This is a genomic window from Clostridium sp. LXY-7 (assembly GCF_056172015.1).
In genome coordinates, this window is sequence record NZ_JBLLJL010000001.1 from 1,095,757 (window position 1) to 1,326,442 (window position 230,686).

At 30.1% G+C, this 230,686-nt stretch carries 215 protein-coding genes, 2 tRNA genes, 1 other RNA gene and 1 riboswitch (2 of these 219 running past the window's edge); of the genes, 202 read left to right on the forward strand and 16 right to left on the reverse strand.

What is annotated here, in order from left to right; genetic code table 11:
* The 26 genes from phoU to ACI48Q_RS05305 form a co-directional block, all read left to right on the forward strand.
* Positions 1-244, forward strand: partial view of a phosphate signaling complex protein PhoU gene (gene phoU / locus ACI48Q_RS05180; protein ID WP_474917978.1) — the final stretch only. Its footprint begins 413 nt before the window's first position; only the last 244 of its 657 coding nucleotides appear in the window; its start codon lies off the left edge, out of view; the stop codon is at positions 242-244.
* Between the two features lie 164 nt (positions 245-408).
* Positions 409-1,743 (forward strand): DUF512 domain-containing protein, encoded by a 1,335-nt coding sequence (locus ACI48Q_RS05185; RefSeq protein WP_474917979.1) that lies wholly within the window; start codon positions 409-411, stop codon positions 1,741-1,743.
* 1 nt (position 1,744) lies between these two features.
* Entirely contained in the window at positions 1,745-3,064 is a 1,320-nt protein-coding gene (gene der / locus ACI48Q_RS05190) for a ribosome biogenesis GTPase Der (protein ID WP_474917980.1), read from the forward strand.
* A 145-nt stretch (positions 3,065-3,209) separates the two neighbouring features.
* Positions 3,210-4,214 (forward strand): NAD(P)H-dependent glycerol-3-phosphate dehydrogenase, encoded by a 1,005-nt coding sequence (locus tag ACI48Q_RS05195; RefSeq protein ID WP_474917981.1) that lies wholly within the window; start codon positions 3,210-3,212, stop codon positions 4,212-4,214.
* 136 nt (positions 4,215-4,350) lie between these two features.
* Positions 4,351-5,829, forward strand: a complete 1,479-nt coding sequence (gene spoIVA / locus ACI48Q_RS05200; protein WP_474917982.1) for a stage IV sporulation protein A — start codon at positions 4,351-4,353, stop codon at positions 5,827-5,829.
* Positions 5,830-6,106: 277 nt separating this feature from the next.
* Positions 6,107-6,182: transfer RNA gene (locus ACI48Q_RS05205), tRNA-Pro, on the forward strand.
* A 211-nt stretch (positions 6,183-6,393) separates the two neighbouring features.
* Positions 6,394-6,591 carry a hypothetical protein gene (locus tag ACI48Q_RS05210; protein ID WP_474917983.1) on the forward strand — a complete coding sequence of 66 codons (198 nt, stop codon included), beginning with the start codon at positions 6,394-6,396 and terminating at the stop codon, positions 6,589-6,591.
* Between the two features lie 245 nt (positions 6,592-6,836).
* On the forward strand, positions 6,837-7,838 hold the full coding sequence (locus tag ACI48Q_RS05215) for an asparaginase (RefSeq protein ID WP_474917984.1): 1,002 nt from the start codon (positions 6,837-6,839) through the stop codon (positions 7,836-7,838).
* A gap of 69 nt (positions 7,839-7,907) precedes the next feature.
* Positions 7,908-8,007: riboswitch (purine riboswitch) on the forward strand.
* 71 nt (positions 8,008-8,078) lie between these two features.
* Positions 8,079-9,425 (forward strand): NCS2 family permease, encoded by a 1,347-nt coding sequence (locus ACI48Q_RS05220; protein ID WP_474917985.1) that lies wholly within the window; start codon positions 8,079-8,081, stop codon positions 9,423-9,425.
* 235 nt (positions 9,426-9,660) lie between these two features.
* Positions 9,661-10,539, forward strand: a complete 879-nt coding sequence (locus ACI48Q_RS05225; RefSeq protein ID WP_474917986.1) for a YicC/YloC family endoribonuclease — start codon at positions 9,661-9,663, stop codon at positions 10,537-10,539.
* A gap of 35 nt (positions 10,540-10,574) precedes the next feature.
* On the forward strand, positions 10,575-10,847 hold the full coding sequence (remA, locus tag ACI48Q_RS05230; RefSeq protein ID WP_474917987.1) for an extracellular matrix/biofilm regulator RemA: 273 nt from the start codon (positions 10,575-10,577) through the stop codon (positions 10,845-10,847).
* On the forward strand, positions 10,847-11,446 hold the full coding sequence (gene gmk / locus ACI48Q_RS05235) for a guanylate kinase (RefSeq protein ID WP_474917988.1): 600 nt from the start codon (positions 10,847-10,849) through the stop codon (positions 11,444-11,446). Before remA ends, gmk begins: the two co-directional genes overlap by 1 nt.
* Positions 11,447-11,448: 2 nt before the next feature.
* Complete coding sequence (gene rpoZ, locus ACI48Q_RS05240) at positions 11,449-11,667, forward strand: DNA-directed RNA polymerase subunit omega (RefSeq protein ID WP_474917989.1); 219 nt, start codon at positions 11,449-11,451, stop codon at positions 11,665-11,667.
* A 1-nt stretch (position 11,668) separates the two neighbouring features.
* Entirely contained in the window at positions 11,669-12,865 is a 1,197-nt protein-coding gene (coaBC, locus tag ACI48Q_RS05245; RefSeq protein WP_474917990.1) for a bifunctional phosphopantothenoylcysteine decarboxylase/phosphopantothenate--cysteine ligase CoaBC, read from the forward strand.
* Between the two features lie 49 nt (positions 12,866-12,914).
* Entirely contained in the window at positions 12,915-15,110 is a 2,196-nt protein-coding gene (gene priA / locus ACI48Q_RS05250) for a primosomal protein N' (protein WP_474917991.1), read from the forward strand.
* Positions 15,111-15,126: 16 nt separating this feature from the next.
* Positions 15,127-15,576, forward strand: a complete 450-nt coding sequence (def, locus tag ACI48Q_RS05255) for a peptide deformylase (RefSeq protein ID WP_474917992.1) — start codon at positions 15,127-15,129, stop codon at positions 15,574-15,576.
* Position 15,577: 1 nt separating this feature from the next.
* A complete protein-coding gene (gene fmt / locus ACI48Q_RS05260) occupies positions 15,578-16,510 on the forward strand; it encodes a methionyl-tRNA formyltransferase (RefSeq protein ID WP_474917993.1) in 933 nt (310 codons plus the stop codon).
* Between the two features lie 17 nt (positions 16,511-16,527).
* Complete coding sequence (locus ACI48Q_RS05265) at positions 16,528-17,223, forward strand: zinc metallopeptidase (RefSeq protein WP_474917994.1); 696 nt, start codon at positions 16,528-16,530, stop codon at positions 17,221-17,223.
* Positions 17,224-17,235: 12 nt separating this feature from the next.
* Complete coding sequence (gene rsmB, locus ACI48Q_RS05270; RefSeq protein ID WP_474917995.1) at positions 17,236-18,567, forward strand: 16S rRNA (cytosine(967)-C(5))-methyltransferase RsmB; 1,332 nt, start codon at positions 17,236-17,238, stop codon at positions 18,565-18,567.
* A 9-nt stretch (positions 18,568-18,576) separates the two neighbouring features.
* Complete coding sequence (rlmN, locus tag ACI48Q_RS05275; protein ID WP_474917996.1) at positions 18,577-19,611, forward strand: dual-specificity RNA methyltransferase RlmN; 1,035 nt, start codon at positions 18,577-18,579, stop codon at positions 19,609-19,611.
* Between the two features lie 3 nt (positions 19,612-19,614).
* Positions 19,615-20,361: a Stp1/IreP family PP2C-type Ser/Thr phosphatase gene (locus ACI48Q_RS05280; protein ID WP_474917997.1), complete on the forward strand. Its 747-nt coding sequence runs from the start codon at positions 19,615-19,617 to the stop codon at positions 20,359-20,361.
* Positions 20,339-22,309: a Stk1 family PASTA domain-containing Ser/Thr kinase gene (gene pknB, locus ACI48Q_RS05285; protein ID WP_474917998.1), complete on the forward strand. Its 1,971-nt coding sequence runs from the start codon at positions 20,339-20,341 to the stop codon at positions 22,307-22,309. Before ACI48Q_RS05280 ends, pknB begins: the two co-directional genes overlap by 23 nt.
* Before the next feature lie 78 nt (positions 22,310-22,387).
* Complete coding sequence (rsgA, locus tag ACI48Q_RS05290; protein ID WP_474917999.1) at positions 22,388-23,254, forward strand: ribosome small subunit-dependent GTPase A; 867 nt, start codon at positions 22,388-22,390, stop codon at positions 23,252-23,254.
* Positions 23,251-23,901, forward strand: coding sequence for a ribulose-phosphate 3-epimerase (gene rpe, locus ACI48Q_RS05295; RefSeq protein ID WP_474918000.1), 651 nt, complete (start codon positions 23,251-23,253; stop codon positions 23,899-23,901). The genes rsgA and rpe overlap by 4 nt, the downstream gene beginning before the upstream one ends.
* Position 23,902: 1 nt before the next feature.
* Entirely contained in the window at positions 23,903-24,529 is a 627-nt protein-coding gene (locus tag ACI48Q_RS05300) for a thiamine diphosphokinase (protein WP_474918001.1), read from the forward strand.
* A gap of 183 nt (positions 24,530-24,712) precedes the next feature.
* Entirely contained in the window at positions 24,713-24,871 is a 159-nt protein-coding gene (locus ACI48Q_RS05305) for a hypothetical protein (protein WP_474918002.1), read from the forward strand.
* 152 nt (positions 24,872-25,023) lie between these two features.
* On the opposite strand, the gene rpmB is transcribed toward ACI48Q_RS05305, so the two are convergent.
* Positions 25,024-25,215, reverse strand: a complete 192-nt coding sequence (rpmB, locus tag ACI48Q_RS05310) for a 50S ribosomal protein L28 (protein WP_474918003.1) — start codon at positions 25,213-25,215, stop codon at positions 25,024-25,026.
* 296 nt (positions 25,216-25,511) lie between these two features.
* Here rpmB and ACI48Q_RS05315 point away from each other — a divergent pair, with 296 nt between their 5' ends.
* From ACI48Q_RS05315 to ACI48Q_RS05340, 6 genes are read left to right on the forward strand one after another with little or no spacing between them, the layout of a single operon-like run.
* Complete coding sequence (locus ACI48Q_RS05315; protein ID WP_474918004.1) at positions 25,512-25,862, forward strand: Asp23/Gls24 family envelope stress response protein; 351 nt, start codon at positions 25,512-25,514, stop codon at positions 25,860-25,862.
* Between the two features lie 12 nt (positions 25,863-25,874).
* Complete coding sequence (locus ACI48Q_RS05320) at positions 25,875-27,530, forward strand: DAK2 domain-containing protein (protein ID WP_474918005.1); 1,656 nt, start codon at positions 25,875-25,877, stop codon at positions 27,528-27,530.
* A gap of 48 nt (positions 27,531-27,578) precedes the next feature.
* On the forward strand, positions 27,579-29,612 hold the full coding sequence (gene recG / locus ACI48Q_RS05325; protein ID WP_474918006.1) for an ATP-dependent DNA helicase RecG: 2,034 nt from the start codon (positions 27,579-27,581) through the stop codon (positions 29,610-29,612).
* A 21-nt stretch (positions 29,613-29,633) separates the two neighbouring features.
* A complete protein-coding gene (rsmD, locus tag ACI48Q_RS05330) occupies positions 29,634-30,191 on the forward strand; it encodes a 16S rRNA (guanine(966)-N(2))-methyltransferase RsmD (protein WP_474918007.1) in 558 nt (185 codons plus the stop codon).
* 2 nt (positions 30,192-30,193) lie between these two features.
* Positions 30,194-30,688, forward strand: a complete 495-nt coding sequence (gene coaD, locus ACI48Q_RS05335; protein WP_474918008.1) for a pantetheine-phosphate adenylyltransferase — start codon at positions 30,194-30,196, stop codon at positions 30,686-30,688.
* On the forward strand, positions 30,689-31,243 hold the full coding sequence (locus tag ACI48Q_RS05340; RefSeq protein WP_474918009.1) for an ATP synthase subunit B family protein: 555 nt from the start codon (positions 30,689-30,691) through the stop codon (positions 31,241-31,243).
* Here ACI48Q_RS05340 and ylbJ read toward each other — a convergent pair.
* Both ylbJ and ACI48Q_RS05350 read right to left on the reverse strand, forming a co-directional pair.
* Positions 31,226-32,422 (reverse strand): sporulation integral membrane protein YlbJ, encoded by a 1,197-nt coding sequence (ylbJ, locus tag ACI48Q_RS05345; RefSeq protein WP_474918010.1) that lies wholly within the window; start codon positions 32,420-32,422, stop codon positions 31,226-31,228. The two genes, ACI48Q_RS05340 and ylbJ, sit on opposite strands and share 18 nt — an antisense overlap.
* Before the next feature lie 347 nt (positions 32,423-32,769).
* On the reverse strand, positions 32,770-33,993 hold the full coding sequence (locus ACI48Q_RS05350) for a nucleotidyltransferase (protein ID WP_474918011.1): 1,224 nt from the start codon (positions 33,991-33,993) through the stop codon (positions 32,770-32,772).
* Positions 33,994-34,233: 240 nt separating this feature from the next.
* Here ACI48Q_RS05350 and pta point away from each other — a divergent pair, with 240 nt between their 5' ends.
* From pta to ACI48Q_RS05445, 19 genes are all read left to right on the forward strand, one after another.
* Positions 34,234-35,238, forward strand: a complete 1,005-nt coding sequence (pta, locus tag ACI48Q_RS05355) for a phosphate acetyltransferase (RefSeq protein ID WP_474918012.1) — start codon at positions 34,234-34,236, stop codon at positions 35,236-35,238.
* A 97-nt stretch (positions 35,239-35,335) separates the two neighbouring features.
* A complete protein-coding gene (locus ACI48Q_RS05360) occupies positions 35,336-36,532 on the forward strand; it encodes an acetate/propionate family kinase (RefSeq protein ID WP_474918013.1) in 1,197 nt (398 codons plus the stop codon).
* 255 nt (positions 36,533-36,787) lie between these two features.
* Positions 36,788-37,279, forward strand: coding sequence for a YceD family protein (locus ACI48Q_RS05365; RefSeq protein WP_474918014.1), 492 nt, complete (start codon positions 36,788-36,790; stop codon positions 37,277-37,279).
* Positions 37,280-37,291: 12 nt separating this feature from the next.
* The gene (rpmF, locus tag ACI48Q_RS05370; RefSeq protein ID WP_474918015.1) at positions 37,292-37,474 is read left to right on the forward strand and encodes a 50S ribosomal protein L32; all 183 of its coding nucleotides are present in this window, start codon (positions 37,292-37,294) and stop codon (positions 37,472-37,474) included.
* A 187-nt stretch (positions 37,475-37,661) separates the two neighbouring features.
* A complete protein-coding gene (gene plsX / locus ACI48Q_RS05375) occupies positions 37,662-38,663 on the forward strand; it encodes a phosphate acyltransferase PlsX (protein ID WP_474918016.1) in 1,002 nt (333 codons plus the stop codon).
* 127 nt (positions 38,664-38,790) lie between these two features.
* Entirely contained in the window at positions 38,791-39,021 is a 231-nt protein-coding gene (gene acpP / locus ACI48Q_RS05380; protein ID WP_474918017.1) for an acyl carrier protein, read from the forward strand.
* Positions 39,022-39,154: 133 nt separating this feature from the next.
* Positions 39,155-39,853, forward strand: coding sequence for a ribonuclease III (gene rnc / locus ACI48Q_RS05385; protein ID WP_474918018.1), 699 nt, complete (start codon positions 39,155-39,157; stop codon positions 39,851-39,853).
* Positions 39,846-40,910, forward strand: a complete 1,065-nt coding sequence (locus ACI48Q_RS05390) for an elongator complex protein 3 (protein WP_474918019.1) — start codon at positions 39,846-39,848, stop codon at positions 40,908-40,910. The genes rnc and ACI48Q_RS05390 overlap by 8 nt, the downstream gene beginning before the upstream one ends.
* Before the next feature lie 194 nt (positions 40,911-41,104).
* The gene (smc, locus tag ACI48Q_RS05395) at positions 41,105-44,659 is read left to right on the forward strand and encodes a chromosome segregation protein SMC (protein ID WP_474918020.1); all 3,555 of its coding nucleotides are present in this window, start codon (positions 41,105-41,107) and stop codon (positions 44,657-44,659) included.
* Positions 44,660-44,676: 17 nt separating this feature from the next.
* Positions 44,677-45,588, forward strand: a complete 912-nt coding sequence (gene ftsY, locus ACI48Q_RS05400) for a signal recognition particle-docking protein FtsY (protein WP_474918021.1) — start codon at positions 44,677-44,679, stop codon at positions 45,586-45,588.
* 70 nt (positions 45,589-45,658) lie between these two features.
* Positions 45,659-46,006 (forward strand): putative DNA-binding protein, encoded by a 348-nt coding sequence (locus ACI48Q_RS05405; protein WP_474918022.1) that lies wholly within the window; start codon positions 45,659-45,661, stop codon positions 46,004-46,006.
* A gap of 11 nt (positions 46,007-46,017) precedes the next feature.
* Positions 46,018-47,367, forward strand: a complete 1,350-nt coding sequence (gene ffh / locus ACI48Q_RS05410) for a signal recognition particle protein (RefSeq protein ID WP_474918023.1) — start codon at positions 46,018-46,020, stop codon at positions 47,365-47,367.
* A 42-nt stretch (positions 47,368-47,409) separates the two neighbouring features.
* Positions 47,410-47,652, forward strand: a complete 243-nt coding sequence (gene rpsP, locus ACI48Q_RS05415; RefSeq protein ID WP_474918024.1) for a 30S ribosomal protein S16 — start codon at positions 47,410-47,412, stop codon at positions 47,650-47,652.
* Positions 47,653-47,681: 29 nt separating this feature from the next.
* Positions 47,682-47,909 carry a KH domain-containing protein gene (locus ACI48Q_RS05420; protein ID WP_474918025.1) on the forward strand — a complete coding sequence of 76 codons (228 nt, stop codon included), beginning with the start codon at positions 47,682-47,684 and terminating at the stop codon, positions 47,907-47,909.
* Between the two features lie 105 nt (positions 47,910-48,014).
* Complete coding sequence (gene rimM / locus ACI48Q_RS05425) at positions 48,015-48,512, forward strand: ribosome maturation factor RimM (protein WP_474918026.1); 498 nt, start codon at positions 48,015-48,017, stop codon at positions 48,510-48,512.
* Positions 48,512-49,237 (forward strand): tRNA (guanosine(37)-N1)-methyltransferase TrmD, encoded by a 726-nt coding sequence (gene trmD / locus ACI48Q_RS05430; RefSeq protein ID WP_474918027.1) that lies wholly within the window; start codon positions 48,512-48,514, stop codon positions 49,235-49,237. Before rimM ends, trmD begins: the two co-directional genes overlap by 1 nt.
* Before the next feature lie 111 nt (positions 49,238-49,348).
* Positions 49,349-49,693, forward strand: coding sequence for a 50S ribosomal protein L19 (gene rplS, locus ACI48Q_RS05435; RefSeq protein WP_474918028.1), 345 nt, complete (start codon positions 49,349-49,351; stop codon positions 49,691-49,693).
* A 74-nt stretch (positions 49,694-49,767) separates the two neighbouring features.
* Positions 49,768-50,643 carry a ribosome biogenesis GTPase YlqF gene (ylqF, locus tag ACI48Q_RS05440; protein WP_474918029.1) on the forward strand — a complete coding sequence of 292 codons (876 nt, stop codon included), beginning with the start codon at positions 49,768-49,770 and terminating at the stop codon, positions 50,641-50,643.
* Positions 50,609-51,442, forward strand: coding sequence for a ribonuclease HII (locus tag ACI48Q_RS05445; RefSeq protein ID WP_474918030.1), 834 nt, complete (start codon positions 50,609-50,611; stop codon positions 51,440-51,442). The genes ylqF and ACI48Q_RS05445 overlap by 35 nt, the downstream gene beginning before the upstream one ends.
* 57 nt (positions 51,443-51,499) lie before the next feature.
* Here the strand turns inward: ACI48Q_RS05445 and ACI48Q_RS05450 are convergent, their stop codons facing one another.
* Positions 51,500-51,874, reverse strand: coding sequence for a YraN family protein (locus ACI48Q_RS05450; RefSeq protein ID WP_474918031.1), 375 nt, complete (start codon positions 51,872-51,874; stop codon positions 51,500-51,502).
* 129 nt (positions 51,875-52,003) lie between these two features.
* Between ACI48Q_RS05450 and ACI48Q_RS05455 the strand changes: the two genes are divergently transcribed.
* The 66 genes from ACI48Q_RS05455 (at position 52,004) to ACI48Q_RS05780 (ending at position 119,008) form a co-directional block, all read left to right on the forward strand.
* Positions 52,004-53,521, forward strand: coding sequence for a YifB family Mg chelatase-like AAA ATPase (locus ACI48Q_RS05455; protein WP_474918032.1), 1,518 nt, complete (start codon positions 52,004-52,006; stop codon positions 53,519-53,521).
* 25 nt (positions 53,522-53,546) lie between these two features.
* The gene (dprA, locus tag ACI48Q_RS05460) at positions 53,547-54,641 is read left to right on the forward strand and encodes a DNA-processing protein DprA (protein ID WP_474918033.1); all 1,095 of its coding nucleotides are present in this window, start codon (positions 53,547-53,549) and stop codon (positions 54,639-54,641) included.
* An 80-nt stretch (positions 54,642-54,721) separates the two neighbouring features.
* A complete protein-coding gene (gene topA, locus ACI48Q_RS05465) occupies positions 54,722-56,809 on the forward strand; it encodes a type I DNA topoisomerase (protein ID WP_474918034.1) in 2,088 nt (695 codons plus the stop codon).
* Between the two features lie 285 nt (positions 56,810-57,094).
* Positions 57,095-57,868, forward strand: coding sequence for a GTP-sensing pleiotropic transcriptional regulator CodY (codY, locus tag ACI48Q_RS05470; protein WP_474918035.1), 774 nt, complete (start codon positions 57,095-57,097; stop codon positions 57,866-57,868).
* 268 nt (positions 57,869-58,136) lie between these two features.
* Positions 58,137-58,838, forward strand: a complete 702-nt coding sequence (gene rpsB / locus ACI48Q_RS05475) for a 30S ribosomal protein S2 (RefSeq protein WP_474918036.1) — start codon at positions 58,137-58,139, stop codon at positions 58,836-58,838.
* 124 nt (positions 58,839-58,962) lie between these two features.
* Positions 58,963-59,880: a translation elongation factor Ts gene (gene tsf / locus ACI48Q_RS05480; protein ID WP_474918037.1), complete on the forward strand. Its 918-nt coding sequence runs from the start codon at positions 58,963-58,965 to the stop codon at positions 59,878-59,880.
* 107 nt (positions 59,881-59,987) lie between these two features.
* Positions 59,988-60,710, forward strand: coding sequence for a UMP kinase (gene pyrH / locus ACI48Q_RS05485; protein WP_474918038.1), 723 nt, complete (start codon positions 59,988-59,990; stop codon positions 60,708-60,710).
* Between the two features lie 17 nt (positions 60,711-60,727).
* Entirely contained in the window at positions 60,728-61,285 is a 558-nt protein-coding gene (frr, locus tag ACI48Q_RS05490) for a ribosome recycling factor (protein WP_474918039.1), read from the forward strand.
* A gap of 96 nt (positions 61,286-61,381) precedes the next feature.
* The gene (locus tag ACI48Q_RS05495) at positions 61,382-62,134 is read left to right on the forward strand and encodes an isoprenyl transferase (protein ID WP_474918337.1); all 753 of its coding nucleotides are present in this window, start codon (positions 61,382-61,384) and stop codon (positions 62,132-62,134) included.
* Positions 62,135-62,150: 16 nt separating this feature from the next.
* Entirely contained in the window at positions 62,151-62,957 is an 807-nt protein-coding gene (locus ACI48Q_RS05500) for a phosphatidate cytidylyltransferase (protein ID WP_474918040.1), read from the forward strand.
* Positions 62,958-63,212: 255 nt separating this feature from the next.
* The gene (locus ACI48Q_RS05505) at positions 63,213-64,373 is read left to right on the forward strand and encodes a 1-deoxy-D-xylulose-5-phosphate reductoisomerase (protein WP_474918041.1); all 1,161 of its coding nucleotides are present in this window, start codon (positions 63,213-63,215) and stop codon (positions 64,371-64,373) included.
* A 17-nt stretch (positions 64,374-64,390) separates the two neighbouring features.
* Complete coding sequence (gene rseP, locus ACI48Q_RS05510) at positions 64,391-65,431, forward strand: RIP metalloprotease RseP (RefSeq protein WP_474918042.1); 1,041 nt, start codon at positions 64,391-64,393, stop codon at positions 65,429-65,431.
* Between the two features lie 12 nt (positions 65,432-65,443).
* The gene (gene ispG, locus ACI48Q_RS05515) at positions 65,444-66,493 is read left to right on the forward strand and encodes a flavodoxin-dependent (E)-4-hydroxy-3-methylbut-2-enyl-diphosphate synthase (protein ID WP_474918043.1); all 1,050 of its coding nucleotides are present in this window, start codon (positions 65,444-65,446) and stop codon (positions 66,491-66,493) included.
* 15 nt (positions 66,494-66,508) lie between these two features.
* Positions 66,509-70,852: a PolC-type DNA polymerase III gene (locus tag ACI48Q_RS05520; protein ID WP_474918044.1), complete on the forward strand. Its 4,344-nt coding sequence runs from the start codon at positions 66,509-66,511 to the stop codon at positions 70,850-70,852.
* Between the two features lie 210 nt (positions 70,853-71,062).
* The gene (rimP, locus tag ACI48Q_RS05525) at positions 71,063-71,524 is read left to right on the forward strand and encodes a ribosome maturation factor RimP (protein ID WP_474918045.1); all 462 of its coding nucleotides are present in this window, start codon (positions 71,063-71,065) and stop codon (positions 71,522-71,524) included.
* A gap of 12 nt (positions 71,525-71,536) precedes the next feature.
* Positions 71,537-72,622, forward strand: a complete 1,086-nt coding sequence (gene nusA / locus ACI48Q_RS05530) for a transcription termination factor NusA (protein WP_474918046.1) — start codon at positions 71,537-71,539, stop codon at positions 72,620-72,622.
* A gap of 16 nt (positions 72,623-72,638) precedes the next feature.
* On the forward strand, positions 72,639-72,908 hold the full coding sequence (gene rnpM / locus ACI48Q_RS05535; RefSeq protein ID WP_474918047.1) for an RNase P modulator RnpM: 270 nt from the start codon (positions 72,639-72,641) through the stop codon (positions 72,906-72,908).
* Positions 72,901-73,212 carry a ribosomal L7Ae/L30e/S12e/Gadd45 family protein gene (locus ACI48Q_RS05540; RefSeq protein ID WP_474918048.1) on the forward strand — a complete coding sequence of 104 codons (312 nt, stop codon included), beginning with the start codon at positions 72,901-72,903 and terminating at the stop codon, positions 73,210-73,212. The genes rnpM and ACI48Q_RS05540 overlap by 8 nt, the downstream gene beginning before the upstream one ends.
* A 17-nt stretch (positions 73,213-73,229) precedes the next feature.
* Positions 73,230-75,299, forward strand: a complete 2,070-nt coding sequence (gene infB / locus ACI48Q_RS05545; protein WP_474918049.1) for a translation initiation factor IF-2 — start codon at positions 73,230-73,232, stop codon at positions 75,297-75,299.
* An 18-nt stretch (positions 75,300-75,317) separates the two neighbouring features.
* Positions 75,318-75,683 (forward strand): 30S ribosome-binding factor RbfA, encoded by a 366-nt coding sequence (gene rbfA, locus ACI48Q_RS05550; protein ID WP_474918050.1) that lies wholly within the window; start codon positions 75,318-75,320, stop codon positions 75,681-75,683.
* On the forward strand, positions 75,673-76,629 hold the full coding sequence (locus ACI48Q_RS05555; protein ID WP_474918338.1) for a DHH family phosphoesterase: 957 nt from the start codon (positions 75,673-75,675) through the stop codon (positions 76,627-76,629). Before rbfA ends, ACI48Q_RS05555 begins: the two co-directional genes overlap by 11 nt.
* Positions 76,630-76,631: 2 nt before the next feature.
* On the forward strand, positions 76,632-77,531 hold the full coding sequence (truB, locus tag ACI48Q_RS05560; protein WP_474918051.1) for a tRNA pseudouridine(55) synthase TruB: 900 nt from the start codon (positions 76,632-76,634) through the stop codon (positions 77,529-77,531).
* 10 nt (positions 77,532-77,541) lie between these two features.
* The gene (locus tag ACI48Q_RS05565) at positions 77,542-78,492 is read left to right on the forward strand and encodes a bifunctional riboflavin kinase/FAD synthetase (protein WP_474918052.1); all 951 of its coding nucleotides are present in this window, start codon (positions 77,542-77,544) and stop codon (positions 78,490-78,492) included.
* 190 nt (positions 78,493-78,682) lie between these two features.
* Positions 78,683-78,946 (forward strand): 30S ribosomal protein S15, encoded by a 264-nt coding sequence (gene rpsO, locus ACI48Q_RS05570; RefSeq protein WP_474918053.1) that lies wholly within the window; start codon positions 78,683-78,685, stop codon positions 78,944-78,946.
* Between the two features lie 97 nt (positions 78,947-79,043).
* Positions 79,044-81,158: a polyribonucleotide nucleotidyltransferase gene (locus ACI48Q_RS05575; RefSeq protein ID WP_474918054.1), complete on the forward strand. Its 2,115-nt coding sequence runs from the start codon at positions 79,044-79,046 to the stop codon at positions 81,156-81,158.
* A gap of 122 nt (positions 81,159-81,280) precedes the next feature.
* On the forward strand, positions 81,281-82,567 hold the full coding sequence (locus ACI48Q_RS05580) for a M16 family metallopeptidase (protein WP_474918055.1): 1,287 nt from the start codon (positions 81,281-81,283) through the stop codon (positions 82,565-82,567).
* Positions 82,568-82,660: 93 nt separating this feature from the next.
* Entirely contained in the window at positions 82,661-82,936 is a 276-nt protein-coding gene (locus tag ACI48Q_RS05585; RefSeq protein ID WP_474918056.1) for a YlmC/YmxH family sporulation protein, read from the forward strand.
* Between the two features lie 14 nt (positions 82,937-82,950).
* Positions 82,951-84,138, forward strand: coding sequence for an aspartate kinase (gene dapG, locus ACI48Q_RS05590; protein WP_474918057.1), 1,188 nt, complete (start codon positions 82,951-82,953; stop codon positions 84,136-84,138).
* Between the two features lie 54 nt (positions 84,139-84,192).
* Positions 84,193-84,927, forward strand: a complete 735-nt coding sequence (locus ACI48Q_RS05595) for a ClpP family protease (RefSeq protein WP_474918058.1) — start codon at positions 84,193-84,195, stop codon at positions 84,925-84,927.
* A 121-nt stretch (positions 84,928-85,048) separates the two neighbouring features.
* The gene (locus ACI48Q_RS05600) at positions 85,049-87,391 is read left to right on the forward strand and encodes an FtsK/SpoIIIE family DNA translocase (RefSeq protein WP_474918059.1); all 2,343 of its coding nucleotides are present in this window, start codon (positions 85,049-85,051) and stop codon (positions 87,389-87,391) included.
* A gap of 18 nt (positions 87,392-87,409) precedes the next feature.
* Positions 87,410-88,738: a 30S ribosomal protein S12 methylthiotransferase RimO gene (gene rimO, locus ACI48Q_RS05605; protein ID WP_474918060.1), complete on the forward strand. Its 1,329-nt coding sequence runs from the start codon at positions 87,410-87,412 to the stop codon at positions 88,736-88,738.
* Positions 88,739-88,785: 47 nt separating this feature from the next.
* On the forward strand, positions 88,786-89,328 hold the full coding sequence (gene pgsA, locus ACI48Q_RS05610; protein WP_474918061.1) for a CDP-diacylglycerol--glycerol-3-phosphate 3-phosphatidyltransferase: 543 nt from the start codon (positions 88,786-88,788) through the stop codon (positions 89,326-89,328).
* A gap of 159 nt (positions 89,329-89,487) precedes the next feature.
* Positions 89,488-90,549 carry a recombinase RecA gene (gene recA / locus ACI48Q_RS05615; RefSeq protein WP_474918062.1) on the forward strand — a complete coding sequence of 354 codons (1,062 nt, stop codon included), beginning with the start codon at positions 89,488-89,490 and terminating at the stop codon, positions 90,547-90,549.
* Positions 90,550-90,836: 287 nt separating this feature from the next.
* Positions 90,837-92,387, forward strand: coding sequence for a ribonuclease Y (gene rny / locus ACI48Q_RS05620; RefSeq protein ID WP_474918063.1), 1,551 nt, complete (start codon positions 90,837-90,839; stop codon positions 92,385-92,387).
* Between the two features lie 221 nt (positions 92,388-92,608).
* A complete protein-coding gene (locus tag ACI48Q_RS05625) occupies positions 92,609-92,869 on the forward strand; it encodes a stage V sporulation protein S (RefSeq protein WP_017414479.1) in 261 nt (86 codons plus the stop codon).
* 296 nt (positions 92,870-93,165) lie between these two features.
* Complete coding sequence (locus tag ACI48Q_RS05630; protein ID WP_474918064.1) at positions 93,166-94,359, forward strand: pyridoxal phosphate-dependent aminotransferase; 1,194 nt, start codon at positions 93,166-93,168, stop codon at positions 94,357-94,359.
* 43 nt (positions 94,360-94,402) lie between these two features.
* Positions 94,403-94,651: an HPr family phosphocarrier protein gene (locus ACI48Q_RS05635; protein ID WP_474918339.1), complete on the forward strand. Its 249-nt coding sequence runs from the start codon at positions 94,403-94,405 to the stop codon at positions 94,649-94,651.
* A gap of 45 nt (positions 94,652-94,696) precedes the next feature.
* The gene (locus ACI48Q_RS05640; RefSeq protein ID WP_474918065.1) at positions 94,697-95,674 is read left to right on the forward strand and encodes a tyrosine-type recombinase/integrase; all 978 of its coding nucleotides are present in this window, start codon (positions 94,697-94,699) and stop codon (positions 95,672-95,674) included.
* A gap of 86 nt (positions 95,675-95,760) precedes the next feature.
* Positions 95,761-96,231, forward strand: a complete 471-nt coding sequence (locus ACI48Q_RS05645; RefSeq protein WP_474918066.1) for a hypothetical protein — start codon at positions 95,761-95,763, stop codon at positions 96,229-96,231.
* Between the two features lie 130 nt (positions 96,232-96,361).
* Complete coding sequence (locus ACI48Q_RS05650; protein ID WP_474918067.1) at positions 96,362-97,081, forward strand: SPOR domain-containing protein; 720 nt, start codon at positions 96,362-96,364, stop codon at positions 97,079-97,081.
* 193 nt (positions 97,082-97,274) lie between these two features.
* On the forward strand, positions 97,275-97,535 hold the full coding sequence (locus tag ACI48Q_RS05655; protein ID WP_474918068.1) for a DUF4321 domain-containing protein: 261 nt from the start codon (positions 97,275-97,277) through the stop codon (positions 97,533-97,535).
* 9 nt (positions 97,536-97,544) lie between these two features.
* Positions 97,545-98,120, forward strand: coding sequence for a Maf-like protein (locus tag ACI48Q_RS05660; protein WP_474918069.1), 576 nt, complete (start codon positions 97,545-97,547; stop codon positions 98,118-98,120).
* 12 nt (positions 98,121-98,132) lie between these two features.
* Positions 98,133-98,819 (forward strand): RadC family protein, encoded by a 687-nt coding sequence (gene radC / locus ACI48Q_RS05665; protein WP_474918070.1) that lies wholly within the window; start codon positions 98,133-98,135, stop codon positions 98,817-98,819.
* 19 nt (positions 98,820-98,838) lie between these two features.
* Complete coding sequence (locus ACI48Q_RS05670; RefSeq protein ID WP_474918071.1) at positions 98,839-99,849, forward strand: rod shape-determining protein; 1,011 nt, start codon at positions 98,839-98,841, stop codon at positions 99,847-99,849.
* Position 99,850: 1 nt separating this feature from the next.
* A complete protein-coding gene (gene mreC / locus ACI48Q_RS05675; protein WP_474918072.1) occupies positions 99,851-100,696 on the forward strand; it encodes a rod shape-determining protein MreC in 846 nt (281 codons plus the stop codon).
* 5 nt (positions 100,697-100,701) lie between these two features.
* Complete coding sequence (gene mreD, locus ACI48Q_RS05680) at positions 100,702-101,196, forward strand: rod shape-determining protein MreD (protein WP_474918073.1); 495 nt, start codon at positions 100,702-100,704, stop codon at positions 101,194-101,196.
* 6 nt (positions 101,197-101,202) lie between these two features.
* Positions 101,203-104,082, forward strand: coding sequence for a penicillin-binding transpeptidase domain-containing protein (locus ACI48Q_RS05685; protein ID WP_474918074.1), 2,880 nt, complete (start codon positions 101,203-101,205; stop codon positions 104,080-104,082).
* Between the two features lie 111 nt (positions 104,083-104,193).
* Positions 104,194-104,826 carry a septum site-determining protein MinC gene (minC, locus tag ACI48Q_RS05690; protein ID WP_474918075.1) on the forward strand — a complete coding sequence of 211 codons (633 nt, stop codon included), beginning with the start codon at positions 104,194-104,196 and terminating at the stop codon, positions 104,824-104,826.
* A gap of 14 nt (positions 104,827-104,840) precedes the next feature.
* Positions 104,841-105,653, forward strand: a complete 813-nt coding sequence (gene minD / locus ACI48Q_RS05695) for a septum site-determining protein MinD (protein WP_474918076.1) — start codon at positions 104,841-104,843, stop codon at positions 105,651-105,653.
* A 2-nt stretch (positions 105,654-105,655) separates the two neighbouring features.
* Positions 105,656-105,922: a cell division topological specificity factor MinE gene (minE, locus tag ACI48Q_RS05700; RefSeq protein WP_474918077.1), complete on the forward strand. Its 267-nt coding sequence runs from the start codon at positions 105,656-105,658 to the stop codon at positions 105,920-105,922.
* 78 nt (positions 105,923-106,000) lie between these two features.
* Positions 106,001-107,107, forward strand: a complete 1,107-nt coding sequence (rodA, locus tag ACI48Q_RS05705; protein WP_474918078.1) for a rod shape-determining protein RodA — start codon at positions 106,001-106,003, stop codon at positions 107,105-107,107.
* 11 nt (positions 107,108-107,118) lie between these two features.
* The gene (mgsA, locus tag ACI48Q_RS05710; protein ID WP_474918079.1) at positions 107,119-107,487 is read left to right on the forward strand and encodes a methylglyoxal synthase; all 369 of its coding nucleotides are present in this window, start codon (positions 107,119-107,121) and stop codon (positions 107,485-107,487) included.
* Between the two features lie 127 nt (positions 107,488-107,614).
* Positions 107,615-108,364 carry a M23 family metallopeptidase gene (locus tag ACI48Q_RS05715; protein WP_474918080.1) on the forward strand — a complete coding sequence of 250 codons (750 nt, stop codon included), beginning with the start codon at positions 107,615-107,617 and terminating at the stop codon, positions 108,362-108,364.
* 38 nt (positions 108,365-108,402) lie between these two features.
* Positions 108,403-109,242 (forward strand): site-2 protease family protein, encoded by an 840-nt coding sequence (locus ACI48Q_RS05720; protein WP_474918081.1) that lies wholly within the window; start codon positions 108,403-108,405, stop codon positions 109,240-109,242.
* Positions 109,243-109,343: 101 nt separating this feature from the next.
* A complete protein-coding gene (locus ACI48Q_RS05725; protein ID WP_474918082.1) occupies positions 109,344-111,203 on the forward strand; it encodes a TIGR03960 family B12-binding radical SAM protein in 1,860 nt (619 codons plus the stop codon).
* Entirely contained in the window at positions 111,190-111,870 is a 681-nt protein-coding gene (locus tag ACI48Q_RS05730; protein ID WP_474918083.1) for a TIGR03936 family radical SAM-associated protein, read from the forward strand. Before ACI48Q_RS05725 ends, ACI48Q_RS05730 begins: the two co-directional genes overlap by 14 nt.
* 59 nt (positions 111,871-111,929) lie before the next feature.
* Positions 111,930-113,390: an Rne/Rng family ribonuclease gene (locus tag ACI48Q_RS05735; protein ID WP_474918084.1), complete on the forward strand. Its 1,461-nt coding sequence runs from the start codon at positions 111,930-111,932 to the stop codon at positions 113,388-113,390.
* Positions 113,391-113,538: 148 nt separating this feature from the next.
* Positions 113,539-113,850 carry a 50S ribosomal protein L21 gene (rplU, locus tag ACI48Q_RS05740; RefSeq protein WP_474918085.1) on the forward strand — a complete coding sequence of 104 codons (312 nt, stop codon included), beginning with the start codon at positions 113,539-113,541 and terminating at the stop codon, positions 113,848-113,850.
* A 2-nt stretch (positions 113,851-113,852) separates the two neighbouring features.
* Positions 113,853-114,185: a ribosomal-processing cysteine protease Prp gene (locus ACI48Q_RS05745; protein ID WP_474918086.1), complete on the forward strand. Its 333-nt coding sequence runs from the start codon at positions 113,853-113,855 to the stop codon at positions 114,183-114,185.
* Between the two features lie 4 nt (positions 114,186-114,189).
* Entirely contained in the window at positions 114,190-114,492 is a 303-nt protein-coding gene (rpmA, locus tag ACI48Q_RS05750) for a 50S ribosomal protein L27 (RefSeq protein ID WP_474918087.1), read from the forward strand.
* Between the two features lie 199 nt (positions 114,493-114,691).
* Entirely contained in the window at positions 114,692-115,969 is a 1,278-nt protein-coding gene (gene obgE / locus ACI48Q_RS05755) for a GTPase ObgE (RefSeq protein ID WP_474918088.1), read from the forward strand.
* A 9-nt stretch (positions 115,970-115,978) separates the two neighbouring features.
* Complete coding sequence (yhbY, locus tag ACI48Q_RS05760) at positions 115,979-116,272, forward strand: ribosome assembly RNA-binding protein YhbY (RefSeq protein WP_474918089.1); 294 nt, start codon at positions 115,979-115,981, stop codon at positions 116,270-116,272.
* 140 nt (positions 116,273-116,412) lie between these two features.
* Positions 116,413-117,021: a nicotinate-nucleotide adenylyltransferase gene (gene nadD, locus ACI48Q_RS05765; protein ID WP_474918090.1), complete on the forward strand. Its 609-nt coding sequence runs from the start codon at positions 116,413-116,415 to the stop codon at positions 117,019-117,021.
* A 3-nt stretch (positions 117,022-117,024) separates the two neighbouring features.
* Positions 117,025-117,606 carry a bis(5'-nucleosyl)-tetraphosphatase (symmetrical) YqeK gene (gene yqeK / locus ACI48Q_RS05770; protein ID WP_474918091.1) on the forward strand — a complete coding sequence of 194 codons (582 nt, stop codon included), beginning with the start codon at positions 117,025-117,027 and terminating at the stop codon, positions 117,604-117,606.
* Positions 117,607-117,667: 61 nt separating this feature from the next.
* The gene (locus tag ACI48Q_RS05775) at positions 117,668-118,051 is read left to right on the forward strand and encodes a RidA family protein (RefSeq protein WP_474918092.1); all 384 of its coding nucleotides are present in this window, start codon (positions 117,668-117,670) and stop codon (positions 118,049-118,051) included.
* A 63-nt stretch (positions 118,052-118,114) separates the two neighbouring features.
* Positions 118,115-119,008 (forward strand): RluA family pseudouridine synthase, encoded by an 894-nt coding sequence (locus ACI48Q_RS05780; protein ID WP_474918093.1) that lies wholly within the window; start codon positions 118,115-118,117, stop codon positions 119,006-119,008.
* Positions 119,009-119,050: 42 nt separating this feature from the next.
* Here the strand turns inward: ACI48Q_RS05780 and ACI48Q_RS05785 are convergent, their stop codons facing one another.
* Positions 119,051-120,322, reverse strand: a complete 1,272-nt coding sequence (locus ACI48Q_RS05785) for a serine hydrolase (protein WP_474918094.1) — start codon at positions 120,320-120,322, stop codon at positions 119,051-119,053.
* Between the two features lie 110 nt (positions 120,323-120,432).
* On the opposite strand from ACI48Q_RS05785, the gene ACI48Q_RS05790 reads away from it, so the two are divergent.
* The 8 genes from ACI48Q_RS05790 to holA all read left to right on the forward strand — a co-directional run bounded on the left by ACI48Q_RS05790 (position 120,433) and on the right by holA (position 130,279).
* Positions 120,433-121,095 (forward strand): helix-hairpin-helix domain-containing protein, encoded by a 663-nt coding sequence (locus ACI48Q_RS05790; protein WP_474918095.1) that lies wholly within the window; start codon positions 120,433-120,435, stop codon positions 121,093-121,095.
* Positions 121,096-121,207: 112 nt separating this feature from the next.
* The gene (selD, locus tag ACI48Q_RS05795; RefSeq protein WP_474918096.1) at positions 121,208-122,236 is read left to right on the forward strand and encodes a selenide, water dikinase SelD; all 1,029 of its coding nucleotides are present in this window, start codon (positions 121,208-121,210) and stop codon (positions 122,234-122,236) included.
* Between the two features lie 46 nt (positions 122,237-122,282).
* Complete coding sequence (gene selA / locus ACI48Q_RS05800) at positions 122,283-123,665, forward strand: L-seryl-tRNA(Sec) selenium transferase (RefSeq protein ID WP_474918097.1); 1,383 nt, start codon at positions 122,283-122,285, stop codon at positions 123,663-123,665.
* A gap of 37 nt (positions 123,666-123,702) precedes the next feature.
* Entirely contained in the window at positions 123,703-125,610 is a 1,908-nt protein-coding gene (selB, locus tag ACI48Q_RS05805; RefSeq protein WP_474918098.1) for a selenocysteine-specific translation elongation factor, read from the forward strand.
* Positions 125,611-125,697: 87 nt separating this feature from the next.
* Positions 125,698-125,794: transfer RNA gene (locus ACI48Q_RS05810), tRNA-Sec, on the forward strand.
* A 210-nt stretch (positions 125,795-126,004) separates the two neighbouring features.
* The gene (locus tag ACI48Q_RS05815) at positions 126,005-127,237 is read left to right on the forward strand and encodes an O-antigen ligase family protein (RefSeq protein ID WP_474918099.1); all 1,233 of its coding nucleotides are present in this window, start codon (positions 126,005-126,007) and stop codon (positions 127,235-127,237) included.
* Between the two features lie 178 nt (positions 127,238-127,415).
* Positions 127,416-129,191 (forward strand): ComEC/Rec2 family competence protein, encoded by a 1,776-nt coding sequence (locus tag ACI48Q_RS05820; RefSeq protein WP_474918100.1) that lies wholly within the window; start codon positions 127,416-127,418, stop codon positions 129,189-129,191.
* Between the two features lie 62 nt (positions 129,192-129,253).
* Entirely contained in the window at positions 129,254-130,279 is a 1,026-nt protein-coding gene (gene holA, locus ACI48Q_RS05825; protein WP_474918101.1) for a DNA polymerase III subunit delta, read from the forward strand.
* Positions 130,280-130,316: 37 nt separating this feature from the next.
* Here holA and rpsT read toward each other — a convergent pair whose 3' ends face one another.
* Entirely contained in the window at positions 130,317-130,583 is a 267-nt protein-coding gene (rpsT, locus tag ACI48Q_RS05830; RefSeq protein ID WP_474918102.1) for a 30S ribosomal protein S20, read from the reverse strand.
* 226 nt (positions 130,584-130,809) lie between these two features.
* Here rpsT and gpr point away from each other — a divergent pair, with 226 nt between their 5' ends.
* From gpr to ACI48Q_RS05980, 30 genes are all read left to right on the forward strand, one after another.
* The gene (gene gpr / locus ACI48Q_RS05835; RefSeq protein ID WP_474918103.1) at positions 130,810-131,796 is read left to right on the forward strand and encodes a GPR endopeptidase; all 987 of its coding nucleotides are present in this window, start codon (positions 130,810-130,812) and stop codon (positions 131,794-131,796) included.
* Between the two features lie 105 nt (positions 131,797-131,901).
* Positions 131,902-132,936 (forward strand): stage II sporulation protein P, encoded by a 1,035-nt coding sequence (locus ACI48Q_RS05840; protein ID WP_474918104.1) that lies wholly within the window; start codon positions 131,902-131,904, stop codon positions 132,934-132,936.
* 102 nt (positions 132,937-133,038) lie between these two features.
* Positions 133,039-133,305: a hypothetical protein gene (locus ACI48Q_RS05845; RefSeq protein WP_474918105.1), complete on the forward strand. Its 267-nt coding sequence runs from the start codon at positions 133,039-133,041 to the stop codon at positions 133,303-133,305.
* A gap of 137 nt (positions 133,306-133,442) precedes the next feature.
* Positions 133,443-135,248 carry a translation elongation factor 4 gene (lepA, locus tag ACI48Q_RS05850; RefSeq protein ID WP_474918106.1) on the forward strand — a complete coding sequence of 602 codons (1,806 nt, stop codon included), beginning with the start codon at positions 133,443-133,445 and terminating at the stop codon, positions 135,246-135,248.
* A gap of 71 nt (positions 135,249-135,319) precedes the next feature.
* Positions 135,320-136,444 carry a radical SAM family heme chaperone HemW gene (gene hemW, locus ACI48Q_RS05855; protein WP_474918107.1) on the forward strand — a complete coding sequence of 375 codons (1,125 nt, stop codon included), beginning with the start codon at positions 135,320-135,322 and terminating at the stop codon, positions 136,442-136,444.
* A gap of 90 nt (positions 136,445-136,534) precedes the next feature.
* Positions 136,535-137,572 carry a heat-inducible transcriptional repressor HrcA gene (gene hrcA, locus ACI48Q_RS05860; protein WP_474918108.1) on the forward strand — a complete coding sequence of 346 codons (1,038 nt, stop codon included), beginning with the start codon at positions 136,535-136,537 and terminating at the stop codon, positions 137,570-137,572.
* 22 nt (positions 137,573-137,594) lie between these two features.
* Positions 137,595-138,248 carry a nucleotide exchange factor GrpE gene (gene grpE, locus ACI48Q_RS05865; RefSeq protein ID WP_474918109.1) on the forward strand — a complete coding sequence of 218 codons (654 nt, stop codon included), beginning with the start codon at positions 137,595-137,597 and terminating at the stop codon, positions 138,246-138,248.
* Positions 138,249-138,266: 18 nt separating this feature from the next.
* Positions 138,267-140,108 carry a molecular chaperone DnaK gene (gene dnaK, locus ACI48Q_RS05870; protein WP_474918110.1) on the forward strand — a complete coding sequence of 614 codons (1,842 nt, stop codon included), beginning with the start codon at positions 138,267-138,269 and terminating at the stop codon, positions 140,106-140,108.
* Positions 140,109-140,273: 165 nt separating this feature from the next.
* Entirely contained in the window at positions 140,274-141,392 is a 1,119-nt protein-coding gene (gene dnaJ / locus ACI48Q_RS05875; RefSeq protein WP_474918111.1) for a molecular chaperone DnaJ, read from the forward strand.
* 236 nt (positions 141,393-141,628) lie between these two features.
* Entirely contained in the window at positions 141,629-142,564 is a 936-nt protein-coding gene (gene prmA / locus ACI48Q_RS05880) for a 50S ribosomal protein L11 methyltransferase (RefSeq protein WP_474918112.1), read from the forward strand.
* A gap of 38 nt (positions 142,565-142,602) precedes the next feature.
* On the forward strand, positions 142,603-143,358 hold the full coding sequence (locus ACI48Q_RS05885) for a 16S rRNA (uracil(1498)-N(3))-methyltransferase (RefSeq protein WP_474918113.1): 756 nt from the start codon (positions 142,603-142,605) through the stop codon (positions 143,356-143,358).
* A complete protein-coding gene (gene mtaB, locus ACI48Q_RS05890; RefSeq protein WP_474918114.1) occupies positions 143,358-144,656 on the forward strand; it encodes a tRNA (N(6)-L-threonylcarbamoyladenosine(37)-C(2))-methylthiotransferase MtaB in 1,299 nt (432 codons plus the stop codon). Before ACI48Q_RS05885 ends, mtaB begins: the two co-directional genes overlap by 1 nt.
* A 128-nt stretch (positions 144,657-144,784) precedes the next feature.
* Positions 144,785-145,129: a histidine triad nucleotide-binding protein gene (locus tag ACI48Q_RS05895; protein WP_474918115.1), complete on the forward strand. Its 345-nt coding sequence runs from the start codon at positions 144,785-144,787 to the stop codon at positions 145,127-145,129.
* A 137-nt stretch (positions 145,130-145,266) separates the two neighbouring features.
* The gene (gene rpsU, locus ACI48Q_RS05900) at positions 145,267-145,443 is read left to right on the forward strand and encodes a 30S ribosomal protein S21 (protein WP_010292600.1); all 177 of its coding nucleotides are present in this window, start codon (positions 145,267-145,269) and stop codon (positions 145,441-145,443) included.
* Between the two features lie 26 nt (positions 145,444-145,469).
* Positions 145,470-145,919 (forward strand): GatB/YqeY domain-containing protein, encoded by a 450-nt coding sequence (locus tag ACI48Q_RS05905; RefSeq protein ID WP_474918116.1) that lies wholly within the window; start codon positions 145,470-145,472, stop codon positions 145,917-145,919.
* Positions 145,920-146,033: 114 nt separating this feature from the next.
* Complete coding sequence (gene yqfC, locus ACI48Q_RS05910; RefSeq protein WP_474918117.1) at positions 146,034-146,357, forward strand: sporulation protein YqfC; 324 nt, start codon at positions 146,034-146,036, stop codon at positions 146,355-146,357.
* Entirely contained in the window at positions 146,341-147,495 is a 1,155-nt protein-coding gene (gene yqfD, locus ACI48Q_RS05915; protein ID WP_474918118.1) for a sporulation protein YqfD, read from the forward strand. Before yqfC ends, yqfD begins: the two co-directional genes overlap by 17 nt.
* Positions 147,496-147,526: 31 nt before the next feature.
* Complete coding sequence (locus ACI48Q_RS05920) at positions 147,527-149,671, forward strand: HD family phosphohydrolase (protein ID WP_474918119.1); 2,145 nt, start codon at positions 147,527-147,529, stop codon at positions 149,669-149,671.
* Positions 149,671-150,171, forward strand: coding sequence for an rRNA maturation RNase YbeY (gene ybeY / locus ACI48Q_RS05925; protein WP_474918120.1), 501 nt, complete (start codon positions 149,671-149,673; stop codon positions 150,169-150,171). The genes ACI48Q_RS05920 and ybeY overlap by 1 nt, the downstream gene beginning before the upstream one ends.
* Before the next feature lie 61 nt (positions 150,172-150,232).
* Positions 150,233-150,931 carry a diacylglycerol kinase gene (locus ACI48Q_RS05930; protein WP_474918121.1) on the forward strand — a complete coding sequence of 233 codons (699 nt, stop codon included), beginning with the start codon at positions 150,233-150,235 and terminating at the stop codon, positions 150,929-150,931.
* 79 nt (positions 150,932-151,010) lie between these two features.
* A complete protein-coding gene (locus tag ACI48Q_RS05935) occupies positions 151,011-151,409 on the forward strand; it encodes a cytidine deaminase (protein WP_474918122.1) in 399 nt (132 codons plus the stop codon).
* A 9-nt stretch (positions 151,410-151,418) separates the two neighbouring features.
* Positions 151,419-152,300 (forward strand): GTPase Era, encoded by an 882-nt coding sequence (era, locus tag ACI48Q_RS05940; RefSeq protein WP_474918340.1) that lies wholly within the window; start codon positions 151,419-151,421, stop codon positions 152,298-152,300.
* An 18-nt stretch (positions 152,301-152,318) separates the two neighbouring features.
* Positions 152,319-153,068, forward strand: coding sequence for a DNA repair protein RecO (recO, locus tag ACI48Q_RS05945; RefSeq protein ID WP_474918123.1), 750 nt, complete (start codon positions 152,319-152,321; stop codon positions 153,066-153,068).
* Positions 153,069-153,091: 23 nt separating this feature from the next.
* On the forward strand, positions 153,092-153,628 hold the full coding sequence (locus ACI48Q_RS05950; RefSeq protein WP_474918124.1) for a DUF4342 domain-containing protein: 537 nt from the start codon (positions 153,092-153,094) through the stop codon (positions 153,626-153,628).
* A gap of 340 nt (positions 153,629-153,968) precedes the next feature.
* Positions 153,969-154,601, forward strand: coding sequence for a transcriptional regulator CcpN (gene ccpN / locus ACI48Q_RS05955; protein ID WP_474918341.1), 633 nt, complete (start codon positions 153,969-153,971; stop codon positions 154,599-154,601).
* A 64-nt stretch (positions 154,602-154,665) separates the two neighbouring features.
* Positions 154,666-157,305, forward strand: coding sequence for a pyruvate, phosphate dikinase (gene ppdK, locus ACI48Q_RS05960; RefSeq protein WP_474918125.1), 2,640 nt, complete (start codon positions 154,666-154,668; stop codon positions 157,303-157,305).
* A gap of 478 nt (positions 157,306-157,783) precedes the next feature.
* Positions 157,784-158,134: a DUF2200 domain-containing protein gene (locus ACI48Q_RS05965; RefSeq protein WP_474918126.1), complete on the forward strand. Its 351-nt coding sequence runs from the start codon at positions 157,784-157,786 to the stop codon at positions 158,132-158,134.
* 547 nt (positions 158,135-158,681) lie between these two features.
* Positions 158,682-158,855: a hypothetical protein gene (locus tag ACI48Q_RS05970; RefSeq protein ID WP_474918127.1), complete on the forward strand. Its 174-nt coding sequence runs from the start codon at positions 158,682-158,684 to the stop codon at positions 158,853-158,855.
* Positions 158,856-158,882: 27 nt separating this feature from the next.
* On the forward strand, positions 158,883-159,464 hold the full coding sequence (locus tag ACI48Q_RS05975; RefSeq protein WP_474918128.1) for a hypothetical protein: 582 nt from the start codon (positions 158,883-158,885) through the stop codon (positions 159,462-159,464).
* A 26-nt stretch (positions 159,465-159,490) separates the two neighbouring features.
* A complete protein-coding gene (locus ACI48Q_RS05980; protein ID WP_474918129.1) occupies positions 159,491-161,131 on the forward strand; it encodes a flotillin family protein in 1,641 nt (546 codons plus the stop codon).
* A 213-nt stretch (positions 161,132-161,344) separates the two neighbouring features.
* Here ACI48Q_RS05980 and ACI48Q_RS05985 read toward each other — a convergent pair whose 3' ends face one another.
* Positions 161,345-162,409 carry a CotS family spore coat protein gene (locus ACI48Q_RS05985; protein WP_474918130.1) on the reverse strand — a complete coding sequence of 355 codons (1,065 nt, stop codon included), beginning with the start codon at positions 162,407-162,409 and terminating at the stop codon, positions 161,345-161,347.
* A gap of 194 nt (positions 162,410-162,603) precedes the next feature.
* Between ACI48Q_RS05985 and ACI48Q_RS05990 the strand changes: the two genes are divergently transcribed.
* The 11 genes from ACI48Q_RS05990 to ACI48Q_RS06040 all read left to right on the forward strand — a co-directional run bounded on the left by ACI48Q_RS05990 (position 162,604) and on the right by ACI48Q_RS06040 (position 174,535).
* Positions 162,604-162,939: a hypothetical protein gene (locus tag ACI48Q_RS05990; RefSeq protein WP_474918131.1), complete on the forward strand. Its 336-nt coding sequence runs from the start codon at positions 162,604-162,606 to the stop codon at positions 162,937-162,939.
* Between the two features lie 184 nt (positions 162,940-163,123).
* On the forward strand, positions 163,124-164,890 hold the full coding sequence (gene dnaG / locus ACI48Q_RS05995) for a DNA primase (protein WP_474918132.1): 1,767 nt from the start codon (positions 163,124-163,126) through the stop codon (positions 164,888-164,890).
* Positions 164,891-164,912: 22 nt separating this feature from the next.
* Positions 164,913-165,974: an RNA polymerase sigma factor RpoD gene (gene rpoD / locus ACI48Q_RS06000; protein ID WP_474918133.1), complete on the forward strand. Its 1,062-nt coding sequence runs from the start codon at positions 164,913-164,915 to the stop codon at positions 165,972-165,974.
* 183 nt (positions 165,975-166,157) lie between these two features.
* Complete coding sequence (locus ACI48Q_RS06005; RefSeq protein ID WP_474918134.1) at positions 166,158-167,045, forward strand: PH domain-containing protein; 888 nt, start codon at positions 166,158-166,160, stop codon at positions 167,043-167,045.
* An 18-nt stretch (positions 167,046-167,063) separates the two neighbouring features.
* Complete coding sequence (locus ACI48Q_RS06010; protein WP_474918135.1) at positions 167,064-167,753, forward strand: tRNA (adenine(22)-N(1))-methyltransferase; 690 nt, start codon at positions 167,064-167,066, stop codon at positions 167,751-167,753.
* Entirely contained in the window at positions 167,744-168,541 is a 798-nt protein-coding gene (locus ACI48Q_RS06015) for a Nif3-like dinuclear metal center hexameric protein (RefSeq protein WP_474918136.1), read from the forward strand. Before ACI48Q_RS06010 ends, ACI48Q_RS06015 begins: the two co-directional genes overlap by 10 nt.
* Before the next feature lie 140 nt (positions 168,542-168,681).
* An RNA gene (rnpB, locus tag ACI48Q_RS06020) (RNase P RNA component class A) lies at positions 168,682-169,032 on the forward strand.
* A gap of 446 nt (positions 169,033-169,478) precedes the next feature.
* Positions 169,479-170,297: a mechanosensitive ion channel family protein gene (locus ACI48Q_RS06025; protein ID WP_474918137.1), complete on the forward strand. Its 819-nt coding sequence runs from the start codon at positions 169,479-169,481 to the stop codon at positions 170,295-170,297.
* 453 nt (positions 170,298-170,750) lie between these two features.
* Complete coding sequence (locus ACI48Q_RS06030; protein ID WP_474918138.1) at positions 170,751-171,860, forward strand: MGDG synthase family glycosyltransferase; 1,110 nt, start codon at positions 170,751-170,753, stop codon at positions 171,858-171,860.
* Positions 171,861-172,089: 229 nt separating this feature from the next.
* Positions 172,090-173,484 (forward strand): amino acid permease, encoded by a 1,395-nt coding sequence (locus tag ACI48Q_RS06035; RefSeq protein ID WP_474918139.1) that lies wholly within the window; start codon positions 172,090-172,092, stop codon positions 173,482-173,484.
* Positions 173,485-173,755: 271 nt separating this feature from the next.
* Entirely contained in the window at positions 173,756-174,535 is a 780-nt protein-coding gene (locus ACI48Q_RS06040; protein ID WP_474918140.1) for a divergent polysaccharide deacetylase family protein, read from the forward strand.
* Between the two features lie 368 nt (positions 174,536-174,903).
* On the opposite strand, the gene ACI48Q_RS06045 is transcribed toward ACI48Q_RS06040, so the two are convergent.
* A complete protein-coding gene (locus ACI48Q_RS06045) occupies positions 174,904-175,434 on the reverse strand; it encodes a hypothetical protein (protein WP_474918141.1) in 531 nt (176 codons plus the stop codon).
* 659 nt (positions 175,435-176,093) lie between these two features.
* Between ACI48Q_RS06045 and ACI48Q_RS06050 the strand changes: the two genes are divergently transcribed.
* The gene (locus tag ACI48Q_RS06050) at positions 176,094-176,867 is read left to right on the forward strand and encodes a sugar phosphate isomerase/epimerase family protein (RefSeq protein ID WP_474918142.1); all 774 of its coding nucleotides are present in this window, start codon (positions 176,094-176,096) and stop codon (positions 176,865-176,867) included.
* An 87-nt stretch (positions 176,868-176,954) separates the two neighbouring features.
* On the opposite strand, the gene ACI48Q_RS06055 is transcribed toward ACI48Q_RS06050, so the two are convergent.
* A complete protein-coding gene (locus ACI48Q_RS06055) occupies positions 176,955-177,206 on the reverse strand; it encodes a PspC domain-containing protein (RefSeq protein WP_474918143.1) in 252 nt (83 codons plus the stop codon).
* Between the two features lie 516 nt (positions 177,207-177,722).
* On the opposite strand from ACI48Q_RS06055, the gene ACI48Q_RS06060 reads away from it, so the two are divergent.
* The 18 genes from ACI48Q_RS06060 (at position 177,723) to ACI48Q_RS06145 (ending at position 200,516) form a co-directional block, all read left to right on the forward strand.
* Positions 177,723-178,652: an ABC transporter permease gene (locus tag ACI48Q_RS06060; RefSeq protein ID WP_474918144.1), complete on the forward strand. Its 930-nt coding sequence runs from the start codon at positions 177,723-177,725 to the stop codon at positions 178,650-178,652.
* Between the two features lie 11 nt (positions 178,653-178,663).
* Positions 178,664-179,602: an ABC transporter permease gene (locus ACI48Q_RS06065; protein ID WP_474918145.1), complete on the forward strand. Its 939-nt coding sequence runs from the start codon at positions 178,664-178,666 to the stop codon at positions 179,600-179,602.
* 11 nt (positions 179,603-179,613) lie between these two features.
* Positions 179,614-180,630 carry an ABC transporter ATP-binding protein gene (locus ACI48Q_RS06070; protein WP_474918146.1) on the forward strand — a complete coding sequence of 339 codons (1,017 nt, stop codon included), beginning with the start codon at positions 179,614-179,616 and terminating at the stop codon, positions 180,628-180,630.
* Entirely contained in the window at positions 180,623-181,603 is a 981-nt protein-coding gene (locus ACI48Q_RS06075; RefSeq protein WP_474918147.1) for an ABC transporter ATP-binding protein, read from the forward strand. The genes ACI48Q_RS06070 and ACI48Q_RS06075 overlap by 8 nt, the downstream gene beginning before the upstream one ends.
* Positions 181,604-181,663: 60 nt before the next feature.
* A complete protein-coding gene (locus tag ACI48Q_RS06080) occupies positions 181,664-183,334 on the forward strand; it encodes a peptide ABC transporter substrate-binding protein (protein WP_474918148.1) in 1,671 nt (556 codons plus the stop codon).
* 143 nt (positions 183,335-183,477) lie between these two features.
* Complete coding sequence (locus ACI48Q_RS06085) at positions 183,478-184,182, forward strand: ABC transporter ATP-binding protein (RefSeq protein ID WP_474918149.1); 705 nt, start codon at positions 183,478-183,480, stop codon at positions 184,180-184,182.
* Positions 184,183-184,184: 2 nt separating this feature from the next.
* A complete protein-coding gene (locus tag ACI48Q_RS06090) occupies positions 184,185-187,433 on the forward strand; it encodes an FtsX-like permease family protein (protein ID WP_474918150.1) in 3,249 nt (1,082 codons plus the stop codon).
* Positions 187,434-187,544: 111 nt separating this feature from the next.
* The gene (locus tag ACI48Q_RS06095; protein WP_474918151.1) at positions 187,545-189,344 is read left to right on the forward strand and encodes a MutS-related protein; all 1,800 of its coding nucleotides are present in this window, start codon (positions 187,545-187,547) and stop codon (positions 189,342-189,344) included.
* A gap of 245 nt (positions 189,345-189,589) precedes the next feature.
* Positions 189,590-190,450, forward strand: a complete 861-nt coding sequence (locus ACI48Q_RS06100; RefSeq protein WP_474918152.1) for a hypothetical protein — start codon at positions 189,590-189,592, stop codon at positions 190,448-190,450.
* A 118-nt stretch (positions 190,451-190,568) separates the two neighbouring features.
* A complete protein-coding gene (locus ACI48Q_RS06105) occupies positions 190,569-193,286 on the forward strand; it encodes a sigma-54-dependent transcriptional regulator (protein ID WP_474918153.1) in 2,718 nt (905 codons plus the stop codon).
* A 180-nt stretch (positions 193,287-193,466) separates the two neighbouring features.
* On the forward strand, positions 193,467-193,733 hold the full coding sequence (locus tag ACI48Q_RS06110; protein WP_474918154.1) for an HPr family phosphocarrier protein: 267 nt from the start codon (positions 193,467-193,469) through the stop codon (positions 193,731-193,733).
* A gap of 88 nt (positions 193,734-193,821) precedes the next feature.
* Complete coding sequence (locus tag ACI48Q_RS06115; protein ID WP_474918155.1) at positions 193,822-194,118, forward strand: PTS sugar transporter subunit IIB; 297 nt, start codon at positions 193,822-193,824, stop codon at positions 194,116-194,118.
* 37 nt (positions 194,119-194,155) lie between these two features.
* On the forward strand, positions 194,156-195,454 hold the full coding sequence (gene celB, locus ACI48Q_RS06120; protein ID WP_474918156.1) for a PTS cellobiose transporter subunit IIC: 1,299 nt from the start codon (positions 194,156-194,158) through the stop codon (positions 195,452-195,454).
* 116 nt (positions 195,455-195,570) lie between these two features.
* On the forward strand, positions 195,571-196,902 hold the full coding sequence (locus ACI48Q_RS06125; protein WP_474918157.1) for a 6-phospho-beta-glucosidase: 1,332 nt from the start codon (positions 195,571-195,573) through the stop codon (positions 196,900-196,902).
* Positions 196,903-196,923: 21 nt separating this feature from the next.
* A complete protein-coding gene (locus ACI48Q_RS06130) occupies positions 196,924-197,223 on the forward strand; it encodes a PTS lactose/cellobiose transporter subunit IIA (RefSeq protein WP_474918158.1) in 300 nt (99 codons plus the stop codon).
* A 29-nt stretch (positions 197,224-197,252) separates the two neighbouring features.
* Positions 197,253-198,341: a DUF871 domain-containing protein gene (locus tag ACI48Q_RS06135; protein ID WP_474918159.1), complete on the forward strand. Its 1,089-nt coding sequence runs from the start codon at positions 197,253-197,255 to the stop codon at positions 198,339-198,341.
* Positions 198,342-198,381: 40 nt separating this feature from the next.
* Positions 198,382-200,073, forward strand: a complete 1,692-nt coding sequence (ptsP, locus tag ACI48Q_RS06140) for a phosphoenolpyruvate--protein phosphotransferase (RefSeq protein WP_474918160.1) — start codon at positions 198,382-198,384, stop codon at positions 200,071-200,073.
* Positions 200,074-200,204: 131 nt separating this feature from the next.
* On the forward strand, positions 200,205-200,516 hold the full coding sequence (locus ACI48Q_RS06145) for a DUF1540 domain-containing protein (RefSeq protein ID WP_474918161.1): 312 nt from the start codon (positions 200,205-200,207) through the stop codon (positions 200,514-200,516).
* A gap of 183 nt (positions 200,517-200,699) precedes the next feature.
* On the opposite strand, the gene iadA is transcribed toward ACI48Q_RS06145, so the two are convergent.
* From iadA to ACI48Q_RS06165, 4 genes are all read right to left on the reverse strand, one after another.
* Positions 200,700-201,875 carry a beta-aspartyl-peptidase gene (gene iadA, locus ACI48Q_RS06150; protein ID WP_474918162.1) on the reverse strand — a complete coding sequence of 392 codons (1,176 nt, stop codon included), beginning with the start codon at positions 201,873-201,875 and terminating at the stop codon, positions 200,700-200,702.
* 75 nt (positions 201,876-201,950) lie between these two features.
* On the reverse strand, positions 201,951-203,666 hold the full coding sequence (yfcC, locus tag ACI48Q_RS06155) for a putative basic amino acid antiporter YfcC (RefSeq protein WP_474918163.1): 1,716 nt from the start codon (positions 203,664-203,666) through the stop codon (positions 201,951-201,953).
* A 247-nt stretch (positions 203,667-203,913) separates the two neighbouring features.
* The gene (locus tag ACI48Q_RS06160) at positions 203,914-205,959 is read right to left on the reverse strand and encodes a sigma-54 interaction domain-containing protein (RefSeq protein WP_474918164.1); all 2,046 of its coding nucleotides are present in this window, start codon (positions 205,957-205,959) and stop codon (positions 203,914-203,916) included.
* A 187-nt stretch (positions 205,960-206,146) separates the two neighbouring features.
* Complete coding sequence (locus ACI48Q_RS06165; protein ID WP_474918165.1) at positions 206,147-207,274, reverse strand: aldo/keto reductase; 1,128 nt, start codon at positions 207,272-207,274, stop codon at positions 206,147-206,149.
* A gap of 109 nt (positions 207,275-207,383) precedes the next feature.
* Here ACI48Q_RS06165 and ACI48Q_RS06170 point away from each other — a divergent pair, with 109 nt between their 5' ends.
* Complete coding sequence (locus tag ACI48Q_RS06170) at positions 207,384-208,052, forward strand: hypothetical protein (RefSeq protein ID WP_474918166.1); 669 nt, start codon at positions 207,384-207,386, stop codon at positions 208,050-208,052.
* Between the two features lie 292 nt (positions 208,053-208,344).
* On the opposite strand, the gene ACI48Q_RS06175 is transcribed toward ACI48Q_RS06170, so the two are convergent.
* Entirely contained in the window at positions 208,345-208,893 is a 549-nt protein-coding gene (locus tag ACI48Q_RS06175) for a pyruvate kinase alpha/beta domain-containing protein (RefSeq protein WP_474918167.1), read from the reverse strand.
* A 152-nt stretch (positions 208,894-209,045) separates the two neighbouring features.
* On the opposite strand from ACI48Q_RS06175, the gene ACI48Q_RS06180 reads away from it, so the two are divergent.
* The 11 genes from ACI48Q_RS06180 to ACI48Q_RS06230 all read left to right on the forward strand — a co-directional run bounded on the left by ACI48Q_RS06180 (position 209,046) and on the right by ACI48Q_RS06230 (position 220,834).
* Positions 209,046-210,428: a Na+/H+ antiporter NhaC family protein gene (locus ACI48Q_RS06180; RefSeq protein ID WP_474918168.1), complete on the forward strand. Its 1,383-nt coding sequence runs from the start codon at positions 209,046-209,048 to the stop codon at positions 210,426-210,428.
* Positions 210,429-210,986: 558 nt separating this feature from the next.
* Positions 210,987-212,594 carry a sodium:neurotransmitter symporter family protein gene (locus tag ACI48Q_RS06185; protein ID WP_474918169.1) on the forward strand — a complete coding sequence of 536 codons (1,608 nt, stop codon included), beginning with the start codon at positions 210,987-210,989 and terminating at the stop codon, positions 212,592-212,594.
* A gap of 121 nt (positions 212,595-212,715) precedes the next feature.
* The gene (locus tag ACI48Q_RS06190) at positions 212,716-213,114 is read left to right on the forward strand and encodes a hypothetical protein (protein ID WP_474918170.1); all 399 of its coding nucleotides are present in this window, start codon (positions 212,716-212,718) and stop codon (positions 213,112-213,114) included.
* Between the two features lie 157 nt (positions 213,115-213,271).
* On the forward strand, positions 213,272-214,420 hold the full coding sequence (nagA, locus tag ACI48Q_RS06195; RefSeq protein WP_474918171.1) for an N-acetylglucosamine-6-phosphate deacetylase: 1,149 nt from the start codon (positions 213,272-213,274) through the stop codon (positions 214,418-214,420).
* A 5-nt stretch (positions 214,421-214,425) separates the two neighbouring features.
* On the forward strand, positions 214,426-215,169 hold the full coding sequence (nagB, locus tag ACI48Q_RS06200) for a glucosamine-6-phosphate deaminase (protein ID WP_474918172.1): 744 nt from the start codon (positions 214,426-214,428) through the stop codon (positions 215,167-215,169).
* 330 nt (positions 215,170-215,499) lie between these two features.
* Positions 215,500-216,288: a rhomboid family intramembrane serine protease gene (locus ACI48Q_RS06205; RefSeq protein WP_474918173.1), complete on the forward strand. Its 789-nt coding sequence runs from the start codon at positions 215,500-215,502 to the stop codon at positions 216,286-216,288.
* A 230-nt stretch (positions 216,289-216,518) separates the two neighbouring features.
* Positions 216,519-217,160 carry a hypothetical protein gene (locus ACI48Q_RS06210; RefSeq protein ID WP_474918174.1) on the forward strand — a complete coding sequence of 214 codons (642 nt, stop codon included), beginning with the start codon at positions 216,519-216,521 and terminating at the stop codon, positions 217,158-217,160.
* A gap of 181 nt (positions 217,161-217,341) precedes the next feature.
* Positions 217,342-218,211 carry a radical SAM protein gene (locus ACI48Q_RS06215; protein ID WP_474918175.1) on the forward strand — a complete coding sequence of 290 codons (870 nt, stop codon included), beginning with the start codon at positions 217,342-217,344 and terminating at the stop codon, positions 218,209-218,211.
* Between the two features lie 68 nt (positions 218,212-218,279).
* Positions 218,280-218,672: a bacteriohemerythrin gene (locus ACI48Q_RS06220; protein WP_474918176.1), complete on the forward strand. Its 393-nt coding sequence runs from the start codon at positions 218,280-218,282 to the stop codon at positions 218,670-218,672.
* A gap of 229 nt (positions 218,673-218,901) precedes the next feature.
* Positions 218,902-219,846, forward strand: coding sequence for a phosphoglycerate dehydrogenase (locus ACI48Q_RS06225; RefSeq protein ID WP_474918177.1), 945 nt, complete (start codon positions 218,902-218,904; stop codon positions 219,844-219,846).
* A 58-nt stretch (positions 219,847-219,904) separates the two neighbouring features.
* Complete coding sequence (locus tag ACI48Q_RS06230) at positions 219,905-220,834, forward strand: lysophospholipase (RefSeq protein WP_474918178.1); 930 nt, start codon at positions 219,905-219,907, stop codon at positions 220,832-220,834.
* A gap of 165 nt (positions 220,835-220,999) precedes the next feature.
* Here ACI48Q_RS06230 and ACI48Q_RS06235 read toward each other — a convergent pair whose 3' ends face one another.
* Both ACI48Q_RS06235 and ACI48Q_RS06240 read right to left on the reverse strand, forming a co-directional pair.
* Positions 221,000-221,761, reverse strand: a complete 762-nt coding sequence (locus ACI48Q_RS06235) for a TIGR03915 family putative DNA repair protein (RefSeq protein ID WP_474918179.1) — start codon at positions 221,759-221,761, stop codon at positions 221,000-221,002.
* A gap of 1 nt (position 221,762) precedes the next feature.
* Positions 221,763-223,073, reverse strand: a complete 1,311-nt coding sequence (locus tag ACI48Q_RS06240; RefSeq protein WP_474918180.1) for a putative DNA modification/repair radical SAM protein — start codon at positions 223,071-223,073, stop codon at positions 221,763-221,765.
* 275 nt (positions 223,074-223,348) lie between these two features.
* Between ACI48Q_RS06240 and mnmH the strand changes: the two genes are divergently transcribed.
* From mnmH to ACI48Q_RS06265, 5 genes are all read left to right on the forward strand, one after another.
* The gene (gene mnmH, locus ACI48Q_RS06245) at positions 223,349-224,380 is read left to right on the forward strand and encodes a tRNA 2-selenouridine(34) synthase MnmH (RefSeq protein WP_474918181.1); all 1,032 of its coding nucleotides are present in this window, start codon (positions 223,349-223,351) and stop codon (positions 224,378-224,380) included.
* Between the two features lie 270 nt (positions 224,381-224,650).
* Complete coding sequence (locus tag ACI48Q_RS06250) at positions 224,651-225,142, forward strand: pyridoxamine 5'-phosphate oxidase family protein (protein ID WP_474918182.1); 492 nt, start codon at positions 224,651-224,653, stop codon at positions 225,140-225,142.
* Between the two features lie 332 nt (positions 225,143-225,474).
* Complete coding sequence (locus ACI48Q_RS06255; protein WP_474918183.1) at positions 225,475-227,436, forward strand: DNA gyrase/topoisomerase IV subunit B; 1,962 nt, start codon at positions 225,475-225,477, stop codon at positions 227,434-227,436.
* Positions 227,437-227,447: 11 nt separating this feature from the next.
* A complete protein-coding gene (locus ACI48Q_RS06260) occupies positions 227,448-230,357 on the forward strand; it encodes a DNA topoisomerase IV subunit A (RefSeq protein WP_474918184.1) in 2,910 nt (969 codons plus the stop codon).
* A protein-coding gene (locus ACI48Q_RS06265; RefSeq protein ID WP_474918185.1) for a M16 family metallopeptidase crosses the window boundary here: on the forward strand, positions 230,358-230,686 show its 5' portion. It continues 898 nt past the right edge of the window; the window shows 329 of its 1,227 coding nt (coding positions 1-329); the start codon lies at positions 230,358-230,360; its stop codon lies beyond the right edge, outside the window.

The following is a 230,686-nucleotide window of genomic DNA, read 5'->3' on the forward strand; positions in this document are numbered from 1 at the left end:
TATTGATAGAGATCAAGAGTTAGCTTATGAGGTATGTAAGAGGGATGATACTGTGGATGCTATATATAGGCAAGTATTTAGCGAATTGTTATTACTAATGATAGAGAATCCTAAAATTTCAACTCAAGCAACAAGATTCTTGTTCATATGTAAATACTTAGAACGAGTTGCAGATCATACAACTAATATTTGTGAATGGACAATTTATTTAATCAGTGGAAAGAAAATATATCTAAATGAGTAGAAGAAATCTCTTATTCTTATAAAAACTGAGGATAAGAGATTTTTCATATCTATTTAAAAATATGAAATCCATTGACTAGAATAATTAATTGATATAATATAACATATTAGTGGACATAATGAAAATAATATTAAAATCACACTTTGATAAAGGGAAGTGATAGAATGAGTAATGAAATTAGCAAGGTGTTATATAATAGTATTGCAGAAGAGGTAGGTTTAGAGCAAGGAGATAAAATACTTACTATAAATAATAGTAGTGTTAAGGATATTATTGACTATAAATTCTTAGTTACGGATGAGGAATTAGTCCTTGAAGTTGAGAAGGCTAATGGTGAAATATGGGAGATTGAAATTGAAAAAGAATATGATGAAGATTTAGGCATTGTGTTTAGGGAAGCTATTTTAGATAAACCTATGAGTTGTCATAATAAGTGCGTATTTTGTTTTATTGACCAACTTCCAAAAGGTATGAGAGATACTCTTTATTTTAAAGATGATGATTCAAGATTATCATTTCTTCAAGGAAATTTTCTAACTCTCACTAATATGAAGGAAGAAGATATTGATAGAATAATAAAATATAAAATAAGCCCTATAAATATTTCAGTACATACTACAAATCCAAAGTTAAGAATAAAAATGCTACATAATAGATTTGCAGGAAACATCTATGAGAGGTTAAAGAAGTTAGCAGCAGCTGGCATCAAAATGAATACTCAAATAGTATGTTGTCCAGGTCTAAATGATGGTGAAGAATTAATTAAAACAGTAGAAGACTTAAGTAAGCTTTATCCTAATGTAAATAGTGTAGCAATAGTTCCTATTGGGGTTACTAAATTTAGAGAGGGACTATATCCATTAAAGCTATTTACAAAGGAGACTTCTAAGCAAAATATAGATTTAATGAAAAGTCTTCAAGATAAATATTTGGATAAAATTGGAACTCCTTTTGCAAGATTGTCTGATGAATTTTATATAGTATCTGGAGAAGCTATTCCACAGGAAGAACATTATGAGGATTATGAACAGATAGAAGATGGAGTAGGTATGGTAAGGATGTTATATAATACTATTGATAGAGATATAAAATTATTAAATAAGCATAAAAAAGGTAGTTTTACTTTTGTTACAGGAACCCTTATATATCCTGTAATAAAAGAAATAGGCGAAAAGATTGAAAGTATTAATAGTAGAATAAGCATAAGAAGTGAAAAAATTGTTAATGATTTTTTTGGAGATACTATTACTGTAACAGGGTTGTTAACAGGAAGTGATATTATTAATACTCTGAAAGATAAGGAACTAGGAGAATATATAGTACTTCCAAATAATATTATAAAAAAAGGATATGAACTTTTAGATACGTCAGAACTTATATTATTAGATAACTTTACAATAAAGGACTTAGAAAGTAAGTTAAATAGAAAAATTTTATTATGTGATTATACAGGAGAAAATTTGATTTCTATAATAAATGAACATTTAAAGGAGGATTAATATGGGAAAACCTATAGTTGCTATAGTAGGAAGACCTAATGTAGGTAAATCTACACTTTTTAATAAATTAGCCGGCAAGAGAATTGCTATAGTGGAGGATACTCCAGGAGTAACAAGAGATAGAATTTATGCAGAGGCAGAATGGTTACGTCATAACTTTACAATAATAGATACAGGTGGTATTGAGCCAGAAAATGAAGATATAATTTTTAGTCAAATGAGAAGACAGGCTAATATAGCTATTGAAACTGCAGATGTTATTGTATTTATAGTTGATGGAAAACAAGGATTACATCCTTCAGACTATGAAGTAGCACAAATGCTTAGAAAATCTAAAAAACCAATAGTTTTAGTTGTTAATAAGATAGATAGAATTGAATTGGAGGATAATGCCTTTGAATTTTATAACCTTGGTATTGGAAATCCTGTTACCATATCAGCAACTCAAGGATTAGGACTAGGAGATATGCTTGATGAAGTAGTTCAGCACTTTGATAATGATAATGGTGGTGAAAATGAAGATGAATACATAAAAATTGCTATGATTGGTAAACCCAATGTGGGTAAATCATCTTTAATAAATAAATTATTAGGTGAGGAAAGAAATATAGTAAGTAATATTCCAGGAACCACAAGAGATGCAATTGACAGTAAGCTTGATACTGATGAAGGAAAATTTATATTAATAGATACTGCAGGGCTTAGAAGGAAAAGTAAGGTTAAGGAAGAGATTGAGAGATATAGTGTTATTAGAACTTTAACTGCTGTAGAGAGAGCAGATGTTTGTATACTTATGCTTGATGCTACTGAAAGTTTAAGTGATCAGGACGAGAAGATAATAGGATTTGCCCACGAACTTAATAAAGCTATATTAGTAATAGTTAACAAATGGGATTTAATTGAGAAAGATAATAATACTATGAGTAAATTTACAGCTGAGATTAAATCAGGGCTATCTTTTATGCCTTATGCTGATTATTTATTTATATCAGCACTTACAGGTCAAAGAGTTAATAAAGTTCTTGAAAAAGCAAGAGAATGTTATGGAAATTACAATAAGAGAATAGCTACAGGAGTATTAAATGATGTAGTAAGTAAGGCTATTCTAATGAAAGAACCTCCAGTAGTAGCATTAAGGAGATTAAAAATATTCTATGTAACTCAAGTAGGAACAAAGCCACCTACATTTATATTTTTTGTAAATGATCCAGCACTACTGCATTTCTCATATGAAAGATATTTAGAGAACAGGCTAAGAGAAAGCTTTGATTTTAAAGGTACTGGTATAAAAATGATATTTAGAGAAAGAAAAGAAGATTAATATTAAAAACTGTGATGTATAATCACAGTTTTTAATATATAATAAACTTAATTTACCACAATCATTAATTAAAGAGATTTTTTAATAAGGGGAAAAATAAGTATATTATGTGTTTCAGGGTTTTAATCTAAGGAGGGATTTTGATATGACTAAGGTAGCTTTTTTAGGAGCTGGTAGTTTTGGAACTGCACTGAGTATAATGCTAGCTAAAAGAGGAATTGAGGTGTCTATATGGGCACATAAAGATGAAACTATAGAGGATATAAATATCAAAAGAGAAAATATAAAATATTTACCCAATATAAGTATACCTAGTAATGTTATAGGAAATACAGATATGAAAGTAGTTATTGAAAATAGTAATATAGTTGTATTATCTGTACCTTCTCATGCTGTAAGGGAAGTAAGTAGAGAAGCAGCTTCTTATATGAAAAAGGGTCAAATAGTTGTTACAGTGGCAAAGGGATTAGAAAATGGGACATTAAAAAGAATGTCTGAAATAATAGAAGAGGAAATTACAATTGCTCCAGTAGTAGTGCTTTCTGGGCCTTCTCATGCAGAAGAAGTAGCTTTAGATATACCAACTACTGTAGTGAGCTCATCAAAGGATATGGATGCAGCTGAGAAGGTACAGGATATCTTCATATCTAATAAATTTAGGGTTTATACTAATGATGATTTAATTGGAGTAGAAGTAGGAGGAGCTTGTAAAAATATTATTGCGTTAGCAGCAGGTATATCTGACGGTATAGGCTATGGAGATAATGCCAAGGCTGCTCTTATGACAAGAGGAATGAGTGAAATAATAAGAATAGGAGTAAAGCTAGGGGGAAAAGCTGAAACATTTAATGGATTAACAGGCTTTGGAGATCTTATAGTAACTTGCACTAGTATACATAGTAGAAATAGAAGAGCAGGAATATTAATTGGTGAGGGCAAAACAACAGAAGAAGCCATAGAAAAAGTAGGCATGGTAGTGGAAGGAATTAAGGCATGCAGAGCTTTTTATGAATTAGGAAGAAAAGAAGATGTATCAATGCCTATAACAGAAGTATTATATAAGGTTTTATTTGAAGGAAAAGACCCTAAGATTGGTGTGTATGATCTTATGTCAAGAAATAAAAAATCAGAGCAGTTAATATATGATTAATGGTATTAATAGCCTAGTCTTAAATTTAAGATTAGGTTATTTTTAATTATTTTTAGGAATTTATTTTTGAAAGTAATAATATACATTTATTAGTAATATATATATATTGTTAATAAGTAGTTATGGGAGGGGAACCTTGGAAAACTTTGATATATATAAAGATATAGCAGAAAGAACGCAAGGGGATATATATGTAGGCGTAGTAGGACCGGTTAGAACTGGTAAATCTACATTCATAAAAAAATTTATGGAACTTATGGTTATACCGAACATAGATAATCCTCATAAAAAGGAACGTGCGAAGGATGAGCTGCCTCAAAGTGGTTCTGGAAAATCAATTCATACAACTGAGCCTAAATTTGTTCCAAATGAAGCTGTAGAAATCCAGTTTGAGGGTGGATCTAAATTTAAAGTTAGGATGGTAGATTGTGTAGGTTATGTAGTTAAAAATTCACTAGGGTATACTGAAGAAGATGTACCTAAAATGGTTAGTACACCATGGCACGATTATGAAATACCATTTGAACAAGCTGCTGAAATAGGAACGAAAAAAGTAATTACAGATCATTCCACCATTGGTGTAGTAGTTACTACTGATGGAAGTATTACAGGGTTAGAGAGGGAGGATTATGTAGAAGCTGAGGAAAGAGTGGTAAAAGAGCTTAAAGATATAAATAAGCCATTTATGATAATTCTCAATACTACAAATCCAAAAACAGAAGCTACAATAGAACTTCAAAAGGAATTAGAAGAAAAGTATGATGTTCCTGTAAAAATAATGGATATTATGAATATTAATCAAGATAGAATTACCGAAATATTTGATACAGTATTAAAAGAATTCCCAGTAAAAGAAATTAATATTGATATGCCAGAATGGATGGAAAACTTAAATGGAAGTCATTGGTTAAAAGTTAATATAATGACTATATTGAAGGCAATGTGTAGGGATATATTTAAGGTTAGAGATGTTAAAAAATGCCTGGATGCCTTCAAGGGAATAGAGTTTTTGTCCAACATAAAAGTAAAAGAAATGGATATGGGAAAAGGAGTTTCATATGTTGATATAAATCCTAAACAAGAATTATTCTATAAAATACTTGGAGAGGTTTGCAATATCGATATAAAGAATGAAAATGATCTATTAAATATGATGGAAGTATTTTATAAGGCAAAGGTAGAATATGATAAAGTAGCAGATGCATTAAGAGAGGTTAATGAAACAGGCTATGGCTTAGTTGCTCCGCAACTTAGTGAAATGAAGTTAGAAGAGCCAGAAATAGTTAGAAAAGGCAGTCAGTATGGAGTTAAACTTAAAGCATCAGCTCCGTCACTTCATCTAATAAAGGCAGATATTGAAACAGAAATTCAGCCAATAATGGGCAGTGAGAAGCAAAGCGAAGAATTTTACAATTCTATCATAGAACAATTTGAAAATGATCCTTCCAAGATATGGCAGAGTAATATGTTTGGAAAATCACTAGAAGAGTTAGTGAAAGAAGGATTGCAAAATAAGCTATATAAAATGCCAGAAGATGTACAAGTAAAACTTCAAAGAACCATTCAAAAAATAATTAATGAAGGCAATGGAGGACTAATTTGTATTATAATTTAGTGTTATGAGAAGAACAGTGGAATTAGTGAAGTGCAATGGTAGGTTGCAGATAAACACTCGCTTTATTCGCTAGAGAAAAGCAGAGAGCTGCAGTAAAATGTTTGCCTTACTTACTAGTTAAGGAAGTAACTACTCTCTAGCGAAGTGATTCTCTACTCCTATGAAGTACTTCACTGTAACCTCTGGTTGTCATTATCTAAATAAATTGCTTAGAAATTCATTTAGATGTATCTTTTAATACTAATATTATTATGATATAATTATTTCATAACTTTATCTGGGTGTAGCGCAGATGGTAGCGCACAAGTCTGGGGGGCTTGGAGTCGCAGGTTCAAGTCCTGTCACTCAGACCAAAAAATCCTTAAAGATTTATCTTTAAGGATTTTTTGGTTTTAAAATGTAAAATAATTCATCATATTGAATAAAAATCAATTTATAAAAGAAGTATTAAGATTATAATATAATATTGAATTAGATAAACAAACTCACATAATTATATTAAATGTCATAGCATAAGACAATCTTTATAGCAGATAATAAGTATATAGAGAGGAGGAGATTTCTTTGAAAAACATAGAAAAATATATAGGTGAAGGATATAAAATTATGAAGTTTGAAAGAGGAGTTGACTTATTGACGGGGCAAGAAATTGGGAAAATTGAGATGAAAGCAATTAATGGTACTATTGATGTAATGACAGTTGATGATAATGGTGCAGATGATATAGAAAAAAAAATGTTCTATTACTTATCAGAAAAATAAAAAAATAAGCCATATTTTGTTATTGATAAAAATCATTTTAAAATATGGCTTGTTTTATTTATGCATCGCTCTATAAAGAATATAAATTTATAGAGTGTCAATTTAATTATTCTTAATCATTGAAATTATTATTTTTTATATAAAATAATAATATGGTAATGTAATCACTTAAATTATGGTGTAAAATATATTTGCATAAATAAAATATATTAGTGGAACAAAGGTGTTCTAGGAGGTACATAAAAATGAGCAAAGTTATTGTTATATTTAATGGTGGAACTATATCTATGAAAGTAGATGAGAAGATTAAAGCTGCAGTTCCTACTTTAACTGGAGAAGAAATAATGTCTATGGTGACAGGAATAGAATCCTATGCTGAAGTTGAATCTTATACTTTCTCTAGTCTTCCAAGCCCTCATATGACTCCAGAGCTGATGTTAAAGTTATCAAATTATGTAAAAAATTTTTTGGATAGAAAGGACGTAGATGGAGTTGTAGTTACTCATGGTACAGATTCATTAGAAGAAACAGCATATTTATTGGATTTAACTATTAATAGTGAGAAACCAGTAGTAGTTACAGGATCTATGAGAAATAGTTCAGAACTGGGTTATGATGGACCATCTAATTTAGCAGCAGCAATATGTACAGCAACTTCAAAAAATTCTAAAAATAAAGGTGTATTAGTATGCTTAAATAATGAGGTAAACTGTGCTAGTGAAGTAACTAAATCTCATTCAATGCATTTAAACACTTTTCAAAGCCCTGAATTTGGTCCTATAGGGATTGTAGATCACAATGAAGTAATATTTTATCGAAATGCTTTGAGTAAACAGTTTATAGAAACTGATAGAATTGAAACTCAGGTTTATTTAATTAAAGCTTGTGCTGGTATGGATAATAGATTAATAGATTTTTGTGTCAATGAAGGAGCTAAGGGCTTAGTAATAGAAGCTATGGGTAGAGGGAATATACCTCCTAAGATGGCGGAGGGAGTTAAAAATGCTATAAAAAAAGACGTAGCAGTAGTAGTGGTATCAAGATGCTTTAAAGGAAGAGTTTTAGATAGCTATGGATATCCTGGAGGAGGAAAAGAACTTAGAAATGCTGGAGCTATTTTTGGAGATAGTATGCCAGGACAAAAAGCAAGAATAAAGTTAATGTTAGCATTGGGTAAAACGAATAATTTAAGTGAAATAAAAACTCTCTTTGAAGAAGGACATTACAATAATACGAATAATAAATAATGAAAAATAAAAAATATACGTAATTTTATTGACAAAGTAAACTTAGTTTTGATATTATAATGTAGAAAAATGAAATATGCGTTACATTTTCATATAAATTCGACATTATGGGTCGAAAGTTTCTACAGGATACCGAAAATTTCCTACTATGAGAACACCTAAGTTTTATATTAAGTTTTATATAACCATTAGGATTCTCATTCTAGTGGTTATTTTAATATAAACTAAGGGAGAGTAACAATGGAGAGATACTTTGAACTAAAAGAAAATGGTACTAACATTAAGCAAGAGTTAGTAGCAGGAATTACCACATTTTTAACAATGGCATATATAATTGCTGTTAATCCTATGATTTTAGGAGAGACAGGAATGCCAATGGGGGCATTAGTAACAGCCACTTGTTTAACGGCAGGGCTTACAACCATATTTATGGGTCTATATGCAAATGCACCTTTTGCACTAGCTTCAGGAATGGGACTTAATGCTTTTTTTGCTTACAGTGTTTGTTTAGGAATGGGGGTACCAATAGGTGTTGCACTAGCTGCTGTATTTGTAGAAGGAATTATATTTATTATTTTATCATTAACAAAAGTTAGAGAAGCAGTAGTTAATTGTATACCATTGACTATGAAACATGCAGTTACAGCAGGTATCGGTACATTTATAGCATTTATAGGGTTAGTAAATGCAGGTATAGTAATATCTAATAAAGACACATTAGTATCACTTGGAGAATTTCTTTCTCCTAAATTTATTATTGCAGTAATAGGAATTTTAATTATAGCAGTTTTAAATAGTAAAAAGATTAAGGGATCAATGCTATGGTCTATATTAGTATGTTCAATATTAGCATGGATTTTTGCAATAGTTAATCCAGAGGTAGCAGCAGCTAATAGTATATATTTACCAGAGGGTGTATTTAAATTTGAATCAATAAAAGAGATAGCCTTCAATCTTAGCTTCAATACATTAACTGATAAAGCATCAGTAATTAATTTTATAACTATAGTATTAACTTTCTTATTTGTTGATTTTTTTGATACTGTTGGAACCTTGGTTGGGGTGGCGTCAAAAGCTAATATGCTAGATGAAAATGGAAATGTTCCTAAAGCTAAAGAAGCATTATTGGTAGATGCAGTAGGAACTACTTTTGGAGCATTAATGGGAGTATCAACAGTTACAACTTATGTTGAAAGTGCATCTGGAGTAGCTGAAGGTGGTAGAACAGGACTTACAGCGGTATTTACAGGAATATTATTTTTATTAGCTATGTTCTTATCTCCTATATTTATAGCTGTGCCAGGATGTGCTACGGCTCCGTGTTTAATATGGATAGGTAGTATGATGATGGAAAGTGTAACTAAAATTAATTTTGAAGATTTTAGTGAGGCATTCCCAGCTTTTATAACTATTGTGGCAATGCCTTTAACATATAGCATAGGTGACGGATTGACTTTAGGAGTTATTTTTTACACAACTATAAATATGTTTAAAAACTTGTTAAGTAAAAAAGAAGATAGAAAACCTGTATCCATAGTGATGTATATATTAACCCTATTATTTTTACTTAAGCTTATATTTATGTAATTTAAATATACAATAAATGGAGACTATTCAAAAAGGATATTAAAAAAGTTTTGAATAGTCTTTTTATTTTAGCAAGAAATTGCAGCATAAAACACAGTTTAGATGGATTTTCTTAATTTTTCTATTAAATATTCAAGTTTTCTTTGAAATTCTTTTATTTTTAACTTGAAATTGATGATATACTTTATGTATAATAAATAAAGAATTTAGGAAGCAGTGGAAGGATGCGTTGTTTATGATAAAAAGCATGACTGGCTTTGGCAGAGGTACTGGTGAAGATGTTAATTCTAACTATATAATAGAAATTAAAACTGTTAATCACAGATATTTTGAATTAAACGTAAGAATGCCTAGAGCTCTAATATCTCTAGAAGATAATATTAGAAAAATTGTAAATGAAAAGATAAAGAGAGGTAAGGTAGATATCTTTGTAACTCAAAATGTTATAAATAGAGAAGATGTTGAAGCTATAGTAAATGAAAATTTAGCAGATAGTTACATGACATGTTTAAGATCTATTATGAATAAATATGGGTTAAGAGATGATGTCTCTGTAAGTAATTTAGCTAGATTTCCAGAGGTAATAACGCTAAAACAAAAAGAAGAAGACTTAGATAGAATTTGGAATAGTATGCTTAGCCCATTAAATGAAGCGCTGAATAATTTGTGGAATATGAGAGAAGTAGAAGGAGAAAAACTTTTAAAGGATATTAAAAGTAGATGTGAATTAATTTTAAATCATATTGATATAATAACTGAAAGAATACCAGAAGTATCCAAAGAGTATAGAGATAAACTTCTTAAAAAAGTACAGGATATACTAGGGGATAATCAATTAGATGAAAGTCGAATTACCATGGAGGTTGTCCTTCAAGCAGATAAAACTTGTATAGATGAAGAGGTAGTAAGACTTAAAAGTCATGTTAATCAAATACTAGAAACCTTGGAGTTAAATGAACCTATAGGAAGAAAGTTAGATTTTATTGTTCAAGAAATGAACAGAGAAGCTAACACTATTACATCGAAAGTAAATGACTTAGAACTTACTAATATAGCGCTAGGAATAAAGAGCGAGATAGAAAAAATAAGAGAACAAGTACAAAATATAGAATAATATTGGAAATAAAAAATAATATTAGGAGGGAATCCATGAGTATAAAACTTATAAATATAGGATTTGGAAACATAGTATCGGCAAACAGGTTGGTGGCAATTGTTAGTCCAGAGTCAGCACCAATAAAGAGGATAATTCAAGAAGCAAGAGAAAGAGGTATGCTAATTGATGCAACCTATGGAAGGAGAACTAGAGCTATAATAATTACGGATAGTGATCATATAATACTATCAGCAGTTCAACCAGAGACTGTAGCTCATAGACTATCAACAAAGGAAGACGACCATATAGAAGAGGTAGATGATTAATGAGTGTTAAAGGGCAGCTACTAGTTATATCTGGTCCATCTGGAGCTGGCAAAGGAACTGTATGTAAAGAATTAATAAAAAGAAATGATATATGGATATCTGTTTCGTGTACTACTCGAAGTCCTAGAAATGAAGAAGTAGATGGAATAAACTATTTCTTTATTTCAAAAAATGAATTTTTAGATAAAATTGATGAAAATGATTTTTTAGAATATGCTGAGGTCTATGGAAATTTTTATGGTACACCTAAATCAAAAGTTTTACATATGCTAGAACAGGGAAGAGATGTAATATTAGAAATAGATATTCAAGGAGCTTTGAAGATAAAATCTTCTTATCCAGATGGAGTATTCATCTTCATAATACCTCCATCAATGGAAGAATTAAAAAATAGAATTACAGGTAGAGGAAGTGAAACTCCAGAATCATTAAAAACAAGATTAGAAGCTGCTTATGATGAAATAAGCTTTGCATCAAAATATGATTACGCTGTAGTTAATGACATTGTAGAAGAAGCTGTTAAGAAAATTGAGCACATAATAGGTGCTGAAAAATGCAGAGTATATAAAATGAAAGATCAATTATTAGGGAGGTTTTAAACATGAACAATTCAATGATAAATCCATCAATAGTAGAACTTTTAGAAAGGGTAGATAACAGATACTCATTAGTTGTAGCTACATCTAAAAGAGCAAGACAATTAATAGAGGGTCAAAATTCACTGATAGATGAAAAAATTAATAAGCCGTTGACATTAGCTATAAATGAAATCAATCAAGAGGCTTACGAAGTACAGATGGTGAAAGAAGGCTTAAAATAAAATGAGAGATGAAAAAACTGTAGTTATAGGAGTTACAGGAGGAATAGCTGTTTATAAGGCACTAGATGTTATAAGTAGACTTAAAAAAGCTAATATAAATGTCCATGTCATTATGACAAAATCAGCTTGTGAATTTGTGACGCCACTGAGTTTTCAATCCTTAAGCCAAAATATAGTGGTAACTGATATGTTTGCAGAGCCTAAAGCTTGGGAGATTCAACACATTTCTCTTGCAAAAAAAGCAGATTTATTAGCTGTAATTCCTGCTACTGCTAATATAATAGGTAAAGTTGCCAATGGCATAGCAGATGATATGTTGTCAACAACTATTATGGCAACAAAGACGAAGGTAGTATTTGCAGCAGCTATGAACACAAATATGTATATGAATCCTATTGTTCAAGAAAATATTGAGAAATTGAAATCTCATGGTTATGGTTTTATTTTGCCAGCTAGTGGAAGGTTGGCTTGTGGAGATGTAGGAAATGGAAAATTAGCAGATACAGAGGAAATAGCTGATAGAATAATATCAGAACTTTATATGCCAAAAGACTTAATGGGAAAAAAGGTACTTGTAACGGCTGGTCCTACTAGAGCTAATATTGATCCAGTAAGATTTATAACTAATAGATCCACAGGAAAAATGGGGTATGCTATTGCTATGGAGGCTAGGGATAGAGGTGCAGAAGTAGTATTAGTAAGTGGTCCTACAAATATAAAGAAGCCAGAAGGAATAAAGTTAGTAAATATAGAGACTAATGAAGAAATGTTGCAAGAGGTTTTAAAGGAATATGAAAATAGTGATATTGTTATAAAATCTGCTGCAGTTGCTGATTATAAGACAAAAAACTATTCAGTTCAAAAGATTAAAAAAGGTGATGGAGACTTATCACTAGAGTTTGTCAGAGACAACGATATCCTTATGAAGCTGGGAGAACTAAAAAGAAACCAAATATTAATTGGCTTCGCAGCTGAAAGCAATGATATTATTGAAAATGCTCATAAGAAACTTAAAAAGAAGAATTTGGATTACATTGTTGCTAATGATATAACTGCTGCTGATTCTGGATTTGGAAAAGATATAAATAGAGTAACTATTATAAATGCCCAAGGAGAAAAAAGAGCCTTGGATGCTATGAGTAAAAAATCAGTAGCATGTGAACTATTCAATACAATCTTAAAAGATATGAAGAAGTAAAGCGACAAAGTCGCTTTTTTTCTTACAATTAAAAGAAAGGAGGAATTATATGAGTAAGTATGTAGGAGTCATAGTAAATAGTGAAGCCTTAACTTTAGATAAAATTTTCACTTATAAAGTCCCTAAGAATTTAGAGGAAAAAATAAATATAGGTAGATGTGTAACTGTTCCTTTTGGAAAAGGAAATAAGAAAATATATGGTTTTATAGTAGAAATAATAGATTATATAGAAGATGATGAAAAGATAAAAGAAGTATTGTCAATAGATGATAGTATGGATGTAATAACCCTAAAGAATCTAGAATTAATTAAGATTATGAGAGAAAAATATCTATGTACCTATTTAGAAGGAATTAAAGTAATGATTCCAAATGGATTATTAAAGGGTATTAATTTTAAAACCAAGAAAGTTATATCAATAGGAATACCCCTAGAAGGGAAATATAAAAAGACTACATATTTGGATATAATAGGTTTTATAAAAGAAAATAATGGGAAATATACAAAGACGGATTTATCAAAGGATTTCAAGTTATCTTTATCTTCAATAAATACTCTAATTAAACATAACTTTCTAAAAGTAGAGGACAACATTATTAATAGATATAATGATAAAATATATGAAAATTATGAAGAAAAAATATTAACGTCTTATCAACAACAGGCCTTTGACACCATAATAAATAGCAATGATAGAAATTTTTTGATTCATGGAATAACAGGAAGTGGAAAGACTGAGATATATATGGCTCTAGTGAAAGAAATGATTGCAAGGAAAAAGGATTCCATAATTTTAATTCCAGAAATATCTCTTACCCCACAAATGGTAGAACGATTTAAAGGTAGATTTGGAAGGGATATAGCTATATTCCATAGCAAACTCTCTGATGGCGAGAGATTTGATGAATGGATGAGAGTAAAACTTGGAAAAGTAAAGGTAGCAATTGGTGCAAGATCAGCTATTTTTTTACCCTTTTCAAATTTAGGGTTAATAATAATTGATGAAGAACATGAGAGTAGTTATAAATCAGATAGTGATCCTAAATATAATGCAAGAGAAATAGCCAAATTTAAAAGTGATATAGAGGGATGCAAGGTAGTGTTAGGTTCTGCCACCCCATCTGTAGAGACCTATTATAGAGGGCTAAGGGGAGAGTATAAAATCATAACATTAGAAAAAAGGGTATCAGGGGCAGAGCTACCCCAGGTAGAGATTGTTGATATGAGAGAAGAATTAAAAAATGGAAATAAATCTATGTTTAGTAGAGCACTATATGAAAATATTCAGCAAGTGTTAGAAGAGAAAAATCAAATACTCTTATTTTTAAATAGAAGAGGATTCTCAACTTTTGTATCATGTAGGGAATGTGGGTATGTATTTAGATGTAAAAACTGTGATATTTCTTTAACCTATCACAATAATCAGAGTAGTCTTACATGCCATTATTGTGGTGCTAAGGAGAGCATACCGAAGATTTGTCCTAAATGTGGGAGTAAGTATGTAAAATATTTTGGTGTTGGAACTGAACAATTAGAGGAAAAGGTTAAAAATACTTTTATTTTAAGTAAAACCTTAAGAATGGACTTTGATACAACTAGAGGAAAAGATTCCTATGAGAATATTTATAAACATTTTGTTAAGAAAGAAGCTAATGTATTAATTGGTACTCAAATGATAGCCAAGGGCTTAGACTTTCCAGATGTAACTTTAGTTGGGGTAATAGCAGCAGATTTATCATTAAATTTACCAGATTATAAAGCATCGGAGAGAACTTTTGGCCTTATAACACAAGTTTCAGGTAGGGCTGGTAGAGGAGCTAAAAGAGGGAAAGTAGTAATCCAAACCTATAATCCAGATAACTATAGCATAGTATATGCTGCAAATAATGATTATATTGGATTTTATAATGAAGAGATAAAAATAAGGGAAATGTTAAACTATCCACCGTTTAGTGAAATATTATGTATTAATCTTAGTAGTGAAGATGAAAGAAATTTAATAAAACATATACAATATTTAGCCGATAAAATAAAGATAATTTTTGATAAAAGTGATAAAATTGAAGTATTAGGTCCATGTCCATGTGGAATCTCTAAGATAAAAAATTATTTTAGATGGCAAATTATTATTAAGGGAAACTTTACTAATGAAGAACGGAAGAAAATTAGGGATTTAACCTACGAAAATATAAATTATAAAAATATAAGAGTGAGTATAGATTTAAACCCTAATAGCTTATTGTAACGCAAGGAGGATAATTATGGCATTAAGGAAGATTAGAACTGAAGAAGATGAAGTATTGAGAAAGAAAAGTAAGATAGTTAAGACCTTAGATGAGAGAACTAGAGTTTTAATAGAGGATATGCTTGATACTATGTATGATGCTAATGGAGTTGGATTAGCAGCTCCACAGATAGGTATATTGAAAAGAATAATAGTAATAGATATAGGAGAAGGTCCTATAACATTGATAAACCCAGAAATATTAGAGATGGAAGGGAAAGTTATTGATGCAGAAGGATGTCTAAGTGTTCCAGGAGAACAGGGAAATGTAGCTAGACCAGAATACGTAAAAGTTAAAGGACTAGATAAAAATTGGACTCCAGTAGAAATAGAAGCACATGAATTTTTAGCTAGAGCATTTTGTCATGAAATAGATCACTTAGAAGGAATATTATATACAGATAAAATTGTTAGGGGAGATAAGTAATATGAACATAGTGTTTATGGGAACACCAGATTTTGCAGTACCTTCATTAAAAGCTATAATAGATGAATTTGGAGTTAAAGCAGTATTAACTAAACCAGATAAACCTAAAGGAAGAGGAAAAGCCTTAGGTATGTCGCCGGTAAAAGAGTTAGCTATAGAGTATGAGATTCCAGTATATCAACCAGAAAAACTTAGAAAGGATGAGGAATTAATAAGCAAATTAAAATCTATGGAGTTAGATTTTATTATAGTAGTAGCTTATGGTCAAATTCTTTCAAAAAATATTTTAGACATTCCTAAGTTTGGATGTATAAATCTTCATGGTTCATTATTACCAAAGTATAGAGGAGCAGCTCCAATTCATCATGCAATTTTAAATGGAGAACGTGAAAGTGGTAATACAACGATGCTCATGGATGAAGGACTAGATACTGGAGATATGCTATTAAAAGAAACTATATGTATAAATGAAAACATGACATCAGGGGAATTATATGATGTATTAAAGAAATCAGGTGCAGAACTTTTAGTTAAAACTATAAAAGGAGTCCTTGAAGGAAATATTTTACCAGAAAAACAAGGTGAGAGTAGTACTGGTTATGCCAGTATGCTAGATAAGAAAATGGGAAATATTCAATGGAGTAATAGCTGTATTAATATTCATAATAAAATAAGAGGATTAAATCCATATCCCATGGCATATACCCATTATAAAGGTATATCTATGAAGCTTATTGAAAGTATAACTACTGAACACAAGTCTACAAAGGTACCAGGTACTATAGTTAAAGTTGATAAATCTGGTTTGCGAGTAGCTACAGAAGATAGAGATATATTAATAACTAAAATTCAGTTTCCAAATAAAAAGCAACTAACCGTAGAAGAATATATAAGAGGCAATGACTTAGAAGAAAATGAAGTTTTACATCAGTAAGGATAGGAGGAGTTTATATGCCTTATTTTAGACCATATTTCGATCCAACAATGATTATACTTTTACCCGCATTGATAATCTCATTCTGGGCACAGTATAAAATTCAAAATAGCTATGCAACTTATTCACGAGTGTATAGTAGAAATGGATACACTGGTGCTCAAGTAGCAAGGATGATTTTAGATAGTTATGGACTTTTTGATATACCAGTAGTTATTACTTCTGGGAAACTTAGTGACCACTATGACCCGACTAAAAAAGTAGTGAAGTTATCTAATGATGTATATAATGGAACGTCATTAGCTTCTATAGGAATAGCGGCTCACGAAATTGGTCATGCAATACAGCATAAGGAAGAGTATATACCTATAAAAATAAGGGGATCTCTTGTGCCAGTAGTTAATATTGGAACTAAAGCCTCTTGGGTATTATTTTTCATAGGAATTGTAATGTCTAATATTTTATTTATAAATTTAGGGATAATTTTCTTTTCCACAGCTGTAATTTTTCAATTAGTAACACTACCTGTAGAGTTTAATGCTTCTAATAGAGCAATAGCTATACTTGGTGCAAGAAATATATTATATGAAGATGAACTAAAAGGTGCTAAAAAGGTTTTAGGTGCTGCAGCTCTTACTTATGTAGCGGCTGCTATAACTGCTATTGCTCAACTTTTAAGGTTAATAGCAATAAAAAATAGAAACGATGGATAGGATGATAAAATAATGGATAACCCAAGAAAAGTAGCAATAGATACAATTATTCAAGTTGTAGAAAATAAAGCATATTCTAATATAATACTAGGAAAGAACTTGAATAGCTCAGATTTAAATGAAAAAGATAAGGCTTTGACTACAGAAATAGTTTACGGTACTATCAAATATAAATATACAATTGATAAAATATTAAAGACATTTTTAAATAAAAAATTCGATACGATAGATAAATTTATACTAAATTTATTAAGAGTATCTATATATCAGCTTAGATATTTAGACAAAGTGCCAGAGTTTGCAGCAGTTAATGAAGGTGTAGAGTTGTCCAAAAAATATGTGTCTTTGGGAGCATCAAAGCTAGTAAATGGAGTTTTACGAAATTATTTGAGGACAAAAGAGGGGAATTATTACAGTGAAGATAATATTTTTGAAAAGCTAGCCTTTCAGTATTCTTATCCTCAATGGATAGTAAAGCTTTTTATAAATCAATATGGTAGTGAAGTTGGAGAACAAATATTAAAAGGATTAAATGAAAGACCAGGAATGACAGTTAGAGTAAATACTCTTAAAGGTGAATATGAACAAGTATTTAATAATCTGTGCAATAATAACTATTGCGTAGAAGAAGGATGTGTGTGTCCAGAGGCTATTAGAATAATCAAGGGTCATAGCATTGAGAAAAATCCATTATTTCAAGAAGGATTTATTACTGTTCAAGATGAAAGTGCTATGTTAGTAGCTCCATCTATGGGATTAGAGGATGGTATGATTGTTTTAGATTTATGTAGTGCTCCAGGAGGAAAAACTACTCATATATCTGAAATTATGAATAATACTGGAAGAGTTTTAGCCTTTGATATATATGAACATAAGTTAGAATTAATAAAAGAAAATTTTGAGAGACTAGGTATAAAAAATATAGAGTTAAATATTCTAGATGGAACGGTGAAGCAAGATGAATATTTGAATTTTGCTGAAAGGGTATTAATAGATGTACCTTGCTCAGGTCTTGGAATAATTAGAAAGAAACCTGAAATAAAATATAATAAAAGAGAAAAAGAGTTAAAAGAAATAGTTAATATACAAAGAAAAATAATGAGTAATGCAGCCTCTTATGTTAAGGATGATGGTGTATTGGTATACTCTACATGCACCTTAAATAAAGAGGAAAATGAAAAAAATATATCCTGGTTCTTAAAAAATAATCCACAATTTAATATAGAGCCATTGAATTTTGGAAAGCTAGATAATATGATATACCATGAAGATGGATGTGTTACTATCTTACCAAATGAATACATGGATGGATTTTTTATAGCAAAAATTCGTAGACATAAGTAGGTGTAATATATGAAAAACATATTAGATTTAGATTTAAGCCAGCTTAAAGCTTGGATGAAGGAACATGGAGAAAAAGAATTTAGAGCAAAACAAATTTTGGGGTGGATATATAAGGGAGTATGGAGTTTTCAGGATATGAAGAATATTCCTAAAAATACTATAGATAACTTAAATCAAAATTTTTATATTGGAATACCGGAAATAGTCGAAACTTATAAATCTAATATAAGTAAAACTAGAAAACATTTATTCCTTCTTCAGGATGGTAATATTGTAGAAGGGGTTGTAATGGAATATAACCATGGTAATTCCATATGCATATCAACACAAGTAGGATGTAGAATGGGATGTAAGTTTTGTGCTTCTACTCTAGATGGTGTGGTGAGAAGCTTAACTAGTGGAGAGATGCTTGGGCAAATTATAAGAGCTCAGAGTGAATTAAAAGCTAGAATATCTAATGTAGTATTGATGGGAAGTGGAGAGCCACTAGATAACTTTGAAAATGTAGTGAAATTCCTGATAGATGTAAATGCGGATTATGGATTAAACATAGGTCAAAGACACATAACCTTATCTACTTGTGGAATTGTACCTAAAATTAAAGAGTTGGCAGATTTAGATATGCAGATTACATTAGCAATCTCATTACATGCCCCAAGTGATGAGATTAGAATTAAAACTATGCCTATAGCTAAGGCATATTCCATTGAAGAACTTTTAGAAGCTTGCAGATATTATATACAAAAGACCAATAGAAGAATTACCTTCGAATATGCATTAGTGAATGGATTTAACGATTCTAAAGAGGATGCTATACAACTAGGGCATATGATAAAAGGGATGCTTTGTCATGTTAATTTAATTCCTATAAACGAAATAAAAGAAAACAATTTAAAGAAGTCTAATTTAAATCAGGTTAATGAATTTAAAGAGATCTTGAGTAAACAGAGCATAGAAACCACTATAAGAAAGGAAATGGGGTTAGATATTAATGCCGCCTGTGGACAGTTAAGAAAAAGTTACTTAGAAAAAAAGGAGTTATAATATATGGGGAGATTATTAGGATTTGGAACTGATGTGGGAAATAAAAGAACCCTTAATGAAGATTATATAGGATATTTTGAGGATAGTACTATAGGAATTTTCATAATAGCTGACGGAATGGGAGGACATAATGCAGGTGAAATTGCCAGTAAGTTAGCAGTAGATACTATAATAGATTATATAAAAGATAATAAAGAAAGTAATGATATTAGAGAAGTATTAGATGAGTCTATAGCAGAGGCTAATAGAAAAATCTATAAGCATAGTATTGTTAATGAAGATTGTAAAGGTATGGGAACTACTGTAACTATAGCTGTTATAAAAGATAAGCATGCTGTAATTGGAAATGTTGGAGATAGTAGAGGATATTTATTTTCCAATGGAATTCTAAAAAGAATAACAAAAGATCATTCATTAGTGCAAGAGCTTTTAGATAATGGAACTATTACCAATGAGGAAGCATTTAATCATCCAAATAAAAATGTTATAACAAGAGCCGTAGGAACTAATTATACTGTAAAGGCTGATTATTATGATATAGATTTAGAAGATATAGATAGAATCATATTATGTAGTGATGGATTAACTAATGAAGTAACAGAATTAGAGTTAAAGAATGTTTTGATAGAAAATAAAAAAGACAGTTGTAAGGCATTAATAGAGCTTAGCAAGTTAAAAGGTGGACGGGATAATATTTCTATTATCATTTTTAAAGGAGAGTGCGCAGATGATAGGAACTATATTGGGTAGTAGGTATGAACTAATCGAAAAAGTTGGAGAGGGTGGAATGGCAATAGTATATAAAGCAAAATGCCTTCTTCTTAACAGATACGTGGCAGTGAAAATACTGAAACCAGAGTATTGTAACAACATAGAGTTTATGAATAAATTCAAAAAAGAAGCAGCTGCTACTGCTAGTTTCTCTCATAACAACATAGTTAATATATATGATGTTGGAAGTGAGGGAAATATAAATTATATTGTAATGGAGTTAGTTAAGGGAAAAACCCTTAAGGAAGTTATTAGAGAGTCAGCACCTTTAAAAACTGAGGATATATTAAGTATTTCGATTCAAATTGCAAAGGCTTTAGAGTGTGCACATAAAAATAATATAATTCATAGAGATATAAAGCCACATAACATATTGGTTACTGAGGATGGAACAGTAAAGGTTACAGACTTTGGTATAGCTAAGGCTACATCTTCTGATACTATAACCCATACTAATAAGGTAATAGGTTCGGCACATTATTTTTCTCCAGAGCAAGCAAAGGGAAAAGTAGTAGACAATAGAACAGATATTTATTCACTAGGAATAGTAATGTATGAAATGGCAACTGGTAAGGTTCCTTTTGATGGAGATAGTGCTGTAGTAGTTGCTCTTAAACACATACAAGATACTATAACCTCACCTAAGTCCTTGGTTAGCACTATACCTGAGAGCCTTAATCATTTAATATTAAAGGCTACAGAGAAAGAACCGATAAGAAGATACAATAGTGCTAGTGATATGTTAGTAGATTTAAAGAAGATCCAAAATAACACATATAAAATAGTTAAGCCTACCCATATGCAAAATGAGTTTACTAAGGTTATGGATTTAAGTGATATAGATCCAACCATGTATAATAAAAATGTAGCTAAGAGTAAAAATTATGTAGATAGTGATGATGACTATGATGAAGATGAGGATGAAGATGAAGAATATAGCAGAAGTAAAAGTAGTAGAAAAAAATCTAAGAATTCAAGTAAAAAGATATGGCTTATTGGAATTCCGATTACAATATTAGTTATAGTTTTAGGAATTTTTGCTGGAAATATACTATATAACTTTAAAGATGGTGGAAGTAAAAAGGAATTGAAGGTGCCTACAATAATGGGGAGTAGTGTAGAAGTAGGAAGAAGAGCTGTAGAAGAATTAAATTTAAAATTTGATATTAAAGATGAAATTGAAAATGAAAAACCTAAAGGGACTATAATCTCAGTTACACCTAATGAAGGTACTATAGTGAAAAAGGAAAGCACAGTTGTGGTAACTGTAAGTGCTGGACCCAAAGAGCTTCAAGTACCTTCTGAGATAATAGGATTAGGAAAAAATGTAGCACAAGATTATATAGTGAATTTTGGTTTAAAAGTAGGAAAAATTACAGAAGAAAATTCAGAGGATTACGAAGAAGGTACAGTAATAACTACAGATCCTAAGCCAAATACGTCAGTTAAAAAAGGTGATACAATTAATATAGTTGTTAGTAAAGGAACAGCTATTAAATACACTAGAGTCCCAGATTTATTAGATAGCAATCTAGAAACTGCAAAACAAGTGTTACAAGCTTCAAATTTAAAGTTAGGAGAAGCAACGCATGTATTAACTAATGATAAATCTAAAGACGGAAAAATATTTAATCAAAGTATTAATCCAAATACTAAAGTAAAACATAATGAAGCAATAAATGTGAATTATTACAAGTATGAAGATCCAGATGCTGGGAAGGTAGAAGTTCCAGAATTGAGAGGGTCCACACCAAAGGACATAGAAAGTATACTTAAAAATTTGGGATTGAAGCTTGAAGTAAATGGAGATAAGAAGGGATTAATAATTAATCAAAGCATTTCTCCAGGTCAAAAAGTTGAAAAAGGGATAACTATAATAGTGACAACTCAATCCCAGGATGGAATTGGTGGAGATGAAAATAATTAATATCTATAAGAAATGAATTCAGTAGGAGCAATTACTCCTACTGAATTCGTATAAAATAAAAATGGAGGCAACTAATATATGCAGGGAGTAATAGTTAAAGGAATAGGCGGGTTATATTATGTTGATGTGGATAGAGAAATTTATGAATGCAAAGCTAGAGGTAAATTTAGACACAATGGATTAGCACCTCTCATAGGAGATAGTGTAATAATAGAAGTAGATAAAGATAATAGTGGAATAATAACTGAAATTTTGGAGAGAAGTACTGAACTTCTAAGACCTAGTGTAGCAAATGTTACGCAAGCTTTTGTTGTAGTCAGTTATAAAAATCCAGATTTGAATTTAAATCTACTATATAAATTCTTAGTTCTTTGTCAATATAATGGAGTTACTCCTATTATATGTATAAATAAAACAGATTTGGAACCTAAAGGTAGTTTAGAATTAGGAGAAATGTTGTTGGGTTGCGGTTATGAAACTTTATATCTTCAAGGAAAGTTTGGGATTGGTATAGAAGGATTGAAAGATGAAATGGAAGGTCATATTAGTGTATTTTGTGGGCCTTCAGGAGTTGGAAAATCTACAATCCTAAATAAGGTAATGGGAAGAGAAGTTATGAAAACTGGAGATATAAGTGATAAACTTAAAAGAGGTAAACATACTACAAGACATAGTGAATTAGTTAGAATTGAGGATGGATTCTTAGTAGATACTCCAGGTTTTTCATCTTTAGAATTAGATTTTATACCAAAAGATAAATTGCAATTTTGTTTTTTAGAATTTGATAAGTATAGAGATAGGTGTAGATTTAACAATTGTATGCATCATAAAGAGCCTGGATGTAAAGTTAAGGAAGCTGTGGAGAACAGAGAAATAGATTCATCTAGATATGAATTTTATATAAAAACATTAGAAGAATTAATAAATAGGGGGAAGAAAAAATGATTAAACTAGCACCATCAATTTTATCAGCAGACTTTTCAAAATTAGGAGAACAAATAATAGAATTAGAGAAATTTGGAGCTGACTGGATACATATAGATGTAATGGATGGAATGTTTGTTCCGAATATATCCTTTGGAATTCCTATTATGAAATCTATTAGAAGCATTACTAATTTAGTTTTTGATGTTCACTTAATGATTGAAGAACCAGCTAGATTTATAAAAGATTTTATTGATAATGGAGCGGATATGGTAACTATTCATTATGAAGCAGATAGACATATAGATAGAACCATAAAATATATAAAATCACTAGGAGCTAAGGCTGGTATAGCATTAAATCCTGGTACTTCAGTTAGTCTAATTGAAGATTTAATTCCCGATTTAGATATGGTTTTAATAATGTCTGTAAACCCTGGATTTGGAGGTCAAAAATACATAGAATATTGTGGAGAGAAAATTGCTAAGGTTAAAGAATTTAAGGAAAAGTATAATCCTAATCTATATATTCAAGTAGATGGAGGTATAGATGCTAATAATATAGCTCAGGTTGTAGAATATGGTGCGAATTCAATAGTTGCAGGCTCTGCTGTTTTTAAAAATAATAACATAGAAGAAAATATAAAAAAATTAAAAGCAGGTATGTAAAATGAGAGTTATTATAGTTGGAGGTGGAGATGCGCCCCCTAAGAAGCTAGTACTAAGTTATATAAATTCTAATACTAAGATAATAGCTGCAGATAGCGGCGCAAATTATTTAATAGAATATGGCATTCAGCCGGATTATGTAGTTGGAGATTTTGATTCTATAGACAAGGAAATAATTAGAGATTTTAAGAAAGGTGAAGTAGTACAGTATCCTGTTGATAAGGATTTCACAGATACTGAATTAGCCTATAATAAAGCCTTAGATATAGGTGCAAAGGAAATAGTTTTTTTAGGATGTACAGGAAAAAGACAAGATCATTTTTTTGCTAATATGTGTGTACTGTATAAAGCCTTAGTGAATAATATTCAGGCATATATGATAGATGAATATAATAAGATATTTCTTGTCAACAAAAAGGTCTCTTTGAGAGGACAAAAAGGTGATGTGTTTTCTGTATTTAGTTATTTTGAGGATGTAGAACAATTGACCATATCTGGAGCTAAATATCCCTTAAAAGAATTTAATTTAACGATGAAAAATAATCTTACAGTATCAAATGAGTTTTTAGATGAAGAGGTACATATAGACTTTAAAAATGGTATATTAGCAGTGGTTATAAGTAAATAAGGCATGTGAAGAAAAATAGGTGAGTAAACTGACTAGTTGTTTTTTAAAATGTCTAGATTGATTATACAAAAATGTTAAAGAAAATACTTAAATTTTCTTTAACATTTTTATTTTGTTTCACAAAATTCAATAGATTTACATATCATAATATAAGCAATGTTATAAAATTTAATGGGGGATTATATGGGGTGGAAATGTAAGAGAAAACGAATAGGGAGTATCATTTGTGCTGTAGGTGCTGGAATAGTATTAGCGGTTCTAATTCCATTTTGGGGATGGATATTTGCAATGGGATGTGTAATTATTGGTGCAGGAGTATATGTAATGAAAAATCGATGCTAATAATTTTTAAGGAGGACCTAAAATGACTATAAAGGTAATTAAATTACCTAAATTTTTATCAAAGATTATACGGGTTTTTGTTAGAAATAAACATAATTAAATTAAAAAAGGTATAAAAAAAATGCAACTAATTAGTTGCATTTTTTTATACCTTAAACAGCACGCTGTACTTTACCTGAACGTAAGCATCTTGTACAAACATGTACAGTTTTAGGTGATCCGTTAACTATAGCTTTAACTCTTTTTAAGTTTGGAGCCCATTTTCTCTTTGATTGACGGTGTGAGTGACTGAATTGTACTCCTGAAACTACACCTTTATCGCATATTTCACATCTTCTTGACATCTACTACACCTCCTAAACATAAAGGTCTTAAATCAAACATAAATTATTTTAACATATATAATAGCATTCTTGCAAGTACTATAGAAAATATATCTAGTAAATATTATTTTAATTAGAAATGACAAGGATATAAAATTTTAAACTTGTGTAGTTGTATATATAAATAGCTAATGTCAAATAATAAGAAAATAGTTAATAGTTATAGGGATATTAATAAAGTGATTATATATACTAGTTGAATTAAATCCCATATTAATATACAATGTTTATAAGGTATAATTAAGGAGGAACAGAGTATGAAGGCTAACGTGAACACTGAATTAGGAAATATATATTATTCTGAAGAAGTGCTAGCTAATATAGCAGGTGTGTCAACCATGGAATGCTATGGAGTAGTAGGAATGGCACTTAAGAATGCAAAGGATGGCTTATGGGAGCTGTTGAAGGCAGAAAATTTAGCTAAGGGCGTTAAAATTATCCACAAAGATGATTCTATAATAGTGGAGTTATATATAATAGTTGAATATGGAACAAAAATTTCTGTAATAGCAAACAACATAATACAAACTGTAAGATATAATTTAGAGAATTTTACAGGTATTAAGGTTTCACAAGTTACAGTTAACGTTCAAGGTGTAAGGATCTAGGAGGTAACAAGAGTGGAATATTTTACAATAAATGGGCAAGATTTTTGCAACATGATAAAGAATGCTTCAAATGCTTTAGAAAAGCAAAAGGAGTATGTAAACTCACTAAATGTATTTCCAGTGCCAGATGGAGACACAGGAACAAATATGTCTCTTACTTTTAAAGCGGCATCTAAGGAAATAAATGGCTTGGAAAACAATACAATTGGTGATATTTCTAAAAAATTAGCAAAAGGTGCCCTAATGGGAGCCAGAGGCAACTCTGGAGTTATACTTTCACAAATATTAAGAGGTATGTCCAAAGGTTTAGAAGGAAAAAAGGAAGCTGGTATTGAGGAAGTTAAGAAATCTTTTGTTGAAGGGTGTAACTTTGCTTACAAAGCTGTAATGAGACCTACAGAGGGAACAATTCTTACAATCATAAGAGCTGCTGCAGATGCTGCTAAAGAGAGTAAGGCTGAAGAGATAATAGCTCTTTTTCAAGAGGTTTGTAATAAGAGTAAAATTATGTTAGATAAAACTCCTGAAATGTTACCACAGTTAAAACAGGCTAAAGTTGTAGATGCTGGAGGAATGGGATTATTAATACTTCTAAGAGGTATGTTGGAGTCACTTGAAAATGGAAGTGATGTAGATTTACTAAAAGATGGAGAAGTTACTAGTGAAGAAGTAAATATAGCATCTCCAGAGAACAATATAGCTCCAGAGGATATTAAGTTCGGATATTGCACTGAATTTATGATATTAAGCAATAAAGTAAATGTAGAAACATTTAAAGAAGAACTAGAGAAAAGAGGAGATTCTATAGTTGTAGTTGGATTAGATGAATTAGTAAAAGTTCATGTTCACACTAATGATCCAGGAGATGTGCTTTCCATGGCATTAACTATGGGTGAAATCACCAAAATTAAAATTGAAAATATGAGAGAGCAAAATAGAGCTCTATCTGATGAAAAACAAGTAGAGGATAGAGTTGATAATAATATTCCCAAAATAGAAGAAGAAAGAAAATCCTATGGCTTTGTTACAGTAGCTAGGGGAGAAGGTATTAGTGCTATATTTAAAGATTTAGGCGTAGACGAGATTATAGAGGGTGGCCAGACTATGAATCCAAGCACTCAAGATATAGTTGAAAGCATCAACAAGGTAAATGCAGACACTGTATTTGTACTACCTAATAATAAGAATATAATTATGGCAGCTACCCAGGCCATAGAACTTATAGAAGATAAAAAGGTAATAGTTATTCCAACCAAAACTATACCTCAAGGTATTACAGCAATTACTATGTTTAATCTAGAAGGAACTTCAGATGAAAATGAAACTACAATGACAGAAGCTCTAGAAAATGTAACATCTGGTTCTGTTACTTATGCTGTAAAAGATACAGAGGATAATGGAAGAGCTATTAAAGAAGGCGATATATTAGGTTTATTAGAAGGTAAAATAGATGAAATTGGAAAAGACATCTATAAAGTATGTGAAAACCTGATTGAAAACATGATAAATGAAAATAGTGAACTTATTACTATATTTTACGGAGAAGATTGTAAAGAAGAAGAAGTAGAGGGTTTAGTAGAAAGTTTAGAAGAGAAGTATCCAGACATGGATGTTCAATGTTTTAATGGTAAGCAGCCATTATATTATTTTATTACATCTGTAGAATAAAAGCCTTAGGGCTTTTTTCTCTATATAAAATTAATATGGAGTGATAGAGTGAATATATATGATGATATTACTTATGTAAAAGGAGTAGGGCCTAAGAGTGCAGAAAAGCTAAACAAATGTGGTATATTTAATTTACTAGATTTACTACTATATTTTCCAAGAGATTATGAGAACATATTTGCTATACAAAATCTCAATGAAATACAAAAAAAAGAGAAGGCGATATTAGAGGTTGAAGTAGAGAAGATATGTAGAGATATAAAGACAAAGACAGGTAAAGTAATGTCAACAGTAATATTTACCTATGAAGGAGAAAAAATAAAAGGAATATGGTTTAATCAACCCTATGCAAAGAACTCATTTTCGTTAGGTGGGAAATACTTAATTAATGGGATCTTAGAGAAGAAAGGGAAAGAATACATAATAAGTAATGCCAAGATTATGAGGAATACAGCTAAAACTAGCAATGATATTATGGCAAAATATCCACTGAAAGATAATTTAAATAACACTTTTCTTAATAAAGTGATTACTGAGGTATTAAGTAAAGTTAATATAAAAGAGAATTTGCCACAAAAACTTTTGGAGAAATATGAGTTTATGCCATTAAATGATGCAATACGTAATATTCATAATCCCACAGATATTATGAATCTGGAGAGGGCAAGACGGAGATTAAAATTCCAAGAGCTTTTTATTTATTCATTGAAGCTTATGATGTTAAAAAACTTCAATGGTTATGCTAAAGGTATACAATTTAATATTGTTTCAGAACTTAAAGAACTAAAAGAAAGTCTTCCTTTTAAACTTACTGAGGCGCAGAGTAAGGCTGTCAGAGAGATTTTAATAGATGAGAAGAAGCCAATACCTATGAATAGATTAGTGCAAGGCGATGTGGGAAGTGGAAAAACAGTAGTATCCCTTATTACTATGTTTAATGTGGTTAAGAATGGATATCAAGTAGCTATGATGGCACCAACAGAAATATTAGCAAAGCAACATTACAGTGAAGCTATAAAAATCTATGAACCTTTTGGTATAACTGTAGAATTGCTTACGGGAAGTATCACAGAAAAAAATAAAGAAGTGATTAAAGAAAAGTTAAAAAGTGGCGAAATACAAGTTATAATAGGTACACATGCACTTATTGAAGATAATGTGGTATTTAATAATTTAGGAATGATAGTTACAGATGAACAGCATAGGTTTGGTGTGGGACAAAGAAGTAAGTTAAATAATAAAGGAGAAAATATAGATGTATTGGTTATGAGTGCAACTCCTATACCAAGAACTCTGTGTTTATATCTATATGGAGATTTAGATGTTTCAATTATTGATTCGTTACCTCCAGGAAGAAAACCTATAGATACATACTATATAAATAGCACTGAAAAGAACAGAGTGTATAATTTTGCACTAAGGGAAATACAAAGTGGAAGGCAAGCCTATGTAGTTTGTCCTTTAGTTGAGGAAAATGAAGATATGAAACTAAGCTCTGTGACAGCACTATATGAAGAGCTTAAAAAAAATTATTTTAGAGATGTGGAAATTGCCATACTTCATGGTAAAATGAGTAATAAAGATAAAAATTTTATAATGGATAGGTTTAAAAATGAAGAAATAAAGGTACTAATCGCTACAACGGTTATAGAAGTAGGAGTAAATGTGCCAAATTCCACTATAATGATTATTGAAAATGCAGAGAGATTTGGATTAGCTCAGCTACATCAACTTAGAGGAAGGGTTGGCAGAGGAAGTTATAAATCTTATTGTATGCTTATTGCTAATATAAAAAGTGAAACAACCAAAAAAAGAATGGATATAATGAAAAATAGTAATGATGGATTTTATATATCAGAGCAGGATTTGAAGCTTCGTGGAAGTGGAGAGATGTTCGGAAGTAGACAATCCGGTGAGAATGGGCTTATTCTTGCTGATTTAATTAATGATTTTAATTTGTTTAAAATAGCTAATGAAGAAGCTAAAGAACTCATTAATAGTAATGATAATGAAAATAAAAGGATAGTGAGAGAAATAATGAGTAATTTAGAAAGAAGTACAAAGTATATATGCTTTAATTAAACCAATTTAGGAGGAACCACCATGAGAGTAATTGCAGGAGTAGCTAGAGGAAGAAAAATATTATCTCCAGAAGGTATGGGAACTAGACCAACTTTAGATAGAATTAAGGAATCAATCTTTAATATAATACAAAATAGAACTAGAGATGCTATAGTTCTTGACCAGTTTGCAGGGACAGGAAGTTTGGGTTTAGAAGCCGTAAGTAGAGGAGCGAAGGAATGCCATCTAATTGATAAAGGTGACATTACTTTTAATTACTTAAAACAAAATGTGATTAATTTGAAATTTGAAGAGAAGTGTACTTGTCATAAAGGAGATTGCTACAATTATTTAGAGGAATTTGGCAGAATTGGGAAGGTGTTCAATTTGATATTCATTGACCCTCCCTATGCTAAAGAAATGATTCAACCATCTATAGATCTTATTGTGAAACATAAACTTCTCAAAGAAGATGGTCTTATTATAACTAAGATAGATTCGTCAGAAGAAATCTATGATGGTAATGAGGAGATTGGACTTATTAACAAAAGAAAATATGGAAATACCACTGTGTGCTTCTATGAATATAAGGAGAATTAAAAATGATAAGAGCAGTTTATCCAGGAAGCTTTGATCCTATTACGAATGGACATCTAGATATAATCAAAAGATGTTCCTATGTATTTGATGAAGTTATTGTAGCGGTGCTAATAAATCCTAATAAGAAAGGGTGGTTTGAAGTAGAAGAAAGAGTAGCTCAAATAGAAAGAGTCATTTCCACTTTTGATAATATTAAAGTAAAAAGCTTCACAGGACTTCTAGTGGATTTTATGGATGATCAGGGTATTGATGTATTAGTAAAAGGATTAAGATCTATGTCAGACTTTGATTATGAATTTCAGATGGCTTTAATGAATAAAAAGCTAGACAAGACTAAAGAAACTATGTTTATGATGACAAATTCCAAATACTCCTATTTGAGTTCCACAGCTATAAAACAGGTAGCCTTATTTAAAGGATGTTTAGATGGGTTAGTACCTAAGGAATTAGAAGAGGAAATAAGAGATCGAGCTAGACTTTTTAAGGGGGAGTTATAGGTGAAAGTTCTTGAATTAATTGATTATCTTGAGCAGAGTATAGAAATGTCTTCTAAGAATTTAGTTGGAAAAGTATCTATAAATAAAAAAGAAACTTTGAAAACCTTAGGTGAAATAAGAAGATTATTACCAGATGAATTAGAAGAAGCAAAAAACATAATAAGAAAAAAGGAATCTATATTAAATGAAGCTAAAAGAGATGGAGAACAAGTTATTGAGAATGCGAGAAGAAAAGCTCAAGATGAGTATGAAAAATCAGAAGTTTTAGTTTCAGCAAAGGCAGCAGCTCAGGAGATTATTGAAAATGCCAATATTGAAGCCAAACAAATTAAAGTTGATGCAGCTAAGTATGCAAAAGAAGTGAAATTTGGAGTAATGAACTATACAGACAAAACTTTAAGTAATTTACAAAAGAATATTGACTTAGTTGGAGAAGAGAGTTTGAAAAGCATTCAAAATGAAATGGAAGACATGCTCGTAAGAATTTATAAGCACATATCTTCCACAACTATAATGGTAAGAGATAACATGAAAGATTTAGGAGATGGAAAATAATTTTTTTATATTCTTTAGAAGAATGGGTAAAACTAAAATAAAAATTAAGGTTACAAATAAATAGATATTAGGTATGTTAAAGCTTGATAATTTGGTAGAAGTAAAAGTCTCTTGGTAAATACCTAATATAGGTAGTTGAATTAATCCAAAAGTTATAATAGAATTGATTATTCCTTGAAAAAACTTCAGAGATATATATTTTTTCATAGAAATTTTATATTTATATATAAAGGAATATACCTGAGAGTTTATAGATAATCCACCAAAGCCGATTAAAAAGCTACATAGTATTAACTTCCAACTGCTTGAAAGTTGGGTAGAGGATAGTATATTGCAGCCATTTGTAACTTCAATTATCCCTAGAATAGTACCGTCTATAGCACTAGTGGGCATAGATAATTTATTACATATATGATATATAGCAGTGGAATATATTTCACTGCTTTTTATTATGTTTATTAGTACTGAAAATATAATTACAAAGCTTCCGATAGATATGCAAGTTTTCACAGCTTCTTCCAAAGCATTCTTTAAGGCGATTCCTAAATTAAGATTATTGATATTAGATCTATTGCCTAATTTAGACATATAATCATATTTGAATTTTTTTCTAGGAAGTATAATTCCCATAGCTATGCACGAAAGTATATTTGCAGCTAGCAATATATAACCAAAATTAGAGTTTTGTAACATAGCAGTGCCAACTGTACCAATTATAAATAAAGGACTCCCATTACTAGCTATATTTAATAATCTTTGGAAGGTACACTTATCAATAAGATTTCTTTCATATAATTCACAAGAGTATTTGGCCCCTAAAGGATATCCACAAAATACACTAGCTAATATTACTACACTACATTGTTTAGGAAGACCAAGAGGTTTACAAATTATGGTCCCTAAAAGTTTAGAGTAAATCTCTATACCCCCAAATACTAATATGAGGTTTATTATTACTAAAAATGGGAACAATGATGGGAATACAGAATAAAAAAATAGTTTTGTTCCGGTTATAGTAAAGTTAATACACTGCTTAGGATTTAAAATAATATATAAAATCATTATAGAAAAACCTAAAGTGAATATTATATTAATAATAAATTTTCTAGAAAACTCTTTTGATAGGCAATAGATTAAGAAAAAAATTGATGCAAGTACTAATATAAATAAATATTTCAATTTTCACAGTCCTTTAAAGTGATATATTAAAATATATTTATGAGATGGGAGAGTTATGATATTAAAGTTCTATAATTTAAATAAAATGTGAAACACTTTATTTTAGGTAAAGGTGCCGTAGGCATAGGTAAATACTCACTACGTTCGTGGTAAGACGTCACTTTGTGACAGGTAAGGAGCAACCGGAGGTTGCAGGAAAGGTGGGAAATCATCAAAGCTGATTTTATATCTTAAAGCGACAAAGTCGCAATATAACTGCTTTTGCCTATGCAAAAGCCACCTTCACCTGTGAGCGAAGCGAACGCCTTACCTGCAACCTACGGTTGCCTTTACCTAAATAAATTACTTCATAATTTATTTATAGGACTAATTAAATAGTCATCGTTATAGTTTATAGAGGGATTAATTATGCTATACGCTTGGGTAGATTTAAGATCTAAGGCTAAAGATTCATTAAGTTCTTTTGGGAATTTTGTATATATAGGAATGTTACTATTAGCTTTCATAGATTTTAGTATTTTTATTCCAGTAGAATTAAAGCCAAGAACTCGTGCATAAGGACAGGTCGACCTTCTTAATTCTAAAGTATTATAATTATGAAATCCCACAAAGTATTGACACAATATTCTACTTATACGGGTGTAAGTATATCGTTTACTTTTAGTTGCAGCTATCACATCATCATAGTTTGAATAAAGAAATAAATTTTTCCTAATTTTATTATAAAGTCCTTCGTTTGCATCAGGAATATTGCTTAAACTATCTGATGAAGAAATAGAATTTAAATATTTTATATAAGGAAACATCATATAATCAAAAGTAAAGTTATAGTTTTTACTTCTTAGTTCATTTAGAATTGTAAAAACATCTTCTGGCACATGATTAATTAAATCTTTTAAGGTGACAGAAGCTTTTAAAAAGTTCCTTATAGCTGTAGCACTAGAAAATACATTATTTAAAGAATTGCTATTATAAGATGCGCCTTCGCGTTTTATGGTATAGGGTACTATAGAGCTATTTAGCTTAGTTAAGCTTTTAATATACTCCATACCTAATATATTATTAGAAGAACTAAGGATGTGATCTATGTGATTAGTTGCATTTAAATTATTAAGATTTAAATAATCTAAGAGGGCTAAGGAACGAGCTTTAGGAAAAGGAATGCCAAGATCTAAGAAGCTTTTTAGTCCATTTTTAAATTCTAATGGTTCTTCAATTAATACTTTTGAAATAGTTGATAATGTGGAAATATCTCCCAGCTCGCTTCCAAAGCAGATAGAATCCACGACCCCAAGGTTATGTAGAAGGCTTATTGCACCAAAAGAAAAAAATTCTGCAGAAGATAGACTGTATATAACAGGGAGTTCTAATACTAAATCAACACCACTATTAAGAGCCATGGAGGTTTTGTTCCACTTATCTATAACAGATGGAATTCCACGTTGATTAAAGTTACCACTCATTATTGCAATTAGACCATCACAATTAGTAAGTTCCTTAGTTTTATTAATATGGTAAGTATGACCATTGTGCAATGGGTTATATTCAACCACAATACCAGAAATTTTCATAAAATCACTCCATCATTTAATATATTAAATTTAATTCAGAGAAAATAATCTTAAAAAGAATTTTCATATTAGAATTATATCAAATAATATATTTTATTAGTACATTAATTAATAGAATAAGACTAAACTTAAATGTAAAATACATAAGAAATTCACTGATAGAGGTTGAAAAATATAGGTAAAAAGGGGTATAGTAAATAGGGGATATTTAGTAGTTTTTACTGAAAGGAGTAATACAATATGAGTTTTACAGAAAAAGTATGGAAATTAGCTCAAGGAGAGCTAAAAAAAATTGTTCTTCCAGAGGGGGAAGAGGAGAGGAATATAAAAGCTGCAGAGATAATTCATAAGAACAAGCTTGCAGAAGTTATTTTAATAGGAAGTTTACAAGCAATTAAAGAAAATGCCACAAAATTTGGTGTAAATATTGAAGGTATAGAAATAATTGATCCAGCAACTTCACTAAAAACAGAAGAATATGCTAAAGGTTTTTATGAACTAAGAAAAAGCAAAGGTATCACAGAAGAAAAAGCATTAGCTACAGTGAAAGATCCATTATATTTTGGAACAATGATGGTTAAATTAGATCATGCAGACGGATTGGTATCAGGAGCTATACACAGTACTGGAGACTTATTACGTCCAGGACTTCAAATAATTAAAACAGCACCAGGAACAAAGGTTGTATCTAGTTTCTTTGTAATGGAAGTACCAAATAGTCCTTATGGAGACAATGGTGTCTTATTATTTGGGGATTGTGCAGTTAACCCAAATCCAACTGCAGAAGAACTTTCATCAATAGCAATAAGTACTGCTGAAAATGCAAAGGTACTATGTGGAATGGAACCAAAGGTTGCAATGCTTTCTTTCTCTACAATGGGAAGTGCTAAGCATGAAAATGTAGATAAGGTAGTTAAAGCAGCTGAAATAGCTAAGAATGAAAGACCAGACCTTCAAATTGATGGAGAATTACAGTTAGATGCAGCCATAGTAGATAAAGTTGCTAGTTTAAAAGCACCAAACAGTAAGGTGGCAGGTCAAGCTAATGTGTTAATATTTCCAGATTTACAAGCAGGAAATATTGGATATAAATTAGTTCAAAGATTTGCAGGAGCAGAGGCCATAGGACCAGTATGTCAAGGATTTGCGAAACCAATAAATGATTTATCTAGAGGCTGTAGTGTTGAAGATATAGTTAATGTAGTAGCGATAACTGCAGTTCAAGCTCAAAACAGCGTTAAATAGTTTAAATTATCTTTAAATTACTTTAATTATTGATTTAATTATTAACATAGGTTAATCTAATATAGAATATATTTTATCACAATTAGGAGGAAAAGCTATGAAAATATTAGTTATCAACTGTGGAAGTTCTTCATTAAAGTATCAATTGATAAACATGGAGAATGAAGAATCATTAGCACAAGGATTAGTTGAAAGAATAGGAATTGAGGGCTCTATACTAACTCAAAAAGTTCCAGGGAAAGATAAATACATAATACAAGAGCCAATGAATGATCATAAAGATGCAATAAAATTAGTTTTAGGTGCATTGGTAGATAAAAACCATGGAGTAATAGCTTCAATGGATGAAATATCTGCAGTAGGACACAGAGTTGTTCACGGTGGAGAGAAATATGCTACATCAGTAGTAATAACTGATGTAGTTATGGCTCAATTAGAAGAATGTGTAAAACTTGCACCACTTCATAATCCAGCAAATATAATAGGAATCAATGCTTGTAAGAGTTTAATGCCAACAACTCCAATGGTAGCTGTATTTGATACTGCTTTCCATCAAACAATGCCAAAAGAAGCATATATGTATGCATTACCATATGAATTGTACACTAAGCATGGTATAAGAAAATATGGATTCCATGGAACATCTCATAGATTCGTATCTGCTGAATGTGCAAAAATGATGGGTAAAGATATAAAAGATATTAAAATTATTACTTGTCACCTAGGAAATGGAGCTAGTTTGGCAGCTGTTAAAAATGGAGTATCTGTAGATACAAGTATGGGATTCACTCCACTTGAAGGTATAGTAATGGGAACTAGATGCGGGAATATAGATCCAGCTATAGTTACTTTCTTAATGAAGCAAGAAAATATGTCTGCTGATGAAGTTAACGACTTAATGAACAAAAAATCAGGTGTTTTAGGATTATCAGGAGTAAGTAGTGATTTTAGAGACATTGAGAATGCTGCTAATGAAGGAAATGAAAGAGCAACACTTGCGTTAGAGGTTTATAACTATAAGGTTAGACAAATGATAGGTGCATATGCAGCATCTATGGGCGGAGTAGATGCAGTTGTATTCACAGCTGGTCTTGGAGAAAATGCAGCAGCTACAAGGGAAGAAATCTGCAAAGGCTTAGAATTCTTAGGAATAGAAGTAGATAGTGATAAAAACAATGTAAGAGGAAAAGCTGTAGAAGTAAGTAAAGATAACTCTAAAGTTAAAGTATTTGTAATACCAACTAATGAAGAGTTAGTAATTGCTAGAGACACTAAAGAATTAACTACAAAGTAGTATAATTTATTAAATTATTATTTATATAAATTATAAACTGCTCCAGCGATCCATATAAATAATATCTATAATAAATTAAACTTGACTTTTATGGATATACTTTATATAATAATTTGTGTTTGAATATAGTACATCAAATCAACTTAAGGAGGGACGTTGGAGCTTTGCTCAAGCTATGCATATTTTGCATTATATACAAAAAAAGTAATTTTTGTATGAGAAAGGACATGATTGTGTTCTTTTAGAGCGTTTACCATGATTATAGATATTTCTGATTTAAAAACGAAAAAATTTACCAAGAAAAATATCAATATAGAGATTGAAAAAGATAATTTTTATGATGGTAGTGAAACAATAACCTTATCTAAACCTATTAAGTTTGATGGAATTTTACGTCGTAGAGACGATATATTCGAACTTATTGGAGAAGTAACTACCCAGGTAGTTTTAAATTGTTCCAGATGTTTAGAATCTTTTGTTAAGGATTTAAATATACACATTGAAGAGCAGTTATCTACCAATGATGAGGATGAAATTATCTCAATAAATAAGGATAATATAGATATTTATGAAATTATTGAAAACAGCATCATCATCGAATTGCCAATAAAAAGGCTTTGTAATGAAGAATGTAAAGGCTTATGCCAGTATTGTGGAAAAGATTTAAATTATGGACAATGTTCTTGTGATGATTTTGATGTAGACCCTAGACTGGAAAAGCTAAAAAATTTGTTTTCTAACTCATAAGGAGGTGTAATAATGGGAAATCCTGCTAGAAAATTTTCAAAAGCAAGAAGAGACTCAAGAAGAGCTCAAACATTCAAACTTGGGTTACCAGGAATAGTTGAATGCCCTCAGTGCCATGAAATGAAACTTGCTCATAGAGTTTGCAAAAACTGTGGTTACTACAAAAATAGAGAAGTTGTTTCAACTGAGAAATAATAAAGAAAGTCGTTAGACTTTCTTTTTATTTTTGTAGAATTATATATAGTAAATATATTATAATGTATTTAATTACAGAAAAGTAGTTTTACAAAATTTAAGTTATACTTATAAGTTAATAAACTAGCTTAATTGTAAAATATATAATTATTAGACTAAGACACAGTAGAAAAGTGAGAGGTAACATATGAAAGTTGTAGTTGATGGAATGGGTGGAGATAATTCACCACAAGCTATAGTAGAGGGTTGTATATTAGCCCAGAAAGAATATAATATAGATATAGTTATTACTGGTCCGGAAGATGTTATAACTCAAGAATTAAGCAAATATGAATATAATAAAGGAAAAATTACAATAGTTAATGCCACTGAGGTTATAACTTTAAACGAATCTCCAGTTAAAGCATTAAAATCTAAAAAAAATTCCTCACTAGTAAAGGCTTTAAATTTAGTTAAGGATGGGGAGGTAGATGCAATTATATCTGCAGGAAGTACAGGAGCATTTTTAGCTGGATGTACACTTATAGTAAAGAGAATAAAAGGTATAGATAGACCTGCATTGGCCCCTGTAATGCCAGGTAAGAATGGTCCTTTTATGATAATTGATGTAGGGGCTAATGCAGATTGTAAACCTCATTATTTGACTCAATTTGCTAATATGGGAAAAGTATATTTTGAAAATGTTTTGGGAATACCAAACCCATCAGTAGGTCTTATCAATATAGGAGCAGAAGAGGAAAAGGGAAATGAGTTAACAAAAGAAGCTCATAAACTTTTAAAAGAGGAGCCAATAAATTTTATTGGAAATATAGAACCTAGAGACATACCTAAAGGAGAAGTAAATGTACTTGTTTGTGATGGGTTTGTTGGAAATACTGTGCTAAAGATGTATGAAGGTGTTGCAGCTACTATTTTTAGTGAATTAAAGGAAGAAATAATGGGATCTACGAGGTCAAAACTTGGAGGAATTCTATTAAAGCCAGTATTCACTAGATTTAAAAAACATTATGATTATAAGGAGTACGGTGGAGCAGCATTTTTAGGGGTGAATGGTATATGTATTAAAGCACATGGTAGTTCAGATGCTAAGGCCTTAAAGAATGCTATAAAGCAAGCAAAAATATCTTATGATAATGAAGTACTGAAAAAAATGAAAAATGTATTTGAAAGAGAAAATATTTATGAATAAAATGAATAAAAATGAATAAGTGCAGTATATTATAATAAAGTATTATTAAAAATATAGTTGATAAATTTACAATATGCTATTATATTAATAGAGTATTAAATGTTTATTTTTAGGAGGATGAATAAAAATGTTTGAAAAAATAAGACAAAAAATAGCTGAACAATTAAGTATTGATGAAGATGAGATAACTATGGAATCGTGCTTTGTAGATGATTTAGGGGCAGATTCACTAGATATAGTTGAGCTAATTATGGCTTTGGAAGAAGAATTTGATATGGAAATACCAGATGAAGATGCTGAAAAGATATCTACTGTAGGAGATGTAGTGGAATACATAAAAGCAAGAGTAGAAGATTAGTAATAGGTTCCGTATAAAATGCGGAACCTTATTTTTAGGTTTATTCTTGAATTTATTATATAAATAAGTATTAAGCTAAAGATAAAAACATAAGAATAAATTGAAGAATAAGCTTCTGAAGAGGAGTACAAAGATGAGAATTTTAAAAAATACTTTAGAAATTAAGAAAAACTTAAATGTTGAAATAAATAACTTAGAATTGTTACAAATAGCTATAACTCACAGCTCATATGCCAATGAGAGAAATATTAGATTTAATGAGAGATTAGAGTTTCTTGGGGATACTGTGCTGGAGCTAGTTATATCTGAATATCTATTTTCAAATAATAAGAATGAGAGTGAAGGATATTTAACCAAAATAAGGGCTTTGATTGTATGTGAGAATTCATTATTTGAAGTAGCTAAAAAATGGAATTTAGGGAAATATATATATATGAGTAAAGGAGAAGAATTAACAGGAGGTAGGACTAGAGTTTCTATTTTAGCTGATGCAGTAGAAGCTATAATCGCAGCAATCTACCTGGATAGAGGAATTGAAGTTATAAGAGAGTTTATATTAAGTAATTTTGAATTCATAATAAAAAAAGCTATAGATAATAAAATTATTTTAGATTATAAAACTAAATTGCAGGAAATACTTCAAAAAGATGGAGAGGTAAATATTTGCTATAACCTTCTTAAATTTGAAGGGCCACCTCATAGAAGAGAATTTTATGTTGAGATATTAATAAATGGAAAATCTATGGGTAGTGGAGTAGGCTATAGCAAGAAAGATGCAGAACAAAAGGCAGCGAAAGAAGTTTTAATTAGCAGAGGTGATATTATTGAATAAAGCTCATTATATAATACCGATTTTTGTCCCTCACGAAGGATGTCCTCACACCTGTGTATTTTGTAATCAAGATAGTATTACAGGAAGCTGCTTTAAAATAGATGGAGAGTTTGTAAGAACTACCATAGAAGAATACTTGAAGACTATGGATGGAAATAATTCAGTAATTGAGGTATCCTTTTTTGGAGGAACATTTACTGCAATTAATATAAATAAGCAAAAAGAACTATTAAAAATAGCTAAAGAATATAAGGATCGTGGAAGAATAAATCATATAAGATTATCTACTAGACCTGATTATATTGATGAAGAAATATTAACAAATTTAAAAAAGCATGGAGTAGATATAATAGAACTTGGAGTTCAATCCTTAGATGATGAAGTGTTAATTAAATCTGGTAGAGGTCATAGCGTAGAGGATGTCAGAATGGCATCGGAGTTAATTAAAAAATTTGAGTTTACATTGGGGCATCAGATAATGCTTGGCCTCCCAGGAGATAATTTCCAAAAAGATATAGATACCACAAAAAAAATAATAGCTATGAAACCTAGCATTTGTCGAATATACCCCTCTCTAGTAATAAAAAATACACCTATGGAAAAGTTACTTAATAATGGTGAATATAAACCTTATACTTTACATGATGCAGTAGACATATCTAAAAAGATTTATGCTATGCTAGAGAGTAATGATATCAAGGTAATTAGAATAGGTCTTCAACCAACTGAAGAGATAAGCTATGATGGAGATATAATTGATGGACCTTTTCACCCTTCTTTTAGAGAACTTGTAGAGAGTAGTATTTTTTCAGATATGATTACTAAATACTACTTATGTGGTAATCATATGGATAAGATAATATTAGTTAATCCTAAAGACATATCTAAGTTATATGCAAATAAGAAATATTATTTTAATAATATGCTAGACAAATTAAAGTGTAATTCCATGAAAGTAGTTCAAAGTGAAGATATTCCAAGAGGGTCCTTAGGATTTTATGACAATGTAGAGAAAAAGGTAATTTCGCAAAAAAAATATATGAAAGAAAATTTCTAGTAAATAAAATTTGAAATTTTAAAGTAAATACTATAAACTATGTATAACAAAATATCTAGAGGTGATTTTATGAGAATGAACAAGAAAAAAAGAGAGAAGATAAGTAAGATAATAATATTATTAATGTGTGGAGTTTTTGTTCTAGGCATAGTAATTCCACTAATTGTGTCTTAAGAATTTAGGAGAGTGAATAAATGTTCTTAAAATCTATTGAAATAAGGGGTTTTAAATCTTTTGCTGATAAGACAGAACTTAACTTCAAAAATGGGGTAACAGCAGTAGTTGGACCTAATGGTAGTGGAAAAAGTAATATTTCTGATGCGGTTAGATGGGTTTTAGGAGAGCAGAGTGTTAGAAATTTAAGAGGAGATAAAATGGAAGATGTAATTTTTGCAGGCACTCAGTATAGAAAACCTGTAGGTCTTGCTCAAGTTTCTCTCACTCTTGATAACTTAAATAGCGAATTAGACATAGAATACTCGGATGTAACTATATCTAGACGATTATATCGCTCAGGAGAAAGTGATTATCTTATAAATAATACTTCTTGTAGATTAAAAGATGTACAAGCATTATTTATGGATACAGGCATAGGTAAAGAAGGATATTCTATTATTGGACAAGGAAAAATTGACGCTATTTTAAGTGGTAAATCTGATGATAGAAGAAAACTCTTAGAAGAGGCCGCAGGAATAGTTAAATATAAAACTAGAAAAGAAGAAGCAGAAAAAAAATTAGAAAATACAGAACAAAATTTAATTAGAATAGATGACATTATATCCACTTATGAAGAAAGATTAGAACCGCTTAAAAATGAAAGTGAAAAAGCTAAACGATTTTTGACTCTTTCTGAAGATGTAAAGAAAAAGGAAATTAATATTATTATTGATTCTATAGATAATACTAAAAGGTATGTAGAAAATATAACAGTATATATGGAGAAAATTAAAAATGAAATTATAGAATTAAATAATAATAAAAGTGATTTAAAGGTAGAGTTAAATAAAAGAAATAATGATTTAGAGGAATTTAATAGAAGATATGAAGAAAAAAGAGCTCTTTATTATGAGAATAAAGAGAAACATCAAAGTATTGTATCAGAGATGCAACTATTAGATGAAAAAATAAACTCTTCAAGAAATGCTATGGAGAGATTAGATAATTTAATAAATAATATACAAAATGAAATACAAACGGAAGAAAAAAAACTTTTAGACTTTAAAAATAAGATTCAATTGTTAAAAGAGGACCAGTTAAGATTAAGCGAAGATATAAAAATTATAGATGAAAAAATAAAGGAAAGCTTATTCAGTATAGAAGGATTTAATGAAAAATTAAAAGAACTAGAGAATTTGAAGCAAAAACATCAGGAGGTTAAAAATAAAACTGTTAACAATATTTATTTGTTAAAAAATAATATTGATGTAACTAGCAATGTTATAGAAAATTTAATTCTTGATGTACAAGGTCATAAAAATTCTTTGACTATAAACAATAGCACTAAGGTATTGCTTGAAGATGAAGGAAAAAATATCGAAAGTAAAATTAGTTTTTATGAAGAAGAGATCAGTGGAAATAAAAAAGGTATTAATAGTTTAAAACATTCATTTACTATGAAAGAAAAGAATCAGAAGGATTTAAGTATAAAACAAAGTAATACGCAGGCTAGATTGAATGCCCTTATAAATTTAGAAAATACATATGAGGGGTATAACAAATCTGTAAAGAATCTAATGCAGCACATATCCAATGAGAAATTATATAAGATTAATAAGGATTGTTTTGTATTAGGAGAAGTTATAAAGGTTGATAAAGAGTTCGAAACAGCTATAGAAATTGCATTGGGCGGAAGTATATCGCATATAGTAACTACCAATGAAAATATAGCTAAAGATTTAATTAATCGATTAAAAACATATAATCTTGGTAGAGCTACATTTTTGCCAATGACTATAGTTAAAGGTCGAGTATTGGAAGTTGAGGATTCTATAAAAGATATAAAAGGCTACATTGGCATAGCTAGTGAATTAGTAAAATATAATTCTATGTTTAAGGGAGTAGTAGATAATGCTCTTGGAAGAACATTAGTATGTAATAACATGGATAATGGATTATGTATTGCAAAAATTAGTGGATATAAATATAGAATTGTTACATTAGAAGGTGAAGTTATTAATCCAGGTGGAGCATTAACTGGAGGAAGTTATTCAAAAAATGCTAATATCATGGGTAGAAAAAGAGAAATTGAGGAATTAAGGATTAAAATTCAAGAAAATAATAAGATTATAGAAAAATTAAATGTGGATATTAGAAGTTTAAGTAATGATATAAAAGAATTAGATGAAAAGAACTTAAACTTACGAGATGAGATTCACTTTGAAAATATAGAGATAACAAAAGTTAAGGAAAAAATTAAAACCCTTTCAGAAGAAGCTATAAAATTAAAAAGTAATATGCAAAAAGCTATTGATGAGTTAAAGATAGAAGAGCATAAGTTGAGAACTTTTAAAGAAGAGTTAAAGAATAAAGAGGAAAGTTTAATTGCAATAGATAATGAAATAAACCTATATGAAAATGAATATTTAGAAATTAACTCTAGTGCAAGTGACAAAAATAGAAGCGTTGAAGATTTAAAAGAGAATTTAACAGTATTTAGAGTTAACAAAGCGAAAATTGATGAAATGATTAATAATCATTGCAATGAAGTGGAGAGAGTAAAATCTCAAATTAGAATTAATGAAGAAAAATTAAAGAATAGCTTGGATGAATTAAACTCAACTTTAGAGACAGAGCAGAGTTATATAATAAAGAAGCAGGAAAATCAAAGGAATATTTTTAGTATTACCAATTCTATAGATGAATTAGAATTAGTATTTAAAGATACAGAAATTTATAGATTAAAGATGAAAGAAAAAATTCCTGTAATTATGGCTCAGATTGAAGACATTAACTTACAGACAGAGAAGCTAGATAAGGATATTCATAAGCAAGAAGTAGTTTTAGCTAAAATACAGACAGAGGAAGAGGGATTCCTTGAAAAGTTAAATGAGGAATATAATTTAACTTTTGCGGAAGCTTTAGATTTTAAAGAAGAAACACAGGATGTTAAAGCTTTAAAGGAAGATGTATCCATATTAAAATCACAAATATCTTCTCTAGGAATTGTTAATGTTGGTGCTATTGAAGAATTTAAAGAGGTAAAAGAAAAATTTGTTTTTATGAATAATCAGCGTGAAGATTTGGTAAAATCAAAAGAAGAACTGAGTTTGGTAATAGATGAAATGACACAAAAAATGAGGAAAATGTTTAAGGAGAATTTTGAAAAACTCAGAATTAATTTCAATGAGACCTTTAAAGAGTTATTCAAGGGAGGACGTGCAGATTTAATTCTTCAAGGAGAAGATGAGCTTTCAGCTAAGATTGATATTAATGTAGAACCGCCAGGGAAAAAATTGCAGAATATAAATCTTATGTCTGGTGGAGAGAAGGTATTGTCAGCAATAGCATTGCTTTTTTCTATACTAAAAATGAAGCCCACTCCGTTCTGTATTTTGGATGAAATTGAAGCTGCATTAGATGATGTTAATGTAATTAGATATGGAGAATTTTTGAAAAAATTCTCTGAAAACATTCAATTTATAGTTATAACTCATAGAAAGGGAACTATGGAAGCAAGTGATATGATTTATGGGGTAACCATGGAAGAAAAGGGAGTATCTAAGGTAGTTTCTATAGATTTTACAAAATAAGAAAGGGTGAAGTAGATATGTTTGGAGGTTTTTTTGAAAAGCTTAAACAAGGACTAACAAAGACTAGAGATAGTATTAATACTGCAGTAGTACAGGTGTTAAACTTAGCTGTTACTATAGATGAGGATTTATATGAAGAATTGGAGGAAATCTTAATCACTAGCGATATTGGGGTAGAAACATCAGTTGAGATAATTGAGAGAGTTAAGAAAAGGGTATTAGATGATAGAATAAAAGATCCTAATGAAATATTACCTTGTATGAAGAAGGTTATTATGGAGATGTTAGGAGAAGAGGACAACTCTATAATTACTGAAAAAACTCCTCAGATTAAATTAATAATTGGAGTAAATGGTGTTGGAAAAACTACATCTATAGGTAAGATAGCATCTAGGATTAAAAATAACAATTACAAAGTGCTTTTAGCTGCTGGGGATACCTTTAGGGCAGCAGCTATAGATCAATTAGAGGTATGGAGTAAAAGAGCTGGAGTAGATTTAATTAGACATCAAGAAGGTTCAGATCCTGCGGCAGTGGTATTTGATGCAATTCAAGCGGCTAAAGCAAGAAAAGTAGATGTACTAATTTGTGATACTGCAGGAAGACTTCATAATAAGAAAAATTTAATGGATGAGCTTGGGAAAATAAATAGAGTTATAGATAGAGAATTTAGTGAAGGACATAAAGAAACTTTATTAGTATTAGATGCAACAACAGGACAAAATGCTGTAATTCAAGCTAAGCAGTTTATGGAGGTTTGTTCTATTGATGGTATAATATTAACCAAGTTAGATGGAACAGCTAAAGGTGGAATAGTTATATCTATTAAGCAGAGCTTAAATATTCCAGTTAAATATATCGGTGTAGGAGAAGGTATTGATGACCTTCAAGAATTCAATACTAGAGAATTTGTGGAAGCATTATTTTAGCTGTTAAGTAAAAATACTTGACAGCATAGTATTCATTTGTTAATATAGTCTTTGTGAGTTAGGTGGTTATATGGAAAAAAGAGTAGAAGTATCACTCTTACTAGATTTTTATGGTGTGCTGCTGACTGATAAACAGAGAGATATTATGGACTTATATTTTAATAAGGACTTATCCCTTTCTGAGATATCAGAAAATAATAATACGAGTAGGCAGGCTATACACGATGTAATTAAAAGATGTCATAATCTTCTTATGGAATATGAAGAAAAGCTTCAATTAATGGAGAAAACTTTGACTATGGAAAACTCTAAAACAAAAATCATTAACAAATTGAATGAATTTATTAGTAGCACAGAGGACTCAAAACACATAAAATTTATTGAAGGTGTCATTGAGGACATAAGAAAGAGTATGTAGGAGGTTTTGTCATGGCTTTTGAAGGATTAGCGTCTAAATTACAAGAAACTATGAAAAAGCTTAAAGGTAAGGGTAAACTTTCAGAGAAAGATATTAAGGAAGCTATGAGAGAAGTAAAACTTGCTCTCTTAGAGGCTGACGTTAACTACAAAGTAGTTAAGGATTTTGTGAAATCAGTTAGTGAAAAATGTCTAGGTAAAGAAGTAATGGAGAGTTTAACTCCAGGACAACAAGTAGTAAAAATAGTTAATGATGAATTAACTTCACTAATGGGAACTACAGAGAAAAAAATAGAATTTATACACAATGGAATAACAGTTATAATGTTAGTTGGACTTCAAGGAGCAGGTAAAACTACCATGGCTGGAAAACTTGCATTAAGCTTTAGAAAAAGTAATAAAAAACCATTATTAGTTGCTTGTGATATTTATAGACCAGCAGCAATAAAGCAATTACAAGTTGTTGGAAAATCTATTGATGTACCAGTATTCACCATGGGCGATAAAAATAGTCCAGTGAATATCGCAAAAGCAGCTATGGAAAATGCTAAAGAGAATAATTATAATATAGTAATAATAGATACCGCAGGAAGACTTCATATAGATGAAGAACTTATGGGTGAACTAAAAGATATAAAAGCAGAGGTAAAGCCTTCAGAGATTCTTTTAGTAGTAGATTCCATGACAGGTCAAGATGCTGTTAATGTAGCAGAAACCTTTAATAATAACATTGATATTACTGGTGTTATATTAACAAAGTTAGATGGCGATACCAGAGGAGGAGCGGCTCTCTCTATAAAGGCTATAACTGAGAAGCCTATAAAATTTGCTGGTGTTGGAGAGAAAATGACAGATTTAGAGACATTCCATCCAGAGAGAATGGCATCAAGAATACTTGGAATGGGGGATGTGCTTTCATTAATTGAAAAGGCACAATCAGCTATAGATGAAAAGAAAGCTCAAGAACTTGGAGCTAAAATGCTTAATCAAGAGTTTAACTTTGAGGATTTCTTAGAATCTTTAAATCAAATGAAGAACCTTGGGCCCTTAGGAAAAATTATGGAAATGATGCCTGGTGTGAATTCTAAGGAATTAAAGGGAGTAGATTTATCTCAAAGTGAAAAAGAAATGGGGAAAATAGAGGCTATAATTAAGTCAATGACAGCAAAAGAAAGAAAAAATCCCAACTTAATTTCTTCTTCACCTTCAAGAAAAAAAAGAATAGCAAAAGGCTCAGGAACGACTATTCAATCTGTAAATAAGGTATTAAAAGATTTTGAGATGATGAAAAAAATGATGAAACAAATGAAGGGTATGAACAAATTTGGTAAAAAAGGACTACTTGGAAAATTACCTTTCTAGTTTATATAAATTAACATAATCCTTTGAAGGAGGTGAAATTTAATGGCAGTTAAAATAAGATTAAGAAGAATGGGTGCTAAAAAAGCTCCTTTCTACAGAATAGTTGTAGCAGATTCAAGATCTCCAAGAGACGGAAGATTCGTTGAGGAAATTGGATACTATAACCCAACTACAGAGCCAGTTACTGTTAAAATCGATGCAGAGAAAGCAGCTAATTGGATAAAAAATGGTGCGCAACCTACAGATACAGTTAAGAGACTTTTCAACAATGCAGGAATAAAATAGGAAAGTTTTATTGATTGGAGGCATATGCCATGAAAGAATTACTTGAAATTATTGCTAAGTCATTAGTTGATAATCCTGATTCTGTTCAAGTAAATGAAATTACTGGAGAGCATTCTATAATTTTAGAATTAAAGGTTGCTCAAGAAGATATGGGTAAAGTAATTGGAAAACAGGGAAGAATAGCTAAGTCTATTAGAACTGTTGTTAAAGCAGCGGCTATTAAAGAAAATAAAAGAGTTGTTGTAGAGATAATATAAGAGTTAGGATTTCCTAACTCTTATTTTGATATAATAAGTTTAAAAATACATTCACTGTTTATAATAGTATGTATAATGAATTTCTAGTGAGGAGATAGTTATAATATGAGAGAATTTTTAAATGTTGGACAAATTTCTAAACCTCATGGAGTAAGAGGAGAGGTAAAGGTTATATCTTTAACTGATAGTTTAGAAAGGTTTAAAGAATTACATAAAGTTTATATTGATGGTATAGAGAGAGAAATAACTTCTGTAAAATTACAAACAGATAGAGCTATACTTAAAATACAAGGTGTAGATAGTGTGGAAGACGCTGAAAGATTAAGAAATAAATATCTAGAGGTTTCAAGGGAAAATGCTAAACAATTAGAAGAAGACAGTTATTATATAGCTGATTTAATTCAATGTACAGTCTACGATACAAAAGGAAATGAAATAGGACCAGTTTATGACGTTCTAGAGACTGGAAGCAATGATGTGTATTGGGTAAAAGGAGAAGGCGTAAAAGAAATTCTTATACCAGCGTTAAAAGATATAGTGACAAGTGTAGATGTTGAGAGTAGAAAGATAATTATAAGACCAGTGAGTCAATGGTCGGAATAATGAGAATAGATATATTAACACTGTTTCCAGAGATGTTTGGTATATTCAATCATAGCATTATAGGAAGAGCTCAAAAGAAAAAAATACTGTCTATTAATGCTACAAATATAAGGGATTATTCCAATAATAAGCATAAGCAAATAGATGATTATCCTTATGGGGGAGGAGCTGGAATGGTAATGATGGCACCTCCTATAGTAGATTGTATAAAAGATATAAAAGCTGTAAATAATGGTAAGGTAATATTTCTAGGACCTAAAGGAGAGACCTTTAATCAAAGTATGTGTGAAGAATTATCAAAAGAAGAAAATTTGATATTTTTATGTGGTCATTATGAAGGCATAGATGAAAGAGCATATAAGTACATAGATATGGAAATATCTTTAGGAGACTTTGTATTAACTGGTGGGGAGATGGCTTGCATTCCAATAGTAGACAGCGTATGTAGACTCATACCTGGGGTTTTATCTTGTGATGAGAGTTTTGAAGAGGAATCATTTTATAATGGATTATTGGAACATCCACAATATACAAGACCCTTTTCTTATAATGGAGAAACTGTCCCAGATATACTAGTTTCTGGACATCATGAGAATATTAGAAAATGGAGAAGATTACAATCATTGATAGTAACTAAAAATAGAAGACCAGACTTATATAAAAATATAGAATTAACTAAAGAAGATAAGAAACTATTAGAAACCTATTATAAAAATAATAAATAATATTGCATAATAATAGGTGATATGATAAAATGAGGTTTGTGCTAGTACGGGCGGTCCTCTGCCACAAGATGTGGTTATGAACGTCGATTAAATTTTAGGAGGGAATGCACAATGTTAGATATAATAAAAGCTATTGAAGCTGAACAATTAAGAAATGATTTACCACAATTCAATGTTGGAGATACTGTAAAAGTTCACATCAGAATTACAGAAGGAACTAAAGAGAGAATTCAAGTTTTTGAAGGAACTGTAATTAAAAGACAAAATGGTGGAGTAAGAGAGACTTTCACAGTTAGAAGATTTGCTTCAGGTGTTGGAGTTGAAAAAACTTTCCCAGTTAACGCACCAGTTATAGAGAAAGTTGAAGTAATAAGAAGAGGTAAAGTAAGAAGAGCTAAATTATTCTACTTAAGAGACAGAGTAGGTAAGAGAGCTAAAGTTAAAGAGTTAATCTAAGGAAATGGGGCTATTAAGTCCCTTTTTTTATTATATAATATGTATAAAACTAGAAATTCTAGGAGTGAGAAAAAATGAGTATAAACTGGTTTCCAGGGCATATGGCCAAAACAAGAAGAGAGATACAAGAAAATTTAAAATTAGTAGATGCAGTAATAGAGATAAGAGATGCAAGAATAGCATATTCTAGTTCAAATCCTGAAATAGAAAAAATATGTAAGGATAAGCCTAGAATAATATTATTTAATAAAAGTGATTTGAGTGATGAAGGTATTACTAGACAGTGGACTAAAGCCTTAAGTGATGAAACCACTAAGGTTTTATCTGTAAATTGTTTGACAGGAGCAGGGTTAAATAAGATAAAGCCCACACTAGAAGGAATGCTTAAACCCAAACATGATAAATTAAAGGCAAAGGGTGTAGTTAATATTATTACTAGAGTTATGGTTGTTGGTATACCTAATGTAGGAAAATCTACATTTATAAATAAGATGGCAAAAAATAATATTGCTAAAACAGGGGATAGACCAGGCGTAACTAAGAGTAAGCAATGGATAAAAACTAAGATAGGGATAGAACTAATGGATACACCTGGGGTGTTATGGCCTAAATTTGAAGATGAGACAGTAGGGTTAAATTTAGCCTTTACGGGGGCTATAAAGGATGAAATCATGGATATAGAGGACTTAGCATTAAAGCTCATAGAAAGACTTCAACATAGTCACCCTGATAGATTACAGGAGAGGTATAAGTTAAAGGAGATATTAGAAAATCCCTTGGATAATATGGACAATATAGGTAAAAAAAGAGGGGCTATAATATCTGGTGGAAATATAGATTATAATAGAGTAGCTGTAATGCTATTAGATGAATTTAGAGGGGGAAAATTAGGAGCTATATCTTTAGAGGGTCCTAATGATAAAAAAGAAGATGGAAAACTGGAGCTTTAGTGATAAAATTGATAGTTTAAAGTATAATGATATTAAAACTAAGGTAGAGAAATTCAAAGAGGAAAATATAATTAGTGAAAATCTTGAAAGTTATAGCCAGGTGTCAGATATGCTTTGTAATGATAGTAGAAAAAATGTAAAAACATTAGGACTATCTATAAGAAAGCAGATAGAGGGGTATATAAAGGAAAGAAGTAGAGTTAAAGAGTTATATGACTTTGATAAAAGCTATGGTTATAAAATAGTAGCAGGAGTAGATGAGGTAGGCAGAGGGCCATTGGCTGGTCCTATCGTATCAGCATCTGTAATTTTAGATTCTGACGATGAATTTATATTATATATAAATGATTCGAAAAAATTATCAAAGCATTTGAGAGAAGAACTGTCAGAGAAAATTAAAGCGAAAGCTATTGCCTATAATATAGAAGAAATAGGTAATAAAGAGATTGATGAAAAAGGTATAGGATTTTGCAATCATGAGGTATTTAGAAGAGCAGCAAATGGACTAAAAATTAAGCCCGAAATTGTTTTATCGGATGGATATTTAATAAAGGATTTTAATATAGAAAATAAGGCTGTAATAAAGGGTGATACCAAAAGTGCATCCATAGCATGCGCATCTATATTAGCTAAAGTATACAGAGATAAGATTATGGAAAATTATGCTGAAGAATATTCTTATTATGGGTTTGAAAATAATGTAGGATATGGCACTAAAGAGCATTTAGCAGGAATTATAGACCATGGAATCTGTAGTATACATAGAAAAACTTTTTTGACTAATATATTAAATAAATAGAAAGAGGCTATGCATTAAATAAAATGCATAGTCTTTCCCTATTTTACAGAGGTTAATTTAATATGTGAATCGAAATGCATCTTTTATAATATTGATTTTACAATCATCATTATGATGATTTAAGCAAACTTCAGCTACATCAAATCTAAAGTAGTTTTTATGTAGGTTATATTTATTTATATAATATTGGGCAACTCTAAATATTTTATATTCTTTTGCCCCTATTACACTTTCACATGGAACACCATAGATATTATTATATCTAGTTTTAACTTCAATAAAGCAGATAAAGTTTTTATCTCTAGCAATTATATCTATTTCTCCAACTTTGCAGCTAAAGTTTCTGCAAAGAATGTTATAACCTATTGATATTAAATAATTTTCACAGAGTTGTTCACCATAGTAACCAATTTGTTTATTTAATTTTTTCATTATATTTCCTCTCCTTAAGCTTGGATTTAAATGATTTCTTGTAAAAATATAGTATTTAAAATAAAATGTGTTTATTAGCTATATTATTGTCAATAATATTTTAATAAAACTATAGTGTGGTGAATATTTATGGCAATAGAAATAAAATGTGCTAGTATTTTAGGCGTAGATGGTATTATGGTAAATGTAGAAATAGATATATGTTATGGATTACCTAGTTTTAATATAGTAGGACTAGGTGATACAGCCGTGAAAGAATCGAAGGATAGAGTTAGAGCAGCAATTATTAATTCGGATTTTGAATTTCCTGTGAGTAGAATAACTATAAACTTAGCACCAGCTCATATAAAAAAAGAGGGCTCTCATTTTGATTTAGCAATAGCAGTAGGTATATTAGTAGCGACGAATCAGATCAGGTGTGAAGACAGTGAAAAGTATATTTTTGTTGGAGAACTTTCATTAAATGGGAAAATTAAAAGAGTTAAAGGGGTGCTTCCAATAGTCATTGAAGGGGTTAAGAATAAAATATTTGATTTTATAATACCTATGGATAACAGAGCTGAAGGGGCATTGATTGAAGAAGCAAATATATTTCCTGTTGATAGTTTAAAAGAGTTAAAAGATTTTTTATTATATAAGGATATGTATCCGTATAAAAAAACGTGCTTAATAGAAGAAGAAGTTCAAGATATAGATTTTCAAGATGTCATAGGACAAGAGGCTGCTAAAAGGGGACTAGAGGTTGCAGTAAGTGGAAATCATAATATAATTCTATATGGAGATCCTGGGGCCGGTAAGACAATGTTAGCGGAAAGAATAACTACAATTATGCCACCTCTTAGCTATAAGGAGTATTTAGAGATAAGTCAAATTCACAGTGTGAGTGGCACTAGTGATGAAGAGCAGGATTTAAAGGGCAGACCATTTAGAAATCCACATCATACCATAACTAATATTGCACTAATAGGAGGAGGACGAAATCCCGTTGTAGGAGAAGTATCATTGGCTCATAGAGGTGTATTATTTTTAGATGAGCTCTTAGAGTTCAATAGCAAGGCATTACAAGTGTTGAGACAACCGTTAGAGCAAAAGCAAGTAAAGCTATCGAGGGTGTATGGAACAGTTACATATCCAGCAAATTTTTTATTCGTAGGCGCCTTAAACCCATGTCCTTGTGGTTATCATGGTAGTAAAACGAAGAGGTGTAGATGTAATGAATATGATATTAATAGGTATTTATCAAAATTATCAGGGCCGATTTTAGATAGAGTGGATATGTTCATAGGTGTAAGCTCTGTACCTTACGACCAAATAGTGGGAAGTGGAAATGGAAAGAGTTCTAAAGCTATGAAGGATAGAATATTAAATTCTAGAGCTATTCAAAGAAAAAGGTTTGAGAATGAAGATATAAATTATAACAGCGAAATGTCAAAACAACATATAGAAAAATATTGTGCATTAGATAAAAAATGTAGCAAAATATTGGAATTTGCATATAGGCAATATGGATTAAGTACAAGAGTGTATATTAAACTCATAAAACTGGCTAGGACTATTGCTGATTTAGAAGGTAGCAATAACATAGGTGAGGAACATTTAATAGAAGCACTTGAATATAGAAAGTACATAGGAGCCAATATAGTTTAATAAAGGATTTATGGTATAGAATAAAATGAAAAAAAGTGAAATATTAAATATTTGGATGACTTTAAGCGAAATATCTAATAAAAATAAGTTTAAATTAACTAAAGAATTCAATGGAATTGAACCTCTCTTCCAATATGTTATGAGCAATAAAATCCATACAGATCCTCTGATGGAAAAATTAAAGTATGCTTATAATATTGATAAAATAAATTTAATAATGGAACAGATGTGGAAAGAAAACATAAAATTTATAACATTTAGTGATGAGAATTATCCACATAAATTAAAATTAATAGAAGATTCACCTTATGGATTATTTTATAAAGGAAATTTAAATAAATTAAATAAAAATATAAATTTAGCTGTAGTAGGTTCAAGAAGATGCACAAGATATGGAACAGATGTTACAAATATGATTGTGGGGAATTTGGCATTATATAATGTAAATATTATAAGTGGATTAGCTAAAGGTATAGACGGTATAGCACATAAAAGAGCATTAGAAGTAGGAATGTATACCTCAGGAATACTAGGATGTGGTATAGATGAAATATATCCAAAAGAGAACAAATCTATTTATGAAGAAATATTGATGAAAGATGGATGTATAATCAGTGAATTTACTATGGGTATGAAGCCCTTAAGTAGAAATTTTCCAATGAGAAACCGGATTATTAGTGGAATTAGTGATTTAGTATTAATAGTAGAAGGGGGAGAAAAAAGTGGTACATTAATAACTGCCAATTCAGCCTTAGAACAAGGAAAGGACGTAATGGTGGTTCCGGGAAGTGTTTTTTCTAGTGAAAGTAAAGGAACAAATAAACTTATAAGAGATGGGGCACATGTTTTTACAGAAATAGAAGATATTTTGAGTTTATTAAGTATAAATATTATAAATAAACAAGAAATTAATAAAAATATAAAAAATAATTTCAATACGAAGATACATGAGGAGTTATGTAACCTTATAGATGAAAATCCTATACATATAAATGACATAATTAAAGTAACTAATATTGACATTAATCAATTATATAAGTTATTATTTGAGTTGCAAGTACAAGAACATATTATATGCTTAAATGGAAATTTTTATGTTAGAGTTAATAAGAAATTATAACATATACTATAAAAATAGAGATGTTTTTAAATTTATAAAAGCAATACATTTAGGTTACAAGTAGTAATGGAGGGGATAAGATGGGTCAAAAACTAGTAATAGTTGAGTCACCAGCAAAAGCTAAAACCATAAAAAAATATTTAGGGAAAAACTATGTTGTTGAAGCATCTATGGGTCATGTTAGAGATTTACCAAAAAGCCAACTAGGCGTTGATATAGAAAATAACTATGAACCAAAATATATTACTATAAGAGGAAAGGGAGACTTATTAGATAAATTAAAAAAAGAAGCAAAAAAAAGTGAAAAGGTATATTTGGCTACTGACCCTGATAGAGAGGGTGAGGCAATTTCATGGCATTTATCTAAAGTTTTAAAGATAGAAGACCATGAAGAGTGTAGAATTGAATTTAATGAAATAACTAAGAATGCTGTGAAAAATGCAATTAAAAGTCCAAGAAAAATTAATGAGAATGTGTTTGATGCTCAACAAGCACGTAGAGTACTAGATCGATTAGTGGGATATGAAATAAGTCCTATTTTGTGGAGAAAAGTAAAATGGGGGTTGAGTGCAGGAAGGGTCCAATCTGTATCATTAAAAATCATATGTGATAGAGAGAATGAAATTAATGCATTTTTACCAGTAGAGTATTGGACCATAGAAGTAAAAGTAAGTGAAAGCATCAATGGTAAAAGTTTTGTTATAAAGCTAGCCAACAAAAATGGCAAAAAGTTATTGATTCACAGTGAAGGTGAAGCTAAAGAAATTCAAAAAGAACTTAGTAATGGAAATTATGTTATAAGTAATATAAAAGAAACTACAAAAAGTAAAAATCCATTACCACCATTTACCACTAGTACATTACAACAAGATGCATATAGAAAAATAAATTTTTCTACTAAAAAAACCATGTCTACTGCTCAGCAATTATATGAAGGAATAGAAATAAAAGGTCATGGTACTATAGGATTAATTACTTATATGAGAACTGACTCTGTAAGAATATCTGATGAGGCACAACAAGCTTGTAAGAATTTTATTGGCAATGAATATGGTGAAGAGTATGTTCCTAATACAAAAAGAGTTTATAAAGGTAAAAAGGGAGCTCAAGATGCACATGAGGCTATCAGACCTACAAATATAGAGATAACCCCAGAAATAGCTAAAGCTACATTAACTAATGATCAGTTAAAGTTATATACTCTCATATGGAATAGATTCGTAGCAAGTCAAATGGAATCGGCATTATTAGATTTTACTAATATTGATATACAAAACGGAGAGTATACTCTTAAAGTATCGGGATATAAGGTTAAGTTTGATGGTTTCACTAGATTATATTCTGTACAGAATGAAGAAGAAGATGAAGCATCAGCAAAACTTCCAAAGCTTATCATAGGAGATGTGTTGAAATCTAAAGGGATTGAGAATAAGCAACATTTTACGCAGCCACCTGCTAGATTTTCAGAGGCCTCCTTAGTTAAAACTTTAGAAGAAAATGGAATAGGAAGACCAAGTACTTATGCTCCAACTATATCTACATTGCTCGATAGAAAATATGTTGAAAGAAACAAAAAAGTTTTAATTCCTACGGAATTGGGATTTATTATAAACAATATAGTTAGTGAGTATTTTAAACAAATTGTAGATGTAGAATTTACTGCAGAAATGGAAAGCAAATTAGATAGTATAGAAGAAGGAAGATCTGAATGGAAACTTATAGTTAATGAATTTTTCACGCCTTTAAAGCAAAGTATAGAAATAGCTGAAAAGGAAATAGCTAAGATTACTATTGAAGATAAAGTTTCAGATGTACCTTGCGATAAATGTGGAAAACTAATGGTTATCAAGCATGGTAGATTTGGAGATTTTTTAGCTTGTCCAGGATACCCGGAATGTAAAAATACTAAAACTCTTGCAAGAGAATTAGAAGTTCCGTGTCCTTTATGTGGTGGTAAAATTTTAGAGAAAAGAAGTAAAAAAGGAAAGTTATTTTACGGGTGTGATAATTATCCAAACTGTAATTTTGTTGCATGGCATGAACCAACAAGTGAGAAGTGTTCAGAATGTGGTAGTGTACTTGTAAAAAGACATACTAAATCTAAGGGTGATTATTTAGAGTGTAGCAATAATGAATGTAAACATAAAAAGTCTATAAATAATGAATAAATTTTTCAATTAAAGTAAAATATAAAATAACTAAATGTTTATATTTGAATTTTCCATTAACATATCACCAAACTTTTACTTATAAAAAAACAAAATTTTATTGAAATCGACAAAAATGTATGCTAGAATGAATCCTTGAGTAATAAAATAGAAAAGTTTCAATGCGGATAAATATTTTGATTTGTTTCTTGGGTATAATAATTATTAACAGAATTATTATTAACAGAATTATATAATATAAAAAATAATACGTGTAGAAATTGTAAGTAGTTAGGAGGAATAGAAGTGTCATTATTAGACAAAACTAGAAGATTGAATAAGATATTACAAAAATCTGGAGCAGAGCCTGTGGTTTTTGACGACATATGTAAACTTCTTAGTGAGGTTTTAGACTGTAATGTATATATAGCTAGCAGAAAAGGAAAAGTATTAGGGTATAATTTATCTGGTGGATTTGAATGTGAACATGTAAGAGAACAAGTCGTTGAAGGAATGAGATTTCCAGATGAATATAATGCAAAACTTTTAACTGTAGAAGAAACTAGAGCAAATACGAAAAGTAAGGGCTTTTGTCTTTTAAAGGAAAGTGAAAGTTGCGGATTTGATGAAAAATTATCTACTGTGGTGCCTATAAATGGAAATAGAGAGAGATTAGGAACTCTTTTAATATCAAGATTTGGAAAACCTTTTACAGAGGATGACTTAGTTATTGCTGAGTATAGCGCAACTATAGTTGGATTAGAAATATTAAGATCGAAAGCTGATCAGATTGAGGAAGAGGCTAGGAAAAAAGCTATCGTTCAATTAGCAATAGGAACATTATCTTATTCTGAATTAGAAGCTGTAGAGCATATTTTTAATGAATTAGATGGTACAGAAGGATTATTAGTTGCATCTAAAATAGCAGATAAGGTTGGAATAACTAGATCTGTTATAGTTAATGCTCTAAGAAAATTTGAAAGTGCTGGAGTAATAGAATCAAGATCTCTAGGAATGAAAGGTACGCATATAAAAATACTAAATGAAAAATTATTAGATGAATTAGCAAAATTAAAATAATTATTTGTTGATATAAAGGCTAGTTATTACTTAGCCTTTATAATTTTATTTAGTCTTAATTTTAAGAATTTCTATCTTAATATATATTACAATTATAACTATAATATATTTATCTTATAATTATAAAAAAATATTGAATAGTGATTTTAGGTATGATATAATACACGAGATAAGAAAATACACACATTACTCTATTTACTAAAAGGTGCCTTAAAAGGTTTTTAGTAAAAATGAAAGTAATGGAGGAAAAACCAGGAGGGAATATTAAATGGCAGTAATTTCAATGAAACAATTATTAGAAGCTGGTGTTCACTTTGGACACCAAACAAGAAGATGGAACCCTAAGATGGCTCCATATATATTCACAGAGAGAAATGGAATATATATCATAGATCTTCAAAAGACAGTAAAGAAAATTGATGAAGCATATGATTTTATAAAATCAATTGCAGAAGAAGGAAAAGATATATTATTTGTTGGAACTAAGAAGCAAGCTCAAGAAGCTATTCAAGAAGAAGCTATCAGATCAAGCATGCACTTTGTAAACAATAGATGGTTAGGTGGAATGTTAACTAACTTCAGAACTATCAAAGCAAGAATAGGTAGACTAGAAGAATTAGATAGAATGGAAGAAGAAGGAATATTTGAAGTTCTTCCAAAGAAAGAAGTTATTCAACTTAAGAACGAAAGAGAAAAACTAGAAAAAAATCTTGGTGGAATAAGAAGCATGGATGCTAATAAAATAGGAGCACTATTTGTTGTCGATCCTAGAAAAGAAAGAAATGCTATTTCAGAAGCTAAGATATTAGGAATACCAGTAATAGCTATAGTTGACACTAACTGTGATCCAGATGATGTTGATTATGTAATCCCTGGAAACGATGATGCTATCAGAGCAGTTAAATTAATAACTGAAAGATTAGCAGATGCTATAATCGAAGCTAGACAAGGTGAAGAAATAGCTGAGTAATAGAATTAAATTATACACAGCCTCATCTATGGTTGTAAATATATGATTTTTATTGAGGTAGATGAGAGAATTAAATTTCTTTCATTTACCTTTTAAATTACCCAATGAATAGGAGGAATTTTTAATGATAACGGCAGCAATGGTAAAAGAGCTTAGAGAAAGAACTGGAGCAGGAATGATGGACTGCAAAAAAGCTCTAAATGAAACAAATGGAGATATGGAAAAATCTATAGAGGTATTAAGAGAAAAAGGATTAGCAGCAGCAGCTAAAAAAGCTGGAAGAATAGCAGCAGAAGGTGTAGTTACAACTTACATATCAGAAGATATGAAAATTGGATCTGTAGTTGAAGTTAACTGTGAAACTGACTTTGTTGCAGCTAATGATGATTTCAGAACACTTGCAAACAATGTAGCAAAAATGGCAGCATATACTAAAGCTACTACAGTTGAAGAATTATTAACAGAAAAATATATAGGCGATGAAAGCAGTACATTACAAGAAGCGGTTACTGCTTTAATAGCTAAAATCGGTGAGAATATATCTGTAAGAAGATTTGAAAAATTCAATGTTGAAAATGGAATAATCCAAAGTTATATCCATGGAAATGGAAAAATTGGAGTTTTAGTTCAATTAGCATGTGAAAAACAAGCAGATATATTAACTATAATTGGTAAGGATGTAGCAATGCAAGTTGCAGCAGCAAATCCACTATTCTTAAATAAAGATGCTGTAGATAATGAATCTTTAGAAAAAGAAAAAGAAATATTTAGAGTTCAAGCTTTAAATGAAGGAAAGCCAGAAAATATTGTTGAAAAAATGGTTATGGGAAGAATAAACAAATACTACAAAGAGATATGTTTAGTTGAGCAAGTTTGGGTTAAGAATGGTGACTATACAATAGCTAAATATTTGCAAGAAGAATCTAAAAAGATAGGTGCATCTATTGAAATAGCTCATTTCGCTAGATTTGAAAGAGGCGAAGGTATAGAAAAGAGAGAAGACAACTTTGCAGAAGAAGTTCAAAAAATGCAAGGGAAATAACTTAAAAGAGAACCTCGTGTTCTCTTTTTTTAAAAGTGTTTTATGAAATATTTTATAAATTAATAATTTTACAGATGTAAATAATTTAATTTGGAGGTATAATATACATGGAAGCTGCAAAATACAAAAGAGTTATGTTAAAACTTTCCGGAGAAGCATTAGCTGCTGAAAAGGGATATGGTATAGATTTTGAAGTTGCTAATAGCATTTCTATACAAATAAAAAAATTAGTAGAAATGGGTGTTGAAGTTGGTGCCGTTGTAGGTGGAGGAAACATATGGAGAGGTAGAAGTGGTGAAGGAATGGATAGAACTACAGCTGATTATATGGGTATGATGGCTACTTGCATTAACGCACTAGCATTACAAGATTCGTTAGAGGCTATTGGTGTACACACTAGAGTTCAGACGGCTATAGAGATGAGAGAGATTGCAGAGCCTTACATAAGAAGAAGAGCTATGAGACACCTAGAAAAAGGAAGAGTTGTGATATTTGCAGCAGGTACAGGTAATCCCTATTTCTCTACAGATACAGCAGCAGCTTTAAGAGCGGCGGAAATTGAAGCGGAAGTTATTCTTTTAGCTAAAAAAGTTGATGGAGTATATGATAAAGATCCACATAAATATAATAATGCTAATAAATTTGATGGATTATCATATATAGAAGTCTTAGAAAAAGGATTGCAGGTAATGGATTCTACTGCCACTTCTTTGTGTATGGATAACAATATACCTATTCTTGTATTTGGATTAGATAAACCGGAGAATATAATAAGAGCGGTTAAAGGGGAAAATATTGGTACATTAGTATCGTCTAATATATGTAAATAATATATGGAGGTAGTTTTATGGTAAAGGATATTATTAAAAATGCTGATGATAAAATGGTTAAAACCATAGCAGTACTTAAAGGAGATTTAGGTACTATGAAGGCGGGGAGAGCAAATCCAACAATGCTAGATAGAATTCAAGTAGAGTGTTATGGTTCTCTTGTGCCATTAAACCAAGTAGGGAACATTTCAGCACCTGAACCAAGAGTTTTATTAATCCAACCGTGGGATAAGAGCTCTATAAAAGATATAGAAAGAGCTATATTAAAATCAGACTTAGGATTGAACCCGACTAGTGATGGACAGGTAATTAGATTGATAATTGCTGAGTTAACAGAAGAAACTAGAAAGAATTTAGTTAAAACTGTTAAAAAGACTGGTGAAGATGCTAAGATAGCCATAAGGTCTATAAGAAGAGATGCTAATGATAAAGTAAAGGCTCTTAAAAAAGATAATTCTATTGCTGAAGATGAAGCTAAGAAGGCAGAAGATAGTATTCAAAAGGAAACTGATAAATTTATTAAACAAATAGAGAAAATAATTGAAGAAAAAGAAAAAGAAATAATGTCAGTATAGTATTAATAAAACCTGCAGAATTGCAGGTTTTATTAATAGTAAAAAACCTATGAATTACTTGACATATATGTAGGAATGGAGAGAAGATTGTTGAGTATCTTTAATTTTTTTAAGAAGAATAAACAAGAAGAATTTGTAAAGATAGACATGGAGAAAATTCCTAAACACATAGCCATTATTATGGATGGAAATGGAAGGTGGGCGAAGTTAAGAAATCTTCCAAGGACTATGGGGCATAGAGAAGGAATGAAAACTATAAAATCTATGGTTAAGGAATGTAGTAAATTAGGAGTTAAATATTTAACGCTATATGCTTTTTCTACGGAAAATTGGAAGAGACCACAACAAGAGATAGATACCCTTATGAGCTTAATAATAGAATATATTAATAAGGAAATTGATGAATTACATAAAAATAATGTAACCTTTAATGTTATAGGGGATATGACTAAGTTGCCAAAATCATGTCAGAAATCTATTTTGTGGGCTAAAAACATGACTAAAAATAATAATGGTCTAACCTTAAATATTGCATTAAACTATGGAGGAAGAGATGAAATAGTTAATGGCGTGAAAAAAATTGCTGAAAAAGTTTTATCTGGAGATATCAAGATAGAGGATATAACGGAAAAAACCATATCAAACAGCTTATACACGAAGGGCATGCCAGATCCCGATATGATTATAAGACCTAGTGGAGAACTAAGGATTAGTAACTATTTGCTTTGGCAAGGTGCTTATTCTGAGTTTTGGTTTTCAAATATAAATTGGCCTGACTTTACAGAACAAGATTTACACAATGCCATCATAGATTTTCAGAACAGAAACAGAAGGTTTGGTGGAGTATAGAATTGGAGGTGAATTTATGAGTAAAAGGTATATAGGGGCGATAATGTTAGTTCCGTTGCTTATATTTCCTTTTTTAGGAGGGTATTATTTAAAATATTTATTGCTTATATTATCTTTATGCGGCATGTATGAATTTTATAGAACTTGTAAAGAATGTGAATTTAATCCTATATCTTTTATTGGATATGGGCTATGCCTTATATACTATATATACATAGGAAAAGATTTTAACTTATCTCATGGAATAGGAGTATTCATTTTTACTGTATTTATATTAATGACAATTCCTGTATTAAATACAAAATATAATTTTATAGATGTGGCATTGACAATACTTCCGTGTTTTTATGTAACTATTTTCTTTAGTTTTATGTATTTATTAAATATAAATACATATGGTAATTATCTAATTTGGATAATATTTATTGCTTCTTGGGGATGTGATACAGCAGCGTATTATTCAGGAAGATATTTAGGAAAACAAGGAAAGCATAAACTTATTCCAAAGGTTAGTCCGAATAAGACTGTAGAAGGGGCTATTGGGGGATTAGTAGGAAGTATATTAGGATGTACACTATATGGCTATATAATAACTAGATTTGGAGTTATTATACCTTTATATCATTACATATTTATTGGACTATTAGGAGGTATATTTAGTCAATTAGGAGATTTAGTTGCTTCAGCTATAAAAAGATATGCGAAAATTAAAGATTATTCAAACTTAATACCAGGACATGGAGGAATATTAGATAGATTTGATAGTATATTATTTGTATCTGTTATAGTTTATTATTATGTATCCATATTTATAAATATATAAAATTACTAAAAGGGCTTCATATAAGTCCTTTTTTAGTTTATTATTATATTTACTTGAGAGAAAAATTTAAATAATAGAGAAAGATTTAAATAATTTTAATAAAATACTTTAATAATTTAAATTTTAGTTTAAGATAAATTTTTGTATTGATATATATTATACGGTATAATGTCTATGTACATATTAAAATATAAATTTCATTATATATGACAATTAAATAATACTGTAAATTTAGACTATTAAGGAGAGATATTAGTGAAAAATATAAGTATATTAGGTGCTACAGGATCTATTGGAACCCAGGCACTGGATATTATTCGAAATGAAGAGAATCAACTTAGACTAATAGGGATAACAGGTCATAGAAATTATGAAAAATTAATAGAAATAATTGATGAATTTCAACCAAAGTACATAGGTGTAACAGATGAAGGTTGCTATGAAAAAATTAAAAAATATTGTCACAAGAGACATGAGAAGTGTATTATTTATTCTGGAGAGGAGTCATTAGAAAAAATAGCAACTCTTGAAGAGATAGATACTGTACTTACATCTGTAGTTGGAATTGTTGGACTTAAGCCAACGATAAAAGCTATAAGAGCTAAAAAAAACATTGCATTAGCAAATAAAGAAACTTTAGTAGTGGCTGGAGAAATTGTAATTAAAGAGGCTATGAAAAATGGAGTGAAAATCCTACCTGTAGATTCTGAACATGGAGCTATATTTCAATGTATACATGGGAATGAGAAGGAAGCCATAGAAAAAGTAATATTGACAGCTTCTGGAGGTCCTTTTAGAGGGAAAAAAAGAGAGGAACTTATAGATATTACTCCAGAACAGGCGTTAAAACATCCTAAATGGGATATGGGGAAAAAGATATCTATAGATTCTTCAACTCTAGTTAATAAGGGGTTAGAGGTAATAGAAGCCCATTTCCTATTCAATGTTCCTTATGAAAATATAGAGGTCGTAGTCCATCCGCAAAGTATAATTCATTCCATGGTTGAATATGTAGATGGAGCTATAATAGCCCAACTTGGAAGTACAGATATGAGATTACCAATACAATATGCTTTAAATTTTCCAGAGAGAAAGAATGCTATAGTTAATAAAATCAATCTTACTGAAATTGGGAAATTAACCTTTGAGAAACCAGATATGGATACCTTTCTATGTCTTAAACTAGCTTTTGAGGCTGGAATTTTAGGAGGGAATATGCCAGCTATATATAATGGAGCTAATGAAATTGCTGTGGAATTGTTTCTAGATAAGAAAATTAAATATTTACAAATAGAAGAAATTATAAAAACATGTATGAAAAAATTCAAATATGTAAAAAATCCTTCTTTAGAGGAAGTTTTAGACATAGATAAAAGAGTTAGAGAATATGTTTTAGAAAGATATGTTAAAAAGTAGTAGAGAGGGGAAAGAATATGTTGGAAAGTTTAATAAGAAATATGCCTTATTTTATAATGGCATTGCTTGCCTTTAGTTTATTAATAATAATACATGAATTAGGTCATTTTATAATGGCTAAGGTTAATGGGGTAAAAGTTTTAGAATTTTCCTTAGGCATGGGTCCTAAGATATTTGGAATAAAGGGGAAAGAAACAGAGTATTTAATAAAAGCCCTTCCAATAGGTGGATACGTTAAGATGTATGGTGAAGAAGATGATGTTACAGTGGTTGATAATAGAGCTTTTGCTAACAAATCTTCATTCCAAAAATTAACTATCGTAGCTGCTGGTCCTATAATGAATTTTGTTTTAGCCATTGTATTATTTGCAATGGTAGGTGGACTACAAGGTCATGCAACTAATATTATAGATAAAGTTGGAGAAAATTCACCAGCTATGGAAATTGGTATAAAAGCAGGAGATAAAATAACGGAAGTAAATGGGAAAAAAGTTACAACGTGGGAGGATTTTCTCAATGAAGTGATAACTGGTGAGGGAAACCCTGTAAACATGACGGTAGAAAGAAATAATGAGAAGATTGCTTTAAACCTTACTCCAGTGAAAGATGAAGAGTTAAATAGATATATTATAGGAATATCTTCAAAAGTAGTTAATCCTAACTTTATTCAATCAGTTTCTTATGGATTCAATCAAACTATTAGTACTATTAGACAGACTTTTGGTTTCTTTGGGCAGCTATTTCAAGGTAAAGTATCTGCAGATGATGTAGGTGGACCTATTAGCATAATTAAGATTTCTGGAAGAGCAGCAGAGCAAGGAATTTTAACCTTACTTACATTTATATCCTATTTAAGTGTGCAGTTAGCTATATTTAATATTATACCATTTCCAGCCTTAGATGGTGGATGGATATTCTTATTGTTATTTCAAATAATCACAGGAAAAGAAGTGGATAAAGAAAAGGTTGCTACTATAAATTACTTTGGCTTTTTAATACTTATGGGAGTAATGGTACTAGTTTTATTAAAGGATATAATACATCCTATACAATTCTAGAGGTGAAGATATATGAATAGGAAACAAACTAAAAAGATAATAGTTGGAGATACTTTTATTGGAGGAGATAGTAAAATAGCTATACAATCCATGACGAATACAGATACAAGAGATATAAAAGCAACTGTCAACCAAATTTTATCTTTAGAGCAGGTGGGGTGTGATATAGTTAGATGTGCGGTTCCCGATATGGAAGCCGCAGAGGCTATAAAACAGATAGTTAAAGAAATAAACATACCACTTGTAGCGGATATACATTTTGATTATAGATTGGCTTTAAAATCTATAGAAAATGGTGTGTCTAAGCTTAGAATTAATCCTGGAAATATAGGAGACGTTGAAAGGGTTAAATTAGTTGCTAAAGCTGCTAAAGAAAGAAATATTCCTATAAGGATAGGAGTAAATTCGGGATCATTAGAAAAAAATATATTGGATAAATATGGCAAAGTATGTAGTGAGGCCTTAGCAGAAAGTGCTCTTACCCATGTGAAGATTCTAGAGGATGTAAACTTTGATGATATAGTTATATCTATAAAATCTTCTGATGTAGTTCAAATGATTGATAGCTATAATATAGTTTCAAAAGAAGTGAACTATCCTCTGCATTTAGGAGTTACAGAAGCTGGAACTATATGGCGTGGTACAATTAAATCCAGTGTGGGAATAGGAGCCCTTTTAGCTCAAGGAATAGGTGACACTATAAGAGTTTCTCTCACAGGGGATGTAAAAGAGGAAATTAAGGTAGGTAAGGAAATACTTAAATCTTTAGGGTTGATAACAGGAGGAATTAAATTTGTTTCTTGTCCTACTTGTGGTAGAACTCAAATTAATCTGATTAAAATTGCTGAAGAGGTGGAAAATAGATTAGGAAATATAGATAAAGATATTAAGGTAGCGATTATGGGATGTGTAGTGAACGGACCAGGAGAAGCTAGGGAAGCAGATATAGGAATTGCTGGGGGAAGAGGAGAGGCTCTTATATTCAAAAAAGGTGAGATAATAAAAAAAGTAAAGGAAGAATATATAATTGACGAATTGATAAAAGAAATTAGCAAATTGTAGAGTAGGGGGTTTAATATGACCTTAAGTGAACTTTTAAAATATGATGAAAGCTACAACATACAACAGGATATAAAGGTTTATAAGGTTCAATACTTAAAACAAAGTGAAAAGCTGAGGGTCATACTGAAGTACAAAGAAGAGTTAGAAAGTAAAGATAAAAAACTTATATATAAGCTTATAGGAGAAAGACTTAAGAGTTTTGATGCTATGGAGATACTTTGGTACAAAGATATAGAAGATGTAACAATAGAAAATGTAGTAGGAGAGTATTGGATTGATGTAATAAATTCTCTTACTGCATTTTTCCCATCAGCTAAAGTAAATTTATTAAAAGCGGTAAAGAAAATTAAAGGTAATTCTATTAACATAGTGCTAGATAATAAATTTATTCATACTATGCTTGTAAGTAAAGATATTGACAAAATTATAAAAAGAGAAATAAATAATATGTTTAATTTAGTAGTGGATGTAAAATTCACCTATGATGTAGAATTAGAAGACCAAAATTATATTATAGAAAAAGAATTAGAAGAACAAAAAATTATAAAAAGTATAGTAAATTCTATGGGTGCGTTGAGAGTAGAGGATAAAAAAAATAAATCTAAAGAAACAGTTAGGAATAAAGTTGAGGAAAAGAAAAAATATAACTGGAAAGAGAATTATGGAAGTAAAAACACCTCAAAAGAGTCTCTCGATGAAAATATTATATATGGTAATAGAAATATTAATGAAGATAATACTCCTATTAATGAGTTAGATATGTCATCTGGAAGAGTTGCTATCACAGGCGATATATTTAAAGTCAATATATTTGAGGCAAAAAATGGAAAAGTATATCCATCTATTTATGTTACAGATTATACTAGCTCTATAACAGTAAAAATATATCCAAGACCAAGTGATGATGTGGATAAGATGCTTCAAGAACTTAAAGTTGGATTATACTGTAAAGTTTATGGAGAAGTTGAGATAGATAGGTTTTCTAAAGACTTAGTGCTTAATGCAAGAACTGTAGTTAAACTTCAAAAGAATGAAAGAATGGATAGTAGTGATGAAAAGAGGGTAGAGCTACATGCTCATACTAATATGAGTTCGATGGATGGGATTACTACGGCTACAAAGTTAATAGAAAGAGCATCAAAGTGGGGGCATAAAGCGATAGCCATTACGGACCATGGAGTTGCACAGGCATTTCCAGAGGCTATGGATGCAGGTAAGAAATATAACATAAAGGTTATATATGGATTAGAGGGATATTTAGTAAATGATGGTGTTCCTATTGGGTTTAATTGTAAAGGACGTTCATTCTCAGACGAATTTGTGGTTTTTGATATTGAAACTACTGGATTTTCTAGTGAGAATGATAGAATAATAGAAATTGGAGCAGTTAAAATTAAAAATGGTATTGTAGTTGATAGTTTCAATAGATTAATTAATCCGGAGAGAGGGATTTCATATACTATTACAGAACTTACAGGAATAAATAATGATATGGTAAAAGATAGTCCTAATATTAAAACCATATTACCACAGTTTCTAGACTTTGTTGGAGATAATGTAGTAGTTGCACATAATGCTGAGTTTGATTGTGGTTTTATAAAATCAAACTGTAGAAGATTAGGATTGCAATTTAATAATGGAATTATAGATACATTACCCTTAGCAAGATTTTTATTTCCAGAGTTAAAAAAACATAAACTAAATATAATATGTGATCATCTAAATATCTCTCTTGAAAATCATCATAGAGCAGTGGATGATGCAAAAGCTACTGGAGATATTTTATTAAAATGTTTTGAACTGCTAAAAGAAAGAAATATAGAAGATGTAGATAATTTAAACAGGGAATACTTAAAAACCTTTGATATAAAGAAAGCTCAAACTAACCATGTTATATTATTAGTGAAAAATCAGGTAGGTCTTAAAAACTTATATAAATTAATATCTTATTCAAATTTAGATCACTATTATAGGAGGCCTAGACTTCCTAAAAGTTTAATTGAACAACATAGAGAAGGGCTTATAATAGGGTCAGCATGTGAAGCAGGGGAAATATTTAAAGGGATTTTATCTGGAAAAAGCTTTGAAGATTTAGATCAAATAGTATCATTTTACGACTACTTAGAGATTCAATCTATAGGAAATAATGAATTTCTAGTTAGAAAAAATATGGTGAAAGATAAAGAAGGACTTATTGAAATAAATAAAAGAATATATGAGCTAGGAGAATATTATAAAAAACCAGTGGTAGCTACCGGAGATATACATTTTTTAGAGCCTAGTGATGAAGTTTTCAGAAGAATATTAATGGCTGGAAAAGGTTTTGACGATGCCGATGATCAAGCACCACTTTACTTTAAAACTACTACAGAGATGTTAAGGGAATTTTCCTACTTAGGTGAAGAGAAGGCTAGAGAAGTAGTAATAAAGAATCCTAGTGATATTGAATCTATGATTGAGTTTGTAAAGCCTATACCAGATGAAACTTATGCTCCTAAAATTGATGGTGCAGAAGAAGAAATAAGAACAATGACATTAAATAGAGTTAGGGAGATATATGGTGATAGTTTACCAGAAGTGATTCAAAAGAGGACTGAGAAAGAGTTAAATTCTATAATAAACAATGGATATGCAGTGTTATATCTTATAGCTCATAAGTTGGTGGCAAAATCTTTAAGTGATGGCTATCTAGTTGGATCTAGAGGATCAGTTGGATCTTCTTTTGTTGCTACTATGACTAATATTACAGAGGTAAATGGGTTACCGCCTCATTATGTATGCCCTAATTGTAAACATAGTGAGTTTTTTATGGATGGTTTAGTGGGATCAGGGGTAGATTTACCTGACAAAAACTGTGAAATTTGTGGAACACTTTATATAAAAGATGGTCATGATATACCTTTTGAGACTTTCTTAGGTTTTGAGGGGGATAAGGAACCAGATATAGATTTAAACTTTTCAGGAGATAACCAAGGTGATATTCATAAATATACTGAGGTGCTTTTTGGAAAGGGCTATACTTTTAAAGCTGGAACTATAGGAACTATTGCAGATAAAACTGCTTATGGATTTGTTAAAAAATATTTAGATGAAAGAAATATAGATAGGACAAATGCAGAAATTGAGAGATTGACCATAGGATGTACTGGGGTTAAAAGAACTACAGGTCAGCATCCAGGTGGAATAATGGTAGTGCCTAGTGACAATGAAATATTTAATTTTTGCCCTATACAACATCCAGCAGATGATCCAAATTCAGACATTATAACTACTCATTTTGATTACCACTCTATAAGTGGTAGATTATTAAAACTTGATATTCTAGGACACGACGACCCTACAGTACTTAGAATGTTACAGGATTTAACGGGAATTGATCCTAGAAAAGTTCCTCTTTCAGACCCTAAGGTTATAAGCTTATTTACTTGTCCAGATGCATTAGGGGTTACAAGGGAAGAATTAGAGTGTGAAGTAGGAAGCTATGGCATACCTGAGTTTGGAACTAAGTTTGTTAGACAGATGCTTATAGATACTCAACCTCAGTCATTTTCTGATTTGGTAAGAATTTCAGGTCTTTCTCATGGAACAGATGTATGGCTTAATAATGCTCAATATTATATTAAAGAAGGGTATACAACACTTAAGGAATGTATAGCTACAAGAGATGATATTATGGTATATCTCATATATAAGGGTCTCCCTCCTAAAACTGCCTTTAATATAATGGAAAAAGTAAGAAAAGGAAAAGGGTTAAGTGAAGAGCATGAATCCATAATGAGAGAACATAATGTTCCTGATTGGTATATAGGATCTTGTAAAAAGATAAAATATATGTTTCCTAAAGGTCATGCTGTGGCATATGTAATGATGGCAGTAAGGATTGCATATTTTAAGGTTTATTATCCAAAGGCTTATTATGCCACTTATTTTACTGTTAGAGCAGATGATTTTGATGGAGATATTGCATCTAAGGGAGAAGAGGCCATTAAGCATGCAATGAATGAAATAAATGCTCTTGGAAACAATGCTGGAACCAAGGAAAAAAATCTTTTAACTGTATTAGAACTATGCTATGAAATGCACAAAAGAGGTATAAAATTTCTGCCAGTGGATATATATAAATCAGATGCTACAAAATTTACTATAGAAGGTGATAGCATAAGAATTCCTATGAGTGGACTTCAAGGAGTTGGAGTCAATGCAGCTAAAGCTATTGAAGAGTCAAGGAAGGAAGGCGAATTTATCTCAAAGGAAGATTTGAGGATAAGAAGTAAGGCTACTAAAACTGTAATAGAAGCATTAGATAACCACGGAGCCTTAGGTTATTTGCCAGAGACAAATCAATTAAGCCTTTTTTAAAAGCATATAAAAAGAAAGATTTGCATATGATATTTATCTATGATATAATTATTTGTAGTTTAGTTTGCAAGAATAAATTTGTTTTTAGGAGAGTAGGGTTAATTCCTACTCTCTATTTATTAAAACGCAGCGAATAGTTGCGTTTTAATTATAATTAAAAGGTTTATTATTTCATATTAAAGAAATCATAAAAGTAAGGAGGGATTTTATATGAAAAACAATGAATTTATAGATAAACTTAAAGACTTAGTTTTACCAGCTATAAAAAGCAAGGACTTTGAACTTTACCATTTAGAATATGTAAAGGAAGGAGGTCAAAATATCTTTAGAGTTTATATAGATAGTGAAAATGGAGTTACTTTAGATAATTGTGTGAGTGTAAGTAGAGCAATTAGTGATATACTAGATATAGAAGATCCGATATCAGATGAATATAACTTAGAAGTTTCATCACCAGGAGTGTTTAGAGACCTATATACTGAAGCACATTATAACAAATATATAGATTATGATGTGGCTGTAAAGCTTTCATCGTTATTAAATGGAAAGAAAAAATATGAAGGTATTTTAAAGGCCTTTGATGAAGCTAATTTGGTTGTAGAGGTAGATAAAGAAGAAGTTATAATACCAAGAGAAAAAATTTTTATGGTGAGCTTAAACCCAACTTTATAAGGAGGATGTGAAATGAACGGCGGATTTAAAGAAGAATTTATAGATGCTATAAGGCAACTAATTGTTGAGAAAGGGATTAGTGAGAATCTACTCTTTGAAACCATAGAGGATGCATTAGTGGCAGCTTATAAAAAGAATTTTGCTAAATCCCATGCTAAGGAGCAAAATGTTAAGGTTACAGTTAATAGAGAAACAGGAGAAACCCATGTATATTCTTTAAAGGAAGTTGTAGAAGAGGTTTATGATGATGTTATTGAAATTTCTATAGAAGATGCTAAGGAAATTAGTCCTAGATATACATTAGAAGATATAGCCGAAATAGAGATAACTCCTAGGGATTTTGGAAGAGTTGCAGCACAGGCAGCAAAACAAGTAGTAATTCAAAGGATAAAAGAAGCAGAAAGAACTTTAATATACGATGAATTTATAACTAAGCAATATGATATAATTACAGGTATAGTACTAAGAAAAGATAGAGGAAATGTATTTGTTAATTTGGGGAAACTAGAAGCAGTTTTAGGGCCAAATGAGCAAATGCAAGGAGAAAGCTATATATTCAATGAGAAGTTAAAACTGTATATAGTTGAAGTTAAAAAGACTTCAAGAGGACCACAAATAGTTGTATCTAGAACTCACCCAGGACTTGTTAAGAGATTATTTGAGCTAGAAGTTCCAGAGATATATAGTGGAGTAGTAGAAATTAAGAATATTGCTAGAGAAGCAGGATCAAGAACAAAGATTGCAGTATATTCTACAGAGGAAGATATAGATGCAATGGGAGCATGTGTTGGACCTAAGGGAGTTAGAGTTCAAAATATAGTGAATGAACTTAAAAGTGAAAAAATTGATATAATAAAGTGGAGTAAGCTTCCAGAAGAATATATAGCAAATGCGCTTAGTCCAGCAAAAATTATATCAGTAGATGTTGATGAAAATGAAAAAAGTGCTAGGGTAGTTGTTGATGATAATCAATTGTCACTAGCAATAGGTAAAGAAGGTCAGAATGTTAGGCTAGCTGCAAGACTAACTGGCTGGAAAATCGACATAAAAAGTAAATCTCAAGCAGAAAAATTAATTAATGAAGAGAATAGTATTTAAGAGTAGGTGATAACCCATGAAAGTAAAGAAGATACCTCAAAGAATGTGCACAGGATGCATGGAAATGAAACCAAAGAAGGAACTTATAAGAGTTGTGAAAAATAAAGAAAATGAGATATCTATAGATTTACATGGTAAGAAACCAGGTAGAGGTGCTTATATTTGTAAAAGCCTTGAATGCCTAGAAAAAGCAGTTAAAACAAAGAGACTAGAGAGAAATTTAGAATGCAAAATTGATGCTGAAATATATGATAAGCTGAAAGAAGAGATAAATTGCTATGAATAAATTTTTTCAATTTCTAGGGTTAACTAAAAAATCAGGAAATTTAGTAGAAGGATATAATAAATGTGAAGATACTATAAAAAAACAAAAAGTTTATCTATGTATTTTATCTTTAGAGTGTGCCGATAATACTAAAAGTAAGTTTATAAAATATTCTAATGATAGAAAAATTCCATTGATTGAGAATATTACTAGTAAAGAGTTAGCTATTGCCATTGGAAGAGAAAAAATTAATGTGTTAATGGTAAAAGATGAAAACATGAGTAAAAATTTAATCAGATTATGGAATGATAATCAAAAAACGTAAATTCGGGGGTGAAAATTTTGGCAAAAGTAAGAATATATGAATTAGCTAAAGAGTTAGAAGTCTCAAGTAAAGAGCTAATAACGGTATTAATGGAAGAGTTCGGAGTTGAAGCTAAAAATCACATGAGTGTTATTGATGAGGAAGATGGTGAGCTGATAAAAGAACTTTATTCAGAGCAAAGAAAATTAAATGAAGACAAAAAAGAGATTATTGAAGAATATGAACTATTAGCCGATGAAGATATTAAAAAGCAAGAAAGAAAGAACAGCAAAATTAGAAGAGGATCTAATAAAAGACAAGATGAAGAAGACGATGAGACACTTGATGAAGTTATAGAACTAGGTGAAACTATTGTAATAAAAGATCTAGCAGAAAAGCTTAAGAGAAATCCTGTTGAAGTCATTAAAACATTGATATTCCAAGGTGTTATGGCCAATATGAATCAAGAAATAGATTTTAATACAGCAGAGAAGGTTATAGAAGAATATGGAGCTATGGCTGTATTAAAAGAGGAAAAAGCAGGTAATTTAGAAGAAGCTGATATAGTAGAAGAAGAAATAGAAGAAGATAAATTGGAAAAAAGACCTCCAATAGTTACAATAATGGGTCATGTTGACCATGGTAAAACTTCACTATTGGATGCTATAAAGCATTCAAAAGTAACTGCAACAGAAGCAGGTGGAATTACTCAACACATTGGAGCATATACAGTAGATGTCAATGGAGAAAAAATTACATTTCTAGATACTCCTGGACATGAAGCGTTCACAGCAATGAGAGCTAGAGGAGCACAAATTACTGATATTGTTATTTTAGTAGTTGCAGCTGATGATGGTATAATGCCACAGACAGTAGAAGCTATAAATCACTGCAAAGCAGCTGAAGTACCAATGATAATCGCCATCAATAAAATGGATAAACCAGATGCAACCCCAGATAGAGTTAAACAAGAGTTAACTGAGCATGGACTTCTTTCAGAAGATTGGGGAGGAGATACTATTTGTGTACCAGTATCTGCTCATACTAAAGAGGGATTAGATACACTTTTAGAAATGGTAGTATTAACTTCTGAAATGCAAGAATTAACAGCGGATTCAAATAGAAGAGCTAAAGGAACTGTTATAGAAGCTAAACTAGATAAAGGTAGAGGTCCAGTTGCTAGTCTTTTAGTTCAAAATGGAACATTAAGAACTGGTGATTCAATTATAGTTGGAACAACTTATGGTAGAATAAGAGCTATGCTTGATGATAAAGGTAAAAAGATTAAGGAAGCAGGTCCATCCATACCTGTGGAGATACTAGGTCTTTCAGAAGTTCCAGCAGCAGGAGACAGATTTACAGTAGTAAAAGATGAGAAAACTGCTAGAATTATGGCGGATTCTAGAAAAGAGAAAATAAGACAAGAGAATTTCCAAGCATCTCATAGGGTTTCTATGGAAAACTTATATAGCCAAATTCAAGAAGGTAAAGTTAAAGAGTTAAGTGTTATAGTTAAAGCGGATGTTCAAGGTTCTGTAGAAGCAATAAAACAATCTATAGAAAAACTTTCAACTGATAATGTTAAAGTTAGAGTAATTCATGGTGCAGTAGGAGCAATTACTGAGACAGATGTTACATTAGCATATGCATCAAACGCTATAATTATAGGGTTCAATGTTAGACCAGATAATAACGCTATAGCAGCGGGAGAAAGAGATAATGTTGAAATTAGAACTTATAGAATAATATATGATGCTCTTGATGATATTAAGTCAGCTATGATAGGAATGCTTGAGCCAGAGTATAAGGAAGTAGTGCTTGGAAGAGTTGAAATAAGGCAGGTATATAAAATATCTAATGTAGGTACTATTGCAGGATGTTATGTACTAAATGGAAAAATTACAAGACATAGCAGCGTAAGGGTACTAAGAGAAAATATAGTAATATTTGAATCAACGCTAGCATCATTGAAGAGATTTAAGGATGATGTAAAAGAAGCAGCGGCTGGATATGAGTGTGGATTGAGTATAGAGAGATTTAATGATATAAAAGAAGGCGATATCATTGAAGCATATATTATGGAAGAGGTTAAGCCAAAAGGGTTATAATGTAAAGGAGTGGTTTCCATGGCTAACTATAGAGGCGGAAGAATAAACGAAGAAATAAAAAAAGATGTAAGTAATACCATTCAAAATAAGTTAAAAGATCCAAGATTGAATGCATTGATAAGTGTAACTGATGTAGATGTAACTAGAGATTTAAGTTATGCTAAGATTTATGTTAGCATATTTGGAACAGAAGAGCAGAAAAATGATGCTTTTAAAATCTTAAAGAGTTCCACTGCTTTTATAAGAAAAGAGATAGGTAAAAATGTTAAATTAAGGCATGTACCAGAGGTTATTATAGAATTAGATAGTACTATAGATAAAGCAAATCGTTTAGAGTCAATATTTGAAAAGATAAAGGATAGTACATCTGATGATGAATATTAATAGTGTAATTGAAGCAATAAAAAAAAGTGATCATATAGGTATTACTTTCCACCAATCTCCAGATGGAGATTCATTAGGAAGTGCCACAGCCCTTTTACAAGGGTTGAGGGCACTTAATAAAGATGCCTATATTCTATGTAAAGAACCTATACCTAAAACTTTTTCTTATTTATTTTACAGTGAAGAAATAACAGGGAGCAATTCAGAGGTAGAGCCAGGCACAAACATAGTAATTGTCCTTGATTGTGGAGATTTTAAAAGAATAAATGCAAATATATCTAGAGGACAAGATTATAAAATAATTAATGTAGATCACCATATGAGCAACGAGATGTATGGTGATATAAATTATGTAGACACGAATTCAGCTGCAGTAGGGGAAATAATTTATTTAATATTAGAAGAACTACAGGTTGAAATGACAAAAGAAATAGGGACTTCTATATATACATCCCTATTAACAGATACTAGTTCTTTTAGACATTCAAATACTACAGAAAGAACTCATGAAATTGCAGGGGAAATAATAAATACTGGATTAAATTTTACAAATATTCATAGAATTATTTTTGAGGATAAAGAATTTTATAAGATTAAAGTAATTGGAGAAATAATAAGTACCATGACGTTAGAGTTAAGTGGTAAATTAGTATTTATGACAATAACTAAAAATTTACTTGATAAATTTAATTTAGAAAATTTTGACTCCTCAGAGGTAATACATTTTGGTACTATGGTGTCAAGAGCAGAAGTAGTAGCACTTTTAAAAGAGTCAAAGGATGGAGTTAAAGTAAGTTTAAGATCAAAAGAATTATTAGATGTTAGATTAATAGCTGAAGGATACAATGGTGGTGGACATGTAAGAGCAGCAGGATTCTACTATAATGGAGATATAAATGCTATTAAAGATCAGTTAATTAAAATTATAGAAAAAGAGTTGAGATAATTATGACGCTAAATAAAGAAAATAATTCTACTCTTTCAGGAGTTTTAAATATAAATAAGCCATTAGGAATTACTTCTTTCGATGTGGTTAGAAAAATAAAGAAACTAATATGGCAAAAGAAGGTTGGGCACTGTGGAACCTTAGATCCAGAGGCGAGTGGTGTATTACCAATTTGTATAGGGAAGGCCACTAAAGCTATTGAGTTTATTATGGAAAATAACAAAGAATATATAGCTAAGTTAAAGCTAGGGGTGACCACAGATACCTATGATAGAGAAGGTGCCATACTTACAGAGAAAGAAGTTCATTGTACTCCTAATCAGATTATAGAAGCAGTTAATAAATTCATGGGAGAAATAGAGCAGATTCCGCCTATGTATTCAGCCTTAAAAGTTAATGGTAAGAAATTATATGAATTAGCTAGACAAGGTATAGAGGTTGAAAGAGCAGCTAGAAAAATAAATATACATAATATAGAAATACTATCAATAGAACTTCCCTTTGTAGAAATTAAAGTTAATTGTTCTAAAGGAACCTATATAAGAAGTCTGTGTTATGATATAGGTGAATCATTAGGGTGTGGTGCTATGATGTGGAGTTTGGATAGAACTGCTACAGAACCATTTAAAAAGATTGATAGTGTAGATTTAGAAGTGTTATCAGAGGATAATATCAAAGAGTATATCATTCCATTAGAAGAGGTTTTCAAGGATTTTTTGAGATTAGATGTAAATGAAAAATTTGAAAAACTTCTATTGAATGGAGTTGTAGTTAAAGATAGGTCTATAATAGAAGACTTAGAGAAGTTCAAAAAATATTCTGTATATAATAGTTTTGGAAAGATTATTGGGATTGCATTGAGAACAGATGTAGGATTAAAATTAATAAAACTATTTGTTTAGGTGAGCTATTATGAAAATTATAAAAGATAATTTTAATGAGAAAATTCAAGACTCTACAATAATAATTTTGGGTAGTTTTGATGGCATTCATAAAGGGCATAGAGCTCTAATAGATGGTGCTAAAAAGGTAGCTAAAAATTTAGAGAAAAAATACAAAAATCATAAGATAAAGATTATGGTATGCACCTTTGAGAACCATCCACTTAGTGTAGTAAATAAGGATGTTTGTCCTAAACTCATTATGAGTAATGATAGAAAAAGTGAATTGTTTAAAAAATTAGGTGTGGATATAGTAAATTTTATGAATTTTAATAAAGAGTTAATGGAAATATCACCAGAGGATTTTATAATGAATTTAAAGAAGTATTATAATGCAGTAGGTATTGTAGTGGGTTTTAACAATAGATTTGGATATAAAAATTTAGGTGATACAGAATTACTAAATAAATTTAGTGATATATTAGGCTATAATCTCCTGGTAATAAAGCCTGTAAAGGTAGATGGAGAAGTAATAAGTAGCTCTGTTATTAGGCATCATATACAAGAAGGAAATATAGAAAGAGCAAATAAGTTATTAGAAACTTCATTTATGATTCATGGAAGAATTGTAAAAGGAAAACAATTTGGAAGAACAATGGGATTTCCGACAATAAATATAGATTATGATAAGAAATATGTTATACCTAAAGGTGGAGTATATAGTACAATAGTAAGTTATAATAATAGATTGTTTAAAGGGATTACTAATATAGGTTATAATCCTACAGTAAATGGGGATAAACTTAGTATAGAAACACATATAATAGATTTTAATCAAGACATATATGGAGAAGAGGTAAATATATACTTTATTGAAAAAATAAGGGAAGAAAGAAAGTTTGCCAATATAGATGAATTAAAGCATCAATTAAAACTAGATAAATGTTTTGTAAGGTCTAGAGATAAGAAGATAAATGTTTAAAAAATAAGTTTATGGAAATAATGGTTTATAGATATATTAGATTAAATAAACTTTATTACTATTAGAACAAATTAGTAATTTACAAAAAGAATTTTATTTGATATAATTCTTTAGGAACCCTATGCTATGTTGTCTGAATTGCCAACGGAATACATGGCATATGGCGATTGACTTTTGGAGGTGTATATTAATGGATAAGGCAAGAAAACAAGAAATAATGACTGAATTTGCAAGACATGAGGGAGACACAGGTTCTCCAGAGGTGCAAATAGCACTACTAACTGAAAGAATAGTTAGCTTAACTGAGCACTTAAAAACTCATAAAAAAGACCACCACTCAAGAAGAGGTCTTTTAATGATGGTAGGACAAAGAAAAGGTCTTATTAATTACTTAAAGAAACAAGATATCGAAAGATACCGTGCTATCATTGAGAAATTAGGAATTAGAAAATAGTAAGAGCGGCAAAGCCGCTCTATTATTTTAATTAATTATAAAATACTAATAAATGCTAATAATAATATATAATTGAAAGTTGAAAGGAGGCAAAATAATGATAAATACATTACAAACTAACATAGCTGGAAGAGAAATGAAAATAGAACTTGGTAGAGTTGGAATGTTATCTAATTGTGCCATATTTATGAGTTATGGAGACACAGTAGTACTTGTTAATGTTAATGGTTCAGAAAAACCTAGAGAAGGCATAGACTTTTTCCCACTTAGTGTTGAGTATGAAGAAAGATTATATGCTGTTGGAAAAATACCAGGAGGGTTTATAAAAAGAGAAGGGAGACCTTCAGAGAAAGCGATACTTAATGGTAGAGCTATAGATAGACCAATAAGACCACTATTTCCAAAGGGGTATAGGAATGATGTTCAGGTAGTATGTACAGTAGTATCTGTAGATCAAGATAATGTTCCAGAAATACTTGCTATGAATGCTGCATCTATGGCATTAACATTATCAAGTCTTCCATTCAATGATCCTATAGGAAATGTTTCCATTGGATTAGTTAATGGAGAATTTATAGTTAATCCTACTGTAAGCCAAAGAGAAGAAAGCACTATGCAATTAACTATTTCTGCTACTAAGGAAAGAGTTATGATGATAGAAGCTGGAGCAGATGAAGTTCCAGAAGATGTAATGATAAAGGCTATAGAATTTGGTTTTAATGAATGTCAAAAAATAATTGCATTCCAAGAAGAAGCTAGAGCTAAATTTGGAAAAGAAAAAATAGAGCCAGTGCTTCATAAAGTAGATGAAGAATTGGAAAAAGATATAAGAGATTTTGCTTTTGATATGTTAAAGGAAGCAATGTATATTACTGATAAAGATGATAGAAATGTGAAAGTTAACGAAATTAAAAATAAAATTGATGAGACTTTCGGAGAAAAGTATGCAGATAAGATGAGTGATGTAGCAGAAACTATATATAATCTTCAGAAAGAGATCGTAAGACATATGCTCCTAGTAGATAAGAAGAGACCTGATGGCAGAGGGTTTGATGAAATTAGACCTATTAGTTGTGAAACATCATTACTTCCAAGAACTCATGGAACAGGACTATTTACTAGAGGTTTAACTCAAGTTATGACAGTTGCAACATTAGGAGCACTAGGTGATGTTCAAATTATTGACGGCTTAGGAGAAGAAGAATTCAAGAGATATATGCATCATTATAACTTCCCAGCGTATAGTGTAGGTGAAGTTAAACCGTTAAGAGGCCCAGGAAGAAGAGAAATTGGTCACGGAGCTTTAGCGGAAAGAGCACTTGAGCCATTAATTCCTTCAATTGAAGAATTCCCTTATACTATAAGATTAGTATCTGAAGTTTTAAGTTCAAATGGTTCCACTTCACAAGCAAGTGTATGTGGTAGTACATTGGCATTATTAGATGCAGGAGTTCCAATTAAGAGACCAGCAGCAGGTATTGCTATGGGATTAATAACTAGTGAAGATCTCACTTCAGAAGGAATATTAACGGATATTCAAGGAATTGAAGACTTTTTCGGAGATATGGACTTTAAGGTTGCAGGTACTGAAAAAGGAATAACTTCAATACAAGTAGATACTAAGATAAAAGGATTATCTGATTATTGTATAAGAACTGCTATAGAAGATGCTAGAAAAGCTAGAATGTATATTTTAGAAAAAATTAAAGAATGTATACCAGAACCTAGAGCTGAATTATCACCATATGCTCCAAGAATGTATACAGTAACTGTGAATCCAGATAAAATTAGAGATATCATAGGACCAGGGGGAAAAACTATTAAAAAGATAATAGCAGATACTGGTGTTAAAATAGATACAAACGATGATGGAAAAGTAATTATAATGTCTAATGATAGTACTAGTGCCAATATAGCCTTAAAAATGATTAAAGATATAACAAAAGAAGTTGAAGTAGGAGAAATTTATTTAGGAAAAGTTACTAAAATAGCTACTTTTGGAGCTTTTGTTGAAATACTTCCAGGTAAAGAAGGATTAGTTCATATTTCTAAATTAGATACTGCAAGAGTTAATAAGGTTGAAGACATAGTGGCTGTAGGTGATGAAATATTAGTTAAAGTTGTAGAAATTGATGGCCAAGGAAGAGTAAATCTTTCAAGAAAAGATGCAATAAAAGACAGTGAAGAAAATAAAAATTCAGAAAATGAATAAATGACAATAAAAAGGCATTGCCTTTTTATTTTTTTGTTTATAACAAGTATTTTGAAATATTGTGTATAATAATAGTTATAAAATATGTTGTCATAATATAAGTTATTCAAAGGAGAAAAAATATGTACAATTCATTTAGATTAAATAATGGACTAAGAGTAGTAGTAGAGAATATTGAAAATTATAATTCGGTATCAGTGGGGTTGTGGGTTAAGAATGGTTCTAGAAATGAAACTGAGGAACTAAGTGGAATATCCCATTTTATAGAACATATGATGTTTAAAGGTACAGAGAATAGAAGTTCTAAGCAAATAGTAGAGTCAATAGAAAATGTTGGCGGTCAAATAAATGCTTTTACAGGAAAAGAATCCACGTGTTATTATGTAAAACTATTAGATAGTCATATAGAATTAGGTCTAGACATATTATCTGATATGTTGTTTAATAGTAAATTTGATTATGATGATATAGAGAAAGAGAAAAAGGTAGTTATTGAAGAAATTAATATGGGAGAAGATTCCCCAGAAGATGTGCTTATTGAATTACATGAAAAAGCCATGTGGGGAGATGATACGCTATCTATGCCCATACTTGGACATGAAGAAAGCGTAAAAAGTTTTACAAAAGAAAAAATTATAAATTATATTAGTGAACATTACTATCCGCATAATTGTGTGCTATCTATATGTGGAAAAATTTCTATGGATGAAATAGAAAAGATGGTAGAAAGATATTTTGGATCATGGAAATCTGTAATTACATGTGAACATAAATATTCAAATCCAGTACTTCAAAATAACATATATTTTAGAAGTAAAGATATTGAACAATTACATGTATCTTTAGGAATGAAGGGATTACAGATGGGAAGTGAGGAAAGTGCAACTTCAGTACTCCTGGCTAATATATTAGGGGGAGGAGCATCCTCTATATTATTTCAAAGAATAAGAGAAGAATTAGCAATGTGTTATTCGATTTATGTATATATGTCTCCTTATGTTAACTGTGGAAGCATAAATATCGGAGCGGCACTCAATCCTAACAAAATAAAAGAGGCCATTGAAGCTATAAATGAAGAGTTGATGAAATTTTATAGTGGTGATATAACTGAAGAGAAGCTAGCTAGAGCTAAAGAACAGCTAAAAGGAAGTTATATGTTGGGATTGGAAAGTACTAGTAGTAGAATGTTCGGAAATGGTAAATCATTGCTATTTAAAAACAAAATAGAAAGTCCAAGTGATGTTATCAACAAAATAGATAAAATTAATATGGGGAAAGTTAAAGATGTTATGAACAATACTTTCAAAAAAGGTATAATAAGTAGTGCATTTGTAGGAAAAGAACTTGGAGAACTACGTTCTATTTATGGGGATAAAATTAAAAAGATAGACAATTTGCAGGAACCATAAGATAAAATTATTAATATTATAAATTATAATATTTATCATATATAATTAATAATTCACATAATAATCTATAAGAATTATTATGAGGTGATAGATATGGAGGAACAAATAAGGCTTTTAAGTGAAATGGAAAGATATGAAATTATTAATATTAATGATGGAGATAAGTATAGTATTTTAGGAAATAATGATATAGTAATTGACGAAAATGGGGAATTTAAATTATTATTAATAACAGAAGGCAAAAATGGAATGGGTTTCTTTAAACAGAAGGATATGTTTGAAGTACCTTGGGAATATGTAAAGAAATTTGGTTCCAAAACTATAATTATTGATGTAGATGGTGACACCATAAGGAAATCGCATGTTTAGTATGGAGGATAGAAATGAACATTATAGTGCAAAAATTTGGAGGAACTTCTGTAGCTACTGAAGAAAATAGAAAACTAGTAGTTCAAAAGATAAAAAAAGCTATTGAAGAAGGATTTACACCAGTGGTGGTGGTATCAGCAATGGGAAGAAAAGGTTCTCCATATGCTACAGATACATTATTATCTTTGATAGGTGACGATTTTAAAAAAATAAATACATTGGCTGTAGATTTACTACTTTCTTGTGGAGAAATTTTAAGTGCGGTGGTACTTTGTGATGAGTTAAATAAAGAAAGCATAGATGCAGTACCGCTTACAGGAGGCCAGAGTGGAATAACAACTGATGAAAATTTTAACAATGCATCTATTTTAGAAGTGAAACCTGATAAAATATTAGAATTATTAAAATTAGGAAAAATACCGGTGGTTGCAGGATTTCAAGGTGCTAGCGAAAATGAGTATATAACAACTATTGGAAGAGGGGGAAGTGATGTTACAGGGGCTATTTTAGGTGCAGCGTTAAAAGCCAGAGAAGTCCAAATATATACTGATGTTGATGGTATTATGACTGCAGATCCAAGAATAGTATCTGATGCCTCCTTAATTGAAAATATAAGTTATGATGAGGTATTTCAATTCGCAGATCAGGGAGCAAAGGTAATCCACCCTAGAGCTATTGAAATATCTAAAAGATATAATATACCACTTGTAATAAAAAATACTTTAAGTGACTGTAATGGAACTACTATTTCTAGCTACGGTGAGGATGGGAAAAAGCTTATCACAGGAATAACTCATGTAGATAATAGAGTTCAAATATTGATAAATAATAATGGAGAGGGCTGCTATTATGATATATTTGATATATTAGCCAATGAGAGTATAAGTATCGACCTCATAAATGTATTTCCAAAAACAAAGATATTTACTATTGATAAACAAGATTTAATAAAGTTTAAAGAAATAGTTAAAGATTTAGAATTAGATTATAGCTTTATAGAAGACTGTAGTAAAATATCTATAATAGGTTCTAAAATAAGAGGTATTCCAGGCGTTATGGCTAAAATATTAAGAGCTATTGAAAATGAAAATATAGATGTATTACAGACAGCAGATTCACATATGACTATCTGGTGTCTAGTAAGTACAGAGTCTTCGAAAAAAGTAATAAATATACTCCATAAGGAATTTCAATTAGGTTAAGTATATTAACTCTTCCTAATGCACAAAATACTGTGTATTAGGAGGAGTTTACTTATGGCTAAAGAAATAAAAAAGAAGAAGGAAAGAAATATAATTAATAAAGAAGAAGAGATAAAAAAAGAAGAGATAAAAAACGCAGTCAGTGAAGAGGTAGCTAATTTAAAAGAAGTAGGAGTAATGTCTGTAGCTCATGCAGATGATAGAATACAGGTATTTCCTATAATAGGTCAAATTGAAGGACATAATGTGTCGAATCCACAAACAAAAACAACAAAATATGAGCACCTGATACCACAACTCATAGCCATAGAAAGAGATAAGAAGGTAAAGGGAATACTTATTGTATTAAACACAATTGGAGGAGATGTGGAAGCGGGACTTGCAATATCAGAGATGATAACAAGTTTGAGTAAGCCGACGGTTTCAATAGTAATCGGAGGGGGTCATTCCATAGGGGTTCCACTTGCTACTTCTGCTAATTATTCTTTTATAACACCTTCAGCTACTATGATAGTACATCCCATAAGAATGAATGGTTTTGTAATAGGGGTAAATCAAACCTTTGAATATTTTAAGAAAATGCAAGAACGAATAGTAGATTTCGTAGTAAGAACATCTAAAATTAATGCTGAATCCTTTAGAATGCTTATGAGTCAAACTGATGAACTATTAAATGATATTGGTACCATATTAATAGGAGAGCAAGCAGTTGAGTGTGGGCTTATAGATGAAGTTGGAGGAATCAAAGAAGCACTGAATAAATTGGAAGAATTAATAGGTGATAAATAGGTCATAATGGCCTATTTACTTTTTTGTAATTCTAATTCATGATATTTATAAAATATCATTATTGAAGAAAATGAAGGAATTTATTTTCTTTTGTAGAAATACTTAAGGTGGAGGTGATATTATGGTGAGAGGAAAATCGAGCAAGAAAAATAGTAGTAAAAATAGTAGTAAAAATAGCAATAATAAAAATCAGAAAAGAAGTAAGAGTGTAGAAAATAACAATTTTGGCTTTAGAGGTATAATATTAATAACCTTAGGAATATTAATATTTTTAAGTCTGTTGTCTGTAATATTCTCTGATCCATCTTCATTCACAGGATCTATAGGAGTGTTAGTAAATAAATTTTTTATAGGAATGTTTGGATTAGGTGCATATATTTTACCCATATTATTTATATATTTAGGTGTAAAGTATATAAAAGATGATAACCATATTAAAATATCTAAAAGATTTTTTGGATTGATTATTGTATTTGTTTTTACCATATTATTTATAGAGATGATTGTATTATTAAATTATTATACTAAAGGTGATATTTTAGGAAGTATAATAAATCAATTTAATGAAAAAATCCATCTGCATGGTGGAATTGTTTCTTTAATTTTGGCAGTACCTTTTTATTTATTATTAGGCAAAGCAGGAAGTTATATAATTTTCTCTGCATTTATTTTAATAGGTGCTATGCTTGTGAGTGATATAACAGTGAAGGATTTCTTTCAGAGCATGCATAGTATGGGTAAATCTAAGAGAGATGAACTAAGGCAAAGTGTAGAGGGAAGTAATATGGATGAGAGCAAAGACCATATAAATTTCTCAGATTCTATAGCAGTAGATAGTATAGAGAGGAATAAAGCAAAGGAAATAAAACAGGAAAATAAGATAAAAATAATAGACTTTATGAAATCAGAAGAAGGTAGTTTAATACAAGAGGAAGAAATAAGTTTAAAAGATTCTCATAAGGCTAATAGAGAAGATCAAATATCAGGGAAACCATCTATAGAATATGATATAGATATAGACTTAGGTGGAAGTAAAGAAAAATATTGTTATCATTATCCAAGCATAGAATTATTGATAAAGAATGATAATAATTCTATTAAGAAAGGTGATAAAAAAGAACTTCTAAATAGTGCTAACAAACTTCAGGAAACATTGCAAAGCTTTGGAGTAGAAGCTAAGGTAATACAAGTTACTAAGGGTCCATCTGTAACTAGGTTTGAACTTCAACCTAGTGTAGGAGTTAAAGTTAGTAAAATTGTGAATTTATCAGATGATATAGCACTAAATCTAGCAGCCTCAGGGGTTAGAATAGAGGCACCTATTCCTGGAAAAGCAGCAGTAGGAATAGAGGTACCTAATAAAGAACTTACAGCAGTACTATTAAGAGAAGTAATAGAAAATGATGAATTTAATGAAAGTAAAAAGAATTTAGCCTTTTGCTTAGGTAAAGATATAGGAGGAAACTGTGTAGTTGCAGATCTTACTAAAATGCCTCACCTATTGGTTGCAGGGGCTACTGGATCTGGAAAGAGTGTATGTATTAACACTTTACTAATGAGTCTACTATTTAAATATTCGCCAGATGAGGTTAAATTACTCTTAATTGACCCAAAGGTGGTGGAACTTAATATATATAACGGAATTCCACATCTGTTAATACCGGTGGTTACAGAGCCTAAAAAAGCTGCAGGAGCATTAAATTGGGCGGTTAATGAAATGACTCGAAGATATAAACTATTTGCAGACAATAACGTGAGAAACATAGAGGGATATAATGAGTTTGTAGGTAAGGGTATAATAGAAGAAAAACTACCTTGGATTGTAATAATTATTGATGAGTTAGCAGATTTAATGATGGTGTGCCCAAATGATGTAGAAGATTATATAGGAAGACTTGCTCAAATGGCCAGAGCTGCTGGAATGCATTTAGTAATAGCTACTCAAAGACCTTCTGTAGACGTAATTACAGGGGTAATTAAAGCAAATATTCCATCAAGAATATCTTTTGCCGTATCAAGTCAAATAGATTCAAGAACAATCTTAGATTCATCGGGTGCGGAAAAACTATTAGGAAAGGGAGATATGTTATTCTATCCTGTAGGAGAATCAAAACCAATAAGGATTCAAGGTGCATTTGTATCTGAGGAAGAAGTTGAAAAGGTTGTTAACCATATAATAGATGGTAGTAAAGAAAATGAATATAGAAAAGAAATTATTGATGAAATAGAGAGTACATCTTCAGGTACAAAAGATGGAGATGGAGATGAACTCTTAGAGGAAGCTATAAAAATAGTAATAGAAGTGGGTCAAGCATCAACATCTTTATTGCAACGGAGGTTGAAAATAGGGTATAATAGAGCAGCTAGAATTATTGATGAGATGGAACAAGATGGCATAATTTCAGGTAGAAATGGAACTAAGCCAAGACAGATATTAATTAAAGATGAAGATTACAATAGATAAGGAAGTGGAGGATTATTAGTGGAAAAATTTAAAGTAGGCGTAGTTAATTTAGGCTGTGATAAAAATAGAATTGATTCTGAGATAATTATAGGTAACTTAAAGGAAAGTTATGAATTAGTAATGAACCCTGAAGAAGCACATATAATACTTATTAATACTTGTGGATTTATAGAGACTTCAAAACAAGAATCTATTGATATTATATTACAAATGGCAAAATATAAAGAAAATAAAATTTGCAAAGTGTTAGTTGCTACAGGGTGTTTGACTCAAAGATATGGAAGTGAGCTTCAAGAACTTATTCCAGAGTTAGATATAGTTTTGGGAGTTAATGATTATGATAAATTAAATGTAGCTATTGAAAAGGCTCTAAAAACTGGAGAAAAGAGCTGTTTTACTAGTTATAGTGATGAAAACATAAATATAGGTAAGAGAGAAATAACAACAGGAGGGATAACAGCCTATGTAAGAATAGGTGAAGGATGCGATAATGCTTGTGCCTATTGTGCTATACCTAAAATAAGAGGTAAATATAGAAGTAGGCCTATGGAGGATATATTATTAGAGGTTAAGCAATTAGCACTTAATGGTTATAAAGAAATAATCCTAGTGGCTCAAGATACAACTAATTATGGTGTTGATTTATACGGGGAAAAGATTCTCCATAAGTTACTAAAGGAATTATCTAAAATAAATAGTATAAAATGGATAAGATTATTATATTGTTATGCTGAAGAGTTAACAGATGAGATCATAGAGGAAATAGCAAATAATGAAAAAGTATGCAAATATATAGATATTCCTATTCAACATATAAGTGATGATATACTGAAGGCTATGAGAAGAAGAGGAAGAAAAAAGATTATTACTGAAAATATATTAAAATTAAGAAAAGCTATCTCAAATATAACCCTTAGAACGTCAATAATAGTTGGATTTCCAGGAGAAACAGAGGAAAATTTTAAAGAATTAGTAGAATTTATTAAAGAGATAAAATTTGATAAGCTAGGAGTGTTTACTTATTCCCAAGAAGAAGGAACTGTGGCTGCTGAAATGGAAAATCAAATAGATGAAGAGGTTAAGCAGATTAGATATCACAGACTTATGGAAGTTCAACAGTCAATTTCATCTAAAATAAATAGTGAAAAACTAGGAAGAGAATATGAAGTATTAATAGAAGATAAAGAAGATCATACTTATGTAGGAAGAAGCTATGAAATGGCTCCAGAAATTGATGGAGAAGTGTTTATAAAGTGTGATAAAATTATAAATATAGGGCAATTTATTAGGGTAAAAATAATTGATGCCTTAGAGTATGACTTAATAGGAGAATTTATAGAAATATAAAGGGTATATGTATTATATGCCTAAAATCTGGAAGAGGAGATGTTAAGATGAATCTTGCTAATAAGCTTACGGTATTAAGGATGATATTGGTACCTGTATTTTTAATATGTGCCATGTTTAATACTATTATAGGGAATTATGTAGCATTGGCTATATTTGTAATAGCGTCAATTACTGATAAGTTGGATGGATACATAGCTAGAAGTAGAAATGAAATAACAAATTTTGGTAAATTCATGGATCCTTTAGCAGATAAATTATTAGTTACATCAGCTTTAATAATTCTTGTTGAAAAAGGAATAGTATCAGCATGGATAGTTGTAATAATAATTGCAAGAGAATTTATAGTTTCAGGACTTAGAACTTTAGCAGCATCACAGGGTGTAGTTATAGCTGCAAGTAACTTAGGAAAACTAAAAACAGTGATTCAGATGATAGCCATAATAATAGGATTATTAGTATTAAATCATAATATATCTTGGTTAGTAAGTATAACTCAATGGACAATGATTATAGCTGCTCTTATAACAATAGCTTCGGGTGTAGATTATTTTGTAAAAGCAAAAAAAGTTGTAAATATGGGAGAATAGTGATTAAAAAAGTATTTAATGGTAAAAATAGTAAGAGGTTCCTATGTATCAAGTTGTAGGGACTTCTTGTTATATGGTTGACCAACAGTGGTAAATGATATATAATATAGTAAGAACAAACGTTCGATATGGAAGGATGGTGAACCCTTAGGGGATTTTATGAATAATGATAAAATCAAGGCTTTAGAAGCTGCAATGGGACAGATAGAGAAACAGTTTGGAAAAGGGTCTATAATGAAACTTGGAGAGAATAGTATATTAAACTTAGAGTCTATTTCTACAGGTTGTTTGGGGTTAGATATTGGATTAGGAATTGGTGGTGTACCTAGAGGAAGGGTAGTGGAGATATTTGGACCTGAGTCTTCAGGTAAAACCACAGTTGCGTTGCATATAGTTGCGGAAGCTCAAAAAGCGGGAGGAGCTGCAGCATTTATTGATGCAGAACATTCCTTAGATCCGGTTTATGCGAAAGCGCTTGGCGTTGATATTGACAATTTAATAGTATCTCAACCTGACACAGGTGAGCAAGGACTTGAAATAGCAGAGGCATTAGTTAGATCAGGAGCTATTGATGTAATTGTAATTGACTCGGTAGCAGCACTAGTTCCAAAGGCTGAGATTGAAGGTGAAATGGGAGATTCTCATGTAGGACTTCAAGCAAGACTTATGTCTCAGGCTTTAAGAAAGCTTGCAGGAGCAATTAATAAATCTAAATGTGTAACGATTTTTATAAATCAATTGAGAGAAAAGGTTGGAGTTATGTTTGGTAATCCAGAAACCACTTCTGGAGGAAGAGCACTTAAATTCTATGCATCAGTTAGAATGGATGTAAGAAAAATAGATACCATTAAGCAGGGAGACGATGTGCTAGGAAATAGAACTAGAGTGAAAATTACTAAAAATAAAGTAGCACCTCCATTTAAACAGGCAGAATTTGATATTATGTATGGCGAGGGAATATCAAAAGAAGGAGATGTGCTTGACATAGCTGTAAAAGAAGAAATTGTTCAAAAAAGTGGAGCATGGTTTTCTTATGGAGATACAAGGCTTGGTCAAGGTAGAGAGAATGCGAAAAATTTCTTTAAAGAGAATAGAGAAGTTAGACTAGAGATAGAAAATAAAATTAGAGCCAAACATAATTTGCCTCTTTATAATGAGAATATTAAAGGGGCAAAAGAAGCAAAGGAAGTTAAAGAAGTTAAAGAAACAAAAAATAATTAATCTATAATCACTCTATGTATTAAATAATTACATAGAGTGATTTTATTTTTAACTAGAAAGTATAATATATAATAATAATGATAAGAATTAATGTATAATGTAAATATTCTATAGTTGCACTATTCTAGGATTAACTTGACATACAAGTTAAAGTAATATAAAATAAATACAAATACTGGTTTAGCATAATATAATTGCTACCAATTGAATAAATATGACACCTTTCTAGCTTTCATTTTACATTTTAAATAGATATAACATAATAAGCAAAAGGAGGTGTTAATAAAATGAGTATAGATAAAACTGCTATATTAATATGCGTTGTTATACTTGTTGTTTTAGTTGGAATTTTTGTTGTTATTTATACAAGAAAAAATATATCTCAAGCCAATATATCTAAGTCTGAAGAAAAATCAAAGAGGATATTAGAAGATGCGTTAAAAGAGGCTGAATCTAAAAAGAAAGAGGCAATTCTTGAGGCTAAAGAAGAAGTTCATAGATTGAGGGCTGATCTTGAAAAAGAATCAAGAGAAAGAAGAAATGAAATTCAACGGTTAGAGAGAAGAAATCTTCAAAAAGAAGAAACTTTAGACAAAAAGACTATTGTTATTGAGAAAAAAGAAGAGGCATTAAATAAAAAACAACAAGAAATTGAAAGGTTAGAAGCCAGCATACAAGAATTGTATAATAAAGAAAGAGAAGAATTAGAAAGAGTATCTGGACTGACTTCAGAAGAAGCTAAAAAGCTTTTATTAGAAGAGGTTAGAAAAGAGATTAAACATGAAACTGCAATGTTAATAAAAGAAGTAGAGACAAAAGCTAAAGAAGAAGCCGATAAAAAGGCTAGAGAAATTATAACATATGCCATCCAAAGATGCGCAGCAGATCACGTAGCAGAATCTACAGTACATGTTGTTTCTCTTCCGAATGATGAAATGAAGGGAAGAATCATAGGTAGAGAAGGTAGAAATATTAGAGCTCTTGAAACTCTTACTGGTGTTGATTTAATTATAGATGATACCCCAGAAGCAGTAATTCTTTCTGGATTTGACCCTATTCGAAGAGAAGTTGCAAGAATAGCTTTAGAAAAGCTAATTGTTGATGGAAGAATTCATCCTGCAAGAATTGAAGAAATGGTTGAAAAAGCTAAGAAAGATGTAGATAATGATATAAGAGAAGAAGGCGAACAAGCAACTTTTGAAACTGGAGTTCATGGACTTCATAGTGAGATTATTAGACTCCTAGGAAGATTAAAGTATAGAACTAGTTATGGTCAAAATGTGTTAAAACATTCCATAGAAGTTTCATATTTAGCTGGACTTATGGCATCAGAATTAGGTATGGATCCTACCTTAGCTAAAAGGTGTGGATTATTACATGATATAGGTAAGGCTGTTGATCATGAAGTTGAAGGACCACATGCACTTATAGGGGCTGAAATTGCTAAAAAGTATCATGAGTCAGCTGTGGTTGTAAATGCAATAGCTTCACATCATGGTGATGTAGAGCAACAATCTATAGAGGCTATATTAATTCAAGCAGCAGATGCTATTTCTGCAGCAAGACCAGGTGCAAGAAGAGAAACTTTAGAGGCATATATTAAAAGATTAGAAAAATTAGAAGAAATCGCAAATTCTTATGAAGGTGTGGAAAAGTCATATGCCATTCAGGCTGGAAGAGAAATTAGAATTATGATTAAACCAGAAGAAATTGATGATTCAGGAACTATTGAGGTGGCTAGGGATATTGTTAAGAGGATTGAAAGTGAACTTGAATATCCTGGACAAATCAAAGTTAATGTAATTAGAGAAACTCGTGCAATTGAGTATGCAAAATAGAATATTAATGAATAAGAAAGAAACCTCCTTTTTAGGAGGTTTTTTATATTTGTTTAAACTTATAAATTGTACAGTAAATAATAGATTTTGTTGAATATTACATTTTTATTAGTAATTTGTTAAAAAATTTAGAGGATTTTTAATATTTATGTAGAATTAATAATATGTGCAATAATAGATAGATTATAAATATACTATGAATTTATATTAGGAGGTTTAATATGGAGGTATTAAAAGTTTCAGCAAAATCAAGTCCAAATTCTGTAGCAGGTGCACTAGCGGGGGTATTAAGAGAAAAAGGAGGAGCTGAAATACAAGCTATTGGTGCTGGAGCAATAAATCAAGCTATTAAGGCCGTAGCAATAGCTAGAGGTTTTGTGGCACCAAGTGGAGTTGACTTAGTATGTATACCAGCTTTTACAGATATTGAAATTGATGGTGAAGAAAGAACAGCCATCAGATTAATAGTACAACCTAAATAATTTAAATAGCATAAGTAAAGAGCATTAAAGTTCTTTACTTTTTTATTAACAATATTCATACATAAGGTATAAAATAGTAAATTTATAACTTCATTATTTACACTGATTAATAGAAGTGTTATTATTGAATTATGAAGAATATATTTCATTAAAATAAATAATGAAAGTCAAAATTCATATGTGTATAAAATTTAAATATTGCAATTTAAATAAATAATGGGATTTTATGTTATGAAAATTTTTATTTATTTAAAAAATAATGTTGATTAATAATAAAATTACTGGGGGTACTCATAATGATACTATCAAAAAAAGCAATGGGAATTTCACCATCATTAACATTGGCAATAACAGCTAAAGCTAAAAAGATGAAAGCTGAAGGAATTGACGTAATAGGTTTTGGAGCAGGAGAACCAGATTTCAACACTCCAAAAAACATACAGGAAGCAGCAATAAAAGCAATGCAAGAAGGTCTTACAAGATATACTGCAGCTTCAGGAATTATTGAGTTAAAAGAAGCTATAGTTAATAAGCTAAAAAATGATAATGGTTTAGAGTATAAAACTTCTCAAATAGTAATTTCTACTGGAGCAAAACAATGCTTAGCTAACATATTTCAAGCTATATTAAATCCTGGAGATGAGGTTATAATAGGAGCACCTTATTGGGTTAGTTATCCAGAATTAGTTCAATTAGCGGATGGCGTTCCTGTATATGTTCATACTGAGGAAAAGAATAATTTTAAAATAACTGTAGAAGAATTAGAGAAAGTAGTAACAAAAAATACTAAAGCTATAGTAATTAATAGTCCTAATAATCCTACTGGAACAGCATATACTAGAGAAGAGCTACAAGCATTAGCTGATTTTTCAAAAAATAAAGATATATTTATAATTTCTGATGAAATATATGAAAAACTTTTATATGGAGAGAATGGACATATTTCTATAGCTAGTTTATCAGAAGATGCTTATAACAGAACTATAGTAATAAATGGAGTTTCAAAAGCTTATGCAATGACAGGATGGAGAATAGGATATGCTGCAAGTAGTGAAAAGATAACAAAGCTTATGTCTAACATTCAAAGTCATACTACATCTAATCCATGTTCAATTTCACAATATGCATCTGTAGAGGCATTAAATGGTGATCAAAGTGAAGTTGAAAGAATGAAAGTGGAATTTAAAAATAGAAGAGACTATATGGTTGAACGAATTAACGCTATAGATAATTTATCATGTATAAAGCCAGAAGGTGCATTCTATGTTATGGTAAACATATCTAAAGTGTTAAATAAAGAAGTAGATGGTTCAATAATAAAAGATTCACTTGTATTTAGTGATTTGTTACTAGAAAAGGAAAAAGTAGCAGTAATACCAGGAATAGCTTTTGGAGTAGATGAATTTATAAGACTTTCTTATGCAACATCTATAGAAAATATTAAAAATGGATTAGATAGAATCGAAAAATTTGTAAATACTATAAAGTAATCAAATAAAAAATCAAAAAAAGAGGTGATACACCGTGGTATCGATGGATATTACTATAAATAGTCCACAAGGACTTCATGCTAGGCCAGCTACTTTGTTAGTACAGAAGTCCACAATTTTTAAGTCAGATGTTACCATTGAGTGTAATGGAAAAAGCGCAAATGCTAAAAGTTTAATAGGGGTGTTATCTTTAGGAGTAAATCAAGGATATACTATTAAGATTATAACTAAGGGAACTGATGAAGAATATGCTTTAAAAGAACTAATTAAACTTATAGAAGGATTAAAATAAGAACTGCTAAATGCAGTTCTTTTATTTAATTTAGGAGGGTTAGATTTGAGCGATATTATAATTTCAAAAAAGTGTAATCAGATCCAATTTCCTAAAGATATGCACTTTATAAAATATTTTTTAACCATTAAAGGAACTAAAAGTAAATATACAGCTATTAGCTATGAAAGAGATATTAAGGACTTTTTTAATGTAAATTGTGTAGATATGATAACACTAGATGATATAAAAAGAGTGAATATATTTCAAGTACAAAGTTTTATAATGGAATTGCAGGATAAAAATTTATCTTCAGCTACAATAAATAGAAAAATTTCAAGTTTAAGTGCACTTTATAAGTGGCTTATGAAATATGAAGATAATTACACTGATTTTCAGCTTATAAAATATAATCCTTTTGGTAACGTTAAAGAAGAAAAACCTACAGTAAATAATAAAGACACAGAATTTCTTACGAAAGATGAGTGTAAAAAACTATTAGAGAGTATAAAAACCAACACTGTATTGGGGTTAAGAAATAAAGCTATACTTTCCTTAGCTTTTACTACAGCACTAAGAAAATCTGAAATTATAAATATAAAAATAGGTAATATAAAAAAATATGGAGAATTTGAAGTTATTGAGGTTACCAGAAAAGGCGGTAAGAGAGATTTAGTGAAACTTCAACCAAAGGTATTAGAATTAATAGAAATGTACTTAAGAGAAACTGCGAGAGATAAAGATGTAAATAGTGATGATTATTTATTTATTGGTCATTCAACAAATAATAACAATAGAAAAAAATTAGATGCAAGTACTTTAAACTACATGATTAAAAAGGTTTGTATTAATGCGGGGATAGATAAAAAAATAAAGGTGCATTCCACAAGACATACAGCTATAACTCTAGCTATAACTAATGGTGCAACAATAGAAAAGGTAAGGGAGTTTGCAGCTCATAGAAATATATCGACTACTAATAGATATATTCATTCTATTGATAAGCTTAAAAATAACCCAGGAGATAATATAGATATAATATAGAAAAAGTTTTATAAATTTTTGGAATGTATTTATAATAATATGCATACATTTTATTGTAGTTATTGAAAATAAAATGGAGGTATATTATGGGTTTTGATAATGAGTATGATTTTATACCCTTAGCACCAATGACATATAATTCAATGCCCCAAGAGATGAAAGATTTTATATGCACTTGTGGTATGCTTGGAACAATGCCAGGAAGTAATTTAAATGCTGCTATTCAAAGAGGGGTTACTCTAGAAGTAAATTCATTGGAAGAATCTTCACCTGTAAAAAATAAAAGTTTATATGATGAAGAAGATGACGAGAAAATAGATGTATATGTAGAGCAGAATAAAGATAATTTAATAAAAGAAGATAGAGGACTTTCAGGAACAGAGAATGAACGTGACTATGATAATAATTTAGAAGAATATTCTATGGTAGAAAAAATATTAAGAGATATAGAATGCAATAATCCAGGGATTTTTAAATTCTTAGAATTAAATGGTATACCATATGTTAAGGCTAAGAAGTTTATAAAGAGAGTAATAAGATTAACTTTAATGTATTGATAAGCTATTTGAAAAATCGGTAATAAATGCCGATTTTTTCTTTTATAAAACTGTAATAAAAACGAAAGTACAACTATATAATTTATTAGACCTATAAAACTGAATATAGGTTTAGTATAGGGGGGATAAGATGAAGTACACAAGATATGATATTAAGAATAAGAAAAGTAAAAAGAATATGGGAGCATCTCTTTTGTATTTTGGAGTAACGTTGATTATTGCAGTAATATTAGGGACTATAGGATCCAAGTTTTTGTTTAGACATGGAGCTATTGACAATGACAAGAAGCAAGAGATAGATACATCTATAGTAGAAGAGAAAGGTAATAAAACAACTACTGGAGATTATAAACTTTATTTAGTACAATGTGGAGTATTTAAAGTAAAAGAAAATGCTGAGGAGGTTGTGAAAAAACTTTCAAATTTAGGAGAACCTATAACAGAGCAACAAGGAGAATTATATAAAGTATATTTCGGAATATACACAGAAGAGCAGAGTAAAAAGATATGTGAAAACTTAAAGGAAAAGAGTATTGATAGTACTAGAATTCCTATAAATATAATTTATGAAGATCTATCTACAGGACAGCTGTGTAAAATTACAGATAGTGTGTTGCAAGTGATTAACAAGGTATATGAGTCACAAATAGAATATGTGAACACTGGAGAGTTAAAAAAGTGGACACAGAGTCTTGATCCTATAGATGAAACTATGAAGCATTATTCAGAAGTTCAACAACTAAAAGAATACGTGAATAATTTACCAGATAAAATTAAAAAAGGTGATAAACAGGTTCAAGAAGGAAGAAGTCTTGTATATGAAAAATTAATTAAATTCAAAAATAGTTAACATAAAATAACACCATTTGTTATATTTAGTACATAGATGGTGTTATTTCTATGTTATAAGCTATATTATACACTTATTTTATAAAAAAATTTTTAAAAATATTTTATGCTCTTGTGTAAAAAAATATTAAGTGTTAAACTATATAAGATGTAAAGTCTATAGTATATAGAATTTATATATTGGGGGATAATTTATGGGAAGTGGTTTAAAAAAAACTAGGGAATACGCATTTATTACATTGTTAGGTGCTATTTCTGGAAGTTTTTTGGGGGAGATTTTAGCTAATTATTTTACAAAAGTAAATTTTTTAGGAAAATCATATTTTGTTGGATTACAAAATCCACTTGTTTTAGATTTAAAAGTTCTAGAAATAACTTTTGGATTAGGTTTAAATTTAAATATAATGTCTATTGTAGGAGTTATATTGGCAATAATATTATATAAAAAGTCTTAGGAGGCATTTATGAACTTAGTACTTGCATCTGCATCTCCTAGAAGAAGTGAACTTTTAGAGAGGCTTACAAAGGATTTTCAAATTATAGCTAGTAATTTCAATGAAGAAGAAGTAATTTATTCCGGGAACATAGAAGAATATGTGTGTGATTTAGCGGAAGGAAAAGCTAGAGAAGTAGTTGAAAGAATTAAGGAACCATCTATAATAATTGGATGCGATACTATAGTTTTTTTTGAAGGTAAAATTCTTGGCAAGCCAAAGGATGAAAAAGAAGCTTTTGCAATGTTAAAAGCTTTAAGCGGAAAAACTCATGAAGTTTATTCTGGAATTACATTAATTCATACAGTTAGTAATAAAGTTATTAGAAAATCCTTATGTACTAAAGTGAAATTTATGGATTTATCAGAAGAGATGATTTTAAAGTATATAAGATTAGAAAAGCCTATGGATAAGGCTGGAGCTTATGGTATACAAGATGGAGGAGCAGTTTTTGTGGAGCACATCTGTGGTTGTTACTATAATGTTATGGGACTTTCTTTAAATGGGCTGTATTTGTTGTTAAGGGATATGGGGGTAAATCTATAAAGGAGTTTTAAAATGGAAGAAAAATTTAGGATTAAAGATTTACCAATTAATGAAAGACCAAGGGAGCGACTTGTAAAGTTTGGTGCTGATGTGCTGAATAATTCAGAACTTTTAGCTATAATTTTAAGAACTGGTAGTAAAAGTGAAAATGCAGTGAATCTATGCAATAGAGTGATAACTTGTGGTGGAGGCATAGATGGGTTACTTAATTTATCATTTAATGAGTTAAGAGACATAAAAGGAGTAGGAGAAGCTAAAGCAACTCAAATCTTAGCACTAGCAGAAATTTCTAAGAGATTTAATTCCTTTGAATCAGGACGACAGTTAAAAGTAACATGTCCAAAAGATGTGGCAGAATATATTATTCCTCAGATGAAAAGTTTAAAAAAAGAGTATTTTAAGTTAATTATGTTGAATACTAAAAATATAGTGATATCTTTAAAAGACATTTCGATGGGAAGTTTAAACAGTTCAATTGTTCACCCTAGAGAAGTATTCCTAGAAGCTATAAAGAACAGTAGTTCATCTGTAATATTGTGTCATAATCACCCTTCAGGAGATCCTACGCCAAGTAAAGAAGATATAGACATTACAAATAGATTAAAAGAATGTGGAAAGTTATTAGGAATAGAAGTTTTAGATCATATAATAGTCGGAGATATAAATTATATAAGTTTTAAAGAAAAAGGTTTTTTATAGATTGAAAGGAGATTTTTTAATGGGATTATTTGGAAGTTCTAGAGACATGGGAATAGATTTAGGTACAGCTAATACTTTAGTATATTTAAAAGGTAAAGGTATAGTACTAAGAGAGCCATCGGTTGTAGCTATAAATAAAAATACTGGAAAGGTATTAGCAGTAGGAAATGAAGCTAAACAAATGATTGGTAGAACACCTGGAAATATAGTAGCTATAAGACCGATGAGGGATGGTGTTATAGCAGATTTTGATGTTACAGAGAAAATGATTAGGCATTTTATTGAAAAGGTAGGAGCAAAAAATGCATTTAAGAGTCCAAGAATAGTTGTATGTTTTCCGTCAGGAGTTACTGAGGTTGAAAAGAGAGCTATAGAAGAAGCAACAAAAAGCGCTGGAGCTAGAGAAGCATTTTTATTAGAAGAACCAATGGCATCAGCTATTGGAGCAGGACTTCCAGTAAATGAACCAACAGGAAGTATGATAGTAGATGTAGGAGGCGGTACAACAGAAGTAGCAATTATATCCCTTGGAGGAATTGTGACTAGCATGTCTTTAAGGATAGCTGGAGATGAGTTGGATCAAGCCATAATAGCGTACATAAAGAAACAATATAATCTAATGATAGGTGAAAGAACAGCAGAAAGTGTAAAGATAGAACTAGGTTCAGCATTTGATTTAGGTGAAGAAGATAATAAAATGCAAATTAGAGGTAGAGATCTTATTAGTGGATTACCAAAAGTTGTTGAAATTAGTGAATCAGAAGTGAGAGAAGCACTAAGTGAACCTGTTTATTCAATAATTGATGCGATAAAAACTACATTAGAAAAAACACCACCAGAATTAGCAGCGGACATTATGGATAAAGGAATAATGCTGACTGGTGGAGGAGCATTATTAAAAGGATTAGATGAATTAATTAACAATGAAACTCACATGCCAGTTAACATAGCAGAAATTCCATTAGACTGTGTTGCCATAGGAGCAGGAAAAGCATTAGATAATGTAGATGTAATTAGTAGAAGAAGATAAAATGAAGATGTTTAAAAATAAGTTGGCAGTAATTATCGTTGTACTGTCACTTTTCTTCATATTTTTAATTGGCTACTCAGTGCAAAAAGAAAAGATGTCTTTTGTGGAAAATGGAGTGGGAACTGCTATAAATTCTGTTCAAGGTGTGATTTATAAATTAGGAAATAAGATAAAAGATTCTGTGGGTTTTATATTAAATATAGACGACATAAAAAAAGAAAATGATGAGTTAGTGAAAAAGAATAAAGAGATGGAATTTAGTGCTACTCAAAATGATCTTTTAAGAAAAGAAAATGAAAAGCTTAGAAAAATGCTTAATTTTACTCAAGAAAATGATGAGTATACCTATGTAGGGGCCAATGTATTAGGTATAAGTGGAAGTAATTTTTTAGATGGATATATAATTAATCGAGGAGAAAAAGATGGAATAAAAAAGGGCATGATCGCAGTTGTAGGTGAGGGACTTGTAGGTCAAGTCACATCTGTAGGAAATGATTGGGGTATTGTGCAATCTCTTTGTAATGAAAATGTTGCTGTTGCTGGATTCGTGTTAAGTACGGAAGAAAGTGATGGTATAGTAAAAGGTTATAAAGGGAATGAGGATAAATTCTTAGCACAAATAGCAGGATTATCAATAAACTCTAAAATATCCGAGGGAGATACAATAATGACCTCAGGATTAGGTCGTGTATACCCAAAAGGTATTAAAATAGGAACCGTTTTAGATGTTAGTGAAGATAAGGCAGCAGTAACAAAAACTGCTATTATTAAACCTGTGGTAGACTTCAATAAACTTGAAGAATTACTAATAATTGTGCCTGAAAATAAAAGAGAGGTAAAATATTAGCTTATATGAAAAAGTCAATTTATTTATTTCTAATAGTAATATCTCTTTTAATTTTAGACAATTCATTAATTCCATTTTTCTCAATAAATTACGTATATCCAAGTATACTATTTGTATTTATAGTCTCATATTCTATTATTAATGGATATAAGGAAGCTATAATTATTTCAATATTAGCAGGAGCTTTTCAAGATTTATATTTTTCAAATTTAATTGGAATTAATATGCTTACTAATATGTTAGTTTGTATTTTAGGTGCTAAAATAGGAAATAGCATATTTAAAGAGAAATCCATAATTCCTGTTATCTCCACTTTTTCTTTAAGCATATTAAAAGGATTTATGGCTTTTGGTATTTTATATCTAACAAAAATGAAGAGTGGAAATTTGCCAGTAATTTTTTATAGAGCTATTTATGACATGATTTTAGCTATGTTTATATATAAAATTACTTTTAAATTCAGTGAAACGAAAGCTATAAAAAAGGAATGGAGATTTTAATAAGTTATGGAAAAAAAGAAAAAAGATAAAAAAAATTTTTCAAGATTTAATGTGTTTTTTATCTCTATGGGCTTAGTATTTGCTGTTATAATAGCTAGATTGTTGTATTTACAAGTAGTAATGGTAGATGAATATAGAGAGCAATCAAATAGAAAAAAATATAAAAATGTTTCCACCGTTGCAGCTAGAGGAGATATTATAGATAAAAATGGAGAAGTATTTGCTACAAGTAAGCAAAGTTATGCACTAATGTTTAGTGAAACAGAAGAAAGTAAAAAATATTTTTATCCAACTATTACGAAGGTATTTGAAATATTAGATAAAAAAAACATACCTATAATAGATGAATTTCCTATAGTTTTTAACGATGGAAAAATTGAATATAACTTTAAGACTGATGACGAAGAAAGTAAAAGATGGATGGAACTTAGATTTAAAAAAGATAGAGGATTTGAAGAAGAAGTTATAAATAAAAACTTTTCTGGTAAAAAAAGTGATGACTTGACGGAGAGTCAAAAAAAACAAGTGGATGAGTTGCTTTTACAAATTTCTGCTGAGGATGCTCTAAAAAAACTTATTAAAGATTATGGTATAGATAGTTATTATGAATTATCTATGGAAGAGCAGCGAAAGTACCTAATAGTTAAGGATAATATAGCAATACAAAGGTTTACAGGATATGCACCAGTAACTATATCAAATAACTTAGATAAAGAAACTGCATTTGAATTTGAACAACTACAACCTAATTTACCAGGAATTACAGTTGATACACAACCTATAAGATTCTATCCAAATGATGATTTAGGTTCATCTTTTTTAGGATATATATCTAAAATAAATTCTTGGGAAAAAGAGAAATATGAAGAAAAAGGATATGACATAAGCTCGGATTATGTAGGGAAAACGGGTATAGAATCTGCTTTCGAAGAATATTTAAAAGGCATTAAAGGTCAAGAAAGCATAGAGATAAATAAACAAGGTAGAAAAGTTAAAACCTTAGGAGAGGTAGAGTCTTATGCAGGTAAAACAGTTCAACTTAATATAGACATGGATCTTCAAAGAGTTGCTGAACAGGCATTAGATGACACAATGAAGGAACTGCAAAAAGAAGGGAAGCAACAATTTACAGATTCAACTAATGCAACTAGAGGAGCGGCAGTAGTTTTAAATGCTAAGACCGGAGAAGTATTATCATTAGTTAGTAGACCTGGGTACGATCCGAATGTTTTTACAATACCTGGGAAATTAACACCTGAGTTATCACAGGAATATTTTAATACTGATTTAGAAAAGATGGGTTTGGAATATATAAAAAGGAGGGGTCTTGCTAACAAGAGTGGAATATTAGATGAAAAACAATTAAGTACATTAAGTTATGAAGAAAGAACAAAGATAGTTTTAGATAAAATTTTCCCAATAGCTAAATCTACAGAGGGAGATACAAAGACTAGAGAAGATAAGTATGATATATTTCCTAAACCTTTGTATAACTATGCTACATCATCTTTAGTACCACCAGGATCTACTTTTAAACCGGTGACAGCCATCGCAGGGTTAGAAGAGGGTGTTATTAATGGAAGTACTCTAATAAGGGATTCAGGTCCTTATAATAAAAGATATAGCGATTATAAAGGAGCTTGTTGGATTTATAACCAAAGAAGAGGATCTCATGGATCTATAAATGTATCGGGAGCATTAGAAGTTTCATGTAACTATTTTTTCTATGATGTAGCAGATAGATTATATGATAAGACTGGGGGAACTACAGAGGCTTTAGATTTTATTGCTGAATATGCATGGAAATTAGGTTTAGGAGTACCAACGGGAAGTGATATTGAAGCGAGTACAGGAATAGAGATATCGGAGAATTTTGGTCAAGTTTATAATTATGAATCAAGTAAAAAGAGTCTTACTAATCAGTATGTTAGCACATTAGTGGAGTATTTAAATGCTGGAATAAGTTCTATGAATCCTGCAAAGCATTATCAACCTTTTGATATAACTCAACAAGAGGAGAAAGGTAATGCTAAAGAGATAGAGCAAATAAGAGCAACCAATGATAAAAAGAAAATTCTAGTAGATTCTATTAAAGATGAAATGAAAGCTGATAAAAGAAAGTCAGAAGAAGAAATGTTATCTCTTCTTCAGAAGCTAATAAAAGATGTAATAGATTCAAATGAAAGTTTAAAAGCTAAAAATTATACAACCAAAGATATAAAGAATATTGCTTTAGCTATGTATTACTCCATAAATGATGCTAGAACTTATATAAATTCTGCAGCTAATGCATACGATGCAGCTATAGGTCAAGGACAGAACTATTTTACTCCGCTACAACTTGCAAGTTACATTGCTACTTTAGTTAATGGAGGAAATAGATATGAGCTTCAGCTGGTGGATAAAATTATAGATTCTGCAACTGGGGAAGTTATAGAAGATTTTCAACCTAAACTTATAGACAAGGTAGATTTTGATGAAAAAAATATAGAGTTAGTTAAAAAAGGTATGAAGGATGTTACTCAGGGAGAATCAGGAACAGCTGCAAGTGTATTTAAAAATTTTCCTATTAGTAATGGAGGAAAAACTGGTACATCTGATATTATAAATGAAGATTTATATGATGCTACTGGAAGAGCAGCAGCAGGAGTCTATCTAGGATTCGCCCCTTATGATGATCCTGAAATTGTAGTATGTTCTATAATATTTGATGGAAGTCAAAATAGTGGAGCTGTAGCAAAGGCTATTTTTGAAGAATATTTTAAAGAAGAAATTAAAAAGATTAATCCTTCATATAAATTTAAATATGAAAATCTTAAAAAAGAAGAAGAGACAATAAATAATTCAGCAGAAGGTAATGAATCTCTTCAAAATCAACAGAGATAAGTAACAAGTGGGCATCCACTTGTTATTTTTTGAATATTATTCATGTTTAAAGAAGGATTTTTGATAAAAATGTTGAAATAGTTTAAATATCTCACTATGTGGAGGGTACATATGCAAGGTGATAGGATAATATTTAAAGGGAATAAGGAAGGACTAAATATATTTATAGATATAAATAAGTTTTCAAATATTGAAGAGATGACTGAAAGTTTAATTAAAAAGTTATCCTATAGTAAAAAATTTTACAGAGGATCAGTAATAAGAATAACCACTGATGTAAAGCAAATTGATAACAAAGATTTAAGAAAGATAAAGGATATACTTTTTGATGAGTTACTTATAAGGGATTGTATTTTTGAAGATAGCAAAGAACGAAGTAAAAAAATTTTTAATGGGGTAAATGAGGGAAAAACCAAATTCATAAGGAAGACTATTAGAAGTGGTCAAAAATTTGAGTATTCTGGTAATTTAGTAGTTATTGGAGATATAAATCCAGGAGCGGAGGTATATGCTGCTGGTAATATAATTGTGCTAGGAAGTATAAAGGGATGTGTATATGCAGGCACTAATGGTAATGATAAAGCAATCATAGCAGCATTTATGCTAGTACCACAGATAATGCAAATAGCTCATGTAATAACTAGATCACCTGAAGATATGGAAAAGCCAATTTACCCAGAATTAGCAAAGATTAGAAATGGCAATATAGTAGTTGAACCATATTTGGTAAACAAATATATTTAATGGAGGTATAGATGATGGGACAAGCTATAGTTATAACATCGGGGAAAGGCGGAGTAGGAAAGACAACAACTACAGCTAATATAGGCACAGCATTAGCATCTATGGATAAAAAAGTAGTAGTTATAGATGGAGACACTGGACTTAGAAATTTAGATGTACTTATGGGATTAGAGAATAGAGTTGTATTTACACTTTTAGATGTAATAGAGGGAAAATGCAGATTGAAGCAAGCGTTAATAAAGGATAAAAGATTTAGTAATTTATTCTTATTACCAACAGCTCAAACAAGAGACAAGGGTGATGTAGATATTAATGAAATGTTAAAATTAGTCAATGAATTAAAACAAGAATTTGACTATGTTCTCCTTGATTGTCCAGCTGGTATAGAGCAAGGTTTTGAAAATGCTGTAGTTGGTGCAGATTGGGCGATTGTTGTAGTGAATCCAGAAATTACATCTGTAAGAGATGCAGATAGAGTTATAGGAAAACTGGATGCTAAAGGTATAGATAGACAAGAATTAATTGTTAATAGAACTAATTTTGAAATGACTAAAAATGGAGATATGCTTGGGGTTGAAGATATAAAAGAATGTTTAGCAATTAAGGTTTTAGGAGTAGTTCCTGATGATAGAAAGGTCACTATATCCACAAATAGAGGAGAGCCTATAGTTCTTGATAGCTCAGCATATGCAGGAATGGCATTTAAAAACATAGCTAAGAGAATTTTAGGTGAAGAAGTACCATTTATTGACTTAAAAGCGACATCTTCTTCTCAGAAAGGGTTTATGGATACAATAAGGAAATTTTTTGGCGGAGGTAGAAGTTAAGAATGGATATATTTAAAATTTTTTCTGGAAAAGCCTCTTCTAGAGATGTGGCTACAGATAGATTAAAGCTTATACTTATTCATGACAGAGTTAATTTTTCACCGGACTTCCTTGATGATATTAAAGGAGATTTATTAAAGGTGATTTCTAAATATGTGGAAATTGACGATGGTGAGGTAGAGGTTAAGGTTACAAAGACAGAAGAATTCGAAGGTGGATCTCCAGCATTAATTGCTAGCATACCAATTAAAAAGTTAAAAAATAGATAATTTTAATTGAAAGCTATGTTTGTCATAGCTTTTTTTTTTAGTTATTGATATAATCATAAATGTGTTGGAGGGATAATTATGTTGAAATTTCTGAAAAACTTTAAAGTTAACAATAAACTAATAAAACATATTGATTTTACAATTATAGCTGTAGTATGTTTAATTATTGCCTTCGGTATAGTGAACATATATAGTGCTATAGGTTTTCATTACGCAAAGCTACAATTTTTCTGGATGATAATAGGACTTGTAACTACATATATAATACTATCTGTTGATTACATACAAATATTAAATTATGCACCTATGATATATTGGTCATCTGTAATATTACTCTTAATTAATAATATCTTCAGTAGTGCTGTTAATGGTGCTACTGGATGGATAAGTATAGGACAGAGGGCCATACAGCCAGGAGAATTTGCTAAAATAGGTATGATATTGATGGTAGCGAAAGTAATACAAGATTGTGAAGGAAATATAAATAATGTAAAAAACTTCTTGAAGGTTGTATTTTATGCAGCTATACCTATGATATTAATCGTTAGTCAACCTGATATGGGACTTACAATGGTATCTTTCTTTATTATGCTTGGTATAGTAGTAGTTGCTAATTTAGACTGGAAGATAATAATAGGTGGACTTACAACTATATTTTTAGCTATAGTTGCCATTTGGAATTCATCTATAATGCCAACTTATTGGAAGGGAAGATTAATTTCATTTATGAACCCAGAAAAATATGAACTTAGCTATGGATTGCAGCTTATACAATCTAGAATAGCAATAGGTGCAGGTGGTATTTTTGGATTAGGTTTTATGAATGGAAAGCAATATAAATTTATACCAGAGAATCATACAGATTTTATCTTTGCAGTTATTGGAGAAGAATGGGGACTATTAGGTGCTTTATTCTTAATGACCCTCTATGGTATACTTTTATATAAACTTATAAACATAGCTAAGACAGCTAAGGATATAGCAGGAAGTGTTATATCTATAGGAATAGTTGCTTCTACACTATTTTCAATAATACAGCATGTTGGAATGAATATAGGAATAATGCCAATCACAGGAATAACATTGCCTTTTGTAAGTTATGGAGGAAGTTCAATGTTAACGAATTTTATTTCATTAGCTTTAGTTATAAACATAGGTATGAGAAGAAAGAAGATTAATTTTTAGGAGGGGTTTAAATGAGGATAGCATTAATTGCTCATGATAAGAAAAAAGATGATATGATTGATTTTGCAACAAGATATAAGTCTGTTCTAGAGAAGCATGAATTATATGGAACTGGGACTACAGGAAAGCTTATAACTGAGCATGTAGGGCTTGAGGTATATAGATTTTTATCTGGGCCCCTTGGTGGAGATCAACAAATAGGTTCTAAACTAGCTCAGGGAGAGATGGATATTATAATCTTCTTAAGAGATCCACTTACTGCTCAGCCCCATGAACCAGATGTCACAGCATTAATAAGACTTTGTGATGTACATTGTATACCCCTAGCAACTAACTTAGGTACTGCAGAGGTAGTAATGAAAGCATTAAAGAATAGATAATAAGTAAAAGTTCAGCATTCGCTGAACTTTTTTATTTTCAAAGCTAAGTATATATGTAAATATATAATCATAAATTTAAAATAGCATAATATATATTTATTATAAAAACATAGAAAGAGTGATAAATATGGGATATTATGATGATTATTATAAAAAATATTATTCATCTATAAAAAGTAGTAATTCTTTACAGAAGAAAAAGAGTACACATAATTATACTAGTAAAGGTATGACTCATCATACTAATAGTAGTAAGTTTAATTTTATTATCTTTTTAAATTTTTGGGATAAGAGATTTGTAAATATACTTGTAGGGCAGCTTATAGCAGTTACTTTAATTATAGTGACCTTGATAGGAACAAAAATATTTCCTGGGGAATATACCACGCCTATATATATAAATGCATTAAAATATATAGAAAATGGATTTTGGGGAGAGAAAAATTTGACTAAGGAAAATGTAGCAGAGGTATTTTATATTATAGAAGATTTCATAAAAATTGGAGAGAAAAAAATAGACTACATTAGAGATAACTATTTACCACCAATTGATACTATTGATAATTACAATAGTTATGAAGATGATAGTAAGTTTTTTATAAAAACAGAAAATAATTTAGAAATAAAAGCATCTACACAGGGAAGAGTGAAAAATATAAATAATAAAGAGAGTAGTAAATTAATTATAGATTATGGAGAAGGAATAGAAATGGCTTATGGAAATTTGGATACTGTCTATGTAAAAGAAGGAGAACCAATAAAGAAAGGTCAATTTATAGGGCAGATTAATGGAAATTCTAATGAAGATCATATGTTTTATATAGAATTGTTCTATATGGGGGAGAATTTACAACCTAGTGAATGGTTATTGTACTAAAAATATAATATTATACAGCAATTTTTTGGAGGTCATTATTGGTTAAAATAAGCAGATACTTAATACCATATATAGTAGTTCTATTAATAATTGGATTTAAGAAAAATATACTATTAGGATTTATAATAATAATGATTCATGAAACGATACATTTGATTACCGCAAAAATTTTAGGATTCTCAGGTTTTACCATAGATATTTTTCCTATTGGTACTTCATTAAAGGTAAAAGATTTAGATGAAGCTTCTCCTAGAGAGGATTTGATTATATCTCTAAGTGGACCAATGGGAAATTTTTTTATTGCAATTGTATGTTACAGTATAAATTTATATTCTAAAAGTGGATTTTTAAAAGAGTTTGCTTTATATAATATAGTTGTGGGTATAGTTAATCTTATCCCAGCATTCCCACTAGATGGTGGAAGAATTTTGAGAGATATTTTGTGTAGTAGAATTATATTTAAAAAAGCCAATCTAATATCATTAAATATAAGCATTATTTTAGGGTATATTTTATTATTATTATTTTTGATAGTAGGAGGAGTAAAAAAAGTAATAAATCTAGATTTATTATTTTTTTCTACGTTTATATTACTTACTTCCTATAGAGAGAAGAGGAGGATAGCATATATAATTATGGGCTATATTATTAAGAAAAAGGAAAAACTTATAAATAGAGGATATATTGAAAATAAGAGTGTATCAGTATACTATAAACTTACATTGCTGCAATTAATTGAATTAGTAGATAAAAATAAATATAATGTATTTACAGTATTAGATGAAAAAATGGAGATAGTAGGAATACTATATGAAGAAGAGGTATTAAATGGCTTAAAGGAACTAGGAAACATAACTGCAGAGGAATTATTACTGTAAATATAGCACTATATTAATAACTCTTAGTAGGTTAGTAGTTTTCAATATGTGTACCTTATGATAAAATAGGTAATTGAATTAACTTAAGGAGGATCTGTAAAATGAACAGAATTTCAGATGATATTCTTTATAAAGTTGAAAAGCCAGCTAGATATATAGGTGGAGAATTCAATTCTTATAATAAAAATAAATCAAAAGTAGATGTAAAATATGCCTTTTGTTTTCCAGATGTATATGAAGTTGCCATGTCACATCTGGGAACAAAGATACTTTATCATGTTTTAAATAGTAGAAAGGATACTTTCTGTGAGAGATGTTTCGCTCCATGGCCAGATATGGAAAAACTTTTAAGAGAGAATAATATTCCATTAGGAACCTTAGAAACCGGGGATTCACTTAAAGAATTTGATTTCTTAGGATTTACTCTGCAATATGAAATGAGTTACACTAATATATTAAACATGCTTAGTATGAGTAGCATTCCTATGCGAGCTAAGGATAGAGGTGAGGAATATCCAATAGTAATGGTTGGAGGACCTTGTGCTTATAATCCAGAACCTTTAAGTGGTATAGTGGATATGGTAGTTTTAGGTGAAGGTGAAGATGTAATAAATGAAATATTAGATTTATATATAAATATGAAGAGTAAATGTAAAGAAGAATTTTTACGAGCTGCTTGTAAAATACAAGGGGTTTATGTTCCAAGTCTATATGATGTGACATATAAAGAAGATAATACTATAAGAGAGTTTAAGCCTAAGTATGAGGATGTTCCTAAAACTGTAAAGAAGAGAATAATTACAGATTTAAATAAAAGCATATTTCCAGATAAATTAATAGTTCCATATACAGAAATAGTTCATGATAGAATAACTTTGGAGACCTTTAGAGGATGTACTAGAGGCTGTAGATTTTGTCAAGCAGGAATGATATATAGACCAGTTAGAGAAAAGAAAACTCCAGAGCTTTTAGAAAAATTAGATACACTTATACAAAACACAGGATATGAGGAGGTTTCATTAACCTCACTAAGTATATGTGATTATTCGGATATACAAAATCTTATAGCCTCTATTGTAGAGAAATATGAAAAGGATAAGGTTGGTGTTTCACTACCTTCCATAAGAATAGATTCATTTGCAGTAGATTTGATAAAAGAAATACAAAAGGTTAGAAAAACTGGATTAACCTTTGCACCAGAAGCTGGAACTCAAAGAATGAGGGATATAATTAATAAAGGAGTCACTGAAGAAAACTTAATGGATTCTTCAAAAAGTGCATTTCAAGCAGGGTGGTCAACAATTAAATTATACTTTATGATAGGTCTTCCATACGAAGCTATTGAAGATGTTATAGGAATAGGAGAACTAGCAGAGAAGGTTGTAGATCAATATTTTGAAGTGCCTAAAAATATAAGGAAGAGAGGATTGAGAGTTACTGTAAGTACTTCTATTTTTGTACCAAAGCCATTCACCCCATTCCAGTGGGCACCTATGGATAGAATGCCTGAGGTAAGAGAAAAAATATCTAATCTTAGGAATACTATAAAGAGCAAAGCTATAAGTTATAATTGGCATGAAACTCCGCTTAGTTATATGGAGGCAGTATTTTCTAGAGGAGATAGAAGACTTTCAGAAGTGTTAATAAAAGCATTTGAAAAGGGTGCTAGATTTGATGGATGGGCAGAATACTTTAGCTTTGATATTTGGATGGAAGCTTTACAGGAATGCGGTATAGATGGAGATTTCTATGCTTATAGGGAAAGAAGTTATGAAGAAATACTTCCTTGGGATTTCATTGATATAGGTGTTTCTAAAAAATTCTTAATGAGTGAAAATGAAAAAGCTAAAGAAGCTATAGTTACACAAGATTGTAGACAACAATGCTCAGCTTGCGGGATAAATTCTAGCTTTAAGGAAGGGAAGTGTTTTGAAGGTGCGTTATTTAGTGAAATACACTAAGGAAAGTGAAATAAAATTTATATCTCATCTAGATTTAATGAGAACTATTCAAAGAATAATAAGAAGAGCAAAGCTTCCAATTGAATATTCTAAAGGATTTAATCCACATATGACTATATCAATAGCTCAACCTCTTTCAGTTGGGGTGTATTCTCAGGGTGAATACATGGATATAGTATTAGTGGAAGATTTAGAAGGAAATTTTATACTTGAAAAATTAAAGAAAAATACTGTTGATGGAATAAAGTTTTTAGAGGTAATAAAAGTAGAGAAGATAGAAAATAAAAAGTCACCACAATCAATGGCTGCTATTGATGGAGCAAAGTATGTAATTAATCTTAAGTTAAAAGACAATATGATCCCAGATATGGATACTATCATGAAGTTACCAGAGTGGAATATAATTAAAAAAAGTAAGTCAGGAGAAAAGGAAGTAGACATAAAATCCTTAGTTAGGGAATTAAAATATGCTATAGATGAATCTAAAATTAAGATAGATACAATAATTGCCTGTGGAAGTAGAGAAAACTTATCTCCAAATCTACTGAGTGAGTTTATAAAAGAGAAAATAGAGGAAATAGATAAAGATGCTTTTGTGGATATAGAAAGAATGGAGATGTATGGTCTTAAAGACAAGAAATTAGTACCTCTTTATAAGTTTTTTTAGTAAGGCATAGTTGATTTAGTATTTTATTTATAACGCCTAAACTTAGGAGTGATTTTATAATGAAGAATATATTTATTGAAAGACAAGAGAAGCTTATAAGAGTTGCCATTAAGCAAGAAAATATTCTAAAAGAATGTTTAATAGAAGAAGAAAATAATAATCCAAAGGTAGGAGAGATTTATAAGGGTATAGTAAGAAATATTGTGCCATCCATAAAATGTGCATTTATTGATATAGGTTATAATAAAAATTGTTATATGCCATTAGAAAAAAATTCTTTAAGAACCATTAAAAAAGGTGAAGAAGTTTTAGTAGAAATAGTAAAAGAGGAAGTAGATAAAAAAGGACCTAAGGTTAGCTCTAACATAAGTATACCTGGTACATATGTGGTATTGACTAATGAACATAAAAATATAGAAGTATCAAGAAAAATAAAAAACGTGGAATTAAGAGATAAACTTCATAGTAGTATTAAAACCTGCAAAGATTTAGGTATTGTGGTCAGGACTAAAGCAGAAGAAGTATCTATAGATATGATCAATAGTGAAATAAATGAATTAGAAAAGCTCTATGAAGAGATATATAGTAAATTTTTATTTAGCTTAAAACCAGGTCTAGTATATAGTGATAGAGGAATAATTAGTAGAACTTTAAGAAATTATTGCTATGAGAGTAAAGTTAAGATTATTGTAAATCATAGAGATGATTTTGAATACTGTGATAAACTATGTAGTAATAAAGAGCTAAATAACGTTGAGTTAGAGTTATATAAGGGTAATTTAGAGTTGTTTGATTATTATGAGATAGAGAGAGAATTAATTTGTCTTAGGCATAATAAAATTAGTCTACCTAGTGGTGGCAATATAATTATAGAGAAAACAGAGGCTATGCAGGTTATAGATGTAAATACAGCACAGAATGTCAAGAGCAATAGTATGAAGGAAACAATATTTAATACCAATATGGAGGCGGCAAGAGAAATAATTCATCAAGTTAGACTTCGAAATTTAGGTGGTATAATTATTATAGATTTCATAGATATGATAGATAATAAATGTAAAGAAGAAATTTTAAAAACTTTAAAAAAAGGATTTTGGGATGATAAGAATAATCCAATTATATATCCTTTTACAGATTTAGACTTAGTACAAATAAATAGAAAAAGATATGGTAAATCTATATGTGACTATATTTTGGAGAGCTGTAGTTGTTGTAAAGGAAAAGAAAATAAGTTAAGACTAAGTTACATAGGGAATATAATTAAAGGAAAAATAAATAAAATTAAAATAGAACAACAGGTTAACAATATACATTTAGAATTAAGCTCTAGCTATGAAAAAGAGATTAAGGATAATATAATAGAGTTTATTTCTAGTATAGGGGCTTTAAATTGTAATGTATATGTTACCTTCATTGAGAATTTAGAAGGGTTTAAGGTTGAGCCTATCATATTTCATAGTCAACTTGAAAGTTTAGTTAGATCTAATATTTTTAAATGTGAAGATGTTTCTTTAATGTAGTGTGGAATTTAAATAAAAAATAAGAAGTTTCTTTACAAATGTATTTTCCTGTGTTAAAATGTCATTTGTAGACCGCACACAAAGGGTTTCTAAATCAACATATATGTTGTACCTGAGATGGCGAGACTGGATTGAGGAGGTGTATTTAATGTACGCAGTTTTACTTACTGGAGGAAAGCAATACAGAGTTCAAGAGGGAGACGTGTTATTCGTTGAAAAACTTGAAGCTGATGTTGATTCAACTATAGAATTTGATAAAGTTTTAGCAGTTGGAAAAGAAGAAGGTTTAGTAATTGGAAAGCCTGTAGTTGAAGGTGCTAAAGTTGTAGCTAAAGTTGTAGCTCAAGGAAAAGCTAAAAAGGTTATAGTTTTCAAATATAAACCAAAAAAAGACTACAGAAAGAAGCAAGGACACAGACAACCATTCACTAAAATCGTGATAGAGAAGATAGAAGCTTAATCATGACTAAGGTTAAATTTTTTAGAAAACAAGGTGTATTCACAGGTTTTTTAATAGAAGGTCATGCCATGCCTGTAGAAGCAGAGAGTGAAGTAGATTTAATTTGTAATTCTATTTCTGTAATATCTCAAACTACTCTTATGGGAATTTTAGAAGTTTTGCAAATTGATGCAGCTTATAAAATAGAAGATGGCTATATGAATTTAACATTAGATGATAAGAACAGTGAAGAGGTTGAAGAGTGCCAAGTCTTAATTAAGACTATGCTTGTAGGCTTACAAAGTGTTGAATTTAGTTACGGTGATTATATAAAAGTAGAAGTAGAGGAGGTGTAGTACAATGCTTATTATGAACCTTCAGTTATTTGCTCACAAAAAAGGAGTAGGTAGCTCAAAAAACGGTAGAGATAGTGAATCTAAAAGACTTGGAGTTAAGCGTGCAGATGGACAATTTGTTCTTGCAGGAAACATACTTGTAAGACAAAGAGGAACAAAAATCCACCCAGGTAACAATGTTGGAATAGGTGGAGATGATACTCTATTCGCTAAAGTTGATGGAGTTGTAAGATTCGAAAGAATGGGTAAAGATAAGAAAAAAGCTAGTGTTTATCCAATCGATGTAGAAGTTGCAATAGCTGAATAATATATAAAGCACCCAAAAGGGTGCTTTTTTATGTCATAGATATCTATGACATAAAAAAACATCCTTTACATGAAGGAAATAAAAAAATATAATAGATGTAAAATGCGGATTTTAGTAAATAATAAGAGATAACTAAAATTTTAAATTATATATTGAAATTATTAACATGCATTTGAATTTAAGGAAGGTGAAGTTAATTATGTTTATAGATACAGCCAAAATTTATATTAGGTCTGGAGACGGAGGAAATGGTTCCGTATCCTTTAGAAGAGAAAAATATGTGCCACTAGGAGGACCAGACGGTGGAGATGGAGGAAATGGTGGAAGCGTAGTATTAGTAGCAGATACTAACATGACTACTTTATTAGATTTCTCTTATAACAAGAAGTTTATAGCGTCTAATGGAGGAAAAGGTGAAGGTTCTAAATGCTATGGTAAAGATGGAGATGAACTTATAATAAAAGTCCCAACTGGAACAATAATAAGAGATGTAGAGAGTGATAAAATTATGTGCGATTTATCACATGGTGGAGATACTTATGTAGTTTGTAGAGGCGGAAAAGGTGGAAAGGGAAATGCTAAATTTTGCACACCAACAAGACAGGCGCCTAGTTTTGCAGAACCTGGTATGCCTGGAGAAGAAAGATGGATTAAGTTAGAACTTAAGCTTTTAGCAGATGTAGGATTATTAGGATTCCCCAATGTAGGAAAATCCACCCTATTATCCATGGTTTCAAAAGCTAGACCTAAAATAGCAAATTATCATTTTACTACTTTAAAACCTAATTTAGGAGTGGTATCCTTAAAGGGAATACAAAACTTTGTAATAGCTGATATTCCAGGAATTATTGAAGGTGCAGCTGAAGGTGTGGGATTAGGATTAGACTTCTTAAGACATATTGAAAGAACAAGAATTTTAATACATGTAGTGGATATATCTGGAGTTGAGGGAAGAGATCCTATTGAGGATTTTAAGAGAATCAATGAAGAGTTAAAAAAATATAGTGTGAAATTATGGGATAGACCTCAAATTATAGCTGCAAACAAGTCAGATATGCTTTTTGATGAAGAAGTTTATGAAAATTTTAAAAATGAACTTAGTAAAATGGGATATAATAAAGTATTTAAAATTTCAGCTGCAACTAATGAAGGTGTAGATGATTTAATGAAAGCTGCTGCAGAACTTTTAAGTACTATACCAGTACAGGAACTAGAGATTACTGATGATGAAAGATATATACCAGAAGAAAAAAGATTTACTTATGAAATAAATGAAGTAGAAGAAGGAATTTTTGAAGTTTCAGGAACCTTTGTAGATAGATTATTAAATAGTGTAAATATTAATGATCCAGATTCCTTAAGATATTTTCATAAAGTTCTTAGAAATAAAGGTATTATGGAAGAGTTAAAAGAAATAGGTATACAAGACGGAGATATTGTTAGATTAAATGATTTTGAATTTGAGTATTTATTATAGGAGGAAGTTATGATAACAACAAGACAAAGAAGCTATTTAAGAGCTTTAGCACATAATTTAGAACCAATATTTCAAGTTGGAAAGGGCGGAATAGAGGAAAACTTTTTAAAACAGGTGGATCAAGCGCTAGAAGCTAGAGAACTTATAAAAATAAAAACTTTAAACAATAGTGGTATTACATCAAGAGAAGCTTCAGATATGGTATGTGAAGAACTAGGATGTGAAGGAGTTCAGGCTATTGGAAGTAAGTTTACGATATATCGAAAATCTTCTAAAAAGCCTAAAATAGAGTTACCTAAGTAATTATTGGAGATTTAGCCATATAATTCTTCTAAATTTCCTTAAAATTAGGCTTTTATTTAACATAAGTGAAATATGTTGATTTGTTACTTAGAGATTTGATAAAATTGCCCTGTATAAACAAAACTTAAAGAGGTGATAGCATGAAAAAAGCTATCTTTGGAGGAACCTTTGACCCTATTCACATAGGTCATTTGCATATAGCTTACGAAGCACTATATAGTTTGATATTAGATGAAATTATATTCATACCTAATGGTAATCCTCCACATAAATCTAATAAAAGGATTACAAATAGTGAAATTAGGTATGAGATGGTTAAGGAAGCTATAAGCAATGAACCTAGTTTTTCTATTAGCGACTATGAAATAACAAAAAAAGAAATAAGTTATACATATAATACAATTGAGCATTTCAAAAATCTAGAACCTACAACGGAATGGTATTTTTTAGTCGGATTAGATAGTCTTATGGGACTTAAAAGTTGGAAGAATGTTAAGAGAATACTTGAATGCTGTACATTAGTAGTTTTTAATAGAAGTGGATATACTAATGAAGAAGTTACAAAAATGAAATGTGAAATAGAAGAAGAATATGGGAAAAGAATTATTATATTGCCAATATCAATATTAGAGATTTCGTCCACAGAAATAAAATATAAGATTTCTCAAGGGAAGGTTATAAACTATCTTATTCCTCCTTCAGCTGAAAAGATAATTAATAAATATAATTTATATAGAAATAAGGTGTAGCGTATGTGGAAGGAAGATAAAATAAATGAATATATAAAAATTCATCTTAGTGAAGAGAGATATATTCATAGCTTAGGAGTTATGAAGACTAGTGAGGATTTAGCAAAACATTATGGAGTAGATGAATATAAAGCTAGGATTGCAGGGCTTTGCCATGATTGTGCTAAAAACTTTTCCTTTGGAGATTTAATAAATAAGGCAAGGTTAAGTGGGGAGCGTATAGATTATGTTTACTATAAGTCTCCTCAACTCCTTCATGGAATAGTAGGGGCCTACATAGCAAAGGAACTATTTCGCATAAATGATAAAGAAATATTAGATGCAATAAAATACCATACTACTGGAAGAGAAAAGATGTCTGTGTTTGAAAAAATAGTGTATATAGCTGATGTAATAGAACCTTCTAGAAGTTTTAAAGGGGTAAATGATTTACGAAAGTTAGCTTATTTAGATTTAGATAAGTCTCTCCTAAAATCTTTTGATGATACAATAAATTTTGTTGTACAAAGGGGAAATGTGCTTCATGCTAATACAATAAATGCAAGAAATTATTTATTGATAAATAGTAGTAATGAGTGGAAATAACAAATTTCATAAGTTATATATTAAATTTAATATAATTAAGTAATTTTAGGAGGAGTTAAAAATGGAGAAAAAAATAATTAGTACAGCTAAAGCGCCAAAAGCTTTAGGCCCATATTCTCAAGCTGTTAAGGTAGGTAATTTACTATACACTTCAGGACAATTAGCAATTAATGCTGAGACTGGAGAATTTATTAATGATGACATACAAAAAGCAACAGCTCAATCATTAGATAATGTTAAAGCTATATTAGAAGAAGCAGGGACATCTTTAGATAAAGTAGTTAAAACCTTAGTGTTTTTAAAAGATATGAATGACTTCGCTGCTATGAATGAAATTTATGCAAAATATTTCGAGAATAATCCACCAGCAAGATCTTGTGTTCAAGCTGGTAAATTGCCAAAAGATGCACTAGTAGAAATAGAAGTAATAGCTATAGTAGACTAAGTAGAGATAATAATATTTAAGCCTCCAAATGGTTGGAGGCTTATTATAATGGAGAGGTGAAATATGAACACTATAGTATATAACATTGGTAAAGAAGGAAATGGTGTAAATATAAGATTTTATATGAAATATACTTTAAATCTCTCTAGTAGATTAATAAAGAATGCCGCCATGGATAAAAGAATTAAAGTTAATGGAAAGGTTATAAAGCTTAGATATACATTAAAAGAGGATGATGTATTAGAATTGATAATTAATAAAGAAGAAAGTCAGAATATAGAACCAGAAAATTTAAATATAGAGGTTGTATATGAAGACGAAGATCTACTAATCGTTAATAAACCTCCTTATATGGTTGTACATCCAAGTAAGAGTCATCCCGCAGGAACCTTAGCAAATGGAATAATGTATCATTTTAGAGAGAATAGAGATAGTTCTATAGTTAGATTAGTTAGTAGATTAGATATGAATACTTCAGGACTTGTAATGATAGCTAAAAATCAGTATGCACATATGACTTTAGCAAAAGCTTCGGATGAGAATAAAATAAATAAAATTTATTTAGCAGTTATTCATGGAAAGCTGGACCCTCAGGAAGGTACTATAGATTTACCTATCGGGAGAATGAGTGAGGATGATATAAAAAGAAAAGTAATGGATGAGGGACAAAGAAGCGTTACTCATTATAAAACCATAGATTCATTTGAAGAAGGAAGCATAGTAGAACTTAAACTTGAAACAGGAAGAACCCATCAAATAAGAGTACATTTAAGTCATTTAGGCCATCCTATTTATGGAGATACATTATACGGTATAGAGAGTGATGAAGTTATATCTAGGCAGGCACTCCATGCTTATAAATTAGAATTGCCACATCCTAAAACAGGAACAATTATAGAAGTGTGTAGTAATATACCAGAGGATATTAAAAAACTGATTGAATGTATTAAGAAATAAAAATAGTTCATTAATTGCAGAGCAATTAATGAACTATTTTTATTAACCTTTTTTTCTAAACATGTATCTATTCTTCCTTTTCCTTTTATTTATAAAGCGAAGTAAGAAGATAACTATAATTAATAAAAATAATGTACCAACTACAGCAAAAATACAAAGTAATTTATAATTTATAGTATTACTTTCAGTAGTTAACCAATCTCCTACAATAGGTAATTCTATTTTTTCGTAGTTGGTATCACTCAAAAGATTAAAGGTATAATTTTGATTTTCATAACTTAAATTTCCTACAGTCACAGGCTGTTCCTTAATAAAGAATTTATTTTTTAAAGCTTCTTTATCAAAGGAAAAGGTAGGTTTATTTTCAGAGGATACATCCTTCGTATAGAAAACATCTTCATTAGACTTAAGAGGTATTTTAGTTCCATTAGATGTTGTATATGTAGAAAGTTCCTCTCCTTTAGAGTAAGCTTTTTCTGTTTTATAATTACTAAAAGCCCATTCAAAAAGTTTAGGAGTATCTGAAAAATAAGTTTTATTATCATCTCTTAATATAACAACTATAAAAGCATCTCCGTCTTTTTCAGCAGAAGCTACAAAAGAATGTCTACATTCATCTGTATAACCAGTTTTTCCAGCTATAACATAAGGATAATAATTGGGTTCATAATCATGAAGTAATCTGTTGTCATTCCATAGTGGTCTTTTTTCTTTATATATATTGGTAGGTTCTAAAAGCAAAGTTTTGGTCTTAGAAATTTTTATATAATCATCATGTTCAAGTAGAGCTTTTTCAATTAAAGCTAAATCATAAGCTGAGGTTACATGCCCTGATTCGTATAAACCATGAGGATTTTTAAAAGTTGTATTTTTACATCCTAATTCCTTAGCTTTTTCATTCATCATTTTAGAAAACTCTTCCTTAGATCCAGCTATATGTTCTGCTAAAGCCTGTGCACAATCGTTAGCAGACACCATTATCACTGCATAGAGCATATCTCTAACAGTCATTTCTTCATTTACATCAACATAAATTTTTGAACCATCTATGGTAGGTGGTATTTCTCCTACCTTTACAATCTCATCTAAAGAACAATTTTCTAAAGTTAACAATACAGTCATCAACTTAGTAGGAGATGCAGGTGGATAAGGTGTATTTTCATTTTTACCATATATTACGGAACCCGTAGTAGCATCCATAATAACTACACCTTCCCCGCTTACAGGTGGAGCAGGAGTCGATGCCATAGCACTACTATAAGAATTAAAAATTATAGTTAGAGCTAACATAAAACAAAATAATATTTTCTTCATAATATCCTCCTTAAAAATATATACACATTTAGATTATAACAAAAAAAATATAATTGTTCGATAAAAAATGTAGAAGATGTCAATAATTAATTTATATTAGGAGGTGTATGATGAAGAATAAAGAAAAAATAATAGCAACTGGTTGCATATTAATATTAAGTGTAATTTTTCTCATTGCAGGATATTTTATTAATAAAGAGAGAGATGGATTTTATAATAGCATAAATCAAGATATAGAGGAAAGTGTATTTGAACTTGATAATAAAGAAATTAAAAGTAAAATAGATGATAAAAACAATGTAATTGAAGAGTCAGAAAAAACCACTATTGTAGTTGATATAAAAGGCGCTATAAAGAATCCTAAGGAGTATCAGTTGCCACAAGGATCAAGAGTCAGGGACTTAATAGATATTGCAGGAGGATTAACAGAGGATGCTGATAACGATAGGATATATTTTTCGAAAATTTTACAAGATGAACAGTGTATAAAAATATATAGAAAAGGTGAAATATTAGAAGCTGAATTAAATGAACACCTAGAGAGTAATCAGAATGGTAATGATAATAGTAATAATAGTGGTAAAATAAATATAAATAAAGCAACCATGGAGCAATTAAATACATTACCTGGTATTGGAGATGTAAAGGCTAAAAGTATAATAGATTATAGGGAAAAAAATGGTGGATTTAAAACTGTAGATGAACTTAGCAATATTGATGGTATTGGTAGTAAGACAGTGGAGAAATTAAGAGATAAGGTAGACATAAAATAACTATTAGTATAAAATTATTAGAGAATTGTATAAGGCATCTTGAAAAAAATAGCTAATTAATAATAGAATCTATAATGTGTTATTTTTTTCAGACGCCGAAGGAGGTAGAGCTATGAATAAGAGACTTACAGAACTTTCAAAGACCTCTGGCTGAGCAGCTAAGATTGGGCCGGAGACCCTTTCAAAGATTTTAGATAAATTACCAAAGATGAATAATGATAATCTAATAGTTGGAATAGAGACATCAGATGATGCTGCGGTATATAAACTTACAGATGAAATTGCAGCTATTCAAACCTTGGATTTCTTTACTCCAGTAGTAGATGATCCCTATACCTTTGGAGCTATAGCTGCTGCTAATTCTTTAAGCGATGTATACGCTATGGGAGGAAAACCTACAGTAGCTTTGAATATTGTTTGCTTTCCTAACTGTTTAAATATAGATGTTTTAGGAGAGATATTAAAAGGCGGGGCAGATAAAGTGTTAGAAGCTGGAGCTGTAGTTATTGGTGGACATAGTGTTGAGGATGATGAACCTAAATATGGATTATCAGTTATGGGAATAGTTCATCCAGAAAAAATATTAAGGAATTATGGAGCAAAAGCTGGAGATATACTTATATTAACCAAGCCTCTTGGAACAGGTATAATTAATACTGCTATTAAAGGGGAATTAGCTTCAAAAGAAATTTATAATGAAGCTATTAAAGTTATGACTACATTAAATAAATATGCGGGAGAAATAGTTGTAAATTATCCTGTTAATGCATGTACAGACGTTACAGGATTTGGAATAATGGGACATGGATATGAAATGGCTAGTGCATCAAACGTTACTTTCAAATTATATAAAGATAACATTCCGGTGATATCGGGAGTAAAAGAATTCGCTGAAATGGGTTTAGTACCAGCAGGAGCATATAATAATAAAACTTACCTTGAAGGTAAATATGAAATCAAGGATACACCAGAGTGGTTGCAAGATGTATTATTTGACCCACAAACTTCAGGAGGACTACTAATTTCTATTCCAAAAGCTGAAGGGCTAGATTTAATGGAGAAATTAGATAAATTGGAACTCGCATCAGCAATTATTGGTGAAGTAGTAGAAAAATTAGATAAATGCATAATAGTTCAATAATTAAGAGGGGTTTAATTATTAATATAATAAATATGGGAGAGTATATATGAATAAGGGGCTACTTAGAAATTTACCAAAGATAGATGAATTATTAAAAGAGGGTGTTATAGAAAAATCTATAGAAAATAATCCAAGGGCATTGGTAGTAGATAGTTTAAGAGAAACTATAGATTTTTATAGAGAAGGAATAATACAAGGTGAAATAAATGAATTTGAAAAAAGCGAAATTTTAGGTTTTGCTTTAGGAATTATTAAAAAAAATTCTGAAATGAAATTAAGAAGAGTTATAAATGCTACTGGCACTATAATACATACTAATTTGGGAAGATCAATCCTTCCTAAGAAGGCCATAGACAATGTACTAATGGTAGCTTCAAACTATAACAATCTAGAATATAATATAAGCACGGGAAAAAGAGGGTCAAGATATTCTCATATAGAAGAGCTTATTAAAACTGTCACAGGGGCAGAGGCTGCTATGGTAGTTAACAATAATGCAGCTGCTATAATGTTAGTATTGGATACTCTTTGTAAAAATAAAGAAGCAATAGTATCTAGAGGGGAATTAGTAGAGATTGGTGGATCTTTTAGAATACCTGAAGTTATGAAATTTAGTGGAGCAAAACTTATAGAGGTTGGGACTACAAATAGGACTCATCTATATGATTATGAAAATAATATATCAGAAAATACGGGAGTATTTTTAAAAGTGCACACATCAAATTTTAGAGTATTCGGATATACAGAGACAGTAGAATTAGAGGAGCTAGTTAAACTAGGTAGGGAAAAGAACATACCAGTAATAGAGGATATAGGGAGTGGAGTCTTGATAGATTTTTCTAAATATGATTTTATATATGAACCTACAGTACAGCAAAGCTTAAAAAAAGGCGTAGATGTGGTTACTTTTAGTGGAGATAAAATGCTAGGAGGACCGCAGTCTGGAATTATTGTTGGCAAAAAGGAATATATAGATTTAATGAAAAAGAACCAAATAACTAGAGCTTTAAGAGTAGACAAGATGACTTTAGCTGCACTAGAAGGTACTTTAAAATGTTATTTAGATGAAAAAGATGCCATAGAAAATGTACCTACAATAAATATGATTTTGATGCCTGTGGAAGAAGTAAAAAAGAAGGTAATAACTTTAAAGAAGAAGCTTCAAAGTAAAATTAAAAATTTGGAGTTTACCATAGATAGAGGTTATTCTATGGTAGGTGGTGGTTCTATGCCAATGGAAAAGATAGAAACATATGTAATAAAAATAAAAAGCAATAGTTTATCACCACAAGAAATGGAGATAGAATTAAGAAATGGAGAAACTTCATTAATAGCTAGAGTATATAATAATGAGTTAGTTTTAGACGGAAGAACACTATTTAAGAAGGATTTTGATGAAATAGTGCAGTGTTTTTTAAAACTAAAATAAATATTATACATTAGTTTGAAAGGATGTATTTTAGCTTATGAAACATGTAATAATAGGTACTGCAGGTCATATAGACCATGGTAAAACTACACTAATTAAAGCACTTACAGGAAGGGAGACAGACACTTTAAAGGAAGAGCAAAAAAGAGGTATATCTATTAATTTAGGGTTTACTTACTTTGATTTACCATCAGGACGTAGAGCGGGTATTATCGATGTACCAGGTCATGAAAAATTTATAAAGAATATGTTAGCCGGTATAAGTAGCATAGATATAGTACTTTTAGTTATAGCTGCAGATGAGGGAATTATGCCTCAGACAAGAGAACATTTTGAAATATTACAGCTGTTAAATATAAAAAAAGGTATTATAGTGCTAACTAAGGCTGACTTAGTGGATGGCGAATGGTTAGATATGATAAGAGAAGATGTAAAAAGGGAATTTAAAGGAACTTTTCTTGAGAATGCACCAATACATGCTGTTTCATCCAAAACAAAAATGGGATTTGATAAATTAATAAAAGATATAGATACTATTACTGAAGAAGTAGAGCCAAAAGATACAGAAGGACACTTTAGATTGCCTGTAGATAGGACTTTCACTATTAGTGGATTTGGAACTGTTGTTACTGGAACAATAATTAGTGGAAGAGTATCAGTAGGAGATATGGTAGAAATATATCCTTCAAGAGTTAAGACTAAGGTGAGGGGCATAAGAATACATGATATAGCCTGTGAAATTGGAGAAGCTGGTCAAAGATGTGCCATTAACTTAGCTAATGTAAAATTATCAGAGGTAGACAGAGGAAACATAGTAGCAAAAGAGGGAATAATGGAACCAAGCTCTTTAATAGATTGTAAGTTATATCATTTAAAAAATGCTGAAAAACCTATTATAAATAGACAGAGAATAAGACTTTACCATGGAAGTGAAGAATTTTTAGGTAGAGTCATAATTTTAGATAAAGAGGAAATAAAACCAGGAGAGATGTCTTATGTACAATTAAGACTTGAGAGACCTATTACCAGTCAGAGAAATGATAGATATGTAATCAGAAACTATTCTCCAATGTATACTATTGCTGGAGGTATAATAATAGAACCGGTAGCTAAAAAAGCTAAGAAATTTGATGTAGAATATATAAAAGAATTAAACTTAAAGGAAAGTGGAAAAATAACAAATATTTTAGAGAATACAGTTAAGAATCTAAGTGAAAGCTATGGAAATGCACCAAGTATATTAAAAGCGTTAGGGAAAAATATGGACAATATACAGAGTGAATTGGAAAAGTTAGTTGAAAAAGGAACTATAATAAAGTTAGAAAAATCTGATGAACCTGTATTTATACATAGTGATTTTTTTAATACAAAAAGTAATGAAGTAAAAAAACTCTTAGAAGAGTTTCATATAAAAAATCCACTAAAGTTTGGAATGTCTAAGGAAGAAGTGAAAAATAAAATTTTTGGTAAGAAGTTAAAACAAAAGAACTATGATGAAATCCTGGATATTTTAGTTGATAAAAAAACTTTGAAGGTAAGTGAACGATTTATTAGTCTTTATGATTTTGAAGTAACTCTTAACAAAGAACAAGAGAGAATAAAGGAAACAATAATTAATGAGTATATGAATTTAGTATATAATCCGCCAAAGTATATAGATTTAAGTAAAAAAGAAAAGGATATGCCTGTGTTTAAGATGGTTTATGAACTATTGTTAGATGAAGGAATACTTATAAAGATTAATGAAGAGTGTACTCTATTAAAGGAACATTATGACAATGCTAAAACTATTGTTACAGAATACATTATATCTAATGGAAGCATTACAGCATCTTCAGCTAGAGAAGTTCTGAATACAAACAGAAAATATGCTGTAGCTATCCTAGAAAATTTCGATAATATTAAGCTTACTAAGAGAGTTGAAAATGATAGAATACTATATTAATTAAGAATGAACAAATCAAGTATTAGAATAAATAATACTTGATTTTTTATTTATTGGGTATTATAATACATATTGTGCTTAAAACATGGGAGTAGATAGGTGCTGGTGTGCCTGCCAGTCTTCAAAACTGAGTTGCCGTGCTAAGACCACGACGGGTGAGTTCGATTCTCACATACTCCCGCCATATTAATAATTAAGGAGTTTGGCTATACTAATAATGTTTAGTGGAGTCAAACATTTTTTATGTAAATAGCTTAACATAAATTTAATATAAATTATAGTATATTTATTAACTGTATAATTTATGTTATTATTATTAAGTTAGGTCGATGTTTAACTTTAAATTTAATGAAGTATATGTTATTTTGAAATAACATAATAATGGTGATAAGATATGATAATTTCAGTATTGTTAATAGTACTTTCTCCTTATACAGCATTGATTCCGTCTGTATATTCAACATATAAGGTCTTAAGTGGAGACATTCCTATATACAAAAATCTATGGAATATAGGATTAATTACTTTATTTGTATGGTCAATGTTAGTAGGAATTTTAAATAAGAGTTTTGCATCTACAATGGTAGCATTAGTGTTCTTATTATACTTTTCTATGAGTATTTATATACAAAGTGTATGTAATAATGAAAATTTAATCGAGAAGATATGCAGATATTTAATTAAATTTTCATGTTTTGCAGCAGTATTAGGAATAGTTGAAAAAATAGTATTTACATTTTATGACATAGAAATTTGGAGAAAGATTTTAGGCATTGCTTATGATATGGAAAATCATAGAGTTTACAGCACCTTTGGAAATCCAAATGTAACTGGGAATTGGTTTGCCATTATGATTCTTATAGCAATGTATTTAGCAAATATAACATCTAGTAAAAAAAGTAGAAGACTTTATAAATTATCTACTATACTGTTTGTATGTGAATTATTTTTAACGGGATCAAGAGGAGCATATGTAGCATTGCTAGTAGGTTTAGTAATATTATTTTTATTTAAATCTAATAAAAATAATAATAAATTCTTTGCGTCAATATTTCTTTTAGTAGTTTTAATAGCTGTAATACCGTCGCAAATATCTTTTGTACCTACGGGAGCACAAGCTGTAAAGCCACAGGTAACCGAGAATGTGGCAAGCCATGATATAGATAGGTCTGTAAGTACAAGAGAAGAAATATGGATTGGTTGTGGGAAAATGATAAAAGAGAAACCAATTACAGGATGGGGATTTATGGGAACCTTAGAGCAAGGAAAAAGATTTATAAATTACGAAGGAAAAGTATATCATGCACATAATATTTGGTTATCTTTTTTAACTACTTCTGGAATTGTAGGACTTTTAATTTATTTAACTATGAAAATATATTTATTTAAAAATCTATTTTACCTATATAAAGAAAAGAATAATTTATTTTCATTAATGTTTGCAATTCAAGTATTAATAATTACTCATGGGGTTATTGATTTTACGATGATAGCACCACAGTCTGGAACGCTATTTATAGCATGTTCATCTATGATTATAGCTCTTGTAGAAGGAGAAAAAGAAAAAGTTGCTAATAAATATAAAATAGATACTATGGAAATGAATATGGATATTATAAATAAATAAAATCACACTTGAATGATCAATGTAATAACTAGATTTAATTATTACACTGATCATTTTATTTTTATATATAGTAATTGGATTAAATTATAATCTAATTGAAAAAATAGAATATAGTTAGAAAGAAAATATAGTATAGGTTATTGCATATGTGGAGATTATTTCAATGAGGTGATTTTATTTGAATAGGCCTATTTTTAACCTTTTTGCATCTACATTAGTAGGAACACTAAGTTATTTTATTTACAGCACTATGGGAGTAGTTACTACTAGTTTATTTATATTATTATATTTATTTCTTATAACAAAAGCTCATGAATATAAAGAAGTTATATTATCCATAGTTATAATAAGTGTATTTTATATAAATAGCTATGGATATTTTAATTTATTAATTCCTAAGGAAAATATGAAGTGTAGAATATTGGAAGATAGACAAATATATAGCTATGCAGCTTATAATGGAAAGATAATAAAGGTTAAAGGTGCAGAAAATATAGAGGTAGGAAGAAATTATTTATTTAAAGGAGATTTTAATAAAGTACCTGATATATCAAGGGGAGTTATTGGAATATTTAATGTTAAAGAGGAAGTGCCTTTAAAAGCCGATTTAATATATAAAGGATATAAAATAAAGGATAATATATATAAAAAAATAGTTAAGACCTTAGGAAAGGATAACTCAGGAGTACTTATGGCTATTTGTTATGGAGATACTAGATATATGGAGTATGATAAGATGGAATATTTTAATCATTTAGGCATATCACATGTTATAAGTGTTTCTGGATTTCATGTAGCATTAATTTATAGTGTCATAACTGTAGTATTAGGATATAAAATATCTATTTTAATATTATTTATATATGTGGTCTTTACAGGAGCAGAAGCTGCTACAGTTAGAGCGTTTATAATGATAGTCCTTATAATTATAGGTAAGAGGATAAATAAGAATTATGACAAATTTTCAGCATTATATTTTTCAGCATTTATATTAATTATATTAAAGCCATACAATGTGGTGGATTCTGGATGTTTATTAAGTTTTCTTGGTATGGGCGGAATCTTTGTTTTATATGAAAAGCTTAAAAGATGGTTATATAAACTACCTAGCTTTATCAATGAGTCTATAAGTATGACATTAAGTGCGTCAATATTTACTGTTCCGTATATAATAATGAAGTTTAAAACTTTTTCATTAGGAGGAATAATAAGTAATTTATTGCTTATGCCATTTTATACATTTATAGTGATTATAGGGAATTTAATGCTTCTATTTTCTAAAATTTCTATAATATATGATATCCTATCCAATATGTGTTCTGCTATATTTTTTATTATTAATAATATGGAAGGGGCTTTAGTTAAAATAATACCAACGCCTATGGCATTTACATATTTAGATGGAATTATTATAATGTTTCTTTATTTGAGCTATCTGTTAATAAAAAGAGGATATAGCAGTTTAAAATACATACCAATAGTATTCAGCCTTTTAGTAATATTTCAAGGATATAACTATTTTCCAAAATTAAATTTTATTAACGGAGGAACTTATGACATAATAGAGGTTAGATATAAAAATCAGAATATATTAGTAGCATCTAAAAAAGTGAAATTAAAAAACATTTATGAAAATTTAAATCTATATAGAATATATGATGAGTTTGAAAACAATATAATAATTAGTTTAAATGAAAGCTTAAGTTTAAATTTTATAAAAGAAAAAGATGATTTATTATTGAAAGTTACAAGTTCGGAACAGACTACATATTTGCATATTAAAGAGATTTATGATAATAATGAAGACTCACAATGTTGCATTAGATATACCGATTATGATAAGAGCTGTGATATAATAGAGGTTATAAAAAATAAAGATTTACATAAGAAGGGACGCTATTATGAAAGTTATAACGTAATCAATGGTAATTTGTGGCATAATTATATACATTAGGTGCCAGAATACTAACTGATTATTTTATTGAAGATGATGTAATAGCTAGAGGGGGAGCATTCATGATATCCTTAGATGATTTTTATAAGGGCTTAAATAGTGGAAAAATAAAAAATTTATATATTTTCTGTGGTACAGATGAAAATTTAATTAAAGAATGTATAAATACATTAAAGTGTAAATTAATTGATGATAATTTTAAAGATTTTAATTATATAAAATTTGATGGAGAAAAAATTACTAAGGATGATATAATAAATAGCTGTGAAACATTACCTTTTATGAGTGATAAAAAAATCATAGAGGTATATAGAAGCAACTTTTTAAAAGATGGTAAAAAGGAAGAAAAGGGAATTAATGTAGGAGAGCTTAAAAAGTATGTAAAAATTATCCCAGAATATACAGTATTAGTTATGCATTACTTGTTTGAGAGTGATAGAGAAAAGATTTCTTCTAAGCTAAAGGGATTTGAGGCTTTAGGAGATGTGATAAAAATAGATAAATTAAAAGGTATGGCGTTTCAGAGTAAGGTGAGAGATATATTTAATAATAAAGGTAAAAAAATAGGGAAAAATGAACTGGCTTATTTTTGTTCCATAGTTGAAAATAATATGAATATAGTCAACAATGAAATAGAAAAATTAATACTATTTACTGAAGGCAGGGACATAACTAGAGAGGACATAGTGAATCTAACGCCTTATGAAAAGGAAAATGATATCTTTAACTTAGTATCCTATTTATCAGAGAGAAATATAAAAGCTTCCATTGATATATTAAATGAGCTCATATATAGAGGTGAAAAACCTACAAAAATATTAGCAATGATAGAAAGACAATTTAAATTATTGTTATCAATAAAAATTATGGTTAATAATAGAAAGTCAAAAGAGGATATAGTAGGTAAGTATAGACTTAATCCCTATATTGCGGAAAAGATGATAAATCAAAGTAGAAGTTTTTCGGAAAAAACATTAAAAATAAATTTAGATTTGTGCTTAGATACAGAGAAAGAAATAAAAACTACATTTTCAGATGAAAAAAATGCTATAGAAATTTTAATGGTAAAATCTATGATGAATAAATAAATAACCGGTGTAAAACACCGGTTTAATTTATTTTGTATTAAGCAGATAAGTTGTTTAATTTAACTGCTAATCTAGATTGCTTTCTAGCTGCTTTATTCTTATGTAGTATTCCTTTAGAAGCAGCCATATCAAGAGCCTTAACTACAACTTTGAAGCTCTCTTGTGCTAATGTAACGTCGTTGCTAGCTATAGCAGCTTCAAATTTCTTTATTTTTGTTTTTAAAGCTGATTTTATCATAGTATTTCTCATAGTTTTAGCTTGAGTAACTTTAATTCTTTTTTTAGCTGATTTAATATTTGCCATTATCAATTCACCCCCTTGTATTTTTATCACGTCTCAGCAGCTTTGGGGAAGTCTGCGTACGAGTCTTATTTAACAAAAGCTATTATAACATTAATTTAAAGGTTCTTCAAGTACAATTTATTCATGATATTTACAAATGATTTAAAGAATTATAAAAGAATACTAAAAATATATTTGGTAAAGCTAATTATAGAATTTAAATTATTAAGATAAGGTGGAGAATAAAATGAAAACCCAGTTTTATAGTGTGAGAACAGATTTGGCATTAGAGGCAAGAGAATACTATTCAGAGAATAATCCAGGAGAGGTTCCAGGAGTGAAAAGTGATGAATATAGAGATGGAAGTGTAATAGTAAGTGCAGTAGAGATCACCAATGAACATGGATCAAAAGCTTTAGGAAAGCCTGTAGGAAACTATATAACTCTGGAGTTCCCAGAATTTGTTTATTATGATGGGGAAAGAATAATAGATGTAAGTAAAGTTTTAGCTAAAGAGCTATCTAAATTGGTTAATTTAGATAAAGATAAGACAGCATTGGTTGTAGGCCTAGGAAATTGGAATGTAACTCCAGATGCCGTGGGGCCACAGGTAGTTTCTAAGCTTATGGTTAGCAGACATTTAAAAGATTATGTGCCTGATAGTATAGATGAAGGTGTCAGACCAGTTTGTGCTATTGCTCCGGGAGTGTTAGGATTGACAGGAATAGAGACTGGCGAAATTGTTAGAGGAGTAGTAGAGAGAGTAAAGCCAAGTCTTGTTATTTGTATAGATGCATTAGCTGCTAGAAAAACTCAAAGAGTAAACAGAACTATACAACTAGGAAATACAGGGATTTCACCAGGTGCAGGTGTTGGTAATAGAAGAATGGAATTAAGTGAAAAAACCTTGGGTGTTCCCGTTATAGCTATAGGTATACCAACGGTAGTTGACGCAGGTACATTAGCTAATGATACTATAGATTCAGTTATTGATAGTTTAATATCTGAGGCTAAAGAAGGAACAGCTTTTTATAATATGCTAAATGACCTAGATAAAGATGAAAAGCAAAAATTAATTAGGGAAGTATTAGATCCTAATTTAGGAAGCTTAGTAGTTACCCCTAAAGATATAGATAAGGTTATAGAAAGTGTATCTAAAATTATTGCTAATGGCATAAATATAGCACTTCAGCCAGCCTTAACCTTAGATGATATAAATAAGTATATAAGTTAGCTAATGTAACTTATTTTTTAACAGGTAATAATATAAAAAAATCCCTCATATAATTCAAATATAATAAAGGATATATTATTTGAGTTATTTACAGGAGGGAAGAAAATGAAATACCAAAGGAATAAGTCAAAGAAGAGTATTAAGTTTATTAACATATTAGTTACAGTTGTTATAATTATTATATTATGTACTATATTTGCAAATCCAATAAAGGCAAAAGAAAATTCAATAAAATCTGAGACTATAAATTTTAGTGAATTATTTATGGATTTAATAAATAGCAATATTAGTTCTTTAGAAGCTTTTGCCTATGATGATGGCGAAAAACGCTTATTAGGAATGTTTGAAATAAATCCATTGAACATAGTAACAAACGAGATAGGTTTTTTACAGAATAGTACAGTAAAACAGGTAATAAAAGAGCAAAATATAGAGGAACATTCAAAATTAGTTGAGCAGATAGTAATAAATCCATTTAAGCTAGATGAGAAGGACATTAAGAAGCAGGATGAAGTAGCTAACATGGTAGGAAATCCAGCGGATAATTCTAAAAAGAAAGTGTTGATTTATCATACTCATACTACAGAAGCCTACTCAAGTGAAACAAGAAAAACAGATAGTACACAAAATATGGCATCTGTTGGAGATGAATTGACAAAGGAATTGGAGAAGTATGGATTTACTGTAGTACATGATAAGACAATACATGACTTAGATTATAATAGAGCATATTATAAATCAAGGGAGACGTTGAATAAATATTTGAATAGCTATGGGGATTTTGATTTAATAATAGATATGCACAGAGATGCAGGACCAGAGAAAAAACATGTAACCGCTAACATAAATGAAGAAAATGTAGCGAGAATGATGTTAGTTACAACAGAACAAGATCCAAGATATAAAGCGCATATGAATAATATAAATTCTATATTTGGAATAGCTAAGAAAACCTATCCAGAGATTTTTAGAGAGCGAAATATACAAATTAATCAAAGTGGCATAAAGTGTTATAATCAGGACCTAAGTGACAATGCCATATTGTTAGAAGTAGGAGCTTCTAGCAATACATTACAGGAGGCAAAAAATACTATGAAATATATTGCAAGGGTTTTTGCAGAACACTTAAATGGTAAGTAGAAAAATGAATAAAATATACAAAAAGAGTACACTATTTAAATAGGAGGGTACTCTTTTATTTTGGTTCAATAGAAAAATCAAAAGAGGTATAAGATGTAATTTATGAAGAAAAAAATGCTTAAATTATTAATGGTAGTAACTTTAATTTTAGGAATATATGGAATAGTAAAGGTGAATATGACATTGCCAGAAATAATAAAGGAACAATCAGCCTTTGCTATATACATGAGTAAAGATAATTCCAAAATAGTAATTGATATTGGAAATACTAATATAATATTTAATATACAAATTTTTAGGGACTTTGCTAAAGGGGCTGGAAAAATAGTAAATACAATTAAGGAAGAAGTTTATAATGTACTTGAATAAGTGGATTTTTACGTATACATTGAGTTAGTATTGACAAAAATCCTTATTATTATGGTATAATTTACTGTGATTTATTATAAGGTAAGATACTAATTTTAAAACATAATTATATAAATACATTTACGGGGGTAAATTTAATGCAAAGTAATAGACAACAATACATAAGAAATTTTTCTATAGTAGCGCATATAGACCATGGAAAATCCACTTTAGCAGATAGATTACTTGAAGCTACAGGAACTTTAACAGAGAGAGAAATGGAAGCTCAAATATTAGATAATATGGATCTAGAGAGGGAAAGAGGAATAACTATTAAGGCTCAGGCAGCTAGACTTGTTTATAAGACAGAGAACGGAGAAGAATATATTTTAAATCTAATAGACACTCCTGGTCATGTAGATTTTAACTATGAAGTGTCAAGAAGCTTAGCGGCTTGTGAGGGAGCGGTGCTAGTAGTAGATGCTACTCAAGGTATACAGGCTCAGACTCTAGCTAATTGCTATTTAGCTCTAGATCATAATTTAGAAATAGCACCAGTTATAAATAAAATAGACTTAGCTAGTGCAAGACCAGAAGATGCAAAAAAAGAGATTGAAGATATTATAGGTATACCAGCAGATGATGCACCTTTAATATCAGCAAAAACTGGACTTAATATAAAAGATGTACTTGATAGTATAGTAAAGAAAGTTCCAGCACCAACAGGGGATGAAGAGGCTCCACTGAAGGCCTTAATATTCGATTCATATTATGATAGTTATAAAGGAGTAGTGACGTACATAAGAGTTTTTGATGGTTCAGTAAAACCAGGAACAAAAATAAAGCTTATGGCCACTAATAAAACCTATGAAGTTACTGAAGTAGGAGTATTTACTCCAAGTCCACTGCCAATTGAAGAACTTAAAGCAGGAGATGTTGGATATTTAAGTGCATCTATTAAAAACGTAAAAGATGCTAGAGCTGGAGACACTATAACAGAGGCCAATAGACCAGCTAAAGAAGCTATGGAAGGATATAGGCCAGCAATTCCTATGGTGTTTAGTGGAATATATCCTGTAGATGGTGCTAAATATGAGAATTTAAAAGAAGCACTAGAGAAACTTCAATTAAATGATGCAGCATTATCTTTTGAACCTGAAACATCTATAGCCTTAGGATTTGGATTTAGATGTGGATTCCTTGGACTTTTACACATGGAAATAATTCAAGAGAGAATTGAAAGAGAGTTCAATTTGGATATTATAACCACTGCTCCTTCAGTTATATATAAAATTATGAAAACCGATGGAGAGCTAATAGAGATAACAAATCCAACGAATCTACCTGAACCTACTGAAATTGAATATATGGAAGAGCCAGAGGTGAAGGCGTCTATAATAGCTCCATCAGATTATGTAGGAGCAGTAATGGAGTTGTGTCAAGAGAAAAGAGGCATATTTATAGATATGCAATATATAGAAGAAACTAGAGTCGTAATAAATTATGATATTCCTCTCAATGAAATAGTCTATGATTTTTTTGATGCTTTAAAATCAAGAACTAAGGGGTATGCGTCTTTTGATTATGAGTTTAAAGGCTATAAGCAAACAAAGCTAGTTAAGCTTGATATATTACTTAATGGAGATATAGTAGATGCACTATCTATGATAGTTCCAGCTGATAGAGCATATCACAGAGGAAGAGTAATGGCTGAGAAGCTTAAGGAGATAATTCCAAGACAAATGTTTGAAGTTCCTATACAAGCTGCAATTGGATCTAAAGTAATAGCTAGGGAAACAGTTAAAGCTATGAGAAAAGACGTACTTGCAAAGTGTTATGGTGGAGATATTACAAGAAAGAAAAAACTTTTAGAGAAGCAAAAAGAAGGAAAAAAGAGAATGAGACAGGTGGGAAGTGTAGAAGTACCACAAGAGGCATTTATGGCAGTATTGAAAGTAGATTAAGATATATACTTTGTGATATAAAAATAAGGACTATGAATGGTCCTTATTTTTATATTATAGGAGGTTTGAAAATGAAGGAGATAGGACTTTATATTCATATACCCTTTTGTAAGCAAAAGTGTAGGTATTGTGACTTCCCATCCTATAGTGGTAAAGAGAGCTTAGAAGAGAGATATGTGCTGGCTTTAAATAAGGAAATCAAAGAAAAAACTAAAGATCATATAGTAAAAAGTATATTTATTGGTGGAGGTACTCCAAGTTATTTAGGACTAAAGGATTTGAAAATCTTGCTAAAAACAATTTCAGAATTGAAATTTAAAGAACAATGTGAATTTACTATGGAGTGTAATCCTGGAACTTTAGATATAGAAAAGTTGACATTAATGAAAGAAATGGGAGTCAATAGATTAAGTATAGGATTGCAGTCCTGTGATGATGGACTTTTAAACATTTTGGGGAGAATTCATAATTTCCATACATTTAAGGAGAATTATAATCTTGCTAAAAAAGTCGGATTTAATAACATAAATGTAGATTTAATGTTTGGTCTTCCAAATCAAGATATCCATCAATGGAAGAATACTCTAGATACAATAATAGATTTAGAGCCAGAGCATGTATCTTGTTATGGTTTAATAATTGAAGAAGGAACAGCTTTTTATAAGTTAAATGAGAAAAATGAATTAATGCTTCCAGAAGAAGGTGTGGAAAGACAGATGTATTACTATGCCGTAAACGCTTTAGAGAAAAATGGATATGAACAATATGAAATATCGAATTTTTCAAAGAAAAGTTATGAATGTAAACATAATTTAATATATTGGAATTTGGGTGATTATATAGGGTGTGGATCGGCATCTCATTCTTATCATGAAGGCTTTAGGTATAGAAACGAAGAAAATATAGAAGAATATATATTAAAAATAGAAAAGAACAACAGTGCTATAGTTGAAAAAATAAAAAATGAAATTAAGGATGATATAGAGGAATTTATGTTTCTAGGACTAAGAAAGATAGAAGGAATAAGCATTGAAGAATTTTACAAGAAATTTAATTGTTCAGTATATCATTTCTATGGAAAAATTATAGAGAAATATAAAAAGCTACAATTCATAGAAGAGAAGAATAAGAGATTATATTTAACTTCAAAGGGAATTGAATTGAGCAATATAATTATGGCAGATTTTTTATTATAAATACTATTGACATTTCATCTTTGACGTGATATGTTTTTAGTATAGTCGTTAGCACTCGAAGGTGGTGAGTGCTAATAATGAGGTGATGATATGGATATGGATGAAAGAAAAATAAGAATACTTCAGGCTATAATAAATGACTATATAAATTATGGAGAGCCAGTGGGTTCTAGAACCATAGCAAAAAAGTATGATCTAGGAATTAGTTCAGCTACTATAAGAAATGAAATGGCTGACTTGGAAGAGATGGGTTTTTTAGAACAACTTCATTCATCTTCTGGTAGAAAGCCTTCAGATAAAGGATATAGGCTTTATGTAGATAAACTAATGACTCCGACAAAGATTACTCAAGATGAGTATGAAGCCATAAAAAATTACTTAATGGATATAGCCTTTTATGAAGTAGATAAAATTCTTAATGTAGCAACTAATATTCTTTCAGATTTGACCATGCTAACTTCACTGGTAAAAGCACCTTCGGTGAAGAAGTTTTCTGTAAAGTTAATTAAACTTATACCCTTAGACCATAATACTATATTGTCTACTGTGATGGTAGATAATGGAGATATTAGGAATAATGTTATAAGAGTAAATAACAATATAGACGACTCTACATTTTTAAAAGTAAATAATATACTAAATAAATATCTAATAGGAGTAACTGTTGAACAGATAACTTTAGAATTTTTATTGAATTTAAAAAATGGACTAAGAGGATATGAAGAAATATTCGATGCTATAATTCCAGTATTATATGAAACTTTAATAAGTAGTGAAGGAAATGAAATTTATACAAAAGGATATACGAATATTTTAAATTATCAAGAATATAATGACATTCAGAAGGCAAGAGAATTTTTTGGATTAATAAATGATAAAGAAAATCTAAAAAGTTTATTAGATGATAATCTTAATGAAGGAATATTCTCTGTAAAAATAGGAGAAGAAAACTTTATGGAAGGTGCTAAAGAATGTAGTGTTATAACTGCTAGTTATAGTTATAATGGAAATATATTAGGGACTATAGGGGTAATTGGACCTACTAGAATCCCTTATAGCAGAGTTATATCAATACTAGACACAATTGTTAAAGAAATAAATTTTAATATTTCAAAAATATATAAATAAGGTTATTTCTTATTTAGTTGGAATGGAGGAAAGTACATTGCAGAATAATCCAGAGGAAAAACAACAAAATTTAGAGGTTAACCAAGAGGAATCTGTAGAAAAAGAAAATACAAATAAGTGTAATTGTGAAGGGTCAGCATGTTGTAATGAAAAGGTGGAAACTGAAAATAATGAAGAAAGTAAAGCCTCTTCGGAGAAAGCAGAGGAAGAAAATGATATGCTAAAGTTTAAAAATTTAAAAGAAGAAAATGTAAAATTAAAAGAAGAACTAGATTCTACAAAGGATAAGCTTTTAAGAACAATAGCTGAGTATGACAATTACAGAAAAAGGACACAAAAAGAAAAGGAAAATATATATGCAGATTCTTGTGAAGACATATTAAAGGAATTATTACCAGTGTTAGACAACTTGGAACGTGCAATTTCTGTAGAAGGAAGTGCAGAAGACCTAAAAAAAGGAATAGAAATCACTATAAAGCAATTTAATTCATCTCTAGAAAAACTTGGAGTTGAAGAAATACAAGCAGAGGGTGATTTTGATCCTAATTTTCACAATGCAGTAATGCATGTTGAAGACGAAAAAATTGGTGCTAATCAAGTTTGTGAAGTATTCCAGAAGGGATATAAAAAAGGAAATAAAATATTAAGATATAGCATGGTAAAAGTTGCAAATTAATTTTAGGAGGAAATCATTATGGGAAAAATAATTGGAATCGACTTAGGAACAACTAACTCATGTGTTGCAGTAATGGAGGGAGGAGATGCTGTAATTATACCTAATTCAGAAGGTGCGAGAACTACTCCCTCAGTAGTATCTTTTTTACCTAATAGTGAAAGGTTAGCAGGACAGGTTGCTAAAAGACAAGCAATAACTAATCCTGAAAAAACTATAATGTCTATTAAGAGACATATGGGAACTAATCATAAAGTAAATATAGATGGAAAAGAATATACACCTCAAGAAATTTCAGCTATGGTTCTTCAAAAAATCAAAGCAGATGCAGAGGCTTATCTTGGAGAGAGCGTAACTGAAGCGGTTATTACAGTACCAGCATATTTTAACGATAGCCAAAGACAAGCAACTAAAGATGCTGGAAGAATAGCTGGCCTTGATGTTAAAAGAATAATAAATGAGCCAACAGCAGCATCACTTGCTTATGGTCTTGATAAAATGGATACAAATCAAAAGATATTTGTTTATGACTTAGGTGGAGGTACTTTCGACGTATCTATATTAGAGCTTGGAGACGGAGTATTTGAAGTTAAAGCTACAAATGGAGATACTCGTCTTGGTGGAGATGACTTTGACCAAAAAGTTATGGATTATATTGCTGATACATTTAAAGCAGAGAATGGTATTGATTTAAGAAATGATAAGATGGCTCTTCAAAGATTAAAAGAAGCTGCTGAAAAAGCTAAAATAGAGTTATCTTCATCAATGCAAACAAATATCAATCTTCCATTTATAACTGCAGATGCTACAGGTCCAAAACACATAGATATGAATTTAACAAGAGCTAAATTTAATGAGTTAACTCATGATTTAGTACAAAGAACTATAGAGCCTATGAGAAAGGCATTACAAGATGCTGGACTTACAATAAATGAAATAGATAAAATTGTATTAGTTGGAGGATCTACAAGAACTCCAGCGGTTCAAGAGGCAGTTAAAAACTTTACTGGAAAAGAGCCTTCAAAAGGAGTAAATCCAGATGAATGTGTTGCAGCAGGAGCAGCTATTCAAGGTGGAGTATTAACAGGAGAGGTTAAGGATGTATTATTATTAGATGTTACACCATTAACGCTTGGAATTGAAACTATGGGTGGAATAGCTACACCATTAATCGAAAGAAATACTACAATTCCTACTAAGAAGAGCCAGGTGTTCTCAACAGCAGCAGATGGTCAGACATCAGTTGAAATTCACGTTGTTCAAGGTGAAAGACAAATGGCTGCAGATAACAAGACTCTTGGAAGATTCACACTTTCAGGAATTGCACCAGCTCCAAGAGGAATTCCTCAAATAGAAGTTACTTTTGATATCGATGCTAATGGTATAGTTAAAGTTTCTGCTAAGGATAAGGGAACAGGGAAAGAAGCTAATATTACAATTACAGCTTCAACTAATTTAAATGAAGATGAAATCCAAAATGCCGTTAATGAAGCAGAGAGATTTGCAGAAGAAGATAAAAAGAGAAAAGAAGAAATTGAAACAAAGAATAATGCAGACCAAATTATATATCAAACAGAAAAAACTTTAGGTGAATTAGGTGATAAGGTTTCTTCTGAAGATAAAGCTAAAGTTGAGCAAAGAATACAAGTTTTAAAATCTGTTAAAGATGGAGAAGATATAGAAGCTATTAAAAAAGCTATAGAAGAATTAACTCAAGAGTTCTATGCAATATCTTCTAAAATATATCAGCAAGAAGGAGCACAACCAGGAGCAGAGGGTTTTGATCCAAACAACATGGGTGGAGGAGCTAACCAAGGTCCAAAAGATGATAATGTAGTAGATGCGGATTTTAAAGTAGATTAATTAGATAATATAAATTAAGGGACGGGTGAAAGCTCATCCCTTAATTTAAGCATTCATGTAATGTGTATCAATTCTTAAGATAAATACATAAACTATTTATGGTTGAATTTATACCTAATATGTTTTAATATATAAAACAGAGTAAAATAGGTGGTGAAAATTAAGATGGCAAATAAGGACTATTATGAAATACTTGGTATAGATAAAGATGCCAGTGAAGAAGATATAAAGAGAGCGTTTAAAAAAGCAGCATTAAAATATCATCCTGATAGAAATCCAGATAATAAAGAAGCAGAAGAAAAGTTTAAAGAATTAAATGAGGCTTATCAAGTATTGTCAGATTCAGAAAAAAGACAAAGATATGACCAATTTGGTACTGCAGACTTTAATGGTCAAGGATTTGATGGTTTTGATTTTGGAGGTTTTGGAGGTTTTGGAGACATTTTTAGTGATATTTTTGGTGGAGGATTCTCTTCTGGAAGAAGCAAAAATGCCCCAAGAAAAGGTGCTGATTTAGAGCATATGCTAAACTTAACCTTTGAAGAAGCTGTATTTGGGTGTACAAAGGAAATCTCAGTTACAAGAAAAGAAAAGTGTGAAACTTGTGGAGGAACTGGAGCTAAGGCAGGAACTTCTCCTAAAACTTGCTCTAAATGTAATGGAAAAGGTCAAATTCAAATTCAAAGAAGGACACCAATAGGAGTTATTTCAACCACAGCAACTTGTGATTCTTGTGGAGGAACTGGTAAAACTATTGAAAATCCTTGTTCAAGTTGTAGAGGAACAGGAAAAGAGAGAAAAACAAGAAATGTTACAATTAATATACCAGCTGGAGTTGACAGCGGAAATGTAATGCCTCTTAGGGGTCAAGGAGAAACAGGAGAAAATGGTGGACCAGCAGGGGATTTATATATAAATATTAGAGTAGCTTCACATAGAGATTTTAAACGTCAAGGATTTGATATCCATATGGAGACTCATGTTTCTTTTGCTAAAGCAGCATTAGGAACTGATATTAAGGTCCCAACTGTAGATGGAGATGTGACTTATAAAATACCAGCAGGAACTCAACCAGGAACTGTATTTAGATTAAAAGGAAAAGGTGTTCCAAGGGTTAATTCAGCTGGAAGAGGAGATCACTATGTGAAAGTTATAGTGGATGTTCCTAAAGCTCTTAACGATAAACAAGTAGAGGCTTTAGAGATGTTTATGGAGGCTAGTGGAGAAAATGTAGACGGTATAGCTGAAAAAAGAAAACATAAAAAAGGATTTTTCAGTAAATAGATTTACTATTAAAAAACTTCGTTTAAAGACGAAGTTTTTTAATTATATGTACTTAGGCATCTTGAAAAAAATCATTAGTTATTTTTCTTCAGATGCCTTATTGATTTAATTTATGATAAAACTTATAATTATATAATTGACAATTGAAGATCTTTGTAAAAATCCAGTTGAGAGAATTGGTTATAAACTATAATAGTAAGATTTAAGTTGGATTTATATGACTTGGAGGAGATAAAATGGATAAAAATTGGATAGAGGTTACTGTAATAACTAGTAGTGAAGCTACGGAAGCAGTATCAGGCTTTTTTTATAATTGCGATGTCAAGGGAGTATCTATAGAGGATTCTGAGGATGTAGAGTTTAAAAAGAAAAATCCAGGCTACTGGGATTATTTTGATGAAGCCGTATTGAATATAAAAGAAGGAGCAGTAGTAAAAGGATACTTCAAAGAGGATGAAAGCTTTAGTGAAACATTAAAATATATAGAAGAAAGCGTAGAAAAACTACCGGAATTTGGGTTCTCAAAAGGGGAAGGTATAGTAACATCAAATAAGGTGAATGAAGAGCAATGGGAAAATAATTGGAAAAAATATTATAAGCCAACAAAGATAGGTGAGAAGATAGTAATAAAGCCTATTTGGGAAAATTACGAAAAAACTAATGATGAATTAGTAATAGAGTTGGATCCAGGTATGGCATTTGGGACTGGAACCCATGAAACTACTAGAATGTGTATAAAAGCTTTAGAGAAATATACTAAAAAAGAATATACAGTATTTGACATAGGTACAGGTTCAGGTATACTTTCTATAGCAGCTGCTAAGCTTGGTGCCAAGAAAGTAGTAGGAGTAGATTTAGATCCAGTAGCGGTAGAGTCGGCTAAAAGTAACGTAGAATTTAATCACTTAGATAATATAGATATAGTTAATGGTGATTTAATGGAAGTAGTTGAAGGAAGAGCACAAATAGTTATAGCTAATATAATGGCGGATATAATTATGTTTTTAGCTGAAGGAGTTAAAAAGTTTATAGAAGAAGATGGATATTTTATTTCATCTGGAATAATTAAAGATAAAAGAGACGCTGTAATAGAAAAATTACAGAATTTAGATTTTAAAATAGATGAAATTTTTGAAGATGGAGAATGGGTTTGTATAGTTGCTAAGAAATAGGCAAATTTAACTTTGATATTTGATAGGAGTTATGATTTATGCATAAATTTTTTGTTGATAAAAGTAATATTTGTGGGAATATTTGTATTATTAATGGTGATGATGTAAAGCATATATATAAGGTGCTGAGACTACAAAATGGAGATAATGTTAACATAAATGATTGTAAAGGAACAGAGTACTTAGGAGAGATTCAAGAGGTAAATAAAAAAGAAGTAAAGGTAGTTTTAATAAAAGAGGTAGAATTAAATAATGAGAGTCCAATTATGGTCCATTTATATCAGGGGATGCCTAAAGCTGCTAAAATGGACCTAATAGCTCAGAAATGCACAGAACTTGGAGTTAATAGTATTACACCAATTATTACTGAGAGGGTTGTAGTAAAAGGAAATGAAACTTCTGAATTTAAAAAGGTAGATAGATGGAACAGGATAGCATTAGAGGCTTGTAAACAGAGTAAAAGGAGTTCCATTCCTGAAATAAATACGCCTATAGAGTTTAAGGAATTATTGGTAGATTTAAGAGAATATGATTTGATTGTTGTTCCTTATGAGAATAAATCCAATCAAGGAATGAAATATTTAAGAAGTAAATTAGTAGATAATAAAATAAAAAGTGTAGCTATAATTATAGGACCAGAGGGTGGCTTTGAAGAAAGTGAAATAAGTACTTTAGAGGAATTAGGGGCATATATTATAACCTTAGGACCAAGAATACTTAGAACAGAAACAGCAGGTTTTGTGACACTGAGTCTTGTAATGTATGAGCTTGGAGATTTAGGAGGAAATAAATAATGAAAGTTGCACTAGCAACATTAGGATGTAGAGTTAATGTATATGAGTCAGAGGCTATGACTGAGAAATTTATTAAAGAAGGATATGAAGTAGTAGGATTTGAAGAGTATGCTGATGTATATGTAATTAATACTTGTACTGTAACCAATATGGGGGATAAAAAATCACGTCAAATGATAAGTAGAGCTAGGCGTAAAAATGAAGACGCTATTATTGCAGTGGTAGGATGTTATTCTCAGATTGCTTCTGAAGAAATTTCTAAGATATCCGGAGTAGATGTAGTATTAGGTACAAGAAATAAAGGTGACATAGTATATTGGGTAAATAGAGCTAGAGAAGAAAAATCTCAAGTTGTAGAGGTAAATGATGTTTTAAAAAATAAAGAATTTGAAAATTTATCTATTGAAGATTATCAAGATAAAACAAGGGCTTTTTTAAAAATTCAAGATGGCTGTAACAGGTTCTGTTCTTATTGCTTGATTCCTTTTGCTAGAGGAGCTGTGTGTAGCAAAAAACCTGAAAGAATAATAAGTGAAGTGAAAGAACTTTCTAAGAATGGATTTAAGGAAATAATATTATCAGGAGTCCATACCGCTTCTTATGGAGTAGATTTAAAGGGTGATTGGAATCTTGTGAAAATTCTTGAAGAAATAGATAAAATACATGGAATAGAAAGAATAAGAATAGGTTCTATAGATCCTACGTTTTTCACAGAAGAAGTTATAGATAGAATATCACTACTTAAGAATTTGTGTCCTCATTTTCATCTTTCTCTTCAAAGTGGATGCAATGGAACACTAAAAAGGATGAATAGGCATTACACTACAGAGATTTATAAAGAGGTAGTAGAAAATCTTAGAAAGAGACTAAAAGATGTTTCTATAACCACAGATATTATAGTAGGGTTTCCAGGAGAATCTGAAGAAGAATTTGAGTTAACTTATAAATTTTTGAAGGATATAAAATTAAGTAAGATGCATATATTTAAATATAGCGAAAGAGAAGGTACAAAAGCAGCTACTATGCCTTTTCAAGTTGATGGAAAATTAAAGGAACAGCGAAGTAAAAAATTAATAAATCTTAATGAAAATTTAGAAAAAGAATTTATGGCAATTTATATAGATAGAAATATGAGAGTTTTATATGAAGAAGAGCTTACAAATAATAAAAATTATTTTGTTGGATATACTGAAAATTACATTAAAGTAATCACTTATAGTGAAGAAGATTTAAGAGGGAAAGTAATTAATACAAAACTTACTCATATTCAAGGTGAACATATGGATGGAATTATATAATTAGAGGTACCTTTAGCATAATTATTAATATATTATATTAGAAGTATGTTAAAAAGAAAAATAAAGGAAAAAATCATAAAATGTAGAAATACATATATATCAATATTTTATAAATTGGAGGTGATTTCATGGAGAATTGTTTATTTTGTAAGATAGCAAAAGGGGAAATTCCATCTTCAAAGATTTACGAGGATGAAAAAATTTTAGTATTTAAAGATATAAGTCCTGAAGCCCCAGTGCATATATTAATTATACCAAAGGATCATATAACTTCTTTGAATTATATAAATGCCGAGAATAATCATATAATTTCATATATATTTACTAAAATTCCTAACATAGCTAAGGAAGTTGGCATATATGAAGAAGGCTATAGGGTAGTGACTAATATAGGAGAAAAAGGTGGGCAAACAGTAAATCATCTACATTTCCACATATTAGGAGGAAGGAATTTAAAGTGGCCACCAGGTTAAATTCACTTAAAATAAAAAGTGCCGAAAATCTTGACATTACACAATGTGAATTGTATAATTGAAAATGTGCTATTTAGGCCTCGCATTGGCTACTTTTAATTAAATTTGAATTGAGCTAGCGGAGGGAGGGATAATAAATGTCAGAGATAAAAGTTGGAGAAAATGAATCATTAGAGAATGCATTAAGAAGATTTAAGAAAAAATGCGCAAGAGCTGGTGTTCTTTCAGAAGTTAGAAAGAGAGAACATTATGAAAAACCAAGTGTAAAAAGAAAGAAAAAATCAGAAGCTGCTAGAAAGAGAAAATTCAAGTAGGATTTTGAAAGAAGGTTGTTTTAAGAATGTCATTCCTTAAGGAAAAATTACAGGAAGACTGGAAAAATGCTCTTAAACAAAAAGATAAATTTAGAGCAAGTGTAATTAGCATGGCTAAAGCAGCTATTTTATTAGTTGAAAAGGCTGGCGCTTCAAATCTTAATGATGAAGAAATTATTGAGATTTTAGCTAAGGAAGTAAAACAAAGACGTGATGCTTTGGTGGAATTTGAAAAAGGCAATAGACAAGACTTAGTTGACGATACTAATCGTGAAATAGAAATCTTGCTACAATACCTTCCTCAGCAGTTAACAGAAGATGAAATTCGAGAAATTGTTATAGAGTCAGCCCAAAAACTTGGCGCTAGTAGCATGAAAGATATGGGAAAAATTATGTCTGATATAAGACCTAAAGTAAATGGTCGTGCAGATGGAAAAATTATAAGTCAAATAGTTAAAGAATATTTGAATAAATAGAAAGAACTCAGCATATGCTGAGTTCTTTTAAATTTATTCAAATATATAAGTTGGTTTTATTTTAAATGAGAGTAATTTATCAATATTAAAACTCATAAAATTAAAAGAGGTGCTATGAAATTTTATGAGTTTGAGGTGATAAAGTTGGGAAGCAAATTTGATAGAATGAAAGAGAAGTTAATAAGTGAATTAGAATTGCCAGAAGATATAGCTTTAAATCTACCCAAAATAACAGTTGTAGCAAAAAAAGAAATTACTATAGAAAACCATAAGGGAATAATAAAATTTGATGAGAGAGAAATAATAGTAAATACTTCTTTAGGAGCTATAAAAATATGGGGTGAAAATCTTATAATTATTTTTGTGGGAGGAAACACAATAACTATAAGTGGAATATTTAAGGCTATTGTGTATGAAAATTATGAAGAAATTAGATAATTTTAAAAAAAGCTATATTATAGTAAGGATAGAAAGTATATATAACGAAAAAATATTAAACTATTTGTGGAAGAACTCCATAGAAATAAGAAAAATTAAGAAGAATAATGCATACTCTATGAATTTACAAATAAAATTAAAGGATTATAATTACTTAAGAGATATAGTTAGTAAGTCAAAGGGAAAAATGAAGATAATAGATAGAAGGGGTGCTGATTTTCTAAAAATAAAATTAGGAAGAAGAAAGCTACTTATGGGTGGAATAGTAATATTTCTTGGAATAATTTATTATTTATCGGGGTTTATTTGGGAAGTTAATATTAAGACTGATAAATATCTATCACCACTAGAAGTTAGAAATCTATTAAAGAGTTATGATATTATGATAGGAAGTAGAAAAAGCTCACTAGATATGCAAAAATTAGAGGAGAATATCATTAGAGATATAGATGAAGTAATGTGGGTAAAAACCAGAATAGCCGGTTCTAAATTGTCTGTAGAGATAATAGAAAGGCAAGAACCTCCAACTATAGCGGAAAAAAAATACACAGGAAATATAGTGGCTTCTAAAGATGGAATTATAAATAGAATATATGCCAAAGCTGGTACCTCAGTTAAAATGCCTGGTGATATAGTAAAGGCTGGAGATTTAATAGTTATGGGACAAGAAGGTAAGGAGGGTATGGAATTTAGTGTTAAGGCTGAAGGAAAAGTATATGCCACTACGTTTTATGAAGAAACCAAGGAAGATCCTGTGGAGACTATTGAGAGAAGGAAAACAGGAAAATATTTTAGGAATTATTATATAAATATAAAAAATAAAAAGGTTTATATAAAAAATTCATTAAACAACTTTACAAATTATGATAAAATAGAAAATAAAAATAAATTTTTAAATGAAGAAACTTATTATGAAATTGAAGAAATAAAGGTTCCTATAAATCCACAAGAAATAATTAGGGAATTAGAGAACAAAATTAAATTAAATTTGGACAAATCAACAAAAGTTCTAAGTGTGATCCCAGAAGTAAAGAATATGAATGGTAAATATGTAGTTAGAGTAATAATGACTGTAGAAGAAAATATTGCAAAAGAGCAAAGTGAAGTTAGTGGAAGAGGTACTGAAACGTCTAAATAATGAGGTTCTTTATATTTAGAGGGTGAAAAATATGGGATATAAAAAAATATATAAAAAAATTAAGTTACCTAAGTTAAAACCCTATATAATATTTATAGGGACTATGATTATAATCTATATGATTTTAAGTTCAACATTAGTGACGAAAAAATACAATTTACGGCCAGGTGATATTGCAAGATTTGATATAAAAGCTTCAAGAGATGTAGAGGATAAAATATCTACACAAAAAAATATAGAAGAAGAGCTTAAACATATACAAGAATTATATACTTACGATGCTAATATTAGAAAGAATGCAATTCAAAATATTGAAGGGCTTTTTATGGCAGTAGAGCAAGTAAATAATGATATTAATTTTAAGATTCCATCTAATGAAGAAGAAATATCACCAGAAAAGAGACAGGAAGCAGAGGATAAAATTAAGAATGACAAAATAAAATTATTGAAAGAAAAAAGTCCAATTAAAAATTTATCTGTAGACAATTATAATATATTGTTGACCTTAAGTAAATCTCAGATAGATGAGCTTAAAAATAGTATTATAGAATGTGAAAATAATTTATTTGACAGTATGCCAATTCATGAGAATAATACTGAGGAAGTTAGTAAAGCCCAAGGATATATAACGGCATATTTTAATAATACTAGCTTTTCTAAAAATTTAAAAGAGTTAGGCATGTCTATAGGATATAGTCAAGTTAAGACTACTTATTTTATTGATCATAAGAAAACAGAAGAATCAAGGCAAGAAGTGATTAAAAATGTGAAGCCAGTCATAATAAAAAAAGACCAGACTATAATCAGTGAAGGGCAACCTATAAGTGAAAATCAGATAGAGATTTTAAATGAATTAGGGCTTTTAGATAACAATAAATCTTTTTCAATAAACCTTCACTTGGCACTAATTATAATAGTAGTAGGTATTATAGGATTACAATGGATATATATGAAAGGGAAATGTAAGGAAATATATGAGGATAATGACAAATTATTAGTTATAAATATTTTAACTATCTTTACTATAATAGTTGGAAGAGCTATTGTAGGATTTTCCCCTTATGTGATTCCATTTGCCTGTGTGCCAATTCTTTTATGTGTACTAATTAATGATAGAATTTCTTTGATAATCAGTATTCTTAATGTAGTTTTTATGGCATATATTACGGAATTTTCAGTAGATGTTATATTAATAGCCTTGATAAACTCCATAGTAGCTCCAATTTTACTAAAGAGAGTGCAACAAAGAAATGATATATTATATACATCAGTAGCTATAGGTGCCATAAATATATTGTTTGCTACGGGTATAGGATATTTTTTAAATACAAATGTACCAATGATTTTAAAAAGAGCATTGTTCACTGGATTAGCTGGTATAATTTCCGGAATATTAGCTATAGGTATACTTCCGTTTTTAGAGAATATATTTCATTTAGTAACTAATATAAAACTATTAGAATTAGCAAATCCTAATAATCCTTTGATTAAAAGATTGCTATTAGAAGCTCCTGGTACATATCATCATTCTGTACTAGTGGCAAATCTTTCAGAAATGGCTGCTGAAAAAGTAGGAGCAAATCCTATTCTTACAAGAGTTGCTGCTTATTATCATGATGTTGGAAAATTAGAAAGGCCTTACTATTTTAAAGAGAATCAGCTAGGGATGGATAATCCTCATGATGATATAACTCCATCATTAAGTGCATTAATAATTATTTCACATGTAGATGATGGTGTTAAGTTAGGAGAAAAGTATGGACTTCCAAAAGCTATTATTGACGTAATAGCACAGCATCATGGAGATTCACTAGTAAAATATTTTTATATTACAATGAGAAATAATAGTGAACATCCAGATGAAGTCAAAGAGGAAGACTATAAATATAGAGGACCAGCACCTATTTCAAAGGAGGCAGCTCTGGTAATGATGGCAGATAGTGTAGAAGCAGCTGTTAGGTCTATATCAAATCCTACTAAAGAGAAAGTAGAGAGTATGGTTAATAATATCATAAAGGGGAAAATAGATGATAATCAGCTTATTAATTCAGATTTAACTTTTAAAGATATTGAATCTATAAGAGAAAGCTTTTTAAAGGTTTTGACAGGAATATATCATGAAAGAATTGAATATCCAAAAGAAAAGCTGAATAATGAGAATAAGGAGAAGGAATAATGATATATATAGATAATAGACAATGTAAAGTTCAAGTAAATGAAGAAGTAGAAAGTGTTATTGAAGAAGTAGTCCAATACACTCTAAGCGAAGAAAAAGTAAATTTAGAGTATGAGATTAGCATAATATTTGTAGATAATGAAGAGATTAGAGAAATTAATATGGATATGAGAGAAATAGATAAGGTTACAGATGTATTATCCTTTCCCATGTTAGATTATCCTAATGGTCAGGTTTTTAAGGATGTATATAGCAAGGAAAATTTGGCTCCAAGTGATTTCAATGAAGGTGTTTTAATTTTAGGAGATATGGCTATATCCATAGAGAGGGCATTAGAACAAAGTATAGAGTATGGGCATTCCTTTAAACGAGAAGTATGCTATTTAGTAGTACATTCAGTACTTCATCTTCTAGGATATGATCATATGGAGGAAAAAGATAAGGTTAAGATGAGAGAGCGAGAGGAATATATATTAAAGAACTTTAACATTAAACGATAGTTAAGCAGTAATAAATGACATGGTTATTTGCCATGTCAATTTGTTTAAGGTGGGATAATGAATGAAAGTAAAGAAACTGGTTGATAGTTTTAATTATGCTATTGAGGGAATAATATATTCTATAAGAACTCAAAGAAATATGAGAATACACATGGTAGTAGCAATGATAGTTCTCATAGGATGTTTTTTCTTTGATTTAACAAAAATGGAACTCTTAGTATTAACAATAACCATAACTATGGTTATTGTAGCAGAAATGATAAATACTGCTGTGGAAGCTGCAATAGATGCTACTACAAATTATTATCACCCCCTTGCAAAAATAGCTAAAAATGTAGCAGCAGGAGCAGTTCTAATCACTGCTTTAAATGCACTTTTAGTGGCATATATTATATTCTATGATAAGGTATTACCCTTCTCAATTACAATACTTTTAAAAATAAAGAACTTTGATTCACATATGATATTCATAATGTTAGTTATTGTGAGTATAGCCACTATAGTTGTAAAGGCTATTTATGATGAAGGAACTCCATTAAGAGGAGGAATGCCAAGTGGACATAGTGCACTAGCTTTTTCAGTGGCTACTACTATAACATTACTTACTAGTGAACCATTAATAATGATATTGGCTTTTTTACTAGCATTAATTGTAGCACAAAGTAGAGTTGACTCGGAAATTCATTCAATTATAGAGGTAACACTTGGTGGAGCTTTTGGGTGTTTACTGACTTTATTATTATACCAATTACTGGGATAAAAAGTTGATTTTATTGAAAATATATTATAAAGTGATATAATTGATGTACTAATAAGAAATTATAGTGGAGGTTAGCCTTATGGAAAATAGAGATTTAGTAAAATTAGCAATAGAAGCAAGAGAAAAAGCATATGTACCTTACTCTAATTTTGCAGTAGGAGCTGCAGTTGAAATGGAAGATGGTAAGATTTTTACGGGATGTAATATAGAAAATGCATCTTATGGAGCAACCAATTGCGCAGAGAGAACAGCTATATTTAAAGCAGTATCAGAAGGATATAAAATGATAAAAAAAATAGCTGTTGTTGGAGATATGTCAACATACACATCACCTTGCGGTATCTGTAGACAGGTCATTGCGGAATTTGCAGATAAAGACATAATTATAATAGTGATAAAAAATGAAAGTGATTATGTAATAAAAACCCTGGAAGACATTTTACCAGGAGCATTCACAAAAGAAGACTTGCTAAAATAAGGAGGAAACATATTGAAATCAGGATTTATAACAATTATAGGAAGACCAAATGTAGGAAAATCTACATTACTTAATAATTTAATGGGTGAAAAACTATCTATAGTATCTAGTAGACCACAAACTACAAGAAATAATATACAGACTATATTAACTAAAGATGAGTATCAAATAGTATTTGTTGATACTCCAGGAATGCATAAGCCAAAACATAAATTAGGTGAATATATGGTTAAAATAGCAAAAGATTCTTTAAAAGAGGTAGATTTAGTGCTTTTTCTAGTTAACCCTAGTGATGAACCTAATAGGGGAGATATATATATTCTTGAACAATTAAAAGACTGTGAAACTCCAATTTTTTTAGTATTAAATAAAATAGATGAAAATACAAATGAAAGAGTGGCTAAAACTTTAGAGGAATATTCAAAGCTTTATGATTTTAAGCAGATAATTCCTATATCAGCTATAAATGGTAAAAATACTGATAAGCTTTTAGAACTAATCTCTATGGAACTTCCAGAAGGACCAATGTATTATCCTGAAGATATGATTACTGACCAAAATGAAAGATTTATAGTTGGTGAAATCATTAGAGAAAAAGCTTTGAGACTCTTATCACAAGAGGTTCCCCATGGAATAGCTGTTGAATTAATAACTATGAAAAAAAGAGAAGATAATAGCTATCTAATAGAAGGAAATATGTTATGTGAAAAAAACTCCCATAAGGGTATTATTATTGGTAAAAATGGGAGCATGATGAAAAAAATATCCACTTATGCAAGGCAAGACATAGAGAAATTTTTAGGATGTAAAGTTACACTAAAGCTTTGGGTAAAGGTAAAGGGTGACTGGAGAGACAGTTCCTTTATGTTGAAGGAACTTGGTTATAAATAACCTTTAGGAGTGGAATTATTGAATATAGTTAAGAGCAGGGGCGTAGTAATAAAGAGTCAAGATTATAAAGAGAATGATAGATTGGTTTGGATTTTTACTGAGGAGTTTGGAAAAATATCTGCTATAGCTAAAGGAGCTAAAAAAAGTAAAAATAAGAACTTTTCTACTACTCTTCCTTTTTGCTTTGGCGAATATGTGATGTATAAAGGGAGAAATTTGTACACATTAAATGAGTCAAAAATCATAGATTCATTTCAGGATATATTGAATGATTACGATACTTTGATTTATGGTTCTTATTTTAATGAACTTATAGATATAGCTATAGAAGAAGAGCATAATTTTGAGTTATTTAGAGAACTAGTGAAATGTTTTTATATTATGAGGAATAAAGCTATAGATTTAGATATCCTAGCTAGATCTTTTGAGATGAAGGTATTAAAGGCTACTGGATATGGTATAAACCTAGATAGATGTTGTATCTGCGACAAAAAGTTAGATACTTCCAATTACATATCTTTTCAATTCTATGGAGGAGTTTGTGAAAATTGTCAAAAGATTTATGGTACAAATATATCTAAAGTTGCTTATAATGGAATAAAATTCTTAAATAAACTAGATATAGAAAAAATAGGAAGATTATCATTAGATAGAAATACTAAAGATGAAATAGCCAAGGTTTTGGAGAATTTTATAAGTAATAATTATAATAGAAAACCTAAGAGTTTATCTATGCTTAATTATTTTTCACATATAGAAAAACAGTAAGATAGTGAGGAGAGATGAATTTCATGGAAGAAATAACCTTGAAAAAGATAGATATGTTGAGAGAAAGAGCTAACTTGTCCTATGAAGAAGCTGAGGAGATACTAGAAAATTCTAATGGAGATATAATTGAAGCGCTAGTGTTTTGTGAGAGAGAAAAAGAAAAGAAAAAAAGAAAGTTTTCTAATGAAAGAATAGATATTGATGAATTTATAGAATATATTAAGTCACTAATAAAAAGTGGAAATGTTACTAGAATCATTATAAGAAATGAAAATAATATATTAGTGAACATACCAGTAAATGCAGGAATAATAGTAGGCTTTGCGTTATTATTGCAACCTATTCTAATATTAATTGGTGCAGCTACTGCAGTTGTTGTTAATTTAGAAATAGATATAATTAAAGCTGATGGTAGTGTAGAAGTAGTAAATAAGTTTGTTAAGACGACGGTAGAGAACACTGTAGATAAAGCAGGTAAGGTAACTGAGGTTATAAAGGAAAAGGCAAGCCATACTACAAAAGCTATAAAAAATAAATTAGAAAATATGAGATTTAAATAAAACTGCTCCAATGATAGTTAAAGTAGGTATAACTTTCATTGGAGCAATTACATTTTAAACAGTAATTTTATTCTATATTTTTATAATATATAGATGTAAAGTGATAAAATAAAAAGATAAAAATGGTGGAATTTGTAGTTTTATAAGCAAAAGTGTGAATTTTTCAAAAAACATAACAATTTCTATGGTATACTTTAAGAAACTTATTGAAAAATGGTAGCAGTTGTTATAATATCATATTGTAACTAAAAAGTGTAGCAAATATATAGTAGAAAATTTCTAACACATAATTTATTAATTACTATTTATTAAATTATACTGTGAAAGGTGGCGAATCAAGATTAAACTTTCACCAAGACAAGAACAAATAATAAAATTAGTTAAGGAGAATGAGCCAATAACCAGTGAGGCTATTGCTCAAAAATTAGGACTAACTAGGTCTGCACTTAGACCAGACTTATCAATACTTACTATGACGGGAATACTTCAAGCGAGACCTAAAGTTGGATATATATATGGAAAACAGTATTCAAATGAAAATACTAGTAGCCGTATAAGGAAGATAAAAGTAAAAGATGCAATGTCTAAGCCAATTTTGGTCACAGAGGAAACTACTGTATATGAGGCTATTTTGAACCTTTTTTTAAATGATGCAGGTACCCTTTTTATTGAAAATGGAGGATATCTCGTAGGTGCGGCATCAAGAAAAGATTTTATTAAGATGGCAATGGGTACTGCAGATATGCATAGAGTGCCAGTGGGTATAATAATGACTAGGATGCCTAATATAATTCATATAGGGGAAGAAGATACGGTTTTCGATGCTGCTAAGAAAATAATAGAACATCAAGTAGATTGTTTACCTGTGGTAAGAAAAGAGATTATAGGGTCAAAAGAAAATTATAAAATAGTAGGTAAAATTTCTAAAACTACAATAACAGGTATTTTTGTGAAAATGGGTGAAGACGAGTAGAAAATAAGACAATAAAACTACTACTCGTTTGACTATATATTTTATATTTAAGGGGTTGTGTAACATGGGAAATAAAAAATATGTATACCTTTTTACTGAAGGTAACGGCACAATGAAGAATATTTTAGGAGGAAAAGGAGCAAATCTTGCAGAAATGACAAGCTTAGGAATACCAGTTCCTCAAGGGTTTACTGTAACTACTGAAGCTTGTAATAAATATTATGATGATGGAAAGATAATAGCACAAGAAATAATCGATGAAATCCATAGTAAAATGACTGAGTTAGAAAAAATAAGCGGGAAACAGTTTGGAAGCTTAGAAAATCCATTACTAGTTTCTGTAAGATCAGGAGCTAGGGCTTCAATGCCAGGTATGATGGATACTATACTTAATCTAGGATTAAATGATGATACAGTTGAAGTAATGGCTAACAAAACTAATAATCCAAGATTTGCTTATGACTCTTATAGAAGATTTATTCAAATGTTTGCTGACGTTGTAATGGAAGTTGAAAAGAGAAATTTTGAAAATATAATGGATGAAATGAAAGAAGCTAGAGGAGTTAAGTTAGATACTGAATTAACAGCAGAAGATTTAAAGGAATTAGTAATTAAGTTTAAAGCTTATTATAAAGAAGCTAAGGGTGAGGAATTCCCAAGTGATCCTAAAGAACAATTAATAGCTTCTATTACTGCAGTATTTAGATCTTGGAATAACCCAAGAGCTATTGTTTATAGAAGAATGAATGATATTCCAGGAAGTTGGGGAACTGCAGTTAATGTTCAGGAAATGGTATTTGGAAATAAGGGAGAGACTTCAGGAACTGGAGTTGCATTCTCAAGAAACCCATCTACTGGAGAAAAGAAAATATTTGCTGAGTATTTAATGAATGCTCAAGGAGAAGATGTTGTTGCAGGCATTAGAACACCACAAGATATAGAGCAGTTAGAGAAAGAAAATCCAACAGTTTATAAACAGTTTATGGATATCGTTAATACCTTAGAAAACCATTACAGAGATATGCAAGATATGGAGTTTACTATTGAAGAAGGAAAACTTTATTTCTTACAAACAAGAAATGGTAAGAGAACTGCACAAGCTGCATTAAAAATAGCTGTAGATTTAGTAGAAGAAGGAATGTTAAGTAAGAGAGAAGCTGTACTTAAAGTAGAACCAAAACAGTTAGATACATTACTACATCCAAACTTTGATACTGTGGCTCTTAAAGCTGCAAAAGTTATAGCTAAAGGACTTCCAGCATCACCAGGAGCTGCTTGTGGTAAAGTTTATTACACTGCTGAAGAAGCAAAAGCTGCTCATGAAAAAGGAGAAAAAGTAATTTTAGTAAGGCTTGAAACATCACCAGAAGATATTGAAGGAATGGTAGCATCTGAGGGAATATTGACAGTTAGAGGTGGTATGACTTCTCACGCTGCGGTTGTTGCAAGAGGAATGGGAACTTGCTGTGTAGCTGGATGCGGAGAATTAAAAGTAAATGAGGAAGCTAAAACCTTTGAGGTTGGTGGAGTTGTTTATCATGAAGGAGATTATATTTCAATAGATGGTGGCACTGGAAATATTTATGCAGGACAAATCAAAACTGTGGAACCAGAAATAAGCGGATATTTTGGAATATTCATGGCATGGGCTGATGAAATAAGAGTATTAAAAGTTAGAACTAACGCAGATACTCCAAAAGATACAGCTCAAGCAATTAAATTCGGAGCTGAAGGTATAGGTCTTTGTAGAACAGAGCATATGTTCTTCGAAGCTGATAGAATAATGGCTATAAGACAAATGATAGTAGCTAAAAATGAAGGAGCAAGAAGAAAAGCACTAGAAAAACTATTACCAATTCAAAAGCAAGATTTCATTGGAATATATGAAGAATTAGTAGATAGACCAGCAACAATTAGATTTTTAGATCCACCACTACATGAGTTCCTTCCTCATGAAGATGAAGAAATAAAAGAGTTAGCAGCGGAACTAGGAATAACCTTTGAAGAATTAAAGGATACTGTAGAGTCATTACATGAGTTTAACCCAATGATGGGACATAGAGGATGTAGACTTGCAGTATCTTATCCGGAAATAGCTGAAATGCAAACAAGAGCTGTAATTGAAGCAGCTATAGATGTTAAAAGAAGAAAAGGATATGACATAGTACCAGAAATCATGATTCCACTTATAGGAGAAATAAAAGAGTTTAAATTTGTTAAAGACATAGTTACAAGAGTAGCTGATGAAATAATAAAAGAAGCTGGAATAGAGTTAAAATATATGGTTGGAACAATGATTGAGATTCCAAGAGCTACTTTGACAGCTGATGAAATAGCCAAAGAAGCTGAATTCTTCTCTTTTGGAACTAATGATTTAACTCAAATGACTTTTGGTTTCTCAAGAGATGACGCTGGAAACTTCTTAAAACATTATTATGATAAAAATATTTATGAGTTTGATCCATTCCAAAAATTAGATCAAACAGGGGTAGGTAAATTAGTTAAAATGGCTGCTGAATTAGGTAAGAAAGCAAGAGAAGACATTAAACTTGGAATATGTGGAGAGCATGGTGGAGATCCATCATCAGTTGAATTCTTCCATGAGGTGGGATTAAACTATGTATCATGTTCACCATTTAGAGTTCCAGTAGCAAGACTTGCGGCAGCTCAAGCACAGATTAAAAATCCAAGACTAACTAAATAAAATCTAAAAAATATGGGTGAAGCTCGAAAGGCTTGTATATCAAAGGTTTGAGAGCTTTAGTATAAAATAAAGCAAGGGTATTATTTCTTAGTGATTTAAGAGATAATACCCTGTTTTTTATTCAAATATTAAATCTACTAATTAATATTTTGCTTAGAAGTGTCCTTAATATAGTAAATCAAGATATTATTGTATAATTAGATTTATTTAGAATTAACAACGGTGAATCGTACCATAAGTGACGGCGGTTTTCTTCGTAAAAATTCATGTTGAAATGACATGTGAAACTTTATTTGATAACTATTCTTAATTAATCACACTAGACTGTGAAGTGAATATGAAGGAACTCGTTATTATTTTATATAAAAACTTAAGGATTAGAAACTATTAATATGAATAATAAAAAAAGGTAATTTTCGTTTGAACCCGACTATTTTTCGTGATACAATAAAGAAAACCATATAAGCGAGGATGTATCATGACCAAACATCACATCTATACAATGAGTGTCGCAAGTGTCTATCCCCATTATGTTACGAAGGCGGAGAAAAAAGGGCGTACGAAAACAGAAGTCGATGAAATCATCCGTTGGTTGACAGGATATAGCCAGGAAGAGTTAGAAGCGCAACTGGAAAAACAGACAGACTTTGAGACCTTCTTTGCGGAAGCTCCCCAACTGAATCCTTCGCGGGCTTTGATCAAAGGTGTGGTCTGCGGTGTCCGAGTGGAAGACATCGAAGAACCAACTATGCAGGAAATTCGCTATTTGGATAAGCTGATCGATGAGTTAGCAAAGGGAAAAGCGATGGATAAGATTTTGCGGAAATAATAATTAAAAACGAAGAAACACTGATTTCATATATAAAATATAAAAGAATCGGTGTTTTTTGTTGAATCGGCAATAATCTTGAAACTTCAGGAAAACGAGTCCAGTAATCCGATATTTTGGAAAAGGTACAGTGCATAAGTATAAAGTGTTCCATAATAGTAAAAAGTTGAGATGGGCCTTTAAGATAGCCGCCACTCAAGCACAGATTAAAAATCCAAGACTAACTAAATAATAAAGTAAATAGTATAAGTATAGTTTTAAAAGCATTATTCATTGGGTATTTAAGACTATATGTACTATAAAAAGTATAGGGTATTGCAACTTAATTTCGTTAATGATTTTAAATGCAATACCTTATTTTTATTAAAAATTTATATTTTGTAGCAGAATTTTAAAAGAAAAATAGTTATTATGAAGCACTTTTTGAGATAGTTATGGAACATTTCTGTGGTGCGAGTGAGATTAGAGCATAAGGGCGTAAGCAATTAATGTACGCAAATAAAATTAATATAAGTATAACTTTATAGAATAAGGGAGATATATTAACATGAGATTTAGGAAAAGCATCTTTGATCAAAAAGAGAATACAAAAGATGTTTTTGATATGACTAACTTTACATACAATAATTGGGATGATATACTAGAATCAATATTTGAGGAACCAACTATTGGATTAAATTTTATATTTATCTACAAAAGCATTCCTATGAATAGAATATAATATAAATCAAATAGGAGGTGGTAATATTTGATGAACATGGATATATTAAAAAGGATATTAGATATATGTTTATTCATAGGTTTTATAATTCCTTTATTAGACATCTTCTTAGGCACAACTACTTCAATAATTAATTTAGATTTTGATATTGATATAGATTTTGATGGATTTATTCCGTTTAATGTAATGTGCTTTTCTTTTTCATTAATAGTATTTAGTTCATGTGGATTATTTTTAATGAAGTTTATGACTAATACTATAACAGTAGTAGCATTACTAGGAGTATCTTTAATAGCTTCAATAATAGCATATACATCTGTATATAAGTTTATAGTACGTAAATTAAAATCAAATAATCCCCTAGCATTAAAATCCAGTGACTTAATAGGTATGGTAGGTATTGTAGTATTGAGAATAACACCTCTTAGTGATGGCGTTATATCATTAACAGATAGTACAGGAGCTATTATAACTTATAGAGCAACATTAAGTGCTTATGCAGGTGTTGAAGGTGAATATGTTATAAACCAAGGACAAGAAGTAATAATATCAGATTTTGATAGTGAGAAAAAAATTTGTTACGTTATATTACCGAAAGGTAAGCAATAAAAATTAAATAAATGGGGGTTATATCAATGGCAGACGTTATTTTTGGTTCAGTATCTGGAACAGTTGGACTTATAGTAATTGGATTAATACTAGTCCTTGTTGGAATATTGAGTACATGGAAAAAAGTGCCTTCAGATAAGGCGGCAGTAATTGTAGGTTTTGGGAAACCTAAAGTAGTAACTGGTGGTGGAACAGTTGTAATACCAGTAGTACAGAGAATGGATACAATTACTTTGGAAAATATTATGTTTCCAGTGGAGATTAGGCAAACAAAGACAGCTTTAGGGGTTACGATTAATGCTGAAGGAATAGTTGTAATCAAGGTTAAGAATGATGAAACCAGCATACTAGCGGCTGTACAACAGTTTAATAGTACCAAAGAAGCTGAAACAGTTAGCACTATAAGAACACAAGCATCTGAGGTATGTAAAGGTAAACTTCGTGAAATTGTATCATCAATGAGTGTTGAAGATATATACAATGATAGAGAAAGTTTTGCTGCTAAAGTACAGCAGGTAGCTGGAACTGAGTTAGGTGATATGGGGTTAGAGTTAAAGTCATTTACTATAAATGATATCACCGATGACGAAGGGTATATAGAGGCATTAGGAAAAGAGCAAATAGCTAAGGTAAAAGCAACAGCGGCAATAGCTGAGGCTGAAGCAGATAAGGAAAAGCAAATAAAAACAGCTGAAGCTATTAAGGAAAGAGAAATAAGAACAGCTGAAGCACTTAAAGAAAAGCAAATAAAAACAGCAGAAGCACGTAAAATAGGTAAGCAAGCAGAGTTGGAAGCTGAAACTCAGATAGCAGAATCAGAAAAGAACAAGGAATTAAAGATTTTAGCGTATAAGAGAGAGCAAGAAACTCAAAAAGCAGTAGCAGACGCAGCTTACAAAATACAATCAAACATTACTTCTAAAGAAGTTAAAAATACTGAAATGGACGCAGTTTTGCTTGAAAAGCAACGTAATAAGGAAATAACTGAAGCAGAAGTACAGGTAGAAATAGTAGCAGAACAAAGAAAGATAGAACTAGCACAGAAAAAAGCAGAAAGAAAAGAAGCAGAGTTATTAGAAACAGTTGTTAAACCTGCTGAAGCAGAAAGAAAAAGAAGAGAATTAGAGGCAGAAGCTAATAAATTTGAACAGGTAAAGAGAGCTGAAGCAGGAGCTGAGAAATTGAGATTAGAGGGAGAGGCGGAAGCTAAGGTTATAGAGTCAAGAGGTTTATCAGATGCAGATGCTATAAGAGCTAAAGGGTTAGCAGAAGCAGAAGCTCTTGAAAAGAAAGCTGAAGCGCTTGCTAAAATGGATGAAGCAGGTAAATTACAGATGGTTATTGAAAAATTACCAGAGATTGCAAAAGCTGTTGCAGAGCCATTATCAAGAATTGGAAATATTACTATTATAGGTGGTTCTGGAGAAGGTTCAGACGGAGTATCTAATGTAACGGGTTATACAGTTGGAGCACTTAAAGCAGTTACTGAAGCAGTTAAAGAAACTATAGGATTTGATTTAACTGATGTCATGAAATCAAATACAATTAAAGCTAAAACTGATAAAGAGATCAAAATTGATATTCAAGGATTACCTAAAAGCACCAATGAAGCTTTAGAAAAATATAATAATGCAATAAAAGATATGAAAGATGATAGTGAAGAATAGAAATAAGAAATAAAATATTAATGCAGTAGGTTGTAGTGATAATGATACATTATACAAATTACCTCAAAAAAATAAATTTAACATAACTGATTTGTCAGGTATTCATAATAGTAAAAAATAGTTGGTGGTCTTTTATGATAGCTGTAGCTCAAGCACAGATTAAAAATCCTAGATAATAAAATATAGAAAGCTAGCAGATGTTCTGCTAGCTTTCTATATTTTATTATCAAATTTAGTTTCAATATAGCTCTTAAAACCATAAGAGAAATTTAATTGGCTATGATTGTATGGGATAGATTTAGAGAGTAGAGAAACAAAGGCTTTCTTATTACAGTTATCTATGTTATTATAGTAGTCTCTAGATATTTTCCAATATTTTTGAGGAAAAGCTAGGTAGGATAAAATGTATTTATAGTCATCTAAGGTAAGGGAGTTATAACCCTCATATTGTTGAATAAAATTAATAGCTAAATCTAAATCCCAAAGGGTTGAATCTCTTCTCATTAATCTTCTTAAACAATAGGAGATGTCAAAGGAACAATAATCAGTTTTACACTTATCAAAATCAATAACATGTAGATTATGATTACATACTATTAAGTTTTTACTTACAAAGTCACTATGACATAGAGAAATAGAAAGATTGCTATAATTTATAGTTTTAGATATATCTATAGAGAATTTTGCCAGTTCTATACTGCTAAAAAAGTTATTTAAAAATAATTTAGAAAAGCTGTCATTGTATTTTTTAGCCTGTTTACTAAAAGAGATTATTTGAGAAAAGTGTTTATTAAAAGAGGCATCGACATCATTGAATCCAGTCTTATATTCACTGCCTAATATGGGTATGAAACTTTTTGAGCAGTTATGAATATGCCCCAGGGTTTTACCAGCTAGATTTACATGTTCAATTTGATCAAAGTCACATTTAAAACCATTAACCCAAGGCGTTAAAATAAATAACATATCCTTATATTCAACATATCTACTATTGCTAAGTGTAGGTAGTATACGTGGAACATGGATATCATGTCTATAAAGCCATTCAATGGAAGAATATATAAATAGTAATTCTTTAGTATTATAATAAACTTTTTTTAAACAGTAATCATTACCTGTGGAGGAAATTTTATAAACTGCTCTATGTTTTGTTGAATCTTTAAATTTAACTTCCTGAACTTCACAATCTATAAGTCCATAATGAGGAAGTACATGTTTTTTTATATTGGATTCAGTTAGTAGAGAATTAGCATTTTGCTCTATAACCATATTGGACATGCTATATACCTCCTTTAATAGTGCAAAATATTGGGGAATATAATGATATTAATAAAAGCTCCATATTACATAGGTATGTATCTCTATGTTAAAATATATCAAAATCATAAAATAAATTATAAAAAGAAGAAGAGATACCAAAGGATATATTAGACATTTTAGGGTATAATCATGGAGAGAGAATAGATGCTCTCGTGGGAAGTTGTATATTTACAACATTAAACAACATAGAAAAAGGAATTATGGAAGTAGATTTATCAGGAAAAGTAGAAGACAACTTTAAAAAATTAAGAAATTTTATATTTTCTACAGTTTATAATGGCTCATTTTTGCAAGAAGAGAGAAAAAAAGCTAAATTTATTATAAGCCATGTTTATAAGTATTTTTACAATCATACTGATGGACTTCCTGGGTTTTATAGAAATATTACAAGAACTGAAGGATTGGAACAAGGGGTTGCAGACTATATTTCTGGAATGAGTGATGAGTACTGTATACAAGTATTTAAGGATATATATATTCCTAAATAATATAGTGTATGAAAAATTATTATTAAAATAATTATTTTAATGAAGGAAAAATTCATCCCATAAAGAATAATATAATAGCAAACACTAGTAATATATATAAAAAGTTCAACTTTTAAGAAGGAAAATAAGATTTTTTGTCGAAAGTATCTAAGGTATGTACTTTATAGTTAGGTGGTAGTATTAAGTGTTTTCAGAAGATATCATTCAGAAAATAAAAGAAGAAAGTGACATAGTGGATATCGTTTCGGAAGTGACTCCTTTAAGGAAAGCAGGAAGAAACTATATTGGGAGATGCCCTTTTCATAATGAGAAAACTCCATCATTTACGGTATCACCTGATAAGCAAATCTATAAATGTTTTGGATGTGGGGAAGCGGGAAATGCCATAAGTTTTATAATGAAAACAAGAAATTTAGCTTTTCCTGATGCCATTAAAATTCTTGCTGAAAAGATAGGTGTAGAGATAGAGGATGATTCTGGGAATAAGGAAACCAAAGCAAAATATAATAGAATGTATGATATTAATGTAACTGCAGCTCGTTATTTTTATGCTAATTTAAAAAAGAATAATAATCCATATAGCTATTTAAAAAATAGAGGTATTAATGATAGGATAATTACGAAATTCGGTCTTGGATATGCATTAGATAATTGGCATGGAGTACAAAACTATTTAAAAAATAGAGGATTTAGTGAAAATGAGATACTAGCGCTAGGACTTACGGTAAAAAATGAAAAGGGAAATATATATGATAGATTTAGAAATAGAATTATATTTCCAGTATTTGATGTTAACGGTAGAGTAATAGGATTTGGAGGAAGAGTTTTAGATGACTCTAAGCCAAAGTATTTAAATTCACCAGAAACTGTATTGTTTAAAAAGGGCATACATCTTTATGGATTAAACATAGCTATAAAGAATAATCAGCATAAGTATGTGATAATGGTAGAAGGTTACATGGATGTTATTTCTTTGTTTCAACAAGGAGTGACTAATGTAGTGGCTACTTTAGGTACAGCACTTACAGAAAAACAAAGTAAGTTATTAAAAAGGTATTTTGATAAGGTGATTATTTCATTTGATGCAGATTTGGCCGGTCAGAATGCTACAATGAGAGGATTAGAAATATTAAAAAAACATGGGTTTGACATTAGAGTTCTTCAAATTCCCAAGGGAAAGGATCCAGATGAGTACATAAGAGATAGGGGAAGAGAAGAATTTTTAAAGTTGGTGGATAATGCATTACCGCTTATAGATTATAGATTAAAAAAGGCAGAGGTGGGAATAAATTTTTCAAGCAAAGAAATGATAATAAGGTATACTAAGGAAGTATCAGAAATTTTATCATCCCTAGATACCATTGAAAAAGCAGTCTATATAAAACAAGTTTCACAAAAAACAGGTATTAGTGAAGAAGCAATATTAGAGGCAACTAATGAAAAAACAAAGAAAAATATAAAAAATGAAAGAAATGTTAATATAAATGAGGAATTTAGGCAAAAATTATATTTAGAGCCTGCCTATATTAAGGCAGAGAGAACTCTGTTAAAATTGTGTTTTAAGGAAACTCTCTTAGAAAAGGTAAATAAATTAATAAAACCTGAGGATTTTATAACAGAGGGTTATAAGTTTATTTATGATATCATAAGTAATGATGAAGGTAGTTCTATAGAGAATAAATTTAAAAATATAGAGAATGAAATATTACGAAATAGTGAATACACTAAAGATTGGATTAAATTACAAGAACTAAATCTTAATATAGAAGAGAGTAACATAGAAAAAATGATAAAAGACTGTATTAAAGAGCTGAAAAAATATAGGTTAGAGGAGACGAAAAAAGAGATTATGAAGGAAATAAAGCTGTGTGAATCAAAAGGTTTAATAGAAAAATCTTTGAGATTAGCTAAAGAATTAATGGAAATACAAAAGGAAATATCAATTATATAAACATGAGAAAGGAGGTAATGTGATGAAGGATAAAAATGCTAAGATGGTAATAATTAAGAAACTTATAGAAAAAGGAAAAAAGAAAGGTTCATTAACTTATAAAGAGATAATGGATGAAATAGAACATATAGAGTTAACACCAGAACAAATAGAGAAGGTATATGAAGTTCTTGATTCTATGGATATAGACATTGTTGGAGAAATTCAAGAAGAAGAGGAAGAAGAGGAATTTGATATCTCTATACCAGAGGGAATAGCTATAGATGATCCGGTTAGAATGTATTTAAAGGAGATAGGAAAGGTTCCACTATTATCGTCTGATGAGGAGATAATTTTAGCTGAAAGAATTGAGGAAGGGGATGAATATGCAAAGAAAAAACTTGCAGAAGCAAACCTTAGATTAGTTGTTAGTATAGCTAAAAGATATGTAGGAAGAGGAATGTTGTTCCTAGACTTAATACAAGAAGGTAATCTAGGACTTATAAAGGCAGTAGAAAAGTTTGATTATAGAAAAGGATTTAAATTTAGTACCTATGCTACATGGTGGATTAGACAGGCAATAACTAGGGCTATTGCAGATCAAGCTAGAACTATAAGGATACCAGTGCATATGGTAGAGACTATAAATAAATTGATTAGAGTATCAAGACAATTACTTCAAGAACTTGGAAGAGAACCATTACCAGAAGAGATTGCAAAATATATGGATATGACTGTAGATAAAGTTAGAGAAATAATGAAAATAGCTCAAGAGCCGGTTTCTTTAGAGACTCCAATAGGTGAAGAGGAAGATAGCCATTTGGGTGACTTTATTCCAGATGATGATGCACCAGCTCCAGCAGAGGCAGCAGCATTTACTATGCTGAAAGAACAACTAATAAGTCAATTACGCACATTAACTCCAAGAGAAGAAAAGGTATTAAGATTAAGATTTGGGCTTGATGATGGTAGAGCTAGAACCTTAGAAGAAGTAGGTAAAGAATTTAATGTTACCAGGGAAAGAATAAGGCAGATAGAAGCAAAGGCCTTAAGAAAGTTAAGGCATCCTAGTAGAAGTAAAAAATTAAAGGACTATTTAGATTAGAACACCTTAAGTTTAGGTGTTCTTTTTAATTCTTTGAAAAGATAAAGGTTGAATTTTTTGTAAGTATGGAATATAAATATAATATAATGGATAATTATATGAAGTTTCTAAAATGTGAATTTATTCATTTTAAGTTTATATGTATAAATAATTATGATATAATTTCCGTAAGGTGGTGGATGCATGAGAATATTTAAATCGAAGCATAAATTAGAAATAGTACCAACTATTATAACTACTTTGCTTCTAAATATAATTGGAATATTTGTAATCTATATTGGAGATTCATATTTAGTATTAAATCTTATAAGAACAATATTAATAATATATAATATTTTTAATATATATAACATTTTACTTTGGTTTACATTAAAATATGAAATTCATGATAATGAAATAATTATAAAAGCCATAGGCGGATTAAAGAAGATTAGAATAAATTTGAATGATGTTCAGTGTTATACCATACAGACAGGAAAGATAAAGGGCATTAGGTTATCTGGAATAGCATCTAATAAATTTGCATTGGGGCGTATAGCCATTAAAAATTTAGGAACAACAAGGATGTTTGTAACAAATAGTTCTAGTGTTATATATCTAAAAACAGAAGATATGAATTATGGGGTATCCCCTATTTCTAAAGTGAAGTTTGAGGAATTTTTAAAGGAAAAATGTGTAATTAATAGGCCATGGGAAAAGAAATTTAACAAAACTAATAGGTTATATAAAGATAAACAATTTATCATTCCTCTTATTATAGCAAGTGTAATAACATTAGTAATAACTTTCAATCCTATTGTATTATATTTATTTGATAAATTACCTGATGTAATGCCGCTAGCATTTGATAGTTCGTTAAGGGCAACAGAAGTAGGAACTGATAAACAATTCGTATTTGCGCAGATGACATATGGAATTTGTAATATGGCAATTCTATTTTGTATGTATTACGCATCCCATTTTTCAGCTAGATATGATAAGAAGACTGCACATAGATATATCTATGGAGCTTTAATTATATCTTTATTTTTATTAATTTTACAATTTAGAATTATAAGTTTAGCATTATAAATTAAGATAGGTGAAGGCATGATAATAAGTAATAGATTAAAACACATATGTGATTTAGTAACAGAAGTGAAGAGTATAGTGGATGTAGGCACAGATCATGGATATGTTCCAATATACCTTATAAAATATAAAAATGTAAAGAGTGCTATAGCTAGTGATATAAATAAGGGGCCAGTAGAAAGAGCTATTAATAATATTAATAATTATGATTTACAGGACAAAATTATCTGTAGGCTGGGCGGAGGGCTTACAACCATACATCCTAGAGAAGTAGAAGCTGCGGTAATAGCTGGTATGGGTGGAAACCTAATAAGAGATATTATAGAAGATAGTAAAGAAGTATTTAAAGAACTTAAATATGTAGTGGTGCAGCCAGTACAAAATCCAGAGGTGTTAAGAGAATATATTTATAAAAGCGGATATATAATTTTAGATGAAGAAATTATAAAAGACGAAGACAAATACTATGAGATAATTAAAGTAAAATACGGAAATGATAAAAAGCAAGAGGACCCTATTTATTATGAAGTAAGTAAAGTATTATTGGCTAAGAAAAATCCTCTATTCAGGGAGTATTTAGAATATAAACTTGATAAGTATATTGGAGTTTATGAAAAATTAACAGATGAAACGGAAGGTGCAAAGAGAAGAAAAGAAGAACTACAAGATAAAATCCAAAAGTTTAAGGAGTTTTTAAAATGTCTTTAAAGGTAACTGATATTATAAACATAATGGAAAAGATAGCACCGACACAGTTAAAAGAAAGTTATGATAATGTGGGACTTATGGTTGGTGACAAAGAGGCTATGGTATCAAAAGTGTTGGTAGCTCTTGATTGTACTTTAGAAGTAATAGACGAAGGGAAAAAATTAGGGGTAGATATGATATTAACACATCACCCATTGATTTTTAAAAAGCCATCATCTATAACTACAGATACGCTACAGGGAAGAAAAATTATAGAACTAATAAAAAGTGATATTAATCTCTATTCTTCACATACAAATTGGGATGCTGTAGAAAATGGATTTAATGATACTATAGTTTCTATTCTAGGTTTTGGACATGGAGAAATTATGGAGATAAATTCGTTAGGTGAAAATACAGGCATAGGTAGGATTGTAAAGTTAGAAGAAGAAAAGAGTTTAAAGTATATAATAGAGGTGGTTAAGGATCAATTAAATATCGCCAAAACTAGATATACTGGTGAGTTACATAAAAAAATTAAGAAGATAGCCATTATAAATGGAAGCGGAGAAGATTATTTTGAAAGAGCTATTGAATTAGGCGCTGATCTTGTAATTACAGGAGATACAACTTATCATTTTGTTTCAGACTATACTGAAATGGGATTAAGTATATTAGACATAGGACATTTTAATTCTGAGTGGCCAGTACTAGTTTATTTATCTCTTAAGTTAAAAAAGCTACTAAATAAAAATGATGTAGAGCTAATAATTTCTGAAAATATTAAAGATCCATATAAATTTATTTAAAGAAATAATCATATGTAGTTTAAATTAATATAATATGATTATGAATATAGAAATATTTTAAAAATTTAATTATCTAAAATTTATATTTATATTAAAATTTTATTTGCAATATTAAATTATATGTGGTAATATTAATAATGCGAGTAAGCCAGACAATCGCTGCTGACATTGTCAGGAGAGGAAAGTCCGAGCTCCATAGGGCAAGGGTGCTGGGTAACTCCCAGTGGAGGCGACTCTAAGGAAAGTGCAACAGAGAGATACCGCCAAAGGCATGTAAGTGTACTGGTAAGGATGGAAAGGTGAGGTAAGAGCTCACCAGCGCAATGGCGACTTTGCGGCTATGTAAACCCCATCTGGAGCAAGATCAATAGGAGGACATTTAAGGGGTTGCCCGCTCCGTCCTCGGGTGTATCGCTTGAGCTTATTGGTAACAATAGGCCTAGATAGATGATTGTCAAATACAGAACTCGGCTTATAGGTTTAGTCGTACCATTGAAAACACTAGGTTTCAAAGCTTAGTGTTTTTTTATTGCCAATTTTTAGTGTTTTTAAAATATGTTTTATTAAATAAGCAAGTATTTAGAACTTATTTAGGCAAAGGCAAAAGGTAGTTCTATTATAGAACTACCTTTTTAACAAGGACTTAGACAAATTAATCTGGTAAAAATTTTGCAAAGGAGGTTTTTAAAACCGCCTCATATAGTATGATATCATATATTATCATAAGTGTCTATGATTTTACAGAATATTAAATCAATTTCTATAAAATGAGGAGATATATTTATCACAGAAATATATTTTTTTAATAGAAAGTGATTAAAGTTAAAGACTATAGTCAATAATTCATATTTTTTGTCGAATTTTGAATATGAAAATTGAATATAAATAAAAATTACATTATAATAAATATAAGATTAACTTAGTGAGGAGAAACTTTATGAATAAAACTTTAGAAAATTTACTGAATAAGCTTATTGATTGGATTACAACAAAAGGAGTAAAGCTTGTTATTGGAATTGTTATAATATACATTGGATGGAAGATAATTAAGAAAATAATTAAAGCTATGAATAGCTTCTTAGAACGAAAAAACGTAGATGTAACATTAAGGTCATTTTTAGATGCTTTTGTAGATATAGTTTTAAAAATTATTCTAATAATTGTAGTCATGGGATATGTAGAAATTGAGACTGCAGGCCTAGCTGCACTAATTGCATCTGCAGGGTTAGCAATAGGACTTGCATTACAAGGTAGTTTATCAAATTTTGCGGGTGGAGTAATTATTTTATTAATTAGACCTTTTAATGTGGGTGATTATATTGATGCTACAGGTTATTCAGGAGTAGTTGATAAAATAAGAATTTTTTATACCCACTTGGTGACTCCAGATAATAAAGAAATATTAATTCCTAATGGAACCTTGGCTAATGGAAGTGTAACAAACTACTCTTCAAAAGAATTGAGAAGAGTGGATTTAACCTTTAGTGTGGGATATGATGATGATATAGTGAATGTGAAAAGGGTACTTACTACTATTGTAGAGTCCCACCGGTTAATACTTAAAAATCCAGAGCCATTTATATCATTATCGGAATATGGAGGAAGTTACCTAAATTTTGATGTAAAGGTTTGGGTTAAAAATGAAGATTATTGGAAGGTTCATTTTGATTTATTAGAGTGTGTGAAAATTAAATTTGATGATGAGAGTATAAGTATTCCTTACCAACAGATGGACATACATATAAAAAAAGATTAGTTTTAAATTTTAGAAATAAATTTTAAGGAATTAGAAAATAAAAAATATTATTAGTGAGGAAATATCGATATATGCATTCCACATATGAATCCATATTATGAAGAAATATTAAATGATTATGATAAGCATCAAAAGAGATTGGTTCAAGGGTAGAAATCTCTACTTTTGAACCAATATATTTTATTAAAGTTATAAATTAACAAAGCATATATGATATTTGAGATATATAGAAGGAAAAGGAAGGTATTCTATCGCATTATGTATTTTTCTTTATAAATTACCAGAAATACATTTGACTTTTAAATATTTTGAGGAATAAAATAGAATAGTATATTAATTTAAAGAATAGAGAAAACGTGATATTATATTAGTATATGATAATTTAAGTTTAATGATATAAAGAGTATTATAGCTGATGATTAATATTGAATAATTAATTGGAGTGATTTTTTTATGAAGATTCTAGTGTTATCTGCTACCACTGGTGCAGGGCATATGAAGGCAGCAGAAGCAATTAAAAAAGATTTAGAATCAAAGGATGGGGATATAGAAGTATATATAGTTGATGCTATAAAATATATAAATACTATTTTAAATTGGATTATAGTTAAGGGGTATATTGGAAGTGTCAAATATGCTCCTAGAGTTTTTGGTAAATTATATTATGATACAGATAAAGATAGTTTGTTAGCTAAATTTGTTGAAAGATTAAATGGTATTTTTTCGAAAAAGCTAATAAAGCTTATAGATAAACTAAAGCCAGAATATATTGTTTCCACACATCCATTTGCAACAGAAATGGTTTCTAATCTTAAAAGTAAAAACATAGTTAATGCTCCTTTAATCTGTACTATAACAGATTATGCACCACATCATCTATGGATTGATGATAATGTGGATGCATATTTAGTTGCCTGTGAAGAAATGGTTGAGGAGATGACGAGTAGAGGTGTGGAAATAGAGAAAATATATCCCTATGGGATTCCTGTTGATCCTATATTTACAAAGAGAATTAACAAAAGTGCTGTATTGAAAGCTATGGGTCTAAAAGAAAACAAACCAGTTCTATTACTTATGTGTGGCAGTTTTGGAGTAAATAACATAGTGGAAATTTATAATGATTTAATGAAAAGTAATGCTGATTTTCAAATAGTTGCAGTATGTGGTAGTAATGAAAAATTATATAAAAAATTATTAAGAGAATCAGGGGAAAATAGAAATAAAGAAATAAAAATCTTAGGTTTTAGTGACGAGATAAACAATCTCATGCATGTAGCAGATATACTTATTACTAAGCCTGGTGGTATGACAATTTCTGAAGCATTAAATGTAAAAATTCCAATGCTAGTTTTTGATGCTATCCCAGGACAGGAAGAAAAGAATGCAGAATTTCTTATTTCGAGAGGAATGGGTATAAGCATAGGAGATGGAAAGACATGCAGACATACTGTGGAAAAATTACTATGCGATAAAGGTCAATTACAACTAATGGAGAAGAATTGTAATAATTTTAACAAACAATATAGCTTTAGAAAATTATTAGATGAATTGAAAAATAGATAATAATATTTAAAAAACTTCGTTATATAAAAGCTATGACGAAGTTTTTTTATTGTAAATAAAATGGTAAATATGATAAAAATAGACAATAAATCTTGCGAGAGTTATCAGAATTATAGATTTAATTGAAAAATTTTAAAAACTTTTAATTAATTGTTGAAAGTTTATTAAAAATCTTATAAACTAATGGTGGACAAATTATATGTAATTTATTTTGCAAAGGAGTGAAGAAATGAGTAACAAGGATAATTTAATTAATGAAAATGGTAAACTTAAGAGAGAATTGGGTTTATTTGCTGCTACTGCAATTGTTGTTGGAAACATAATTGGATCTGGTATATTTATGTCTCCATCTAGTTTTGCAAGAGTTACAAATCCCAAAGTAGCAATACTTGCATGGATTATTACTTCTATAGGATCTTTACTTATTGCTCTGAGCTTTGCCAATTTAGGTTCAAAAATGCCTAAAACTGGTGGACCTATTGTTTATACAAGAGCAGCGTTTGGTGATTTTGCTGGGTTTTTGATTGCTTGGTCCTTTTGGATTGGTTCATGGATAGGAAATTGTGCAATTATAACAGCATTTATGAGTTATTTTGTTTATTTTGTACCTCAAGCAAATAATCCATTAATAGCATTTTTAGTATGTACCGCAGTAGTATGGATATTTACTGCAATAAATATTTTTGGTACAAAGCACGTAGGTATAGTAGGTACAGTAGCAACCATATTAAAAGTTGGAGTACTTGTAGTATTTATAGTTATAGCTGGAATTAATTTTGACCCAACTTATTTTAATACTGTGACAAGCCCTGAAGTATCAGGAATGTCAACGTTATCAGCAGCTATAGCAATAGCACTTTGGTCATTTGTAGGACTAGAAAGTGTTACTGTTGCTGGGGGAGAAATAAAAAATCCTGAGAAAAATATTAAAAAAAGTACAATATACGGTGTAATTATAGTTTCAATTATATACATAGTTATGAGTGTTGTAGCTATGGGATCTATGAGTCAAGGTGAACTTGCTAATTCTACAGCTCCATTAGCAGATATTATCAATAAGGCTACAGGAGCTAAGTGGGGTGGAGCATTTATAGCTGTAGGAGCTTTAATATCAACTTTAGGAGCAACAGTAGGATGGCTTTTAACAACAGCAAGAAGTGCTGTAGGAGCTGCAGAAGATGGGTTATTCCCTTCATTTTTCAAAAAGGTTAATCCTAAATATAATACTCCAGTAGTATCGCTAGTTATAAGTGGTATATGTATGAATGTGTTATTAATAATGAACTATGTGGGTACATTACAATCTGCCTTTGATTTTATGATACTACTAGCAACATTATCTTTCTTGCCAGCATATTCATTTTCAGCTGCAGCAGAAATGGTTTTATTATTTAAGAAAAGTGAAGAGTTTAACATATTTAGCTTTTTAAAGAATTCTTTCTTCTCATTACTTGCTTTTGCATATTCCATATATGCAATATATGGAACAGGTGCAGAGGTTGTAATGTATGGATTCCTACTAATGCTTGTAGGAATACCGGTTTATGTATATATGATGTTACAAAAAAATAAAGATAATAAAAATGTAGATAAATTAAAAGAAGAAGCAGGAATAATTGATTAATAAAAATAGCTTGTCTCAGTAAATGAGACAAGCTATTTTTTTATTGTAGCATTCGGCAAAAAAATATAAAATATATGTAAAGAAATATAGTATTGGTAGTAAAATATTGAAAATATATTTATTAATGTATAAAAAGGATATTTAGACATAGTTTAATCTGCGTTTAAATATCCTTTTTATATGATTAAAGATAAAACGCTAAATATTTAAACATAAAGTTATAAAAAAAGACGCATACTAGTATTAAATTTATACAAAAGGATAGAGTGATATGAAAAAGTATAGAATCATTGTTATATTATCATTAATAGGTGTCATTTTTATTGTAAATAGTAGTATTAATAGTATGTTCGTTAAGGCAAAGGATGATGAGAAAAAAGAATTTAAAATAGCTATAGTAATTGATGATTTTGGTTACAATGCCGAGGGAACAAAAGAGATGTTAGAATTAAATATTCCTTTAACAGCTGCAGTAATCCCATTTGAAGTAAGATCCAAAGAGATATCAGAATTAGCTATTGGTAATGGAAAGGAAGTAATAATTCATATGCCGATGGAAGCTAGTAATTGCAGTAAAAATTCTTTTGGTAAAAAATCTATAACTACGGATTTGTGCGATGAGGAGATTGAGAATAGAGTTAAGGCGGCACTAGAAGAAGTTAAGGGAGCAAAAGGATTAAATAATCATATGGGATCTAAGGCAACAAAGGATGAGAGGGTCATGAGATGTATACTTAAAGTAATTAAGGAAAATAATATGTTTTTTTTAAACTCTAAAACTTCTGGTAAAACTACATCTAATGATCTATGTAAGGAAATGGGGATAAAATACTATGAAAGAGATGTATTTCTTGATCATGTATCTACTCAAGAAAATGTAGAAAAGTCCTTAGAAAAAGCCTATGAAATTGCCAAGGAAAAGGGATATGCTATTGCAATTGGGCATGTAGGAACTCAAGGAGGGAAAAGTACAGTATATGGAATAAAAGCTAAGATACAATCTCTAGAAAAAAGAGGAGTGAAGTTTGTATTTTTAGAAGAAATAAACTAATTATAGATATTGATTACAATAACTAAAAATATTTCTATAAATTATTAAAGGTTGCCATTGGCAACCTTTAATAATTTTGTAGTTGGGATTAAATTTAAATGATAAATCGTATATCGTTTATAATAATATAATACACAATAATAGAGAAAAATGCAAATTAAGTACAGCATATTTAAATATAAAGAGTAGCAAATATGTACTTAAATATGAGAATATCTCTAAAATGCTTTGTTTTTCATTATAATATTTTATATTAATTAGATATAAATTAAAATTTTAAAATTCCTAAGCAATTAAGAGAAACAATTAATAATAGTAAAGGTGTAATATATCTCAATATAAATCTGTATATAGTTAATAGTGTTCCATTATTTAAAGTTCCATTGTTTGAAAGTTCTGTCTCTAAGTCTTCTTTTTTTTATCACATAGCCAACGAATAAAGCTGTTAATAACCCACCTAAAGGCATTAATAGGTTATCAGATAACATTCCAAAAAAATCAAATAGATTTACACCTAGAATTTGAACATTGCCTAGTAGACTTTCTGGATGTACAGTTAATACACCAATTATGGACATAGAACCCACTATAAAGAGTACTGATTTTTTTCTAGAAAACCCCTTTTCTTCAACTAAGAAAGCCACCGGAAATTCTACTATGGAAGTCATTGCAAAAGTTGCCGCAATTTCTGTAAGTATAAAGAAAAAGAGAAGTAAAATATTTCCTAAGGGTATCTTTGAAAAAGCTAGTGGTACTGTTTGGAATAATAATCCAGGGCCAGAAGCTGGATCTAACCCAAAAGAAAACACCACAGGAAAAATGGCAAGACCTGAAGTAAAAGTTTCGTGCTTGTCTTTATCTAAAGATACCGATAGATTTGATATTTTAGTATTTGACATTTTAAAATACTCCTCTAGCAAAATATTTAAGCCTGAAATAATTAATTTGATTACACAATTATTGATATAAAATACAGAAGAACAAAGAATATACAAGAATAAAAAAATAAAAGCTTATGAAGCAGTCATAAGCTTTTATTTTAGGTAGGGGTAATAAATTAAGATATATTAAATTAAGTTATATAACTTAATGAAGCTACTAAAAATTCATCAAAATATCTTTTGGATTATAACCATTATGATTCCAGCTTACGGGTCTAAACAACATAACTTTAAAATATGATAAATAGAGCATATTACTAAACACAAGAGTAATATACATTGTAAAAATATTAAACATATTTAAATAGTTGTTTAAATAAGACTTTTTCATGATTTTTCTCCTTATATATTGATTCGATAAATTTCATATTTAATACCAATTTTTATATTATTTTATATTATTTTTTTCTGTTTGTCAACACTTTATAGCGCAAAACTTTAACTTGATAAATTAATATGTTATCTTTAAATAAAGATAACATATTAATTCCTTCTGCATTTAGATTTAGACGGTTCCAATAAGTAAATTATGGATTTATATCAACTATTATCATATAGATTTAAAGGAGGTTTATATTTATAATAGGTTTATAACATAGTGTGAAAAGGAGTAAGAAATGACAATATATATATCAGAGCTAAACACCATGGAGAAGTTAGCTCCAGTTTTAGAAGAATTTAAAGTGGGATTAGAAGTTGTTACTTTTGGAAATAGCTGTATTTTAGAAGAGAGAGAGAAACATATTGAGGAGTTTAAAAATGGCATAAGTAGGCTTAATTACGAACCACAACTATCACTTCATGGACCTTATGCAGATTTAAGTCCAGGAAGCAAGGACACTTTAATTGCTGCTGCCACACTTCATAGATTTAATCAAGCCTATCAGGTTGCTAAAGAATTAACATGTGATAGAATAATATATCATTCAGGCTTTTTACCTAAAATTTATTGGGAAGAGCAGTGGGTAGAAAAATCTATTGAGTTTTGGAGAAAATTTAACAGCGATAAAGATAACAATATAAGCATTCATATAGAAAATGGATTTGATGAAGATTATGGATATATTAAAGAAATAGTAGATATTGTGGGAGAAGATAAATTTTCAGTATGTTTAGATATTGGACATGTAAATGTGTGTTCAAAAAATCATATTAATAACTGGATTAGAGGATTAAACTTAAGGATTAAACACGTTCATCTACACAATAATTATGGAGATATAGATAGTCATAGAGGACTTAGTAACGGAAATATAGATATTCATGAGGTTTTAGAACTACTGAGCATATATTCACCCAATGCTAATTACACCCTAGAAGTTTTTAATACTGAAGAATTAATTAAATCCATAAATATATTGAAAAAGAACTTTTTACAATTAAGAGAATAAGATTATAGTACATAATTTAAGGTAATAGAAAACCCATGGAATGTCTAATTCCATGGGTTTTTACAAATATATAAATAATTAATACATCTATTCTTTATTATCGGGACTATCCTCAGAGTAATTAGAATAATCATAGTTTGAAGTCATTGGTTCAGTAGGAATTATCAATGCACATATAATATAAGCTATAACGCCTCCAAAAAAAGCAGAAAAAATGGTGACTATCACCCATAAAAGTCTTATAAGGGTGGGATCTATACTGAAATAATTTCCAATTCCTACACAAACCCCATCTAATTTTTTATTATATCTCCCTTTATATAGTTTCTTTTCTAACATACATTTCACCTCACATTATATTTAGTATAGCATAAACTCAAAATAACTAATACTGTAACAATAGTAAAAATTTAATTAAAATTATCATTAAAGAATGTGTTTAATTTGTGCTATAACTTAATGTAATGTATATGTCAGCATAATATATTTATTAATTTTAAGAAGCATGTCTACAGATAAGATAATTCATAGAACATAATATAAAGATTATATAATTTTAATAAAATATAAATAAAAAATATATAAATTCATGTAAAATAAAATAATTTATTGAAAGTGTACTTAGATATTTATGCATTTTATTCAATATTCGAAAAATTTAATTGAAATATATAGAATTAATAGTATAATATACTAAAAGGTACCTTTTCAAAGGAAGGTGATAAATGGTAAAGATAATGTAAGAATAGGATTTTTAGGATAGATTATAGTAGTTTATGCTCTTTTAGTGAAAGTACGAATAAATGCAAAAAAGAATATATATATTTAAATATGAAATTTATTGGGGGTGAAGAATTGATTAAATATATTTTAAAAAGATTAGGTATGAGTGTAGTAACTTTATTCATAGTTATAACAGCCACTTTCTTTTTAATGAAGTTAATGCCAGGTGGACCATTTGATAGTGAAAAACCTCTTCCACCAGAAATAAAAGCTAATCTTGAAGCTAAATATGGATTAGATAAGCCACTTCATGAACAATATGCAATGTACTTAGGTGATTTGCTTAAAGGGGATTTAGGTCCAAGCATGAAGTATAAGGGAAGAGATGTACAAGAAATAATAGGATATTCTTTTCCAACTTCAGCAAAGTTAGGAACATCAGTTGTAATTGTATCAGTTTTATTTGGTGTTTTCTTAGGAATAATAGCAGCGCTTAACCATGGGAAATGGCCAGATTCAGTGTGTATGGTTTTAGCAACCTTAGGGGTAACTGTACCTGGTTTCGTTATAGCTACTTTGCTTATGTATGTATTTGGAGTTAAGCTAGGAATTCTTCCTATAACGGGCTTGAATGATTGGAAAAGTTATATATTACCAACGATAGCCTTAGGAGGATATTCTATAGCTTTTATATCAAGATTATCTAGATCAAAATTAGTAGAAGTTATGAAATCAGATTATATAAGGACTGCAAAAGCTAAAGGGGTAAATAGAAATAATATAATTATGAAACATGCTCTAAGAAACACATTAATTCCAATAGTTACTTATTTAGGACCTCTTGTTGCAGGAATATTAACTGGTAGTTTCGTAATAGAAAAAATATTTGCGATCCCGGGACTAGGTAGGGAGTTTGTTAATACAATTTCAAATAGAGACTATACAGCAGTACTAGGAGTAACAATATTTTATAGTGCACTAATAATTACATGTAATCTTATAGTAGATATTTTATATGTTGTCATAGATCCAAGAATTAAATTGGAAAATATAGAGCAATAGGGGGAGAAATTATGGAAGTTAATGAAAAGATAAATATTCCTCTTGATGTTGATTTTACCTTTGTACCAGAGGAAGAGAAAGATAAAAATACAATTTCTAGACCTAGTGTTTCTTATTGGAAGGACTCTTGGAGAAAACTTAAAAAAAATAAATTAGCATATATTGGATTAATATTTATTATATTAATTACTTTAAGTGCAATATTTGTACCAATGTTATCAAAGCATGACTATGTTAGCAATAATTTAATGATAATTAATGAAAGTCCTTCAGCTGAGTATTGGTTTGGAACAGACCAACTAGGAAGGGATATGTTTGTAAGAGTTATGTATGGAGCGAGATATTCCCTAATTATAGCTTTTACAGCATCCATACTTAATCTTTTTATAGGTATAGTTTATGGAGGAGTAGCAGGGTTTATAGGCGGTAAGATAGATAGTGTTATGATGAGAATAATAGATATTATATACTCAATACCAATGACTATATATGTAATTTTACTTATGGTTGCTTTTGGGAAGGGTGGAATGTTTAACATTATAATAGCATTAGCAATATCTTACTGGATTGGTATGGCTAGAATTGTAAGGGCAGAGATACTTCAAATGAAGGAGCAGGAATTTATTCTTGCTGCTAAAACCATTGGAGCATCTCAAAAAAGAATTCTATTTAGACATCTAATTCCTAACTGTTTAGGACCAATTATTGTAACTTTGACATTGCAAATTCCTTCAGCAATATTTACAGAAGCATTTCTAAGCTTTATAGGATTAGGGATTGCACCACCAGCGGCTTCTTGGGGAACTTTAGCCAATGAGGCTCTATCTAGTTTAAGATTGTATCCATATCAACTTTTATTCCCTACATTAGCTATATGTTTGACTATACTTGCATTCAATTTACTTGGTGATGGATTAAGAGATGCTCTAGATCCAAAAATTAAAAAGTAGGGGGTGAAAAGATGAATGAATTATTACAAGTAACTAATTTAAAGACATCTTTCGATACTCAATTTGGAGAAGTGCAAGCTGTTGGAGGAGTATCCTTTAAGTTAGATATTGGAGAAGTAATAGGAATTGTTGGAGAATCTGGAAGTGGTAAAAGTATAACCATGATGTCTATATTAAAATTACTAGATGACAATGGAAGAATAAAAGAAGGAAAGGTATTATTTGAAGGACAAGATTTAGTATCTATGGCTGAAAAAAACATGGGGGTAATAAGAGGAAATTTAATATCTATGATATTTCAAGATCCTATGACCTCATTAAATCCTTTAATTACTATAGGAAAACAAATAATGGAACCACTAATTATTCATAAAAATTTTACTACTCAACAGGCCTTTACCAGGGCAGTAGAATTACTTCAACTGGTGGGAATACCTAGTGCTGAAAGTAGAATGAAGCAATATCCACATGAATTTTCAGGTGGAATGAGGCAAAGGGTTATGATTGCAATGGCACTTTCTTGTAATCCAAAGCTATTAATAGCAGATGAACCAACTACAGCCTTAGATGTTACTATTCAAGCACAAATATTGGAAATAATGAAGGATATAAAAAATAAGCTTAACACATCTATAATATTGATAACTCATGATCTTGGCGTAGTAGCTGATATTTGTGATAGAGTTCATGTAATGTATGGAGGTCTAATTATTGAAGAAGGGACTGTAAGAGAAATATTTTATAACTCTAGACATCCATATACATGGGGTTTGTTAGGTAGTGTACCTAATCCTAGCACTTTAGAAAAAGAAAGACTAAAACCTATAGGTGGTCAACCACCTGACTTATTAAAACCACCAACTGGATGTCCTTTTTATGCTAGATGTAAGTATTCTATGAAAGTATGTAAGGATAACAGGCCACCTTATTATAAAATTTCAGATATGCATACATCTGCCTGCTGGTTAAATGATAAAAGATCACCTAAGGTGGAAACTCCAATAGCAAGGAGGGAATCACATGAGTAATTTAGATAATACTTTAATAGAGATAAATGGATTAAGCAAATATTTTAATACTAAAAAACCTATATTCTCAAAGAATAATGGATTTTTGAAGGCTGTAGATGGAGTATCCTTTAAGATAAGAAAAGGGGAAACCTTAGGTTTAGTTGGCGAATCTGGATGCGGAAAAAGTACTTTAGGAAGAACTCTGTTGAAGTTATATAAACCTACAGCGGGAAGTATATTTTATAATGGAGAGAATATAACTAATCTATCCAATTCACACATGCTACCGTATAGAAAAAAAATTCAAATGATATTTCAGGATCCCTATGCATCTCTCAATCCTAGATTAACAGTAGGAGAAATTATCGGTGAACCGCTGGACATTCATAATATATGCAGTGGTAAAGAAAGAAAAGAGAAGGTTAAATACTTTCTTGATAAGGTAGGGTTAAATGATAATCATATGAGCAGATATCCTCATGAATTCTCAGGAGGACAAAGGCAGAGAATAGGAATAGCTAGAGCCTTGGCAGTAGATCCAGAATTTATTGTATGTGATGAACCGATATCTGCCTTAGATGTTTCTATTCAAGCTCAAATAGTAAATACCTTAGAGGATTTACAGCATGATTTAGGGTTGACCTATCTTTTTATAGCCCATGATCTATCCATGGTAAAGCATATATCTAATAGAGTTGGAATAATGTATTTAGGTAAGCTTGTTGAAATATCAGATAGCAATGAGGTATATAAAAATCCATTACATCCATACACTCAGGCACTACTTTCGGCAATACCTATTCCAGATCCAGATGATGCAAAGGCCAGAAATAGAATTGTACTAGAGGGAGATATTCCATCCCCTATAGATCCACCACCAGGCTGTAGATTTAAAAGTAGATGTAGATATGCAAAGAAAATTTGTAGTGAGGAAGAGCCAATATTAAAAGAAATATCTAGTGAACATTTCGCAGCTTGTCATTTACTTTAAAGACCCTTTATGGTGAAGTAATTTTAAATTACTATAAATATGAAAATGAGGAGGCAAAGTATGAAAAAGGTTAAGGTTAAAAAGCTTTTAGCAGGAATAATCTGTGCAACATTTCTAGGTACTACTCTGTGGGGATGTGGCAATTCAAAAGAGAAAGTTGAAGAAAAGAAACCTAACGAAAATAAGCCTGCAGTTGAACAAAAAATCATTTATAATTTGGGAGCAGATCCGAAAACTTTAGACCCTCAGCTAAACTCAGCAACAGATGGAGGTATTGTTATAGCAAATGCCTTTGAAGGATTAATGAGACAAGGTGCGGATTCAAAACCAGTACCTGGAGTAGCAGAAAAGTTTGATTTATCTGAAGATGGTAAGGTTTATACCTTCCACTTAAGAGACAATGCAAAGTGGTCGGATGGAAAGTCAGTTGTAGCCGGGGATTTTGAATATGCTTGGAAAAGAGCATTAAATCCTGAAGTAAATGCAGAATATTCTTATCAATTATTCTATATTAAAAATGGGGAAGCTTACTTCAATAAGAAGGTTTCCGAAGATCAAGTTGGAGTTAAGGCTTTAGATGAGAAAACGTTAGAAGTTACTTTAGAGGCACCTGTTTCATATTTTTTAGATTTAACATTTTTTGCAACTTATGCTCCAGTAAGAAAAGATATGATCGAATCTAAGGGAGATAAATGGGCACTTTCACCAGAATCCTATATAGGTAATGGTGCATTTAAAATGTCAGAATGGAATGAAAAAGAACGTATAACTTTTGTAAAAAATGAAAACTACTGGGATGCAGATAAAGTTAAATTAGAAAAATTAGAATATACATTAATAGATGATCAAGTTACCTATCTAAATTCTTTTAAGAGTGGAGAGATAGACCTAATAGAAGCTCCACCATCTACTGAAATTCCATCATTATTAGCAGATGGAACAGCTAAGGCTTATCCTTATTTTGGAACTTACTTCTATGTAATTAATGTATCCAATGAAGCAGAAAAAGTTGATCCAGCAGCAGCTAAGGTGTTAAAGGATGCAAAAGTTAGAACTGCTTTGGAATTAGCTATTGATAAGAAATTGATAGTTGAAAAAGTAAGTCAAGGTGGACAAGAACCAGCAACTAGCTACGTACCACCAGGAATAATAGATTCTAAGGATACTCCATTCCATAAGAAATATTTACCAGAAACTGGAGATGTAGCTAAGGCAAAAGAATTGTTAAAAGAAGCTGGATATCCAGATGGAAAAGGATTCCCTAAAATAACATTTACATTTAATACTAACCAAGGTCATCAAATGGTTGCTCAAGCAGTTCAAGATATGTGGAAAAATAATTTAGGTATACAAGTAGAGCTTAAAAATGAAGAGTGGGCAGTATTCCAAGAAACAAGAAATAATTTCCAATTTTCTATAGCCAGACATGGATGGATAGGAGATTACAATGATCCAATGACATTTTTAGATATGTGGGTAACTGGCAATGGTCAAAATAATGCGGGCTATTCAAATCCTGAATATGATAAGTTAATAGCTTCTGCAAGAGTAGAGGTGGATGTTGCTAAGAGAACAGAAATGTTACACAAAGCTGAAGATTTATTAATGGCGGATATGCCAATAATTCCAATATACTATTATAGTAATATAATATGCGCAAATCCAAAAGTTAAAGGCTTTGTTAAAACACCACTAGGTTTATTAGATTTTAAAGAAGCATATGTAGAATAATAAGATGAGAAATAGATCGTGGAAGTTTTTCCATGATCTATTTTTTATAGCATATTTATGAAATTTAATAATAAATACATTGTTAATTTTTATAGGGAGAAGTATACTTTATAATAAGTAATTTCAAGATATAGGAGGAAGCTTTGTTGAGTTATATTGAGTTCAAGGATGTAAAAAAAATATATAAGATGGGTGAAGTAGAGATCGAAGCTCTTAGTGGTGTAGATTTTTCCATTGATAAAGGTGAGTTTGTAGTGGTGGCAGGAGCTAGTGGTGCAGGGAAAAGTACTATTCTCAATATATTAGGTGGAATGGATACTACTACTAGTGGCGAAATATATGTGGATGAAAATAAAGTAAGCGGTTACAATTCAAAAGAATTGACTACCTATAGAAGGTATGATATTGGATTTGTATTTCAATTTTATAACTTAGTTCAGAATTTAACTGCTATTGAAAATATAGAACTAGCTACTGAGATATGTAAGGATCCGTTAGATCCAGAAAAAATATTAGAAGCAGTAGGATTAAAAGAAAGAAGAAATAATTTCCCAGCTCAATTATCAGGTGGAGAGCAACAGAGAGTAGCTATTGCTAGAGCACTTGCAAAAAATCCAAAGCTTTTATTATGTGATGAACCTACAGGTGCATTGGATTATAATACAGGAAAAGCTATTTTAAAACTTCTTCAAGACACAAATAAAGAGATAGGTATGACCATTGTAGTTATAACTCATAACCTTGCCATTACTCCAATGGGTGATAAGGTTATAAGAGTTAAAAATGGTAGAGTCCATAGTATTGTTAAAAATGACAATCCTACGCCAATAGAAAGGATTGAATGGTAGTTATGAAAAATACTTTGGTTAAGGATACCTTAAGGGAAATAAAAAAATCCTTGGGAAGATTTATTTCTATCTTTGCAATTATTACTTTAGGGGTAGCATTTTTTACAGGAATTAAAGCCTCAGCACCAGATATGAGACTAAGTGCAGATAAATATTATGATAATCAAAATTTTATGGATTTTACTGTGCTATCTACTTTAGGTTTAACTAAAGAAGATATAGGAGTCCTTAAATTAATACCTCAGGTACAAGGTGTTTTTCCTAGTCATTCAATGGATGTGATAACGAAACTTGACAATGGTGAATTAGTATTAAAAGTATTAAGCTTACCAACAGATAACCTTAATTCACAGAAAGAGGACTTTATAAATAGACCTCTATTAATTGAAGGAAGATTGCCTAGGAAATTTAATGAATGCGTAGTTGAGAAAGGTAAATTCAGCGAAACTGCATTACCCATAGGCTCTAAAATTAAAATTGAATCTGGTAGTGATAAAGATATAAAAGAGGAATTGGAAAATTATGAGTATACAGTGGTAGGATATGTGCAAAGCCCTATATATTTATCTCATGAAAAAGGAAGCAGTAGCATTGGAAGTGGAAAAGTAAATAACATAGTGATCATACCAGAAGAAAATTTTAAGCAGGATATTTATACAGAGGCATATTTAACAGTTAAAAATGCAAGAAGTGAATTCACCTATGGAGATAAATACTGGAACTTACTAAAACCTGTGGTGGAGGAAATTGAAGATATAGGAGAAAAGAGAGCTAAATTAAGATATGATGAAGTCATAGATGAAGCCAATAAGAAACTTTCATTAAGTAAGCAAGAATATATAGAAAAAAAAGGAAAAGCTGAAAGTGAATTGAAAAGAGCAGCAGAAGGAATAGAAAAAGCTAAGAGTGATGCTGATAATGGAGAAATAGCTTTAAAGAATAAGGAGAAAGAATTTCACTTAACAATTAATGCAGCTAAAGCAGAAATAAAAAGTGGTGAACAGCAGCTTTTAAAGCGTGAAGAAGAGTATGCTAAAAATTTAAAGGAGTTCAATGAGAAGAAACCATTAATAGAGACTCAACTTAAACAGGGAGAAGAAGCTATTAAAAATGGAGAAGAAGATATAGTAAAGCTACAAGGGTATATAGATGTATTAGAGAGTTCTTTACAGAATCCTAATATTACTGCTGAAGAGAAGATAAAAATAGAAACGGAAATTAAGGAAAAGGACCAAGGCTTAGTTATAGCACAAGATAGCTTAGAGAGATCTAAACAACAGGTACAAATAAATAAAATAGCTTTTGCTGAAGGGGAAGAAAAGTTAAAGATTGTTAGAAGTACCTTAGATTCTTCAAAAATAAAATTAGAACAAGAGAAGGAAAAACTTGATAGTGGAATAAAAACAGCAGAGAAAGAATTTAAAGAAGGTAGAGATGCTTTAGAACAAGGAAATATAGATATTAAAACAGGAGAAGAAAAATATAATAAATCTAAAAAGGAAGCTGAAGAGCAATTTGAAGATGCGGAAAGGAAAATTGTAAAAGCGGAAAATGATATTAAAAATATTAGTGAACCAAAGTGGTATGTATTAGATAGAGAGAAGAATTATAGCTATATGGATTATAAAGGAGCAGCTGATAGAGTTAATGCTATAGCACAAGTATTTCCAGTATTTTTCTTTTTAGTAGCTGCACTAGTATGCTTGACTACTATGACAAGAATGGTAGATGAACAACGAGTTAATATGGGAACTTTAAAAGCTCTTGGATATAGTAAAGGAGCCATTGCTTCTAAGTATATAATATATGCGGCAGTTGCTAGTCTGGCAGGGAGTATGTTAGGACTTGTCATAGGATTTACAGTGTTTCCTATAGTGATATTTAATGCCTATGGAATAATGTATAATGTGCCAGAAGTAGTGATAAATTTTAATGTTCCATATGCGGTAATAGGGACGTCAGTAGCAGTTCTTACTACTACTATGGCTGCTATATTTGCTTGCTACAAAGAATTGGTGGAAACTCCATCATTACTTATGAGACCTAAAGCACCTAAAGATGGAAAAAGAATACTTCTTGAAAGAGTTAATTTCTTATGGAAGAGATTTAGCTTTACTGAAAAAGTAACAGCAAGAAATATATTTAGATATAAGAAAAGATTTCTTATGACAGTTCTTGGAATATCAGGATGTACAGCTCTATTAGTTGCAGGGTTCGGGATAAAAGATTCTATAGAGATTATAGTAGATAAACAATTTGGTGAGATTTTTAAATATGACATGACTATAGGAATTGATGGGAAAGCTACTACAGTAGAACAAGAGAATATAGAAAAATATTTAAGTGATAATGAAGAAATCTCTAATCATATGTATGTACAAACCTTAAATTATAAAATCATAAAGGATAACAGTGAAAAGGAAATATCGTTAGTAGTTCCTAAGGAAGAAGATAAATTTAAGGAGTTTATTACGCTAAAGAATAGAAAATCTAAAGAAGAGATACCCTTGCCTAAAGATGGAGCTGTAATTACAGAAAAGCTTGCAACAGGATTAGATATTAAAGTTGGAGACACTATAACTTTAACTAATGATGATAAAGAAAATATGAAATTAGAGGTTAAAGGCATATCTGAAAACTATGTAAATCATTATATATATATATCTAATAAGTGTTTTGAAAAAAAATTAGGTTATAAACCAAAATTTAATGAAATAATAACTAAGCTTTCTAATCCTTCTATAGAGAAAGAAGCAAATATGTCTATGGAGATTATAAAGATACCTAAAGTTAAATCAGTGAACTTTAACACGGGAGTGAAAGATAATTTTCACAATATGATTTCTAGTCTTAACTATGTAATATTGGTAATGATTGTTTCAGCAGGGGCCCTCGCTTTTGTGGTACTGTATAACCTTACTAATGTTAATATCAGCGAGAGATTAAGGGAAATAGCAACTATTAAAGTTCTTGGATTTTATGATAAAGAAGTATCTGCATATGTGTATAGAGAGAATATTATATTAACTATTATTGGAATATTGACAGGGTTACTATTGGGGGTATTTCTTCATAAATTCATAATAGTAACATCAGAGATGGAAGCCTTTATGTTTGGAAGAAGCTTAGATGTAACCAGCTTTATGTATTCTTCAATGTTAACATTCTTATTTGCTATTTTAGTAAATACATCAATGTATTACAAGTTGAAAAATATACCAATGGTTGAATCTTTAAAATCTGTAGATTAATTGAGGCATATAAAATAACAAGACAAAGATTCTGAAGATATTTTATATGAAGCAAGGAAATACAGGGTTCAATAATAGAGTATTAGTAAGTTAAGTAAGAGAGGTATATAAATGAAAGAAATAACATATAAAAACAGGATAGAAGAGCTAAAAAAAGAAGAAGAAATCCATAAGCAGAAAAATAATTTTTATGTGGCACTTAGACTTATATGCTTTATAGGAGGCTTAGTATTTATATTTTCATTCTATAGATTACAAAACTATAGAATAATAGCTTTTATAACTATAATAATAGGGCTAATATTTTTATATTTAACCCAAAAGCATAGCATTATAAGATTGAAATTAGAAAGAATTAAAAAAAATATAGAATTAAATGAGGTTAGTATTAAGAGATATAACCATAATATTAAAGAATTAGATAATGGTAGTGACTTAATAGAAAACAACCATAGTTATATGGAGGATTTAGATATTCTGGGTGAGAACTCACTTTTTCAATGGATATGCTCAGCAGTGACACCCTTAGGAAGAGTTAGGCTTAAAGATACTCTAAGTGGAAAATCTCATGGTTCAAAAGAGGAGATATTACAAAGACAAATTGCCATTGAGGAATTAAGTGGAAAATATAGTTTTTATGAAGGATTTTTGGTAGAAGCCTTGATAGGAAAAGAAAAGTTTAAAGATCCTAAATCTTTGATTCAGTGGAGTAATGAAGTAGTCAATAAGTTTGCAAAGAAGACATGGTATTTAATAGCTAATATAAGTACACTTCTATTAATACTATCTGTAATGATTCGCTTTGTTTTTCCAAGCTTTTCATTTAATCTAAGTAAGATTATTATTGCTATAAATATAGGGCTTATACTTTTTGATATAAAAGATAGGAATGAGAATCTTCAAAAAATATTTATATATAAGAAGGATATTGAAAGATATGGCAATATATTAAGTTATTTTGAAGAGTCAACCTTTGATTCAAGTTATTTAAATAGCTTAAAAGAGGAGGTTTTCCATGGTGATGGAAGTAGTATAACCAAGAGAATAAGAGAATTTAGCAATATTGCTAATAATGTTGCAGATAGGGGAAATATTTTTTATTGGGTATTAAATATATTATTTCTTTGGGATTATAGGATAAATTACAAATTAGAAAGTTTTAAGGTGGCTAATGGAAAAAGTATAGAAGAAATGATAAATGTTATAGCTGAAATAGAATCCCTATTAAGTTTAAGTAATGTAAATAGAGATAACAGAGATTGGACTATACCTAAAATTGAGGATCAGAGTCTTGTTGTTGAGGGGGTTCAGCTTGGACATCCATTAATTTTTAATAATGCCATAACAAACAATATTAGCTTAAAGAAAAATAGAAAAATTTATCTTATTACAGGTTCTAATATGGCAGGTAAAAGCACTATGCTAAGAACCGTAGGAATAAACTTAGTTTTAGCCTATGTTGGTACTAGAGTTAAAGCAGAAAAATTTGATTGTAGTTTAATGAATATTTTTACCCTCATGAGAACAAGTGATAATTTGGAGGAGAGCATATCTTCTTTTTATGCTGAAATACTTAGGGTTAAGCAACTTATAGCGCTTTCTAAGGAAAGTAAACCTGTGTTCTTTTTGATAGATGAAATATTTAAAGGTACAAATTCAATGGATAGGCATATTGGAGCTAAGATGCTTATAAATCAATTGAGCAATAATTCAGTCCTGGGTATAGTTTCAACCCATGATTTAGAGTTAGGAGGCATTTCAGAGAGCAATCAGTATATAGAGAATCATCATTTTAGAGAGTATTATAAGGACGATAAATTATTTTTTGATTATAAATTAAGAGATGGTGTAAGTACAACTAGAAATGCACTATATTTAATGAAAATGGCAGGTATAGACATTAATATGTAACATAAATATAATATATGATTTATTCATTTAAAATGGGAAAATGGAGTAAAAGTCTATACAATGATTTCATATATTTTGTAATTATAAACTGTAACCTTATTATGAAATGAGGTTACAGTTTTATTTATATTATGTTAATTAAATTTTCATAACTTTTACAAACAATCTAAAAATTTTGATATAATTTAAATATAGTAAATTATTTTTGAATTTATTTTAAATATCTATGTAGGGAGGAATTAACTTTGATAGAAAAGCTTATTTTTATATTTATATCTTTTATTTTACTTATAGTTATTTACTTGAATTATAAATCAGAGGAAGAAAGAGATACTTTATTAAAATTAATAGGATATTTCATTCTCGGAGCTATTATATTAAAGTTTAATTGGATTCCCATACCTATAGGTATGTCATTATACATAATATTGTTCAAATCTAAAACAAATATGAATTTAAAGAGGATATCAGTTTGTTTAGTTTTTTTTATGATGTTGTATATTTTAATTATACCTAAAATTCAATATTGGAGTTTTGATAGGGTAATAGAGGTTGGAATATTAACAAAAAATATATACTTATTTAAAATAGAAAATGATTTCCAGTTGATTAAAGATAATATGAATTTTAATAAACAGGTTAAAATAAAAGATTTTTGTGTGGAATTTAAGAGAAATGGAGATATAGATAATTTGGAGTATGAATATATAAAGAAAGGCAAGGGGGAACTTATTGCCTATAAAGTTATAGCAGATTTTAAACGAGGAGTATATAAAATAAGTCCTAGGAAAATAAAACATATTGAAATTTACGATTCACTGATTGAGGAGGAGCATTTTTTCCAAGTATTTAATCAATTAGATATAGATAAAATAAGACCAAAAGGTGCATACAGGTCTTTTGGAATTGTATGTTCAGGAGAATATGGAAGTTGGTCTGTGAAAAAATGGAAAAACTATATAAATAAAAATGGAATCTTTGAGAGAGTAAAAGATGAGAACTTACCCGTAGAGGGATACGTATTTAATTTATGGGGAAATGAAGAACTTAGTCATAATATTATAGTTAGTTCACAAAATAAAGCATATATATTTTCAAATAGATAATAAAGATAGAAATATATAAATATATAAGAATAGTATTTGTGTTAGAGGATATTTTTATAAGTACAGATGTTATTATCTAGTACTTACTTTGGGTATCATTAATATAGGAGGGAGCTAAGTGAGTTTAAAAGATAGAATATTAGAGGCGCTAATTGAGATTGAGAAAAGCTTAAATCAAGGGGTAGCAGCTACAGATATAAGTGATAGATTAAATTTAAATAGAGCTAATGTAAGTAGAGTTTTAAATCAATTAGCTTTAGATAAAAAAATTGAAAAAATTCAAGGGAGGCCTGTCTTATTTAAACAAATAAAGAAAAATGAAATTTTACCAATAGAAGAATCTCTACAAAATGCATACAATATAGATAAAATCATTGGAGCAAAATATAGCTTACAATTGCCAATACAACAAGCAAAGGCAGCAATACTTTATCCCCCTTTTGGACTTCATACTTTATTATTAGGAGAAACGGGTGTAGGGAAATCTATGTTTGCAGAGCTGATGTACAGGTTTGCTATAGAGTCAAACACACTTAAAGCTGGAGCTCCTTTTATTTTATTCAATTGTGCAGATTATGCAGAAAATCCTCAACTTCTTATAGGACATATATTTGGAGTGAAGAAAGGTGCATATACTGGTGCTGATAGAGATAAAGATGGATTATTAAAAAAAGCTAATGGAGGAATGATATTTTTAGATGAGGTTCATAGGCTTTCTCCTCAAGGGCAAGAAATGTTATTCACATTTATTGATAAGGGGAGTTTTAGGCCCTTGGGTGACGCTGATAGTATTATTAATGTTTCAGTACAAATTATAGCAGCCACCACAGAAGAGCCAGAGTCATATTTATTAAAAACCTTTATAAGAAGAATACCTATGATTATAACCTTGCCCTCATTAATAAATAGAGGGTTAAAGGAAAAATATGCCCTTATAGAGATCTTTGTAAAAGAAGAGTCTAAGAGAGTTGGTAAGAGTATTTATATAAATAGAAATGCATTAACTTGCTTATTATTATATGATTGTATAGGGAATATTGGTCAGTTAAAAAGTGATATACAGCTATGCTGTGCTAGGGGATTCTTAAATTATAAATCTGGGAAAAAAGAATATATTATTATTACTCAAGAGGATTTGCCTAGATATGTTAAAAAGGGAATTTTAAAGGTCCAAGATAAAAGAGAAGAGATTAATAATATTTTAAAAAATGGTGGAGATATTCTAAGATTTCATTATGGAGAGAGTATAGATGATATAGAGGATATTAATGATAATGAGGAAGATTTTTATGACTCTATAGAGAAAAAACTATATGAGCTGAAAAGTAAGGGCATTGAAGAAGGAGAGATAAATCATATATTAGATATAGATCTTCAAGGTCATTTTGAAAAATATCTTAAAGATGCACATGAAAAAACCAAGAGATATGAAATACTAAAGTTAGTAGGAGAAGAGATTGTAGAAATAGTAGAGTATATATTAGACTATGCAAGTAAAAAGTTAAATAGAGTTTATAATGAAAATATATATTTTGCACTAGGCCTTCACTTAAATGGTAGTATAAAGAGAATAATAAATGGCAATAAGATATATAATCCCAAATTAAATTCTATTAGAGTAAATCATATTGACGAATTTTTTACGGCTATGGAAGTAGCTAAAGAAATTGATAAAAAATTTAATATAGAAACACCCCTAGATGAAATAGGATATTTAACCTTATTTTTATGTTATAATTCACCCGAATATAAGAGTATAGATAGTGAAGGTGTAGGGATTTTATTAATTCTTCATGGTAATTCCACAGCAACAAGTATGGCACAGGTAGCCAATAGTTTGGTGGGAATTAATTATGTAGTACCTATGGACATGTCACTTAGTATCAGTGCGGAACATATGTATAGTTTGGCTAAAGAAAGAGTACAAGCAATGAACCATAAAAGAGGAATATTACTTCTGGTAGATATGGGGTCTTTGGTAAATTTTGGAGATATGATTTATGAGGATACAGGTATAATAGTTAAAACTATTGATATGGTATCTACTCCAATGGTAATTGAAGCTTGTAGAAAAGCCATTTCTGGTAGAGATCTACAGGAAATATATCAGTGTTGTAAGGATATTAGTGGTATTAAGAAAATTCAAGTAAAAAAAACTGAAATGAAGAAAAAAAATATAATTTTAACAGCTTGCTTTACGGGAGAGGGAGCGGCAGAAAGACTGAAAAGGATTCTATTGGAAAAGTTAGATAACTATGATGATCTAGATATAATTGCAGTTAATATTCTTAATAGAAAAGAATTTTTAACAACTATCAATTATTATAGAGAAAAATATAAGCTTCTAGTAGTTGTAGGTACAATCCCTGTAGATATAGAGGATATTCCTTTTGTATCAGCTATTGAAATATTATCAGGACAAGGAATTAAAACCATTAAAAAAATAGTAGAAGGTGAGCATATCTATGATAATATAGCCTTAACTTTAAATAAACATTCAACTATTAAAGATGGATGGTTATTATTAGATAATGTACGAAATTTTATTGAAGAAATAAAAAGCTCTCTAAATATAAATATAAATTCAGAGGTAGAGATTGGAATAATACTTCACATATGCTTTATGATTGATAATATAAAAAATGGAAAAAAAAAGCAAGTGAAATCCATTGAAATAGATGAATATGAAAATAGGTATAGTAGAGAAATAGTTATTATAGAAGATTGTATAAGAACTATTGAGGAAATCTATGAAATACATGTGGATAAAATAGAATTAGTTTATTTAAGTAAAATGTTTCTGTGTAATAATGAAGAGAATAGCACACAGAAATAGACTGTGTAAAATAGTGTGTAATTTAATTTACACACTATTTATTTTTAAAACATATAAAAATATGAAAACATTTACCTAAAACCTAGGGAATTAGTTATTTCACCAAATTTGGAATTATATAAGAATATCCAAAAGTTGGCATGAACTTTGCTATATATATTTAGTGTAAGGAGGGTAGGTATGAAAAAATTAAATGTAACTGTAAAAAATAAAGCAGGATTACATGCACGACCAGCAGCAGCATTAGTTAACCTAACTCAGAATTTTAAGTCAGAGATATTTGTTGAGAAGGATGGAAGACGTGTAAGTGCTAAAAGCATAATAGGAGTTTTAAGCATAGGAGCATCTATGGGAGACATTATAGACGTAGAAGTTATTGGAGAGGACGAATTAGAAGCAGCAAATGCATTAGAGGAATTATTTAATAAGAAACTTGTAAATCAATGAATTATTTAAAGGAAAATCTAATAACAATACTATATATGTAATCTTAAATAGAGCATAGGTATTTTAAATATCTAAAGGAGAGATAGGTATGAAAAGAATTATGTTGGTATGTTGTGCAGGAATGTCTACTAGTCTTTTAGTAAAAAAGATGCAGGATGCTGCAGTACAAAAGGGAATTGAAGTAGAAATATTTGCAGTAGGAGAAGCAGAAGCTAAGGATCATGAAGATATTGATGTGGTATTATTAGGGCCGCAGGTTAGATATCTTTTAAGTAAGATGCAAAAGCTCATGGAACCAAAAGGAATTCCAGTGGGAGTGATTGACAGTATTTTATATGGGACCATGAATGGGGAAGCTGTATTAAAAAAAGCACTAGAAATTTAATGAAAATGTTCTTTAAAACTTAAGGAGGTTTATTTTAATGAAAGGACTAATTAATTTTTTAGAAAAGTATTTTGTTCCTGTTGCTGGTAAAATAGGAGCGCAGAGACATCTTGTAGCCATAAGAGATGGTTTTGTAGTTTTAATGCCACTTATTATTGCGGGTTCCATGGGTGTGTTAATTAATAATTTACCAATAAAGCCATATCAAAACTTTATGATTAAGGTTTTTGGAGATGGGTGGAGGGTTTTTGGTGACAACTTATGGGAAGGTGCATTTGGAATAATGTCTTTACTAGTTGTATGTACTATAGCCTACAACCTTGCGAAATCCTATAAAGGGGACGGAATATCTGCTGCTATGCTATCTCTTGCATCACTAATTATTATAATGGTAGGAACTCCAGATGGAGCAGGTATACCAACTCAGTGGACAGGATCTCTAGGATTATTTGTAGCTATATTTGTAGCTTTGATTGTTACAGAGATATTTGTGAGATTGGCTAGAAATAAACGGCTTGTTATTAAAATGCCAGATAATGTACCTCCAGCTGTTTCAAAATCTTTTGCAGCATTGCTCCCTGCAATGATTACATTAGCTATAATGAGCCTAGTTAAAATAATGCTTAGCGCTATTGGTATAGCTGATCTTCACCAAATAATATATGAAGCATTACAAGGTCCACTATCATCTATGGCAAATACCCTTTGGTCTGCAATTATTATAGCATTATTTAACCATTTATTCTGGTTCTTTGGATTACATGGATCCAACATATTAGAACCAGTTATGCAGTCGGTATATCTGCCAGCACTAGATGCAAATGCTAAAGCAGTTGCAGCAGGATTACAAGCAACTAATATCGTTACTAAACCTTTCTTTGACTGTTTTGTTTATATGGGTGGATCAGGAGCTACCATTTGTTTAATAATTGCCATTTATATAGCATCTAGAAGAAAACATTATAAAAACATGGCAGCACTTTCTAATGGACCAGGATTATTTAATATCAATGAACCATTAGTTTATGGTATGCCAATAGTGCTAAATCCGGTATTTTTTATTCCTTTTATATTAACACCAGTGATTCTTACAATAGTTAGTTATTTAGCTATTGCTTCGCATATAGTACCTCCAACTATAGTTATGGTTCCTTGGACAACACCACCAATATTAAGTGGATTTTTTGCAACAGGATCAATTATGGGGTCGGTACTGCAGATTGTAAATCTAGCTATAGGAATACTAATTTATATACCTTTTATAAAAATGGCTGAAAGAATAGAAGGAGATAAAGAGATAGCAATAGGTAAAGTAGATAATAATTTAAGCAATTAAAGTTTATGTGATTATGCATGGTACTTAGTTTAGCATCATGCATAATTCCTAATATACTAATTAGATTTATATATAAATTGTACATATAAAAGATAATTTTGAATTTGGAGGAGAATATGAAAGGGATTAAACTTACAGTAATAGGAGGAGGCAGTAGCTATACTCCAGAATTAATAGATGGAATAATAAAGAGAAAGCAAGAGCTTCCTATAAGTGAAATATGCCTAGTAGATATTCAAGAAGGAGTTCATAAGCAAAATATTATAGCTAATCTTGCAGAAAGAATGTTAATTCATAGTGGATTAGATATAAAGGTTACATCTTCAATTAATCGAAGAGAGAGTATAAAAAATGCTGATTTTGTTCTTACACAATTTAGAGTTGGAGGATTAAGAGTAAGGGAGAAAGATGAGGTAATTCCTTTAAAGAATGGATTGATTGGCCAGGAAACTACTGGTGCAGGAGGCTTTGCAAAGGCACTTAGAACTATACCAGTAATACTAGATATATGTAAGGACATTGAAGAATTAGCGCCCAATGCATGGCTTATAAATTTCACAAATCCAGCAGGTATTATAACAGAAGCAATAATAAAACATACTAAGGTAAAAACTATAGGGCTATGCAATGTACCTATTACTATGAAAAATAATATTGCTAAGATACTTGATGTAGATAATAATAGAGTAAAAATAGATTTTATTGGACTTAATCATATGGTATATGGTAAAGACGTTTACTTAGATAATGAGATTGTTACAGATAGAGTTATAAAATTACTTTGTGACGGGGCTAGTATAAATATGAAAAATACTCCAGATTTAAATTGGGATGTGGAACTATTAAGAAGCTTAAACCTAATACCGTGTCCGTATCATAAATATTTCTATATGAGAGAGAAAATTTTAAAGGAAGAATTGATAGCATATTCAAAAGGTGAAGGAACTAGAGCTAAACAGGTTATGGAAATAGAAGATAAGTTGTTTAAAATTTATGAAAATATAAATTTGAAGGAAAAACCTATAGAGTTAGAGAAGAGAGGTGGAGCAAATTATTCTGAGGCGGCTATTTCCTTAATCTCAGCTGTTTTTAATGATAAAAATGAGATTCATACAGTAAATGTAGAAAATGGAGGAGCTATTTCTAATTTGTCCAGAGAGGTAGTTGTTGAAGTAAATTGTATTGTAAATAAACTAGGAGCTTTTCCTATAGTTTTAGGAGAATTACCTGTAGAGATTATTGGGTTAGTTAGCCAAGTTAAAGCCTATGAAGAATTAACAGTAGAAGCTGGTGTTAAGGGAGATTATAAAAAGGGACTTATGGCATTAATTAATAATCCTCTAGTAGGTGATATAGAAGTCAGTAAAAAAGTATTTAAAGACATTTTAAATGAAAACAAAGAATACCTACCTCAGTTTAAATTAGAAATGAATTTAAATCATAGATGAGGTCATAAGGAGGAATAAAAAATGGAAGAAATAATCTTTATGCTAATATCCTGTGGAGGAGAAGCAAGAAGTCTTTCCATGGAAGCAATATACTATGCAAAGGAAGGAAATTTTTTAGAAGCAGAAAAATGCCTGAAAAGTGCAGAGGATAAACTACAAGAAGCTCATGTAGGACAGACAAAGTTAATACAATCAGAAGCTCAGGATAATAAGATAGAAATGTCATTATTAATGGTACATGCTCAGGACCATTTAATGAATGCAATTACGACTAGAGATTTAGCCAGTGAAATGGTAGAAATGTATAAAAGATTTCTATAAAATATTTATGAATATATGGAGGTATAGCTATGAAATCCTTAGGAGTTTCAATTTATTTAGGGCACGGAGGGGTAAATAAATATAAGGAATATTTAGATATGGCAGCTGACTATGGATTTACAAGAGTATTCACATGTTTATTATCCTTAGGAGATAATTTAGAGAAAACCTTAAAGGAATTTAGTGAAATAATGAAAATTGCAAGAGACCTAGGGATGGAAGTTATAGCAGATGTAGATTCAAGTATTTTTAAAAAACTGAATTTAGATTATAAAGACTTAAGCTTCTTTTCTAGTTTGGGATTAAGTGGTATAAGGCTTGACTTAGGATTTACAGGAAATGAAGAATCTATCATGAGCTTTAATCCAAATAATTTAAAAACAGAAATAAACATGAGTAATGGAACAAAGTACTTAGATAATATTTTAAGTTATTGTCCTAAAAAAGATAATATTATAGGGTGTCATAATTTTTATCCTCATAGATATACGGGATTATCCAGAAGTCATTTTATAAAATCTTCGAAGCAATATAAAGAAAAAGGAATTCGTACAGCAGCATTTGTATCATCGAATACCTGTAATATAGGACCATGGAATGTCTCAGAAGGATTATGTACTTTGGAAGAGCATAGATTTTTACCTATAGAAGTGCAAGCAAAGGATTTGTTTAACACGGGCTTTATTGATGATGTAATTATAGCTAATTGTTTTGCATCAGAGGAAGAGCTCAAAAAATTAAGTGAAGTAAACAGAGATATGCTTACACTTAAAGTGAAAATTTTAAATCAGGTTCCAGAAATTCAAAAAAAAATAGTTTTGCAGGAAGAACATTTTAATAGAGGAGATGTATCAGAATATATGATAAGATCTACTGAAAGCAGAGTTAAATATAAAGGATGCATTTTTGAGCTCTTTAATAGTAACTCAATAAGAAGAGGAAATGTTCTAATAGAGAGTTCTTTATATGAAAGATATAGTGGAGAATTACAGATTGCATTAAAGGATATGGATAACAGTGGTAGAACTAATATAGTAGGCAACATAATAGAGGAGGAAGTTTATTTACTAGATTATATAAAACCATGGCAAAAATTTAAATTTGAAGAGAGCAAGTAAGGACTATTTTAAATTCGGATAGCGCTAGGGGTGAAGAAGTATGAAGGGAATAGGAGCATCAAAGGGTATTGCGGTAGGTAAAATAATTATAAAGAAAAATTATATAGAGGTAGAAAAACAGAAGGTTGAAGATTACAATAAAGAAATTTTAAATCTTAAGAATGCTATAGATAGAGCTATATTGGAAATAGAGGAACTAATTAGATATGCAGAAAGTGAATTGAAGGATGAGGAGTTGCAAATTTTTCAAGCACATATACACATACTTAAGGATAGAGAGTTTATATATCCTATGGAGCAAAAGATAAAAGAAGATAAGGTAAATGCTCCATGGGCAGTGAAAGAAGTTACAGATAATTTAATAAATATGTTTAGTTCTCTATCAGATGAATATTTAAGAGAAAGAAGTAATGACATTGTAGATGTATCTAATAGAATATTAAGCTTATTGCTAAATGTTAAAGACATAGATTATAAAAAAATACAATCTCCATTTATATTAATAGCTAAAGATTTAACACCATCAGAAACTGTTAAATTACCAAAGGATAATTTAGTGGGCTTTATTACTGAGGAAGGTGGATATACTTCTCATGTATCAATTTTAGCTAAAATACTTGAAATTCCAGCTATAGTTGGGGTGAAAGATATAATTTCTAGAGTAAAGGATGGAATGATACTTGGCATGGATGGAGATAGTGGAGAAATATTTATTAATCCAGATGAAGAGATTTTAAGCTTACTAGAAAATAAGAAGAAAGAATTTGAGAGTATTACCTTAAGAAATAAGGGATTTATAGGAGCTAAATCATTTTCAAGTGATGGTAAGCACTTTAATATAGTATGTAATATAGGATCTACAAATCATACGAAGGACGTCATAAAATATGATGGAGAGGGTATAGGACTGTTAAGAAGTGAATTTTTATATATGGATAGAGAGTCCGCACCCACAGAAGAAGAACAATTTAATATTTATAAACAGATTATAATGGATATGAATACTAAACCTGTAACTATAAGAACCTTAGATGTTGGTGGGGATAAAAAAATACCTTATTTGAATATTCCAAAGGAAGAGAATCCATTTTTGGGATATAGAGCCATAAGATATTGTTTAAATGAAAAGTCAATATTAAAAATTCAGATTAGAGCAATATTAAGGGCAAGTTCATTTGGTAAAGCTAGGATAATGTTTCCTATGATTTCAACTTTAAATGAGCTTTTAATGGCTAAAGAAATTTTAGAGGAATGCAAAGAGGAATTAAAAAGAGAGAATCTAAAATATGATGAACATATAGAGATAGGAATTATGATAGAAACACCAGCAGCAGCACTAATTTCAGATATATTAGCCAAAGAAGTAGATTTCTTTAGTATTGGAACTAATGATTTAATACAATATACCATTGCTGTTGATAGATTGAATTTAAAGGTATCAAATCTATATACCCCGTATAATCCTTCTGTGCTAAGACTTATAAATATGATTATAAAAAATGGGCACAGGCAGGGAATAGAAGTTGGGATGTGTGGAGAAGCAGCAGGGGATATTAAATTATTACCAGTATTTATGGGGATGGGGTTAGATGAATTTAGTGTTATACCATCTCTAGTTTTAAATATAAGAAGAAAAATAAGTGAGGTTTCTATAAGTCAATGTGAAGAATTAGTTGATAAAGTTTTAATGGTAAGGACATCTCAAGAAATAGAGAATATGCTAGATATATAAATTTGAATACCATAATAAAATCCCCTTATACACTAATTAATTTAATTAGTGTATTTTTTAGATTTACTATAAGTATAAAGATATATTATATTACCAATACTAAGTTTAAAATTAATTTAGGAGGGGATATAATGGCATTATTGCGTTGTTGTGTCCAAGAATGTATAAATAATAAATCTAATTATTGTTCCTTAGAAGTAATAACAGTAGGGGGAGCTACTACTTATCAATCAGATGGAACAAGCTGCGAAAGCTTTATTAATAAAGAAAAGGCTTTAGTAAATAACATGGTGGAAGGAAATCCTTACATAGACATTACATGTAGAGCAAAAAATTGTATTTACAATATGGAGTTAAAATGTATTGCAAATAGTGTTGACATAGGGGGATATACATCTGAAACAAGTGATGAAACTCAGTGTGCTACTTTTAACTATAAATAAATGTTGAATTTAGAATTTAGAATTGTGGAGAAATCTTCATAGAAGTTTTAAATGAAAACTTTATCCGTTAAAAACTCTGAAAAGCTTCTTCCATAATTCTAAATTCTACATTATACATTCTACATTAGAATTTTTTTATCGTCGTTTGGTTGAAGTTTTTTATTTAAGCATTCATTATATATCTTATTCAAAGGTGCCAAACACCTTAGGAGCTTTATTTTCAACTAATACATTTCCCTTAGCAATTACAGTGTTAATTGTAAAATCTTCTTCATTAATTAATACCAAATCTGCATCATAATCAACTTCAATAATACCTTTAGCTTTCAATTTAAGAATTTTAGCAGGATTAGAAGTAATAACCTTAAGAGCTATTTCTAAAGGAACATCATAGTCTAAAACTGCACTACGAACTTCTTCAAATAAGGAAGTAACCATACCTACACGAAGGCCTATACATTCCTTTTTAGAATTAAACATCGGTAGGCTACCTTGACCATCTGAAGAAAAGGTTATATTATCTATAGGCACATCATTGTCTAAGGATATTTTTAATGCTTTACAAGCCCTAACTTCTCCTTCTTCCCAAAATAGAGGATCTGAACTTGTAGTAAAATCTATATAACCGCCATTTATAGCATATTTTATAGCATCCTCAAAGAGATAAGGGTTTCTATTTGTATGGGTAGGTAAAAATTGAGTTATAGGTATTTCAGTATTCTCTATAATTTCTAGTAAAGGAGTTAACATATTTTTTCCATCTCCAAGATGTATATTTATAACTCCAGCTTTATTAGATAGTATTCCACCAACTCGTACATCACTAACCATTTTAGTTAATTCTTCAATTGAAGGATTAGAACTTCTATGGTCGGATATGGCCACCTCACCAGCACCTATAACTTTATCAATACATATAATATCCTTCATTATATCTCCAGTAACTGTAGTGAGCGGTAATCTATAAGAGCCTGAATAGATATATGTGGAGATACCTTCTTCTTCTAAGCCACGAGCTTTCGCAAGAAGAGAAGTCATAGAACGGGTTATACCATCAGTACCCAGACATCCAACTACAGTAGTAACTCCACCCAGGGTAATATTTGTGAGGGTAATTTCAGGTGTGCGACTCTTAAAGCCACCTTCACCACCACCACCTAAAATATGTACATGACTATCTATAAATCCTGGGGTCAAAATTTTATTATTCCCATCTATGATTTCAATAGGTATATTCCAATCTTTGGGGATTTGGATGTCATCTTCAATATGAGAAATCTTGTTTCCAGTTAATAAAACATCTTTAATTCCTAGGAATTCTGGAGCATAAATTTTTGCTTTTTTTATAAGTTTTATCATTTCTTCACCCCTTAAAATATAATGTATGGTAGTTTGTATAAAGGACAGGTTTTGTCCTGTCCTTTATACAAATTATTAAAAGCCAATTATAACAGCCACAATTATAGCTACAGTACCAAAGGCAAAGAAGAAGCCTTGCATTTTAATTTGCCATTTAGCCCATTTAGCCCAATCAATTTTAGCTATACCAAGAACACCCATTAAGCTAGCAGAAGTTGGCACAATAGCATCAGCAAATCCTGCACCTAATTGGAAGGTAAGGCAAGAAACTTGTCTAGAAACCCCAACGATATCAGATAATGGAGCTAGAATCGGCATGGTTAAGGCAGCTTGACCTGAACCTGATGGTACAAAGAAATTAAATAGTGTTTGGAATATATACATAAATATAGCTGAAATTGCTGCAGGAAGTGAACCTAATGCATTACCTACAGAATGTAAAATTGTATTTAAAGTATTAAATTCAGAGGCACTAGAACCACCAAGAGCCAAAAGGATACCTTTAGCCATACCTACAACAATGGCAGCACCAACTAAATCTCCAGCTCCACTTTGAAAAGAAGAGCCTATATCATTAATTTTCATATTGTTAAGTTTAAATATTACGCCTATAATAGCTGAAATTAAACCCATTACGAAGAATTGAGAAGCTATTTCAGGAATATAATAACCTTGTTTAGTTACACCCCAAATTATCCAAATTATTGAAAGTAAAATAGTTAGAAGAACAAGTTTATGTCCTAGATTAAACTCAATTTTTTCTACAGTAGCAGAAATGTTTCTTCTGAAAAACTCATCAGTATCATAAACAATCGATGCTTGTGGATTTTTCTTTATTTTCTTTGCATATATCATCAGGTATGTTGCACCTGCTGCTGTTATAATACACCATAGAGCTATTCTAAAACCAGCTCCAGAAAGTACTGGAACCCCAGCTATACCTTGAGCAATGGCTATACCAAATGGGTTCATCCAAGAAGTAGCATTTCCCACTTGACATGAAACATAGGTTATACTTACTCCAACTAGTGAGTCATAGCCCATAGCTATAACAAAAGGAATTACAATCATTGCAAAAGGAATTGCTTCCTCAGACATTCCAAAAACTGCTCCACCTAGCGAAAATAGTACAAATAGAAATGGGATAGCTAAAGATTCCTTTCCTTTAGTGATATTAATAAAGGCGTGAATACCAGCGTCAACAGCTCCAGTTCTCATTACCATTCCAAAAGCTCCACCTATAACTAAAATAAATGCAACGATGCCAACGGCAGAACCGTTTTTGTCTCCAGTAACTAATCCCTCGAATACATAGTTTAATACACCGAACCCTTTAAAATCATCTGTACCCCAAAGATTTGCACTTATAGTTTCTTTTTTACTTGTATCATAAACAGTATCTTTATAAAGTATGTAGATTATAGGTTCAGTAATACCAGCATTAGCTAATGATTCTTCATTCCAGGTATTTACGTCAGTATTTAATAATTCTTCGATTAAAGCTTTGTCTAAGCCTAATTCTTTAAGTTGACTTTCGTCTTTAATAAGTAGTTCAAGATTAGATTTTAATTTTTCTTCATCCAAATCATATTTATACCTAAAGGTATCCGTCATTAAAACTGTTCTTGATTTTGTCTGACCATCGTTAGTTTCCCATTGAATATCATGAGTATCGTATTTACCCACAGGTATTACAAAGGTTAAAAACCAACAGAATAGAACTACGAAAAATATTATTACATAAGTATGAGGCATGGTAATGGTTTTTTTCTTTTTAGTTTTATTTAGCATAAAAACTCCTCCTTAAATCTTTACAATTAGTTAGAGCAATTTCAATGCCAATTATGCAAATAAATTAAAAAAAATTTATGAATATAGTAAATAATATATGAAAGCAACAAATAAAATAACTTATAGTATAATTATTAAATATCTATAATAATTAAGGAATTGTAAAATCCATGATGAATTAATAGTTTAAGAAGATGAATATAGGGTGTTATAGGTTGTGAAAACAACCTATAACACCCTGAAAAAATTATACATCCAAATAACTATTTATTAAGAAATCCACTCCTTTTGAAGTAATACTAGTTCCAGATTTACCACGCTTTTTATCAATATATCCGAGGGTAGATAAATAATCTAATCTACTTCTAATCATTTGGTCACTAAGGTGTATGTTTAAGGAGTTCAGATAATTAAGTATTTTTGTTCTACTACCTTTTTCACCATTTTTATTAATAGAATATAGAGCTTTAAGTATATAAATATAATCTATCCTAATATTATTAGTGATAACATCTTCTTCATTAGTATCATCAATGATATTTATATTTTCATGAAAAAAGCTTTCTTCTGGAAGATCAGAGAGTTTTATTTCTTTACCATCACATACTGTCAGCATATAATCGAGAGTATTTTTTAATTCTCTAACATTACCATTAAAGGGGTATTTAATTAAGCTTCGTTTAACATCTTCATTTAAAGAAATATGTTCTTTTCCTTCTAGTCTAAGAAAGTATTCTACTAGAGGTAATATATCTTCTTTTCGCTTTTCTAGAGGTGGAAGTTTTAGATATAGGACCTTAAGCCTATGATAGAGATCAGATCTAAACTTTTTCTCTTCAACTAATTTTCTTAGATTTTGGTTAGTAGCAGCTATAACTCTTATATTTACATGGATTATTTTATTGCCACCCACAGGCATAATCTCTTTTTCCTGAAGAACTCTTAAAAGCCTTGATTGAATTCTAGGAGAAATGTCTCCAATCTCATCTAAAAATATGGTTCCGCCTTCTGCTTGTTCAAATATACCTGCTTTTCCTCCCTTTATAGCACCTGTAAAAGCACCTTCTTCATAGCCGAACAATTCACTTTCAACTAAGTTTTCAGATAAGGAAGAAAAATTAACAGCTACGAAGGGGGAGTCTTTCCTAGAGGAATTATTATGGATAGAAGAAGCGAAAAGTTCTTTTCCTGTGCCACTATCACCTTCTATCAAAACGGTTAAATCAGTACTAGAAAATTTTTTAGCTATTCCTTTAGTTTTTACAATTTCGTCACTAATACCTATAATATCTTTAAAGATATATTTACCAAAGTACCCTTTGTTATAAATATCTTTTTTAAAGGATTTTTCATCCATAAGTTCATCTAAACCATGTTTAAAGATTACAACCTTTAGATTATTTTCCTCTACATGTAAGAATGATATATGAACTTGTTCTCCTCGTATATCAATATAAGTGCTTTCTTTTCCCATACTATTTTTAATAAAGTCATATAGTTCCCTATCTCTTATTATAGAATTAATGTTGCTACCAATAATATTAGTTTTCTTAATGCCTAATAAAATCTTTAAATTTTCATTAAAAACTGTAATAATTCCCTCATTATTAAAAGCTAAGATACCTTCATTAACATTATCCATTATTTTAATAATATTATCATATGCCTGAGTTTTTTCTCTTGATATTTCATCCAATAGCTTCCCCATGTTAACTATTTTACTTAAATACATTTCAGATATACTTCCCCATGTTTTTTCAAATGCATTTAAGAACTTAAGGATTTCCGATATGGTAGTCATGTCAATTAGTCTAGGACCTATATTTATTTTATTAGGTATAAATTTGGGAATTAATTCTGTTTCTCCTGGAGAAACTGCATATTTAATTTCTTTATTGAAGATACATCCAGGATAATAAGGAATAAAATTATAATTAGTTATTCCTAATTTTTTTAACCATTCAATGCATTCTAAGGAAGTTTCAACACAATCATTTACAAAGAGTATGGTTTCTCCATTAGGTATGTATAGTAATTTTTCTATTTCACTATAATTTATGATTCGCTTAGCAACTATAATAGGGCATCCAGTTTCCATATATTTAAGAGCATCTTCTAAAATTAAATCCGTGGATACAATTATTAAATCTGCATTAATTTTGTGGTCTAAGCCTTCATCTATAGCAAAACCATAAATATTAGCAAAGGAACCTATATAATCTTCTAATTGACTCAGCAATGTAATCTTAGTGCCTTTTGTACCAGCGATTAAAGCTACAATCTTTTTATTCAAATTAATACACCTGCCTTTATATAGATACTCTTATTATTGAAAATATAATTATACTATAGAATGGAGAGTATGAGTTATAAAAATTCTTATTAAAAAATATTATAATAAGTAATTACTTTGGTAGGTTATATTTTAAAATAGTATTGAAAATGACTGCAATAGTAATGGCATGCAGTCATTTTAAGGTTTATTTAAATATAATACTTATTTCCTTTAGCATCTTCCTGATCTCAATATTTTGAGGACAATGGCTCTCACATTGACCACACTCAACACAATTGTGAGCCTTTTCACTTTCCGCTAAATTATTATGATAGAATTTCTTAAAGCCTTCTAAATCTTCAAATAAAGAGGCATCATTTAAAAGCTCGAAGCAACTAGGAATATCAACGCCGGTTGGGCAAGGCATACAATACTTACAGCCTGTACAATTAACCTTGATTTTAGATAAATATTTATCTCTTACCAAGGATATTAAATTTTTTTCATCCTCAGTTAAGCAATTAGGGAGAGTAGTTTCTGCTATAGAAACATTTTCTTCAACCTGATCAATAGAATTCATGCCACTAAGAACCACATCTATTCTTTCATCATCCCAAAGAAATTTTAATGCCCATTCTGCAGGAGTCCTTTTTACATTAGAAGTATTCCAGAGTTTTTGAATATCATCAGGTATAGAGTGAGCTAGACGTCCTCCTCTAAGAGGTTCCATTATAGCTATACCAAGTCCTTTATTCCTTGCATATTCTAGACCTTCAGCACCTGCTTGATAATTTATATCTAAGAAATTATATTGAATTTGACAGAATTCCCAGGGATAAGCATCCACAATTTCTTTAAAAACCTCTAGTTTATCATGGAAAGAAAAACCTATATGTTTAACCCTTCCATCCCTTTTTATGGTATCCAAAAATTCAAAAAGTCCATTAGTGATAAGGTTTTCCCAAAAATTTTTATTAAGTGCATGAACTAGATAAAAGTCTATATAGTTTGTCTGTAATTTTTCTAATTGTTCATTTAAGTATTTATCCATATCTTCTCTAGAATTAATAAGCCAACTAGGAAGCTTAGTAGCAATAAGAACCTTATCCCTGCAATTATGTTTTGCAAGAAATTCTCCTAAAAAGTCTTCGGATTCTTCATTGTGATAGGGATAAGCTGTATCTAGATAAGTTATTCCCTTATCAATAGCATATTTTAGAATTTCTCCAGATTTCTCTCTATCAATTTTATTATTTATAGTAGGTAATCTCATAAGTCCAAAGCTAAGTACGGATATTTTTTCATTAGTTTTACCATATACTCTAAATTGCATTTATATCACCTCACTATTATTCATATAAAATATTATAACATTAAATGTTTTTATAGGATATAAATAGTAGTATAATTTCACTAGAGTATAAAAATAAAGGGGGAGTACTATGGCAACTTGGATTGCACATTTAAGAGTAGCAGAGAATTTATTAAATAGAGGATTAGATTATCAGAAAAGAGCTTTTACTGTTGGAAACATAGGACCAGATTCAGGAGTACCTAATGAAAACTATAGTAATTTTAATCCGCCGAAAAAGATTACACATTGGCAAGATGATAAAAATTATATAGATCCTGAAGGCTTTTGGAATAAGTATATACTCAACGATAAATTTAATGAAGATGAGGAATATAGCGCTTTTGTTATGGGATATTATGTTCACTTATTAACAGATATAGAGTGGAGTAAGCTTTATAGTGAAAAAAAGAAAGAGCTATTATATAATGAGGGACTAAAGAAGGATAAAAATTTTATTTGGACGATAAAAAAAGATTGGTATGGATTAGATTATCTGTACTTAGAAAAAAATCCTAAATGTATTTTTAATGAGACCTTCAAAAATATTGAAAAAGTACCAGATTATTTAGATTATTTTCCAGCAGGAGCCTTTACTCTCCAAGTAAATAGCATAAAAGATTATTACTTAGGAGAGAACAATGAAACTAAGAAAGATTTTATGTATTTGACTGAGAGAGAAATGGATAAATTTATAGAAGTAGCTACTGATAAAATAGAAGAAATAATTAGAAATAAGATAGGTGTAACATTTAAATAAAATGTGAAGTAAATTATTTAGGTAAGGGCAACCGTAGGTTGCAGGTAAGGAGTGCCTTTGGCACAGGTAAGGCGTTCGCTTCACTCACATGTGAAGGTAGCTTTTGCATAGGCAAAAGCAGTTATATTGCGCATTTGTCGCTTTAAAATGTAAAATCAGCTTTGCTGATTTTACACTTTTCCTGCAACCTTCGGTTGCTCCTTACCTGTCACGAAGTGACGCCTTACCACGAACGCAGTGAGTATTTACCTATGCCTACGGCACCTTTACCTAAAATAAATTGCTTCACAATTTATTTAAATGCTGGTTTACAGATAAACTCTTGTATTTTAGTATCAAGTATATTACTGGCATGAGCAGTTTTAATTATGATTGCAGTGTCTGCGCCATAATGAGTTCCTCCAATAGCTACAACTGGTTCCATATAGGGAATTAAACCACTGTCTACAGCCATAACTGCAACTTCTACTGCAACTTTTGTGCCTTGACCAAACATTCTTAGAGTATTAGCCATAACTTCTATGGGAGATATCCCATTAAAACTTCTAGAAAGACTTCTTTCTGCACCACTTAGTACATGAGTAGTAGAGAGAACGGATATGCCAACGTTCATTAATTCTTGCCTTTTCTCATTAGATATTTCATTTTCTCCAGGAGATTTAAAGCCATAGGCATGGGTTACGCACACTACTTTTATATCTTTTACATTCTTAAAAAATTCCGCAGAAGTACCACTATTAGAAGCAACCACTATATATTTAATGCCTCTTTCTTTTGCTACCTTTAGAGCTAACTCTAAAGTGCGCTGAGTATTTTCATTACCTGGTTTATCAAAATACATATATAATATCCTCCTAACCTTAATTATAATTACATTATACCTTAAAAATGTATTGTAGGAATCAATAAATATATATAGAAGAATAATATGGATTAATGGGAAAATATTATCTATAATTTAATTAGTAGTTCATAAGAGAGGATGCGTACAATATGAAAGAATTTTGTTTTAAGAAGAGTGAAGCATACATAATAATGATTTTCTGCATTATACCTATATGTATATGTATCTTTTTTGGCTATGATTTAATTTATGGATTTGTAGCATCAATTTTAATTTCTTCACTTGTTGCTATAAAGAAGGGGTATGGAATTAAAGTAATAGGAAATATGGTTTTTAAAGGAATACGGGAGTGTAAAAGTTTATATTTATTAATTTTACTTATAGGAGCTAACGTATCTTTATGGCTTTCATCAGGAGTTGTACCAGCTATAATATATTATGGACTTCAATATATGCAAGGAATGAACTTTCTTTTTATCGCTTTTTTATTAGTAGCTGTAAGTTCAATTTTTATGGGAACAGCGGTAGGCACCATCAGTACTATAGGTCTCGCCTTATTAGGAATAGGAAAAGGCTTTGGAGTTCCAGCGCATGTTTTAGTTGGAACAATTGTATCTGGAGCATTTATAGCTGATAAGATATCACCTATATCAGGACTTTTAAATCTAACCTTAGTATCTACAGAGACTAAGTATAAAGATACTTTAAGAACTATGCTAATAACAATTATTCCAACAATTCTAATCACAGCTGTAATATATTATTTTATTGGAAATAACTATGGAAATATAGTTACAGGGAATCATAATATAAATGAACTTGTTTTATCAATAGATGATACCTTTTATATTTCTCCCTATTTATTAGCTATACCTTTAATCATAGTATTATTATGTGTTAGTGGAGTTAAGGCTATAAATTCAATACTTGTGGGGGCACTAGCAAGCATTACTATTTCTATAGTATTTCAGAACGTGGATATTGTAGAATTGCTTAAATATATTTTATTAGGATACCAAATAAATACTTCATCAGCTTTATTGAATGATATTTTAATAAGTGGAGGAGTGATATCTATGGTATCTGTTGTATTGGTAGTTATGGGAGCCATTGCATTAAGTAGCATATTAGAAGGTATTGGAATAATTAAATGTATCATGGAAGAGTTTATAAGAAGTATTAAAGATAGATTTCAGCTTATATTTAAGACTGCATCTATTAGTAGTATATTAACATTGGTAACCTGTGACCAAACATTAGGTATTGTGCTAGTGGGAAGATTATTAAAGGACAAGTATAGAGAGTTAGAGGTTAATAGGGAAGTTATGGCGAGAACTATATCGGATTCAGGAACCATTATTGCACCATTGATACCTTGGAATGTAAATGCAATAATTATTACAACGGTTACAGGAATAGGATGTGTACAATATTTTCCTTATGCTATTTTATGCTTTATATGTCCTATTATAATGATGATAAATTTACTAGGTAAAGAAAATATAAATATTAATATAGATAAGGATGTTTAATTATTAAATTTATTGACTTTGTTCTAAATCATTGTTGAGTCTAGAACTATATATTATTGGGAAGCAGATCATTTGCAGGAAGATTAAAATATGAGCTAGATATAAAAAAGATTAGAAAATTAGGATTTTCTAATCTTTTTTATTGCGCGAATGTTAATAAATTAACTAAATGTTAATTATAGATATTATACATAATTAGAAATTTTTATAATAAATATATGAAATATCTTAAAATACAAGAAAAGATAAGTTTAATTCCAATAAAAATTATATATAAATTAATATAAATGAGTTTAAAGATAAGTTATATGGATTATTTGTAAAAATATTGAATATAAATATAAAAACAGAATGTAATCCAGTTAACAAATATTTAATATTCTCTTCATACCTGAAAATATATTAGAGTTCAATAAGGAAATTTCAAATAAAAGCTTATATGCTATTGCTCCATTAATTATTTTACTTATATTTAAATTTTAAATATAAATATTTATATTAAGAAAGGGGGGAGCTTTCATATACATCATTAATAATGATGTAATATGGAGCAGTATAATGGAAAGAAATTTATCAAAAAACACACCTAATCCTCAGCGTGAAAACTGGGGAACGAAGATTGGACTTATTTTAGCTATGGCAGGAAATGCTGTTGGTCTAGGAAACTTTTGGAGATTTCCTTATCAAGCAGCACAAAACGGTGGAGGAGCTTTCATGGTTCCCTATATTGCAGCATTACTAATAGTGGGTATTCCATTAATGTTAGTAGAGTGGATGCAAGGAAGATATGGAGGTAAATATGGACACGGTACACTTGGCTATATGATTTATCTACAGTCAAGAGATAAACTTAAACCTAAAAGGGCAATCATAATAGGTTCTATTGTAGGCGCATTTGTTATTGGAGTAACAGTACTTGTTAATTCTTATTATAACCATATTATTGGATGGACTCTTGGATACAGCTTTTTAACAGCTACTGGAGCATACATGGATCCCGCGATACAAGGAGGAAAATTTTTCGTAGATTATATTCAAAATCCTGTATGCGTATTTACCTTTTGGTTAATTGCATTATGTTGCTTAGCTTTTGCAGTAACAAGAGGCATACAAAAGGGAATAGAAGCTTGGGCTAAATTTATGATGCCATTACTTTATTTATTTGGATTTATATTGATGTTTAAGGTCTTCACCTTAGGTTCACCTGTTAATCCGGATTGGTCAGCTTTAGCAGGGCTTAGCTATCTATGGACTCCAAGATGGGATGCAATTAACTTTAAGGCATTGTTAGCTGCATGTGGTCAAATTTTCTTCACTCTTTCTATAGGCATGGGTATTATTCAAAACTATGCTTCATATGTAAAACAAGATGACGATATAGTAACTTCTTCAATAGCTACAGTTTCACTAAATGAATTTGCAGAAGTAATCCTTGGTGGTTCTATTGCTATTCCTATAGCTTATGCATTTTTAGGAATGGATGGAATAGGGGCTGGAGTTGGACTTTCTTTTATAGCACTTCCTAATATATTTAAGGTAATGAGTGGTGGAAGAATAATAGGAACATTATGGTTTTTACTTTTATTCTTTGCGGGATTTACCTCTGCCATAGCAATGTATAACTATTTGGTTTCAATTTTCACAGAAGATGTAAAAATGGCTAGAAGAAAAGCTTCTATGTTAGTGTTTGGACTTTATATTCTAGTTGGTCTTCCAGTAGCTTTAGAGCCAATATTAACACATACTGATGCTCTTGCTTATTTTACAGAAGTAGATAACTGGGTAGGAAATTATCTACTAGTTGTGGTTGGATTAATTGAAATTATCATTACAGGATGGTTTATGAAAGATAATTTCTTAGAAGAGACAAATAGAGGAGGATATTGGAAAGTACCTAAATGGGTATATAGTGTGATGATTAAATTTGTAACACCACTTGCTATTATTTTTGTACTTACAGGTTCTACGCTAGATTATATAAAAGCAGGATATTTTAAAATAATACCAAGCTTTGTATCAGATTTTCCCAATCTAGTACCTTGGGTTAACGGAGCAAGATTAGTTATATTAACAGTGTTTATAATTGGATTCATTGGAACTTACAAGAGTATTAAGAATATATATGGAGAAGAAATTAAAGATAATAAGATTATGATTAAAAAGTAGGAGGAAGGATTATGGAAGGCAGTTCACTTGCTTTTATGCTAATTACTTGGGGTCTAATATTAGGAACAGCACTTATATCAATGACTAAAATATTGAGAAGTCAAAAAGGAGGCAATAAATAATGCAATTAACTAAAGAGGGTGAAGTAAAAATTGCTTATAATGTTGCCATGTGGTTTACAGTAGTAAGTGGTTTATTTATAGCACTATCACCACAGTATTTCGGATTTATATTTCCAGTAATTTTTATATTACCTATTTATATGGGGATTAAAGCGTTAAAAGGTAGAAGGAAAGCAGGATTATATTTATGTTTAGGAGTAGTCCCACTTTCTGTGAGCTTATCTAGCATATGGCTTAGATATGGAGTACATGTAATAGGTAGTGGAAATTTAGCTAATGCAGAAGGGGTTTCACCAACGCTATTTATTATCTTTGTATCTTTAGCTACCCTTCTTGGAGCAAGCTGTATAATACTCATGGTTAAAATAATGAAATATAGAACTATTTTTATTCACTAAAGTAATTATAAAAGAGTAGTTAATCTTTTGGTTGACTACTTTTTTATATGTAAATTTATAATAAAATAATTAACCATATTCAGACTTTATATATAAAGATTAAAGTAATATAATATATTAGAAGCATAGTAATATTTTAGAAATAGAGGAGTGAAATATGAAGAAAAAATGCATAGTAAATGGGAAAATTGTTATGAGCCAAGAGATTTTACTAGGAAAGGCCATAATTTTTAATGAAAAAATACTAGAAATTATTGATGAAAGTGAAGTAGAGAAAGATATAGAAGTTATAGATGCTAAAGGAAAATATGTAAGCCCTGGATTTATTGATATTCATATTCATGGAATTAAGGGTGTTGACACTATGGATGGAAATGTTGAAGATATAATTGTTATGAAAAAGGAATTGACTAGAATAGGAGTAACCAGTTTCTTACCTACAACTATGACTATGTCACTAGATAAAATTAAGTCGTCATTAGATAATATAAGAAGTTGTATGAAAACGAATAATGTGGGAGCTAAGGTATTAGGAGCACATTTAGAAGGACCTTTTATAAGTAAAGAGCATAAAGGAGCTCAAAATGAGAGTTTTATACTTGAGCCTAATATAAAATATATAGAGGAATATTTAGATGTAATAAAATTAATTACAGTGGCACCTGAGGTGGATGAAAATTTAGAATTTATAAAAGCTATAGGAAAATACAAAAATATAGCTCTATCTATGGGGCATACATCTTGTAGTTATGAACAGGCTATGGAAGCTATTGATGTGGGAGTAAAAAGTGCTACACATTGCTTTAACGGCATGACAGGTCTTCATCATAGAAAGCCTGGAGCAGTTGGAGCGGTGATGAACAGCGAAATCTATTGTGAACTTATAGCTGATACAATTCATATACACCCAGCACTATATGATATCATGGGGAAAATTAAAGGGGATGACAAATTAATTTTGATAAGTGATGCAATGCGAGCTACTTGTATGAAATCTGGAATTTATGATTTAGGAGGACAGGAAGTACAAGTTAAAGATAATAAAGCTATTCTTATAAAAGAGGGAACCTTAGCAGGTAGTACATTAACCTTAAATGTAGCGGTGAAAAATATTATAAAAAACTCTAAATTTAATTTAGTAAGTGCCATTAAGATGGTTACAGAGAATCCAGCAAAGGTAATAGGAGTTAATACTGAGAGAGGTACTATAGAAATAGATAAATATGCAGACTTTACAATATTTGATGAAGATATAAATGTAATATATACCATTGTAGAAGGAGAACTATGTTATAAGGGGGAGTAATTCTTATGAATATACTTAAAGTTAAAAATTATGATGAATTGAGTAGAAAGGCTGCTGGAATATTAGCAAGTCAGTTAATATTAAAACCGGAATCAAAGATTGGACTTGCTACAGGGTCAACACCCATAGGGACATATAAGGAACTTATAAGATTATATAATGAAGGGTTTGTAAGTTTTTCAAAAGCTATTACATTCAATTTAGATGAATATTATGGGTTAAGTAGAGAAAATGAAAATAGCTATTACTATTTTATGAAAAAACATTTATTTAATCACATAGATATAAAGGAAAAAAATATTCATATACCTAATGGCATAGCCGTTGATATAGATATGGAATGTATAGGATATGAAGAAAGGATTAAGAATGAAGGTGGAATCGATATTCAACTTCTTGGAATAGGACGTAATGGACATATTGGGTTTAATGAACCGGGTTTTAAATTTGAGGCAATAACTCATTTAGTTCATCTTGACGAAGATACCATAGAGGCTAACTCTAGATTTTTTGCATCAGTAGAAGATGTTCCACGTAGTGCGATAAGTATGGGAATAAAGACTATAATGCACTCAAGAAAAATTGTATTATTAGCTAGTGGATCAGAAAAAGCTGAGAGCGTATATAATACCATATATGGGAAGATTACACCAGAATTTCCAGCATCTATACTTCAACTTCATCCAGATGTTACTATTATAGTGGATGAAGACGCAGGAAAGTATATTAAGTCATATTCAACAAAATAAGGAGTCAGTATTCTGATCTATTCTGTTTCATGGGCTTAACTAAAATTAAATACTTATAGATTAGAAAGTAGGTTATAAAGTGCCTACTTTTTATTTTATGTTAAAAATATATGAATAAATAAATAGACATACAAAGGAAAGTATGATAATTTAGAAAATGATAAAAAAATGTGGTTAATTTCAACGTCGTTGTAAAACAATAAGGAATATGTTAAAATTAAGCAACAACTTATGTTGATACAAAAGAATACATTAATAAAAGTTAAGAGGATATATGTATATTAAGCAACATTTTTTTGATACAAAAGGTATTTGATGGGAGATGTAGTAATGAGCCGTTTAAATAAACTAGAACGAAAATATGGGAAATATTCTATTGAAGGACTAATGAAATATATAGTAATTATTAATTTTGCCGTATATCTTTTGCAAATGATCAATCCAACCATAAGAGCTAGCTTAGCACTTATACCGCAGCTGGTATTTCAAGGAGAGGTTTGGAGGATTATAACTTTTGTATTTATTCCACCTAATCAATCAATTATTTTTATATTTTTTGCTCTTTACTTCTACTATATGATTGGAACAGGATTAGAGCAGGCTTGGGGAAGCTTTAAATTTAATATATATTATCTGGTGGGAGTTTTAGCAACAGTAGCATTCTCACTGGGAACAGGAGTACCTGTTGGAGAAGCTACCTATCTAAATTTATCTTTATTTTTAGCATTTGCTTATCTATATCCTAATTTTGAAGTATTATTATTTTTTATACTTCCAGTAAAGATGAAGTATTTAGCTTATCTTGATGCATTTTTACTAGTCTATGAATTTGTTTTTGGAAATTTATCTACCAAATTAATGGTTTTAGCAGCTATTATTAATTTCTTATTATTCTTTGGTAAGGATATGATAAATTATACTAAAAATAGAAAGCATGTTCAAACTAATAGAAAGAAGTTTAAGGTTATAGATATAAATGATTATGTAAGACATAAATGTACAGTATGTGGAATTACTGAAAAAGATGACCCAGATATGGAATTTAGATATTGCTCAAAATGTAATGGCCATCATGAGTATTGTATGAAGCATTTAAAGGATCATAAACATATTGAATAATAACTGAGAGTGTGAGGTAAAGGATTTAAAAATTAGATATTTAAATTTTGTAAGTATAAGGTAGCTATGACAATAAGTTCACTTTGATTTATTGTTATGGCTCCTTTTTTATTAGTTATATTGACTTTTTATTTGAAAGAACTCCTCAAATGGGTCTTAATTTTTAATTTAAGTAATAAATTCATGTTTATCCTATTATAATTATTATATAAGGAAATAGGAGGGCTACAATGGGGGAAAAGTCAGTTTATTATTGGGAAAAATACTTGCAAAAAGAGAAAAACAAGTATATTAAACCCCATGGGTATATTTTAAAGTTTTCTATAATAAACTATGATGCTAAAAAAATTTTTAATGGATGGTTTAACTTTGATATAAAATATGATTTACTTAGCTTTATAAAATATGTGGTATTACCATCTACATATTTATCTAGAACTCATGGATCCCAAAATAATGAGATATACCTATATCCTTTAAATTATGAGGATATCATGAATATTCTAGATTATGGTGATGTAGAAATACCAGATAGAGTCAGGGATAATTTTGAAATGTATTATAAAAGGGTTGAAGATTTAAGCAAACAAAGTGTTACTTTTAAGGATTTAGATAAATTATGTAATGATTTAGCAAGAGATAATCCTATAGAAAATGATGTATTCATAACTATAAAGATATTTGAAAATATACAATCTGTAGGAAGGGTTCTGGTAAAGGATTATGAAAGATTACAAATGTTAGATATTTTAGAAAGTGGCATGGGAATGAATAAGGAAGAAATATTAAATTTATTTGATAATATTAATCAAAATCCCTTTATGATAAGAAAGATAAGTCAATTTTTAACCAATAAGTTTTTAATACTATAAAAATTATTTAGCCTAAAGAATAAATATTCTCTAGCATTTGTGGAGTAAAGGTGAGAGAATAAAATTTAATAATACTAATAAGAAACTATAAGTATTCCCAGCTTATAGTTTTTTATTATATATTAGAAAATTTATGATATAATAATAAAGTTAAAAATTAATGTAAGAGAGGGAATAAAAAATGAGATATGAAGGAGCTGTATATAGGCCACCAAGTGAGGCAAGAAGCTTAATAATCCAAGCTACTATAGGGTGTTCCCATAATAAGTGTGCCTTTTGTAATATGTATAAGGATAAGCATTTTAGAATAAGAAACGAACAGGATGTAATAGAAGATTTAAGAATAGCTAGGTCATATTATAAGAATATTGAAAAGATATTCTTAGCAGATGGAGATGCACTAATAATACCAACACCAAGGCTTATTACATTGCTAGAAAAGGTATATGACTTCTTTCCAGAGTGTAAGCGAGTAACTGTATATGCAAGTCCTAAATCTATATTATTAAAATCTATAGAAGAGTTAAGAGTTTTAAGAGATACGGGATTGAATATGGTGTATTTAGGAGTAGAGAGTGGAGATGATGAGATATTATCTTATATAAATAAGGGTGCTACTTCAAAGGAACTAATTGAGGCTGGAAAGAGAATTAAAGCTGCTGGAATTAAATTATCCTGCACATTAATAAATGGTTTAGGTGGAAAGAAAAGATGGAAGAATCATGCTATAAATTCTGCCAAAATAATAAATGAAATAGATCCAGACTACTTAGGCATGTTAACTTTAATGACACCAGAAGATACTCCTATTTATCAATGGATGTTGAATGGTGAGTTTCAGTTATTAAAACCAGAGGAAGTAATGATAGAGATGTATGAGTTTATTAAAGAGCTAGAATTAACTAATTGTGTGTTTAGAAGTAATCATGCATCTAATTATGCGCCTTTAGCAGCAGTATTAGGAAAAGAAAAATTAAAACTTCTTAAGAAGATTGAAAATTATATTAACGAACAAGAAAACTATAGATCAGAGTTTTTAAGAGGATTGTAAGTATAGTGAAAATCCATAAAATTTATATTACATTTACATAATATTAAATAATTTTAGGGGGAGTTTTTGTGTTCCAATGGAAAGACAAATATAATTTGGGAGTTATGCATTTAGATGAACAGCATAAAAAGCTATTTGAAATTGCTAATAGAGCTTATGCTATATTAAAGGATGATTTTTCTGTAGATAAATATGATAGAATTATTGAAGTAATTGGAGAGTTAAAAGAATATACTGTGTTTCATTTTAAATCTGAGGAAGAGTATATGAAGGAGATAAAACATAGAAAGTTTTTATCTCATAAAATAGAACATGATGAATTTATAAATAAAATATCTGAAATAGATTTAAATAAAATAGATCATAATCAAAATGAAGCTATTATGGATATTTTAAAATTTATATATAATTGGATAGATAAACATATTTTAATTACGGACAAACTTTACGAAAATAAATAAAGAAAAACTACATATGTTGATAATATGCTGATATTTTAACTTTATTAAAAAGTGTCCAAGTTGACCACTTTGAAAATTTTCAAAGTGGTTTTTATGTTATATCTGTAAAAAAATGTAACACCTCCTGGGGTCATTACATAATATGTAAATCCATATAGAGTTAGAGATTATTGAGAACTAATAATAGTAGGTATATAATAGTAGATATAATATTTATTTGAGGTGAAGTATGAAGAAGGTGTTGATAACCTATGGGCTGTTAGAACATAAGAAAAGGGAATTAGAGTCTTTAGGCTATGAGGTATATATTGAGAGAGAAAAAGATATAGTATTTAAACCATATATGGAGGATATAGACATATTAATGTGCTATAATCCCTTTGATAAAATAGATATAGATAAATTAAAGAACCTAAAATGGATTCAGTTGAGTAGCATGGGTTTTGATCAACTTCCCCGAGAAAAAGTTATAGGTAGGGACATAATTGTTACTAACAATAAAGGTGGATATAGTATTCCAATGGGGGAGTGGTTAGTGCTTAATATGTTGGAATTAATCAAAAGAAGAACTTATTGTTATAAAAATAAAGAAAAAAAGAAATGGCATATGGATTTTAAAATAGGAGAGCTCTATGGAAAAACTATAGGATTTATTGGTACAGGAGATGTAGCTAGAGAGGGTGCAAGGAGGCTTCAGGGCTTTAATGTAGAAATTCTTGGGATAAACACAGATGGGAGAGATGTAGAATTTTTTAATAAATGCTATAATATGGAGCATATTAAAGTTGTCATAAAGAACAGTGATATAGTAGTAATAACCCTTCCATATACTAAAGAAACGCATCATTTATTTAATGAAGAATTATTTTCTCTTATGAAAAAGGGTGCTTATTTAATAAATATCTCAAGAGGATGGATAATTGATGAAGAGGCACTAATAAATAATTTAAAAAAGGGACAATTAGGTGGTGCTGCTTTAGACGTGTTTGAAGAGGAGCCACTGCCACAAAATAGTGATTTATGGGATCTAGAAAATGTAGTTATTACTTGTCATAATTCATGGATTAGTGAGAATATAGATGAAAGAAGATGGAGTTTATATATAGAAAATTTAATTAGATATTTAAAGGAAGAGACTCTAATTAACGTGGTAAATATTAGTAAGGGATATTAAACATAATGTCCAGGTTTTGAAATAATAGTAATGGAGATTTAATTTTAGGAGGATTATTATGGCATACGAGCAAAAAATACTAAAGATGAGGGATGATGAAGAAGTATACCTGTATAAATGGGAGCCAAAAGAAGGAATAAAGACTAAGGGCATTGTTCAGATTGCCCATGGGATGGCCGAGCACGCTAGTAGGTATGCTAGATTTGCAGAGGAGTTAAATAAGGATGGCTTCATAGTATATGCAAATGACCATAGAGGTCATGGAAAATCAGCAGAGGATTTAAGTGCATTAGGGTATATAAGTGACAAAGATGGGTTTCATACCATGGTTTATGATTTAAAAGAGATAAATGAATTTATAAGAAAGGAGCATGAAAATATGCCATTATTTTTATTCTCCCATAGCATGGGTTCATTTTTGTCTCAAAGATATATACAGCTTTTTGGAGATTCTATTAATGGAGTAATTTTATCAGGTACCAATGGGAAAAAAAGCAGAGTTTTAAATGTTGCAATAATATTATCAGGGTTTATTATGAAAGTTAAAGGAAGAAGAGCTAATGGCAATTTATTAGATAAGTTAGCGTTTGGTGGGTATAATAAAGGGATATCAGGAAGTAAAACTAAATTTGATTGGTTAAGTAGAGAAATGGAAGAAGTGGACAAATATATATCAGATTCATATTGTGGAAGTGTGTTTCCCGTATCCTTTTTTTATGATTTTTTTATGGGGCTAAAAACTATTCATCGGAAAAATAATTTAAACAAAGTTCCTAAAGGGTTGCCCATTTTTATATTGTCAGGAGATGCAGATCCTGTAGGAGAATATGGAAAAGGTGTAATGAGATTAGTGAATATGTATAGAGAACTTCAGATAAAGGATTTATGTCATAAACTGTATAAAGGTGGTAGGCATGAGATGTTAAACGAAACAAATAGGGAGGAAGTAACTGAAGATATAAAATTATGGTTAAATAGTAAACTATAATAGGATTATAAATAGACATATTCAAAGTAGTTACAAATAGAATCTATACTAGATAGATAATTGGAATAATAGTAAGTTTTAATAAAACTCCTTTAATTATATTGAGTAGCATAGAATACTTAATAGATTAAAGGAGCTTTTATACAATAATGTAGTAACAAATTATTAAATATTATTAATAGAAGCTTCAGGTAAGTGCTTCCAATATCTTTTTGGCATCATTCTATTTTGAAGTTTTTTATTCTCCCTATTTTTTATTGAAGCTGATTTTACGTAGGTTTTCCAGAATCCTGAATATTTATCTTCGGTTAACTCATTTATGTGCTGAAGTTCGTGATGATTTGTAAAAGGACCTATAAAATATTCTTTGTTTATATAAAATATAGCCAATTCTCTTTTAACGTCGTGAATAATAAAATCCATAGAAGAAAATCTTTCTTCAAAATGCTCTCCTATTAAAGGTAAAATATTATGGTCAGGCTCTATGGAAGAGTAATAAATTTTATTATTTAAAGGAGTAAATCTAACGAAGCCTAAAAATTTATGAGATTCTAAAGAAACCTTCCTACTGGCTTTATGGATATCCATAACTATAGGATTATGTAGATGCATATCAACTTCTTTACCAAGTTTAAAACCAAGGACTATAAATTTAAATATAGAAGTATAGATATCTGAAATATCACTTAAATAACAAAAATAAATATCTGTGAAAGCTTTTGAAGAGAAATCTCGTTCTAATGCAGTGTATACTTTATGGCTCTTGGATTCATCAGTTTCAATGGTAATAAACTCATCTATTAAATTATAATAATTAGGGAAATCTATTTCCTTGATTATTTTATTAGGCTTTCTCTTGCCATAATAGGCTTCATAGACACAAGTTAGAAATCCCTCAAAGGAGTTATCAAAAACATATATTATCATATTAAAACTCTCCTATTGTAGTAGCATATTTTTCTCTTTTTGAGATAATCATAGGTAAAGTGGTAAATAAAGATAGTTGTTCATGGATTTCATTACTAGGATGGATGCTTTTTATTACAGGAGTTAATTTATCTTCAATAATTTGTCTTTCGAACTTTACATCTCCGTAATATTTACCCTTACAAGTTATGAAATATTGGGCTCTTTTTAAAACCACACCTAATGCCTTGATATCATTAAAATTTAAGAAGTATACTTTTCTAGTAAGAACTATTCTTTTAGCAGAACGCACTCCAATTCCAGGCACTCTTAGTAGTGTTTCATAGGAAGAAGTGTTTATTTCTACAGGAAATTTATCCATGTTATTCAATGCATAAGTAGTTTTAGGGTCTAAGTATTCGTGAAAATTAGGAGAAGCTTCGTTAAGAAGCTCATTAGCTTGAAAACCATAATATCTAAGAAGCCAATCACCTTGATAAAGCCTGTGTTCTCTAGTTAGAGGAGGATTCTTCAGATTTGGAAGAACTCTATCTTGGTTAATAGGAATATAGGCTGAATAATATACTCTTTTAAGAGCGTATTTATTATATAACCCTTCACTGAGCTTTAATATGTTTAAGTCATTGTCATCTGTAGCACCCACAATAAGTTGGGTACTTTGCCCACCGGGAACAAATAGGGGTGAATTTTTAAACTTTCGCTTGTATTCTTTATGAATATTAATTTCATTCTTAATAAGAGACATAGGAGCTAGTATAGACTCTTTTTTCTTCTGAGGGGCTAATAATTTTAGGCTTTTAGAAGAAGGAAGTTCTATATTAACACTAAGTCTGTCAACATAAAGGCCTGCCTCTTTAATAAGCTTTTCATCAGCACCAGGAATCCCTTTTAGGTGTATATAGCCATTAAAATTGTGTTGTATTCTTAAGGATTTAACGACTTTTATAAGAAGCTCCATAGTATAGTTCACATTTGTAATTATTGCAGAGCTTAAAAATAGCCCTTCAATATAATTTCGTTTATAAAAGTTTATAGTTAAATCTATGACTTCTTCTGGCGTGAAGAATGCTCTTTCAACATCATTAGAAATTCTATTTATACAATAAGTACAATCATATATACAATAGTTAGTTAATAATATTTTTAAAAGAGAAATACATCTACCATCTTGGGTAAAACTGTGACATATACCACTAGAGTGACCATTGCCTAAACCATTATTAGAATTTTTTCTATTACTCCCGCTAGATGAGCAGGATACATCATACTTAGCAGCATCAGAAAGAATTCTTAATTTTTCACTTATATCCATAAAATCACCTACAATATCATGAGCAGAGCTCTAATTTAATATTATTATAGTACATATGTTCGCATATTAAAAGGGGGAATTTTAATTTGGGAAGCAATTTATTTGAAAGTTGACATATTAATTATTAGCATATAGAATAGATAAGGTTATAACTATTTGGTTTTAACATACATGTTGGATTTGGCATTTGAAATAAAATAATTGAGAGATATGTGTTCATATTTTGTGTTTTTGTAGTTATTTTATTTCAGATGCTTGACATTGGAGGGATAAGTATGGCGAAAATTACAGAATATAAAGATTTAACTGGTGATTATATATTAGTGGATGTAAGAAGCAATGGGGAATATGAAGAAGCTACAATAAATGGGGCCATTAATATACCTCTTTTTGATAATGAAGAAAGAGCTAATATAGGAACTATATATACAAGGGAAAGTACAGAAAAGGCTAAAAGAATAGGCGTTGAGATTGTAGCTAAAAAACTTCCTAATATATACGACAAAATTTCTGAATTAGAAAAAGAATATAAAAAAGTTGTATTATTTTGCGCTAGAGGTGGTATGAGAAGTGGAACCATAACAGATTTATTGGGATCACTTGGTCTTAGAGTAGAAAGAATAAAGAATGGATATAAAGGCTATAGAGCATTTATTAATGAAGAACTACCCAGGTTAAATGAACAGGTTAATTATATTATGCTTCATGGAAATACTGGGGTTGGAAAGACTGAAATATTAAAGGAATTAAAAGAACAAGGATATGATGTCCTTGACTTAGAAAAGTGTGCAAATCATAGAGGATCAATCTTAGGTTCTGTGGGGTTAGGTAAATGCACTAGTCAAAAGCAGTTTGAATCCAATATCTATGAAGAATTAAAAAGTGTAAAAGGTAAGTATGTATTTATAGAGGCTGAGAGTCGAAGAATAGGAAAAGTGCTAATACCAGATTATATACATAGCAAAATGAAACAAGGTATACATGTTTTTGTAGATGCTTCTTTAGAATTTAGAAGTGATTTAATAATTCGAGAGTATACTAAAGAAAACAGTTGTACAGATGAGATATGTGAAGCTTTAGAAAAACTTAAAAAGCATATTAGTGCAAAGGATATAGAGCGATATTGTATCATGGTAAGAGAAGATAATTACAAAGAGGTAGTAAAGGATCTTATGATAAGATATTATGATCCTCTTTATATGCATAGTTCTGACAAATATGAGTATGAACTAACTTTAAATATAGAGAGTATCCATTATGGAGTAAAAAAATTACAGGAGTTTCTAGAAAATTTAGATATTGAATAACATATGCAGCTTGTATGCACTGGTCAAATTTTATTTGACGTGCCGCAAGCTGTATTATATTTATAAGGATTAAGGTATATAGATAGGATTTATTATGGTAGGAGATGAAAAAAACTAAAAGGACTTATCAAGAACTATAATTTTTGTTATAGTAGGGGTAATGACAACATATGTGATATTTATATATTAGTTATAGAACAAATAAAAATTAATAAAATTCCTGTAGAAATTTTTCTACAGGAATTTTCTACAGAAATAAGGAGGTATATTATGTTTAAAGAATTAAAATTATCAAAATATAAAATGAATGAGGAAAGTAGCTATGAAGTTCTACGTAAAACTGAATATGGAATAGTAGCAACCTTAGGGAAAAATGGATACTGCTATGGGGTACCAGTAAATTATGTACTACTAAATAATGCTATATACTTCCATTGTGCAGTAAATGATGGACATAAAATTGAAAATATTAACTATCATAATAAAGTTAGCTTCACAGTAGTTGGAGATACAAAAATACTACCTAATAAACTAGATACAAGATATGATAGCATAGTGGTATTTGGACAAGCATCTATAGTAGAGAGTAAGGAAGAGAAAATAGAAGCATTAAAGGCTATAGTAGAAAAATATGCCTTTGATTTTATAAAAGCAGGAAATGCATGTATAGAAAACAGTATAGATAGAACAAATGTAATAAAAATTTCTATTGAGCATATTTCTGGAAAATCATCTTATCTTGAAGGAGATGTAGAGAAATAATATGAAATTCTAAATTGTATATTATGAAGAAGGGCTGTATTTTATGCGTATTTTAAAAGCTAAAAATCACAGTCCTTATACTTTTTAAAAAGTCACATATATGCAAAATCTATGGGAATAATATTTTAGTAATATTTTTATATAAAATATTTAAGTTTATAATAGTTTACCTCTTTTGATTTCCATAATATAATAGAATCTGTATTGGTGGTTATTTTTTACAATACACTAAATATAAGAACGTTTGTTTCTATTTTTGAAATAAATACCTTTACTACTTTAGTAGAAAGTTATACAATAACATTTGTAACTCAATTTATGGGAGGAATAGTATGATAGACAATAATAATAAAGATACAACATATGAAGTTACAGACTTAACATCCCTTGAAAAATTAGAACCTGTTAGAATTAGACCTGGTATGTATATAGGGTCCACAGGAACTAAGGGACTTCATCATTGCATTTGGGAAATTTTAGATAACTCTATTGATGAAATAACCAATGGATTTGGGGACAAGGTAGAGATTATATTAAATAAAGATAAAAGTGTAACTATAGTTGATAATGGAAGAGGAATTCCTACAGGAATTCATCCTATAAAGAAAAAATCAGGAGTGGAGATGGTATATACGGAGCTTCACACTGGTGGAAAATTTAATAATTCTAACTATAAAACCTCAGGAGGACTGCATGGAGTTGGGGCAGCTGTTGTAAATGCACTATCTAAATGGCTGGAGGTAGAGATTAGACAGAAAGGTGAAGTACATAAACAAAGATTTCATTACGGATATGACTCTGAGCTAAAACGGAATATGCCAGGAACTCCAGCTACGTCTTTAGAAATAATAGGTAAATGTAGGAGCAATGATAGTGGAACTAAAGTTACTTTTATGCTAGATACTGATGTGTTTGGAACTGTAGACTTTAAATTTGATATTATAGATGAAAGGCTTAAGGAACTTTCTTTCCAGAACAAGGGAATTACTATTGTTTTAAAAGACTTAAGGAAAGATGAACCTATAGAAAAAACATATCATTCAGAGAGAGGGCTACTGGATTTTATAGAATACTTAAATGAAAGTAAAACTCCTCTTCATAAGGAGCCTATTATTTTTTCTGGAGAAAGACAAATTAATGGAATTAATGTAGAAGGTGAAGTGTGTATTCAGTTTACTGATTCTACTACAGAGTATATTGCTAGCTATGTTAACAATATTCCCACTAAAGAAGCAGGAACTCACGAAACAGGGTTTAAAACTGGAATGACAAGAGTATTTAAGGAGTGGAGCAAAAAGCTAAACCTTATCAAGGAAAAGGATAAAGAATTTGAGGGAGATGACATTAGAGAGGGAATGACAGCTATAGTTAAAGTTAAGATAACTAATCCAGTGTTTGAAGGACAAACTAAGACTAAGCTTGGAAATGTTGAAGCCTATTCTGTCATGAATGAAATCTCCTATATAAAAATTAGTGAGTGGATAGAAGATAATAAAGAACTAGCTACTAATATCATAAATAATGCTATATCTGCTGCTGCAAGAAGAGAAAAAATTAAAAAAATAAATGAAGCTGAGAAGAAAAAAGTCGGTAATGGTACATCTCCACTAGCTGGTAAGATAGCAGTTTGTACTATGAAAGATAAAGAGTATGCTGAATTTATAGTGGTAGAGGGAGATTCTGCAGGAGGATCAGCAAAGCAAGCCAGAGATAGAAGATTCCAAAGCATTATGCCTTCTAAAGGAAAGATTATGAATACTGAGAAGCAAAAACTGGAAAATGTTTTAGCTAGTGAAGAACTTAGAATTTTTAATGCAGCCATAGGTACAGGAATTTTAGATAATTATAAAGAAGAAGAATTAAAATATGGAAAGATAATAATTCTCAGTGACGCGGATGTGGATGGGTATCATATCAGAACTCTCTGGATTACCTATGCTTATAGATATATGAGACAACTTATACAAAATGGCCATCTATATCTTGCAATGCCACCACTATATAAAGTATATAAAAACACTAAAAATGGTGAAATTAAAAAATACGCATACAGTGATGAAGAGTTAGAGATGGCTAAGAAGGAAATTGGAAAAGGTGCACTTATTCAGAGATATAAAGGGCTTGGAGAGATGAATCCAAATCAACTTTGGGACACTACATTAAACCCTGAAACTAGAACTCTACAAAGAGTTACCATAGAGGATGCAGCTAAGGCTGAGAAAATGATATCTCTTTTAATGGGAGATGTGGTAGAGCCAAGAAGAAACTATATGTATAAATATGCTGAGTTTTAGGAGGGGTGATGATGGCTAAGAAAAAAGAAAATATTCCAATAGATAATAACATTGTTGAAGTGCCTGTAGATGAAGTAATGCCAGAAAACTACCTACCCTATGCGGTAGAAGTTGCCAAGGATAGAGCACTTCCTGATGTAAGAGATGGGTTAAAGCCAGTGCATAGAAGGATTTTATATGGTGCATATATGCTAAAGGCTTTTCCAGATAAGCCTTATTATAAATCAGCTAGAATAGTTGGAGATATACTCGGTAAATACCATCCTCATGGAGATTCATCGGTATATGATGCCATGGCAATTCTAGCACAGGATTTCTCTACAAGAGAACCATTAATTGACGGACATGGAAACTGGGGATCAATTGATGGTGACAATCCAGCAGCTATGCGTTATACAGAAGCTAGACTTTCAAATATAGCTATGGAAATGCTGAAGGATATAGATAAAGAAGTAGTTAATATGGTAAATAACTACTCAGATTCAGAGAAAGAACCAGAGGTTCTTCCTTCTAGATATCCAAATTTATTAGTAAATGGAACTTTTGGTATAGCTGTAGGACTTGCTACTAATATTCCACCACATAATTTAGGAGAGGTCATAGATGGATCGTTGGCTTATGCTGACAATGAAGAAATAACTACAAAAGAGTTAATGAAATATGTTAAGGGTCCAGATCTACCTACGGGAGGTATATTAATAGGAGAGGAAGCACTAATTTCAGCCTATGAAATGGGTGAAGGTAAGGTTACTTTAAGAGCTAAGACCCATATAGAAACTTTAGAAAATGGAAGATTAGGTATAGTAATAAGTGAGTTTCCATACAGAAAAAATAAAGCTAGATTACTTCAAGCTATCTCGGACACGACAGGAGATAAAAAACATAGTAAAGCTTTAGAGTCTATTGCAGATATAAGAGACGAATCAGACAGAAATGGAATTAGAGCTGTTATAGAGTTTAAGAAAAATACCACAGAAGAAACTGTAGATAGGGTATTGAAATATTTATTTAAAAAAACAGAGCTACAATGTAATTTATCCTTCAACATGGTGGCATTGGCAGAAGGAAAGCCACAGACCATGGGACTAAAGACCATTATCAAACACTATATAGGACATCAAAAGGAGATAATTACTAGAAGAACCATAAGAGAATTAGAAATAGCAGAGAAAAGATTTCATATTGTAGAAGGCTTTATTAAAGCTATAGACATTATGGATGAAATTATAAAAACTATAAGAGGATCAAAATCTAAAAAAGATGCTCAAAATAACCTTATGGAGAGTTATGGATTTACCGATATTCAAGCAGAAGCTATACTTGAAATGATGCTTTATAGGCTTACAGGACTTGAAATTAAGACATTTCTAAAGGAACATAAGGAATTAGAAGCTACCATTAAAAGACTTAAAAAGATATTAGAGAATGATAAAGAGCTTATTAGAGTAGTTAAAAAAGAGCTTTTAGAAGTTAAAGAGAGATACAATAACCCTAGAAGAACTATGATTTTACATGACGATAATGAAGCAAAAATAGATCTGGAAGAGTTAATAGTAGATGAGGATGTGGTAGTAACCTTATCTAATGAAGGATATATTAAAAGAATTTCATTAAAATCCTTTGCTAGAACTAGCCAAAATACAGAGGATATAGAGTATAGAGAGGGAGATTTTAATAGATTTTTATTTGAATGTAACACTAGGGATACCATATGTATTTTTACAAACCTAGGAAATATGTATCAATATAAAGTAGCTAATTTATTAGAGTATAAATGGAGAGAAAAAGGGGAAAGGCTGCAAAGTTTTATAAAAGCTTTGGATTTAGAGAGCGAAGTTATAGTAGAATGCTATACAATTTCGGATTTTTCCATATCTAGAGATATGATGTTTATAACTTCAAAGGGCCTTATTAAGAAAACAGAATTAAGTAAGTTCATTACAAATTATAGTAAACTTCAAGCTATCAAGCTCAAAGAAGGGGAATCTTTAATTAAGGCTACATTGGTAGATAAACACAGGGAGGAAAAATTTGTAGATATAACTACAGCCAAGGGGTTAAACTTTACTGTAGAAGAGCCAAAACTAGAACCAGTAGATAGGACTATATTAGGCAAATCATTAATTCTATTAACGGAAGATGATAAAGTAGTAAAGTGTGAGTATGTAGATGAGTTTAACTATAGGGAATTCTATGTATCTTTAAATAAAAAGGGAATGGTTAAGATTACAAATAGGACCTCTTCTCAGAATATATGCACTATGGCAAACTCCAATAGTGAACTATTGTTTTTTACTGCTGGTGGGGAACTATTTAAACTATCAGCAATAATGATACAAAATATAGATAAGAGTGGAATAAATATAAAAGAATTGTTTAGTGAATACAGTGAAGAAAATGAAGTTGTTAGCGTTATAGCAATAGATAGTACTAAAGATGGAGATAGCTTATGGTTCTTTACGGAAAAGGGAATAGTTAAGCAAACCAGTATAAGAGAATTCTTTGGAGAGTATATTTATGGAGTTGGAACTAAATTTAAATGGGAAGAGGATAGAATAATTTCAGTACAGATAAGCAGCACTCCTTTAGATGTATTGGTTATAACTCGAAAGGGTATGGCACTTAAATTTAATGGAGAAGCGGTTAGCCCTATGGGAAGAAATGCATCAGGAGTTATTGGAATAACTTTAAAGGATGGTGATGAAGTAGTATTTACTAAACTATTAAAATCCTTACAAAAAGTTAATCAACAGGAATTATGTGTAGACGCCTTAGGAGAAAATTTAAAACTTATAACCTCAAAGGGAGAAGAAAAAATTATTGATAGTAATATAGTATTATCTCAGAATAGAGCAGGAAAAGGCAAAAATGTAATGTTGTTTATGGAGGATGACTTCATAGAAAGGGTTGAGATAATATAAATGAGAAAAACAATACTATCTAATGGAATAAAAGTGTTATATGAGAAGAGTGTAGGGAATATTACGTCCTTTACAATAGGTTTTGAGGCTGGAGGAACTATGGACCCAGTGTCAAAACCTGGATTAGCTCATGCTGTAGAGCATATGGTATTTAAGGGAACTTATACAAAGAGTGAAGAAGATATAAACACTCTTTGTAATAAATATTTAGGCTTTCACAATGCTATGACCAATTACCCATATGTGATTTATTATGGGAGCTGTTTAAAAGAAGACTTCTCAAAGGCCTTTGAAGTATATAGTGATATAGTATTAAATCCATCTTTTAA

What these genes read in the sequence shown, in the direction of transcription:
- ACI48Q_RS05780 (WP_474918093.1), top strand. Translation starts at nt 118,115, where the DNA reads ATGAACACTATAGTATATAACATTGGTAAAGAAGGAAATGGTGTAAAT.
- rlmN (WP_474917996.1), top strand. Translation starts at nt 18,577, where the DNA reads ATGAAAAACATATTAGATTTAGATTTAAGCCAGCTTAAAGCTTGGATG.
- rpsO (WP_474918053.1), top strand. Translation starts at nt 78,683, where the DNA reads ATGGATAAGGCAAGAAAACAAGAAATAATGACTGAATTTGCAAGACAT.
- ACI48Q_RS05725 (WP_474918082.1), top strand. Translation starts at nt 109,344, where the DNA reads ATGAACAGAATTTCAGATGATATTCTTTATAAAGTTGAAAAGCCAGCT.
- acpP (WP_474918017.1), top strand. Translation starts at nt 38,791, where the DNA reads ATGTTTGAAAAAATAAGACAAAAAATAGCTGAACAATTAAGTATTGAT.
- ACI48Q_RS05645 (WP_474918066.1), top strand. Translation starts at nt 95,761, where the DNA reads ATGGGTTTTGATAATGAGTATGATTTTATACCCTTAGCACCAATGACA.
- ACI48Q_RS06180 (WP_474918168.1), top strand. Translation starts at nt 209,046, where the DNA reads ATGAAAGAATTTTGTTTTAAGAAGAGTGAAGCATACATAATAATGATT.
- pknB (WP_474917998.1), top strand. Translation starts at nt 20,339, where the DNA reads ATGATAGGAACTATATTGGGTAGTAGGTATGAACTAATCGAAAAAGTT.
- rpsU (WP_010292600.1), top strand. Translation starts at nt 145,267, where the DNA reads ATGTCAGAGATAAAAGTTGGAGAAAATGAATCATTAGAGAATGCATTA.
- ACI48Q_RS05625 (WP_017414479.1), top strand. Translation starts at nt 92,609, where the DNA reads ATGGAGGTATTAAAAGTTTCAGCAAAATCAAGTCCAAATTCTGTAGCA.
- mreD (WP_474918073.1), top strand. Translation starts at nt 100,702, where the DNA reads ATGAAAAAGTCAATTTATTTATTTCTAATAGTAATATCTCTTTTAATT.
- ACI48Q_RS05195 (WP_474917981.1), top strand. Translation starts at nt 3,210, where the DNA reads ATGACTAAGGTAGCTTTTTTAGGAGCTGGTAGTTTTGGAACTGCACTG.
- ACI48Q_RS05445 (WP_474918030.1), top strand. Translation starts at nt 50,609, where the DNA reads ATGATAAAAAAGAAGATGGAAAACTGGAGCTTTAGTGATAAAATTGAT.
- ACI48Q_RS05630 (WP_474918064.1), top strand. Translation starts at nt 93,166, where the DNA reads ATGATACTATCAAAAAAAGCAATGGGAATTTCACCATCATTAACATTG.
- gmk (WP_474917988.1), top strand. Translation starts at nt 10,847, where the DNA reads ATGAGTGTTAAAGGGCAGCTACTAGTTATATCTGGTCCATCTGGAGCT.
- ACI48Q_RS05885 (WP_474918113.1), top strand. Translation starts at nt 142,603, where the DNA reads ATGCATAAATTTTTTGTTGATAAAAGTAATATTTGTGGGAATATTTGT.
- ACI48Q_RS06130 (WP_474918158.1), top strand. Translation starts at nt 196,924, where the DNA reads ATGGAAGAAATAATCTTTATGCTAATATCCTGTGGAGGAGAAGCAAGA.
- rny (WP_474918063.1), top strand. Translation starts at nt 90,837, where the DNA reads ATGAGTATAGATAAAACTGCTATATTAATATGCGTTGTTATACTTGTT.
- ACI48Q_RS06205 (WP_474918173.1), top strand. Translation starts at nt 215,500, where the DNA reads ATGAGCCGTTTAAATAAACTAGAACGAAAATATGGGAAATATTCTATT.
- coaBC (WP_474917990.1), top strand. Translation starts at nt 11,669, where the DNA reads ATGAGAGATGAAAAAACTGTAGTTATAGGAGTTACAGGAGGAATAGCT.
- rbfA (WP_474918050.1), top strand. Translation starts at nt 75,318, where the DNA reads ATGGCTAACTATAGAGGCGGAAGAATAAACGAAGAAATAAAAAAAGAT.
- rpsB (WP_474918036.1), top strand. Translation starts at nt 58,137, where the DNA reads ATGGCAGTAATTTCAATGAAACAATTATTAGAAGCTGGTGTTCACTTT.
- ACI48Q_RS05185 (WP_474917979.1), top strand. Translation starts at nt 409, where the DNA reads ATGAGTAATGAAATTAGCAAGGTGTTATATAATAGTATTGCAGAAGAG.
- ACI48Q_RS06115 (WP_474918155.1), top strand. Translation starts at nt 193,822, where the DNA reads ATGAAAAGAATTATGTTGGTATGTTGTGCAGGAATGTCTACTAGTCTT.
- yfcC (WP_474918163.1), bottom strand. Translation starts at nt 203,666, where the DNA reads ATGCTAAATAAAACTAAAAAGAAAAAAACCATTACCATGCCTCATACT.
- mnmH (WP_474918181.1), top strand. Translation starts at nt 223,349, where the DNA reads ATGGCGAAAATTACAGAATATAAAGATTTAACTGGTGATTATATATTA.
- ACI48Q_RS06095 (WP_474918151.1), top strand. Translation starts at nt 187,545, where the DNA reads ATGAAAGAAATAACATATAAAAACAGGATAGAAGAGCTAAAAAAAGAA.
- topA (WP_474918034.1), top strand. Translation starts at nt 54,722, where the DNA reads ATGGGTCAAAAACTAGTAATAGTTGAGTCACCAGCAAAAGCTAAAACC.
- celB (WP_474918156.1), top strand. Translation starts at nt 194,156, where the DNA reads ATGAAAGGACTAATTAATTTTTTAGAAAAGTATTTTGTTCCTGTTGCT.
- rsmD (WP_474918007.1), top strand. Translation starts at nt 29,634, where the DNA reads ATGAGAGTAATTGCAGGAGTAGCTAGAGGAAGAAAAATATTATCTCCA.
- yqfD (WP_474918118.1), top strand. Translation starts at nt 146,341, where the DNA reads ATGAAGAAATTAGATAATTTTAAAAAAAGCTATATTATAGTAAGGATA.
- ACI48Q_RS05715 (WP_474918080.1), top strand. Translation starts at nt 107,615, where the DNA reads ATGGGATATTATGATGATTATTATAAAAAATATTATTCATCTATAAAA.
- ACI48Q_RS05575 (WP_474918054.1), top strand. Translation starts at nt 79,044, where the DNA reads ATGATAAATACATTACAAACTAACATAGCTGGAAGAGAAATGAAAATA.
- coaD (WP_474918008.1), top strand. Translation starts at nt 30,194, where the DNA reads ATGATAAGAGCAGTTTATCCAGGAAGCTTTGATCCTATTACGAATGGA.
- ACI48Q_RS05775 (WP_474918092.1), top strand. Translation starts at nt 117,668, where the DNA reads ATGGAGAAAAAAATAATTAGTACAGCTAAAGCGCCAAAAGCTTTAGGC.
- ACI48Q_RS06250 (WP_474918182.1), top strand. Translation starts at nt 224,651, where the DNA reads ATGTTTAAAGAATTAAAATTATCAAAATATAAAATGAATGAGGAAAGT.
- ACI48Q_RS06090 (WP_474918150.1), top strand. Translation starts at nt 184,185, where the DNA reads ATGAAAAATACTTTGGTTAAGGATACCTTAAGGGAAATAAAAAAATCC.
- obgE (WP_474918088.1), top strand. Translation starts at nt 114,692, where the DNA reads ATGTTTATAGATACAGCCAAAATTTATATTAGGTCTGGAGACGGAGGA.
- ACI48Q_RS05650 (WP_474918067.1), top strand. Translation starts at nt 96,362, where the DNA reads ATGAAGTACACAAGATATGATATTAAGAATAAGAAAAGTAAAAAGAAT.
- ACI48Q_RS05500 (WP_474918040.1), top strand. Translation starts at nt 62,151, where the DNA reads ATGAGTAAAAGGTATATAGGGGCGATAATGTTAGTTCCGTTGCTTATA.
- ACI48Q_RS05585 (WP_474918056.1), top strand. Translation starts at nt 82,661, where the DNA reads ATGGAGGAACAAATAAGGCTTTTAAGTGAAATGGAAAGATATGAAATT.
- ACI48Q_RS06030 (WP_474918138.1), top strand. Translation starts at nt 170,751, where the DNA reads ATGAAGATTCTAGTGTTATCTGCTACCACTGGTGCAGGGCATATGAAG.
- ACI48Q_RS05655 (WP_474918068.1), top strand. Translation starts at nt 97,275, where the DNA reads ATGGGAAGTGGTTTAAAAAAAACTAGGGAATACGCATTTATTACATTG.
- pgsA (WP_474918061.1), top strand. Translation starts at nt 88,786, where the DNA reads ATGAATCTTGCTAATAAGCTTACGGTATTAAGGATGATATTGGTACCT.
- rimP (WP_474918045.1), top strand. Translation starts at nt 71,063, where the DNA reads ATGAAAAACAATGAATTTATAGATAAACTTAAAGACTTAGTTTTACCA.
- trmD (WP_474918027.1), top strand. Translation starts at nt 48,512, where the DNA reads ATGAGAATAGATATATTAACACTGTTTCCAGAGATGTTTGGTATATTC.
- ACI48Q_RS06170 (WP_474918166.1), top strand. Translation starts at nt 207,384, where the DNA reads ATGGCAACTTGGATTGCACATTTAAGAGTAGCAGAGAATTTATTAAAT.
- ACI48Q_RS05220 (WP_474917985.1), top strand. Translation starts at nt 8,079, where the DNA reads ATGGAGAGATACTTTGAACTAAAAGAAAATGGTACTAACATTAAGCAA.
- rnc (WP_474918018.1), top strand. Translation starts at nt 39,155, where the DNA reads ATGAGAATTTTAAAAAATACTTTAGAAATTAAGAAAAACTTAAATGTT.
- ACI48Q_RS06145 (WP_474918161.1), top strand. Translation starts at nt 200,205, where the DNA reads ATGGCATTATTGCGTTGTTGTGTCCAAGAATGTATAAATAATAAATCT.
- ACI48Q_RS06235 (WP_474918179.1), bottom strand. Translation starts at nt 221,761, where the DNA reads ATGATAATATATGTTTTTGATAACTCCTTTGAGGGATTTCTAACTTGT.
- ACI48Q_RS05215 (WP_474917984.1), top strand. Translation starts at nt 6,837, where the DNA reads ATGAGCAAAGTTATTGTTATATTTAATGGTGGAACTATATCTATGAAA.
- ACI48Q_RS05905 (WP_474918116.1), top strand. Translation starts at nt 145,470, where the DNA reads ATGTCATTCCTTAAGGAAAAATTACAGGAAGACTGGAAAAATGCTCTT.
- rpoD (WP_474918133.1), top strand. Translation starts at nt 164,913, where the DNA reads ATGAAGGATAAAAATGCTAAGATGGTAATAATTAAGAAACTTATAGAA.
- yqfC (WP_474918117.1), top strand. Translation starts at nt 146,034, where the DNA reads ATGAAATTTTATGAGTTTGAGGTGATAAAGTTGGGAAGCAAATTTGAT.
- ftsY (WP_474918021.1), top strand. Translation starts at nt 44,677, where the DNA reads ATGTTTGGAGGTTTTTTTGAAAAGCTTAAACAAGGACTAACAAAGACT.
- ACI48Q_RS05815 (WP_474918099.1), top strand. Translation starts at nt 126,005, where the DNA reads ATGATAATTTCAGTATTGTTAATAGTACTTTCTCCTTATACAGCATTG.
- rsgA (WP_474917999.1), top strand. Translation starts at nt 22,388, where the DNA reads ATGCAGGGAGTAATAGTTAAAGGAATAGGCGGGTTATATTATGTTGAT.
- ylqF (WP_474918029.1), top strand. Translation starts at nt 49,768, where the DNA reads ATGAGTATAAACTGGTTTCCAGGGCATATGGCCAAAACAAGAAGAGAG.
- dnaK (WP_474918110.1), top strand. Translation starts at nt 138,267, where the DNA reads ATGGGAAAAATAATTGGAATCGACTTAGGAACAACTAACTCATGTGTT.
- ACI48Q_RS06065 (WP_474918145.1), top strand. Translation starts at nt 178,664, where the DNA reads ATGGAAGTTAATGAAAAGATAAATATTCCTCTTGATGTTGATTTTACC.
- selB (WP_474918098.1), top strand. Translation starts at nt 123,703, where the DNA reads ATGAAACATGTAATAATAGGTACTGCAGGTCATATAGACCATGGTAAA.
- ACI48Q_RS05360 (WP_474918013.1), top strand. Translation starts at nt 35,336, where the DNA reads ATGAAAATATTAGTTATCAACTGTGGAAGTTCTTCATTAAAGTATCAA.
- ACI48Q_RS06110 (WP_474918154.1), top strand. Translation starts at nt 193,467, where the DNA reads ATGAAAAAATTAAATGTAACTGTAAAAAATAAAGCAGGATTACATGCA.
- tsf (WP_474918037.1), top strand. Translation starts at nt 58,963, where the DNA reads ATGATAACGGCAGCAATGGTAAAAGAGCTTAGAGAAAGAACTGGAGCA.
- ACI48Q_RS06040 (WP_474918140.1), top strand. Translation starts at nt 173,756, where the DNA reads ATGAAAAAGTATAGAATCATTGTTATATTATCATTAATAGGTGTCATT.
- nusA (WP_474918046.1), top strand. Translation starts at nt 71,537, where the DNA reads ATGAACGGCGGATTTAAAGAAGAATTTATAGATGCTATAAGGCAACTA.
- holA (WP_474918101.1), top strand. Translation starts at nt 129,254, where the DNA reads ATGATATCCTTAGATGATTTTTATAAGGGCTTAAATAGTGGAAAAATA.
- gpr (WP_474918103.1), top strand. Translation starts at nt 130,810, where the DNA reads ATGAAAACCCAGTTTTATAGTGTGAGAACAGATTTGGCATTAGAGGCA.
- frr (WP_474918039.1), top strand. Translation starts at nt 60,728, where the DNA reads ATGGTAAAGGATATTATTAAAAATGCTGATGATAAAATGGTTAAAACC.
- mreC (WP_474918072.1), top strand. Translation starts at nt 99,851, where the DNA reads ATGAAGATGTTTAAAAATAAGTTGGCAGTAATTATCGTTGTACTGTCA.
- ACI48Q_RS06010 (WP_474918135.1), top strand. Translation starts at nt 167,064, where the DNA reads ATGATAATAAGTAATAGATTAAAACACATATGTGATTTAGTAACAGAA.
- ACI48Q_RS05540 (WP_474918048.1), top strand. Translation starts at nt 72,901, where the DNA reads ATGAATAAATTTTTTCAATTTCTAGGGTTAACTAAAAAATCAGGAAAT.
- ACI48Q_RS06185 (WP_474918169.1), top strand. Translation starts at nt 210,987, where the DNA reads ATGGAAAGAAATTTATCAAAAAACACACCTAATCCTCAGCGTGAAAAC.
- ACI48Q_RS05265 (WP_474917994.1), top strand. Translation starts at nt 16,528, where the DNA reads ATGCCTTATTTTAGACCATATTTCGATCCAACAATGATTATACTTTTA.
- ACI48Q_RS05405 (WP_474918022.1), top strand. Translation starts at nt 45,659, where the DNA reads ATGGAAAAAAGAGTAGAAGTATCACTCTTACTAGATTTTTATGGTGTG.
- ACI48Q_RS05595 (WP_474918058.1), top strand. Translation starts at nt 84,193, where the DNA reads ATGGCTAAAGAAATAAAAAAGAAGAAGGAAAGAAATATAATTAATAAA.
- ACI48Q_RS06025 (WP_474918137.1), top strand. Translation starts at nt 169,479, where the DNA reads ATGAATAAAACTTTAGAAAATTTACTGAATAAGCTTATTGATTGGATT.
- ACI48Q_RS06050 (WP_474918142.1), top strand. Translation starts at nt 176,094, where the DNA reads ATGACAATATATATATCAGAGCTAAACACCATGGAGAAGTTAGCTCCA.
- ACI48Q_RS05580 (WP_474918055.1), top strand. Translation starts at nt 81,281, where the DNA reads ATGTACAATTCATTTAGATTAAATAATGGACTAAGAGTAGTAGTAGAG.
- ACI48Q_RS05670 (WP_474918071.1), top strand. Translation starts at nt 98,839, where the DNA reads ATGGGATTATTTGGAAGTTCTAGAGACATGGGAATAGATTTAGGTACA.
- ACI48Q_RS05985 (WP_474918130.1), bottom strand. Translation starts at nt 162,409, where the DNA reads ATGTCCAATATGGTTATAGAGCAAAATGCTAATTCTCTACTAACTGAA.
- smc (WP_474918020.1), top strand. Translation starts at nt 41,105, where the DNA reads ATGTTCTTAAAATCTATTGAAATAAGGGGTTTTAAATCTTTTGCTGAT.
- ACI48Q_RS06230 (WP_474918178.1), top strand. Translation starts at nt 219,905, where the DNA reads ATGGCATACGAGCAAAAAATACTAAAGATGAGGGATGATGAAGAAGTA.
- ffh (WP_474918023.1), top strand. Translation starts at nt 46,018, where the DNA reads ATGGCTTTTGAAGGATTAGCGTCTAAATTACAAGAAACTATGAAAAAG.
- ACI48Q_RS05555 (WP_474918338.1), top strand. Translation starts at nt 75,673, where the DNA reads ATGAATATTAATAGTGTAATTGAAGCAATAAAAAAAAGTGATCATATA.
- ACI48Q_RS05635 (WP_474918339.1), top strand. Translation starts at nt 94,403, where the DNA reads ATGGATATTACTATAAATAGTCCACAAGGACTTCATGCTAGGCCAGCT.
- ptsP (WP_474918160.1), top strand. Translation starts at nt 198,382, where the DNA reads ATGAAGGGAATAGGAGCATCAAAGGGTATTGCGGTAGGTAAAATAATT.
- rseP (WP_474918042.1), top strand. Translation starts at nt 64,391, where the DNA reads ATGTTGGAAAGTTTAATAAGAAATATGCCTTATTTTATAATGGCATTG.
- rnpM (WP_474918047.1), top strand. Translation starts at nt 72,639, where the DNA reads ATGAAAGTAAAGAAGATACCTCAAAGAATGTGCACAGGATGCATGGAA.
- ppdK (WP_474918125.1), top strand. Translation starts at nt 154,666, where the DNA reads ATGGGAAATAAAAAATATGTATACCTTTTTACTGAAGGTAACGGCACA.
- ACI48Q_RS05785 (WP_474918094.1), bottom strand. Translation starts at nt 120,322, where the DNA reads ATGAAGAAAATATTATTTTGTTTTATGTTAGCTCTAACTATAATTTTT.
- ACI48Q_RS05420 (WP_474918025.1), top strand. Translation starts at nt 47,682, where the DNA reads ATGAAAGAATTACTTGAAATTATTGCTAAGTCATTAGTTGATAATCCT.
- mtaB (WP_474918114.1), top strand. Translation starts at nt 143,358, where the DNA reads ATGAAAGTTGCACTAGCAACATTAGGATGTAGAGTTAATGTATATGAG.
- ybeY (WP_474918120.1), top strand. Translation starts at nt 149,671, where the DNA reads ATGATATATATAGATAATAGACAATGTAAAGTTCAAGTAAATGAAGAA.
- ACI48Q_RS06075 (WP_474918147.1), top strand. Translation starts at nt 180,623, where the DNA reads ATGAGTAATTTAGATAATACTTTAATAGAGATAAATGGATTAAGCAAA.
- rplU (WP_474918085.1), top strand. Translation starts at nt 113,539, where the DNA reads ATGTACGCAGTTTTACTTACTGGAGGAAAGCAATACAGAGTTCAAGAG.
- ispG (WP_474918043.1), top strand. Translation starts at nt 65,444, where the DNA reads ATGAATAGGAAACAAACTAAAAAGATAATAGTTGGAGATACTTTTATT.
- minC (WP_474918075.1), top strand. Translation starts at nt 104,194, where the DNA reads ATGCAAGGTGATAGGATAATATTTAAAGGGAATAAGGAAGGACTAAAT.
- radC (WP_474918070.1), top strand. Translation starts at nt 98,133, where the DNA reads ATGGAAGAAAAATTTAGGATTAAAGATTTACCAATTAATGAAAGACCA.
- ACI48Q_RS05450 (WP_474918031.1), bottom strand. Translation starts at nt 51,874, where the DNA reads ATGAAAAAATTAAATAAACAAATTGGTTACTATGGTGAACAACTCTGT.
- ACI48Q_RS06015 (WP_474918136.1), top strand. Translation starts at nt 167,744, where the DNA reads ATGTCTTTAAAGGTAACTGATATTATAAACATAATGGAAAAGATAGCA.
- priA (WP_474917991.1), top strand. Translation starts at nt 12,915, where the DNA reads ATGAGTAAGTATGTAGGAGTCATAGTAAATAGTGAAGCCTTAACTTTA.
- ACI48Q_RS05970 (WP_474918127.1), top strand. Translation starts at nt 158,682, where the DNA reads ATGAGATTTAGGAAAAGCATCTTTGATCAAAAAGAGAATACAAAAGAT.
- dnaJ (WP_474918111.1), top strand. Translation starts at nt 140,274, where the DNA reads ATGGCAAATAAGGACTATTATGAAATACTTGGTATAGATAAAGATGCC.
- fmt (WP_474917993.1), top strand. Translation starts at nt 15,578, where the DNA reads ATGAACATAGTGTTTATGGGAACACCAGATTTTGCAGTACCTTCATTA.
- ACI48Q_RS06045 (WP_474918141.1), bottom strand. Translation starts at nt 175,434, where the DNA reads ATGTCAAATACTAAAATATCAAATCTATCGGTATCTTTAGATAAAGAC.
- remA (WP_474917987.1), top strand. Translation starts at nt 10,575, where the DNA reads ATGAGTATAAAACTTATAAATATAGGATTTGGAAACATAGTATCGGCA.
- minD (WP_474918076.1), top strand. Translation starts at nt 104,841, where the DNA reads ATGGGACAAGCTATAGTTATAACATCGGGGAAAGGCGGAGTAGGAAAG.
- ACI48Q_RS06190 (WP_474918170.1), top strand. Translation starts at nt 212,716, where the DNA reads ATGCAATTAACTAAAGAGGGTGAAGTAAAAATTGCTTATAATGTTGCC.
- hrcA (WP_474918108.1), top strand. Translation starts at nt 136,535, where the DNA reads ATGGATATGGATGAAAGAAAAATAAGAATACTTCAGGCTATAATAAAT.
- ACI48Q_RS05280 (WP_474917997.1), top strand. Translation starts at nt 19,615, where the DNA reads ATGGGGAGATTATTAGGATTTGGAACTGATGTGGGAAATAAAAGAACC.
- ACI48Q_RS05790 (WP_474918095.1), top strand. Translation starts at nt 120,433, where the DNA reads ATGAAGAATAAAGAAAAAATAATAGCAACTGGTTGCATATTAATATTA.
- rpmF (WP_474918015.1), top strand. Translation starts at nt 37,292, where the DNA reads ATGGGAAATCCTGCTAGAAAATTTTCAAAAGCAAGAAGAGACTCAAGA.
- yqeK (WP_474918091.1), top strand. Translation starts at nt 117,025, where the DNA reads ATGTGGAAGGAAGATAAAATAAATGAATATATAAAAATTCATCTTAGT.
- rpmA (WP_474918087.1), top strand. Translation starts at nt 114,190, where the DNA reads ATGCTTATTATGAACCTTCAGTTATTTGCTCACAAAAAAGGAGTAGGT.
- ACI48Q_RS05950 (WP_474918124.1), top strand. Translation starts at nt 153,092, where the DNA reads ATGGAAGAAATAACCTTGAAAAAGATAGATATGTTGAGAGAAAGAGCT.
- rplS (WP_474918028.1), top strand. Translation starts at nt 49,349, where the DNA reads ATGTTAGATATAATAAAAGCTATTGAAGCTGAACAATTAAGAAATGAT.
- ACI48Q_RS06005 (WP_474918134.1), top strand. Translation starts at nt 166,158, where the DNA reads ATGAGAATATTTAAATCGAAGCATAAATTAGAAATAGTACCAACTATT.
- nagA (WP_474918171.1), top strand. Translation starts at nt 213,272, where the DNA reads ATGAAGAAAAAATGCATAGTAAATGGGAAAATTGTTATGAGCCAAGAG.
- rpe (WP_474918000.1), top strand. Translation starts at nt 23,251, where the DNA reads ATGATTAAACTAGCACCATCAATTTTATCAGCAGACTTTTCAAAATTA.
- ACI48Q_RS06225 (WP_474918177.1), top strand. Translation starts at nt 218,902, where the DNA reads ATGAAGAAGGTGTTGATAACCTATGGGCTGTTAGAACATAAGAAAAGG.
- recA (WP_474918062.1), top strand. Translation starts at nt 89,488, where the DNA reads ATGAATAATGATAAAATCAAGGCTTTAGAAGCTGCAATGGGACAGATA.
- ACI48Q_RS05965 (WP_474918126.1), top strand. Translation starts at nt 157,784, where the DNA reads ATGACCAAACATCACATCTATACAATGAGTGTCGCAAGTGTCTATCCC.
- ACI48Q_RS06135 (WP_474918159.1), top strand. Translation starts at nt 197,253, where the DNA reads ATGAAATCCTTAGGAGTTTCAATTTATTTAGGGCACGGAGGGGTAAAT.
- ACI48Q_RS05455 (WP_474918032.1), top strand. Translation starts at nt 52,004, where the DNA reads ATGGCAATAGAAATAAAATGTGCTAGTATTTTAGGCGTAGATGGTATT.
- ACI48Q_RS05845 (WP_474918105.1), top strand. Translation starts at nt 133,039, where the DNA reads ATGAAGAAAAAAATGCTTAAATTATTAATGGTAGTAACTTTAATTTTA.
- ACI48Q_RS06215 (WP_474918175.1), top strand. Translation starts at nt 217,342, where the DNA reads ATGAGATATGAAGGAGCTGTATATAGGCCACCAAGTGAGGCAAGAAGC.
- pyrH (WP_474918038.1), top strand. Translation starts at nt 59,988, where the DNA reads ATGGAAGCTGCAAAATACAAAAGAGTTATGTTAAAACTTTCCGGAGAA.
- grpE (WP_474918109.1), top strand. Translation starts at nt 137,595, where the DNA reads ATGGAGGAAAGTACATTGCAGAATAATCCAGAGGAAAAACAACAAAAT.
- ACI48Q_RS06080 (WP_474918148.1), top strand. Translation starts at nt 181,664, where the DNA reads ATGAAAAAGGTTAAGGTTAAAAAGCTTTTAGCAGGAATAATCTGTGCA.
- dapG (WP_474918057.1), top strand. Translation starts at nt 82,951, where the DNA reads ATGAACATTATAGTGCAAAAATTTGGAGGAACTTCTGTAGCTACTGAA.
- ACI48Q_RS05600 (WP_474918059.1), top strand. Translation starts at nt 85,049, where the DNA reads ATGGTGAGAGGAAAATCGAGCAAGAAAAATAGTAGTAAAAATAGTAGT.
- rsmB (WP_474917995.1), top strand. Translation starts at nt 17,236, where the DNA reads ATGGATAACCCAAGAAAAGTAGCAATAGATACAATTATTCAAGTTGTA.
- ACI48Q_RS06255 (WP_474918183.1), top strand. Translation starts at nt 225,475, where the DNA reads ATGATAGACAATAATAATAAAGATACAACATATGAAGTTACAGACTTA.
- selA (WP_474918097.1), top strand. Translation starts at nt 122,283, where the DNA reads ATGAATAAGGGGCTACTTAGAAATTTACCAAAGATAGATGAATTATTA.
- ACI48Q_RS05315 (WP_474918004.1), top strand. Translation starts at nt 25,512, where the DNA reads ATGAAGGCTAACGTGAACACTGAATTAGGAAATATATATTATTCTGAA.
- pta (WP_474918012.1), top strand. Translation starts at nt 34,234, where the DNA reads ATGAGTTTTACAGAAAAAGTATGGAAATTAGCTCAAGGAGAGCTAAAA.
- ACI48Q_RS05840 (WP_474918104.1), top strand. Translation starts at nt 131,902, where the DNA reads ATGAAATACCAAAGGAATAAGTCAAAGAAGAGTATTAAGTTTATTAAC.
- rpoZ (WP_474917989.1), top strand. Translation starts at nt 11,449, where the DNA reads ATGAACAATTCAATGATAAATCCATCAATAGTAGAACTTTTAGAAAGG.
- dprA (WP_474918033.1), top strand. Translation starts at nt 53,547, where the DNA reads ATGAAAAAAAGTGAAATATTAAATATTTGGATGACTTTAAGCGAAATA.
- ACI48Q_RS06240 (WP_474918180.1), bottom strand. Translation starts at nt 223,073, where the DNA reads ATGGATATAAGTGAAAAATTAAGAATTCTTTCTGATGCTGCTAAGTAT.
- ACI48Q_RS06175 (WP_474918167.1), bottom strand. Translation starts at nt 208,893, where the DNA reads ATGTATTTTGATAAACCAGGTAATGAAAATACTCAGCGCACTTTAGAG.
- ACI48Q_RS06260 (WP_474918184.1), top strand. Translation starts at nt 227,448, where the DNA reads ATGGCTAAGAAAAAAGAAAATATTCCAATAGATAATAACATTGTTGAA.
- yhbY (WP_474918089.1), top strand. Translation starts at nt 115,979, where the DNA reads ATGATAACAACAAGACAAAGAAGCTATTTAAGAGCTTTAGCACATAAT.
- der (WP_474917980.1), top strand. Translation starts at nt 1,745, where the DNA reads ATGGGAAAACCTATAGTTGCTATAGTAGGAAGACCTAATGTAGGTAAA.
- ACI48Q_RS05745 (WP_474918086.1), top strand. Translation starts at nt 113,853, where the DNA reads ATGACTAAGGTTAAATTTTTTAGAAAACAAGGTGTATTCACAGGTTTT.
- ACI48Q_RS06035 (WP_474918139.1), top strand. Translation starts at nt 172,090, where the DNA reads ATGAGTAACAAGGATAATTTAATTAATGAAAATGGTAAACTTAAGAGA.
- plsX (WP_474918016.1), top strand. Translation starts at nt 37,662, where the DNA reads ATGAAAGTTGTAGTTGATGGAATGGGTGGAGATAATTCACCACAAGCT.
- lepA (WP_474918106.1), top strand. Translation starts at nt 133,443, where the DNA reads ATGCAAAGTAATAGACAACAATACATAAGAAATTTTTCTATAGTAGCG.
- ACI48Q_RS05735 (WP_474918084.1), top strand. Translation starts at nt 111,930, where the DNA reads ATGAAGAATATATTTATTGAAAGACAAGAGAAGCTTATAAGAGTTGCC.
- mgsA (WP_474918079.1), top strand. Translation starts at nt 107,119, where the DNA reads ATGAGGATAGCATTAATTGCTCATGATAAGAAAAAAGATGATATGATT.
- rodA (WP_474918078.1), top strand. Translation starts at nt 106,001, where the DNA reads ATGTTGAAATTTCTGAAAAACTTTAAAGTTAACAATAAACTAATAAAA.
- ACI48Q_RS05930 (WP_474918121.1), top strand. Translation starts at nt 150,233, where the DNA reads ATGAAAGTAAAGAAACTGGTTGATAGTTTTAATTATGCTATTGAGGGA.
- hemW (WP_474918107.1), top strand. Translation starts at nt 135,320, where the DNA reads ATGAAGGAGATAGGACTTTATATTCATATACCCTTTTGTAAGCAAAAG.
- ACI48Q_RS05935 (WP_474918122.1), top strand. Translation starts at nt 151,011, where the DNA reads ATGGAAAATAGAGATTTAGTAAAATTAGCAATAGAAGCAAGAGAAAAA.
- ACI48Q_RS05660 (WP_474918069.1), top strand. Translation starts at nt 97,545, where the DNA reads ATGAACTTAGTACTTGCATCTGCATCTCCTAGAAGAAGTGAACTTTTA.
- minE (WP_474918077.1), top strand. Translation starts at nt 105,656, where the DNA reads ATGGATATATTTAAAATTTTTTCTGGAAAAGCCTCTTCTAGAGATGTG.
- ACI48Q_RS06070 (WP_474918146.1), top strand. Translation starts at nt 179,614, where the DNA reads ATGAATGAATTATTACAAGTAACTAATTTAAAGACATCTTTCGATACT.
- iadA (WP_474918162.1), bottom strand. Translation starts at nt 201,875, where the DNA reads ATGATAAAACTTATAAAAAAAGCAAAAATTTATGCTCCAGAATTCCTA.
- nadD (WP_474918090.1), top strand. Translation starts at nt 116,413, where the DNA reads ATGAAAAAAGCTATCTTTGGAGGAACCTTTGACCCTATTCACATAGGT.
- truB (WP_474918051.1), top strand. Translation starts at nt 76,632, where the DNA reads ATGACGCTAAATAAAGAAAATAATTCTACTCTTTCAGGAGTTTTAAAT.
- ACI48Q_RS05350 (WP_474918011.1), bottom strand. Translation starts at nt 33,993, where the DNA reads ATGAAAATTTCTGGTATTGTGGTTGAATATAACCCATTGCACAATGGT.
- prmA (WP_474918112.1), top strand. Translation starts at nt 141,629, where the DNA reads ATGGATAAAAATTGGATAGAGGTTACTGTAATAACTAGTAGTGAAGCT.
- ACI48Q_RS06125 (WP_474918157.1), top strand. Translation starts at nt 195,571, where the DNA reads ATGAAAGGGATTAAACTTACAGTAATAGGAGGAGGCAGTAGCTATACT.
- ACI48Q_RS06210 (WP_474918174.1), top strand. Translation starts at nt 216,519, where the DNA reads ATGGGGGAAAAGTCAGTTTATTATTGGGAAAAATACTTGCAAAAAGAG.
- rpmB (WP_474918003.1), bottom strand. Translation starts at nt 25,215, where the DNA reads ATGTCAAGAAGATGTGAAATATGCGATAAAGGTGTAGTTTCAGGAGTA.
- ACI48Q_RS05895 (WP_474918115.1), top strand. Translation starts at nt 144,785, where the DNA reads ATGGAGAATTGTTTATTTTGTAAGATAGCAAAAGGGGAAATTCCATCT.
- ACI48Q_RS05305 (WP_474918002.1), top strand. Translation starts at nt 24,713, where the DNA reads ATGGGGTGGAAATGTAAGAGAAAACGAATAGGGAGTATCATTTGTGCT.
- ACI48Q_RS05920 (WP_474918119.1), top strand. Translation starts at nt 147,527, where the DNA reads ATGGGATATAAAAAAATATATAAAAAAATTAAGTTACCTAAGTTAAAA.
- ACI48Q_RS05685 (WP_474918074.1), top strand. Translation starts at nt 101,203, where the DNA reads ATGGAAAAAAAGAAAAAAGATAAAAAAAATTTTTCAAGATTTAATGTG.
- nagB (WP_474918172.1), top strand. Translation starts at nt 214,426, where the DNA reads ATGAATATACTTAAAGTTAAAAATTATGATGAATTGAGTAGAAAGGCT.
- ACI48Q_RS06165 (WP_474918165.1), bottom strand. Translation starts at nt 207,274, where the DNA reads ATGCAATTTAGAGTATATGGTAAAACTAATGAAAAAATATCCGTACTT.
- ACI48Q_RS05225 (WP_474917986.1), top strand. Translation starts at nt 9,661, where the DNA reads ATGATAAAAAGCATGACTGGCTTTGGCAGAGGTACTGGTGAAGATGTT.
- def (WP_474917992.1), top strand. Translation starts at nt 15,127, where the DNA reads ATGGCATTAAGGAAGATTAGAACTGAAGAAGATGAAGTATTGAGAAAG.
- rpsP (WP_474918024.1), top strand. Translation starts at nt 47,410, where the DNA reads ATGGCAGTTAAAATAAGATTAAGAAGAATGGGTGCTAAAAAAGCTCCT.
- ACI48Q_RS06055 (WP_474918143.1), bottom strand. Translation starts at nt 177,206, where the DNA reads ATGTTAGAAAAGAAACTATATAAAGGGAGATATAATAAAAAATTAGAT.
- ACI48Q_RS05980 (WP_474918129.1), top strand. Translation starts at nt 159,491, where the DNA reads ATGGCAGACGTTATTTTTGGTTCAGTATCTGGAACAGTTGGACTTATA.
- ACI48Q_RS05520 (WP_474918044.1), top strand. Translation starts at nt 66,509, where the DNA reads ATGACCTTAAGTGAACTTTTAAAATATGATGAAAGCTACAACATACAA.
- rimM (WP_474918026.1), top strand. Translation starts at nt 48,015, where the DNA reads ATGAGAGAATTTTTAAATGTTGGACAAATTTCTAAACCTCATGGAGTA.
- ACI48Q_RS05365 (WP_474918014.1), top strand. Translation starts at nt 36,788, where the DNA reads ATGATTATAGATATTTCTGATTTAAAAACGAAAAAATTTACCAAGAAA.
- ACI48Q_RS05300 (WP_474918001.1), top strand. Translation starts at nt 23,903, where the DNA reads ATGAGAGTTATTATAGTTGGAGGTGGAGATGCGCCCCCTAAGAAGCTA.
- ACI48Q_RS05565 (WP_474918052.1), top strand. Translation starts at nt 77,542, where the DNA reads ATGAAAATTATAAAAGATAATTTTAATGAGAAAATTCAAGACTCTACA.
- rpsT (WP_474918102.1), bottom strand. Translation starts at nt 130,583, where the DNA reads ATGGCAAATATTAAATCAGCTAAAAAAAGAATTAAAGTTACTCAAGCT.